Annotated in this window: 201 protein-coding genes (2 of these 201 only partly in view); 89 read left to right on the top strand and 112 right to left on the bottom strand. The window is 69.6% G+C overall.

The window, feature by feature from the left end:
* Window positions 1–730, bottom strand: partial view of a non-homologous end joining protein Ku gene (ku, locus tag BLW00_RS07640; RefSeq protein WP_092551353.1) — the 5' portion only. Its footprint begins 158 nt before the window's first position; 730 of the gene's 888 nt are visible here — the first part of the coding sequence; the start codon lies at window positions 728–730; its stop codon lies off the left edge, out of view.
* A gap of 46 nt (window positions 731–776) precedes the next feature.
* Between ku and BLW00_RS07635 the strand changes: the two genes are divergently transcribed.
* The 5 genes from BLW00_RS07635 (at window position 777) to BLW00_RS07620 (ending at window position 8,144) form a co-directional block, all read left to right on the top strand.
* On the top strand, window positions 777–3,371 hold the full coding sequence (locus BLW00_RS07635; RefSeq protein ID WP_092551350.1) for an ATP-dependent DNA ligase: 2,595 nt from the start codon (window positions 777–779) through the stop codon (window positions 3,369–3,371).
* Window positions 3,372–3,473: 102 nt separating this feature from the next.
* Entirely contained in the window at window positions 3,474–3,602 is a 129-nt protein-coding gene (locus BLW00_RS24235) for a hypothetical protein (protein ID WP_281242388.1), read from the top strand.
* Between the two features lie 126 nt (window positions 3,603–3,728).
* Window positions 3,729–5,723 (top strand): cell wall-binding repeat-containing protein, encoded by a 1,995-nt coding sequence (locus tag BLW00_RS07630; RefSeq protein WP_092551347.1) that lies wholly within the window; start codon window positions 3,729–3,731, stop codon window positions 5,721–5,723.
* Window positions 5,724–5,810: 87 nt separating this feature from the next.
* Entirely contained in the window at window positions 5,811–7,844 is a 2,034-nt protein-coding gene (locus BLW00_RS07625; protein WP_245741367.1) for an APC family permease, read from the top strand.
* 102 nt (window positions 7,845–7,946) lie between these two features.
* The gene (locus BLW00_RS07620; protein ID WP_092551341.1) at window positions 7,947–8,144 is read left to right on the top strand and encodes a DUF3073 domain-containing protein; all 198 of its coding nucleotides are present in this window, start codon (window positions 7,947–7,949) and stop codon (window positions 8,142–8,144) included.
* 74 nt (window positions 8,145–8,218) lie between these two features.
* On the opposite strand, the gene BLW00_RS07615 is transcribed toward BLW00_RS07620, so the two are convergent.
* Both BLW00_RS07615 and BLW00_RS23395 read right to left on the bottom strand, forming a co-directional pair.
* A complete protein-coding gene (locus tag BLW00_RS07615) occupies window positions 8,219–8,785 on the bottom strand; it encodes an RNA 2'-phosphotransferase (protein ID WP_092551338.1) in 567 nt (188 codons plus the stop codon).
* A gap of 17 nt (window positions 8,786–8,802) precedes the next feature.
* Complete coding sequence (locus tag BLW00_RS23395; RefSeq protein WP_175494180.1) at window positions 8,803–9,270, bottom strand: hypothetical protein; 468 nt, start codon at window positions 9,268–9,270, stop codon at window positions 8,803–8,805.
* A 79-nt stretch (window positions 9,271–9,349) separates the two neighbouring features.
* On the opposite strand from BLW00_RS23395, the gene BLW00_RS07605 reads away from it, so the two are divergent.
* The gene (locus BLW00_RS07605; RefSeq protein ID WP_092551335.1) at window positions 9,350–9,628 is read left to right on the top strand and encodes a type II toxin-antitoxin system Phd/YefM family antitoxin; all 279 of its coding nucleotides are present in this window, start codon (window positions 9,350–9,352) and stop codon (window positions 9,626–9,628) included.
* Complete coding sequence (locus tag BLW00_RS07600) at window positions 9,625–9,888, top strand: type II toxin-antitoxin system RelE family toxin (RefSeq protein WP_092551332.1); 264 nt, start codon at window positions 9,625–9,627, stop codon at window positions 9,886–9,888. Before BLW00_RS07605 ends, BLW00_RS07600 begins: the two co-directional genes overlap by 4 nt.
* An 8-nt stretch (window positions 9,889–9,896) precedes the next feature.
* On the opposite strand, the gene BLW00_RS07595 is transcribed toward BLW00_RS07600, so the two are convergent.
* Both BLW00_RS07595 and BLW00_RS07590 read right to left on the bottom strand, forming a co-directional pair.
* The gene (locus BLW00_RS07595; RefSeq protein ID WP_092551329.1) at window positions 9,897–10,271 is read right to left on the bottom strand and encodes a sterol carrier family protein; all 375 of its coding nucleotides are present in this window, start codon (window positions 10,269–10,271) and stop codon (window positions 9,897–9,899) included.
* Between the two features lie 36 nt (window positions 10,272–10,307).
* Entirely contained in the window at window positions 10,308–10,736 is a 429-nt protein-coding gene (locus tag BLW00_RS07590) for a GNAT family N-acetyltransferase (RefSeq protein ID WP_092551326.1), read from the bottom strand.
* 41 nt (window positions 10,737–10,777) lie between these two features.
* Here BLW00_RS07590 and purD point away from each other — a divergent pair, with 41 nt between their 5' ends.
* Genes purD through BLW00_RS07575 form a run of 3 tightly spaced genes read left to right on the top strand, consistent with a single transcriptional unit; the run spans window position 10,778 to window position 13,762 of the window.
* Entirely contained in the window at window positions 10,778–12,103 is a 1,326-nt protein-coding gene (purD, locus tag BLW00_RS07585; protein ID WP_092551323.1) for a phosphoribosylamine--glycine ligase, read from the top strand.
* Window positions 12,100–13,002 (top strand): phosphoribosylaminoimidazolesuccinocarboxamide synthase, encoded by a 903-nt coding sequence (locus BLW00_RS07580; protein ID WP_092551320.1) that lies wholly within the window; start codon window positions 12,100–12,102, stop codon window positions 13,000–13,002. The genes purD and BLW00_RS07580 overlap by 4 nt, the downstream gene beginning before the upstream one ends.
* A gap of 55 nt (window positions 13,003–13,057) precedes the next feature.
* Window positions 13,058–13,762: an alpha/beta fold hydrolase gene (locus BLW00_RS07575; RefSeq protein WP_092552173.1), complete on the top strand. Its 705-nt coding sequence runs from the start codon at window positions 13,058–13,060 to the stop codon at window positions 13,760–13,762.
* Between the two features lie 24 nt (window positions 13,763–13,786).
* Here the strand turns inward: BLW00_RS07575 and BLW00_RS07570 are convergent, their stop codons facing one another.
* Both BLW00_RS07570 and BLW00_RS07565 read right to left on the bottom strand, forming a co-directional pair.
* Window positions 13,787–14,599, bottom strand: coding sequence for an alpha/beta fold hydrolase (locus BLW00_RS07570; RefSeq protein ID WP_092551317.1), 813 nt, complete (start codon window positions 14,597–14,599; stop codon window positions 13,787–13,789).
* A gap of 48 nt (window positions 14,600–14,647) precedes the next feature.
* Entirely contained in the window at window positions 14,648–14,872 is a 225-nt protein-coding gene (locus tag BLW00_RS07565) for a hypothetical protein (RefSeq protein WP_092551314.1), read from the bottom strand.
* A 98-nt stretch (window positions 14,873–14,970) separates the two neighbouring features.
* Here BLW00_RS07565 and BLW00_RS07560 point away from each other — a divergent pair, with 98 nt between their 5' ends.
* Complete coding sequence (locus BLW00_RS07560) at window positions 14,971–15,909, top strand: DNA-3-methyladenine glycosylase family protein (RefSeq protein WP_092551311.1); 939 nt, start codon at window positions 14,971–14,973, stop codon at window positions 15,907–15,909.
* A 13-nt stretch (window positions 15,910–15,922) separates the two neighbouring features.
* Here the strand turns inward: BLW00_RS07560 and BLW00_RS07555 are convergent, their stop codons facing one another.
* Complete coding sequence (locus tag BLW00_RS07555; RefSeq protein ID WP_092551308.1) at window positions 15,923–16,948, bottom strand: aldo/keto reductase; 1,026 nt, start codon at window positions 16,946–16,948, stop codon at window positions 15,923–15,925.
* Window positions 16,949–17,087: 139 nt separating this feature from the next.
* Here BLW00_RS07555 and BLW00_RS07550 point away from each other — a divergent pair, with 139 nt between their 5' ends.
* Entirely contained in the window at window positions 17,088–17,669 is a 582-nt protein-coding gene (locus BLW00_RS07550) for a TetR/AcrR family transcriptional regulator (RefSeq protein ID WP_245741365.1), read from the top strand.
* Between the two features lie 2 nt (window positions 17,670–17,671).
* Here the strand turns inward: BLW00_RS07550 and BLW00_RS07545 are convergent, their stop codons facing one another.
* The 9 genes from BLW00_RS07545 to BLW00_RS07505 all read right to left on the bottom strand — a co-directional run bounded on the left by BLW00_RS07545 (window position 17,672) and on the right by BLW00_RS07505 (window position 29,051).
* The gene (locus BLW00_RS07545; protein ID WP_175494179.1) at window positions 17,672–18,058 is read right to left on the bottom strand and encodes a hypothetical protein; all 387 of its coding nucleotides are present in this window, start codon (window positions 18,056–18,058) and stop codon (window positions 17,672–17,674) included.
* A 30-nt stretch (window positions 18,059–18,088) separates the two neighbouring features.
* A complete protein-coding gene (gene purM / locus BLW00_RS07540; RefSeq protein ID WP_092551302.1) occupies window positions 18,089–19,192 on the bottom strand; it encodes a phosphoribosylformylglycinamidine cyclo-ligase in 1,104 nt (367 codons plus the stop codon).
* Between the two features lie 79 nt (window positions 19,193–19,271).
* Complete coding sequence (locus tag BLW00_RS07535) at window positions 19,272–21,662, bottom strand: cell wall-binding repeat-containing protein (RefSeq protein WP_092551299.1); 2,391 nt, start codon at window positions 21,660–21,662, stop codon at window positions 19,272–19,274.
* Window positions 21,663–21,827: 165 nt separating this feature from the next.
* Window positions 21,828–22,622 (bottom strand): SDR family NAD(P)-dependent oxidoreductase, encoded by a 795-nt coding sequence (locus BLW00_RS07530; protein WP_092551296.1) that lies wholly within the window; start codon window positions 22,620–22,622, stop codon window positions 21,828–21,830.
* Window positions 22,623–22,725: 103 nt separating this feature from the next.
* The gene (locus BLW00_RS07525; protein WP_175494178.1) at window positions 22,726–24,831 is read right to left on the bottom strand and encodes an efflux RND transporter periplasmic adaptor subunit; all 2,106 of its coding nucleotides are present in this window, start codon (window positions 24,829–24,831) and stop codon (window positions 22,726–22,728) included.
* Entirely contained in the window at window positions 24,831–25,778 is a 948-nt protein-coding gene (locus tag BLW00_RS07520; protein ID WP_092551290.1) for a DUF5666 domain-containing protein, read from the bottom strand. Before BLW00_RS07520 ends, BLW00_RS07525 begins: the two co-directional genes overlap by 1 nt.
* Window positions 25,779–25,814: 36 nt before the next feature.
* Complete coding sequence (locus tag BLW00_RS07515) at window positions 25,815–27,047, bottom strand: ABC transporter permease (protein ID WP_092551287.1); 1,233 nt, start codon at window positions 27,045–27,047, stop codon at window positions 25,815–25,817.
* Window positions 27,044–27,802 (bottom strand): ABC transporter ATP-binding protein, encoded by a 759-nt coding sequence (locus tag BLW00_RS07510; protein WP_092551284.1) that lies wholly within the window; start codon window positions 27,800–27,802, stop codon window positions 27,044–27,046. Before BLW00_RS07510 ends, BLW00_RS07515 begins: the two co-directional genes overlap by 4 nt.
* Window positions 27,795–29,051, bottom strand: coding sequence for an efflux RND transporter periplasmic adaptor subunit (locus BLW00_RS07505; protein ID WP_092551281.1), 1,257 nt, complete (start codon window positions 29,049–29,051; stop codon window positions 27,795–27,797). The genes BLW00_RS07510 and BLW00_RS07505 overlap by 8 nt, the downstream gene beginning before the upstream one ends.
* A gap of 178 nt (window positions 29,052–29,229) precedes the next feature.
* Here BLW00_RS07505 and purF point away from each other — a divergent pair, with 178 nt between their 5' ends.
* Entirely contained in the window at window positions 29,230–30,687 is a 1,458-nt protein-coding gene (purF, locus tag BLW00_RS07500; RefSeq protein ID WP_092551277.1) for an amidophosphoribosyltransferase, read from the top strand.
* A 69-nt stretch (window positions 30,688–30,756) separates the two neighbouring features.
* Here purF and BLW00_RS07495 read toward each other — a convergent pair whose 3' ends face one another.
* Window positions 30,757–31,713, bottom strand: a complete 957-nt coding sequence (locus tag BLW00_RS07495; RefSeq protein ID WP_175494177.1) for a cell wall-binding repeat-containing protein — start codon at window positions 31,711–31,713, stop codon at window positions 30,757–30,759.
* Window positions 31,714–31,951: 238 nt separating this feature from the next.
* Here BLW00_RS07495 and BLW00_RS07490 point away from each other — a divergent pair, with 238 nt between their 5' ends.
* From BLW00_RS07490 to BLW00_RS07470, 5 genes are all read left to right on the top strand, one after another.
* Window positions 31,952–32,341, top strand: coding sequence for a hypothetical protein (locus BLW00_RS07490; protein ID WP_092551271.1), 390 nt, complete (start codon window positions 31,952–31,954; stop codon window positions 32,339–32,341).
* Between the two features lie 34 nt (window positions 32,342–32,375).
* Entirely contained in the window at window positions 32,376–32,843 is a 468-nt protein-coding gene (locus BLW00_RS07485; protein WP_092551268.1) for an NUDIX hydrolase, read from the top strand.
* Between the two features lie 105 nt (window positions 32,844–32,948).
* Window positions 32,949–33,371: a YciI family protein gene (locus BLW00_RS07480; RefSeq protein ID WP_092551265.1), complete on the top strand. Its 423-nt coding sequence runs from the start codon at window positions 32,949–32,951 to the stop codon at window positions 33,369–33,371.
* Between the two features lie 5 nt (window positions 33,372–33,376).
* The gene (locus BLW00_RS07475; protein WP_092551262.1) at window positions 33,377–34,645 is read left to right on the top strand and encodes an RNA polymerase sigma factor; all 1,269 of its coding nucleotides are present in this window, start codon (window positions 33,377–33,379) and stop codon (window positions 34,643–34,645) included.
* Window positions 34,646–34,751: 106 nt separating this feature from the next.
* A complete protein-coding gene (locus tag BLW00_RS07470) occupies window positions 34,752–36,992 on the top strand; it encodes an RICIN domain-containing protein (RefSeq protein ID WP_092551259.1) in 2,241 nt (746 codons plus the stop codon).
* 81 nt (window positions 36,993–37,073) lie between these two features.
* Here the strand turns inward: BLW00_RS07470 and arfA are convergent, their stop codons facing one another.
* From arfA to BLW00_RS07455, 3 genes are read right to left on the bottom strand one after another with little or no spacing between them, the layout of a single operon-like run.
* Window positions 37,074–38,594, bottom strand: coding sequence for an arabinosylfuranosidase ArfA (gene arfA / locus BLW00_RS07465; protein ID WP_092551256.1), 1,521 nt, complete (start codon window positions 38,592–38,594; stop codon window positions 37,074–37,076).
* 32 nt (window positions 38,595–38,626) lie between these two features.
* Entirely contained in the window at window positions 38,627–39,493 is an 867-nt protein-coding gene (locus BLW00_RS07460; protein ID WP_092551253.1) for a carbohydrate ABC transporter permease, read from the bottom strand.
* The gene (locus BLW00_RS07455; RefSeq protein ID WP_092551249.1) at window positions 39,493–40,443 is read right to left on the bottom strand and encodes a carbohydrate ABC transporter permease; all 951 of its coding nucleotides are present in this window, start codon (window positions 40,441–40,443) and stop codon (window positions 39,493–39,495) included. Before BLW00_RS07455 ends, BLW00_RS07460 begins: the two co-directional genes overlap by 1 nt.
* A 224-nt stretch (window positions 40,444–40,667) precedes the next feature.
* On the opposite strand from BLW00_RS07455, the gene BLW00_RS07450 reads away from it, so the two are divergent.
* Both BLW00_RS07450 and BLW00_RS07445 read left to right on the top strand, forming a co-directional pair.
* The gene (locus BLW00_RS07450) at window positions 40,668–41,930 is read left to right on the top strand and encodes an ABC transporter substrate-binding protein (protein WP_092551246.1); all 1,263 of its coding nucleotides are present in this window, start codon (window positions 40,668–40,670) and stop codon (window positions 41,928–41,930) included.
* Between the two features lie 104 nt (window positions 41,931–42,034).
* On the top strand, window positions 42,035–43,276 hold the full coding sequence (locus BLW00_RS07445) for a family 1 glycosylhydrolase (RefSeq protein ID WP_245741363.1): 1,242 nt from the start codon (window positions 42,035–42,037) through the stop codon (window positions 43,274–43,276).
* On the opposite strand, the gene BLW00_RS07440 is transcribed toward BLW00_RS07445, so the two are convergent.
* Complete coding sequence (locus tag BLW00_RS07440) at window positions 43,273–44,334, bottom strand: LacI family DNA-binding transcriptional regulator (RefSeq protein WP_092551243.1); 1,062 nt, start codon at window positions 44,332–44,334, stop codon at window positions 43,273–43,275. The two genes, BLW00_RS07445 and BLW00_RS07440, sit on opposite strands and share 4 nt — an antisense overlap.
* A 120-nt stretch (window positions 44,335–44,454) precedes the next feature.
* Entirely contained in the window at window positions 44,455–44,970 is a 516-nt protein-coding gene (locus BLW00_RS07435; protein ID WP_092551241.1) for a mycothiol transferase, read from the bottom strand.
* Between the two features lie 149 nt (window positions 44,971–45,119).
* Here BLW00_RS07435 and BLW00_RS07430 point away from each other — a divergent pair, with 149 nt between their 5' ends.
* Entirely contained in the window at window positions 45,120–47,429 is a 2,310-nt protein-coding gene (locus tag BLW00_RS07430) for a transglycosylase domain-containing protein (RefSeq protein ID WP_092551238.1), read from the top strand.
* A gap of 102 nt (window positions 47,430–47,531) precedes the next feature.
* Here the strand turns inward: BLW00_RS07430 and BLW00_RS07425 are convergent, their stop codons facing one another.
* From BLW00_RS07425 to BLW00_RS07405, 5 genes are all read right to left on the bottom strand, one after another.
* Window positions 47,532–48,881, bottom strand: a complete 1,350-nt coding sequence (locus tag BLW00_RS07425) for an aminotransferase class III-fold pyridoxal phosphate-dependent enzyme (protein ID WP_092551235.1) — start codon at window positions 48,879–48,881, stop codon at window positions 47,532–47,534.
* A 47-nt stretch (window positions 48,882–48,928) separates the two neighbouring features.
* Window positions 48,929–49,519: a DNA-3-methyladenine glycosylase I gene (locus tag BLW00_RS07420; RefSeq protein ID WP_092551232.1), complete on the bottom strand. Its 591-nt coding sequence runs from the start codon at window positions 49,517–49,519 to the stop codon at window positions 48,929–48,931.
* A gap of 88 nt (window positions 49,520–49,607) precedes the next feature.
* Window positions 49,608–50,198: a hypothetical protein gene (locus BLW00_RS07415; RefSeq protein ID WP_092551229.1), complete on the bottom strand. Its 591-nt coding sequence runs from the start codon at window positions 50,196–50,198 to the stop codon at window positions 49,608–49,610.
* Complete coding sequence (locus BLW00_RS07410; protein ID WP_092551226.1) at window positions 50,195–51,421, bottom strand: glutathionylspermidine synthase family protein; 1,227 nt, start codon at window positions 51,419–51,421, stop codon at window positions 50,195–50,197. The genes BLW00_RS07415 and BLW00_RS07410 overlap by 4 nt, the downstream gene beginning before the upstream one ends.
* 48 nt (window positions 51,422–51,469) lie before the next feature.
* Entirely contained in the window at window positions 51,470–52,342 is an 873-nt protein-coding gene (locus BLW00_RS07405; protein ID WP_092551223.1) for an aldo/keto reductase, read from the bottom strand.
* Between the two features lie 261 nt (window positions 52,343–52,603).
* Here BLW00_RS07405 and BLW00_RS07400 point away from each other — a divergent pair, with 261 nt between their 5' ends.
* Window positions 52,604–52,996 (top strand): DUF1622 domain-containing protein, encoded by a 393-nt coding sequence (locus BLW00_RS07400; RefSeq protein ID WP_092551220.1) that lies wholly within the window; start codon window positions 52,604–52,606, stop codon window positions 52,994–52,996.
* Window positions 52,997–53,058: 62 nt separating this feature from the next.
* Window positions 53,059–53,325 (top strand): hypothetical protein, encoded by a 267-nt coding sequence (locus BLW00_RS07395; RefSeq protein ID WP_092551217.1) that lies wholly within the window; start codon window positions 53,059–53,061, stop codon window positions 53,323–53,325.
* Between the two features lie 194 nt (window positions 53,326–53,519).
* Here the strand turns inward: BLW00_RS07395 and lipA are convergent, their stop codons facing one another.
* Window positions 53,520–54,518, bottom strand: a complete 999-nt coding sequence (lipA, locus tag BLW00_RS07390) for a lipoyl synthase (RefSeq protein ID WP_092551214.1) — start codon at window positions 54,516–54,518, stop codon at window positions 53,520–53,522.
* Window positions 54,515–55,195, bottom strand: a complete 681-nt coding sequence (lipB, locus tag BLW00_RS07385; protein ID WP_092551211.1) for a lipoyl(octanoyl) transferase LipB — start codon at window positions 55,193–55,195, stop codon at window positions 54,515–54,517. The genes lipA and lipB overlap by 4 nt, the downstream gene beginning before the upstream one ends.
* Window positions 55,196–55,315: 120 nt before the next feature.
* Here lipB and BLW00_RS07380 point away from each other — a divergent pair, with 120 nt between their 5' ends.
* The 4 genes from BLW00_RS07380 to BLW00_RS07365 all read left to right on the top strand — a co-directional run bounded on the left by BLW00_RS07380 (window position 55,316) and on the right by BLW00_RS07365 (window position 57,898).
* Entirely contained in the window at window positions 55,316–55,573 is a 258-nt protein-coding gene (locus BLW00_RS07380; protein WP_092551208.1) for a type II toxin-antitoxin system Phd/YefM family antitoxin, read from the top strand.
* Window positions 55,570–55,980, top strand: coding sequence for a type II toxin-antitoxin system VapC family toxin (locus BLW00_RS07375; RefSeq protein WP_175494176.1), 411 nt, complete (start codon window positions 55,570–55,572; stop codon window positions 55,978–55,980). The genes BLW00_RS07380 and BLW00_RS07375 overlap by 4 nt, the downstream gene beginning before the upstream one ends.
* Before the next feature lie 57 nt (window positions 55,981–56,037).
* Window positions 56,038–56,826, top strand: coding sequence for a class I SAM-dependent methyltransferase (locus tag BLW00_RS07370; protein ID WP_092551205.1), 789 nt, complete (start codon window positions 56,038–56,040; stop codon window positions 56,824–56,826).
* Between the two features lie 109 nt (window positions 56,827–56,935).
* Window positions 56,936–57,898, top strand: a complete 963-nt coding sequence (locus BLW00_RS07365) for an acyl-CoA thioesterase (protein ID WP_092551202.1) — start codon at window positions 56,936–56,938, stop codon at window positions 57,896–57,898.
* 222 nt (window positions 57,899–58,120) lie between these two features.
* Here BLW00_RS07365 and BLW00_RS07360 read toward each other — a convergent pair whose 3' ends face one another.
* Both BLW00_RS07360 and BLW00_RS23390 read right to left on the bottom strand, forming a co-directional pair.
* Window positions 58,121–58,585 (bottom strand): NUDIX domain-containing protein, encoded by a 465-nt coding sequence (locus BLW00_RS07360; RefSeq protein ID WP_092551199.1) that lies wholly within the window; start codon window positions 58,583–58,585, stop codon window positions 58,121–58,123.
* A 3-nt stretch (window positions 58,586–58,588) separates the two neighbouring features.
* Window positions 58,589–59,881: a hypothetical protein gene (locus tag BLW00_RS23390; RefSeq protein ID WP_175494175.1), complete on the bottom strand. Its 1,293-nt coding sequence runs from the start codon at window positions 59,879–59,881 to the stop codon at window positions 58,589–58,591.
* A gap of 117 nt (window positions 59,882–59,998) precedes the next feature.
* On the opposite strand from BLW00_RS23390, the gene BLW00_RS07350 reads away from it, so the two are divergent.
* Window positions 59,999–61,027, top strand: coding sequence for a DsbA family protein (locus BLW00_RS07350; RefSeq protein ID WP_092551196.1), 1,029 nt, complete (start codon window positions 59,999–60,001; stop codon window positions 61,025–61,027).
* Between the two features lie 162 nt (window positions 61,028–61,189).
* Here BLW00_RS07350 and BLW00_RS07345 read toward each other — a convergent pair whose 3' ends face one another.
* Window positions 61,190–62,779: a helix-turn-helix domain-containing protein gene (locus tag BLW00_RS07345; protein ID WP_092551193.1), complete on the bottom strand. Its 1,590-nt coding sequence runs from the start codon at window positions 62,777–62,779 to the stop codon at window positions 61,190–61,192.
* 260 nt (window positions 62,780–63,039) lie between these two features.
* Here BLW00_RS07345 and BLW00_RS07340 point away from each other — a divergent pair, with 260 nt between their 5' ends.
* The 9 genes from BLW00_RS07340 (at window position 63,040) to BLW00_RS07295 (ending at window position 78,970) form a co-directional block, all read left to right on the top strand.
* Window positions 63,040–64,173, top strand: a complete 1,134-nt coding sequence (locus BLW00_RS07340; protein WP_092551190.1) for a heme/hemin ABC transporter substrate-binding protein — start codon at window positions 63,040–63,042, stop codon at window positions 64,171–64,173.
* Window positions 64,170–65,294, top strand: a complete 1,125-nt coding sequence (locus BLW00_RS07335) for a FecCD family ABC transporter permease (protein ID WP_092551187.1) — start codon at window positions 64,170–64,172, stop codon at window positions 65,292–65,294. Before BLW00_RS07340 ends, BLW00_RS07335 begins: the two co-directional genes overlap by 4 nt.
* Window positions 65,291–66,295, top strand: coding sequence for a heme ABC transporter ATP-binding protein (locus tag BLW00_RS07330; RefSeq protein ID WP_245741361.1), 1,005 nt, complete (start codon window positions 65,291–65,293; stop codon window positions 66,293–66,295). Before BLW00_RS07335 ends, BLW00_RS07330 begins: the two co-directional genes overlap by 4 nt.
* Window positions 66,292–67,347 (top strand): hypothetical protein, encoded by a 1,056-nt coding sequence (locus BLW00_RS07325; RefSeq protein ID WP_092551184.1) that lies wholly within the window; start codon window positions 66,292–66,294, stop codon window positions 67,345–67,347. The genes BLW00_RS07330 and BLW00_RS07325 overlap by 4 nt, the downstream gene beginning before the upstream one ends.
* Before the next feature lies 1 nt (window position 67,348).
* Entirely contained in the window at window positions 67,349–70,558 is a 3,210-nt protein-coding gene (locus BLW00_RS07315) for a fibronectin type III domain-containing protein (RefSeq protein WP_139256653.1), read from the top strand.
* Window positions 70,559–70,644: 86 nt separating this feature from the next.
* Entirely contained in the window at window positions 70,645–72,870 is a 2,226-nt protein-coding gene (locus BLW00_RS07310; protein WP_092551175.1) for a cell wall-binding repeat-containing protein, read from the top strand.
* Window positions 72,871–73,002: 132 nt separating this feature from the next.
* Window positions 73,003–77,166: an immunoglobulin domain-containing family protein gene (locus tag BLW00_RS24230; protein WP_139256652.1), complete on the top strand. Its 4,164-nt coding sequence runs from the start codon at window positions 73,003–73,005 to the stop codon at window positions 77,164–77,166.
* Window positions 77,167–77,309: 143 nt separating this feature from the next.
* Entirely contained in the window at window positions 77,310–78,092 is a 783-nt protein-coding gene (locus BLW00_RS07300; RefSeq protein ID WP_092552161.1) for an enoyl-CoA hydratase/isomerase family protein, read from the top strand.
* Window positions 78,089–78,970, top strand: coding sequence for a 3-hydroxyacyl-CoA dehydrogenase family protein (locus tag BLW00_RS07295; protein WP_092551169.1), 882 nt, complete (start codon window positions 78,089–78,091; stop codon window positions 78,968–78,970). Before BLW00_RS07300 ends, BLW00_RS07295 begins: the two co-directional genes overlap by 4 nt.
* Window positions 78,971–79,020: 50 nt before the next feature.
* Here BLW00_RS07295 and BLW00_RS07290 read toward each other — a convergent pair whose 3' ends face one another.
* On the bottom strand, window positions 79,021–79,431 hold the full coding sequence (locus tag BLW00_RS07290) for a hotdog fold thioesterase (RefSeq protein ID WP_092551166.1): 411 nt from the start codon (window positions 79,429–79,431) through the stop codon (window positions 79,021–79,023).
* 71 nt (window positions 79,432–79,502) lie between these two features.
* Between BLW00_RS07290 and paaZ the strand changes: the two genes are divergently transcribed.
* A complete protein-coding gene (paaZ, locus tag BLW00_RS07285; protein ID WP_092551163.1) occupies window positions 79,503–81,701 on the top strand; it encodes a phenylacetic acid degradation bifunctional protein PaaZ in 2,199 nt (732 codons plus the stop codon).
* A 31-nt stretch (window positions 81,702–81,732) separates the two neighbouring features.
* On the opposite strand, the gene BLW00_RS07280 is transcribed toward paaZ, so the two are convergent.
* A complete protein-coding gene (locus tag BLW00_RS07280; RefSeq protein WP_092551161.1) occupies window positions 81,733–82,371 on the bottom strand; it encodes a TetR/AcrR family transcriptional regulator in 639 nt (212 codons plus the stop codon).
* 111 nt (window positions 82,372–82,482) lie between these two features.
* Between BLW00_RS07280 and paaA the strand changes: the two genes are divergently transcribed.
* From paaA to BLW00_RS07250, 6 genes are all read left to right on the top strand, one after another.
* Window positions 82,483–83,520: a 1,2-phenylacetyl-CoA epoxidase subunit PaaA gene (gene paaA / locus BLW00_RS07275; RefSeq protein WP_092551158.1), complete on the top strand. Its 1,038-nt coding sequence runs from the start codon at window positions 82,483–82,485 to the stop codon at window positions 83,518–83,520.
* Entirely contained in the window at window positions 83,517–83,825 is a 309-nt protein-coding gene (gene paaB / locus BLW00_RS07270; protein WP_092551155.1) for a 1,2-phenylacetyl-CoA epoxidase subunit PaaB, read from the top strand. Before paaA ends, paaB begins: the two co-directional genes overlap by 4 nt.
* Window positions 83,822–84,691 (top strand): 1,2-phenylacetyl-CoA epoxidase subunit PaaC, encoded by an 870-nt coding sequence (gene paaC, locus BLW00_RS07265; protein ID WP_407650955.1) that lies wholly within the window; start codon window positions 83,822–83,824, stop codon window positions 84,689–84,691. Before paaB ends, paaC begins: the two co-directional genes overlap by 4 nt.
* Window positions 84,692–84,795: 104 nt before the next feature.
* Window positions 84,796–85,284, top strand: coding sequence for a 1,2-phenylacetyl-CoA epoxidase subunit PaaD (gene paaD / locus BLW00_RS07260; protein ID WP_139256662.1), 489 nt, complete (start codon window positions 84,796–84,798; stop codon window positions 85,282–85,284).
* Complete coding sequence (paaE, locus tag BLW00_RS07255; RefSeq protein WP_175494174.1) at window positions 85,284–86,414, top strand: 1,2-phenylacetyl-CoA epoxidase subunit PaaE; 1,131 nt, start codon at window positions 85,284–85,286, stop codon at window positions 86,412–86,414. The genes paaD and paaE overlap by 1 nt, the downstream gene beginning before the upstream one ends.
* A gap of 81 nt (window positions 86,415–86,495) precedes the next feature.
* Window positions 86,496–87,275: an enoyl-CoA hydratase/isomerase family protein gene (locus tag BLW00_RS07250; RefSeq protein ID WP_092551152.1), complete on the top strand. Its 780-nt coding sequence runs from the start codon at window positions 86,496–86,498 to the stop codon at window positions 87,273–87,275.
* A 90-nt stretch (window positions 87,276–87,365) separates the two neighbouring features.
* Here the strand turns inward: BLW00_RS07250 and BLW00_RS07245 are convergent, their stop codons facing one another.
* From BLW00_RS07245 to BLW00_RS07230, 4 genes are all read right to left on the bottom strand, one after another.
* Window positions 87,366–88,910 (bottom strand): dihydrolipoamide acetyltransferase family protein, encoded by a 1,545-nt coding sequence (locus BLW00_RS07245; RefSeq protein WP_092551149.1) that lies wholly within the window; start codon window positions 88,908–88,910, stop codon window positions 87,366–87,368.
* A gap of 4 nt (window positions 88,911–88,914) precedes the next feature.
* Window positions 88,915–90,021: an alpha-ketoacid dehydrogenase subunit beta gene (locus BLW00_RS07240; protein WP_092551146.1), complete on the bottom strand. Its 1,107-nt coding sequence runs from the start codon at window positions 90,019–90,021 to the stop codon at window positions 88,915–88,917.
* Entirely contained in the window at window positions 90,018–91,184 is a 1,167-nt protein-coding gene (gene pdhA, locus BLW00_RS07235) for a pyruvate dehydrogenase (acetyl-transferring) E1 component subunit alpha (protein ID WP_092551143.1), read from the bottom strand. Before pdhA ends, BLW00_RS07240 begins: the two co-directional genes overlap by 4 nt.
* A 99-nt stretch (window positions 91,185–91,283) precedes the next feature.
* A complete protein-coding gene (locus BLW00_RS07230; protein ID WP_092551140.1) occupies window positions 91,284–91,760 on the bottom strand; it encodes an Lrp/AsnC family transcriptional regulator in 477 nt (158 codons plus the stop codon).
* A gap of 71 nt (window positions 91,761–91,831) precedes the next feature.
* On the opposite strand from BLW00_RS07230, the gene paaI reads away from it, so the two are divergent.
* On the top strand, window positions 91,832–92,242 hold the full coding sequence (gene paaI, locus BLW00_RS07225) for a hydroxyphenylacetyl-CoA thioesterase PaaI (protein WP_092551137.1): 411 nt from the start codon (window positions 91,832–91,834) through the stop codon (window positions 92,240–92,242).
* Window positions 92,243–92,455: 213 nt separating this feature from the next.
* Here paaI and BLW00_RS07220 read toward each other — a convergent pair whose 3' ends face one another.
* A complete protein-coding gene (locus BLW00_RS07220) occupies window positions 92,456–93,397 on the bottom strand; it encodes a LysR family transcriptional regulator (RefSeq protein ID WP_175494173.1) in 942 nt (313 codons plus the stop codon).
* A gap of 77 nt (window positions 93,398–93,474) precedes the next feature.
* Here BLW00_RS07220 and BLW00_RS07215 point away from each other — a divergent pair, with 77 nt between their 5' ends.
* Together BLW00_RS07215 and BLW00_RS07210 are read left to right on the top strand one after the other, a co-directional pair.
* Window positions 93,475–95,208 carry an FAD-binding protein gene (locus BLW00_RS07215; RefSeq protein WP_092552149.1) on the top strand — a complete coding sequence of 578 codons (1,734 nt, stop codon included), beginning with the start codon at window positions 93,475–93,477 and terminating at the stop codon, window positions 95,206–95,208.
* A gap of 201 nt (window positions 95,209–95,409) precedes the next feature.
* Window positions 95,410–96,753 carry an NAD(P)/FAD-dependent oxidoreductase gene (locus BLW00_RS07210; protein WP_092551130.1) on the top strand — a complete coding sequence of 448 codons (1,344 nt, stop codon included), beginning with the start codon at window positions 95,410–95,412 and terminating at the stop codon, window positions 96,751–96,753.
* Window positions 96,754–96,790: 37 nt separating this feature from the next.
* Here BLW00_RS07210 and BLW00_RS07205 read toward each other — a convergent pair whose 3' ends face one another.
* The 3 genes from BLW00_RS07205 to BLW00_RS07195 all read right to left on the bottom strand — a co-directional run bounded on the left by BLW00_RS07205 (window position 96,791) and on the right by BLW00_RS07195 (window position 99,345).
* The gene (locus BLW00_RS07205) at window positions 96,791–97,360 is read right to left on the bottom strand and encodes a TetR/AcrR family transcriptional regulator (RefSeq protein ID WP_092551128.1); all 570 of its coding nucleotides are present in this window, start codon (window positions 97,358–97,360) and stop codon (window positions 96,791–96,793) included.
* Window positions 97,353–98,219 (bottom strand): alpha/beta fold hydrolase, encoded by an 867-nt coding sequence (locus BLW00_RS07200; protein WP_092551125.1) that lies wholly within the window; start codon window positions 98,217–98,219, stop codon window positions 97,353–97,355. The genes BLW00_RS07205 and BLW00_RS07200 overlap by 8 nt, the downstream gene beginning before the upstream one ends.
* A gap of 70 nt (window positions 98,220–98,289) precedes the next feature.
* The gene (locus BLW00_RS07195) at window positions 98,290–99,345 is read right to left on the bottom strand and encodes an AI-2E family transporter (RefSeq protein WP_092552146.1); all 1,056 of its coding nucleotides are present in this window, start codon (window positions 99,343–99,345) and stop codon (window positions 98,290–98,292) included.
* Window positions 99,346–99,424: 79 nt separating this feature from the next.
* On the opposite strand from BLW00_RS07195, the gene BLW00_RS07190 reads away from it, so the two are divergent.
* Window positions 99,425–100,297, top strand: a complete 873-nt coding sequence (locus BLW00_RS07190) for a VOC family protein (RefSeq protein ID WP_245741359.1) — start codon at window positions 99,425–99,427, stop codon at window positions 100,295–100,297.
* 73 nt (window positions 100,298–100,370) lie between these two features.
* Here BLW00_RS07190 and BLW00_RS07185 read toward each other — a convergent pair whose 3' ends face one another.
* The gene (locus tag BLW00_RS07185) at window positions 100,371–105,758 is read right to left on the bottom strand and encodes an ExeM/NucH family extracellular endonuclease (protein WP_092551123.1); all 5,388 of its coding nucleotides are present in this window, start codon (window positions 105,756–105,758) and stop codon (window positions 100,371–100,373) included.
* Between the two features lie 307 nt (window positions 105,759–106,065).
* Here BLW00_RS07185 and purS point away from each other — a divergent pair, with 307 nt between their 5' ends.
* Genes purS through BLW00_RS07170 form a run of 3 tightly spaced genes read left to right on the top strand, consistent with a single transcriptional unit; the run spans window position 106,066 to window position 107,619 of the window.
* On the top strand, window positions 106,066–106,356 hold the full coding sequence (purS, locus tag BLW00_RS07180; RefSeq protein ID WP_092552140.1) for a phosphoribosylformylglycinamidine synthase subunit PurS: 291 nt from the start codon (window positions 106,066–106,068) through the stop codon (window positions 106,354–106,356).
* Complete coding sequence (purQ, locus tag BLW00_RS07175) at window positions 106,353–107,051, top strand: phosphoribosylformylglycinamidine synthase subunit PurQ (protein ID WP_092551120.1); 699 nt, start codon at window positions 106,353–106,355, stop codon at window positions 107,049–107,051. The genes purS and purQ overlap by 4 nt, the downstream gene beginning before the upstream one ends.
* Before the next feature lie 22 nt (window positions 107,052–107,073).
* Complete coding sequence (locus tag BLW00_RS07170; RefSeq protein ID WP_092551117.1) at window positions 107,074–107,619, top strand: O-acetyl-ADP-ribose deacetylase; 546 nt, start codon at window positions 107,074–107,076, stop codon at window positions 107,617–107,619.
* Between the two features lie 35 nt (window positions 107,620–107,654).
* Here the strand turns inward: BLW00_RS07170 and BLW00_RS07165 are convergent, their stop codons facing one another.
* From BLW00_RS07165 to BLW00_RS07135, 7 genes are all read right to left on the bottom strand, one after another.
* The gene (locus tag BLW00_RS07165; RefSeq protein WP_245741358.1) at window positions 107,655–109,112 is read right to left on the bottom strand and encodes an APC family permease; all 1,458 of its coding nucleotides are present in this window, start codon (window positions 109,110–109,112) and stop codon (window positions 107,655–107,657) included.
* Window positions 109,113–109,218: 106 nt separating this feature from the next.
* On the bottom strand, window positions 109,219–109,968 hold the full coding sequence (locus BLW00_RS07160; RefSeq protein WP_092551114.1) for a 3-hydroxybutyrate dehydrogenase: 750 nt from the start codon (window positions 109,966–109,968) through the stop codon (window positions 109,219–109,221).
* Window positions 109,969–109,988: 20 nt separating this feature from the next.
* Window positions 109,989–111,482, bottom strand: coding sequence for a hypothetical protein (locus tag BLW00_RS07155; RefSeq protein WP_092551111.1), 1,494 nt, complete (start codon window positions 111,480–111,482; stop codon window positions 109,989–109,991).
* Between the two features lie 69 nt (window positions 111,483–111,551).
* Entirely contained in the window at window positions 111,552–112,349 is a 798-nt protein-coding gene (locus BLW00_RS07150; RefSeq protein WP_092551108.1) for an ATP-binding cassette domain-containing protein, read from the bottom strand.
* Window positions 112,349–113,425, bottom strand: coding sequence for an ABC transporter permease (locus tag BLW00_RS07145; RefSeq protein ID WP_092551105.1), 1,077 nt, complete (start codon window positions 113,423–113,425; stop codon window positions 112,349–112,351). The genes BLW00_RS07150 and BLW00_RS07145 overlap by 1 nt, the downstream gene beginning before the upstream one ends.
* A 28-nt stretch (window positions 113,426–113,453) precedes the next feature.
* A complete protein-coding gene (locus BLW00_RS07140) occupies window positions 113,454–114,461 on the bottom strand; it encodes a substrate-binding domain-containing protein (RefSeq protein ID WP_092551102.1) in 1,008 nt (335 codons plus the stop codon).
* Between the two features lie 57 nt (window positions 114,462–114,518).
* Window positions 114,519–115,697 (bottom strand): serine hydrolase domain-containing protein, encoded by a 1,179-nt coding sequence (locus tag BLW00_RS07135; RefSeq protein WP_175494172.1) that lies wholly within the window; start codon window positions 115,695–115,697, stop codon window positions 114,519–114,521.
* Between the two features lie 89 nt (window positions 115,698–115,786).
* Between BLW00_RS07135 and BLW00_RS07130 the strand changes: the two genes are divergently transcribed.
* Complete coding sequence (locus BLW00_RS07130) at window positions 115,787–116,962, top strand: ROK family transcriptional regulator (protein WP_175494171.1); 1,176 nt, start codon at window positions 115,787–115,789, stop codon at window positions 116,960–116,962.
* Between the two features lie 38 nt (window positions 116,963–117,000).
* Here BLW00_RS07130 and BLW00_RS07125 read toward each other — a convergent pair whose 3' ends face one another.
* The 4 genes from BLW00_RS07125 to BLW00_RS07110 form a co-directional block, all read right to left on the bottom strand.
* Window positions 117,001–117,456, bottom strand: a complete 456-nt coding sequence (locus tag BLW00_RS07125; protein ID WP_092551093.1) for a DUF2269 family protein — start codon at window positions 117,454–117,456, stop codon at window positions 117,001–117,003.
* 55 nt (window positions 117,457–117,511) lie between these two features.
* Entirely contained in the window at window positions 117,512–117,925 is a 414-nt protein-coding gene (locus BLW00_RS07120) for a VOC family protein (RefSeq protein WP_092551090.1), read from the bottom strand.
* 115 nt (window positions 117,926–118,040) lie between these two features.
* Window positions 118,041–119,234 carry a MarP family serine protease gene (locus tag BLW00_RS07115; protein WP_092551087.1) on the bottom strand — a complete coding sequence of 398 codons (1,194 nt, stop codon included), beginning with the start codon at window positions 119,232–119,234 and terminating at the stop codon, window positions 118,041–118,043.
* 303 nt (window positions 119,235–119,537) lie between these two features.
* Window positions 119,538–120,221 carry a DUF4232 domain-containing protein gene (locus BLW00_RS07110; protein WP_092551084.1) on the bottom strand — a complete coding sequence of 228 codons (684 nt, stop codon included), beginning with the start codon at window positions 120,219–120,221 and terminating at the stop codon, window positions 119,538–119,540.
* A gap of 133 nt (window positions 120,222–120,354) precedes the next feature.
* Here BLW00_RS07110 and BLW00_RS07105 point away from each other — a divergent pair, with 133 nt between their 5' ends.
* On the top strand, window positions 120,355–120,753 hold the full coding sequence (locus tag BLW00_RS07105) for a hypothetical protein (protein WP_092551081.1): 399 nt from the start codon (window positions 120,355–120,357) through the stop codon (window positions 120,751–120,753).
* 23 nt (window positions 120,754–120,776) lie between these two features.
* Here the strand turns inward: BLW00_RS07105 and BLW00_RS07100 are convergent, their stop codons facing one another.
* Window positions 120,777–121,337, bottom strand: a complete 561-nt coding sequence (locus BLW00_RS07100; RefSeq protein WP_092551078.1) for a TetR/AcrR family transcriptional regulator — start codon at window positions 121,335–121,337, stop codon at window positions 120,777–120,779.
* Between the two features lie 86 nt (window positions 121,338–121,423).
* On the opposite strand from BLW00_RS07100, the gene BLW00_RS07095 reads away from it, so the two are divergent.
* The 3 genes from BLW00_RS07095 (at window position 121,424) to BLW00_RS07085 (ending at window position 125,911) form a co-directional block, all read left to right on the top strand.
* The gene (locus BLW00_RS07095; RefSeq protein WP_092551075.1) at window positions 121,424–121,915 is read left to right on the top strand and encodes a glutathione peroxidase; all 492 of its coding nucleotides are present in this window, start codon (window positions 121,424–121,426) and stop codon (window positions 121,913–121,915) included.
* Window positions 121,916–122,048: 133 nt separating this feature from the next.
* Window positions 122,049–122,888, top strand: coding sequence for a HemK family protein methyltransferase (locus BLW00_RS07090; RefSeq protein WP_092551072.1), 840 nt, complete (start codon window positions 122,049–122,051; stop codon window positions 122,886–122,888).
* 131 nt (window positions 122,889–123,019) lie between these two features.
* Window positions 123,020–125,911: an FAD-binding and (Fe-S)-binding domain-containing protein gene (locus tag BLW00_RS07085; protein ID WP_092551069.1), complete on the top strand. Its 2,892-nt coding sequence runs from the start codon at window positions 123,020–123,022 to the stop codon at window positions 125,909–125,911.
* A 220-nt stretch (window positions 125,912–126,131) separates the two neighbouring features.
* Here the strand turns inward: BLW00_RS07085 and argG are convergent, their stop codons facing one another.
* From argG to BLW00_RS07060, 5 genes are all read right to left on the bottom strand, one after another.
* The gene (gene argG / locus BLW00_RS07080; protein WP_092551066.1) at window positions 126,132–127,559 is read right to left on the bottom strand and encodes an argininosuccinate synthase; all 1,428 of its coding nucleotides are present in this window, start codon (window positions 127,557–127,559) and stop codon (window positions 126,132–126,134) included.
* Window positions 127,560–127,642: 83 nt separating this feature from the next.
* Window positions 127,643–128,689: an ABC transporter substrate-binding protein gene (locus tag BLW00_RS07075; protein ID WP_092551063.1), complete on the bottom strand. Its 1,047-nt coding sequence runs from the start codon at window positions 128,687–128,689 to the stop codon at window positions 127,643–127,645.
* Between the two features lie 50 nt (window positions 128,690–128,739).
* The gene (locus BLW00_RS07070) at window positions 128,740–129,570 is read right to left on the bottom strand and encodes an ABC transporter permease (RefSeq protein ID WP_092551060.1); all 831 of its coding nucleotides are present in this window, start codon (window positions 129,568–129,570) and stop codon (window positions 128,740–128,742) included.
* Window positions 129,571–129,572: 2 nt separating this feature from the next.
* Window positions 129,573–130,340 carry an ABC transporter ATP-binding protein gene (locus BLW00_RS07065; protein WP_217634306.1) on the bottom strand — a complete coding sequence of 256 codons (768 nt, stop codon included), beginning with the start codon at window positions 130,338–130,340 and terminating at the stop codon, window positions 129,573–129,575.
* A gap of 216 nt (window positions 130,341–130,556) precedes the next feature.
* Complete coding sequence (locus BLW00_RS07060) at window positions 130,557–131,210, bottom strand: GntR family transcriptional regulator (RefSeq protein WP_092551055.1); 654 nt, start codon at window positions 131,208–131,210, stop codon at window positions 130,557–130,559.
* Window positions 131,211–131,373: 163 nt separating this feature from the next.
* Here BLW00_RS07060 and BLW00_RS07055 point away from each other — a divergent pair, with 163 nt between their 5' ends.
* Window positions 131,374–131,892, top strand: a complete 519-nt coding sequence (locus tag BLW00_RS07055) for a hypothetical protein (protein ID WP_092551052.1) — start codon at window positions 131,374–131,376, stop codon at window positions 131,890–131,892.
* Between the two features lie 101 nt (window positions 131,893–131,993).
* The gene (locus BLW00_RS07050; protein ID WP_092551049.1) at window positions 131,994–134,873 is read left to right on the top strand and encodes an FAD-binding and (Fe-S)-binding domain-containing protein; all 2,880 of its coding nucleotides are present in this window, start codon (window positions 131,994–131,996) and stop codon (window positions 134,871–134,873) included.
* Window positions 134,874–134,929: 56 nt separating this feature from the next.
* On the opposite strand, the gene BLW00_RS07045 is transcribed toward BLW00_RS07050, so the two are convergent.
* Entirely contained in the window at window positions 134,930–135,541 is a 612-nt protein-coding gene (locus tag BLW00_RS07045; RefSeq protein ID WP_092551046.1) for a GIY-YIG nuclease family protein, read from the bottom strand.
* Between the two features lie 137 nt (window positions 135,542–135,678).
* Between BLW00_RS07045 and BLW00_RS07040 the strand changes: the two genes are divergently transcribed.
* A complete protein-coding gene (locus BLW00_RS07040) occupies window positions 135,679–136,731 on the top strand; it encodes a zinc-ribbon domain-containing protein (protein WP_092551043.1) in 1,053 nt (350 codons plus the stop codon).
* A 96-nt stretch (window positions 136,732–136,827) separates the two neighbouring features.
* On the opposite strand, the gene BLW00_RS07035 is transcribed toward BLW00_RS07040, so the two are convergent.
* Entirely contained in the window at window positions 136,828–138,372 is a 1,545-nt protein-coding gene (locus BLW00_RS07035; RefSeq protein ID WP_175494170.1) for a PucR family transcriptional regulator, read from the bottom strand.
* Window positions 138,373–138,512: 140 nt separating this feature from the next.
* Here BLW00_RS07035 and gabT point away from each other — a divergent pair, with 140 nt between their 5' ends.
* The 4 genes from gabT (at window position 138,513) to BLW00_RS07015 (ending at window position 144,906) form a co-directional block, all read left to right on the top strand.
* Window positions 138,513–139,892 (top strand): 4-aminobutyrate--2-oxoglutarate transaminase, encoded by a 1,380-nt coding sequence (gabT, locus tag BLW00_RS07030; protein ID WP_092551037.1) that lies wholly within the window; start codon window positions 138,513–138,515, stop codon window positions 139,890–139,892.
* A complete protein-coding gene (locus tag BLW00_RS07025) occupies window positions 139,889–141,214 on the top strand; it encodes a Glu/Leu/Phe/Val family dehydrogenase (protein WP_092551033.1) in 1,326 nt (441 codons plus the stop codon). Before gabT ends, BLW00_RS07025 begins: the two co-directional genes overlap by 4 nt.
* 141 nt (window positions 141,215–141,355) lie before the next feature.
* Window positions 141,356–142,066, top strand: a complete 711-nt coding sequence (locus tag BLW00_RS07020) for an alpha/beta fold hydrolase (protein ID WP_092551030.1) — start codon at window positions 141,356–141,358, stop codon at window positions 142,064–142,066.
* Window positions 142,067–142,302: 236 nt separating this feature from the next.
* Window positions 142,303–144,906, top strand: a complete 2,604-nt coding sequence (locus BLW00_RS07015; RefSeq protein WP_092551027.1) for a carboxylate--amine ligase/circularly permuted type 2 ATP-grasp protein — start codon at window positions 142,303–142,305, stop codon at window positions 144,904–144,906.
* A 32-nt stretch (window positions 144,907–144,938) separates the two neighbouring features.
* On the opposite strand, the gene BLW00_RS23385 is transcribed toward BLW00_RS07015, so the two are convergent.
* The 3 genes from BLW00_RS23385 to BLW00_RS07005 all read right to left on the bottom strand — a co-directional run bounded on the left by BLW00_RS23385 (window position 144,939) and on the right by BLW00_RS07005 (window position 147,206).
* Window positions 144,939–145,115: a hypothetical protein gene (locus BLW00_RS23385; protein WP_175494169.1), complete on the bottom strand. Its 177-nt coding sequence runs from the start codon at window positions 145,113–145,115 to the stop codon at window positions 144,939–144,941.
* 162 nt (window positions 145,116–145,277) lie between these two features.
* Window positions 145,278–146,489: an MFS transporter gene (locus BLW00_RS07010; protein WP_245741349.1), complete on the bottom strand. Its 1,212-nt coding sequence runs from the start codon at window positions 146,487–146,489 to the stop codon at window positions 145,278–145,280.
* Window positions 146,490–146,576: 87 nt separating this feature from the next.
* Window positions 146,577–147,206: a TetR family transcriptional regulator gene (locus BLW00_RS07005; RefSeq protein WP_245741347.1), complete on the bottom strand. Its 630-nt coding sequence runs from the start codon at window positions 147,204–147,206 to the stop codon at window positions 146,577–146,579.
* Window positions 147,207–147,269: 63 nt separating this feature from the next.
* Here BLW00_RS07005 and BLW00_RS07000 point away from each other — a divergent pair, with 63 nt between their 5' ends.
* The 5 genes from BLW00_RS07000 to BLW00_RS06980 all read left to right on the top strand — a co-directional run bounded on the left by BLW00_RS07000 (window position 147,270) and on the right by BLW00_RS06980 (window position 150,333).
* Window positions 147,270–147,866, top strand: coding sequence for a biotin transporter BioY (locus BLW00_RS07000; RefSeq protein WP_092551021.1), 597 nt, complete (start codon window positions 147,270–147,272; stop codon window positions 147,864–147,866).
* Window positions 147,863–148,597 (top strand): energy-coupling factor ABC transporter ATP-binding protein, encoded by a 735-nt coding sequence (locus BLW00_RS06995; protein WP_092551018.1) that lies wholly within the window; start codon window positions 147,863–147,865, stop codon window positions 148,595–148,597. The genes BLW00_RS07000 and BLW00_RS06995 overlap by 4 nt, the downstream gene beginning before the upstream one ends.
* Complete coding sequence (locus tag BLW00_RS06990; protein ID WP_092551015.1) at window positions 148,594–149,190, top strand: energy-coupling factor transporter transmembrane component T family protein; 597 nt, start codon at window positions 148,594–148,596, stop codon at window positions 149,188–149,190. The genes BLW00_RS06995 and BLW00_RS06990 overlap by 4 nt, the downstream gene beginning before the upstream one ends.
* Complete coding sequence (locus BLW00_RS06985) at window positions 149,187–149,555, top strand: CHY zinc finger protein (RefSeq protein WP_092551012.1); 369 nt, start codon at window positions 149,187–149,189, stop codon at window positions 149,553–149,555. Before BLW00_RS06990 ends, BLW00_RS06985 begins: the two co-directional genes overlap by 4 nt.
* Before the next feature lie 79 nt (window positions 149,556–149,634).
* Window positions 149,635–150,333, top strand: coding sequence for an RraA family protein (locus BLW00_RS06980; protein ID WP_092551009.1), 699 nt, complete (start codon window positions 149,635–149,637; stop codon window positions 150,331–150,333).
* A gap of 4 nt (window positions 150,334–150,337) precedes the next feature.
* Here the strand turns inward: BLW00_RS06980 and BLW00_RS06975 are convergent, their stop codons facing one another.
* Together BLW00_RS06975 and BLW00_RS06970 are read right to left on the bottom strand one after the other, a co-directional pair.
* Window positions 150,338–151,930: a chitinase gene (locus tag BLW00_RS06975; protein ID WP_092551006.1), complete on the bottom strand. Its 1,593-nt coding sequence runs from the start codon at window positions 151,928–151,930 to the stop codon at window positions 150,338–150,340.
* Complete coding sequence (locus BLW00_RS06970) at window positions 151,927–154,335, bottom strand: glycosyltransferase family 2 protein (RefSeq protein ID WP_092551003.1); 2,409 nt, start codon at window positions 154,333–154,335, stop codon at window positions 151,927–151,929. Before BLW00_RS06970 ends, BLW00_RS06975 begins: the two co-directional genes overlap by 4 nt.
* A 517-nt stretch (window positions 154,336–154,852) precedes the next feature.
* Here BLW00_RS06970 and BLW00_RS06965 point away from each other — a divergent pair.
* Window positions 154,853–155,065 carry a dodecin gene (locus BLW00_RS06965; RefSeq protein ID WP_092551000.1) on the top strand — a complete coding sequence of 71 codons (213 nt, stop codon included), beginning with the start codon at window positions 154,853–154,855 and terminating at the stop codon, window positions 155,063–155,065.
* Between the two features lie 39 nt (window positions 155,066–155,104).
* Here the strand turns inward: BLW00_RS06965 and BLW00_RS06960 are convergent, their stop codons facing one another.
* The 3 genes from BLW00_RS06960 to BLW00_RS06950 all read right to left on the bottom strand — a co-directional run bounded on the left by BLW00_RS06960 (window position 155,105) and on the right by BLW00_RS06950 (window position 158,379).
* Window positions 155,105–155,941, bottom strand: coding sequence for an ABC transporter permease (locus BLW00_RS06960; protein ID WP_281242394.1), 837 nt, complete (start codon window positions 155,939–155,941; stop codon window positions 155,105–155,107).
* Between the two features lie 79 nt (window positions 155,942–156,020).
* Window positions 156,021–157,106 carry an ABC transporter ATP-binding protein gene (locus tag BLW00_RS06955; protein ID WP_092550994.1) on the bottom strand — a complete coding sequence of 362 codons (1,086 nt, stop codon included), beginning with the start codon at window positions 157,104–157,106 and terminating at the stop codon, window positions 156,021–156,023.
* Window positions 157,107–157,185: 79 nt separating this feature from the next.
* Window positions 157,186–158,379 carry a LolA family protein gene (locus BLW00_RS06950; protein ID WP_092550991.1) on the bottom strand — a complete coding sequence of 398 codons (1,194 nt, stop codon included), beginning with the start codon at window positions 158,377–158,379 and terminating at the stop codon, window positions 157,186–157,188.
* A 181-nt stretch (window positions 158,380–158,560) separates the two neighbouring features.
* Between BLW00_RS06950 and BLW00_RS06945 the strand changes: the two genes are divergently transcribed.
* Window positions 158,561–159,580: an LLM class flavin-dependent oxidoreductase gene (locus BLW00_RS06945; RefSeq protein ID WP_092550988.1), complete on the top strand. Its 1,020-nt coding sequence runs from the start codon at window positions 158,561–158,563 to the stop codon at window positions 159,578–159,580.
* 55 nt (window positions 159,581–159,635) lie between these two features.
* The gene (gene purL / locus BLW00_RS06940; RefSeq protein WP_092550985.1) at window positions 159,636–161,930 is read left to right on the top strand and encodes a phosphoribosylformylglycinamidine synthase subunit PurL; all 2,295 of its coding nucleotides are present in this window, start codon (window positions 159,636–159,638) and stop codon (window positions 161,928–161,930) included.
* A 95-nt stretch (window positions 161,931–162,025) separates the two neighbouring features.
* Here the strand turns inward: purL and BLW00_RS06935 are convergent, their stop codons facing one another.
* The 4 genes from BLW00_RS06935 to BLW00_RS06920 all read right to left on the bottom strand — a co-directional run bounded on the left by BLW00_RS06935 (window position 162,026) and on the right by BLW00_RS06920 (window position 164,626).
* Window positions 162,026–162,364 carry a chorismate mutase gene (locus BLW00_RS06935; RefSeq protein WP_092550982.1) on the bottom strand — a complete coding sequence of 113 codons (339 nt, stop codon included), beginning with the start codon at window positions 162,362–162,364 and terminating at the stop codon, window positions 162,026–162,028.
* Between the two features lie 9 nt (window positions 162,365–162,373).
* Window positions 162,374–163,357: a DMT family transporter gene (locus BLW00_RS06930; RefSeq protein WP_245741339.1), complete on the bottom strand. Its 984-nt coding sequence runs from the start codon at window positions 163,355–163,357 to the stop codon at window positions 162,374–162,376.
* Between the two features lie 132 nt (window positions 163,358–163,489).
* Window positions 163,490–163,909, bottom strand: coding sequence for an organic hydroperoxide resistance protein (locus tag BLW00_RS06925; protein WP_092550979.1), 420 nt, complete (start codon window positions 163,907–163,909; stop codon window positions 163,490–163,492).
* 75 nt (window positions 163,910–163,984) lie between these two features.
* A complete protein-coding gene (locus tag BLW00_RS06920) occupies window positions 163,985–164,626 on the bottom strand; it encodes a GNAT family N-acetyltransferase (protein ID WP_092550976.1) in 642 nt (213 codons plus the stop codon).
* A 114-nt stretch (window positions 164,627–164,740) separates the two neighbouring features.
* Between BLW00_RS06920 and BLW00_RS06915 the strand changes: the two genes are divergently transcribed.
* Entirely contained in the window at window positions 164,741–165,349 is a 609-nt protein-coding gene (locus tag BLW00_RS06915; RefSeq protein WP_175494167.1) for a maleylpyruvate isomerase family mycothiol-dependent enzyme, read from the top strand.
* Between the two features lie 14 nt (window positions 165,350–165,363).
* On the opposite strand, the gene BLW00_RS06910 is transcribed toward BLW00_RS06915, so the two are convergent.
* From BLW00_RS06910 to BLW00_RS06855, 12 genes are all read right to left on the bottom strand, one after another.
* Window positions 165,364–165,510 carry a hypothetical protein gene (locus BLW00_RS06910; protein ID WP_217634305.1) on the bottom strand — a complete coding sequence of 49 codons (147 nt, stop codon included), beginning with the start codon at window positions 165,508–165,510 and terminating at the stop codon, window positions 165,364–165,366.
* Complete coding sequence (locus BLW00_RS06905; protein WP_217634304.1) at window positions 165,507–165,896, bottom strand: hypothetical protein; 390 nt, start codon at window positions 165,894–165,896, stop codon at window positions 165,507–165,509. The genes BLW00_RS06910 and BLW00_RS06905 overlap by 4 nt, the downstream gene beginning before the upstream one ends.
* Window positions 165,897–166,069: 173 nt before the next feature.
* Window positions 166,070–167,275: an ROK family transcriptional regulator gene (locus BLW00_RS06900; protein WP_092550971.1), complete on the bottom strand. Its 1,206-nt coding sequence runs from the start codon at window positions 167,273–167,275 to the stop codon at window positions 166,070–166,072.
* A 42-nt stretch (window positions 167,276–167,317) separates the two neighbouring features.
* Window positions 167,318–168,511 carry a xylose isomerase gene (xylA, locus tag BLW00_RS06895; protein WP_092550968.1) on the bottom strand — a complete coding sequence of 398 codons (1,194 nt, stop codon included), beginning with the start codon at window positions 168,509–168,511 and terminating at the stop codon, window positions 167,318–167,320.
* A 151-nt stretch (window positions 168,512–168,662) separates the two neighbouring features.
* Window positions 168,663–170,213 carry an alpha-N-arabinofuranosidase gene (locus tag BLW00_RS06890; protein ID WP_245741338.1) on the bottom strand — a complete coding sequence of 517 codons (1,551 nt, stop codon included), beginning with the start codon at window positions 170,211–170,213 and terminating at the stop codon, window positions 168,663–168,665.
* Window positions 170,210–171,304, bottom strand: a complete 1,095-nt coding sequence (locus BLW00_RS06885) for a Gfo/Idh/MocA family protein (RefSeq protein ID WP_092550963.1) — start codon at window positions 171,302–171,304, stop codon at window positions 170,210–170,212. Before BLW00_RS06885 ends, BLW00_RS06890 begins: the two co-directional genes overlap by 4 nt.
* Window positions 171,283–171,984, bottom strand: a complete 702-nt coding sequence (locus tag BLW00_RS06880; protein WP_092550961.1) for a ThuA domain-containing protein — start codon at window positions 171,982–171,984, stop codon at window positions 171,283–171,285. The genes BLW00_RS06885 and BLW00_RS06880 overlap by 22 nt, the downstream gene beginning before the upstream one ends.
* Complete coding sequence (locus tag BLW00_RS06875) at window positions 171,981–173,171, bottom strand: Gfo/Idh/MocA family protein (RefSeq protein ID WP_092550958.1); 1,191 nt, start codon at window positions 173,169–173,171, stop codon at window positions 171,981–171,983. The genes BLW00_RS06880 and BLW00_RS06875 overlap by 4 nt, the downstream gene beginning before the upstream one ends.
* A 25-nt stretch (window positions 173,172–173,196) precedes the next feature.
* On the bottom strand, window positions 173,197–175,563 hold the full coding sequence (locus BLW00_RS06870; protein ID WP_092550955.1) for a beta-xylosidase/alpha-l-arabinosidase: 2,367 nt from the start codon (window positions 175,561–175,563) through the stop codon (window positions 173,197–173,199).
* 5 nt (window positions 175,564–175,568) lie between these two features.
* The gene (locus tag BLW00_RS06865) at window positions 175,569–176,477 is read right to left on the bottom strand and encodes a carbohydrate ABC transporter permease (RefSeq protein ID WP_092550952.1); all 909 of its coding nucleotides are present in this window, start codon (window positions 176,475–176,477) and stop codon (window positions 175,569–175,571) included.
* The gene (locus BLW00_RS06860) at window positions 176,474–177,505 is read right to left on the bottom strand and encodes a carbohydrate ABC transporter permease (RefSeq protein WP_092550949.1); all 1,032 of its coding nucleotides are present in this window, start codon (window positions 177,503–177,505) and stop codon (window positions 176,474–176,476) included. Before BLW00_RS06860 ends, BLW00_RS06865 begins: the two co-directional genes overlap by 4 nt.
* A 10-nt stretch (window positions 177,506–177,515) precedes the next feature.
* Window positions 177,516–178,805 carry an extracellular solute-binding protein gene (locus BLW00_RS06855; protein ID WP_092550946.1) on the bottom strand — a complete coding sequence of 430 codons (1,290 nt, stop codon included), beginning with the start codon at window positions 178,803–178,805 and terminating at the stop codon, window positions 177,516–177,518.
* Between the two features lie 179 nt (window positions 178,806–178,984).
* Here BLW00_RS06855 and BLW00_RS06850 point away from each other — a divergent pair, with 179 nt between their 5' ends.
* Window positions 178,985–179,998, top strand: coding sequence for a LacI family DNA-binding transcriptional regulator (locus BLW00_RS06850; RefSeq protein ID WP_092550943.1), 1,014 nt, complete (start codon window positions 178,985–178,987; stop codon window positions 179,996–179,998).
* Between the two features lie 66 nt (window positions 179,999–180,064).
* Here the strand turns inward: BLW00_RS06850 and BLW00_RS06845 are convergent, their stop codons facing one another.
* The gene (locus BLW00_RS06845; protein WP_092550939.1) at window positions 180,065–181,147 is read right to left on the bottom strand and encodes a LacI family DNA-binding transcriptional regulator; all 1,083 of its coding nucleotides are present in this window, start codon (window positions 181,145–181,147) and stop codon (window positions 180,065–180,067) included.
* Between the two features lie 153 nt (window positions 181,148–181,300).
* Between BLW00_RS06845 and BLW00_RS06840 the strand changes: the two genes are divergently transcribed.
* Genes BLW00_RS06840 through BLW00_RS06820 form a run of 5 tightly spaced genes read left to right on the top strand, consistent with a single transcriptional unit; the run spans window position 181,301 to window position 186,617 of the window.
* Window positions 181,301–182,650: an ABC transporter substrate-binding protein gene (locus tag BLW00_RS06840; protein WP_092550936.1), complete on the top strand. Its 1,350-nt coding sequence runs from the start codon at window positions 181,301–181,303 to the stop codon at window positions 182,648–182,650.
* Complete coding sequence (locus BLW00_RS06835; protein WP_245741439.1) at window positions 182,650–183,606, top strand: carbohydrate ABC transporter permease; 957 nt, start codon at window positions 182,650–182,652, stop codon at window positions 183,604–183,606. Before BLW00_RS06840 ends, BLW00_RS06835 begins: the two co-directional genes overlap by 1 nt.
* On the top strand, window positions 183,603–184,427 hold the full coding sequence (locus tag BLW00_RS06830; RefSeq protein WP_092550933.1) for a carbohydrate ABC transporter permease: 825 nt from the start codon (window positions 183,603–183,605) through the stop codon (window positions 184,425–184,427). Before BLW00_RS06835 ends, BLW00_RS06830 begins: the two co-directional genes overlap by 4 nt.
* A gap of 7 nt (window positions 184,428–184,434) precedes the next feature.
* A complete protein-coding gene (locus BLW00_RS06825) occupies window positions 184,435–185,424 on the top strand; it encodes a glycoside hydrolase family protein (RefSeq protein ID WP_092550930.1) in 990 nt (329 codons plus the stop codon).
* Window positions 185,421–186,617, top strand: a complete 1,197-nt coding sequence (locus BLW00_RS06820) for a serine hydrolase domain-containing protein (RefSeq protein ID WP_092550928.1) — start codon at window positions 185,421–185,423, stop codon at window positions 186,615–186,617. The genes BLW00_RS06825 and BLW00_RS06820 overlap by 4 nt, the downstream gene beginning before the upstream one ends.
* Window positions 186,618–186,624: 7 nt before the next feature.
* On the opposite strand, the gene BLW00_RS06815 is transcribed toward BLW00_RS06820, so the two are convergent.
* Complete coding sequence (locus BLW00_RS06815) at window positions 186,625–187,911, bottom strand: adenylosuccinate synthase (protein WP_092550925.1); 1,287 nt, start codon at window positions 187,909–187,911, stop codon at window positions 186,625–186,627.
* A 141-nt stretch (window positions 187,912–188,052) separates the two neighbouring features.
* Between BLW00_RS06815 and BLW00_RS06810 the strand changes: the two genes are divergently transcribed.
* Window positions 188,053–188,328 (top strand): glutaredoxin family protein, encoded by a 276-nt coding sequence (locus BLW00_RS06810; protein ID WP_245741336.1) that lies wholly within the window; start codon window positions 188,053–188,055, stop codon window positions 188,326–188,328.
* Between the two features lie 93 nt (window positions 188,329–188,421).
* On the opposite strand, the gene BLW00_RS06805 is transcribed toward BLW00_RS06810, so the two are convergent.
* The 22 genes from BLW00_RS06805 to BLW00_RS06700 all read right to left on the bottom strand — a co-directional run bounded on the left by BLW00_RS06805 (window position 188,422) and on the right by BLW00_RS06700 (window position 217,238).
* The gene (locus BLW00_RS06805) at window positions 188,422–189,351 is read right to left on the bottom strand and encodes a Vgb family protein (RefSeq protein WP_092550922.1); all 930 of its coding nucleotides are present in this window, start codon (window positions 189,349–189,351) and stop codon (window positions 188,422–188,424) included.
* 43 nt (window positions 189,352–189,394) lie between these two features.
* Window positions 189,395–190,144 (bottom strand): IclR family transcriptional regulator, encoded by a 750-nt coding sequence (locus tag BLW00_RS06800; RefSeq protein ID WP_092550919.1) that lies wholly within the window; start codon window positions 190,142–190,144, stop codon window positions 189,395–189,397.
* Between the two features lie 41 nt (window positions 190,145–190,185).
* The gene (gene dmpG, locus BLW00_RS06795) at window positions 190,186–191,208 is read right to left on the bottom strand and encodes a 4-hydroxy-2-oxovalerate aldolase (protein WP_217634303.1); all 1,023 of its coding nucleotides are present in this window, start codon (window positions 191,206–191,208) and stop codon (window positions 190,186–190,188) included.
* Window positions 191,205–192,131, bottom strand: a complete 927-nt coding sequence (locus BLW00_RS06790) for an acetaldehyde dehydrogenase (acetylating) (protein ID WP_092550916.1) — start codon at window positions 192,129–192,131, stop codon at window positions 191,205–191,207. The genes dmpG and BLW00_RS06790 overlap by 4 nt, the downstream gene beginning before the upstream one ends.
* A gap of 9 nt (window positions 192,132–192,140) precedes the next feature.
* Complete coding sequence (locus tag BLW00_RS06785) at window positions 192,141–192,923, bottom strand: 2-keto-4-pentenoate hydratase (RefSeq protein WP_092550913.1); 783 nt, start codon at window positions 192,921–192,923, stop codon at window positions 192,141–192,143.
* On the bottom strand, window positions 192,920–193,645 hold the full coding sequence (locus BLW00_RS06780; RefSeq protein WP_092550910.1) for a class II aldolase/adducin family protein: 726 nt from the start codon (window positions 193,643–193,645) through the stop codon (window positions 192,920–192,922). Before BLW00_RS06780 ends, BLW00_RS06785 begins: the two co-directional genes overlap by 4 nt.
* The gene (locus BLW00_RS06775) at window positions 193,642–194,514 is read right to left on the bottom strand and encodes an alpha/beta fold hydrolase (RefSeq protein ID WP_092550907.1); all 873 of its coding nucleotides are present in this window, start codon (window positions 194,512–194,514) and stop codon (window positions 193,642–193,644) included. The genes BLW00_RS06780 and BLW00_RS06775 overlap by 4 nt, the downstream gene beginning before the upstream one ends.
* A complete protein-coding gene (locus BLW00_RS06770; protein ID WP_175494166.1) occupies window positions 194,511–195,356 on the bottom strand; it encodes an alpha/beta fold hydrolase in 846 nt (281 codons plus the stop codon). Before BLW00_RS06770 ends, BLW00_RS06775 begins: the two co-directional genes overlap by 4 nt.
* Entirely contained in the window at window positions 195,353–196,120 is a 768-nt protein-coding gene (locus BLW00_RS06765) for a dienelactone hydrolase family protein (RefSeq protein ID WP_092550901.1), read from the bottom strand. Before BLW00_RS06765 ends, BLW00_RS06770 begins: the two co-directional genes overlap by 4 nt.
* Complete coding sequence (locus tag BLW00_RS06760) at window positions 196,117–196,884, bottom strand: IclR family transcriptional regulator (protein ID WP_217634302.1); 768 nt, start codon at window positions 196,882–196,884, stop codon at window positions 196,117–196,119. The genes BLW00_RS06765 and BLW00_RS06760 overlap by 4 nt, the downstream gene beginning before the upstream one ends.
* A gap of 27 nt (window positions 196,885–196,911) precedes the next feature.
* Window positions 196,912–197,871, bottom strand: coding sequence for a sugar ABC transporter substrate-binding protein (locus BLW00_RS06755; RefSeq protein WP_092550895.1), 960 nt, complete (start codon window positions 197,869–197,871; stop codon window positions 196,912–196,914).
* Window positions 197,872–197,928: 57 nt separating this feature from the next.
* A complete protein-coding gene (locus tag BLW00_RS06750) occupies window positions 197,929–198,906 on the bottom strand; it encodes an ABC transporter permease (RefSeq protein ID WP_092550893.1) in 978 nt (325 codons plus the stop codon).
* On the bottom strand, window positions 198,903–200,438 hold the full coding sequence (locus BLW00_RS06745) for a sugar ABC transporter ATP-binding protein (RefSeq protein ID WP_092550890.1): 1,536 nt from the start codon (window positions 200,436–200,438) through the stop codon (window positions 198,903–198,905). Before BLW00_RS06745 ends, BLW00_RS06750 begins: the two co-directional genes overlap by 4 nt.
* 28 nt (window positions 200,439–200,466) lie before the next feature.
* Window positions 200,467–200,715, bottom strand: a complete 249-nt coding sequence (locus BLW00_RS06740) for a hypothetical protein (RefSeq protein ID WP_092550887.1) — start codon at window positions 200,713–200,715, stop codon at window positions 200,467–200,469.
* Window positions 200,712–201,530 carry a DODA-type extradiol aromatic ring-opening family dioxygenase gene (locus tag BLW00_RS06735; protein ID WP_092550884.1) on the bottom strand — a complete coding sequence of 273 codons (819 nt, stop codon included), beginning with the start codon at window positions 201,528–201,530 and terminating at the stop codon, window positions 200,712–200,714. The genes BLW00_RS06740 and BLW00_RS06735 overlap by 4 nt, the downstream gene beginning before the upstream one ends.
* 2 nt (window positions 201,531–201,532) lie before the next feature.
* Window positions 201,533–203,746: a hydantoinase B/oxoprolinase family protein gene (locus tag BLW00_RS06730; protein WP_092550881.1), complete on the bottom strand. Its 2,214-nt coding sequence runs from the start codon at window positions 203,744–203,746 to the stop codon at window positions 201,533–201,535.
* Window positions 203,743–205,875, bottom strand: coding sequence for a hydantoinase/oxoprolinase family protein (locus BLW00_RS06725; protein WP_092550878.1), 2,133 nt, complete (start codon window positions 205,873–205,875; stop codon window positions 203,743–203,745). The genes BLW00_RS06730 and BLW00_RS06725 overlap by 4 nt, the downstream gene beginning before the upstream one ends.
* A gap of 981 nt (window positions 205,876–206,856) precedes the next feature.
* Window positions 206,857–208,344: an HNH endonuclease signature motif containing protein gene (locus BLW00_RS06720; protein WP_175494165.1), complete on the bottom strand. Its 1,488-nt coding sequence runs from the start codon at window positions 208,342–208,344 to the stop codon at window positions 206,857–206,859.
* Window positions 208,345–208,569: 225 nt separating this feature from the next.
* Window positions 208,570–209,568 (bottom strand): serine hydrolase domain-containing protein, encoded by a 999-nt coding sequence (locus BLW00_RS06715; RefSeq protein WP_092550872.1) that lies wholly within the window; start codon window positions 209,566–209,568, stop codon window positions 208,570–208,572.
* Between the two features lie 141 nt (window positions 209,569–209,709).
* Window positions 209,710–214,233, bottom strand: coding sequence for a S8 family serine peptidase (locus BLW00_RS24225; protein WP_281242385.1), 4,524 nt, complete (start codon window positions 214,231–214,233; stop codon window positions 209,710–209,712).
* A 174-nt stretch (window positions 214,234–214,407) separates the two neighbouring features.
* Complete coding sequence (locus BLW00_RS06705; protein ID WP_092550869.1) at window positions 214,408–215,427, bottom strand: helix-turn-helix domain-containing protein; 1,020 nt, start codon at window positions 215,425–215,427, stop codon at window positions 214,408–214,410.
* An 83-nt stretch (window positions 215,428–215,510) separates the two neighbouring features.
* Complete coding sequence (locus BLW00_RS06700; RefSeq protein WP_175494164.1) at window positions 215,511–217,238, bottom strand: RNA polymerase sigma factor; 1,728 nt, start codon at window positions 217,236–217,238, stop codon at window positions 215,511–215,513.
* Between the two features lie 245 nt (window positions 217,239–217,483).
* On the opposite strand from BLW00_RS06700, the gene BLW00_RS06695 reads away from it, so the two are divergent.
* From BLW00_RS06695 to mnhG, 7 genes are all read left to right on the top strand, one after another.
* On the top strand, window positions 217,484–219,139 hold the full coding sequence (locus BLW00_RS06695) for a helix-turn-helix transcriptional regulator (RefSeq protein WP_092550863.1): 1,656 nt from the start codon (window positions 217,484–217,486) through the stop codon (window positions 219,137–219,139).
* Window positions 219,140–219,214: 75 nt separating this feature from the next.
* On the top strand, window positions 219,215–222,307 hold the full coding sequence (locus tag BLW00_RS06690) for a Na+/H+ antiporter subunit A (RefSeq protein WP_092550860.1): 3,093 nt from the start codon (window positions 219,215–219,217) through the stop codon (window positions 222,305–222,307).
* Window positions 222,304–222,798 (top strand): sodium:proton antiporter, encoded by a 495-nt coding sequence (locus BLW00_RS06685; RefSeq protein ID WP_092550857.1) that lies wholly within the window; start codon window positions 222,304–222,306, stop codon window positions 222,796–222,798. The genes BLW00_RS06690 and BLW00_RS06685 overlap by 4 nt, the downstream gene beginning before the upstream one ends.
* On the top strand, window positions 222,795–224,399 hold the full coding sequence (locus BLW00_RS06680) for a Na+/H+ antiporter subunit D (protein WP_092550854.1): 1,605 nt from the start codon (window positions 222,795–222,797) through the stop codon (window positions 224,397–224,399). The genes BLW00_RS06685 and BLW00_RS06680 overlap by 4 nt, the downstream gene beginning before the upstream one ends.
* On the top strand, window positions 224,396–224,980 hold the full coding sequence (locus tag BLW00_RS06675; protein ID WP_092550851.1) for a Na+/H+ antiporter subunit E: 585 nt from the start codon (window positions 224,396–224,398) through the stop codon (window positions 224,978–224,980). The genes BLW00_RS06680 and BLW00_RS06675 overlap by 4 nt, the downstream gene beginning before the upstream one ends.
* Window positions 224,977–225,240 carry a monovalent cation/H+ antiporter complex subunit F gene (locus BLW00_RS06670; protein WP_092550848.1) on the top strand — a complete coding sequence of 88 codons (264 nt, stop codon included), beginning with the start codon at window positions 224,977–224,979 and terminating at the stop codon, window positions 225,238–225,240. The genes BLW00_RS06675 and BLW00_RS06670 overlap by 4 nt, the downstream gene beginning before the upstream one ends.
* Entirely contained in the window at window positions 225,237–225,641 is a 405-nt protein-coding gene (mnhG, locus tag BLW00_RS06665; protein WP_092550845.1) for a monovalent cation/H(+) antiporter subunit G, read from the top strand. The genes BLW00_RS06670 and mnhG overlap by 4 nt, the downstream gene beginning before the upstream one ends.
* On the opposite strand, the gene BLW00_RS06660 is transcribed toward mnhG, so the two are convergent.
* On the bottom strand, window positions 225,638–226,981 hold the full coding sequence (locus BLW00_RS06660) for a hypothetical protein (RefSeq protein WP_092550842.1): 1,344 nt from the start codon (window positions 226,979–226,981) through the stop codon (window positions 225,638–225,640). The two genes, mnhG and BLW00_RS06660, sit on opposite strands and share 4 nt — an antisense overlap.
* Before the next feature lie 139 nt (window positions 226,982–227,120).
* Between BLW00_RS06660 and BLW00_RS06655 the strand changes: the two genes are divergently transcribed.
* From BLW00_RS06655 to BLW00_RS06645, 3 genes are all read left to right on the top strand, one after another.
* Window positions 227,121–227,714, top strand: a complete 594-nt coding sequence (locus BLW00_RS06655; protein WP_139256651.1) for a hypothetical protein — start codon at window positions 227,121–227,123, stop codon at window positions 227,712–227,714.
* A gap of 78 nt (window positions 227,715–227,792) precedes the next feature.
* Complete coding sequence (locus BLW00_RS24220) at window positions 227,793–230,372, top strand: LuxR C-terminal-related transcriptional regulator (protein ID WP_281242393.1); 2,580 nt, start codon at window positions 227,793–227,795, stop codon at window positions 230,370–230,372.
* A 74-nt stretch (window positions 230,373–230,446) separates the two neighbouring features.
* Window positions 230,447–230,686: the 5' end (the start) of a hypothetical protein gene (locus BLW00_RS06645; protein WP_092550833.1), read on the top strand. The gene runs 732 nt beyond the window's last position; only the first 240 of its 972 coding nucleotides appear in the window; it begins with the start codon at window positions 230,447–230,449; its stop codon lies beyond the right edge, outside the window.

Below are 230,686 nucleotides of genomic sequence, written 5' to 3'. Positions count from 1 at the left end.
CCTCGTCGCCCGAGCCGGGCTCGCGCCCGAAGGTCTCATCCGTGTCGACCGAGTCGCCCTTGGCGAGCTTCGCGTCGATCAGGGTGCGCAGCTGCTCCTGGTAATCGTCGGTGAACTTCTCGGGTGCGAAGTCGGTGGCGAACTGGTCGACCAGCGACATCGCCATGTCGAGCTCCTGCGAGGAGACCCGGGTGGGTTCGTCGAGAGCGGGGAACGCGGCCTCGCGCACCTCGTCATCCCAGAGCAGCGACTGCAGCACGAGCACGTCACCGCGCACCCGCAGGGCACCGAGCCGCGTCTTCTGTCGCAGGGCGAAGTGCACGATCGCCGTGCGATCCGTGGTCTCGAGCGTCTTGCGCAGCAGCGCGTAGGCTTTCGGCGACTTCGAGTCGGGTTCGAGGTAGTAGCTCTTGTCGAGCATGATCGGATCGATCTGGTCGCTCGGCACGAACTCCACCACCTCGATCTCGCGGCTGCGTTCCTCGGGCAGGGAGGCGAGGTCGTCTTTGGTGAGGATGACGGTGCGCTCGCCGTCGTCATAGGCGCGCGCGATGTCCTGGTAGTCGATGATCTTGCCGTCGATCTCGCAACGACGCTGGTAGCGGATGCGGCCGCCGTCCTTCTCGTGCACCTGGTGCAGCGAGATGTCGTGGTCTTCGGTCGCGCTGTACACCTTCACCGGCACGTTGACGAGGCCGAAGGTGATGGCGCCTTTCCAGATCGATCGCATACCCAATTAGACCCCGCACCGGCCCTTCTTGGGTAGAGGATGGAGCATGGCCGCCTCCCGGACCTCCGCAGCGAGTGAGCAGACCGTGACCGTCGGCGGGCACCGCCTGCGCATCACGAACCTCGAGAAGGTGCTCTACCCCGAGACCGGAACGACGAAGGCGGATGTCTTCCGCTACTACGCCGAGATCGCTCCATTCCTCATTCCGCATGCGCGCAACCGGCCGGCCACGCGCAAACGCTGGGTGCATGGCGTGGGCACGGCGGAGCATCCGGGTCAGGTCTTCTTCCAGAAGAACCTCGACGAGGGCACGCCCGACTGGGTGCGCCGTGTCACCATCCAGCACTCCGACCACACGAACGACTACCCGCTCGTCAACAACGCCGCCACGCTGGCCTGGCTCGCCCAGATCGCCGCGCTCGAGATCCACGTGCCGCAGTGGCGGGTGGATGCGCACGGCCGGCGGAAGAACCCCGACCGCTTCGTCATCGACCTCGACCCTGGTGAGGGCACGGGTCTGCCCGAATGCGTCGAGGTCGCGAAGCTCGCGCGGGTCATCCTGCGCGGCATGGGGCTGGAACCGGTTCCGGTCACGAGCGGGAGCAAGGGCATCCACCTCTATGCCGCGCTCGACGGCAAGCAGACCTCCGACCAGGTCTCCGCCGTGGCGCACGAGCTGGCCCGAGCGCTCGAGGCCGATCATCCGGATCTCGTGGTCAGCGACATGAAGAAGACCTTGCGCGTAGGCAAGGTGCTCGTCGACTGGAGCCAGAACAACGCCAACAAGACCACGGTGTGCCCGTATTCACTGCGCGGGCGATTCCGGCCGACCGTGGCCGTGCCGCGCACCTGGCGGGAACTCGCGAGTCGCGACCTGCGGCAGCTGGAGCTCGACGAGGTGCTCGAGCGGATGAAGCGGCGGGAGGATCCTCTCACCGAGAGCGCCGAGGCTCCCGGCGCCCTCGATGCGCCCGGCGGAGTGTGGCATTCGAATCGCGCACCCGACGATCAGGCGGAAGCGCATCCAGAACCTCCTGCACGCGCCGCAGCCACGGGCGGTTCTGACCGCCTCTCCACCTACCGCTCCAAGCGCGACCAGGCCAAGACGCCAGAGCCGGTGCCGCAGGCGGCGCCGGCGCCCTCCGACGGACGGTCGTTCGTCATCCAGGAGCACCATGCCCGCGCGCTGCACTGGGATTTCCGGCTCGAGCACGACGGCGTGCTCGTCTCCTGGGCGCTGCCGAAGGGCGTACCCGACGATCCGAAGGTCAACCACCTCGCCGTGCAGACCGAGGACCACCCGATGGAGTACGGCACCTTCGAAGGGTCTATACCCGCTGGGGAATATGGTGCGGGCACCGTGTTGATCTGGGACTTCGGTGAATACGAGCTCGAGAAGTGGCGCGACGGCGAGGAGATCATCGTCACTCTGCACGGCCAGCCCTCGGGTGGTCTCGGCGACCCGCGCAAGGTCGTGCTGATCCACACCGGATCGGGTGGGAACGGTAAGAACTGGCTGATCCACAAGATGATGGAGAAGGAGGCGGGCGGGCCGGATGCGCCGAAGGCCAAGCGCGCGGCAAAGGCGGCACCGACGAAATCAACCGCGAAATCCGCGAAGCCGGCCGAGGCGGGGCACGGCTTGTCGCTCGCGGCCCGATCCGGCAAGCTCTCCCCGATGCTCGCCACTCTCGGCACGGAGGCCGACATCGACGACGAGGCGGAGTGGGCGTTCGAGATGAAATGGGACGGCATCCGCGCCCTCGTCATCATCGACGACGGCGCGGTCACCCTCCGCACCCGCAACGGCAACGACGTCACGGCCGGCTATCCCGAATTGACGGATGCCCTCTCCCGTATCTTCGCGGGCCGTTCACTCGTGCTCGACGGCGAGATCGTGGCGCTCGATCATCGAGGCCGCCCCAGCTTCGGCCGCCTGCAGCAGCGCATGGGCCTCAGCAAGCCGCGCGACGTGGAAGCCGCGGCGGCGAAGGTCAAGGTCGACCTGATGCTCTTCGACATCCTCGAACTCGACGGGGCATCACTGGTGAAGAAGGAGTACACCGAACGCCGGGCCATCCTCGCCGACACCGCTCCGGAGAGCGACGGTCCGGTCCACCTGCCGCCCGCCTTCGAAGGCGACCTCGCCCACGCCATGGACTCCAGCCGCCAGCTCGGCCTCGAGGGTGTCATGGCCAAACGCCGCGACGGCGCCTACGCCGTGGGACGGCGATCCCGCACCTGGATCAAGCTGAAACACCACCTGGCGCAGGAGGTCGTGATCGGCGGCTGGCGCCCGGGCAAGGGTCGCCGTGCCGCCCAGGTCGGGTCGTTGCTGATGGGCGTTCCGGATGATTCGGGGGTGCTCCACTACGTCGGTCGCGTCGGCACGGGTTTCAGCGACAGCGACCTGGATGCCGTGACGGCCAAGCTCGCGAAGCTCGCCCGCAAGACCTCACCTTTCGACGACGTGCCCTCCCTCGACGCGCGCGACGCCCACTGGGTGACGCCGAAACTGGTGGGCGAGGTCGAGTTCGCGGAGTGGACGGGCAGCGGCCAGCCCGGCGCCGAGCGCCTCCGCCAGCCCTCCTGGCGCGGCTGGCGCCCCGACAAGTCCCCGGCCGACGTCCGCCGGGAGTAGCTGCAGGCCAGGCTGCACGAATGTGCGGGCCCCTAGCCCACCGCGCACCCGAGTGGTACCGTCACGAACACGAGCCACGGCGACGAAATCGAGGAGGATCTCATGACCGAGAAGAACGAACGACGCGGCGAACGCGACGGCGAATACACCGACACGGAGGCTGAGGACGTCAACGTTCCCGAGCCCGAATCCGGCGAATACACCGACAGCGAGATCCCAGGAGACGAGTGACCGTCGAGCGGGTTCGCAGCAGCTGACGCGACAAGGAGAAGGGACGAGAGATCGTCCCTTCTCCGTTTCTCAGCGTCGATCTGCGACCAGGATGAGAACGGCCGTTCATCCTGATACGTTAGTGAGATGTTGTCATCTTCCTGGAACCGCCCGGTGCTGAGTCTTACGGCAGTGATCGCCGCAGCCGCACTGGTCGCAATCGCTGCCCCCGACGCGGCGTCGGCGTCGACATTTGTCACGGGGTCTATTCCGATCCTTTCCTCCGGAGGCTTCAATCCTCGCCTGGCCGGTATGGCCGTCGACCCCAATGCCGATCAGGCCTATGTCGCGGACTCGTTCGATGGCTCAGTCGTCGTGATCGACACCGGTTCGAATCGAGTGGTCGGCACGATCATGAACGGGCCGACGAGTATCGGCAACGACCCTCGGGCAATCGCGTTCGATGCGCCGAGGCACCAGGCGTACGTGACGAACAACCAGTCCGACTCCGTGTCGGTGATCGATACGACGACCAACACCGTGAAGAAGGTCATCAAGAGCGGAATCGGAATCGGCCCGAACTCGGTGGACACGGACCCGGGGCTGGCTCGTGCCTATGTCGGGAATCTCGCTGACGGAACGGTCTCCGTCATCGACATGACGACGAACGTCGTGGCGAAAATCATCCCGCACGATTCTGCGCACGGGATCGGCAGCTGGGTCAGCGATGTCGCGGTGGATGCCACCCTGCATCGGGCCTATGCCGTCAACCAGAACGACGGCTCGGTGTCCGTCATCGACACCACCAGCGATTCCGTCATCGCCGTCATTCCGCACGGCCCGATGAACGGAATCGGCAACAAGCCGAGCCAGGTCGCCGTTGACCAGTTCGCCCACAGGGCATTCATCACGAACTACGGCGACGGCACGGTGTCAGTCATCGACACCAACGACAATTCTGTGATCAAGGTCATACCGAAGGGACCTATGGACGGAATCGGAGACAAGCCGATCGCAGCCGTGGTCGATCCTGCCGGTCAACAGGTCTACGTCGCGACGGACGCCCAGATCACCGTGATCGACAGCCGGACGCTGACCGTCACTCGCGTCGTCCCGAACTCGGGCGCATCCTCCTATGGCTCGAGCATCTTCTCCATGGCGATCGACCAAAGCCACCGCCAAGCTTTCATCCCCGCCTTCGACTCGAGCAAGGTGACCATCGTCGACCTGGACAGCACGGCTTCCCTCTCGCGGCGCGGCGGCACCGACCGGTTCGACGTGTCGGCCGGCATCTCGGCAGTCGAGTTCGATCCGGGAGTCGACGTGGCCTATGTCGCGTCCGGCGGGGCTTTCGCGGACGCCCTGTCCGGATCCGCCGCAGCTGGATTCCACGGTGGGCCTGTCCTGCTCACCGCGACCGACAGCATTCCCACGGCCATCGGCGCGGAGCTCGCCCGTCTGAGACCCAAGAGGATCGCGGTGCTCGGCGGAACGGCGTCGATCAGCGACGCGGTTCTGCGAGCGCTCTCCCGATATGCGCCCATCGTCGATCGACTCGCGGGCGCCGACCGATACGCGGTCTCCGCCAACATCTCCCGCGATACCTTCAGTCCCGGCGTTCCCGTCGCCTACCTCGCCTCTGGCGCCGTGTTCCCCGATGCCCTCTCCGCATCTGCGATCGCGGCTCGAAGTGGTGGCCCCGTGCTGCTCACCACCAAAGACGACCTGCCACATGTGATCGTCGACGAGTTGGCACGTCTGAAACCTGTCAAGGTCGTCATTCTCGGAGGAACGAATACTGTGAGCGCCGGAGTGGAGGCGAAGCTGAAGGCGATCGCCCCAACGACTCGAATCGCGGGACGCGACCGGTTCGAGGTCTCCGCGAACGCCTCCGCCGATAACTTCGCTCCGAGCAGTCGCGTCGCGTACGTAGCCTCCGGCGTGGTGTTCCCCGACGCCCTCTCCGGTTCGCCGGCCGCTGCCGCAAACGGCGCTCCCGTCCTTCTTGTGACGAACGACGCGATTCCCGATGCAGTGGCTCGCGAACTCCAGCGCCTGAACCCTCTGCAGATCGTCGTCCTGGGCGGACCCGACACCGTGAGCGACACGGTCTATGAACTGTTGCGGTCCTCTCTTCGATGACTCCCCCGAACGCCCGGAAGGGGGGTGGGAATAAACCGCCCCTCTTTCAACTTGACAGTGCCCCCCGCGGGAGTAGTGTCATCACTCGTGGTTAATGAAACCCGCTCAGCGAAACGCTGGTTGATCGGCGATCCGCTCCCCAGCGACAAGCTCGAAGGCCAGCTCCTCCCGAAGCGCCTCGCCCTCCCCATTTTCGCGAGCGACCCGCTCTCCTCCGTGGCGTACGCGCCACAGGAACTGCTCATGATCCTCCTCATCGGAGGACTTTCCTTCTTGACCTTCGCGCCCTGGGTGGCGGCGGCGGTCGTGCTCCTGCTCGTCGTGGTCGTGGCCTCCTACCGCCAGCTCGTGAAGGCCTATCCATCAGGTGGCGGCGACTACGAGGTCGCCCACAAGAACTTGGGCGAGAAGGCCGGCCTCGTCGTGGCATCCGCCCTCCTCGTCGACTACGTGCTCACGGTCGCCGTGTCGGTCGCCTCCGGGGTCGACAACATCATCTCGGCGATCCCGCAGCTGAACCCCTATCGGGTCGAGATCGCGGTCGGGTTCGTGATCCTCCTGATGGCCGTGAACCTCCGCGGCGTGCGCGAGTCGAGCAAGGCCTTCGCCATCCCCACCTATGTCTTCGTCGGCAGCGTCGCCGTGATGATCGTGATCGGTCTCGCCCGCACCGCGTTCGGCGACGCCCCCATCGCCGAGTCGGCCGATTTCGGTGTGAAGGCCGAGCAACTCACGCAAGCCGCGATGATCCTGCTGCTGCTGCGCGCCTTCTCGAGCGGATGTTCCGCCCTCACCGGCGTCGAGGCCATCTCGAACGGCGTACCCGCCTTCCGCACCCCCAAGATCAAGAACGCGCAGCGCACCCTGGTGCTCATGGGCAGCATCGCCATCTGCCTCTTCGCCGGCCTCACCGCGCTGGCCCTCATCTCGAACGTGCACTACGCCGAGGACGCCTGTCACCTGATCGGGTTCACGGATTGCGCCACCACACCGCAACGCAGCCTCATGGCGCAGGTGGCGGCATCCGTCTTCGGCAACAACAGCATCATGTTCTTCGTGATCCAGGCGGCCACCGCGGCCGTGCTGCTGCTCGCGGCGAACACGGCCTTCAACGGGTTCCCGCTGCTCGGCTCGGTGCTCGCGAAAGACTCCTACGCCCCCAAGGCCATGCTCACCCGCGGCGACCGCCTGGTGTTCTCGAACGGGATGATCGTGCTGGCCCTCGCGGCCACGGCCATCCTCATCGTCTACCAGGCCAACCTGACCCAGCTCATCCAGCTCTACATCATCGGCGTGTTCGTCTCGTTCACCCTCGGGCAGACAGGCATGGTGAAGCACTGGATCGGCGTGCTGCGCGGAGGTACGCCCGATCGCGGCGCCGTCATCCGCTCGCTCGCCATCAACGCGGTGGGTGCGGTGTTCACGGCGATCGTGCTGATCGTGGTCACCATCACCAAGTTCACCCACGGCGCGTGGCTCGTTTTCGCCATCATGCCGGTGCTCTTCCTGCTCATGATGGGCGTCAACCGCTACTACCGCGACGTCAACAAAGAGGTCGAAGTCGACCCGACCACCACCTTCGGGGCCACCGGCGACCACGCGATCGTGCTGGTGGGGCGGATGCAGAAACCCGTGCTGAAAGCGCTCGACTACGCCATCGCCGCGCGGCACGACTCGATCGAGGCCGTGCATCTCTCGATCGACGACGAGCAGACCGAACAACTCGAAGCGGACTGGCAGGCGATGAACATCGAGGTGCCGCTCAACATCATCGAGTCGCCGTATCGCGACGTGGCCGAGCCGCTCTGCCAATACATCCTGAAGCACCGGGCCGAGCACGGCTCGGAGGTCGTGACCGTCTACACGCCCATCTACATCGTGGGGCACTGGTGGGAGACGATCCTGCACAACCACAAGGCGCGGCGCATCCGCAAGAAGCTGATGCTCGTGCACGGCGTGACGCTGGCACTCGTGCCGTGGTTGCTCGATTCCTCCGAATTGCTCTACGGAAAACGCTCACGACCGCTGCCCGGTCAGGAGCGGCGCGGCGAACCGATGCGCCCCGTGGTTCGCAAGCCGCACTCGGCAGCCGCTGCGGCACGTAAACGCGCTCGGGGCTGAAAGCCGAGTGACCCCTGCATGCTAAACTGACCCAAGTTTTCGTAGTTATTCGTCTCATCCGGGTGACGTATGTCCCCGGCCCGATTCGTGAGGGGGTCTCGCATGGGGCGTGGCCGTCAAAAGGCAAAGCACACGAAGGTCGCGCGCGAGCTGAAGTACTTCAGCCCTGACACGAACTATTCGGCGCTGGAGCGCGAACTCACGGCGAAGGCCGATGAGCCCGACTATTCGAAGTGGATCGATGACGACGACGACTCCGACGACAGTTTCGAGCCGAAAGACGAGCAGAAGCGCGCCTGATCTCGGCGTTTCCTGACGTTTTCGCGCATCGGCATCCGGGGGTAGCGCCGCGTCCGGCGGCAGCATGGAGGATGTCAGCGCGCTGAGCGATGCGGTGCGGTGTGGATCACGATGAACTGCGCCGCGATGAAATCGCTCAGCCAGATGGAATCGTTGCCCAGCCAGAACTGGCTGCCCGAATCGAGCGCACGCACGGTGTCGACCTCGAGAACGATCGGCTCCGGAGCCTTCCGGCGCCCCACGAGTATCGCCGTGTCCAGATCGGCCGCGAGGTGCACGTTCTGGCGCGCCATCGGCCGGAGACCGTCGAGGCGGATGGCGGCCCAGGCATCCGGAGACGTGCCATGGAAGAGCACGGCGGGCGGACGGGCTTCGGTGTGCTGGATCGCGGTCGCCACCGAGTGCCCGTAGAACGCCCGGATGCGTCCGTCACGCAACTCGTGGCGCCGCTTGGCTGACGTCTCGATCATCAGCTGCACGTCGGCCGCGTCGATGTCCGACCACTCCACACCCTGCCGTCGAAGGGCGTCGACCAGGTCGGACACCGGCACCCAGCCCTCGGCGTCCAGCTCGAGACCATACTGCTCCGGGGCGTGCCGTAGGGCATGCGAGACGGCTCGACTGATGGTCTCGGACTTCACGGCGACCTCCGGGAGGCTCAGGACTTCGGGTCGTCGTTCGACTGCTGGGGCGACTCCGCCGGCGCTTCATCCGATTCCGGGGCAGCTGCCGCGGCGGGTGGCGGCGCATCCGTGATCTGCACGAATTCGGCCACCTCGATCGGCCCAGGCTCGTCGTGCTCTTCGACGCGCTCAGCCACGACGGTGCGGGCACGCTTGCGGCTCGCGCGGTCTAGCGCGATGGCGACGAGGGCGCCGATCGCCACGAAGAGCGCCACCACGAACAGGCCGACGAAGCCGAACACCTGCAGACGATTGAAATCCTCGCGCTCGGGGAACGCGAAGGTCAGCACGATGGTGACGAGCAGCCCGATGGCGAAACCGACAGCCATGAACCGGTAGTAGCGCGGAGCGCGACGCACCGACACCGAATCGATCGACTCGGTCGAGCGCACGGATTCGCTGCGCTGCGGCTCGGCGGGGGGCAGGTCGGTATGATCACTCACCCCTCCATTGTCCCGCATCCACCTGACCCTGTGCTGCGACGGCCATCGAATTCGTACAAGAATGGCCTATTATTTGTACATGTCCGTTCCACCCATCACCCTGAGCGTCAGCGAGGCCCGAAAGAACCTCTCGGCCATGGTCGACCACGCTCATTCGCAGCACGCACCCGTCTACCTCGAACGTCACGGGCGCCGGGTGGCGGCCATCGTCGACGCCGACGACCTGGATGCCCTGCTCGCCCTGGCTGAGGACATGGAAGACATCAGAGCGGCCGAGGCGGCGCGCGCGGAGCTTCGGCGGTCACCGGACGGCGCCATTCCGTGGGACGAGGTCAAACGCGATCTCGGCCTCGGATGAGCTACCGCGTCATCCTGGCTCCTTCCGTCGTCAAAGAACTCCGCAAGCTCGACCCGCCGGCACGCCGACGGCTTCAGGCCGCCATCGAATTGCTCGCCGAGGAGCCTCGACCACCGGCCTCCACGCAGTTGGTGGGCGGCAGCGGCGAGTGGCGCGTGCGGACCGGCGATTACCGCATCATCTACGAGATCGACGACGGGGAACTGCGGGTGCTGGTGCTGCGCGCCGGGCATCGGAGGGAGGTCTACCGGGGGCGGTGACCGGGGCGTCAGCGGCGGAAGCCGGCGAGGGGGACGTAGCCGGTGAGGTCGGCCCGCTGACCCGACGCGTGGATGCGCGCGGCCGCTATGCCGTCGGGCCACGTCAGCACGCCGGTGGCGAGTTCGAGCCAGGTGCGGGCATCCATCTCCACCACGTTCGGCGGCGTTCCGCGGGTGTGACCCGGGCCCTCGATGCATTGCACGGCGCCGAACGGCGGCACGCGCACCTCCACCGAGTTGCCGGATGCGCGCTCGGCGAGCACCTGGAGCAGGTAGCGCACCGCGGTCGCCCGCATCTCGCGCGAGGCGGTGTCGAAGCCCGTCGCGGCGATGGCGTCCACGGCAGCGGAACCGTCGGAGTCGCTGATCTTCGCCTTGCCCATGCCTCCACGCTACCGCCGGCCGAGGCGCCGTCGGGGTCAGAACTCCCAGGTGAACGCCACGAACGGCTCGCTCGAATCCGACCCGGTCGACCGGTAGGTCGCCTGCGCCGCGACATTGTCGGGCTCGGTGCCCACCCACATCCCACTGCACCCCTGCTCGCGAGCCAGGTCGACGAGCGCCCGCACCAGGGCGGCCCCGATGCCCCGCCGCTGCGCGAGCTCGTCGACACCGAGCTCGTTGAGGAACATCTCCGTGCCCTTGTCGGGATGCGTGAGCTCGGCCGCCGAGATCATGCCCACCGGATACATCGGGTCGGCCACCTCGTCGTCGTAGGCGAAGAGCAGATGGTGGGTGGGGCTCGCCAGGAAGCGCTCGGTCGCGGCCGGATCGATCGCCTCGTCGAAGAGGTGCGCCCCGCGCAGCACGGTCGCGGCATCCGTCACCCGCTCGATCCGGAGGGTCATGGCCCCACGGTACTGCCGGGTGCACGCCCTAGGCTAGGAGGGTGAAAATCCTGGTCCTCGGCTCGGGCGCGCGCGAGCACGCCATCATCACCGCACTGCTCCGCGAAGACGCGGGTCACGAGATCGTCGCCGCCCCGGGCAACGCCGGCATCGCGGCCGACGTGCCGACCGCGCAGCTCGATGCGAACGATCCGCAGGCGGTCGCGAACTACGCGATCTCCGAAGACGTGCAGTTCGTGGTGATCGGCCCCGAGGCGCCGCTCGTGGCGGGCGTCGCCGACGCCCTGCGCACCCGCGGCATCCCGGTGTTCGGCCCGGGCAAGGAGGCCGCAGCACTCGAGGGCAGCAAGACCTTCGCGAAGCGGATCATGGATGCCGCGGGCGTGCCCACCGGGCGCGCCCTGAACGCCTCCACCCTCGCCGAGGCCGAAGCGGCCCTGGTGGAGTACGGCACCCCCTACGTGGTGAAGGCCGACGGCCTGGCTGCCGGCAAGGGGGTGCTCGTCACCTCGGACCTCGCCGAGGCCACCGCCCACGCGGCGCACTGGCTGGAGCACGGCGAGGTGCTGATCGAGGAGTTCCTCGACGGCGAGGAGGTCTCGCTCTTCCTGCTCAGCGACGGTCACTCCGTCGCCCCGCTCTCCCCCGCCCAGGACTACAAGCGCCTGCTCGACGGCGATCAGGGCCCGAACACCGGCGGCATGGGCGCTTACTCGCCGTTGCCGTGGCTCGCCGACCGCTTCGGCAGTGAGAAGGTCTTCGTCGACGAGGTGATCGACACCATCGCCCTCCCCACCGTGCGCCGTCTCGCCGCCGAGGGCACACCGTTCATCGGACTCCTCTACTGCGGGCTCATCCTCACCTCCAAGGGCATCCGCGTCATCGAGTTCAACGCCCGTTTCGGCGACCCGGAGACGCAGGTCGTGCTGCCTCGGCTCGTGACACCGCTGAGCGGCCTGCTGTTCGCCGCCGCCACCGGCACCCTCGGCGACCACGAGCGCCCCCGGTTCAGCGACGAGGTCGCGGTCACCGTGGTGCTCGCGAGCGAGAACTACCCCGGATCGCCCGTCACCGGCCGCATCATCACGGGCCTCGACGCCTTCGGCCCGAACGGTGGCGGCACCGGCGTCGACGGTGTCAGCGTGATGCACGCGGCCACCGATCGCGACGGCGACGTGCTCCGCGCTACCGGCGGTCGCGTGCTCAGCGTCGTGGCCACGGGTCCCGACTTCGGAGTCGCGCGCGACCGTGCCTACGGAGTGCTCGAGGGCATCCATCTCGAGGGGTCACAGCACCGCAGCGACATCGCGGCCAAGGTGACCCCCGGCGTCTCCGACGCCTCGACCGGAGCGGAGGTCGGCGCATGAGCGCGCCCACCGCATCCGTCGCCGTGCCGGGCTGGCACCACGTCTACAGCGGCAAGGTGCGCGATCTCTACGTTCCGGATGACACGGCTCCGGATGCCCGCCCCGCCGCCCTGCTCGTCGTCGCCAGCGACCGCGTGAGCGCCTTCGACCATGTGCTCGAGCCGGGCATCCACGGCAAGGGCGAACTGCTCACGACGCTCAGCCGCTGGTGGTTCCACCAGCTGTCCGGAGTGCCGAACCACCTGATCACCGACACGGATGCGCTCCCTCCCGTTCCCGAGGAGCTCGCCGGCCGGTCGATGGTGGTGCGCTCGCTCGACATGTTCCCGATCGAGTGCGTCGTGCGCGGCTACCTCTCGGGCAGCGGGTGGAAGGAGTACCAGGCCACGCAGAGCGTGTGCGGCATCGCGCTGCCGGCGGGGCTGCGCGACGGCGACCGCCTGCCCAAGCCGATCTACACCCCGGCCTACAAGGCGCCCCTCGGCGAGCACGACGAGAACATCAGCTTCGAACGCACCGTCGAGCTCGTGGGCCTCGAGGATGCGACGGCACTGCGCGACCTGTCGCTCGCCGTCTACGGGCGTGCGGCCACCATCGCCGAGGCGCGGGGAGTCATCCTGGCCGACACGAAGTTCGAGTTCGGTCGCGACCCGTCGACGGGCGAGATCACGCTGGCCGACGAGGTGCTGACGAGCGATTCGAGCCGCTACTGGGATGCCTCGGCCTATGATTCGGGAGAGCGCACCGCGAGCTTCGACAAGCAGATCGTGCGCAACTGGCTCGCAGCGAACTGGGATCAGACGGGCACACCGCCGACGCTGCCGCACGAGATCGTGGAGCAGACCGTGCTGCGCTACCGCGAATTGCTCGAACGGCTCACGGGCACGCATCCGCTCTGACCCGCGGTAGCGCGGACCCGGCCCGATGTCGGTGGCCCGGCGTATCGTCGCCCGCATGAACGTCATACTCATCGCAGGTTTCTGGCTCCGGGGCGACTCGTGGAGCGAGGTGGTGCCCGTTCTCGAGCAGGCCGGCCTCACCGCGCACACGCCCACGCTCGCCGGTCTGGAGTCGGTCGACGACGACCGGTCGCAGGTCACGCTCGCCTCGCAGATCGCCGAGGTCGTGGCCCTGGTCGACTCACTGGAGGGCGACGGCAAGGTCGTGCTCGTGGGGCACTCGGGCGGCGGCGCGATCATCCACGGCGTGGTCGATGCGCGTCCCGACCGCATCGAACGGGCCGTCTACGTCGACAGCGGCCCCACCCCCGAAGGCGTCGCCATCAACGAGGGCCTGGAGGCGACCGGGGCGGATGCACCATTGCCCCCGTGGGAAGACTTCGACGAGACCGACCTCCGCGACCTCACCGACGAGCAGCTCGCCTGGTTCCGCGAGATCGCGGTGCCCGAGCCCGCTCGTGTGGCACACGATCCGCAGCACCTCGCGAACCCCGCGCGCAACGAGGTGCCGATCACGCTGATCAGCTCGACCTTCAGCCGTGCTGAGATCGAGGAGGCGATCGCCGCCGGCGTGCCCTACTTCACCGAGGTGCCGTTGATGGCGCGAGCCACCATCGTCGAGCTGCCGACGGGCCACTGGCCCCAGTTCACGAAGCCGCGCGAGCTCGGCCGGCTGATCGTGCAGGCAGTGGGCACCTAGAGTTCCCTACCGTCCGTTCCGCGCTCAACCGATCGCCGTGGCGACCACCCGCGCCATCGGCTTCCGGATCATGTGATCGCTCACGTTCACGACGTGGCTGGTGACGTTGCGCATCTTCTCGATGATGGCGAGGTTCTCCGGCACGAGGAATTCGTCGAGCCGCCCGTAGACCACCTCGACCGGCACATCCACGCGGGCCAGGTCGCTGATCACCGTCTGAGACTCGATGCAGTGCTCGAGCGACTTCACGAAGGGATCCCAGTTCTGCTCGGTGATCTCCATCACGTGCTCCACGGGCAGCAGCTTCGACACGATCGCGGCGTGCGCGATGGTGAAGTCCTTGTTCTCGCGGAAGTACTGATACGCCTGCAGATAGCCCCGCATCCGCAGTCGCACGCGCGGATCGCCGATCTCCGAGGGCGAGAGGTACACCGGTGGGCTCACGAGCACGAGCTTGTCGACGTGCGATTCGTGGGTGGCGGCGTAGCGGCTGGCGATCAGGCACCCGAGCGAGTGGCCCACCAGCGTGAAGGGCGCCTCCAGATGCAGCGAGCGGATGGTGTGCGCGATCGCGGCGACGTGCTCCTCGAGGGTGTACTCGGCGTGCTCGGGCTGAGGAGAGCCGCCGAAGCCGAGGAGATCGATCGCGACGACCCGGTACTCCTCCTCGATCAGCGGCGTCACGAAGAAGAACGTGGCCGACGACGAGGCGATGCCGTGGATCATCACCACCACGGGTCGAGGATCGTGCCCCTCGCGCCGGTTGTCGGATGCGATGTGCAGCAGCGGCGCCCGGGGGTCGCGCAGACCCTCCACCAGGTCATGAATCCTCGACATCACCCCACTCTGCCGGGTGGCGGCCATGAAGGCGAGGGGGCGCGCTACCTAATGCTCGTTGTAGGTGCCCTCGACCAGGATCTCGGAGACCTCGTTGAAGCGATACTTCGCCGTGGCGGGGCCGTCGGTGCCGTCGGACTGCGAGACCAGCAGGTAGACCAACTGGCCCTCGCTGTAGGGCAGCACGAGTTCTTCGGGGGCGCCGTCTTCGAGCGGGATGGTCTGGTCGTCGAGCGGACCTCCGGAGAGGTGCGCGAGTGCTGGTGTGGTCATCCCCCCAGGCTACCCGGTGGGCGGCGACACGGCGATGTCGTCGACGGCTGCGCCACGATGTCGGAGGTATCGGGCAGGATGGCGGCAGGAGGCAGTCGATGACGGAAGCACGAGGATCGTTCGCGATCGAACCGCGAGGAGCGTTCTCGCTCGAGTCGTGCATCCGCTTTCTCGAAGGGTTCACGCCCGCGGGCTACGCGGCGGATTCGCCCGGCACGCTCGACTTCGCGTTCGCCGTCGAAGGGTCCTGGCGGGTGGTCGGCCTGCGCGTCGAACAGGTGGGCACGGAGGTGCGGGGCCGCGTCTTCGCCGAGCATCCGGTGCGGCGCGCAGAGCTGTCGGCCGTGCGGGCGCAGGTCGAACGCATCCTCTCGCTCGACGTCGACGGGCGCGGGTTCGACGAGGTCGGCGCGCGCGACCCGGTGATCGGCGCCGCCCAGGCGCGTTACCCGGGCCTCCGGCCGGTGTGCTTCTGGTCGTGGTACGAGGCGGCGGCCTGGGCCATCATCGGTCAGCGGATGCGCATGACCCAGGCCGCAGCGGTGAAACAGCGGCTCGCGGCCGAGCTCGGCGAGACCGTAGTGATCGACGGGGTCGCGCACCAAGCCTTCCCCGCACCGGCCGCCCTGGCCGAGTTGAGCGGCGGCCCGGGCCTCACCGCGGCGAAGGTCGAACGCCTGCGCGCCCTGGCCGAAGCGGCCCGGCGCAACGTCTTCGACAGCGCGAGCCTGCGCGCCCTGCCCCGCGAGGAGGCGCTCGAGCTGCTGCAGACCCTGCCGGGCGTGGGCCCGTTCTCGGCCGAGCTCATCCTGTTGCGCGGGGCCGGCGATCCCGATCACGCACCGGTGCACGAGGCCCGCCTCGCGAAGGCGGTCGCCCACGCCTACCGCCTCGACGCCGCTCCGGATGCGATCACCCTGGCCGAGATCACGGCCGGCTGGGCGCCCTACCGCACCTGGGCCACGTTGCTGCTACGCGTGCAGCTCGAAGACGACACGCACGAGATCGCGAACGCCGGCCGGACGACGACGGGATGACCGACCCGAGCCCTCAGGCTGCCGACCGCTGCGCACTCGGGCGTCGACGCAAGGTCGCGTCGCCGACCTCCGGCCCCCGGTAGACCATGTCCATGGCGCCCACGCTCTCGCCCGGAGGCACGATGGCGTCGATGCGGTCGAGGATGTCGTCGGACAGCGAGACATCCACGCCCGCCAGAGTGTCGTCGAGCTGCTCCATCGTGCGCGGACCCGCGATCGCCGAGGTCACCCCGGGATGCGCGATGGCGAACGCCATGGCGAGGTGCGTGAGGCTCACACCGGCCTCGGCCGACAGAGCGATGAGCTGCTCGACCACCGCAAGCCGTCGCTCGTCGCGGAAGTGCGCCATGCCGGTGCGCGTGGAACGGAAGACGTCGTTCTCCTGACCGGCACGATACCGACCGGTGAGCATCCCGCCCGCGAGGGGACTGTAGACGAGTGTGCCCATGCCGTAGCGCTGCGTGACTGGCAGGATCTCCCGCTCGATCTCCCGGTCGAGGATCGAGTAGTTGGGCTGCTCGGTGCGGAACCTCTCGAAACCGCGGCGCTCCGACATCCACTGCGCTTCGACGATCTCCGAGCCCCGCATCGACGACGAGCCGATCGCCCGCACCTTGCCCTGGCGCACCAGGTCGGTCAGGGCCGAGAGCGTCTCGTCGATGTCGGTCTCGGCGTCGGGCCGGTGCAGCTGGTAGAGGTCGATGTAGTCGGTCTGCAGGTTGCGGAGCGATCGCTCAACGGCCTGCACGATCCACCGGCGCGAGGCGCCGCGGTGGTTGATGTCGTCGTCGACCGGGCCCCAGAACTTGGTGGCCAGCACGACGTCGTCGCGGCGACCCGTGAGGGCCTCGCCGACGACCACCTCCGAGTCTCCGTAGCGGTCGGCCGTGTCGACGAAATTGATGCCACCGTCGAGAGCGCGGTGGACGATGCGGATGGCTTCTTGGCGGTCGGGATTGCCGAGCTGCCCCAGCATCATCGCGCCGAGCGCGTAAGGCGTGACCTTGATGCCGGTGCGGCCGAGGGTGCGGTACTGCATGTTGTCTCCTTCGGGAGATCGTCTTATGATCGAGAGCATTCGGAACATCATTCCGGATACCGTACGGGCTAAGCGGAACAATGTTCCGCTACTGCTCCACCATACCTGGAACAGTGTTCCGCTACAAGAGGATCGTCGAATGCCGCCTGTCGAGACCGCCGGACCCCGACGGATGCGCGCCGACGCCCGCCAGAACGTCGACGCCTTGCTCGATGCCGCCAAGGACGTGTTCGCCGAGTCAGGGGTCGACGCGCCCGTTCGAGCCATCGCCGAACGCGCCGGGGTGGGGGTGGGCACCCTCTACCGCCACTTCCCTCAGCGATCCGACCTCATCTCCGCGGTGTTCCGCCGCGAGATGGATGCCTGCGTCGACGCGGCCCTGGAGATCGAGGCCGCCTATCCGCCCGGCGAGGCCCTCGACCGCTGGATCATGAGGTACACCCAGTTCGTCGCGGCGAAGCGCGGTCTCGCGGCGGCCTTGCACTCGGGCGACGCCGCCTACGAGCCACTCGCCGTGTCCTTCTCCACCCGCCTCGTGCCGACGCTCAACCGCCTGCTGGAGTCGGCACGGGCAGCCGGGGAGCGGATCGCCCCCGTCGCGCCCGGAGAATTCCTGGGAGCCGTGGCCGACCTCTGCCACAGCGGACCGCGCTCGAGCGCCGAGGCGTCGGCCCGTGCCGAACGCATGGTCGGCCTGCTGCTGGCCGGACTCCGCGCCTAGCCTCAGGCGCCGCGAGCCGAGCCGGACTCGGCTTCCGACTCCGAGCCGGCTTCCGACCCGGCGACATGCATCACCGCGCACTGCGCGAACGGGAGCCACTGCTCAGCCTCGGCGAGCGGGATGCTCACCCAGTCTTTGAAGGGGCGGCCCTTGCCCGAGGGGTCGAAGAGCTCCGCCCCGGGAACGTCGAGCGCCCCGTCGTGCTCCGGAGTGCCGGCACCGAGCTTGAAGCCCACGCTGTCGCCGTTGAGGCAGGCGAACATCGTGCCCTCGCGGGTGAGGATGGGGCGGCCCATCATGCGAGAGCGGCTGATGGCCGGGTCGCCGAGTTCGGCAGCGAGCAGATCCCAGCGTTCGAGCGCGTCCTCCGAACTGATCGGTGCGGCCATCCGCTCGTCCTCCCCCGCGGCCCGGCCCGATCAGCCGGCCGCGTACTCCCCGACGAGGCGCACGGCCCCGCCGTCGACGCCCTTGGCGCCCTGCTCGAAGCCGTCGAACGATCGCGGAGCGGTCGAGACCGTGCCCACCTGCCAGGTGGGGATGCCTTCCGCCTCGATCGCCGCGGTCACGGCCGCCGCCTGGGCGGCCGAGACGACGGCGAAGAAGCCGATGCCGAGATTCCAGGTGGCCTCGCTGCTCTCGAGTGAGGCGCCCGCGATCGACGACAGCACGCGGAACACGGGCGAGGGCGACCAGGTGGAGCGGTCGACCTCCACCCACGAGCCCCGGGGCAGCACGCGCGCGAGGTTCGCGGCGATGCCGCCACCGGTGACGTGCGAGAGGGAATGGATGGCGCCGGAGAGCGCCGGTGTCGCGAGCACCCGCACGAGCGGCCCGGTGTAGAGCCGGGTGGGTTCGAGCAGCACCTCACCGACCACGCCGCCGAACTCGTCGGAGTGGTCGGCGTAACCCAGCCCCGCATCCGCCAGGATCTTGCGCACCAGCGAGTACCCGTTGGAGTGCAGCCCCGACGAGGCCAAAGCGAGCACCACGTCGCCGTCGCGCACCCGCTCGGCGCCGAGCACGGCATCCGCTTCCACCGCACCGACGGCGGCTCCGGCCACGTCGTAGTCGTCGACGCCCATGAGCCCCGGATGCTCGGCCGTCTCGCCGCCGACCAGCGCCGTGCCGGTCGCGGAGCAGGCCCGCGCGATGCCGGCGACGATGGTCGCGATGCGCTCGGGAACGACACGACCGCAGGCGATGTAGTCGGTCATGAACAGCGGCTTGGCACCCACCACGACGATGTCGTCGACCACCATGCCCACCAGGTCTTGCCCGATGGTGTCGTGCTTGTCGAGCGCCTGGGCGATGGCCACCTTGGTGCCGACGCCGTCGGTCGAGGTGGCGAGCAGCGGATGCTTGTAGGCCGCGAGCGCCGACGCGTCGAAAAGACCGGCGAAGCCGCCCACCCCGCCCAGCACCTCGGGTCCGTGGGTGCGCTGCACCGCCGCTTTCATCAACTCGACCGCGCGGTCGCCCGCCTCGGTGTCGACTCCGGCGGCGGCGTAACTGTTGCTCATGCGTCCATTCTCGCGGACGCGGGCCGGATGCGCCGACTCGGCCCGCGCATCCGGCACCGCACCCGGGTCGACTCCTGACTCACCAGGCGCAGGCGACGAGGTTCTGCACGGCCGGGCTGAGCGAGTTCGGTCCGCCGAGCAGGGTCACCTTCGTGGCACCGAGGGTGGCGACATCCGCCAGCACACCGCGTGGCACGCAGTCGCCGGGAACCACGTAGAGCGGGCCGTCGGTCTTGCCGGCCAGCACGCCACCGGCGAGAGCGTCGGGGAAGTTGAGGCCCGTGGCGAGGTAGACGGTGGTGGCCGAGGTGAAGGCCGAGCGGTTGAGGTTGATCGAGGCCTGGAAGCGGTCGGCTCCGGCCACCCGGTTCACGGTGGCCGGGATGCCGGTGCGCAGCGAGTTCTCGAGGCCGGTCGACACCGAGTTGGTGCCGCCGACGACGGTCAGCGAGTTCGTGCCGAGCGTCGTGAACATCGAGATGGTGGCGCTGTCGGCTGCGGGCGCCGGGCCGTAGACCAACGTCACGGGCTCGCCCTTCGATCCGGCGGCACCCCCTGCGGAGAGGGCGTCGGGGAAGTTGGCACCGGTCGCGGTGTAGGCGTGCGCAGAGCCGGTGGCGAACGCCGATTCGACGACGTTGCGGCTAGCCTCGTAGCGGTCGGCGCCGGAGATCCGCTCGACCGACGCCTCGGGCACCAGGTTCTTCAGGGTCTTCTCCACCGAGGAGTTGACCGACACCGGTCCGCCCACGATCACGACCCGGTCGGGGTCGAGCGAGGCGATCTTGTCGGCGACGTTCTGCGGCACGCTGTCCGGCAACACCAGCAGCAGCGGGCCGCCCTGCTTCACGGCGGCGGGGCCGGCGCTCAGCGCATCCGGGTAGTTGAGGCCGGTGGCCACGTAGACGACGGGTGCCGTGGTGGGATAGGCCTGGTTCGCGATGTTGACGGCCACATCGAAGCGGTTCGCGCCCTGGATGCGGTCGACCGCGGGCTTGGTGGCCACCTGGAAGGTGCCCGTCGTGGTGCCCGACTTGTCGACACCGGTGCCGTAGCTGGCATACATGCTGAAGCTGTGCGATCCGTTGGACAGGTCGGGAGCGATGTTCGCCGACCAGGTGGCGTTGGCCGCCACCGGGATCGTGTACTCGTGGCTGCCGTCGACGGTGAGGTGCACGGTGAAGCGGGTGCCGCCGTTGGGCAGGTAGCCGGTGGCCTGGTTACCGCGGTAGAGCGGCACCCCGCCGCCGATCGTGGTGCTGGTGGGCTTGGAGACCTCCACCGCGAACTCGAAGTTCGGCTCGACGTCGAGCACGGATTCGTGGACCGAGTCGATCGGAACGCTGGCCGACACGGCGCCGGATTCGTTGCAGCTCTCCTGGTAGTTGCCGGCCGACAGGAGGCCGACGGCGTAGTTGCCCGAGAGCACCGATCCGCCACTGTCTCCGTGCAGCGCGCACATGTTCGAGACGTAGGCGTTGATCCAGTTCCCGTCGACGCCGACCTGCTGGTCGACGGCCTGCACCGTGCCGCAGGTCCAGCCGGTGGTGCGGCCCGACTTGCAGATGACCTGGCCGACCGTGGTCTTGGTGTAGTCGCGCACGGTGACCGGGGTTCCCGACGTCACGGTGCCCTGGTTGTTGTTCCAGGTGCCGACCGCGGGGCGCGGGGTCCAGCCCCCGGCGGTGGCGAAGAGACTGGCGTCGTAACCGTTGCCGAGGTAGGCGGAGCCGCTCACGGGCGAGGCGAGGAAGGCGCCGCCGCTGGGCTGTGAGCCGGGGCTCGACTGCACGAGTTCGTAGACGTTGCCGCCCGAACCGGTGTTCGGTTCGTAGCAGTGCCCGGCGGTCAGGAACTGGGCGGTCGAGTTCGTCGTGCTGCGGCCACTGAAGCCGACGGAACACAGATAACCGCCGTCGCCGACCGGCGTGTAGTAGCCCTGGCCACCGACGAGGTCTTTGAGGAACGCGAGGTCGGTGGGCCCGGCGGTGCGCTCGGCAGCCGCGCCGACCTCGGCGGTGGCGCCGACGGCCTCGACGGCCGGAACCTCATCCTCGGAGCCGACGGTCACCACGAGCTGTGCGCCCTCCATGCGCGAGGCCAGCACCGGCGTTCCGGATGCGTTCAGTTCGTCGACCACGTCGGCGGCGGTCGCGGCGGCCTCGGCCTGAGCGAGGTACTGCTCAGGCGTCAGGCCGAGGTCGGACTCGATCGCCTCGGTGAGCTCGACGGGCAGCACCGCGGCGTCGGCGGCGTAGGCCTCGAGCGGGTAGTCGCCCATCACGACGGGCGAGTCGGGCGTGGGCTCGGGCTGCGGGTCGGTCGGCGCGTCCGTCGACACCAGCACCGCGGCATCCGCGTCACTGAGCTGTGCGGCCTGCGCACCGAGCGGAACGGAGACGGATGCGCCGAGCACGACGGCGACGGTGAGAGCGCCCAGCAGGCTGGCGCGGCGGGTTCTGCGGGACACAGGAGCCTCTCGGTCGTGAGGACCGAGAGCGGGAGTCGCCTTCCGGGGTCGACGTCGGCGATGACGCGCGAGTCCCCCGGCTCGGATCGGCTACATCCTATCCACACCGCGTGTCGAGGAGACACCCCGCCGGCAGCGGGTCGGCAAGCGTCCGGGGCGACGGGGTCAGGGGAGGATGGCGTCGACGTAACCGCCATCGACACGGAGCGCGCCACCGGTCGTCGCCGAGGCGAACGGGGATGCCAGGTAGGTGACCATGTTCGCGATCTCCTCCGGTTCGATCAGGCGCTGGATCAGCGACTGCGGGCGGTGCAGGCGCATGAACTCGCGCTGCGCCTGCTCCCACGGCAGGTCACGGGAGACCAGCTGGTAGACGAAGTCCTCCACCCCCTCGGTGTGCGTCGGGCCGGCGATGACGGAGTTGACGGTGACGCCCGATCCGGCCGCCGTCTTGGCGAAGCCGCGGGAGACGCCGAGCAGGGCGGTCTTCGAGACGCCGTAATGGATCATCTCCACCGGCGTCACGACGGCCGAGTCGCTCGCGATGTATTGGATGCGCCCCCAGCCGCGCTCCGTCATGCCCGGCAGGTAGGCGCGGGTGAGGCGCACGGCCGAGAGCACGTTGACCTCGAAGTAGCGGCGCCACTCGTCGTCGCTGATCTCGAGCGCCGGCTGGGCGCCGAAGATGCCGAGGTTGTTGACGAGGATGTCGACCACGGGCAGGGCCGCCACGAGGTGCGCCACCTCGGTCTCGTCGGAGACGTCGCCCACCGCACGCGTGATGCGGGAGGCCGGGTGCGCCTCGAGGATCGCGATGCGGGCGCGCTCGACGCTCTCGGCCGTGCGCCCGTTGACCGCCACCTCGGCTCCGGAGGCGGCGAGCTGTTTCGCGATGGCGAGCCCGATGCCCTGGGTGGAGCCTGTGACGAGGGCCACCTTGCCGGTGAGGTCGATCTGCATGGGCGTCATCCTTCGGTGGAATGAGAGGGGCGGAGGGATACCCCCAGGCTAGTTCGGGCGCGCGACGGCGGCCATGCCCCTGCGCCCCGTCGAGCTCGACCGGTCAGTTGGAGGGCGGGCCCTCTTGCGGGAACGACGGAAACGTGCCCGAGCCCGGCACGGTGACCGTGGTGCTGCTGCCGCCGAGACCGGAGAGACCGCTGCCGCTCGACTCGGAGTCGCTGCCGGGCACGGCTGCTCCGACATCCGCCAGCACCACCGTGTCGCCGGCGGACAGGCCGGAGGTGATCTCGGTGCGCTCCGCTCCCATCGCGCCGATCTCCACCGGCGTGGACTGTGGCGCCCCGTCGACGAGCAGGTCGACGGAGTAGGCGGCGCCGTCGCGGTGCACGGCCGAGGTCGGCACCGTGAGCACGTCGCCCTGCGAGGCCACGGCGACGGTGACCTGGGCCGATGCGCCGTTCAGGAGCTGCGCATCCGTGGGGTCGAGGTCGATGGTGACCTGGTAGCTCGGGGTCGACGAGTCCTCGGAGACGTTGAGCACACCGATGGCGCCGACGGTGCCCGTGACGGAGGTGCCGGTGCTCGGCAGCTCGATCGAAGCCGTCTGGCCCGGTGCCAGGGCGCCCACCTTCGCGAGGGTCACGGTGGACTCCACCACGAATCCGTCGTCGCCGATGATCGACACGACGGCGGTCGTGGAACCCGCGGTGACGGTGTCGCCCGCGGACAGGCCGACCGCCGCGACCGTGCCGGCGATCGGGCTGGTGAGCGTCGCCATCGCCAGCTGCTGCTGGGCGAGGGCGAGCTTCGACGTGGCGAGATCGATCTGCGCCTGGTCGGCGACGATGGTCTCGGCGGTGATGGTGGTGGACGCTCCGACTCCCGCGCCGCCTGAGCCCGCGTCGGGCGTCGTGGCGGTGGGTGCGCTGGCGAGGGAGGTCACCGACGAGGCCAGAACGATCGTCGCGCCCCCGGTGCCGCGACCGGAGACGGAGGCTGCCGCGTCGGCCGTGGGGGCGGGCGTGGCGGTGGGAGCCGGGGTATCGGTGCCGGAGGTCGATGTGCCGGCCACCGCCGCTTGGAGAGCGGTGACGGCGGCATCGAGCTGATCCATGAGGGGCGTCAGGGCCGACTGCGCGTCGTTCACCTGGGACTGCTCGGTCTGGACCTCGGTGATCGCCGACTGGCAGGCGGCCAGATCGGCTTTGATGGCGTCGAGGGCGGCCTGGCCGGCTCCGGATGCGGGGTCTCCGCCGGCCGTGTCGGTGCCGTCGGTGCTGCCGTCGGTTCCGTCCGTGCCGCCGGTGCCCTGATCGGTGCCGTCGCCGCCACCGGCCGTCACCTCGTCGATCGTCGCCTCGAGGAAGGGCCGGCAGGTCTCGTCCGAAGCGGCGATCGTCTCCTGCGTGGTGGCCAGGGCCGCCGACGCCGTCGCGTACTGGGCGAGCAGAGCCTGTTGCGCCGCGGTGACCGCGTCGACCGCCGCCTGGATGGCTGCCTGGTCGGGGCCGCCGGTTCCCGGGTTTCCGGTGCCGGGATCTCCGGTGCCGGGATCGCTTCCCCCGGGTGCCGTGCCGCCGGGCGCCGTGCCCGTTCCGCCCGCATCCGGCGCCGTCATGCCATCGGGCACGCTCCCGGTGGCGCCGGTGTCGGGCAGGGCGCTCGCCGAACTCGACGATCCGCCCGAGGCCTGGGTCTCGAGGTCGTCGGCGAGCCGCTCCTCGGCGCTCGTCACGTCGTCTTGAGCGGAATCGACCGCGTCCTGCAGGTCGCCGGTGTCGAGCGTCGCGAGCTGTTGCCCCGCCGTGACCGTGTCACCGACCTTCACCGACACGCCGTTCACGGTTCCGCCGACCTGGAACGCCTGGTCGCGTCGCGTGACCGACGCGACCGTGCCGCTCAGCGAGAGCTCCTGGTCGACCGTGCCGTTCTCGGCCGTTGCGGTGCGGTAGTCGGCGCCCGCGCCGCGGGTGAGAGCGAAGACCGCTCCCCCACCGAACGCGCAGAGCACGACGGTGGTGATGGTGACGGCGAGGATGCGCTTGGTGCGCCGTCGTCGCGCGGCGAGTCGCTTGGGCGAGAGCGGGCGGGCAGCGCCGGATCCGGCCGACGACGTCACGTCGGACCCGGCTGTGCTACCGGTCGAGGAGAGCGTGGTGGCCTCCGGCTCGGCGTCGGGTGCGGGGCGGGGTGTGCGGCGGACCATCAGCTGCCGCTTCCGGTGGTGGCCGAACCGGCGGGCCCGCGGCCACCGCCGGCGCCGGGCCGACCGAATCCGGTCGAGCATCCGTCGTCACCCGCGGCGGAGACCGCGAGCGTGGTCGCGGTGACCGTGCCCTTGTCGTCGGCCTCCCCCATCGCTGTGACGCAGGCGCCCACGACGAGCGATGACGCGTCGGTCGTCTCGGTGCGGGTGAAGGTGGTGGAATCGTCGACGGTCACGTCCTCGGTCGAGGCCGTGCCCTCCGCGTCGGTGGCCTGCACCGTGAATCCGGTGCCCGAGACCGCCGTGACGAGTCCGGTCGTCAGGCCGCCGAAGCCGCCGGCGCCCGGCGCGCCGGTCGGCATCGCCCCGTCGGGAATGTCGGTCGGCGGGGTCATTCCCTCGGGCATGTCGGTGGGCGGTGTCATTCCCTCCGGCAGATCGGTGGGCGGGGCGCCTCCCCCGAACCCGCTGCCACCGCCCGGGAAGGCGCCGGCCGCACAGTCACCGTCGACGGCCGCGCTGATGATGACGGATGTCGCGGCGCCGCTGTCATCGGCACTGTCATCGGTGGCGCCGTCACTCGCCGGCATTCCCCCGGTGAACGCCGTGACACACACCCCCGAGGTCACGTCGGCGAGCGCGGCCTCGACGGTGCGGGTGATCGCCGTGTCGGCGGTGTAGGTGACCGCGGTCTGCGAGTCGGTGTCCTGCACCTGCAGCGTGCTGCCGGAGATGGCGGCGATCTCGCCCGAGACGCCGCCGCCCCCAGGAGCGCCCGCCACCGGTGCGCCCGCTGCAGCGGTCGACGGTGCGCCGGTCGCGGATGTCGCCGCGTCGCCCGACGACGAGCACGCCGAGAGGGCGAGCACGCCGGCCAATCCGGCGACGCCGAGTGCGACTCCCAGACGCGCGGAACGAGGACGGGTGGAGGTGGAGAGACGTTTCATGATGGTTGCTTCCTTACTGGGAGAGGACAAGGGGGTTCACTCGCTGCGAAGTGCGTCGATGGGCGCCAACCGCGCGGCCCGGGTGGCCGGGTAGACGCCGAACACCAGCCCGATGCCGATGGCCACGGCGATCGACAGGCCGACCGCCGCCGGCGAGACGACGATCGACGAACCGATCACGCCGGGCAGGGCGAAGGCTGCGCCGATGCCGAGCACGGCGCCGAGCAGCCCGCCCGAGAGTCCGAGGATCGCGGCTTCGACGAGGAACTGCCGCCGAATGGCCCACGGGGGCGCGCCGAGCGCTTTGCGCAGGCCGATCTCACGGGTGCGCTCGGTGACCGACACCAGCATGATGTTCATCACGCCGATCCCTCCCACGAGGAGCGAGAGGGCCGCGATGCCGGTGAGGAGCACGGTGAGCGTGCGGTAGATGGAGGTCGCGGTGTCGACGAGCGCATCCTGGCTGCTGATGGTGAAGTCGGCCGAGTCGCTGTTCGAGATGCCGTGCAGGTTGAGCAGCACCGATTGCGCCTCCTGGTAGGCCGCCGACAGCTGATCGTCGGACGCCGCCTTGAGGTAGATGGTCGACACCGTGTCACCGCCCGCGCCGCCGACCAATTGGCTGGCCGCCGTGGAGAGCGGCACGATCGCGACGTCGTCGAGGTTCGACGAGGAGTCAGAACCGGCCGAGGCGAGCACGCCGATCACCTCGAAGCTGCGCCCGTCGACGGTCACCGACCGTCCCACCACGTTGGTGGTTCCGAACAGCTCGGTGGCCGTCTCCGAACCGAGCACGACGACGGATGCCGCAGACACCTGGTCGTCGTCGTCGATGAACTCTCCGGCCAGCAGCTCTCGCGACCGCACGTCGAGCCAGGACGGTGTGGTTCCGGTGACCGTCGTGGTCCAGTTCGCATCACCCGCCTCCAACGAGAGCGAGGTCGACTTCTCGGCGGCGACGCCCGCGATGTCGGGCGCGTTGACCGAGGAGCCGAGCGCCTCGGCATCGGCGGTCGTGAGGGTCGCGCCGGTTCCGAAGCCGCCCCGAAGGCCCGAGCTGTCGGTGCTCGATCCGGGCGAGACGATGAGCAGATTGCTGCCGAGCGAGCTGATCTGCGAACTCACGTCCTTCTGCGTGCCGAGGCCGAGCCCGACGGTGAGGATCACCGCCGCGATCCCGATCAGGATGCCGAGCACGGTCAGGAGCGACCGCAGCGAGTGCGAGCGCACGGCGGCCCAGCTGGTGTGGAGCGTCTCGGTCCAGTTCATGCGCGCACCTCCTCGGCCATCTCGGCGTGACCGGGCAGCAGCAGTCCGTCACGCACCCGCACGACGCGCCGGGCGCGCTCGGCGACCTCGCTCTCGTGCGTGATCAGCACGATCGTGCGACCCAGCTCGTGGAGTTCGTCGAAGAGACCGAGCACGTCCTCGGTCGAGACCGAGTCGAGGTTGCCGGTGGGTTCGTCGGCGAGGATGAGGGTCGGTTCGCCGACCAGCGCCCGCGCGACCGCCACGCGCTGCTGCTGCCCGCCCGACAGCTCGCCCGGCCTGTTGTCGTAACGATCGGCCAGCCCCACCCGGTCCAGCGCCCGCTGGGCCCGCTCCCGCCGCTCGGCGGCGGGCACCCGGCCGTAGATCAACGGCAGCTCGACGTTGCGCCAGGCCGGAAGCGAGGGCAGCAGGTTGAACTGCTGGAACACGAAGCCGATCCGCTCGTTGCGGATGGCGGCGAGCTCCGCTTCGTCGAGATCGTCGACGTCGTCGCCGGCCAGTCGGTAGCTGCCGGAGGTGAGGGTGTCGAGACAGCCCAGCACGTTCATCAGGGTCGACTTGCCCGAACCCGACGGCCCCATGATGGCGACGTACTCGCCCTCCGTGATGGCGAGGTCGACCCCCCGCAGGGCTTCGAACTCGATCGTTCCGGAACGATAGAGCTTGCGCGCCGCGCTGAGCTGGATGACCGGCCCGGATGCGTGCTCCGGCGCCGTGGACGAGACGACGAGATCCGATGCGCGCTCAGCCACGGGTCGCCGCCCCGCCGAACTGGCTCGGATCGAAACCGTCCGGCAGCTGGACGCCGCTCGGGAGCTGACTCGGATCGAAACCGTCCGGCAGCTGCCCGCCGCCGGGGAACTGGCCCGTTCCGCCGCCCGAACCGCCGTTGCCGCTCGGGGTGAACACCGTCACCTTCACGAGGTCGCCCTCCGCGAGCCCCTCCGTGATCTCGGTCAAGGTGCCGACCGTCTCGCCCACGGTCACCGACTTCGTGGTCTCGTTTCCGTCGGCGTCGACCACGGTGACGCTCGTCGTGCCGTCGTCTGCCGTGGTCACGGCCGCGCTCGGCACGGTGAGCACATCCGTGCGGCGCTCGTAGACGATCTTCGCGGTGACCGAGATCCCGTCGTGCAGGCCTTCGGGCGACCCCGTCACAGCCACGGTGACGGGATAGGCGGCCGCCCCCGAGGTGGTCGAGGGCAGCAGCCCCACCGAACTCACGGTGCCGAAGAAGGACGCTCCGTCGTCGGTCGAGAACTCCACCTGGTCTCCGGATGCGACGTTCGGCACATCCGTCTCCCCCACCGAGAGCGAGACCTGCCAGGAGTCGGTGCCCACGATGGTGAACTGGGCGGTCGAGGTGCCGGTGTCGGCACCGGATCCGGCGCCCGCTCCCGCGCCGCTCGAGCCACTCGAACTGCCGGTGACGGTGTCACCGACCTCGAGGTTCACCGCCGTGACGAGTCCCGAGACGGGCGCGGTGAGCGTGGCTCCGCTCACCGCCGCGGCGGCCTTGTCGGCAGCGGCCTGCGCCACTGCGACGGCCGCCTCGTCGGAGGCGATCTGCGCCGCCGAGGCGTCGGAGCCGTCGTCGTCGGCCTGCGCCGACGAGAGGGTGGCCTGTGCCGTGGCGAGCGTCGCCTGCGCCGACAGCTGCTCGGACTGCACGGTGAGCGTGTCGACGGTGGCGAGTACGTCACCGGCCGTCACTGTCGACCCGGCCGTGACGTTCACCGCGGTGACCGTGCCGGCGACCGCGAAATCCACGTCTTCGTCGACGGCGGGGGCGAGAGTGCCCGACGCGTCGACCGTCTTCTCGAGGGTCTCGAGCGACGCGGCGACACTGGTCGACGCCGGTTCGGTCTGCGCTTGAGCCGACGAGGCCGAGAGCGACAGGGCCGCCCAGGTGGCGCCGCCGCCGATCACGACGACCCCGATGGCGCCACCGATGATCCAGGTGCGTAGACGTATGCGTTTGACGAATGCGGTGATCTTCATGTTCTCCCTCGACGGCTGTGGGTGGCCCAGGCCGGGTACCGGACGCGTCGAGCGTAGGAAGCGGGCTTATCAGCGGTCTTGCGTGAACCTTGGGCGTTCCTATGAAGATGGCCGGCTCCCATTGGTCGGCGGGTTCTTGGCGGCCCTGGGGTGCGCTCGGCACGGTAGAATCGATGCAATGTGCGGCATCGTGGGCATCGTCTCGTCAGACCCGGTCAACCAACTCGTCTACGACTCGCTCCTGCTGCTCCAGCACCGCGGTCAGGATTCGACGGGCATCGCCACCGCCGAGGGCAGCACCTTCCACATCGTGAAGGCGAAGGGCCAGGTGCGGGAGGGCTTCCGCACCCGTGACATGCGGTCGCTGCTCGGCACCATGGGCCTCGGGCACGTTCGCTATGCCACGCGCGGCTCGGCCTCGCAGGAGCAGGAGGCGCAGCCGTTCTACGTGAACGCGCCCTACGGCATCATCCTCGTGCACAACGGCAATCTCACGAACACGCGTGAGCTCACCAGCGAGCTCTACAACATCGACCGCCGGCACCTCAACACCGACTCCGACACCGAGTTGCTGCTCAACATCTTCGCCAACGAGCTGCAGTCGCAGGTCTCGGGCCTGTCACTCGATCCCGACCAGATCTTCACCGCCGTCTCCCGCGTGCACGAGCGGGTCGAGGGCTCCTACGCGGCGATCGCGATGATCGCGGGGCACGGGTTGCTGGCCTTCCGCGATCCGTTCGGCATCCGGCCGCTCACCATCGGCAGCCGTCTGCTCGAGAACGGCCAGATGGAGTACGTGGTGGCATCCGAGTCGCTCGTGATGGAGAGCCTCGGCTACACGGTGCTGCGGGATGTCGCGCCCGGGGAGGCCGTGTTCATCACGCTCGACGGCGAGCTGATCACGAAGCAGTGCGCGCCGAACCCGGTGCTGGTGCCGTGCTCGTTCGAATACGTCTACCTGGCCCGCCCGGACTCGGTGATGTCGGGCATCTCGGTGTACGAAGCGCGGCTGCGGCTCGGCAACTACCTCGCCGACACCGTGGCGCGCTACACGCCGATGGGCGACATCGATGTGGTGATGCCGATTCCGGATTCGTCGCGGCCGGCCGCCATGCAGGTGGCCCAGAAGCTCGGTGTCGAGTACCGCGAGGGGTTCTACAAGAACCGCTATGTGGGGCGCACGTTCATCATGCCCGGGCAGGCGGCACGCAAGAAGTCCGTGCGGCAGAAGCTGAACGCGATGTCGAGCGAGTTCAAGGGCAAGAACATCCTCATCGTCGACGACTCGATCGTGCGGGGCACCACGTCGAAGGAGATCGTGGACATGGCGCGGGCCGCCGGGGCGAACAAGGTGACGTTCGCGTCGGCCGCTCCCCCGGTGCGGTATCCGCACGTGTACGGCATCAACATGCCGTCGCGGCACGAGCTCGTGGCGCACGACCGCAAGATCCCCGAGATCGCGCAGGCCATCGGCGCCGACCACCTGATCTACCAGGAGGTCGAGGACATGCGTCGTGCCATCACGCTCGGGTCTGACATCACCGACCTGGAGATGAGCTGCTTCACGGGCGAGTACGTGACCGGGACGGTGACGCCGGAGTATCTGGCGTGGGTGGAGCGCAATCAGCTGAGCTGACGGTGCTGCCGCGCGCTGCGGCCCGTCAGCTTCCCGGGACCCACCACACCATCGCCACCACAGACCACATCAGTGGGCGAGGTATCCCTCGAGTTCGGTTACCACTGCCTCGGATATCGTCGCCGTTCCCCCGAGAACGACGATGTGCGCGGGCCCGATTCGCCGCAACTCGGCGGCAATCGGCGCCGGGATGCCGTCACGGGTCACGAGGAGCATCGGTCCGCCATTCTTGATGGCGGCCGCCGAACCGGACAGTGCATCAGGGAAGGTCGTTCCCGAAGCGATATAGACGGTATGGGTCTCGGCACAGAACAGGTCGGAGCTCACCTTCGCGGCGACTTCGAAACGGTCCGCCCCAGCGAGCCGATTGGTTCGGGCCGTCTCACCCAATTCCAGGGCGACCGAATTCGACACCGAATCCGTTCCACCGAGGAGGGCGATCCTTCTCGGTGTCCGCAGAAGGAAGAAGTAGTCGACTCCCGCTGGTACATCGTCCTTCGTGACGAGAGCAACGGGTCCACCAACCGCTCCCGCGGCCGCGGCCCCCGCGAGCGCGTCGGCAAATCCTGCCCCGGAAGCGACATAGAGCTTGTCGGAACCGATGTTGAAGATGCCTTTGAGGACGTTCGCCGAGACCTCATATCGGTCAGCACCCCCGAAACGTTGGACTGCGGATGCAAAACCCTTGAGGCTACTTTCAACTGCCGGACTGACTGATGCCGGCCCACCCACGATGATGATGTCGCTCGGTTTGAGTCGCTTCAACTCATCGGCGACCTCCTTCGGGATCGAATCCGGCGCCACGAGCAATACCGGGCTGCCGACGACTCCAGCGGCTGCGGAAGCCGAGAGCGCATCAGGGAAGGTCGCGCCACTGACGATGTAGGCGACTCGCACTCCCGGTGCGAACGTGCGGGCTGAAATCGCCGCCGACACGGCGTACCGATCGGCGCCGGCAATCCTTTCAACGCCCGTGTCGTTGTCATGAATCTGTCCCGGGCACGTTTCAGGGACGTTCTTCGTCACCCCGCCCAGAGGAAAGGCGGCCGCGGTCGGCCCCGACACGGTGCCGATGAAAGCCGCAACCAGCAGCGCCGATGCGAGACCTAGTGATGTAGTTCTCCGAAATCTCATAGTTGAGTTTACATCATTTAATTAAGCAAGCGCGGGGAGACGTCACATTCGCGTCACTGATCCGGTCTTTATGGGCATGAGAGCATCCGACCGAGGCGGGAACAGGAATTACTTCAGCAGCGGGGAAAGGGTGGCAGGCAGCCCATCGCTGTGGCAGACCGTGTGGGAATGGGTCGCCCGACCGAACCACGTCAAAGCCGTGCACAGCTTCAGCGCCGCCGCCCAGAGCGGCGACGAAGTAAGGCTCGGGGCGCTGCTCGACCCCGACGTCGCCGTGGTGGTGGAGGCCGGCGAGCCAGCGCATCCGACGATCAAGGTCGTGAAGGGCGTCTACGAAGCGGGGGCGTTGTTGCGGCACGGGATGGCGCCGCGCGCCGGCGTCGTGGTGGCCGAGCGCCCTGTCGGCAGTCAGGCCGGTCTCGTGCTCAGCCGCGACGGCCAGCCCACCGCCTCGGTGACCGTCGACTTCACCGGGCGGCTCGTCAGCGTGGTGTGGATCAAGCTGCACGCTGCCGCCTAGCCGCAGCGTCGGGGCGGCTCGATAGGCTCGGATCATGCCGACCCCCGACTTCGTTCTGGCCCTCCGCGAGAAGATCGGGCACGCTCCGCTATGGCTCACCGGCATCACCGCCGTCGTGACCCGCGGCGACGACCTCCTGCTGGTGCGGCGCAGCGACACCGGGGCGTGGACCCCCGTGACCGGCATCGTCGACCCGGGCGAAGAACCCGCCGTGGCGGCCGCACGCGAAGTGCTGGAGGAGGCAGACGTCGTGGCGCATCCGGTGCACCTGGCCTGGGTGCACACGATCCCGATGGTCACTTACCCCAACGGCGACCAGTCGCAGTACCTCGACCTCACCTTCCGCATGCGCTACGAGTCGGGCGACCCCTTCCCCGCCGACGGCGAGAACACGGAGGCACGCTGGTTCGCCCCCGCCGACCTTCCGGAGATGTCACCCGACATGCGGGCGCGCATCCGCTACGCCCTCGACGAGGAGAGGGCCACGCGCTTCGAGTCCTGAAAGACTGGAAAGAATTCTGGGGAGCGATGTCGATCCCGGTCGCTCCCGTTCGACGCCTGAGCAGAAGGGGTCGAAAAGAGCCCCGCCGACACGAGGAGAGACACCATGAAGTACATGCTGATCATGCGCAGCACCGCGGAGGCCATCGAGGCGTCGAAGACGACGGACTTCGAGGAGATCATCAACGCGATGGGCGCCTACAACGAGTCGATGATCAAGGCCGGCGTGCTGATCGGCGGCGACGGACTGACGGATGCCGCCGAGGGGTTCGTTGTCGACTTCAGCTCCGAGACCCCCGTCATCACCGACGGCCCCTACGGCGAGGTGCACGAACTGTTCAACGGGTTCTGGATCGTCGACGTGTCCTCGCGCGAGGAAGCCGCCCAGTGGGCGAGCCGGGCTCCGCTCGGACCGGGCTCGAAGCTCGAGGTGCGCCGCATCACCGACGAGAGCGACTTCGCCGACTTCGCCGACAACGAGTACATCCAGAAGGAGAAGGAGTGGCGCGGCGAGGGCGCGCTGGGCTGAGCGCCATGAACGCCGACGCGGCGACGCCAGGCGTCGACGGGGCAGGCATCCGCCGCACCGTCGACGCCGTCTGGCGCATCGAGAGCGCCCGCATCGTCGCCACACTCGCGAAGGTGACCGGCGACTTCGCCTGGGCCGAAGACCTGGCACAGGAGGCTGTGGTCGACGCTCTCGCGCAGTGGCCGTCGACGGGCGTTCCGCAGAACCCCGGCGCGTGGCTCACCGCCGTCGCAAAGCGCAAGGCCATCGACGGCTGGCGACGACGCGAGCGCCTCGACGACCGGTACCGCGCCCTGGCTCACGGGCTCGACGAACACGGCGGCGCGGCCGACAGCGGCGAGGCGATCGACGACGACGTGCTGCGCCTGGTGTTCACCGCCTGCCACCCCGTGCTCGGCCGCGAGGCGCAGGTCGCGCTCACGCTACGCGTGGTCGGCGGACTCAGCACCGAAGAGATCGCGCGCCTCTTCCTCGTTCCGGTGGCGACCGTGCAGCAGCGGATCGTGCGCGCCAAAAAGACCCTCGCCGCCGCGAAGACCCCGTTCGAGACGCCCGGTCCGAGCGAGTGGTCGGCCCGGCTGGGGTCGGTGTTGGGGGTGGTGTACCTGATCTTCACCGAGGGGTACTCCGCGACATCCGGAGACCGCTGGATGCGCGCCGAGCTCGCCCTCGAGGCCCTCCGGCTCGGCCGCGTGGTGGCGGGGCTGGTGCCGCGTGAGGCGGAGGCGCACGCGCTGGTGGCGCTGATGGAGTTCCAGGCGTCGCGTTTCGGTGCACGGACGCGATCCGACGGCAGTCCGGTGCTGCTGGCGGATCAGGACCGCTCGCGCTGGGATCGCGCCCAGATCGGCCGAGGCGTCGCGGCGCTGGCACGGGCCGATGAGCTCGGACGGGGGCGCGGGCCGTACGCGCTGCAGGCGGCGATCGCCGAGTGCCATGCGGTGGCACCCTCGGTCGACGAGACCGACTGGGAACGGATCGTGCTTCTCTACGAGGCCCTCGGCCGTCTGGCGCCGAACCCGGTGGTGGACCTGAATCGGGCCGTTGCGGTGTCGATGGCCGTCGGGCCGGCATCCGGTCTGCGCATCGTGGACGAGATCGCGGCCTCCGGCGCTCTGCGCGGTTCGCACCTGCTGCCGAGCGTGCGGGGCGAGCTCCTCGCCCGCCTCGGCCGCCTCGCGGAGGCGCGCTCGGAGCTGACGACCGCGGCCGGCCTCGCCGCGAACGCCCGTGAACGCCAGGTGCTGCGGGACAAGGCGGCGGCACTGGGCTGAACATCCCCTCTTGACCTCTTTACAACGTTGTGCAAACCTCCTTTTACAACGATGTACAACGGTGGGTGACCGCCTGCCTTCGTGCGTCGACCGACGGGAGGATGCAATGAAGCACACACGCGAACGGGCAGTGCGAAAGCGGTCGAGAGGCCTCGTCGCACTGGTCGCGACGACGGCGTTGATCGGTTCCGCTCTGGCCGTGGGAGCGGCCACGGGGCCGGCTTTCGCCGTCACCACCGGCAACGGCGCTCTGGTCTACGCGCCGCCGAACGGTTCGTCGTTCAACGACGAAGGAGGCGACGCGACGGGCACCGCCTACGCCAAGATCGTGGCGCTGAAGTACAGCGGCGCCTCGAACGGCACACTGATCTCGACCTTCGACGACGCCCGGCTCATCAAAGACGTGAGTCCGAGCACCAACCCCACCACCGACACCCAGGCCTGCCTCGCGAACCCGGCACTGGCCTGCCATCAGGAATGGCCGTTCTTCCGCAGCACCGACAACGGCGCGACCTGGCAGAAGATCTCCTCGATCAACCCCGGCCTGCAGTTCCCCGGAACCCCAGGACAGGAGGACAGCACCCAGCTCGACCGCACCGCGCAGCCGTTCCTCTACGAGCTCCCGCAGGCGGTGGGCACCCTCGCGGCGGGCACCCTCCTCTTCACCGGGCAGGTGCGGCCGGCCGATCGCGACAACCCGGCATCCGTCACCAAGCTCGTGGTCTACAAGAGCACGAACCAGGGAACGAGCTGGTCGTACCTCAGCACCGTCGACACCGGCGGCCCAGCCATCTACGACCCGTCGCCGACGTCGACCACGACCACCGTCTGGGAGCCGACGCTGGCCGTCGACGCGAACGGCGGACTGGTGACGTACTTCTCCGACGAGCGGCAGAAGGCCAACGGGGTGCTGCAGGCGGTGTCGTATCGGCGGTCGACCGATGGGGGCCTCACCTGGGGCACGCTGGCCAACGTGTCGGCCCCCACCGACTCCACGCACCGACCCGGCATGATCACGGTCGACAAGCTGCCCGACGGCACCTACATCGCCACCTACGAGGTGGTGAATGCCACGGGCTACGCCTTCTCGAACGCCTCACCGGTGTTCTTCAAGAAGTCGGTCGACGGCCTGAACTGGGGCACCACCAGTAGCCTCGGCACGCCCGTGGAGCTGGCCGACGGTCGCGGCATCGGATCGTCGCCCACCGTGAAATGGGTGCCGGCCGGTGGCCCGAAGGGCATGGTCGTCGTGGCCTCGAAGTGGGGGCTGGATGCCGCGGGCAATCTCGATGGAGGCCAGAACTTCTTCGTCAACTACAACCTCGGAGCCGGACCCTGGGAGCGCCTGCCGTTCGCGGTGACATTCAACGGGCCGAGCTCCATCACCGGGTTCGCGCAGGGGATCGACTACAGCCCCGACGGCCGAACACTCTACCAGGCCACCAACGTGGAGAACTACCGCCCGAATCCGAGCAACCCCAGCGAGACCTACCTGTACAACGACATCCGGGTCGGCACGGTTCCGCTGAACGCGACGACGTACGAGGCGGAGAAGGCGGCGCTGGTCAACACCACGCTGGTGACGCACGGTGATGCCTCGAACGGTTCGAAGGTGGGCAACATCAACTTCTCGAACAGCACCGTCACGTTCACGGTCAAGGCGCCCACGGCCGGGAGCTACACGGTGAACGTGCGTTACGCCAACGGCACCGGTGCCACGAGCAGCCACGCGGTGTCGGTGAACGGTGGTACGGCGACCTCGCTGAGCTACCCGCCGACGGCTGACTGGGGTCGCTACCTCTGGGCGCAGCTCACCACCACCCTGAACGCCGGGAACAACACCATCCGTTTCGGCTATTCGGGAACCTATGCCGAGCTCGACCAGATCCAGGTCTACCAGTCGAGCACGACGCCGGCGCCGGAGTTCCAGATCAAGAACCGCAACAGCGGCAAGCTGCTCGAGATCGCCTCGGCCGCCGTCACCGACGGTGCGCCGGCCGGCCAGTGGGGCCCGACGGCGAACCCGACCCAGATCTGGCAGGTGCTGCCCGCCGCATCGGGAACGCATCAACTGGTCAACAAGAACAGCCTCAAGCTGCTCGAGATCCCGGGTGCCGCGACGGCGGACGGGATCGACGCGGCCCAGTGGGGCCCGACCGGCAACGCGACCCAGCGCTGGACGCTCACCCCGGACAGCAGCGGCTTCTGGACGATCAAGAATGCCAACAGCGACAAGCTGCTCGAGATCGACTCCTGCCTGACGACGGATGGCGCGGTCGCTCAGCAGTGGGGCCCGACGGGGGCCGCCTGCCAGCAGTGGCAACTGGTGAAGGAGGGCATCCAGTAACACCCGCACACACGAGGGCCGGCGCGCGTTCCCGCGCCGGCCCTCGCTCGTTGGTGCTCTGTCGTCCACCCCTGGGGGAGATCAGGGTGCCGTCTGCAAGGTGATGACCGTCCACGACACCGGGGGCAGGTCGATGCTGCCGGCCGCGTCGGCGAGCACCAGGGTGTCGTTGGGGCACATCGCCACCCGCTCCGGATCGGCGAGGGTGTTCGCCGCGTACGCGTCGTCGTCGGTGAGGGTCTGAGCCCTCGCATCCGTCACCGCACCGAGACCGGTCAGGTCGAATGCCAGGGAGACCGTCTCGCTCTGCGAACGGTTCACCACGAAGACGCTCGTGCGCCCGGTCGCCTCGTCGAAGGTGGTTGCTGCATCGACCACGGGCACCCGACCATAGGTCTCCGTGTCATACGAATCGCTCTCCACCCGGGTGGCCAGCGCCGATCCCGCCGCGAGCGCGGACGTGAGTGCGAACGGGAAGAAGGTGGTCTGCCGCCAGGCGATGCCACCCGGCTCAGTCATGATGGGCGCGATCACGTTCACCAGCTGGGCGAGGGATGCGCTGGTCACCCGATCGGCGCGCTTCAGCAACGAGATGAGTAGGTTGCCGACCACGACCGCATCCGCCACGGAGTAGGAGTCTTCGAGCAGACGCGGCGCGACCGGCCAGTTCTGCGCCCCCGTGATCTTGTCGACGTTCTCGAAACGGTCGTTATACCAGACGTTCCACTCGTCGAAGGAGATGTTGACGACGTGATCGCTGCCCTTCACGGCCTTGACGTGATCGATGGTCGCCACCACCGACTCGATGAACGCATCCATGTCGACGGCCGATGCCAAGAAGCTGCCGAGGTCGCCGTTCTTCTCCTCGTAGTACGCGTGGCAGGAGATGTAGTCGACGTCGTCGTAGCTGTGCGACAGCACCACCCGCTCCCACTCGCCGAAAGTCGGCATGTGCCGGCTCGACGAGCCGCACACCACCACCTCGAGGGCCGGGTCGAACATCCGCATCGCACGGGCGGTCTGCGCGGCGAGCTTGCCGTAGTCGTCGGCGGAGCGGTGGCCGAGCTGCCAGGGGCCGTCCATCTCGTTGCCGAGGCACCACATCCGCACGTCGAAGGCCTCGGTGCGGCCGTTCGCGATGCGTCGATCGGCGAGCGCGGAACCGGATTCCCGGTTGGAGTACTCGAGCAGATCGAGCGCCTCGAGCGTGCCCCGGGTGCCCAGGTTCACGGCGAGCATCAGTTCGCTGCCCACCGATTCCAACCACGACGCGAACTCGTGCAACCCGATCTCGTTGCTCTCGGTGGAGTGCCAGGCGAGGTCGAGCCGGGTGGGGCGCTCGTCACGCGGACCCACACTGTCCTCCCAGCGGAAGCCCGACACGAAGTTGCCACCCGGATAGCGCACCGCGCTCACCCCGAGTTCGGTCACCAACTCCATGACGTCGGTGCGGAATCCGCGCTCGTCGGCGCTCGGATGCCCGGGCTCGTAGATGCCGTCGTAGACGGCGCGGCCGAGGTGCTCGACGAAGGAGCCGAACACCCGCCGGTTCACCGGGCCGATCGCGAGTCGCGGGTCGAAGAACAGTCGTGCAGTGGACATCGGATTCCTTGAGGGTGGTGTGCGGTCGTTTGTCATTTGAGTCCGGTGCTGGCGACGCTCTCGATGAAGCGGCGTTGCACGAAGAGGAACATGATGGCCAGCGGGACGACGGCGATCAGCGAACCCGCCATCATCACGCCGTAGGGGATGATGCCGCTCGGCCCGGTGAGGAGCGTGAGGCCGGAGGTGATGGTTCCCATCTCCTGCTCGGTGGTGAACACGAGCGGCCAGAGCAGGTCGTTCCAGTTGTTCACGAAGGTGTAGATGCCGAGGGTGAGCAGCGCGGGCACCGCGTTCGGCAGCACGATGCTGCGGAAGATGCGGAACTCGGATGCGCCGTCGATGCGGGCCGCATTGTCGAGATCGCGCGGGAGAGAGAGGAAGAACTGACGCAGGAAGAAGATGCCGAACGCATCTGCCGCTCGCGGGATGATGAGTCCCCAGAAGGTGTTCACCCAGCCGAAGTCGGCCACGAGCTGATAGATCGGGATGAGGGTGGCCTGGAACGGGATCATCAGGCTCGCCACGATGACGAGCAGCAGGATGCGACTGCCGCGGAAGTCGACACGCGCCAGCACGTACGCGGCCAGCGAGTCGAACACGAGAGCGCACAGGGTCACACCGCCGGCGAACACGAAGCTGTTCAGGATGAGCCGGCCGAACGGCAGCTCGTTGAAGATGCGGGTGAAGTTGTCGAGAGTCCAATCGGTGGGCAGGAGCGACGGCGGGAACGCGTTCACCTCCGCCACCGGCTTGAACGCCGTGAACACGATGATGATGATCGGCAGCAGCACGAGCAGCGCCACCGCGAGCATCGCCACGAAGAAGAGCCAGGGGCCCACGCGTCGCAGCGGTGAGCGGCGGGGGCGGGAACGGGGAGCGAGCGCGACGGCGGCCATCAGCCGGCATCCTTCTCGCCGCGGCTCGTGACCACGAATTGCACGAGGCTGAGGATGAGGGTCGCGATCAGGAGCACGTACGACAGCGCTGAGGCGAAGCCGAGCTCGAGATCCTTGAAGCCCGACTGGTAGATCTGCATGACGACGGTCTGCGTGCTCTGGTACGGCCCGCCGCCCGTGAGCACGTAGATCTGGTCGAAGGCCTGCAGCGCCGCGATGGTGGCGATGATGAGCACGAAGCCGGTGGTGTTGCCGAGCAGCGGGATGGTGACGTTGCGAAAGCGCGACCACGGACCGGCGCCGTCCATCCGCGCCGCCTCGTAGAGACTCGTGGGAATCTCCTGCAATCCGGCCAGGAAGACGATCATGTAGAAGGCGAAGTTCTTCCACACGGCCACGAGCACGACGGTCGGCATCGCGAGCACCGGATCTTGCAGCACGTTGCCGATGCTCACGCCGAAGCCCTGCAGCCAGTAGTTCAGCAGGCCCACCTGCGGATCGAGCAGGTACTGCCAGGCGAAGGCGGCGACGGCCAACGACACGATGAAGGGCAGGAAGAGCCAGGTGCGGAAGACGCCGCGGAACGGCAGTCTCGGGCTGTTCAGAGCGAGCGCCAACACGAGCGCGAGGATGACGGCGGTGGGCGTGAACAGCACCGTGTAGAGCACCGTGTTGCCCATGGCTCGGAGGATGCCCGGGTCGGTGAAGATCTCGACGTAGTTGTCGAGGCCGATGAACTCCTCCCGCCCGAATCCGCTCGCGTCGGTGAACGAGAGCCGAAGGGCGGAGATCATGGGCCAGAAGACGAAGAGCACCAGGATGGTCATGGTCGGCACGAGGAAGCCGATGATGGTCAATCGGCGTTTGGCCTTGCCACGGATCGGGCCTCGGCCGCCGAGTTGCGCGGGAGGGCGATAGCGGCGTGGTGCCTCGGTGGCGCTGGCGCTCATTGCTGAATTCCTTCGAAACGGTCGATGTTTCTACAACGTTGTAGTGAACGATAAGGAGATGTTCTCTGCCGCGTCAAATCGTCGTGTCGAGCAATTGACATCTGAGCGCGCATGGATGACCATAAAAATCTACAACGTTTACTTACAACGTTGTAGAGTGCGATTGCGAGGACTCGATTGTCCTCCGCACCGACAATGCAGTCGCAAAGTGGAGGGAAAGACGAATGAAGAAAGCAATCGCCGGTACAGCGATCGTGGGCGCCCTGATGCTCGCGATCACCGGCTGCTCAACCGCCGACTCGGGCAGTGATTCCGGAGGCAAGGTCGAACTGTCGTTCTGGCACGGCTACACCGAGGCTGACGGAGACGTGCTGAACGATCTGGTCACCCAGTTCAACAAGTCGCAGGACACGATCGAGATCACCCCGTCGGTGAAGCCGTGGGCCACCCTGCTCGACACGGCCCTGCCGGCACTGAGCTCGGGCAACGGGCCGCAGATCATGGCGATGCCGCCCGAGAACATCCCGGTCTTCGCCTCGAAGGGCGCTCTCGACTCGCTCGACAGCTGGTACGACGACCCCGACAGCGGCGCAGCGGCCCTGAACCCCGAGGCCGTGGCCACGGGAACGGTCGACGGCACGAAGTACGGCGTGCCGCTCAGCTTCACCCCGCTCACCATGTTCTACAACAAGGCGATGTTCGACGCCGCCGGAGTCGCCGTTCCGACGACGTGGGATGAATGGGTCACCGCCGCCAAGGCGCTCACCGTCGACTCGAACTCCGACGGCACGCCCGAACAGTACGGGCTCGCCTTGCAAGACAACGTGACCGTGGGCAACGGTGTCTGGCCATCGCTGTTCAAGAGCGGAGGCGGCGACGTCGTGACCGCCGACGGCGAGGTCGTCATCGACTCCCCCGAGAACGCGAAGACCCTGGCTTTCTGGGCCGATGCCGTGCAGAACGACAAGATCTCGCCCACGGGCCTCACCGGCGCCGACGCCGACGGCCTGTTCAGCGCCGGCAAGGTCGCGATGACCCTGGGCGGACCGTGGCTCGCAACCGTGTCGAAGGAGGCCGGGATCGACTACGGCATCGCCGCGCTGCCCGCCGGGCCCGAGGGCATCTCGGCCTCGGCTCTCGCGGTCGACATGAGCGTGACCTCGGATTCGACGGATGAGGAGAAGGCCGCCGCCGAGACCTTCTTCACCTGGTTCTTCCAGCACGACAACATGATCACCTGGTCGCTCGGTTCGGGCTGGCCACCGCTCACCACCGACGTGACCTCCGACGAGGTGGCCGAGAACCCGGTGGTCGCCGCGCTGACCGACCAGTCGCAGTACGGTGTGGCGTTGCTCCCCGGCGTCATCCCCTCCACCGACGTGCTGACCTCGCTCGACACGGCGACCCAGAAGGCGATGTCGGGCGGCGACCCGTCCGCGCTCCTGGCCACCGCGCAGGACGAGATGACGGCGACCCTCGCCAAGTAACCGCAGCACACCGCGATCCGCATCCGGCCACCGGCGGGATGCGGATCGCGGTGCGTCTGCCCGATGATGAACGGGACGATCGATCGATGAAAGAAGGACAGGGCATGAAGTGGTTCGACGACGGCGTGCTCCGATTCGCGGTCGGGGTGGAGGACACCTTCATCCCGCAGACGAGGCCCGGCGAGCGGGCCCTCGACGAATACGACCTCATGCAGCACTACCGCTTCTGGAAAGACGATCTCGACTACTGTGCCGAGGCCGGGGCGGAGCAGGTGCGCTGGGGCATCCCCTGGTATCGCGTGAACCCGGAGCCTGGCACCTGGGACTGGAGCTGGCTCGATCGGGTGATCGACCACTTCGACGAGACCGGCCTCGATCTCGTGGCCGACCTGGTGCACTACGGCACTCCCCTGTGGCTCGAGCGGGAGTTCGTGAACCCCGACTACCCGAAGCGTGTCGCCGACTACGCGGCCGCCGTCGCGGAGCGGTACCGGGGCCGCATCAAGCACTACACACCGCTCAACGAACCCCTGCTGAACATCATGTACTGCGGTGAGTTCGGCCAGTGGCCGCCCTATCGCACCGGCGACACCGGCTTCGTGGAGGTGCTCCGCGGGGTGTCGCGCGGCCTTGTCACCACCCAGAGCGCCATCGCCTCGGTCGATCCCGCGGCCGATTTCGTGCACGTGGAGGCGTCGTTCCGGTTCTCCGGAGACCTCGACGCACACCAGGAGACGCACGAGCACCTCAAACACCGGGCCTATCTCGTGCAAGACCTGGTGATGGGGCGCGTCGACCCCGCGCATCCGCTCGTTCCCTACCTCGAACGCAACGGCTTCAGCGACGACGACCTGAACTGGGCTCGCGAGAACACCGCGCAGCCCGACGTGATCGGGGTCAACTACTACCCGCAGCACTCCACCGAGGTGTTCGAGGCCGGGGCCGAGCTCGGCGGCGGCCCCAACGATCTGCGCCCCCGCGAAGACGCCGGCACCGACGGGTTGAAAGATGTTCTGACCTCGTTCGCGGCGCGCTACGGAAAGCCGGTCTACCTCACCGAGACGAGCTACACCGGCACGGTGGAGCAGCGGATCTCCTGGATGGAGGCCTCCGTCGCCGCCGTGCACGACCTCCGCGCGGCCGGCGTCGACGTCATCGGCTACACCTGGTGGTGCATCACCGACATGGTGGAGTGGTCGTATCGACCAGGCGCCGGTGACGCGATGGACTACCGGCTCCGGATGGGGCTGTGGTCGTTGGAGGAGGACGCCGACGGAGTGCTGCACCGGGTGAAGACGCCGGTGGCCGACAGCTTCCGGCGTCTCGCCGGTTCGGAGGCGTCCTAGCGGGCCGCCGGTGTGGCGGCGGACGACGACGCGACGGCGAGCGAGCCGGTCCCTGTCGACTCCCGGGGAACGATCTCGAAGTCGACGAGCACCTCCTGAGGGTCGGCGGGTCGCCCGCCCTGCTCGCCGATCCGGCGCACGAGGAGTTGGACCGCGGTGCGCGCGATCGAGGCGCGACCGGGGTCGACGCTGGTGAGGCTCGGCACGGCGTAGCGCGACTCCTCGATGTCGTCGAAACCGATGACGGCGACGTCATCCGGCACACGGAAGCCCGCCTCCTGCAGCACCCTCATGGCACCCAGTGTGAGTGCGTCGTTGAGCCCGAACACCGCATCGAAGTGCACGCCGCTGTCGATGAGCTCGCGCATCGAGGCGGCGCCGTTGGCCCGGTGCCAGAGGGTGGTATAGGCGACCAGGGCGGGGTCGAAAGGGATGCCGGCGGCGGCCAGCGCGTCCTGATAGCCCTGCACACGCAGCGCGGCCGATCCGACACCCTCGTCCACGTGCGCGCCGACGACGGCGATCCGCCGCCGCCCCAGCCCGATGAGCATCTCGGTCGCGGCCCTCGCCGCCTCGACGTTGCGCATGGTGACGTGATCGACGGGGCTGCCGAAGATCCGCTCGCCGAGCAGAACCAGCGGATAGTCGACGGCGAGCAGCTCTGCGTCGTCCTGCCCCATGCCCAGAGGGCTGAAGATCAGACCGTCGGTCAACCGCATCCGGGGGCTGGAGAGCACGGCGATCTCCCGCTCGCGACTGGCGCCCGTCTTCTCGATCAGCACCACCAGACCGTGTTTCTCGGCTTCGGCGATCACCTCGTCGGCCAGCTCGGCGAAGTAGCTCAGGCTGAGTTCGGGAAGAACGAGGCCGATGGCTCCGCTTCGGCCGGAGCGAAGACTCCGGGCCGTGGCGTTGGGCTGGTAGCCCAGCTCGTCGATCGCCCGCTGCACCTTGTGGCGGGTCTCCGGTCGCACGTGCGGGTAGTCGTTGACCACGTTCGAGACCGTCTTGATCGACACGCCGGCGAGGTGGGCGACGTCGTGCAGTGTTGCGGCCATGCGTATCCTCTCGGCCTGGCAGTACTCGATACTACAACGTTGTACTCCGGTCGTGCGGGCATGACACCGAGAAGCCGGCCCGACCCGGCCGGCATGGCCGGGCCGATCGGGAACGACGGCTCAGGCGCGTCGGCCCAGCATGCCCCGCACGAAGGAGGCCTGGCCGGCGTGCTGGAGGTCGTCGGCGATGACGCTCACGAGACGCACCGCAAGGGTCACGGGCGGGTTCCAGTTCGTGTCGACCACGCGCTCGAGGTCTCCTTCGCCGAGCGCGCGCAGGTACGCGACCGTGGCCGCGTAGACCGCTTCGTGGTAGCCGACCAGCAGCTCGGCCGAGACGCCGGCCACCTGCCCCACCTCGGCCGCCGACTGCGCGTACCCGGTGGCATCCGGGTCGAACGGCAGGGCGAAGCGCTCGAACCAGCCCTCCCCCGTCCACACCTGCTCGGTGCCCGCGACGTCGGCGACGTGGTCGTCCTGCACCCGCGTGAGGTGCCAGACCAGCCAGGCGATCGAGTTCGCCTCCGGATCGACGCGGGCGGCCAGCTCCTCCTCGCTCAGGCCGCCGACGGCCCGGCGGACGGTGTCACGGATGCGCGTGAACGCATCCTCCAGCAGGTCGATGCTCGTGGTCATGCGCTTCCTCTCGTCACGGCGTTCTCGGCGGCTCGACGCTCGTCGCGCGCATCTCTCGTCACCCCTTCGGGCTTACTCTTCACCGCCCGTACACGCAACACCCAGGTTGATTCAGGGTCTTCAAATCGCGACGCCGTACCCTGGCCCATATGCCCGCACGTCTCAACCGCTTCACGGACCGCTTCCAGCGCGTCGTCGACGGCACAAAACGCCCGGTCGGAATGATCGCCCTGCTCAGCGTGGTGGCGGCCCTCCTCGTCACCGTGCTGGCCGTGCCCGCGATGGCCGTCACCGGCGTGTACGCGTCCCGCTCCGTGGACGTGCTCGACAGCCTGCCCGACTACATCCGCCCGTCGACGCTCGCCCAGAAGTCGGAGATCTACGCCACCAACAGCGACGGGTCGAACACCCTGCTGGCCACCGTCTTCGACCAGAACCGGCAGGAAGTGGGCTGGGACGACGTCTCGCAGTATGTGAAGGATGCGGTGGTCTCCACCGAAGACCCGCGCTTCTACGACCACCACGGCGTCGACATCGCCTCCACCCTCCGCGCGGCCGTCGGCAACGTCACCTCGGGCGGCGTCGAGAGCGGCGCCTCCACCATCACCATGCAGTACGTGCGCAACATCCTGGTGCAGCAAGCTGAGATGATCGACGACCCCGCCCAGCGCGAAGCCGCCTACGAGTCGGCCACGACCGAGTCGCTCGACCGCAAGCTGCAGGAGATGCGGCTCGCGATCGCGCTCGAGAAGCAGTACTCGAAAGACGACATCCTGCTCGGCTACCTCAACATCGCGAACTTCGGCGGCTCGGTCTACGGGATCGAAGCGGCCGCCGAGTACTACTTCGGCGTGAGCGCGAAAGACCTCACGCTCCCCCAGGCAGCGACCCTGGCCGCCACCGTGAACGAGCCGAACGGCCTCCGGATCGACGAGCCCGAGAACATCCCCGATAACCAGGCCCGCCGCAACGAAGACGTGCTGGCCTCGATGCTGAAGCAGAAGTCCATCACCCAGCAGCAGCACGACGAGGCCGTGGCGACACCGGTCACTCCGAACATCACCCAGCCCACCACCGGATGCCAGGCCGCAGCCAACGGGGCGGCCTATTTCTGCGACTACGTGACCTGGATCGTGAAGAACGACCCCAGCTTCGGCGACACCGCCGACCAGCGCTGGTCGAACTTCAAGCAGGGCGGTTACAAGATCTACACCACCCTCAACACCGATCTGCAGGCCAACGCCGACGAGACGATGAAGGAGTACATCCCGGCCGCCTACGACGGCGCCGACCTCGGCTCGACGATCGTGACCGTGGAGCCCGGCACCGGACGCATCCTCGCGATGGCGCAGAACACCACCTTCGACGACGACCCCGACACCGTGGCGCCGGGTGCCACCGCGGTCAACTACAACACCGACATCGACTACGGCGGATCGTCGGGGTTCCAGGTGGGCTCGACCTACAAGGTGTTCGCCCTCGCGCAGTGGCTGAAAGACGGCCACACCCTCTCCGACCGCGTGAGCGGCAACGAGAAGGAGTGGGACATGTCGACCTTCCCGAACTCCTGCCAGACGCTCGGCGGACCTTGGGAGCCGGCGAACGACGGCAGCGCCCGCCCCGGAACGATGTCGGTGCAGAGCGCCCTGACGAACTCGGTGAACAACGCCTTCGTGGCCATGGCCCAGCAGATGGACCTCTGCCAGATCAAGGACACCGCAGCCTCCCTGGGCGTGCACCGCGCCGACGGCGGCGAGCTCGACACCCAGCCCTCCTCGGTGCTCGGCACCAACGAGATCGCGCCGCTGACGATGGCGGCCTCCTACGCGGCCATCGCCGCGAACGGCCTGTTCTGTGCTCCGGTGGCGATCGACAAGATCGAGGGACCCGACGGCACCGAACTCACGCCGCCGCAGGCGAACTGCACCCAGGCCCTCGACCCGAACATCGCGTCGACCCTCGCCTACGCCATGCTGGGGCCGATCGAGAGCGGCACTGCCACCGCCTCCGATCCGGATGACGGCATCACCCACATCGGCAAGACCGGCACCACCGACAACGAGAAGGACACCTGGATGGTGGGCGCCTCCACCACCGCCGCCACCGCGGTGTGGGTGGGCAACGTCAACGGCAACGTGTCGATGACCGAGGTGGAACCCAACGGCTACGCCGGAAGCACGGTGCGGCACCGCATCTGGCGCTCCGTGATGACGGCCAATGACGACGTCCTCAGCGGCGGCGATTTCCCCGACCCCGACCGGGCGCTGGTGAACGGCTCGTCGTCGCGCTTCGATGACTCCGGCTCGGATTCGGAGTCCGGCTCCTCGCCGAGCCCCACCGCCACACCGACGCCGACACCCACGCAGGAGGCCCCGGCCCCGCCCGCGCCGGTCGACCCGGTGCCGCCGGTCACCCCGGTCCCGACCCCCACGTCGACACCGGCGGCCGAGTCCCCGTAGCGGTCGGTTCGAAATCGCAAACGTCGCGCCAACCTCGCCGCTATTCGCGGAGGTCGGCGCGACGTTTGCGGTTTCGAACCTAATCGGCGCGCGGCTCGCCGGTCAGGCGGAGAGTTCGGCCAGCTTCTGCTCGATGACCGTGGCGGCGTCGTCGATCAGCTCCTCGCTGATGACGACGCTGGGGAGGAAGCGGAGCACGCTGTCCCAGCTGCCGGCATCCAGCACGATCACGCCGTTCGAGGTGGCGTGTTTGATGACGGCGGTGAGAGCCTCGGGGTTGGGCTTCTTGGTGCCCGGATGCACGAGCTCGACACCGAACATCGCGCCCTTTCCGCGCACCTCGCCCACGACGGAGTACTTCGACGCCCAGTCGCCGATGCGCGCGAAGAAGGCGTGCTCGACGCGCTGCGCCTCGGCGATCAGGCCGTCGCGCTCGATCAGGTCGAACACCGCGAGTGCCGCCGCGGTGGAGACCGGGTTGCCGCCGAAGGTGCCGCCGATGCCACCGGGCTGCACGGAATCCATGATCTCGGCGCGGCCCGTGACGGCCGCGAGCGGGAAGCCGCCGGCGATGCCCTTCGCGCTGGTGACGAGGTCGGGCACCACACCGTGGTGCTCGATGGAGTACCAGGCGCCGGAGCGGGCGATGCCGGCCTGGATCTCATCCGCCACGAACACGATCCCGTTCTCGGTGCAGAACTCGCTGAGGCGCTTGAAGAAGCCGGGGGCGGGGATGACGATGCCGCCGTCGCCCTGGATCGGCTCGACGAACAGAGCCGCCAATTCGGTCGCCCCGATGTGGGTGGTGATGTAGTCGATGGTGCGCTCGGCGGCTTCTTCGCCGGTCATGCCGTCGGGGTCGCGGAAGGGGTAGCTGATCGGCACGCTGTAGATGTCGCCCGGCATCGGGCCCATCCCGGCGCGCTCGGGCCAGGGGCGGTAGGTCATGGCCATGGTGAGGTTGGTGCGGCCGTGGAAGGCGTGGTCGAGCGTGGCGATGACGCGGCGGCCGGTGTACTTGCGGGCGATCTTCACGGCGTTCTCCACGGCCTCGGCACCGGAGTTGACGAGGATCGAGCGCTTCTCGAAGTCACCGGGGGTGATCTCGGCGAGCTTCTCGGCCACCTTCAGGTAGTTCTCATAGGGGGTGACCGTGAAGAGCGTGTGGGTGAGCTTGCCGGCCTGCTCGGCGGCGGCTGCGGCGATCGCCGGATGCGCGTGGCCGATGGTGGTGACGCCGATACCGCAGCCCAGGTCGATGATCTGGTTGCCGTCGACGTCGACGAGGATGGCGCCTGATCCGTGGTCCATGTAGATGTCGGCGAGGGTGCCGGCGCCGCGAGAGACGGTCTTGCGGCGACGTTCGTGCAGCTCGCGCGACTTCGGCCCGGGCAGTTCGGTGACGAGCTTGCGGGCTTGCGGAACGGAGAAGGTGTCGACAGAAGTGGGCATACTCCGAGCCTAACCGCTCGGGTGTTTCACTCCTGTTTCGGTCGTGTTCACCGCCGCCTCGCGGGACAGGTGGCGACGTGGTCGTCGACGACGCCGACGGCCTGGAGGTAGGCGTAGATGATGGTGGAGCCGACGAAGGTGAAGCCGCGCTTCTTCAGGTCTTTGCTGAGGCGGTCGGAGAGCTCGGTGGTGGCGGTGAAGCCGGTGGCATCAGCAGGTCGCACCACCGGTTCGCCGTCGACCCAGCTCCAGAGGTAGTCGGCGAAGCTGCCGAATTCCTCTTGCACACCGATGAATGCGAGCGCGTTCTTGCGCGTGCCGAAGATCTTCAGGCGGTTGCGGATGATGCCCTCGTCACCCATGAGCGCCTCGAGCTCGTCGTCGCCCATCGCCGCGACCGCTTCCACGTCGAAATCGTGGAACGCCCGCGCATACCCTGCGCGCCGGTTCAGGATCGTCGACCACGAGAGCCCCGCCTGCGCCCCCTCGAGCACGAGGAACTCGAACAGGTAATGGTCGTCGCGGCTCGGCACGCCCCACTCGGCATCGTGATAGGCGCGCATCGCGGGCGATCCCGTGGCCCAGGGGCAGGTGCCGTCGTGCGGGTCGGGGGTGCCGGGGCCGGGGAGTTCGCTCATGCGTCGATCCTCTCAGGCGCCGGCGACATCCGCGTGGCCGCACTACACCCCGGGTGCGCGCACCACCGCACTGGCCGGGTGCAGACGATCAGCCGCCGGCGGAGGAACCGAAGCCCGATTTGCCCGAACCGCCGAAGCCGCCCTTCAGGGGCGCACGATCGCCCGCCTTCGCGCCGGCCGGTGCGGGCGAGACCACGTCGGACTGCAGCTTCGAGCCCGGCGCCGCGAAGCCGCCGCTCGGCACCGGCGCCCATCCGGAGACCCGCGGCGAAGCCCAGCGCGAACCCGCGAACAGCAGTGGGCCGAGCCACAAGCCCGAATAGTGGGCCGACGGATACCGTGACGACGGCTCGCAGAGATCCTCCGGGGTGTCGACGATGTCTTCGCCCTGGCGCTCCAGCACGGCGATCTGCTCCGTCACATCCGCGATGCAGTCCTCTTTCGAGTCGTACATGGGCCGCTCGGCGTTCTGAGGCACCACGTATTTCTCGCCGTCGGCGCCCTCGAGCACGATGCCCTCTTCGGTCGGCGCACACCCCGAGAGCGCCAGCACGGCGCCCGCGATCGACGCGACGGCGACCCCGCGCTGCACGGCGGCGCGCGAGGGCCGGGCGAGACCGGCGCGCTGACCGGCGGCGATGCCCGAGAGGGTCAGCCGGGCGGATCGGGCGGATTTCACGAGGCCTCCTGGGTGTGGTCCGGCTCGATGTAGTGCGGCACGAACTCGGCGAGGTCGCCCGTGATCGGGCCGCTGGTCTCGCGAAGGTCGATGCCGGCCGGGGTCTCCCCCACGATCCAGCTGCCGATCACCGCTGTCTTACCGGGGATCGGCGCGAACCGCGCCCGCTCCTGGTAGACGAAGCCCTCGTCGCCGTACGCCCCCTCCGCTGAGGCGATGACGACACCCGACGCGTCCATGAGGCGCACATTCGCCCCCTCGCGGCCGAGCCGCGGCTTCGCGACGTGCGCGCAACCGGCCAGTGCATCCGCCGAGGCGAACGCGGGCAGGAGGTTCGGATGCCCGGGGAACAGCTCCCAGAGCACCACCAGCAACTGCTTGTTGCTGAGCAGCAGCTTCCAGGCCGGCTCGACCCACTGCGTCGCCCCGCGACTGGCCGGCAGGAACCCGCCGAACTGCTCGGCGAGCATCCACTCCCACGGATACAGCTTGAAGATGCGACGGATCGGCTCGTCGTCGGCATCGAGGAACGTCGCGTCGTCGACGCTCCAGCGCACGTCTTCCATGAAGATCAGCTTCGGGTCGAAACCCGCTGCCGAGGCCGTCTCGGCCATGTAGGCCACGGTGTCGAAGTCCTCGACGATGAGCTCGCCGTCACCCGTGTCGTGCAGCGAGGCGAGGTGCAGCCGCGCGCCGGGTGCGAGGCCCCAGCGGGCGGTGCGGACGTGCTCCCACTGCTCGATCAGGAGCTCGTGCAGGCCGTTGAACTGATCGGCCTCGGCCGGCAGGACGCCCCGCGCGGTCTGCTCCTCGAGCCACTGCCACTGCGCCGCCGCGGTCTCAACGAGCGAGGTGGGAGTGTCGGCGTTGAACTCGAGCAGCTTCACGGTGCCGTCGCCGTCGTAGGCCAGGTCGAAGCGCCCGTAGACGGTCGGATCGTCGTCGTCCCACGACGCGCGCACCAGCTCGTGGAAGCGTTCCGGGATGCCGAACTCGTCGAAGCGCCCCTGTCGCACCACGAACTCGACAGCGTCCATGCAGCGCGCGAAGAGCTCGGCCGTCGCCTGTTCGAGCAGCTCGATCTCCGGCATCCGGAAGACATATGCGGCCGACTCGCTCCAGTACGGCCGGCCGCCCTCCGACTCGAGGTCGTAGAAGCTGAACCCCACTTCGTCCAAGCGCTCCCGCCAGTTCGGGCGCGGGGTGATCTCGACACGACGCATGATCCCCGAGCCTAGCCCGCACTCTCGCCGAGCGAGCCCCCGATGCGCTCAGCTCAGGGAGTCGAGCGCCTCGAACTCCTCGGGCGAGAGGTGGATGAGCGCGGCATCCACGTTCTCCTCGAGGTGCACCACCGAGGAGGTGCCCGGGATCGGCAACATCACCGGCGAGCGGTGCAGCAGCCAGGCGAGGGCGAGCTGGGCGGGCGTCGAGCCGTGCGCGGCCGCCAGCTTCGCCAGCGGCGACCCCTCGCCCGAGAGCGCTCCGGTGGCCAGGGGGAACCACGGGATGAAGGCGATCCCCTCGGCCGCTGAGTAGTCGAGCAACTCCGATGCACTGCGGCTCGTGAGGTTGAAGAGGTTCTGCACCGAGACGATCGGAGCGATGGCGCGCGCCGCCACCACCTCGTCGACCGTCACCTCCGAGAGTCCGATGTGGCGCACCTTGCCCTCGCTCTGCAGCGCTGCGAGCTCGCCGATCTGATCTTCGAGCGGCACCTTGGGGTCGATGCGGTGCAGCTGCAGCAGGTCGATGCGGTCGACACCCAGGTGCCGCAGGTTGAGCTCGGTCTGCTGCCGGAGGTATTCGGGTCGGCCGACCGGGGTCCACCGGTGGGGGCCCTGGCGGGTGAAGCCGACCTTCGTGGCGATCGCCACCCCGTCGGCGTACGGATGCAGGGCCTCGCGGATGAGCGCATCCGTCACGAACGGGCCGTAGGCATCCGCGGTGTCGATGAGGTTCACGCCGAGTTCGACCGCGCGGCGCAGCACGGCGATGGCGGCGGATCGGTCGGCGGGGTCGCCCCAGACGCCCGGACCGGTGAGCTGCATGGTGCCGAAGCCCAGTCGGTTGACGGTGAGATCGCCGCCGATCGTGAAGGTTCCGGATGCGGCAGCGGGCGGTGCGGTGTCGTTCGACGTCATGCAGAGGTGAACCGGGCATCCGCTCTGTGCATTCCGCTCGGTCGTGCCCACGCTGAGAGCATGAAAGTCACCGAAACGAGCGATCTCTGGTGGAGGAGCACGGTCATCCACTGCCTCGACGTCGAGACCTCCACTGGGTGCGAACCGAGCGAGCGGCTCCAGTACTGAGGCCGCCGAACTCTTCGTCCTTGCCTTCGGCGGGCGCGCGCTGCCACGCTTCTGACACGACAGGACGCGCGACGGCGCAGCGGCGAGGTGGGCATGGACTTCTACGGGATCATCGAGATCGTCGGCAAGGTGATCGACGCCGCGGGGGTGGCGGCGATCGTGGTGGGAGCGTTGTACGCCTCGCTCAACGCGCTGACGCGCGGGCTGCGGCGTCAGCGGCCCGTGTACACGCAGTTCCGGCGGCTGCTCGGGCGCGCCATCCTGCTCGGGCTGGAGTTGCTGGTGGCGGCCGACATCATCCGCACGGTGGCGGTGACGCCCACGCTCGAGAGCGTCGCGGTGCTGGGGGCGATCGTGCTCATCCGCACCTTCCTCAGTTTCTCGCTCGAGCTCGAGATCACGGGGCGGTGGCCCTGGCAGAAGCCTTCGGCGGTGCCGGCGGGCGGGGACCCGGCGGGCGGCGCGGCGCAGGGGCAGGACGGGTGAATGTGCGGGTGAATCGGGCCCGCTCCGCACCGAGGCTCACGCGGGCGGCTTAGCGTTGCCGGATGTCCGCTCTGCCCGCCTCTGCGTCCGACCCGGCGCTCGGCGACTACCGGCTGCTCGCACTGGGCGATGAGGCGGAGTTCTTGGTGGAGCGGCTGACCGAGCGGGGCTGGCAGCCGCAGGCCGAGATCTGGGCCGATGGCGACGGGTTCGTCGTGGCCCACTCGGTGATGCCGCCGGATGCGCGTTCGATGGAGCGGTTCGGACGGTTCCCGACGCCCGAACTGGCCATGCAGCGCTTCGCGCACTGGGCGCGCACGGGCGAATAGTGCAGCGGCGCTGGTCGGGCTGATCCAGCGCGGGCTACTCGGGCTGGTCGACCGCGTCCTGCTCGGGCTGATCCACCGCGTCGAGGCGCACGGTGCCGCCGGCGTCGACGCTCCAGCCGGAGTTGTGCGCCATCTCCCGCTGATCCATGCCCGCCATGCTGACCCCACCGCCCGACATCGGCATCCCGCCCGCGTCAGACCGCCTGGGCGAAGCCCGCGGGGGCGGCGGCGTCGGCGAGCGGGGCGAGCGGGGCCGGGATCTCCCAGCCCTTGCGCCGCATCGACTGTGCCCAGAGGCGTCCCGCGCGGTACGACGACCGCACGAGGGGGCCGGCCAGCACGCCGAGGAAGCCGATCTCCTCCGCCTCCTCCTTGATCTCCACGAACTCCTCCGGCCGCACCCACGACGCCACGGGCAGGTGCCGCGGCGACGGCCGCAGATACTGCGTGACGGTGATGATGTCGGTGCCGGCGTCGTGCAGATCCTGCAGCGCCTGCGAGATCTCCGCGCGGGTCTCCCCCATGCCGAGGATGAGGTTCGACTTCGTGATGAGCCGCGCATCCCGCGCCTGCGTCAGCACGTCGAGCGAGCGCTCGTAGCGGAAGGCAGGGCGGATGCGCTTGAAGATGCGCGGCACCGTCTCCACATTGTGGGCGAAGACCTCGGGGCGCGAGTCGAACACGACCTGCAGCAGCGACGGGTTGCCCGAGAAGTCGGTGGCGAGGATCTCGACGCCCGTGCCCGGGTTGAGTTCGTGGATCTTCCGCACGGTCTCGGCGTGCAACCACGCCCCCTCGTCGGGCAGGTCGTCGCGCGCCACCCCGGTGACCGTCGCGTAGCGCAGGTTCATCGACACCACGGATTCCGCCACCCGGCGCGGCTCGTCGGTGTCGTAGTCGGCGGGCTTGCCGGTGTCGATCTGGCAGAAGTCGCAACGCCGGGTGCACTGCGATCCGCCGATCAGGAACGTCGCCTCGCGGTCCTCCCAGCACTCGAAGATGTTGGGGCAGCCGGCCTCCTGGCACACCGTGTGGAGTTCCTTCTCCTTCACGAGGCCCTGCAGTTCGCGGTATTCGGGGCCGAACTTGGCCTTCGTCTTGATCCACGACGGCTTCCGCTCGATCGGCGTCTCGGCGTTGCGCACCTCGAGGCGCAGCAGCTTGCGGCCCTCGGGGATGTGGGGCGCGCTCATCGGGCGCCCGCCGCGACGACCTCGTGGCCCACGCGCACCAGGTCGCGCATCCGGTCGCCCGGCGATTCGAATTTCGCCATCACCGAGTCGACCACGTCGACCGGATCGACCCGGCGCCCCAGGATCTCGCTGATCGTGGTGACACCGGCGTCGCGGATGCCGCACGCCACGATCCGCTCGTAGGGCTCGAGGCTGTTGCTGCAGTTGAGCGCAAAACCGTGCGTGGTGACCCCGGAGGCGACGCGGATGCCGATGGCACCGAGTTTCGAGGTGGTGCCGTCGACGGTGGTCCAGATGCCGGAGCGCCCTTCGACCCGATGCGCCACGACGCCCAGCTCGATCACCACGTCGAGCAGCAGGCTCTCGAGCGAGCGCACATAGGCGACCACGTCGATCGGATCGGGCAGCCGCAGGATCGGGTAGCCCACGAGCTGCCCCGGCCCGTGCCAGGTGATCTTGCCGCCGCGATCCACCTCGACCACGGGCGTGCCGTCGACGGGCCGCTCGGAGTCCTCGGTGCGCTTGCCCGCGGTGTACACGGCCTCGTGCTCCAGCAGGATCACGGTGTCGGGGGCCTGCCCCGCCACCACCTGGTCGTGCAGGCGCGCCTGCAGCTCGAGACCCTCGGCGTAGGGGACGAGCCGCCGCCCCACGCCTTCCACGACGAAGTCTGTCATGGGGCAAGCATAGGTTAATTGGACTGAGTCCAACAATCCTCTTTCCGGGGGAGCATCCGGCGCGTCCGCCGATCGATGACATTCTTGCTACGGAGTGCTACAGACGGCTACACTGAGCTCATGACCGCCGTCCCGGTGCGCGAGTTGCGCAACAACACTGCCGACGTCGTGCGCCGCGTGCAGGGCGGCGAAGACATCACGATCACCGCCAACGGGGTGGCGGTGGCATCACTCGTGCCGGTGCGGGCCGGCAGACGGGAGTGGATCGGGCCGGTCGACCTGATCACACTGCTCGGCACCCCGGCCGACGCCGGGCTCCGCGACGAGCTCGCCGATCTCGCGGGAGACACCACCGACGATCTCGGCCCGATCGCGTGAGCGGCGACCGCCCCGAGCGCGGGCTGCTCGACACCAGCGTCTTCATCGCCACCGAATCAGGTCGAGCGCTCGACCACGCGAGACTGCCCCAGCGGTCCTCCGTCTCGGTCGTCACTCTGGCCGAATTGCGCGCCGGGGTTCTCGCGGCCCGCGACACCGACACCCGGGCACGACGGCTCGCCACCCTCGAAGGCATCGCCGACGTCGAGGCTCTGGTGGTCGACGATCGTGCCGCAGCCCACTGGGCGCGACTGCGCTTCCGACTCGTCGAGGCAGGGCGGAAGGCGAACGTGAACGACCTGTGGATCGCATCCGTCGCCCTCGCCCACGATCTTCCGGTCGTGACGCAGGATGGCGATTTCGAGGCGCTGCTCGACCTCGGCGGCCCGGCGGTCGTGCGCGTCTGAGCCCTGGGGTGCGAGACGCCGAGGGTGCTCGAGCCGCCGGCGGGGCAGGATGGAGGGATGGGAGCCGATGCGGAGTTCGAGGAGTTGCTCGCCGAGGGCGAAGCCGTGCCGACCGCGGGCTGGGACTTCTCGTGGTTCGAGGGGCGCGCCACCGAGGAGCGTCCGTCGTGGGGTTACGCGGGCATCGCCGCCGAGCGGATCGCCGACGCCGACTCGGTGCTCGACATCCAGACCGGTGGCGGGGAGGTGTTCGCCGGCGCGCTCGCGGAAGCCGGCGCCCGCACCGGCCGCATGCCGTCGACCGTCTGGGCCACCGAGGGTCACACGCCGAACCTCGCGCTGGCCCGGGAGCGGCTCGAGCTCTTCCGCGGCGAGGTCGTGCAGGTGGCCGAGGACGCAGCGCTGCCGTTCGCCGCGGAGCGCTTCGATCTGGCGCTGAGCCGGCATCCGCAGTCCACGGACTGGGCCGAGGTCGCGCGTGTGCTGCACCCCGGCGGCACCTTCCTCACCCAGCAGGTCGCGGCCGGCTCGAACCGCGAGCTCTACGAGTTCTTCCTCGGGCCGCAACCCGCCGCCGAGAACACCTCGCGCAGCCTCGAGAACCTCGTGGCCGGGGCTCGGGCGGCCGGATTGCGGGTGGTGGATGCGCTGCACGAGTCGACGAAGGTCGAGTTCTTCGACGTGGCAGCGGTGGTGTACTTCCTGCGCAAAGTGCTCTGGACCGTGCCCGGCTTCACCGTGGAGCGCTACCGCGACCGGCTCGCGGCCGTGCACGCGCGCATCCAGGCCACCGGCTCGTTCGTGTCGCACAGCGAGCGTGCGCTGATCGAGGCACGCAAGCCCTGAGCGGCCGGCTGGGCGCGCGCCGCCCAGCTCTTGCCCCAAACGAAAGATCGGCGATTCTTCGCGCTACGAATCCCGGAAAGGTGCTCTCGCAGCCTGTCATCCTGACAACATGGACGACAGAATCACGCTCCGCTTCATGGCCGCCCCGCAGGATGCGGCGGCCGGCGGCGTCACAGTCGCGGCCGGCCGGGTGCTGGAGTGGATCGACAAGGCGGGCTACGCCTGCGCCGTCGGCTGGAGCTCCTCCTACTGCGTCACCGCCTACGTGGGCAACGTGCACTTCACCCGGCCCATCGCATCCGGTGAGATCATCGAGGCGCACGCGCGCATCATCCATACCGGACGCACCAGCATGCAGGTTCTCGTCACCGTGGAGTCGGCGGATGTGCGCAGCCGCGACTTCGCACCGGCCACGCACTGCATCCTCGTGTTCGTCGCGGTCGACGACGCCGGGCGGCCGCAAGCCGTGCCGCCGTGGTCGCCGACGTCGTCGAGCGATCGGATGCTGAACGCCCGCGCCGAGGAGCGGCTCGCCCCGCGCCGTGCCATCCGGGATGCGATGCAGCAGCAGACCTACTCGGAGTCGGGAACGACCCCGCAGACCGTGTTCCGCTTCCTGGCGGCGCCCGGCGACGCGAACTGGGGCGGCAACGCGCACGGGGGAACGGTGATGCGGTGGATCGACGAGGCGGCGTTCGCGTGCGCCGCCGGATGGACGTCGGCCTCGGCCGTCGCGGTGTATTCGGGTGGCATCCACTTCTACCGCCCGATCCGGATCGGGCACATCGTGGAGGTGGCCGCTCGCCTCATCCACACCGGGCCGCAGAGCATGCACATCGCGATCCACGTGCGGTCGGGATCGCCGGAGACGCCGCAGGCGCTGGAGCTCACGACCCAGTGCATGAGCGTGTTCGTCGATCTGGATGCCGCATCCGGGCGTTCCCGGCCGGTGCCCGCCCTGCCCCTCGTCTCCGACGAGGACCGACGGCTCGACGCGCACGCGCTCGACCTCATCCGCTTGCGCGCGGGCCTCGAGGCCCTCCCGCTCGCGTCGGCGCCCGTCCCGGCGTAGCGGGGCCGTGCGGCCCAGCGCAGCGCGCTGACCCGCACGTTCTGGCGCTTCCCTCGCCGCCCATTCCGCAAATCCGTGCGGATGAGCGCTCGCGCCGGGCGGCGTGGCGGCGCGGGCCCCCGGCATAGCGGTGAGGAGGAGGCGCGGCGCCTCGGTGGGGGGATGCGGGGCGGGAACGCGTGGCACCAGCGAGGGCGCGGGGCTGTCGGAGGCGCGAGGGTGTCAGCCGGCGGCGAGGCGCTCGAGGGCGTCGAGGGCGGGGCGTTGGCCCGCCAGGATCTTGACGCGTGCCTCCGCGAGCGGGAACCAGCGGGCGTCGTCGATCTCGGGGAACTGCTGCCGGCGGCCCGACCGCGGTGGCCACTCCAGCTCGAAGGTGTTGCTCACGACCGCGTCGGGCACCGCCGACGTCTCCGCCGCGAACACGGCGATCACCTTGCGCGACGGCTGCCGGAACTCCCCCAGCAGCACGTAGTCGACCTCCGGCGCCGGCGCACCCGTCTCCTCGGCGAACTCGCGCCGGGCGGCGGCGAGCGCCTCCTCCTCGGTGTCGTACTCGCCCTTCACCACCGACCACGAGCCCTCGTCTTTACGCGCCCAGAACGGCCCGCCCATGTGCGCGATCCACACCTCGACGCCGCCATCGCGACGCCGCCAGGGCAGGATGCCCGCGCTCAGCACCGGCATCCGTCACCCCGCCGTCGGCGCAAGCGTCGCCCCGGGCGACGTGGTGGGGGCGAGGGTCGCCGTCGTGCACATCCGGAGTTCGAGGGCGCCGGGCTGCTCGACCAGGTCGAATGCGACCCGGATCGACGCGAACTCGGCCAGCGACGACACGTGCGTCCCGCCGCATGGGATGCTCACGGCGCCGTCGGGAAGGTGGCACGTCCAGGTGCGGCGCCCGCTCAGGCCGCGTGCGTCGCCATCCTGCCGCACCTCGACCAGGGCTCCGGATGCGCACCACTCCGCGAGTCGGGCGTCGACCTCGGCGGCCAGCGCGGCGAGCGGGCCGGACGCACCCGACTCTCGCGACGTGCCCGACGCACCCGACTCTCCCGACGCACCCGACGCATCCGACCCACCCGACGTGCCCGACGCACCCGACGTGCCCGACGTGCCCGACCCACCCGACGTGCCCGACGCACCCGACCCACCCGACGTGCCCGACCCACCCGACGTGCCCGACGCACCCCACTCCCCCGACGTGCCCGACGTGCCCGACGCACCCGACGCCACTCCTGGGTCGGACGCGGAGGCGGGCCCGGCAACCACCACACCCTCCATGAGCACCGCCGGTGCGAAGCCCTTCTTGCGGAGCGACTTGCCGACGCGGTACACGTCGAGCGATCCGTTCTCCTCGATCGTCGACGACTCGATCGCGAGCTGGTCGAAGTTCGGATTGCCGCGGCCGTCGCGCGCGACATCCTTGGTCCAGGCACCGGCGAGCGCCTCGTTGAGCGCGAGTGACGCCAGATGGCAGGCGGTGTGCCCCGCCGACAGCCCACGCCGATACGCGGCGTCGACCTCGACGCGCGCCGTCGCGCCCTCCGCGAGCGGCCCACCCGAATCGTCGCCGCCTGGCGCCGTCGAGTCGCCAGAATCCGCCGCATTCGACGGCGTGATTCCGTCACTTCTTGGCGACTGGGTGGAAGGAGCGGACGAGGCGTCGAGCACGTGCGCCACCACGAATGCCCAGCCCTCGGCGCCGGGGCGCACCGGAACAGCGGAGCCGAGGAACAGCTGCGCTCCATCCGTCGCCCCCACCACGCAGTTGACGACGGGGAAGACCCGATCGCCCACCGTGAGCGTCGCCCGATCCGCCCCCTGGTCGGGCCAGGCCGCATCGACCGGATGGCACGCCGTCTCGTCGAGCAGCACCGCCGTGCGCCCGGCGTCGAGAGCCGAGACGTGAACCACGACCCCCGAGGAGGCCACAGCACCGGAGGGATAGGTGACGACGGTGTCGACGCGCGGAAGAACCATGTGCGCCATTTTCCCACTCAATCCATAGCGGGCTCATAGACTGCCTCCCTAGCGTCTATCCGTCGCATCCGGCACGACACCGGCCGTCGATCCCAGCGAGCAAGGAGCACCCGCGGCATGAGCCCAGCGAAGTCCGACAAGAGCATGTACGAGGGGCTCTCGAAGAAGGACCGCCAGGCGCTCTCCCGCGAGATCGCACGCATCCGTCGCGAGGAGGAGCAGCGGCGCAAGAAGCGCAACCGCGTCGTGCTCATCACGAGCCTCATCACGGTCGGCGTGCTCGCACTCGCCGGCACCGGCTGGGCGGTCTACAGCGGCATCCGTGCCACCTTCGTCGGACCGCTCAACATGCTGAGCGACGGCATCCTCTTCACCGGCGATCCGTCGGCCGCCTCGACGGCCGAAGGGGCGACGCCACCGCCGGCCACCGCCACCCGAACCGCTGCCATCCAGCCGGATGCGCAGCCCGTCGCCTCCGACCTCGACACCTCGACCGTGCTGCGGGTCACCGAATACGTCGACTACTCGAGCCCCGACGTCGCGAAGTTCGAGACCGCGAACGGATCGGCCCTGCAGTCGTACGTCTCTGCCGGCTACGCGAGCCTCGAGCTGCACCCTGTCGCCCTCGAGGGCGCCGGCAGCTCCGACAGCTACGCCACCCGCGCCGCGAACACCATCGCCTGCGTGGCGAACACGACTCCGGATGCGACGCTCGTCGTGCACAACGCACTGGTCGCCGCGCAATCCACATTGCCCGACGGCGGCCTGAGCAACGACGACCTCGTCGCGCTCGTGCAGAAGGCGGGGGTCACCGATCCCGCCGTCGCGAGCTGCATCACGGGAAACGAGTTCGACGACTGGGTGGCGAACTCCACCGCGCGGGCGCAGAAGACCATCCCGAACTCCGACGTCACGTCTCTCACCACGGTTCCGCTCGTGGTCATCGACGGCACCGCCTACACCGGAGCCCTCGACGACACCGAGGCGCTGAACACCTTCATCACCGACGTCTTCACGAAGGCGTCGGCGGCGGCCGGTGAGGATGCGACGGGGACTGACGGATCGGGGACCGGCGGGTCTGACGGATCGGGCACCGGCTCGACCCCCGCGCCCACTCCGGCCCCCACCGACGGCCCCGCCGAGTAGCCTCGGTCGCCGGGAGGCACCTCGACCCGGCCTCCGTTCGGGAGGAGATCACGGCCATCCGCACGTTCGGGAGGACGGAGCATCCTCCCGAAGCGCGATCTGCCTCCGGGGCGGCGGGCGGCCCACCGCGCGACGGGGCGCCGGCGCGGCGCGGCGGGGCGATCAGTCGAGCAGGCCGAGGCGGCCGACCGCCTGCTCGGCCTCGGCGCGGTTCGCCACACCGAGCTTGCGGTAGACGCTCCGCAGCTGCGACTTCACGGTGTTCTGACTCACGAACAGCCGGTTCGCGATCTCGGCGACGGATGCGCCGGAGACCAGTTCGGCGAGCACCGATCGTTCGCGCGGCGAGAGCGGAACCGTCGAGTCCATCTCGGGCAGGAAGCTCCCCCGTTCCCGCACCCGGTCGAGCGCCGGCCCGGCCGCCCCGGCGAGTGCCCCGGCCGGAACCAGCGCCACGAGCGCGTCGAAGTCGCCCCTGCGGATGACGGTCAGCGCCGAATACAACCGCGCCGACTCGATCAGCGCCAGGGCCTGCTGGAAGGCTTCGCCCGCCTCCCGTTCCCATCCGCCCCGCAGCTGCGTCACGGAATGCAGCACGAGGGCTTCGGCGATCACCCGCTGCGCCGACGTCGCCACGGTGAGCAACGGCTCGACGATGCGCGTCACCGCTTGGAGGTCGCCCGTGAGCATGTCGATCTTCGCCTGCTCGAGCTGCAGGTAGTAGGTCGACGGGGGCGTCGACCGCTGCCCGCCGAGTGCTTGCCGCGCTCGCGCCGGCTGCTCCAGCTCGATGTACAGCTCGGCGCGCGCCACGGCGACGAAGTGCGCGCTGATGCCGTTCGCGGTGAGCTCGGGCGGGCGGCTCTGCACCGCCGAGTCGATCTGCGTGAGCACCCGCCAGGCGTCGCCCGTGTGCCGGGCGAGGCGGGCCCGCAGATACAGGATGATGGCCCAGTAGTCGGGCGCCTTCGCCACGTCGGCGTAGACGTCGAGAACCTCGCGGGCCTCGTCGTATTCGAGCCGGTCGATGTGTCCGAGGGCGCGGCTGAGGTGAGCGGTGATGCCGTAGCGCTTCGAGGTCCAATCGGGCGCCTCCGCGGGCGGATCGCCGCGCGGAACCCGGTCGAGCCACGCCTCCGCCTCGGCGGTCTGGCCGGCGATGGTGTGCAGCCAGGCGAGACTGCCCGCCGAGCTCTGGTAGATCAGCTCGTTGCCGGTCACGGCGGCGAGGTCGTGGGCATCCTGGTATTCGCGGAACGCCTCGGTGCTCTGGCCGGCCGCCTCGCGCACCTTGCCCCATTGGCTGTGCAGGTCGGGCAGGGAGTACTGCATCTCCACGACCGCCTCGTCGGTGGCGTCGCCGAGGGCGTCACGCGCTTCGTCGACCCACCGCACGGCCCGGTCCAGACGCCCCGCGACACGCGCAGCGGCGGCTCGGCTGGTGAGCTCCACGAGCACGTCGATGAGCGCCGAGGAGAGTCCGGGTGGCGCGGTGTCGCGAAAGCGCAGGGGCCGCGGGGCGTCGCCGACAGGAAGATAGCTGAGGTAGTTCTGCGCCGAGATCCAGCGCGGGTTGGCGGCCACGACGGCGTCGGGCAGGGCGGCGACGGCGTCGCGGATGACGGCGGGATCGGCGATGATGAGTGCCGACCAGTTGCGCTCCACGATCGTCTGCACGGCATCCCAATCGGCGCGGGAGACGGCATCCTGCAGTTCCTGGGAGATCGCGGATCGCTCAGAGGGGTCGCTCACGACAGTCTCTTTCCGTCCGAGCAGAGCCCCACCAAGCCTGCTCGTGGGCAGAGCTTCGTCATCCCCTACGAATTCCGGATCCGCCCGGATGCGCCCACGTGACGAGTGTAACCCGCCGGAGGGTGCACGAGGACCCTCCACGCGGTGCACGAGAGGCGGCCGGATGCGAGGCCCCCGGCCAATTGACTAGGTTAGCCTAACCTAACTAGGATCGTGACGATCGCCCGACGGCGCCCCGCCCCTCCCACGAGTTCGGACTGATGACCTCTCTCACCCCCCTCCGCCGACGCGTCCGCTCCGGCGTCGCGTTCGCCCTCGCTCTCGCCACCGCCGTCACCCTCGGCGCCTGTTCGAGCAACGCGAGCGGCGCTTCCGCCGGAGCGCAGTGCGTCTCGAGCGACGTCGCTCTGGCCGACCTGCCGCTCACGCCCGATCCGAAGTCCCACCAGGGCGAATCGACCGCCTGTCTCGAAGACGTGGGCGTCACTCCGGTGACGACGGATGCCGCACCCGCCCTCCCCGCGACCGTCACCGACAACCAGGGCACCGAGGTCACCGTGACCGACACCAGCCGCATCCTCGCACTCGACATCTACGGCTCCCTCGCCGCCACGGTCTTCGGCCTGGGACTCGGCGACAGCGTGGTGGGGCGCGACACCTCGACGAGCTTCGCCGGCGCATCCGAGCTGCCACTGGTCACGCAGAACGGTCACGAGTTGAACGGCGAGGCGATCCTCGGGCTGAACCCGAGCGTCATCATCACCGACTCCTCGATCGGGCCGTGGGACGTCGTGCTGCAGATGCGCGAAGCCGGCATCCCGGTGGTGGTCACGACCCCCGAGCGCAACCTCGACAACGTGGGCGAGATCGTGGGTCTGGTGGCGGCGGCGCTCGGGGTTCCTGCGGCCGGCGCGGAGTTGACGTCGCGGGTGACCGGGGAGATCGAGGCCGAGATCGCGGAGATCGCGGCGGTGACGCCGGCCGACCCGGCCGACCGGCCGCGCATCCTGTTCCTCTACGTGCGCGGCAACGCCGGCGTCTACTACATCTTCGGCGAGGAGTCGGGGGCGGATGCGCTGATCCGCGCGCTCGGCGGAATCGACGTCGCAGACGAGATCGGCTGGCAGGGCATGCGGCCGATGACGGCCGAAGCGCTCGTGAAGGCGCAGCCCGACATCCTGCTGATGATGACGAAAGGCCTCGAGTCGGTGGGCGGCGTCGACGGACTGCTCGAGCGCATCCCGGCGGTCGCCGAGACGCCGGCCGGGGCGAACCGGCGCATCGTCGACATGAGCGACTACGAGATCCTCAGCTTCGGCCCGCGTTCGGCCTCCGTGCTCGACGCCCTCGCCCGTGCGATCTACGCCCCGGACGCGTCGGGTGCGGCCCGATGACGCGCGTCACTCCCACGGTGGGCGGCGACGGGGTCGGCGCGGGCGGGAGCCTCGAGGCGCGCGTCGACCCCTTGCCGCGGCGCGCGGGCGTGGGGCGGCGGGCGGTGCTGTTCGTGGTGCTGGGCGTCGCCCTCGTGGTCGTCTCGCTCGTGGCAGCCGGAACCGGGCAGCTCGCCATCGCTCCCGACGAGGTGCTCGGCTCGATCCTGCACCGCATCGGCGTGACGATCTGGCCGCTGCCGTCGCATCCGAACGGCGACAGCGCGCTCTGGACCATCCGCTTCCCCCGCGTGGCCATGGCCGTGCTGGTGGGCGCCGCGCTCGCGGCCAGCGGCATGATCATGCAAGCCATCTTCGGCAATCCGCTCGCCGAGCCCGGCGTCGTGGGCGTGAGCTCGGGCGCGGCGCTCGGGGCGGCCGCCACGATCGTGCTGGGCCTGAACTTCCTCGGCGACTGGACCATCGCGTTCGCCGCCTTCGTGACTGGCCTCCTCGCCACCCTGCTCGTCTACGCCGTCTCGCGCGCGAACGGCAAGACCGAGGTGGTGACCCTCGTGCTCACGGGCATCGCCGTCAACGCCTTCGCGGGGGCGGGGCTGGCGCTGTTCATGTTCCTGGCCGACACGCAGTCGCGCGAGGCGATCGTGTTCTGGCAGCTCGGCAGCCTCAACGGGTCGCGCTGGCAAGACGTTCTCGTGGTGCTCCCGGTCGTGGTGGTCGGCATCGCGGTCGCCCTCGTGCTCTCGCGCCGCTTCGACCTGCTCTCGCTCGGCGAGAAGGCGGCGCGGCACCTCGGCGTGAACGTGGAGGCGCTGCGGATCGTGTCGATCGTACTCGTCGCCCTGCTCGTGGGCGGGGCGGTGGCCTTCGTGGGCATCATCGCGTTCGTGGGTCTCGTCATCCCGCACCTCATGCGCATGATCATCGGCCCGGCGCATCTCCCGCTGCTCATCGCCTCGACGCTCGGCGGCGCGGTGCTGCTCGTGGCCGCCGACCTGGTGGCGCGCACGGCCATCCCGATGGCCGACCTGCCGATCGGCCTGCTCACCTCACTCATCGGCGGACCCTTCTTCTTCTGGCTGCTCCGCCGCACCCGCAAGAAGGCAGGGGGCTGGGGATGAGCGTGTTCTCGCGTCGCGCAGCGACCGCATCCGTCGAGTCGCCAGAATTCGTCGGAATGGCGGGCCGTGAAAGCGCGATCATCGGCGATTCGATGGCAGGTGCGACGGATGCGCCGCTCGGCTCCGGCGAACCGGCCCTGCGGGTGCAGCGGGCGAGCGTCGAGATCGGCGGCACCCGCATCCTCGACGACGTGTCGTTCGACGCCGCGCCGGGCGAGGTCGTGGCGCTGATCGGGCCGAACGGCGCCGGCAAGTCGACGCTGCTCTCGGTGGTGACCGGCGATCAGGCCGTGACGACCGGAGCGGTGGAGATCGCCGGGCGCCCGCTCGCCGACTGGAGCCTGCGCGAACTCGGGCGGCGGCGCGCGGTGCTGCAGCAGCAGAACGGCGTGTTCTTCCCCTTCACCGTGCGCGAGGTCGTGGCGATGGGGCGGGCGCCCTGGCAGGGCACGCCCCGCGACGCCGACGACGACCGCGTGGTGGAGGAGTCGATCGCGCTCACCGAGACCACCCGGTTCCGCGATCGGCCGCTGCCGTCGCTCTCGGGCGGCGAGCGGGCGCGGGCGTCGCTGGCGCGCATCCTGGCGCAGGAGACGGGCATCCTGCTGCTCGACGAACCCACCGCCGCGCTCGACCTGCGGCACCAGGAAGACGTGCTCCGCATCGCGCGGGATCGTGCCCGCGCGGGCGACTGCGTGGTGGTGGTGCTGCACGACCTCAGCCTCGCCGCCGCCTACGCCGACCGCATCGTGCTGATCTCGGCGGGTCGCGTGGTCGCCGACGGGGCGCCGGATGCGGTGCTCACGCCGGCCCTGCTGGGTTCCGTCTACGAGGTGGAGGTCGAGGTCATCCGCCATCCCGTCACGGGCACCGCGATCGTGCTGCCCCGTCGCGCCACCGAGCCCGCAATCGAATCGCCAAAACACGCCGCTACGACCGCCGCCATTCCGTCAGAATCTGGCGAGTCGATGTGCGTGTCCACTCTCGAGGAGACCCCATGAACCGACCGACGAAGATGCTCGCCGCACTGGGAGTCGCGGTGGCGGCCGTGCTCGGGACGGCCGTGGCCGGGCCCGCGGCGCCGGCGCAGGCGGCCGGGTCGGTGCGCGTCTCCGTGACCGGACAGCCCGAGCTCGTGGGCGTCGCCGATCCGGACTACCTCACCGACGTGACGGTGACGGGCAGCGGATTCCAGTCGATCCCGAGCGGCTTCGGCGGCATCTACGTGTTCTTCGGCTGGGTCGACGGCGGCGCGTGGGCGCCCAGCCAGGGCGGCGCGACCGGATCGACCTACCGCTACGTCTACGACGACGAGGCGAACCCGGTGGGGTACCAGGTGTTCGTCAGCTTCCCGGGCTCCTCGACCGAGTACGCCGCGAACGGCGGCGAGGTGTCGGCCGATGGCAGCTGGTCGGCCTCCATGAAGATCCCGGGCGCCTCCTTCGAATCCTACGACCGCAACGGCGACGTCACCACGGTCGACTGTCTCGCCGTGCAGTGCGGCATCATCACCATCGGGGCGCACGGCGTGGTGAATCCGAGCAACGAGAGCTTCACGCCGATCTCGTTCCAGCATCTCTACTCCGGCGACGCGGATGCCGCGGCAGCCGCCGAGGCGGAGAAGGCGGCCGCGGATGCCGCAGCTGCCGCCGCGGCCGCCGCCGGAAGCGCGAACACCTCGCTCGAGACGGATGCCCCCGCACCGGTCTCCACCACGATCATCGCGGCGCCCACGGCTGCCTCCGACGACGGCAACCTCGTGCCGATCCTGCTCGGCGCGGTCGGCGGCGTGGGCGTTCTGGCGCTCGCGGCGATCGGCTTCCTGGTGTGGGCGGTGCTCAGCTCGCGCAGGCGCGCGGTGCTCCCCGCGCCCGCCCCGGCGGCGGCGATGGCGGCGACGGATGCCGGTGCCGGAGCCGGAGCCGGATCGCCGCCCGCGAGTGGCATCGGTGGCGGGGTGAACGCGCGGACCGCCGGCGGGAGCGGCTCCAGCACTGGTTCTGGCTCCGGCCCCGGTAACGGCGCCGGTGCGGACTCCGGGCGGGGAGCCTGACGTGAGACGCGGATCAGCATCCGGGATGCGGGCGGCGGTCGTGGCGGCCGCCCTCACCGCCGCGTGCCTCACGACGGCGCTCGTCCCGACGGCGGCCTTCGCCGCCGCCCCCTCGCCCTACGCGCCCCCCGCCGCCACCAGCACCGCCGCTACCGCGAACTCCACCAGCGCCGACGGGGCCACTTCCACGAACTCCACCAGCGCCGACGGGGCCACTTCCACGAACTCCACGAGCGCCGGCAGCGCCACTGTCACAACTCGCGCGATCTCCGCCAGCGCCCCCGCAGCCACCACCAGCGCTGCCACCCCCGCGATCTCCGCCAGCGCCGCGGCCGCGACCGTCACGACTCGCGCGGTCTCCGGCGCCCACACCGACACTCCCGCGCCCACCCCCGGGGCCGCACCGGATGAAGCCACCACCCCGTTCGCAGGCGAGCCCGTGCCTCCCGTCGACTCGCCGCCCACGCCGGAGGCCGACCCCGCGGCGGGCACGCCGGCCGCACCCCCGACCCCGCCCACACAGGGACCCGCCGCCGACTCCACCGACTCCGCCGAGGGCACCACCGAGGGCACCGCCGCCCCGCCGGCCCCGCTCGATCCGGCGGCGTCCGACCATGCCCCGCCCACCGCCACCCCCGAGCCCGCGCCACCCACGACCGCCGCCGAGGTCGCGGCGACCATCCCACCACCCTCTCCGACCCCCCTGCCCGCCTCGACCTGGGCGGCCACCACCGCCCCCGCACCCGGCCAGGTGCTCGTGCAGACCGATCCCGCCGCCGTCGACTACGCCGTCGACATCGCGTGGGCTCCGCCCGCATCCGTGACTCCGCTGGGCTACCGGGTCGAGCTCTTCTCGGGCCGCTCCGTGTCCAACACCGCCACGCTCATCGCGCGGGCCGAGGTCGATGCGACCGCGACGCGCTACCGCATCGAAGGCGTCGGCTTCGGCGCCACCACCGTCACGGCCCGGGTCACGCTGATCGACGGGGCATCCGCCCTTCCGGATGCCCTCGTCAGCGAATCCGTCACGCTGCCCGCCGCCAGTGCCGGGGCACTCTCGCTGAGCCGCGCAGGCACGCCGACGCTGAGCGCTCCCACCGCCGACGGCTTCACCGTGACCTGGGATGCCGCATCCGGCGACCCCGCCCCGGCCGGCTACGCCGTGCGCATCCTGGAACGGCGCCACGACCAGGCGGCCACGAGCGCCAACTCCTTCGTCACCACCACCCTCGACGTCGGCGCCACGACCTCGGCCGTCGTCACCGGGCTCGAGGGATCGAGCCGCTACCTCGCCGGCGTCGTCGCCTACGACCTCGTCGACGGCGTGAAGCGGTTCCGCCCGTCGTCGGCCACGAGCACCGTGCCGGCCTGGTCGGCCGACTACGTCGCCCAAACCCTCGGCGAGCGCGCCCCCACCACCGAGTGGTCGAACCCTCCGGCCGCTCCCACCGCCGACTCGGCTCGGTCGCTCACCTGGCAGGGCGCACCCACCACCGGTCGCTACACCGGCGGCTCCGCCGTGACGGGCTACCGGATCGACCTCTTCACCCCGGGCGCGGGCCTCGTCGCAACCTCGGAGATCAGTGTCGACGACCGCGACTCCGCACCCGCGACCCGGTTCGGCGGCCTCACCCCGGGCACCGCATACTCTGTGCGCGTCGCCGCGATCAACGCCACCGGCGTGGGCGAGCGCTCCGACTTCAGCCCACTGGTCACGACCCCGACGGGCTCCTCTCCCGGCAGCCGGCCGCCGGCCTACGCCGACCGCGCCGCACTCCAGACGGCGATCTCGGCCGGCATCGTCGCCGACGCCACCGCGACCGTCGGCGGCCCCGTGACCGTCGACCAGGGTCAGGACGCCACGGTCACGGTCCCGTGGACGGGCATCCAGAGCGGCGAGGCCTGGTGGTACGGCGACGCCACGTTCGCGACGACCGTCTCGACGGGCGGCGCGAGCGAAAGCGCATCCGCCCGTCCCAGCCTCACGGTCTCCACGAAAGGCCTCGGCCCCGGCACCCACTACCTGCTCTTCGTCAGCGACAGCGAGCTCGACGGAGGAGCCGCCCCGGCCGGCGCCGAGGCCACCGTGGTCACGGTCGACGTCGTCGGAGGAGGAGCCGGCGGCGGCATCCTCACCCTCGACGACGCCGTGCTGCGCTGGGGACTCAACGACGAGACCAACAACGGTGCCTACTTCGGCGGTTGCAACTACCTCTCCGCCGGGCGCACCCCCGATCCGGGAGGTTCGGCCGTGTTCGGCCCGGCGCAGTACGCCGAGTCCGCCGGAAACGTCACCATCGAGAAACCGGATGCCTCGGGCCGCTACGTGCGCGCATCCTGGACCACGAAATGCCTCGACCGCACCGGCGCCACCCTCAGCTCGGGAACCGCGACGCCCTACGGCGGCAACCAGTTCGTGATGACCGGTGGCGCCGGCCGGGTCGACCCGGCCACCGGCACGGCGACCATCCGCTGGACGGGCGATGTCACCGTCGTCTACTACGGCGGCCTCTCGTTCTGGTATCTCAGCGATCCCGTCCTCACGGTCGAGAACGGCACCGGCACCCTGACCGCGACCGTCGGGGGCTTCGGCACCGACATGGACGACCTCGCCACCTGGGTGCCGCTCGCCGACCGCACGGTCACGCTCGCGGTGTTCAGCGGCGCGCAGGTGGGAGCCGACGGGTTCACCGTGACGCCCGACTACCGCGGCGTCACCGTCGCGCTGCCGCCGGGCCAGACCGCGCAGGCACGGTCGGGCCCCGATTGGGGTTCCTTCCCGCAGAGCTTCGTCGACTTCCATCTCGAGTCGGGGCAGGCCGCCTACTGGTATTCGAGCGGCGGACAGGCGGATGCCGCGAAGGCCGCCCAACCGTTCACGGTGGGCTACGACGCGGCCACGTTCGCCGCACCGACCGCCCCGCCGGAGACGGCGGTGAAGGCGAGCGCGCGGGTTCCGGCGGGCAAGCTCCCGCCGCCGCGATTGCCGGCCGCCGCGGTGCTGAGCGCACTCCCGGTGGCGACCGAGGCGGTGACGACGGATGCCCGGAGCTCCTCTGTGGTGATCGTGGAGTCCGCGACATCCGCGGCTCTCGGAGACGACGTGATCCTGCTGCTCGCCGCACTGATCGCGTTGCTCGGACTCGTGGTCGTGATCGCCGGAGCCGGCGGCGGACTCGTCCTGCTGGGGGCGACCTCGCGACGTCTCTGACCGGATGAGCAGGCTTGTTTAATTAGGTATGCCTAACCTCATTAAGGATAGGCTACCCATATCTCATCCCTCGACTCGGAGTCACTGTGAAAACACACCACCCCATCCGGTCGCGCACGGGCGCAGCCCTGGCGACCGGCGTCACCGCAGCCCTGGCGCTCTCCGCCGTGTCCGCCACCCCGGCTCTCGCCGCAGACCCGACGCCGGCCGCCGTCTCCGGCGCCGTCTTCACCTGGGGCCTCAGCGATGAGGCCGGCAGCAAGGCGTTCGGCCCCGGCTACAACTTCTTGAGCGCCGGCACGATCGCGAAGACCAGCGCGGGCGACGTGATCTCACAGGCGGAGTGGCTCGCCCAGGCCGGCAACACCACCATCCAGAAGAAGCAGGCCGACGGCGGCTACGCGACGTCGACCTGGGCCGGTCTCTCGACCGACTCCACCGGAGCGGCGCTCACCACGGGCGGAAAGCCCAGCGACAACCGGGTCTCCATCGCCTCCGGAACCGGCACCGCCGACGCCGCCGCGGATGACGCCGACATCAGCTGGACGGGCGATTTCACCGTCGCGTTCTACAGCGGCCTCACGCAGTACTCCGTGAGCAACCCCCACCTCGTGCTCGACAACGGGAGCGGCACCATCACGGCCACGTTGAGCGGCTACGGCACGAGCATGGAGAACCCCGACGAGTTCACCTCCCTCCCCGCCACCGAGGTGACCCTCGCCGACCTGACCGGCGTCGACGTCACCCAGACCGGCTTCTCCGTCGACCCCGAGTATCTCGGCGTGAGCATCACGACTCCGGAGGGTGCCGCCCCGCAGGTCACCACCGGAGACAGCTGGGGTGCGTTCCCGCAGAGCTTCGTCGACTTCCAGGGCCTCACCGGCCAGTCCTCCTACTGGTACTCCAGCGGAGGGTCGTCGGATGCCGGCAAGGTCGCCCTGCCGATCAGCGTCACGCTCTCCGGCGCGCCGACGATCACCGTGTCGAAGACCACGGGGCTCGACCCGGCCACCGATGTCGTGACCGTCACCGGCAGCGGCTTCGTGCCGAACGCACCGGCGACCAGTGGCTCCCGACCACCGCTCGCCGGCAAGTTCGGCGGGGTCTACGTGGCGTTCGGCACCTTCCTCGACGCCTGGAAGCCGTCCGAGGGTGTCCCCTCCTCGGCCCGCAAGACGTTCTCCACCAAGTGGGCGATCGACGCGGCCGACGTACAGTCGGTGGGCGGCGCCGCCGCGGGAGCCGTCCCGATCAACCCCGACGGCTCGTTCAGCGTGCAGCTCACCGTGCAGAAGGACTTCACCGGCGCCCTCGCCGCCGGCAACTACGGCATCTACACCTATCCGGGCAGCGGCGCGGTCTACGCGCCCTTCGAGACGTACACCCCGCTGAGCTTCGAGCTGCCGGATGCCGCGCGCATCGAAGGCGCCGACCGCTACGACGTGGCCGTGAAGATCTCGCAGACCTCGCATCCGGCGAACTCCGACACGGTCTACATCGCCAACGGCGCGGGATTCCCCGACGCCCTGAGCGCCGCGCCCGCCGCCGCGAGCGACGACGCCCCACTGCTGCTCACCCCTCCCGATCAGCTCCTGCCCGTCGTCTCCGAGGAGATCAAACGCCTGGCGCCGAAGACGATCGTGGTGGTCGGCGGCCCGAATTCCGTGTCGCCCGCCGTGTTCTCCACCCTTCAGTCGCTCGCCGGAGAGTCGGCGATCCGCATCGGCGGCGCCGACCGCTACGAAGCCTCCCGCAATGTGGTCGACTACGCCTTCGGCGAGACGGGTGCGACGAGCGCCTACCTCGCCACCGGCACGAACTTCCCCGACGCGCTCTCGGCGAGCGCCGCGGGCGGATCGTCCGGAGCCCCGGTGCTCCTCGTCTACGGCGCCGCCGCAGCTGCGGATGTCGCCACGAAGGCGACCCTCGACGACCTCGGCGTCACCACGCTGAAGATCGCGGGCGGCCCGAACTCCGTCTCTCCCGGCATCGAGTCGTCACTCGCCGCGGTCGCTCCGGTGACGCGTCTCTCCGGCGCCGACCGGTTCGAGGCCTCGATCGCCATCAACCGCGACGCGTTCACGCGCGCCGACGACGTGTTCATCGCGACAGGGCTGAACTTCCCCGACGCGCTGGCCGGCGCGGCGCTCGCCGCCTCGTCGACGGCCCCGCTCTACGTGGTGCCGAGCACCTGCGTGCCGCAAGCCGCGCTCGACGACATCGCGGCCCTCAACCCCGACCGCGTCACGCTCCTCGGTGGCCCGGCATCACTGTCGCCGGCGGTGCAGTCGCTCACGGCCTGCGCCCCCTGACGCTCGCCTGAAACCGCCCAGAGGGGCCTTCCGGATTCCGGAGGGCCCCTCTTGCTTTTTAGGTTAGCCTTACCTAAGTTAACGCTGGGGGGATTCGCCGCATCCGGCTGCGCCCTCACCAGAGGAGACAACGTGAAGTCACATCGAAGTCGGACGCGTCTGGGCGCGTCCGTCGCGGCAGGGCTGTCAGCAGCCCTCGCCTTCGGCAGCCTGGTGGCGACACCGGCGTTCGCAGCGCCGGCAGAGCCGGCACCCGCTTCCACCGAGATCAGCGTCGACGACGCCGTCTTCGCGTGGTCGCTCAACCAGGAGACCGGCAACCGCTCCTACTCGGGCGCCTACAACGTGCTGAGCGCCGGCGCGATCGCCAAGTCGGATGCCTCGGACACCATCGCCGAGAGCGAATGGCGCGCGACCGACGGCAACGTCACCATTCAGAAGCCCGATGCCGAGGGAAACTACTCCACGGCCACCTGGGCCGGCACGAAGACCGATCCCACCGGCGCCACCATCACGAGCCCCACCGCCGGCAGGTACACCGGCAACCGCGTGAGCATCTCGGGCGGCACCGGCTCCTACGACCCCGCCACCGACTCGGCCGACATCCAGTGGCACGGCGACTTCACCGTGGCCTACTACGGCGGTCTGACGCAGTTCACGGTCAGCGATCCCTCCCTCACCGTCACGAGCGGCCAGGGCGCGGTGGTCGGCACGCTCAGCGGCTACGGCACGAGCATGGAGGACTCGAGCGCGTTCACCGAGTTGCCGGCCGAGGAGGCGCAGATCGCCGTGTTCACCGTGCCCGTCGACGTGACCGCCGACGGCATCGTGATCGCCCCCGACTACGCCGGCGTTCAGCTGACGCTCCCCGAGGGCGCCACCGCGCAGAGCACCACCGGAGCGAACTGGGGCGCCTTCCCGCAGGAGTTCGTCGACTACCAGCTCGGCACCGGCCAGGCCTCCTACTGGTATTCCAGCGGAGGAGCGGCGGATGCGGCCAAGGTCGCGCAGCCGATCACCATCGCGTTCCCCGAGTCCGACCCCGACCCGGGCACCAGCGGGCCGGGCACCAGCGAGCCGGGTGCGACGCCCATCACCAGCGCGACCGTCGAGTTCGGGTTCAACGACGTGCACCAGGGCGCGTCGCCCGCGGGCGGCTGCAACTACTTCGTGGCCGGCAAGGTGCAGGGACTCGGCAGCGACTACCGCTCGATCGACGGCGACGTCTTCGTGGTGAAGAAGCACGCCGACGGGAGTTCGGAGGTGGTGAGCGTGGGAACGCGCTGCACCCCCGCCGAGGGCTCCGACCTGATCGACCAGCGGTTCCTCTTCACCGAGGGCACGGGTTCGACCTCGACCGACGGCAGCACCGACATCCGGTGGTCCGGCGCCGGCACCGTGAACGCGTACGGCGGACTCGTCAGCTGGTACTTCGAGAACCCGCGCCTGGTGCTGGATGCCGAGGGCGACGGCTCGATCACGGCCCGCGTCGGCGGCTTCGGCAGTTCGATGGACGACCCGACCGTGAAGGTGCCGCTCGACCCGCGGGAGAACGTGGAGATCGCCACCGTTCGCGGCGCCACGATCGTCGACGGCCGGCTGACCATCGACCCGGTCTGGAAGAACGTCGACTACTTCCCGCTCACCGACGCGCAGGATCCGACTTCGGCCCGCTCCACCACCTCGGCCATCCCGCAGGCGGCGAAGGATGCGAACCCGAACTGGGGTTCCTGGCCGGAGTCGTTCGTCGACTTCCAGTACGCCACCGGCCTCTCGAGCTACTGGCACACCAGCGGCCTGACCGCCGACCCGTTGAAGCCGCCGATGCCCATCGACGTCGCATTCGAGGGTTCCGCCCCCGACTACGGCGTGCTGTTCACGAAGGAACCGGTCTCGGCCACCCTCTCCGAGGGCGACGACGTGACCTTCGAGGCCGAGGCGATCGGGCAGAGCGGCACGCCGACCCTGCAGTGGCAGGCGAAGAAGGCCGACGGCGACTGGGCCGACCTCGACGGCGAGACGGATGACGAGCTCGCGCTCACCGGCGTCACCGTCGCCGACTGGAACGGCGCATTCGTTCGCGCTGTCGCCACTCTCGGCGACCGCACGGCCACCTCGGTCGCCGCGACCCTGTCGGTCACCGCCTCCGCCGCGCCCGTCTTCACGACGCAGCCGACGGATGTCTCGGCGCTAGTCGATCAGAGCGCGTACTTCCAGGTCGAGGTCACCGGATATCCGGCGCCCACCTACCAATGGCAGCGCCAGCTGCCCGGCGGGGAGTGGGAGAACGTGGCCTCCGACGGCACCTACTCCTGGTACAACCTCTACCCGATCACGCTGGCCGACGACGGAACGGGCATCCGGGTGATCGCCACCAATGCCACCGGCTCCGTCACCTCCGACGAGGTGCACCTGAGCGTCTCGACCCTGCCCGCCACGATCACCGCGCAGCCGAAGAGCCTCACGGTCTTCGAGGGCGGCAGCGGCTGGCTCGCGGCCTGGATCGACGGCGCTCCCTACCCCCGCTTCCAGTGGGAGCGGAGCACCGACGGCACCACCTGGGAGCAGGTTCCGGGCGCCATCGACAACGTGCTCGACTTCGGCCTCATCACGCCGGAGATCGCGTCGTACAGCTACCGCCTCACGGCGACGAACGGGCTCGCCTCGGTCGTCACCGACGCGGCGACGGTGACCATCCTGCCCACGTCCGACACGCCGATCTTCGTGACGCCCGGCGAGAACCTCGACCCGGCGGTCGACAACACGCTGCGCTTCGCGCTCGGCAAGCTGCCGGCCCTGCCGCAGGGCGCCTCCGGGTTGTTCCATATCGGTGTGGTCGAGAAGTCGGTCTGGCAGCCGGGTGACGACCCGATCGACTACTCGAGCTTCGTGCCGCTCGCGGTGGGCAACTACTCGGCCGGCGACCTGTCGTTCGCCACCGGCGAGATCGTGGTGCCGGCCGGGTCGCTCGACCCGGCGAAGGAGTATGGCGTGGCGATGATGTTCGAGCCGCGCCGTGGGTCGGATGCCCTCCCCCAGTTCGACCTGTACGTGCCGATCACGGTGGCTCAGCCCGCCGTGCCGACGGTGACGGTGTCGAAGACCTCGGGGTTAGATCCGAACGGTGAGACCATCACCGTCACGGGCTCCGGCTTCCTGCCCCACGCCCCGGACACCGATGGGGCGGGCCAGCCGCTCAGCGGTTTCGGCGGCGCCTACGTCGTGTTCGGCAAGTTCGCCGACGCCTGGCAGCCGAGCGCGGGGGCGCCCTCGTCGGCGCGCCCCGGGATCGACATCCGCTGGGGCGTGCACGCGGCCGACCTGGAGACGATCGGCGGTGCGAGCCGAGGTGCGATCGAGATCACGGCCGACGGTACCTTCGAGACGACGCTGACGGTGAAGAGCGGCGCGTTCGACAAGGAGGGCAGCTACGGCGTCTACACCTACGCGGGTGGCGGAGCGATCTACGCACCGTTCGAGACCGCGAACCCGGTCACGCTGAACGAGGCGGCTCCGGCCGTCACGGCTCAGCCGAGCGGTCTCGCCGTTCCGGCCACCCCGGCCGCGGGCGATCCGGTGGCGCTGTTCACCGTGGGCGTCACCGGTGCCCCCGCACCCACCGTGCAGTGGCAGAGCAAAGCCGTCGACGGCGACTGGGCGGATGTCGCGGGTGCGACCTCGACCACGCTCGCGCTGCCCTACGCGGCGGGTGACGACGGGGTGAGTGTTCGCGCGGTCGTCGCCAACGGCCTCGGCTCGGTCACCTCAGACGCCGCCGTGCTGACGGTCACGCCCGACCCGGTCGATCCCGTCGACCCGGTCGAGCCGAGCGCCCCGCTGATTCCGCTGACCGACGAGGAGCTGGCCGCAGCCCCTCAGGGAACGGTGTCGATCCTCGGAATCGACGGTGACGTCGTCACGATCTCGGTGGGCACCGAGCACGCCGGCTCGTTCGTGGGTACCGAGGTGCACTCGGCCCCCGCGTTCCTCGGCTGGTCGGCGGTCTCATCGGCCGGCACCACCACGGCGACCCTGCCGGCCGATCTGCCGGCGGGTGAGCACCACCTGGTGGTGCGCGCCGCCGACGGCAGCGTCATCGGCTGGGCGGTGTTCACCGCGGCCGACGAGACCGTGGTGACGCCGATCGATCCGGGCGAGACACGTCCGGCCGGCGGGTCGGGCGCCGTCGCACTCTCGGACACCGGGTTCGAGGCGGCGGGCTGGCTCGCCGGAGCGCTGTTCCTGCTGGTCGCGGGAGCGGGCGCGGTGGCGATCCGCCGGGTGCGGCGCAGCTAGAAGCGCTCCTCCACGGAACGGCCCCTTCCCTCGCCGGGGAGGGGCCGTTCTCCGTCTCGGGGCCGCCGGTCTTGACCGTCTCAGTACTCCATGACATCCTTACTGAACGAATGGTCGGTAAGTACGAATCACACGAGGATCCCATGCCAGACGGTCTCGCGGGCAGAGTCACCCCCTCCGCCCTGCCGACCACGGCCCTCCGGCGGGTCGACGACCGAGCCGACCGGCTGCACGTGCGGATCGACCGGCCTGCCGTGCGCAACGCGATCGACCGCGGGCTGGTCGACGAGCTGCACGCCGTGTGCGCCGAGCTCGAGGCGGCCCCGCGCATCCTCATCATCAGCGGCGCCGGAGGCGTGTTCGCGTCGGGGGCCGACATCGCCGAGTTGCGCGAGCGGCGGCGGGCGGATGCGCTGGCCGGCATCAATTCGCGCCTGTTCACGCGCATCGCCGCGCTGCCGATGCCCGTGATCGCGGCGATCGACGGCTGGGCTCTCGGTGGTGGCGCCGAACTCGCCTACGCCGCCGACTTCCGCATCGCCGGCACCACCGCCCGCATCGGCAACCCCGAGACCTCGCTCGGCATCATCGCAGCCGCGGGGGCGAGCTGGCGGCTGGCCGAACTGGTCGGCGAACCGGTGGCGAAAGAGATCCTGCTGGCCGGCCGCGTGCTGAATGCCGAGGAGGCGCTCGCACTGCACCTGGTCACCGAGGTGCACGACTCCGCCGACCTCGATGCGGCGGCCGACGCCCTGGCCGACCGCATCGCCATGCAGGATGCCCAAGCCGTCCGCCTCACGAAGGCGGTGTTCCGCGCGCCGCGCTCGGCGCATCCGGAGGTCGACGAGATCGCGCAGTCGGTGCTCTTCGAGTCGCCGGCGAAGTTCGAGCGGATGACCGCGTTCCTGGAGAAGAGGAAGAGATGACCGGTTCGGCCGACGGCACCGACGATCCCGCGATTCCCGACGTCGTCGGCGTGGCCGGGGGCGGCCGGATGGGAGTGGGCATCGCGCACGCGTTCCTGCTGGCCGGGGCGTCGGTCATCGTGCTCGAGCGCGACGACGAGGCGGCCTCTCAAGCGCGAGTCGGCCTGCTGCGCGCCGCCCGGGCGAGCATCGACCGGGGCGCCACGCCGGAGACGTTCGACGCCCTCGAGGCACGGATGTCGTTCACCGCCTCGGCCGACCCGCTCGCCGGCACCGGGCTCGTGATCGAGGCCGTGCCCGAAGACCTGGTGCTGAAGCTCGAAGTGCTCGCCCGCGTCGAAGCGGTACTGCCGGGCGACGCCTGGCTCGCCTCGAACACCTCTTCGCTCTCGATCGACGACATCGCCGCCACCCTCGACCGCCCCGACCGCTTCTGCGGCCTGCACTTCTTCAACCCCGTGCCCGCCTCGAGCCTGGTGGAGATCGTGCGCGGCGCCCGCAGCGCACCCTCCCTCATCGAGGCGGCGCGCGGCTGGGTCGCGGCCATCGGCAAGACTCCGATCGTGGTGAAGGACTCGCCCGGCTTCGCGAGTTCGCGGCTCGGCGTCGTGCTCGCGCTGGAGGCGATCCGGATGCTCGAAGAGGGTGTCGCGAGCGCCGACGACATCGACACCGCGATGGTGCTCGGCTACAAGTTCCCGGTGGGCCCGTTGCACCTGACCGATCTGGTGGGGTTGGATGTGCGGCTCGGCATCGCCGACTACCTCGAGTCGACGCTCGGCGAGCGCTTCGCGGCGCCCGCTCTACTGCGCGAGAAGGTGGCCGAGGGCAAGCTCGGGCGCAAGAGCGGCGAGGGGTTCTTCACGTGGCCGGAGTGAACACCGCGACCAGGCTCGGCGTCGCGCTCGTTGCGCCGGCCGAGCGCCGCTCAGCGCCTGTCGACGATCAGATTCGTGATGCGGATCGTGCAGATCCGGTCGCCCTCCTCGTCGGCCAGCACCACCTCGTGCGAGGTCGTGGTGCGGCCGAGGTGGAGGGCCGTCGCCGTTCCGGTCACCAGGCCCGTGCGCACGCCGCGGTGATGGGTGCCGCTGATGTCGAGGCCCACCGCCGTCTTGCCGAGAGTGGAGGCGTGGATGACGGCGGCCCACGAGCCGAGCGCCTCGCCGAACGCCATCGACGCCCCGCCGTGCAGCAGCCCGAACGACTGCGTGTTCCCCGCGACCGGCATCGTCGCCACCACGCGCTCGGCCGACTGCTCGAGCACCACCACACCCATCGTGCGGTCGAGTTCGCCGAGCTCGATCGTCCATGGCTGAAGGCTGTCGCTGCCGGTCATCCCGCGTCCTCGTCTCTGGGGGGTCACTCCATGCTACTGACCGTTCGGCAAGCTCTGAGAAAGGCCCTCTGATGTCCACGATCTCCCCGGCCTCCCCAACCGCCTCCGCGACATCCTCGTCGCCCCGCACGCTGCCGAGCTATCTGCAGGGGGAATGGCGGCAGCCGACGGAGGGCTCGGCGACGGGGATCGCGGCCCTCGACGCCTCGACGGGCGAACCGGTGGCCCTCGTCAGCAGCGACGGGCTCGACCTCGCCGCAGCGGTCGACCACGCCCGCACGGTCGGGCAGGGTGCGCTCGGGCGTCTCACCTTCCATCAGCGCGCGCTGATCCTGAAGGCCCTCGCGCAGCACCTGAATTCCGACGAGGTGAAGGCAGACCTCTACGAGGTCAGCGCGCGCACCGGAGCGACACGGCGCGACAGCCTGGTCGACGTCGACGGCGGCATCGGCGTGCTCTTCAGCTATGCCTCGAAAGGGCGGCGCGAGCTGCCGAACGCCTTCGCTCTCGTCGACGGAGCGCCCGAGAACCTGGCCCGCGACGGATCGTTCGGCGGTCAGCACCTCTACGTGCGCATCCCGGGCGTCTCCTTCCAGGTGAACGCCTTCAACTTCCCGGTCTGGGGCATGCTCGAGAAGTTCGCGCCGGCCTTCCTGGCGGGCGTGCCGAGCATCGTCAAGCCCGCCACCCCCACGGCCTTCCTCACCGAGGCCGCCGTGCGCGCCATCGTCGACTCCGGCCTCCTGCCCGAGGGTTCGCTGCAGCTAGTGTGCGGATCGGTGCACGGTTTCCTCGACCTGCTCGACGTGCGCGACGTGGTCGGGTTCACCGGCTCGGCCTCGACCGCTTCGGCCTTCTCCGGGCACGCGAACGTGCTCAGCGGCGGGGTCGGGCTCACCTGCGAGACGGATTCGCTGAACGCCGCGATCCTGGGCCCGGATGCCGTCGCCGGCACGCCCGAGTTCGACGCCTTCATCGCCTCGGTCGTCACCGAGATGACCGCCAAGGCCGGGCAGAAGTGCACGAGCATCCGTCGCGTCATCGTGCCGGCCGATGCCCTGGATGCGGTGGTCGCGGCGATCGGCACCCGTCTCGATGCGCGGGTGACGTCGGGCGACCCGCGCGCCGACGGGGTCACGATGGGTCCCTTGGCGAGCAGAGAGCAGAAAGCCGAGGTGCGCCGCAGCGTCGAGGCGCTGCTGGCCGGCGGCGGGCGGATCGCCTACGGCTCACTCGAGGAGCCCCGAGTCACCCGAGCCGACGGCACCGTGGGCCCGGCGCCGTCGGGTGCGTTCTTCTCCCCGGTGCTGCTGCGCTTCGACGACGCTGATGCGGATGCCGTGCACGAGGTGGAGGCGTTCGGGCCGGTCGCCTCGGTGCTCGGCTACCGCGATCTGGCTGACGCCGTGCGGCTGGCCAACCGCGGTGGCGGCTCGCTCGTCGCCACCGTGGCGAGCGCCGATCCGTCGGTCGTCGCGACGCTCGTCTCGGGCATCGCACCGTTCCACGGGCGGGTGCTCGTGCTCGACCGCGACGACGCCCGATCGAGCACGGGCCACGGCTCCCCGGTGCCCCACCTCGTGCACGGCGGGCCCGGCCGCGCGGGCGGCGGGGAGGAACTCGGCGGCATCCGCGCCGTGAAGCACTACATGCGCCGCACCGCCCTCCAGGGTTCGCCCGCGGTGCTGACCGCGCTGACCGGCCAATGGCGCGCGGGGGCGGGAGTCCAGGCCGCTCCGTCGAGCGCTGCCGCGTACCCGTCCACCGCGCCAACCGCACCCAGCGCGTCCGTCGGCGAGGTCGACCCCGCCGACCCGGTCGGCGAGCACCCGTTCCGCAAGCCGCTCTCGCGCCTGCGGCTCGGCGACGCCATCGCATCGGAGGCCCGCGAGATCACCCTCGACGACATCGGTCACTTCGCCGAGTTCACAGGCGACACCTTCTACGCGCACACCGATGAGGAGGCCGCAGCGGCGAATCCCTTCTTCCCCGGCCGGGTCGCCCATGGCTACCTGCTCATCTCCTGGGCCGCGGGCCTGTTCGTCGACCCGGCGCCGGGGCCGGTGCTCGCCAACTACGGACTCGAGAACCTGCGTTTTCTCACACCCGTCTCCCCCGGCGACTCGATCCGCGTCACCCTCACGGCGAAGGAGATCACCCCGCGGGAGAACGAGGACTACGGCGAGGTGCGCTGGGATGCGGTGCTGCACAACCAGCGCGACGACGTCGTGGCCACCTACGACGTGCTCACCCTCGTGGCCAAGGAGTAGCAGGCCCACCGCCGCGGCACGCGGCGACGGTTCAGGCCGAGGGGCGCGGATGCAGGCCCTCGAACGCGACGGTGATGACGTCGTCGGCCAGCTGCTCCGGCGTGAGCGGCCCACCGGGCTTGTACCACTCGACGATCGAGTTGATCATGCCGAAGATGAGCCTCGTGGTGGTGCGGGCATCGACGTCGGCGCGCAAGGTGCCGTCGGCACGCGACTCGTCGACCAGCGCCGCCACGGCATGATCGAACTCGCGGCGCCGGGCGAGGGCCTCCCGCTCGAGATCGGTGTTGCCGCGCAGGCGCAGCAGCAACGTCACCGAGGGCAGCTCTTCGCAGAGCACACGAACTGCGCCGCGCAGCACGAACTCGAGTCGCGCATCCGCCGGTCCCTCTTGCGCGCCGGGCAACGAGAGCACCCCTTCCAGCTCGCCGAGTCCGCGTTCGAGCGCGAGCCGCAGCAGGTCTGCCTTGCCGCTGACGTGGTAGTAGATGGCCGACTTGCTGGTGCCGAGCCGTTCCGCGAGCGTGCCCATCGAGGTGGCGTCGTAGCCGAACTCGTTGAACGCCGCCACCGCGATGTCGAGCACCGTCGCGAGGTCGTAGGGAGCCCGGCCCGAACGCCCGTTGCCGCCGCGCGGTGCGGGCTGATCGGCGGGAAGTGGCTGGCTCATGGCTCCCGACTTTAGCCGACGACGACGCTTGTCCCGCGCATCCGACGGTGTTATCGTTTACTGAACGATCGGTAAGTACGGTGATGAGTTCGTCGCCGACGAGGAGGCTCCATGGTCACCCCCACCGCGCGGGCGGCCGCGACCGAGACCGGCGGCGTGCGAGACGCCGACGACGACCCCCAGGGAGACGGTCGGCGTCGTTTCGAAGAGCTGCTCGCAAGTGAGAGCCGGGTGGAGCCGACCGACTGGATGCCGGCGGCCTATCGCAAGACGCTGATCCGCCAGATCTCCCAGCACGCCCATTCGGAGATCATCGGCATGCAGCCCGAGGGCAACTGGATCACCCGCGCCCCGAGCCTCAAGCGCAAGGCGATCCTGATGGCCAAGGTGCAAGACGAGGCCGGCCACGGCCTGTATCTCTACTCCGCCGCGCAGACGCTCGGCATCGACCGCGAGGAGATGTTCGACCAGCTCATCACGGGCCGCGCGAAGTACTCGTCCATCTTCAACTACACCACCCCCACCTGGGCCGACATGGGGTCGATCGGCTGGCTCGTCGACGGCGCGGCGATCTGCAACCAGGTGCCCCTGTGCCGCGCCTCCTACGGGCCCTACGGCCGGGCGATGGTGCGCATCTGCAAAGAGGAGTCGTTCCACCAGCGACAGGGCTTCGAGATCCTGCTCGCCCTGATGAACGGCACCGAGGAGCAGCGGGCGATGGCCCAGGAGTCGGTGAACCGGTGGTACGCCCCGGCGTTGATGATGTTCGGGCCGCCGGATGCCGACTCGCCCAACTCGCAGCAGTCGATGGCCTGGAACATCAAGCGCTTCTCGAACGACGAGCTGCGGCAGCGCTTCGTCGACATGCTCGTGCCGCAGGCCGAGATCCTCGGCGTCACCCTGCCCGATCCGGCCATCCGGTGGAACGAGGAGCGCGGCCATTACGACTTCGGCGATCTCGACTGGACCGAGTTCTCCGAGGTGCTTGCGGGTCGCGGCCCGGCGAACGCCGTTCGCGTGTCGCGCCGCCGCACCGCTCACGAGAACGGGGCCTGGGTGCGCGAAGCGGCCCGCGCCTACGCCGACAAGCAGGCGACGGCATCCGCGGCCTCGCGTGCGTCCGCGGCACCGGAGAAGATCGCGTCATGACCAGCCCTGGCGACTCCGGCACCCGCGAGATCTGGCCGCTCTGGGAGGTCTTCCTCCGCCCCTCGCGCGGCCTTTCCCATGTGCACGCCGGTTCGCTGCACGCGCCCGACTCCACCATGGCCGTGCGCAATGCCCGCGACCTCTACACCCGCCGCGGCGAGGGGGTCTCCATCTGGGTCGTGCCCGCCTCCGCCATCACGGCGTCGGATCCGGATGCGAAGGGCGAGTTCTTCGAGTCGCCCGAGGGCAAGGAATACCGGCACGCCGTCTACTACACCGCGTCCGAGGCGGTGCCGCACCTGTGATCCCCACGACCAATCGGTCTGCCTCCACGGCACTCACCCCCGAAGCCATCGCCGAGTCGATCGCGGCCGACGAGACGGTCGCGTCCGAACCGGTCGCTCTCTATGCACTGGGTCTCGGCGACGACGCGCTCGTGCTGGCGCACCGCCTCGGGGAGTGGATCACCCACGCTCCCGAGCTCGAAGAAGACGTCGCGCTCGGCAACATCGGGCTCGACCTGCTCGGCCACGCCCGCAGTCTCCTGACCTACGCCGGCTCGGCGTGGGGCACGAGCGAAGACGACCTCGCCTACTTCCGCGGCGAATCCGAATTCCGTAACCGGCAGCTGTTCGAGCAGCCCAACGGCGACTTCGCGCACACGATCGCGCGGCAGCTCTTCGCTTCGGTCTACTTCGACGGGCTCTACCGAGCACTACGGCGCTCGACCGACCCGACGCTCGCGGCCATCGCCGCGAAGGCCACCAAGGAGGTCGACTACCACCTCGACCACAGCGTGCAGTGGCTGTTGCGCCTCGGTCTCGGCACCGAGGAGTCGCACCGGCGGATGCAGCGGGGGCTGGACGCGATGTGGCCGTTCGTGGGCGAGCTCTTCCGGGCGGAGACCGGCTTGCCGGAGGGCGGCGTGGCTCACGTGCCGCTCGACGTCACCGACGGCGGCACTCTCGGCGGTGTCGTCGTCGATCTCGAACCGTTGCGCTCCGCCTTCGACGAGATCGTTCCCCGCCTCATCACCGACGCCGGCCTGACCGTGCCCACCGTCCCGTTCGCGCGCGGCGGCGGCCGCGAGGGCCGGCACACCGAGGCGCTCGGCCCGATGCTGGCCGAGATGCAGGTGCTGGCCCGCGCACATCCGGGGGTGACCTGGTGACTTCCGCGTCGACCCTGGGCGAGACACGCGGGCACGGAGGGGTGGAGCGCGGGCACATCGTGCACGCCGACGCCGTCCTCGAGCGTCAGGCCCGGCCCCGCCCGTTGAACGAGGCCGAGCGCGCCATCTGGGATCTGGCGGCCACGGTCGTCGACCCCGAGGTGCCCGTGCTCACCATCGAAGACCTCGGCGTGCTGCGCGGGGTCACCTTCGCCACCGCCTCCGGTTCGGTCACGGTCGAGATCACACCCACCTACTCGGGCTGCCCCGCCGTCGACGCCATGCGCGACGACATCGTGGGTGTGCTGCACGGCAACGGCTACGACGACGTCTCGGTGAAGGTGGTGCTCGCCCCGGCGTGGACCACGGACTGGCTGAGCGACGAGGGCCGCACCAAGCTCGAGGAGTACGGCATCGCGGCCCCGGGCCCTCGCCGGGGCGGCGGCACCGTGAGTCTCGGGCTCGGCATCCGCTGCCCCCGCTGCGGGTCGATGCACACCCGCCAGCTCTCCCGTTTCGGCTCCACTTCGTGCAAGGCGCTCTACGTCTGCCAGCGCTGCCAGGAGCCGTTCGACCACTTCAAGGAACACTGATGTCGCTCACCGAGACCCCGGCCGAGGCCCCTCCGACCGGGCGCCGCCGTGCCGACTTCCACACCCTCACCGTTTCGGAGGTGCGCCCGCTCACCGACGACGCGATCGAGGTGTCGTTCGAGGTGCCCGCCGATCTCGCCGACGCCTACGACTACGCGCCCGGGCAGTACATCGCCATCCGCACCAGCCTCGAGGGTGAAGACGTGCGCCGAAGCTACTCGATCTGCCAGGCGCCCGGCCGCGGATCGTTGAAGGTGGGCATCAAGCGCGACCTCGGTGGGGTGTTCTCCACCTGGGCCGTCGACAACCTCGCCGCGGGGATGCAGCTCGAGGTGATGAGCCCGGAGGGGCGCTTCACCGCGCACGCCCCGCTCGACTCCCCGGGGCACTTCGTCGGCGTGGCGGCGGGGTCGGGCATCACGCCGATGATGTCGTTGATCGAGCACACGTTGCAGGAGAACCCGGCCTCCGTGTTCGAGCTCGTCTACACGAACCGCACGACGATGGACACGATGTTCGTCGACGAACTCGCCGACCTCAAAGACCGCTACACCGCCCGGCTCGCCCTGCATCACGTGCTGACGCGGGAGAAGCGCAGTTCCGAGCTGCTCTCCGGGCGCCTCGACGCCGCGCGGGTGCGGGCCGTCTTCACGTCGCTGCTGCAGCCGGCCACGGTCGACGAGTGGTTCCTCTGCGGGCCGTTCGATCTGGTGCAGCTGTGTCGCGACGAGCTCGCGGCCCTCGGTGTGCCGCCCGACGCCGTGCGCTACGAGCTGTTCACCACGGGGCGGCCGGAGCGCCCCACCGGTCAAGCGGGCCGGCCGGTGACGACGGATGCGGGCGACGCCGTGCACACCATCCGGTTCCGTCTCGACGGCACCACCGCCACCGTCACGAGTCCGGAGCACTCGCGGGAGAGCATCCTCAACGCGGCCCTGCGGGTGCGCCGCGACGTGCCCTTCGCCTGCGCGGGCGGGGTGTGCGGCACGTGCCGCGCCAAGCTCGTCGAGGGTGAGGTCGACATGGTCGAGAACTACGCGCTGGAACCCGACGAGCTCGCGCGCGGCTACGTACTCACCTGCCAGTCGATCCCCGTCTCGGCCGCGGTGAGCGTCGACTACGACACCTAGCGAGGCGCCCGATCGCATCGCACCGCACCGTCGCCATCCCGCACCACCACCACGCGCACCACCGCCACACCGAGGAGCGTCATGACAGTCGAACTCACCATCGCCGACGACATCGCCGAGGTCGTGCTGAACGCGCCGGCGAAGCTCAACGCCGTCGACGAGACCGCCCTGGCCGAACTGGCGGCGGCCTACGCCGAGGCCGAGGCGGCCGGCGTGCGCGCCCTTCTCCTCCGCGGCGAGGGCCGGGCGTTCTCCGCCGGCCGCGACATCTCGCAGGTCGACCCGGCGACCGATGACGCCCGCGGCTACCTCGCCGACGTCGTCACTCCCGTGCTGCGCCGGATGGCAGGCTTCCCTGCCCCGACCTTCGCGATGGCCACCGGCGCCTGTCTCGGCGTGGGCCTCGGCCTCCTCATCGCGACCGACGTCGTCTACGTGGCCGACACGGCGAAGATCGGCTCGCCCTTCGCGAACCTCGGCGCCACGCTCGACTCTGGTGGCCACGCCCTCTTCTTCGAGCGGCTCGGCGCCCACCGCACGCTCGACCTCGTCTACACGGGCGAGCTGATGTCGGGGGCGGAGGCCGTCGCATCCGGCTTGTTCAGCCGCGTCGTGCCCGCCGGCGAGCTCGATACCTTCACCCGCGAGCGCGTGGCCCGGGTGGCGCAGGGCCCGACGGGCGCGTTCCTGGCGAGCAAGGAACTCGTGCAGAGCCTCCGCGACGAGCGGATCGGCCTCTGGGCGTCGCTCGACGACGAGAACGAGGCGCAGGGCGCCCTCTGCCTCAGCGACGACTACCGCGAGGGTTTCGCCGCCTTCCAGCAGAAGCGCCGCCCCGTCTTCGGCGCCGCTCGCGCTTGACGCCGCCACCCTCACCGATTCGCCACAACACGCCGCTACCCGCGAGCTCGTTGCGGCGTGTCTTGGCGACTCGACGAGAGCGCCAGCGCGTCAGAGGTTGCCGAGCAGCAGCAGCGGCTCCTCGACGCAGCGCGCCACGTAGGTCAGGAACCCGGATGCCACGTCGCCGTCGCACACGCGGTGATCGAACACGAGCGTGAGCTCCACCACTTTGCGCACCACGATCTCGCCGTCCACCACCCAGGGCCGGTCGATCACCCGGCCCACGCCGAGCATCGCGACCTCGGGGTGGTTGATGATGGCGGCCGATCCGTCGACGCCGAAGCCACCGTAGTTGTTGAGCGTGAAGGTGCCGCCCGAGAGCGCACTCGGCGGGAAGTCGCCCTTCTCGGCCCGGGTGACCACCGCGGCGATCTCGTCGCGCAGGGTGCGCGTGGTGAGGTCGTGCGCGCCGTGCACCACGGGCACCATCAGGCCGCGCGGGGTCTGAGCGGCGAGACCGAGGTTGATCGAGCCGTGCTGCACGATCTCGTTCGTCTCGTCGTCGACCGAGGAGTTGAGGATCGGGTACTGCTTCAGCCCCGCCACCACGAAGCGCGCGAGGAGCGCCGTCAGACTGAACCGCTCACCCGTCGACTTCTGCAGTCGCTCCTTCGCGGCGAACAGCTCGGTGGCGTCGACGTCGAGCCAGATCGTGGCCTCGGGGATGAGACGGCGCGATTGCGCGAGGCGCGCCGCCACCACCTTCCGGAGCCCCGTGATCGGGATGCGCAGGTCAGCCGCCCCGATGCTCGTGTGCGGCGCTGCCCCCTCCTCCACTCGTCCTGTATCGGGGTACGAGGCGGAGCTTTGCCCGATGTGGGACGAGTCGGTAGGTGCCACGGCGGGGAGCACGACGCCCGCGGCGATGGCGGCCTCGACATCCTGGCGGAGCACGAGGTTGCCCACGCCGCTTCCGAGCAGCTGGCTCGCGTCGAAGCCGTGGTCGCGAGCGCGCTTGCGCACGATCGGTGAGACCACCGGCGAGCGCCGCGCGGGGTCGAGCAGGGCCCCGGCCGCCGTGGCCGGCGTCGATTGCGGGGCGGCCCGGCGCCCGAAGCGCCCACCGTCGGGGCGGCGCAGGCGCACCGTCGACTCCTTCGTGCCGTAGCCGACGAGAACGGCGCCCGACCCGGGGGCGGCGGGCCGCGCATCCGGAGCACGCACGGCGGTGCCGGGCACCAGCTCGACGCTGTCGGCTCGCGCGCCGGCATCCGCGGAGTCGACCCCGCCCGGCGCGGAATCGGTTAGGGATGCACCGACCGCCACGGGCACGTCGGCACGCACCGCGTCGCTCGGCCGCACGGGCGCGGGCGCGGGCACGGGCACGGGCACGGCATCCGCCGCCACCTCCGCATCCACCGGCACCACCGTGATGAGCGGCGACCCCTTCTGCACCACGTCACCGGGCGCTCCGTGCAGTTCGGCGACCCGGCCCGCATAGGGCGACGGCAGCTCCACGACCGACTTGGCCGACTCCACCTCCACCACGAGCTGATCGATGGCGATCACGTCTCCGGGGGCGACGAGCCAGGAGACGATCTCCGCCTCGGTCAGGCCCTCACCGAGATCCGGCAGCAGGAATTCGCCGGGCATCCGGTCACCACTCCCAGGTGTCGAGAGCGGCGAGAACGCGCTCGGCGGTGGGCAGGTAGTGCTCCTCCTGCTTGGGCGAGGGGAACGGCACGTCGAATCCCGCGATGCGGAGGATCGGCGCCTGAAGGTGGAAGAACTGCCGCTCGGTCACTCGTGCCGCCACCTCGGCGCCGTAGCCGCCGAACTGCGCGGCCTCGTGGATGACGGCGGCCCGGCCGGTCTTCTGCACCGACGCGCCGACCGTCTCGTCGTCGAAGGGCGAGAGGCTGCGCAGATCGACGACCTCGACCGAGAGGCCCTCCAGTTCGGCGAGCGCCGCCGCCTCGAGGGCCGTCTTCACGGTCGGGCCGTAAGCGATGAGGGTCACGTCGGCGCCCTCGCGGAGCACCTGGGCCCGCGCCATCGGGGCGGTGCGCACCGGGAGAACCAGCGTGTCCTTCGCCCAGTAGCGGCTCTTCGGCTCGAGGAAGATCACCGGGTCGTCGCTCGCGATCGCCTCGCGGAGCATCGAGTAGGCATCCGCCGGGTTCGACGGGGTCACCACGGTGAGGCCGGGGGTGTGGGTCCAGTACGCCTCCGAGGAGTCGGAGTGGTGCTCGACACCGCCGATGCCGCCGGCGTAGGGGATGCGGATGACCACGGGCAGCGAGACCCGGCCTTTGGTCCGGTTGCGCATCTTCGCCAGGTGCGAGGTGATCTGCTCGAACGCCGGATAGCTGAAGGCGTCGAACTGCATCTCGATCACCGGGCGCAGGCCGTACATCGCCATGCCGATCGCGGTGCCCACGATGCCCGATTCGGCCAGCGGGGAGTCCCAGACGCGGGACTCGCCGAAGGTCGCGTGCAGCGCATCCGTCACGCGGAAGACCCCGCCGAGCGGGCCGACGTCTTCGCCGAACACCACGACGGACGGGTCGTCGGCGAGCGCGTCGCGGAGGGCCGCGTTGAGCGCGCCGGCGATGCTGAGCGAGATGAGGGCGGGCGCCGGAGCGGCTGGGTGCGGCGCGCCGGAGGCGTCTGCGGACCCGGAGTCGGCGGACCCGGAGTCGGCGGACCCGGCCGGTGTCGGCCCCGCAGGCGAACCGAGTGCGGTGCGGTCGACGATCGTCATGCGATGCTCCCCGATGCGGTCGAGATGGATTCGGTGGAGGAGACGTCGGCGGGGGCGGGCTCGGCCGCTGCCAGCTCACGGGCGAGGTACTCCCGCTGTTCCCGCAACGCGGGCCGCTCGGTGGCGTACACGTGGTCGAAGAGCTCGAGCGGATCGAGCACCGGCTCCGTGTTCATCGCATCGCGGGTGGCGGCCGCGAGCTGCTCTGCGGCAGCCGCGATCTCGTCGAACAGCGCGTCGGAGAGCGCGCCGGATGCGCGCAGGTACGTCTCCAGCCGCGCGATCGGGTCGCGCTGTCGCCACTGCGCGACCTCGTGCGGCGAGCGGTAGCGCGTCGGGTCGTCGGAGTTGGTGTGCGACTCGATGCGGTAGGTGAGGCCCTCGATGAGCGTGGGCCCGCCCCCGGCGCGCGCGTTCTGCACGGCCGCCGAGGTCACCGCGTACATCGCCGCCACGTCGTTGCCGTCGACGAAGTAGCCCGGCATGCCGTAGCCGATGGCGTGATCGGCCAGGGTGCGCGCGTGCGACTGCTTCGAGAACGGCACGCTGATGGCGTAGCCGTTGTTCTGCACCACGAACACCACCGGCGCCTGCCAGACCGAGGCGAAGTTGAAAGCCTCGTGCGCGTCGCCCTCGCTGGTGGCTCCGTCGCCGAGCAGGGTGAGCGCCACCACTTCGTCGCCCTTGAGCTTTGCGCCGGTGGCCAAGCCGACCGCGTGCAGAGCCTGGGTCGCCAGCGGGGTGGCCTGGGGTGAGATCCGGTGCTCGTAGGGGTCGAACCCCATGTGCCATTCACCGCGGAACGACGAGAGGATCTGCACCGGCGGAACGCCGCGGGTGAGGAGGGCCACGCTGTCGCGGTAGGTGGGGAACAGCCAGTCGTTCTCGCCGAGCGAACTCACCGCGCCGATCTCGCAGCCCTCCTGGCCGAGCGCGGAGGGGTAGGTCGCCAGTCGTCCCTGCCGGGTGAGGGCGGTGACCTGCACGTCGAAGCGACGCGCCATCACCATGCGGCGGTAGAGCCCGAGCAGCACCTCGGGCGAGGGCAGCGTGAAGCCGGCGCGCTCGGCGCCCTTCACCGGCGCGCCCTTCTCGTCGATCAGGCGGATCGGCTTCAGGGTGGGGCGCACGGGCTCGGCGCGAGCGGCGACAACGTCGTTCATGGTGTCATCGTGCAGCAGCGCGGCGGGCGACGCGAGAGCCGCGGAGAAGGTCGGTACAGACGGTCGGAACGGCTCGAAATCCGTGCCATTCGTCCTGTTTCAGGGGGCCTGGATGGGCCAGACGTCCATCATCACGCCGGGCGCGGTTCCCGGATGCTCGTCGAGCACGACATACGAACGCGTCGAGGCGACGCCCGGCATAGCGTGGATCTGGCGCATGATGACCTCGCTCAACCGCTCGTGATCGGGGGCGCTGACGGTGAGCACGAAGTCGATGTCACCGCTCACGGCCTGCACGTTCTCGACATAGGGCAGTTCGGCGAGCGCCTCGGCGAGCTCCGACCACACCACGTCGCCCACCTTGACGATCACGATGGCCGTGACGTGCAGACCCAGCGCCTTGCGGTCGACGGTGGCGACGAAGCCCGAGACCACCCCGTCGGCGATCAGCCGCTGCACGCGGTTGTGCGCGGCCGTGCGTGAGATGTGCACCCGCCCGGCGAGCTCGCGGATCGACAGGCGCGAGTCCTGACTCAACTCCGAGATGATGGCGCGATCGACGCGGTCGACGTTCATCGCATCAGGCTACCGTCGGCGCATCCGAAAGGCGGCTTGCCGTGCCGGATTACTTACCGTACGTTCAGTTCATGGACACGACGGATGCGCCCAACCCCGCCGCCGAGGCGATGATCGAGCGCGACCGGGCCTCCGCCGCGCTCGGGATGACCGTGCACGAGTCCCGGCCGGGCCACGGCGTGGTGAGCATGCGCATCCGCGAAGACATGCTGAACGGCTTCGATGTGGTGCACGGAGGCATCATCTTCTGCGTGGCCGACACGGCCTTCGCCGTGGCCTGCAACGAAGGGGCGGAGACCACGCTGGCCTCCGGCGCCGAGATCAGCTTCCTGCGGCCGGTGCGACTGGGGCAGACGCTGACCGCGACGGCCGAGCGGCGCATCCGGAGCGGGCGCACGGGCCTCTACGACGTGCGGGTCACAGATGAGGCGGGCGAGGTCGTGGCCGAGTTCCGCGGCCGCAGCCACACCCTCCGCGCCTGAGGCGGGCACGCCGCACGGGCCGCGCCTCTCGCGCGCCGAGCCCCGCCCGCGCGCCGGGCCCCGCTCCACCCCTCTTGTTCCACCCCCAGACCGCACAGCCCGGACGCCATCCGCGCACCCTCCACTCCCTCCAACCCGTGCGGGTGCACGCCAGGTAGCACGAAGTGCCCTCTCGCGGAGCCGCAAGCAACACTTTGCGCGACCTCGCGCGAGTCAGGAGGGAGGCCGCGCGGCGGCGAGGCGCATCGTAGCGCCGGCGCGGGCCGCGAATGCGGTGGCGGTGGTGGCGATGGTGCGCTGCATGACCTGCACCGCCGCGGTGGGCGCCACGTCAGAGGGGCGCGCCAGGCTGATCGTGCGGGTGAGGGTGGGACTGTCCAGGCGCACCGAGCGGAGGCCGGGGCGGTCGATGAGCACCATGGCGGGCACGATCGCGACGCCGAGCCCGCGTTCCACGAAGCGCAGCACGGCATCCATCTCCGCGCCCTCGAGGATCACCTCGGGCGTGAGACCGGCCGCCTGGAACGCGGCATCCGTGGTGCTGCGGAGGTCGTAGGTCGAACTGAAGACGATCTGCGGCAGGGTCGCGACATCCGCGAGACCGATGGCCGCCCGGCTCGTGACGGGCTGCGCGCCGGCCGATGAGATCACGACGAGTTCCTCGACGAGGAGCGGCGTCACGGTGAACCGCTCGGCCGACGAGGAGTCCGACGTCGTGATGAGGGCGAGGTCGAGTTCTCCGGCGGCCAGTTCATCGAGCAGCCGCCGCGATCCCTGCTCCGAGAGGTGCAGCTCGATGGCCGGATGCGCGGCGCGGAACGTGCTCAGCACCTCGGCCACCAGGCTGATGCAGAGCGTAGGGGTGGCGCCCAGGCGCACACGCCCGCGCTGAAGGCCGGCCAGTTCGTTCAACTCGCGGCGCACCGAGTCGGCGTCGGCGAGCATCCGTCGCGCCAGGGGCAGCAGCGACTCGCCCGCCGTGGTGAGCGTGCTCCCGGCGCGGGCGCGGTGGAAGAGTTCGGCCCCGAGATCCTGTTCGAGCGACGAGATCTGGCGGCTCAGCGACGGTTGGGCGAGATGCAGCTGTTCGGCGGCCTGGGTGAAGTTGCCCACGCGGGCCACCTCGACGAAACTCCGCAGCTGTTCCAGGTTCACATCGATAGCTTATCTGCATCGATATGAGCAGATATATGCATTGGAGTAATTCCAGGTGGCTGCCTACCGTGGAACGCATGAGTCATTCAGAACGACAGCTCTCCACCACCGTGCTCGTGATCGGCACCGGTGGCTCGGGCCTCCGCGCCTCGATCGAACTCGCCGAGCAGGGCGTCGACGTGCTCGCCGTCGGCAAGCGCCCGAAGTCGGATGCGCACACCTCGCTCGCGGCCGGCGGCATCAACGCGGCCCTCGGCACGATGGACGTCGAGGACAGCTGGCAGCAGCACGCCGCCGACACGCTCAAGGAGTCGTATCTGCTCGCCAACCCGCACACCGTCGAAATCGTCACGGAAGGTGCCGCGCGCGGCATCGAGGATCTCGAGCGCTACGGGATGCCCTTCGCCCGCGAAGACGACGGGCGCATCTCGCAGCGCTTCTTCGGAGCCCACACCTTCCGCCGCACCGCGTTCGCGGGCGACTACACGGGCCTCGAGATCCAGCGCACGCTGATCAACCGGGCTGCCCAGCTCGACGTCCCGATCCTCGACACCGTGTACATCACCCGCATCCTGGTGAACGACGACGGGGCGGTCTTCGGCGCCTACGGCTTCGACCTCGATGACGGCACCCGCTACCTCATCCACGCCGACGCCGTGATCCTCGCCGCCGGCGGTCACAACCGCATCTGGCGCCGCACGTCGTCGCGCCGCGACGAGAACACCGGCGACTCGTTCCGTCTGGCCGTCGAAGCCGGGGGCCGGCTGCGCGACCCGGAGCTCGTGCAGTTCCACCCCTCGGGCATCATCGAGCCCGAGAACGCGGCCGGCACCCTCATCTCCGAGGCCGCGCGCGGCGAGGGCGGCATCCTCACCAACGCCCTCGGCGAGCGCTTCATGGCCCGCTACGATCCCGAGCGGATGGAGCTCTCCACGCGCGACCGCGTGGCGCTCGCCTGCTACACCGAGATCAAGGAGGGTCGCGGCACCCCCAACGGCGGCGTCTGGCTGGATGTCTCGCACCTGCCCCGCGAGACGATCATGACCAGGCTCCCGCGCGTCTACCAGACGATGCTCGAGCTGCAGATGCTCGACATCACGAAGGAGCCGATCGAGATCGCGCCCACCGCGCACTACTCGATGGGCGGAGTGTGGGTGCGGCCGGAGGATCACGGCACCGACGTTCCGGGGCTCTATGCCATCGGCGAGGCCTCGAGCGGCCTGCACGGCGCGAACCGGCTGGGCGGCAACTCGCTGATCGAGCTGCTCGTGTTCGGGCGCATCGTGGGCCAGGCCGCCGCCGCCTACTCCGCGGCACTGCCGGCACAGAAGCGGTCGGCCGCCGCGCTGCAGGTGGCGCGCGACGAGATCGCCGCACTGCTCGCCTCCGACGGACCGGAGAACGTGCGGGCCCTCCAGCGCGCCATCCGCAACACGATGACCGAGCACGCCGGCGTGGTGCGCGACGAGCACGGCCTCAAGGCGGGCCTCGCCGAGCTCGACGAGATCGAGGCGCGCATCGCCGCCGTGGGCATCCACCCCGACATCGCGGGCTATCAGGATCTCGCCCACGCCTTCGACCTCAAGTCGGCGGCGCTCGCAGCCCGGGCGACATTGCTCGCCGCCCTCGAGCGCCGCGAGACGCGCGGCTGCCACAACCGCAGCGACTACCCCGAGATCGATCCCGAGCTGCAGGTCAACTTGGTCTGGAGCCCCGCGACCGGTGTGGTGCGCGAGTCGATCCCGCCCGTCCCCGACGAGATCGCCGCCCTCATGCGCGAGGTCTCCACGACAGGCAAGCTCGTCGAATAGGCACCCCCTCCCCCTCCCCCTCCCCTCCCTCCCCCTCCTCGCGACCCGCCAATATCCGCCCTCCCCAGCCTCGGGACAGGGCGGATATTGGCGGGTCGCGAGGAGGAGGTGTTCGGCGAGGCCAACCTGATGGGTCGCCGAAAAGGTCACAAAAACACGCCCTGATCGGTCTTAATAGGTGACACGAAGACGGAGGTCATCATGCGCAGGATCCTCATCGTCGGCGGCGGCTACGCCGGCTTCTACACCGCTTGGCGGCTGGAGAAGACGCTGAGACGAGGCGAAGCGGAGGTGACGCTGGTCGATCCGCGGTCGTACATGACCTATCAGCCGTTCCTGCCCGAGGTGACGGCGGGATCGGTGGAGGCCCGCCACGTAGCGGTGTCGTTGCGGCGGCACCTGAAGCGCACGACCGTGGTGGCGGGGAGCGTCGTCGAGATCCGGCACGCCGACAAGACGGCGATCGTGCGGCCCCTCGAGGGGCCCGATCACCCGGTCGAGTACGACATCGTGGTGGTCACGGCCGGCGCGGTCACGCGCACCTTCCCTATCCCGGGCATCGCGGAGGAAGCGATCGGCATGAAGCAGGTCGAGGAGGCGGTCGCCGTGCGCGACCAGCTGCTCACCGCCTTCGAACGCGCCTCCACCCTCCCGCCCGGGGCGGAGCGGCGGCGGCTGCTCACCACAACCGTCGTGGGCGGCGGCTTCACCGGTGTCGAGGTCTTCGGCGAGCTGCTCGCCCTCGCCACGGCGCTCCTGAAGCGCTATCCCCAGCTCGGTTTCGACGAGCTCGACTTCCATCTGGTGGAGGCGATGGGGCGCATCCTGCCCGAGGTCACCGACGAACCGGGCCGCTGGGTGGTGCGCCACCTCGAACAGCGCGGCGCACACGTGCACCTGAACACCCAGCTCACCTCGGCTTCCGGCGGGCACATCGTGCTCTCCACCGGAGAGGAGTACGACACGGAGCTGCTGGTGTGGACGGCCGGCAACGCCGCCAATCCGATCGTGGCCAAGCACACCGACCTGCCGGTCGACCAGCGCGGCCTGCTGCAGGTGCACGCCGATCTGCGGGTGGGCGTCGAGGGCGAGCCGGCGATCGCGGATGCCTGGGGCGCGGGAGACAACGCTTCCGTTCCCGACCTCGCCTCGCCCCGGGCGGGCGCGCGCACGGTGCCGAACGCCCAGCATGCCGTGCGGCAGGGCAAGCGGCTGGCCAAGAACCTGGCGGCCAGCCTGCGCGGCGAGGAGCCGAAGCCCTACGTGCACCACAGCCTCGGGGTGGTGGCGACGCTCGGACTCGGGCGCGGCATCTTCCAGTACAAGTCGCTCGTGATCACCGGATTCCTCGGCTGGGTGATGCACCGCGGCTACCACATGCTCGCCGTGCCCACATGGGAGCGCAAGGTGCGGGTGGCGTTGGTGTGGCTGAGCGCGGTGTTCTTCGGTCGCGACATCGTGAGCCTCGCCACGACGCAGACCCCGCGGCAGGCGTTCACCTCGGGCGGCGTGCCTCCCGAGGTCACGCCCCTCGGCCGCCGCTGACGCCCACCCACCTCGTTGAGTCGAGCACCTCGACAGCTCAGTAGGCGGGGAGGGAGCGGATGTACGAGGCGACCAGCCGGTCGAAGCTGCGGTCGACGTCGGCCGGCATCCCGAATCCTCCCGCCGCTTCGAGGGCGACGAAGCCGTGGAGCACGGCGCGGAGCCCTCGGGTGGCATCGACTGCGTCGTCGCCGCCCAGGCCGAATCCCGCGAGCACGTCGAAGATGAGCCCGACGGCGTCTTCGGCGGCCTGCACCTGGCCGGGTTCGGCTCCTGCGCTCACGCGCGGTGCGGCGATGGTGGCGGCGTAGCGCCCCGGATGCGCGCGGGCCCAGTCGCGCAGCGCGTGAGCCAGCGCCGACACGGCGTCGGGCCCGGCCTTGCCGGCTGTCGCGCGCACCATCACCTCGGTGAGTTCGCGCGTGGCGCGCTCCCCCACCGTGGCTCGGAGCCCGCCGAGCGAGTCGATGTGCTTGTAGAGGCTCGGCAGCTTGATGCCGAGCCGTCCCGCGACGGCCGCGAGGGTGACGGACTCGAGGCCCACCTCGTCGGCGAGCTGCTCGGCCTCCTCGGCGACGCGGTCTTTCGTGACGCCCGCCCTAGCCACGCTCGAACCCGCCGTCAGCCGCGAGCGGGAGACCCGAGACGAAGGCGAGCACGGCGGGAGTGACGATCTCCGGGTGCTGCGCGTGGGGGTAGTGGCCGGCATCCGGAACCATCACGATCTCGGCACCGCCGCGTCCGGCTCCCGCGAGCTGCTCTTCGATCCAGCGCGCCTCGCCCGCCGGGTCGCGGAAGTCGGGGTCACCATCGCCCATCACCACGAGCGCGGGCGCCACGACCGAGCCCACGCGCTGCTCGGACTCGGCGTGACTCGTGTGTGTGGTGCGCGAGAAGGCGGCGGCGTGGCCCGGGCGGCGCATCGCGTCGCGAACGGATGCGCGGTACTCGGCGAAGTCGGCCGGCTTCCGCCCGGCGTAGAGGCTCGGCAGGTAGGCGTTCCACATCGCAGCCGCCCAGGGCCGTGTCATCATGACCCGGAACAGGCCCGCCAGGAGCGGGTTCATCGGCGGGTTGCGCACGAACGGGCCCACGAGCACGAGGCCCGCCACGAGCTCGGGCCGGCGTGCGGCCACGAGCACCGCGGAGCCTGCGCTCATCGAGTTGCCGACGATGACGGCGGGGCCGCCCAGTTCGTCGATCAGCGCGATCAGGTCGTCGGCGGTCTCGGAGTCGCCATAGGAGGAGAAGCCGGCGTCGCTGTCGCCGTGCCCACGGAGTTCGGCGTCGGCGACGCGGTAGCCGGCAGCCACGAGCTGCGGCGAGAGCGCACGCCAGGTGGAGCGGAGGTCGCCCATGCCGGGCGAGGTGACGACGAGCGGTCCGGAACCGGCGAGCCCGTAGGCCAGCCGCCCTTCCCCGCGATCGAGGTGACGGAGGATGCTGGTGCGATCGGTTGCGTTCATAGAAGCTACTGTAGCTAGCTTTAAAGCTATTGGCAATAGCTTTTGGAGGAATTCGGTTGGATCACCCGGCTCACACCAGGTTCTGCCGTGGCACCACGACCTTCTTGATGATGAGCAGGATCGACGCCGTCACCGGACAGGCGATCAACGCCCCGAGCAGCCCGAGCAAGGTGCCGCCCACCATCGCACCGATGAGCACGAGAGAGCCCGGGATGCTGATCGCCTTGCCCACGATCCGCGGCGTCAGCACGTAGGCCTCGACCTGCACGTAGACGAGCATCACGATGCCGACGATGAGCGCCGTGCCCGGCGAGGTGAACAGCGACACGAAGGTCACCAGCACGAGGTTGATGACGCTGCCGACCAGCGGGATGAGCGTGATCGGAAAGGCGAGGGCCGCCATGATCCCGGCGTAGCGGACACCGCAGATGCTCAGCAGGATGAAGGTGAAGGCCGCGTTCATCGCCGCGAGGATGACCATGCCACCGAGGTAGGAGCCGACCGATTTCGTGATCTCCTCGGAGAGGCTGATGAAGCCCTCCCGCTTCGACGCCGGCACGAGCGAGTAGACGCTCGCCTTGATCGACTCGAGACCCGCCACGAAATACAGGGTCAGCACGGCGACGAAGATGACGTTGAACGTGCCGTTCAGGATGTTCACGCCCACCCGGAAGGCTCCGCCGCCGATCGCGAGCCAGGTGTTCGGATCGCTCGCGGTCTTCTGCAGCCACTCCACCGCGGGGGTGAGCGCCCCGCCGAACGACTCGTTGACGGTGATGAACCAGTCCTGCGTCTCGATCTGGTCGAAGCCCTTGGGCAGGTAGGTGAAGAGCTCGGTGAGCTGCTCCACGACGACCGGGATGATGAGCCACAGGAGCAGAGCCATCAGCAGCACGAAGCCGGCCATCACGGTGAGCACCGCGAGCGTGCGCGAGAACTTGCGCGCCTCGAGCCACTGCACCACGGGATAGAGCCCGAGGCACACGAACAGCGCCACGAAGATCAGGGTGAGCGCCGTCGCGAGCGACGAGATCGCGAGGCCGAGCAGCAGTGCGAGCAGCACGCCGAGGGTTGCCACGAACCCGAATCGGAAGGGGCCGCCGGTGAGGAGCTTCGGGATCGCCATGCGCTCAGGATAGGGGTTGCGGACGGCCGGGCGGCGCATCCGGAATTTAGTTGTGGCTACAAGTGTTTTACTGATCACTATGACGAACGCATCCGAACTGCTCGCAGCCGACACCACCATGGGCGCCGTGACGCTGCGCGTCGGCGACCTCGACGCGATGATCGCCTACTACCGCGACGCCGTCACCCTCGACGTGATCGCCCAGGAGGGCGACAGTGCAGTGCTCGGCCGGGGCGGCGTGCCGGCGGTCGTGCTGCAGCACGCGCCCGAGCTGAAGAACCCCGAGCCGCGCTCGGCCGGACTCTTCCACACCGCCATCCTCTTCGACTCGGAGCAGGCGCTCGCCGCCGCCGTCTATTCGGTGGCGACCCGCTTTCCGAACTCCTTCACCGGATCGAGCGACCATCTCGTCTCGAAGGCGTTCTACTTCGACGACCCCGAGGGCAACGGCGTGGAGCTCTACTGGGACCGCGACCGCACGCAGTGGAGCTGGACGCACGGCCAGATCGAGATGTCGACCCTCTTCCTCGATCCGAACGCGTTCCTGCAGCAGAACCTGACGCCCGAGCTCGTCGCCGACCCGCGCATCGGAGCGGCCGGCGTGGGGCACGTGCACCTCTCGGTGGGCGACGTGCCGCAGGCGCGCGACTTCTACGTCGACTCCCTCGGCTTCGAGGTGACCACGGCGTTCGGTCCGCAGGCCTTGTTCGTGTCGGCCGGCGGCTACCACCACCACATGGCCATGAACGTCTGGAACTCGCGCGGCGCCGGGCGCCGGCAGCAGACGCTCGGGCTCGGTCAGGTGGAGATCGTGCTGCCGGATGCCGAGGATGTCGCCGCCACCGACGAGCGGTTGCGGCATCGCGGCCTCCAGACCGCGAACGACGGCCGCTCGGTGACGGTGAGCGACCCCTGGAACAACACGATCCTGCTGCGCCCAGCCGGCGAGTGATGAGTTATTGACGGAATCCGGGGCACCGGTGCCGTATACGGCCTCGGTGCCCCGGATTCTGTGCGTTACGGCGTTACGAGCAGACCGTGAGGTCGGCCACCGCTTCGGTGAGCGAGTTCGGGCCGCCGAGCAGAGTCGCGCGCTCGGCACCCAGGTCGCGGATCTGCGCCAGCGTGTCGGCCGGGATGCAGGTGCCGGGCACCGTGAACAGCGGCGCGTCGATCTTCGGTCCGAAGGCCGAGCCGGCGAGCGCATCCGGGAAGGTGACACCGGTCGCGATGAGCACCCGGTCGGCCTGCTCGAAGAAGTGCGCGTTCACCGTGCGCGACACCGCGTAGCGATCGGCTCCGCCCAGTCGCACCGTGTGGGTGATCGACCACGAGTCCTCGTAGATGCCCGAGGAGACCGACGCCGGGCCGCCCGCGATCACGATGTCGGCGACATCGAGGTCGGCCAGCAGAGCCGAGGTGGCGGAATCGAGCGATTGCTTCGAGCCGTCGACCAGGATGACCGGGCCGGCGCCGTCGACGGCGGCTCCCGCCGACAGGGCGTCGGCGAAGGTCGCGCCCGTGGCGAGCACCGCGAACGGGGCGCCGTCGGGGAACGCCGCCTCGGCGACGTTGCGCGACACCTCGAAGCGGTCGGCACCGGCGATGCGGGTCACGTCGTCGGCGATCGCCTTGAGCGTCGTCTCGACGGCCGCACTCACCGAGTTCGGGCCACCGACGACCACGATCTTCGACGGGTCGAGCCGCTGGAGCTCCGCCTTCACGCCGTCGGGCAGACCTTTCGCCATCGTGAGCAGCACCGGGGCCCCCGCCTCGGCCGCGGCCGGAGCCGCGGACAGCGCATCCGGGAACACCTCGCCCGACACCACGTAGACCGTGTCGGATCCCGTCGGCCAGCCCTCCTTCGAGGTATTGACGGCGACCTCATAGCGGTCGGCTCCCGTGATCCGGTCGGTGTCGATGGTGGGCAGCGCGACCACCGTGATCGGCACCCGAACCTCCGTGCCGCTCGGCTGCGCGGTGAGCAGGAGCTCGCCGGCGCCGACCGGCGCGTCGGCCGGAACGGTCAGCGACACGGTCGCCGCCCCGTTCGTGACCGCGATCGGGTCGAACGTCGCCGCCGAACCGGTCCAGGATGCCGTCAGCTGCGTGTTCTGCGGGCTGCCGAGCGACGTGAGGTCGAGGTTCGCCACGTCGAACGACACCGTCGAGCCGGGCTCCACCGGATCGGCCGGAGCGTTCGTGACCTTGGCCGCGTTGCGCTCGAAGCTCGGCGTGAGACCCTGGTGCGCGCCGAGGTACGCGATCCAGGCGTCGCGGTCGACCAGACCCGAGTCGCGCGTGTCGGTGCCGTTCTTGAACTCCCGGAAGTTGTCGCCTCCGGTGAGCAGGAAGTTGAACGAACCGATGCGGTAGGCAGCTGCCGGATCGATCGGCTGGCCGCTGATCCAGATGCCCGTGACGCGATCGCCCGCGGCGCGGGTGTCGTCGTAGGTGTAGCGCACGTTGTCGCTCAGCCCCAGCTTCAGGAAGGCCCGCGACGGAATACTGCCGTCGGGGTTCGTCTGCCACTGCTGCTCGAGAACGGTCTTGAACTGCGCTCCGGTGAGGCTCGTGGTCCAGAGGTTGTTGACGAACGGCAGCACGGCGTTCGCCTCGGAGTAGGTGATCACCCCGTCGGTGTTCGCCGGGTTCGCCACCGTGTCGCCCGCCGCGAACCGCAGCTCGGCTCGCAGGCCGCCGGGGTTCACCACGCCGATCGTCGCACCGCCGCGGTCGGCGGGCGAGAGCGAGTCGACGAGCGAGTTGGCCACCAGGTTGCCCAGAGCCGACTCGGACGCCCGGTCGTCGCGGGTTCCGCCGGTGTACTTTCCGTCGACGTAGGAGCCGCCGGTGAACGCCGTGGTGATGTCGGCCGTGACCGAGCCGACCGGCTGGTTGCCCACCTCGGCCGCCTTGGCGAGGGCCGCGTCGACGATCGTCTTGACCTCGGCCACCCGCGGGTAGGTCGAGACCAGGGTGGCGTCGTCGACCGTGGTGCGCGCCACGTTCTCGGCGGTGTACGACTCGAGGTCGCCGTTCTCGGCATCCAGCGTCAGCACCACGTGACCGATGTTCGCGCCGTAGCTGCCGGTCTGCAGCACGGGGCGGGTCTTACCGGTCTCACCGGGGATCGCGCCGTCCCAGACGTAGCTCTGGTGGGTGTGCCCGGTGAAGATCGCGTCGACGGATGCCGCGGTGTCGTTCACGATCTTCGCGAACACCGTGCTCTTGGCGAGCTCGGTCTCGAGGTCGACGGTGGCGGACTCGCTGTCCGGCGCGCCCTCGTGGTAGTTCGCCACGATGACGTCGGCCTCGCCGTTCGACTCGTCGCCGTCGGTGAGCTCCGCCGCCACCCGGTTGACCGCCTCGACCGGGTCGCCGAAGTCGAGGTCGGCCACGCCGGTCGGCGTGACGAGCGTCGGCGTCTCCTGGGTGACCGCACCGATCACCGCGACGGTGAGGCCTGCCTTGTCGTAGAGGGCGTACTCCGGCAGGGCCGGGGTCGTGGTGCCCTTGTCGTAGACGTTGGCACCCAGGTAGTCCCAGAGTGCGTTCGGGTCGTCGTCCGGACCCACGATGCGGTCGGTCAGGTCGGCGAAGCCCTGGTCGAACTCGTGGTTGCCCACGGCGCTCGCGTCGAGCTCGAGCGCGTTGAGCACGTCGATGGTCGGCTGGTCCTGCTGCACGGCCGACTCGAACAGCGATGCGCCCACGTTGTCGCCCGAGGAGACGAACAGCGTGTGGTCGTCGCCACCGGCCGCCCGCAACTGCTCCACCGTTCCGGCGAACTTCACCGTGTTGGCGTCGATGCGTCCGTGGAAGTCGTTGATGTCGAGCAGGTTGAGATCGACGGTCGACGGTGCCGCTTCTCCGAACGAATACCCCACCACGACCGGGTCGTGATCGCTCGAGCGGTAGACGCTCTCCTCGTAGAAGTTCGTCGCGTTGTAGTTGTAGCGGCTGTACTCCAGTGCGATCGACTCACCCGAGTTGATGTTCCAGATGTCGACGCCCGACACCTTCGCGTCGGCCGAGGCCGAGGCGAACACGTGGTCGAGCGATCCCGATGCGCCGTCGAACGAGTAGCTGTACTTGCCCGTCTTCGTACCCTGGTCGACGTAGCCCGCGTCGGTGATGGCGACGGCCGGGTCTTCCCTCGAGTAGGCGTTGAAGTCGCCGATCAAGAACACGTCGCTCGTGCCGAGGTCGGTCTGCAGCTGGTTCGAGAAGGCGAGCAGCGCGTTGGCCTGAGCGACCCGGGAGGCGTTGGAGGCGCCCTGACCGTCGCCCTGGTCGGCGTCGGCGCCCGATCCGGAGCCCTTCGACTTGAAGTGGTTGACGATGGCTATGAACGCGTCGCCGGCATCCCCGTCGACGGGCTCGAACTCCTGCGCCAGCGGCTGGCGGGCGTTCGCGAACGCCGGGTCGACCAGCACGTGCGAGTCGCCGACGGGCTCCACCGCATCCGCCTTGTAGATGAAGGCGGTGCGGATGACGTCCTGCTGAGCGACGGGCGGCAGCGCGGAGGCGGCGGGCGAGGGCACGAAGCTCCACTCGCTCTCGCCGTCGGGCAGGGCGGCGTTCAGTGCATCCGTCAGCGTGCTGAGCGCGTCGTCGCGGTCGAGGCCGAACTTCACCGAGTTCTCGATCTCCTCGAGCGACACCACTTCAGCGCCGAGGCCGTTGATGGCGGCGACGATCTTGGCCTGCTGGCGGGCGAGATCCTCGTCCTCCGCAGCGCCGCGGGCGTCGCAGCCCGTGTTGACCGTCACGGGATCGCCGTCGCGGTCGGTGTAGTAGGTGCATCCGGAGAGCTCGTCACCGGTGGTGGTGAAGTAGTTGAGCACGTTGAAGCCGGCGATCTGGATGTCGCCACCCACCTCGCCCGGGGCTGCGGCCCGCACGTTCGAGAACGTGGCGGGAGCCGTGCCCTCGGCCATGAGCGGTGTCGTGGGCTGGAACTTCCAGATGCTGTTGCGGAAGTCGAGCACGACCGGTGCGGTGAAGGTCACCGCGGAGCCGACCGTGATCGCGGGGTTCGCGGTGAGGTACGGCAGCGGGATGTCCTTGTTCGCGTCGGCGCCGAGGAAGTTGATGCTGGCACCGTCGTCGAGCGTCACGGCGCGGGCGGCGTTGTCGGCCACGGCTGCGGCGTACTCGGCACTGCCCGGACGAGCGATCTCGGTGGGGGTCAGCAGCGGGGACGTGCCCGAGGCGAGACCGATCTCGGCGTACTGGTTCGTGGAGTAGGTGTTGCTCACCGTGAACGCGCCCTGCGGGGCGAGCAGCATGCCTTCGAGCGATTCGCGCTGGGCGGTGTCGCCGGGAAGGGAGACCGTGGCCGGCGCCGGTGCGGTCACCGTGGAGGCGTCGAGCTTCACCAGGCCGTCGGCCGAGGCGACGGTGAGCTCGGTGAGGCCCTGGAACTCCGAGACCGTTCCGGTGAGCTGCACGTAGTCGCCCACGGCGACGGAACCGGCGGTGCTGGCCGAGTAGACGAAGATCGCGTCGGAGGCGGTGTGCGTGCCGAGGTCGACGGCTCCGCCGGTGCCCGGGGTCTGCACGTAGTAGCCGTTGAAGCCGCCCGTGGCGTAGGCCGCCGTGACGACACCGGTGGTGGTGACCGTGGGCGCCGGAGTGGTGGCGAACGGCGAGGTGTCGGTGGTGCCCTGGAGCTCCGCGATGGTGTGGGTCGCCGGGTCGGTGGGGTCTGTCGGATCGGTCGGGTCGGTCGGATCCGTCGGATCGGTGCCCGCCGAGTTCTGTGGTGTCACATCGGTGGCCGAGGCGAAGTCGGCCGCGTTGTCGTCGGAATCGGCGAAGCCGGTGCGGGCGAGCGAGTTCGGCGTGCCGTTCGGGCCGTCGACGGGCACGACCGCGCCCTCGAAGGTGTTCGAAGCGCCGTAGCCGAGCAGATCGACGATGTCGTCGTCGCCCGCGGTGACCGATCCGGTCGGCGGCGTGAGCGCCTCCGCGGTGTCGGCGAGGAAGAGGGTTCCGGTCGTGCCGGAGGGGTTGATCGCGCCCGCCAGGTCGAGATCGGGCGTGGGCAGTGCGGCACCGGTGGCGCCGTTGCCGTTCACCTGCACCAGGAAGTAGCCGTCGGCGGCGATGCTTCCCGACAGCGGTGCGACGTTGGCGGCGTCGGACTTGGTGGCCGACCGGTACTGCAGCGACCACCCGTCGAGGGAGACGGCGGTGTCTCCGGGGTTGTAGAGCTCGATGAACTTCTTGTTGAAGGGGGCGCCTGCGCTGCCGCCCTTGAGGTAGGCCTCGTTGATCACGACACCGGTTCCGTCGACGCTGGCGGATGCGGATGACGCGACCCCGATGAGGGGTGCGGCGAAGAGCGCGCCCCCGAGGATCGTCGCGAGGGCCGCTTTGACGGACCTCGACGCTGACTTTGACATGGATCTCCTAGAGCTCGCGGATCACAGGGATTCCGTCATGCTAAGAGCCCGACCGTAATGAAAGAAAGAGTAAACATTTCGCGGAGGTTAATTCAGAAGAACTGACGTTTTGTCACCCCCTCGGGGGGCAAAAGGTTATTGGCCGACGCCGTGGATGACAAGTCGTCGACACCCTGATCCGGTGGATTTCACCCTCGAGCTGGGGTCGAATCCCGAAATTTCACCCTCATGGCCGATCGAGGCCGGGGCGCGATCGCCACCGGTAGACTGGGAGCACTTCTTCCCGCCCGATCCGCAGGAGCACCCCGTGCCGAAAATCGTCGTCGACGTCATGCCGAAGGCCGAACTTCTCGACCCCCAGGGCAAGGCCGTGGCCGGCGCCCTCGCCCGCCTGGGCAACGACACCTTCTCCGGCGTGCGCGTCGGCAAGCGCTTCGAACTCACCGTCGACGGCCCGGTCGACGAGGCGGTGCTCGCCTCCGTACGCGAGATCGCCGACGAACTGCTGTCGAACTCGGTGATCGAAGACGTGGTGGGCATCACCGTCGTCGACGGCAACGGAGCACACAGCGCGGCGGCATCCGGAGCCCTGGCGTGACCCGCGTCGGCGTCATCACCTTCCCCGGCTCGCTCGACGACCGCGACGCCCAGCGCGCCGTGCGCTTCGCCGGCGCGGAGGCCGTCGCCCTCTGGCACGGCGACCACGATCTGCAGGGCGTCGACGCCGTGGTGCTGCCCGGCGGCTTCAGCTACGGCGACTACCTGCGCTGCGGCGCCATCGCATCCCACTCGCCGATCATGCGCGAGGTCGTCTCCGCCGCCGAACGCGGCGTGCCGGTGCTCGGCATCTGCAACGGCTTCCAGATGCTCACCGAGGCGCACCTGCTGCCCGGTGGACTCATCCGCAACGACCACGGGTCGTTCATCTGCCGCGACCAGGTGCTCCGTGTCGAGAACACCTCGACGGCATGGACCAACGGATACACGGCCGGCCAGGAGATCACCGTTCCGCTGAAGAACGGCGAGGGCGGCTACATCGCCTCGGCGTCGACCCTCGAGCGGCTCGAGGGCGAGGGCCTCGTGGCGTTCCGCTACGTGGGCGTGAACCCCAACGGCTCACTCAACGACATCGCCGGCGTCACCAACGAGCGCGGCAACGTGGTGGGTCTGATGCCGCACCCCGAGCACGCCATCGAGCCCGGTTTCGGGCCGGACACCCCGGTCGCGATGCGCTCGGGTGTCGACGGTCTGGCCATGTTCACCTCGGCGCTCCGCAGCCTGCTCGCCGCCTGAAATCGGGCGTAGGGTCGGCCGCATGATCGCCGACATCACCCTGCTCCGGGCCGACATCACGAAGGTGGCCGCCGACGCCATCGTCAACGCCGCCAACAGTTCGCTGCTGGGCGGAGGCGGCGTGGACGGGGCGATCCACCGCGCGGGCGGACCGAGCCTCCTCGAGGAGTGCCGGGAGATCCGCCGCACGCGCTTCCCCGACGGGATGCCGGCGGGGGATGCCGTGGCCACCACCGCCGGTCTGCTGCCGGCGCAGTGGGTCATCCACACCGTCGGACCGGTATGGAGCACGCGCGACGACCGGTCGGCGGTGCTCGAGTCGGCGTACCGCCGTTCACTCGAGGTGGCGGGGGAGCTCGGCGCGGCATCCGTCGTCTTCCCGGCGGTCAGCGCCGGCGTCTACGGCTGGCCGGCCGACGACGCGGCCCGCATCGCCGTGGAGACCGTGCTCGGCTCAGGATTCGACGGCGCCGTGAGCTTCGCGCTCTTCAGCGACGCCATGCTCGGCTCGTTCCGCAGCGCGCTCGCCGTTCAGAACCGCAAACCTGAGGGATTCCGAGCCGAATAGGCGGCCGGAGGGCCGGAGGTTTGCCGTTTTGAACGTCAGGCGTCGCGTTCGGCCTCGCTCGGGTCCTTCTCGACCGCGGCGAGTGCCTTCGTGTCGAGTTCGGCGGCTCCGTAGCCGCTCGCGCGGCGGTGCAGATAGGTGATGAGCCAGAGCACGATGCCGAGCACCAGCAGGATGCCCGCGATGACGTACTGCTCCAGCGGCCGGCCGGATGTCCACGGCAGCACCAGCGCGATGCAGACGACCGATCCGATCACCGGCAGCACCGTCGGGGTGCGGAAGTGCTTGTGCTCGACGCGGTTGCGACGCAGCACCAGCACGCACACGTTCACCACCGAGAACACGGCGAGCAACAGCAGCGAGGTGGTGCCTCCGAGCAGCACGGCGATCGGATTCGCGGGGTCGATCGACACATAGGAGGTGAGTCCCAGCGCGATCACCGTGGTGAAGAGGATGGCGGCCCACGGGGTGCGCCGGCCCGGCAGCACCTTCGACAGGAACGGTGGGAGCACGCCCTGCTTGCTCATACCGTAGAGCAGGCGGCTCGCCATCATCATGTTGATGAGCGCCGAGTTGGCCACCGCGAACAGCGAGATGAACGGGATGAGCGCGGAGATCGGGAAGTCGGGCGCCGCCGTCTGCACGACGGTCACGAGCGGGGTGTCGTTGCCCGCCAGCTCCCCCACCGGTACGATCGCGACGGCGACGATCGACACCAGCACGTAGACCACCGCCGTGATGCCGAGACCGGTGAGCATCACCTTCGGGAAGATCTTGGAGGGGTTCTTCGTCTCCTCGGCCATGTTGACGGAGTCCTCGAACCCGACCATCGCGAAGAAGGCCAGCGAGGTCGCCGTCGAGATGGCCAGGAACACGCTCTTGTCCTCGGGCGAGGCGAAGGCGACGACCCGCGAGAAGTCGGCCTGTCCTCCGAAGATCGCGAAGAAGCTGATGAAGATCACCAGCAGCAGCCCCGACAGTTCCACCAGCGTCAGCACGACGTTGAGCCCGACGCTCTCGGCCACTCCTCGCAGGTTGACCGCGGCGATGAGGATCATGAACGCCAGCGCGACGACGAGCCCCAGCCCGGGTCCGTCGCCGAGCCCGAACCCGATCGCGAAGTTGCTCGCGAACGCCCCGGCCGCAGCCGACGCCGAGGTGATGCCCGAGGACATCACCGTGAAGCAGATCAGGAAGGTCACGAAGTGGATGCCGAAGGCCTTGTGCGCGTACAGCGCGGCGCCCGCCGCCTGCGGATACTTCGTGACGAGCTCGAGATAGGAGCAGGCCGTGATGGTCGCCACCGCGAAGGCGATCAGGAACGGCACCCAGGCCGCGCCGCCCACTTCCGCAGCCACCTGCCCGGTGAGGGCGTAGATCCCGGTGCCGAGGATGTCGCCGATGATGAACAGCAACAGGAGCTTCGGCCCCATCACCTTCTTGAGTTCTGGCTGCGTCTCCGGCCGACCGGTCGACTGCGCTGTCGTCGTCATGCCCCCAGCATGCCCCCGAATCGGGTCTACGGCTCTTTCCGCACAGCCCCCGCCTGACCCGGGCGGCCGAGACGGATCAGGGGGTGGCCGTCCGTCTCGACCGTGGTCAGCGTGACGTCCAGCCGCCATCCATCGTGTACGACGCTCCGGTGACCATGGAGGCGTGCGAGCCTGCGAGCCAGGCCGCGAGGCTCGCCACGTCTTCGGGGTCCACCATCCGTTTGATCGGATTGTGGGCGAGCAACACCCGCTCGACGACCTCGGCTTCCGGAATCGAGTGCACGGCCGCCTGATCGGCGATCTGTTTCTGCACGAGTGGCGTCAGGACGTACCCGGGATTGAGACAGTTGCTCGTGACATTGCGTGCTGCACCCTCGAGTGCCGTGACTTTGGACAGGCCCTCGAGGCCATGCTTGGCCGCGACGTACGCCGACTTGTAGGGGGAGGCGCGCAGCCCGTGCACCGAGGACACGTTGATGATCCTGCCGAACCCTCGCTCGTACATTCCGGGCAGTGCCGCTCGGATGAGCAGGAACGGTGCGTCGAGCATGAGGGTCATGATCAGACGCCAGCGAGCGACATCGAAGTCCTCGATCGCGCTCACGTGCTGGATGCCGGCATTGTTCACGAGAATGTCCGTGGACAGGGTCAGGCCGGCCAGAGCCGCGGTGTCGGAGAGATCCACCTGCCACGTCTCGGCGTCGATGGATGCCGCGACGCGTGTCGCCGCTTCACCGTCCCTGTCTGCGATCGTGACGTGCGCGCCCCGTGCAGCGAGCTCGCGCGCGATCGCCTCGCCGATTCCGCTCGCCCCTCCGGTGACGATCGCCCGCCGTCCGGTCAGTTCACCGGTCATGTGTTCGGTTCCTTTCGGCGTCAGTATCCGGCGTTCGTGACAGAGAATCGCGAGTTGGCGTTGAGTAGCCGCGCGAGGTAGGTGTACGCGGCGATCTGTCCCACCATCTCTTCCCGCCCGAGGTAGCTGTTCTCCCCCGCGGCGTAGGTGTGGCCGTCCGCGAAACGTGCCTGTTGGTTGAGGATCTTCTGGGCGTGTACGGAAGCCCAGTACGCGCCGCCCTGCGGGAGGCCCGCGTCGAGTGCCCCGTAGAGCGACGGGATCGATGCCGCGAAGACATCCATCTGCAAGAAGTTGACGCGGTTCCCGTTGCCCCAGTCATTGCCCATCGGGTAGTAGATGTCGGTGATGTCGGTTGCACCCGTCGCCGTGCCCGCGTAGACCTTGCCACCCGGCGCGTTGATCCCGTGCGTGACGCTCGAATCCACGTTGTACTGCGCGGGCTTCGGCCCCGCCGTCCAGGTCTGGCTCACGATCGAGTTGTAGAACGCCGGGAAGCCTCGCAGGTCGGCGTAGGGGACAGGGCGTCCAGCCAAAGCCTGATCAACCGCGCCGTACAGGATGATCGCCGGGAAGGTCTGATACTCCGGATGGACGATTCCGTGGTTGACCACGGTTCCGTCGTCGAACGCGTTGGAGCCGGTGAGCCAGACGTCGAGCCGCTTGCCGTTGATGACCTTCGGACCGTTGGTCGCGTCGACATCCGCGGGGCGCGAGACCGCCGCCAGAGACATCTGGAGTCTCTTGTTCATCCATGCCGAATAGTTCGCATGGTTGGGCATCATGGCTGTGGCCAGTTGCAGGATGTTCCCGTCCCACGCCATCTCCTCGGCCTTGGTGTCGCCGGGGATGAGCACCGTGCCCGCGAGGTTGCGGTAGTAGTACGGGGTGAAGGTGAGATAGCGGTTGGCCTCTGCCTCGATCATGGTGCGCACGTACGTGCGATCCGTGGTCGACAGGGAGTCCCACATCAGCCACGCGGCGGTTCCTGCGGCGTTCGCCCACAGGGAGGACTGCCACCCGTTCCCGCCCCAGCTGGTCGGCGCAGAACTCGTCCCCCAGCCACCGGAGGTGTTCGAGAAGTGGCTCTTGGCCACCGAGGTTGCCAGCTTCACCGTGATCGCCGTCGCGTCTGCGGTCGTCACCCCGGTGGCCACGGGGTCGTAGGCGCCGAACCGCAATGCGGTGGCGAGTGCCATCGCCTCAGCAGCAGGACCGCGGATGCTCAGCTCATCCGTCCCACCGAAGCTCAAGTACGGGTTCGCGGCCTGGCTGTCGAAGTCTTTCGTCGTGTTCCACCAGGTCGTCACGGCGAACCTGGTGGAGTTGGCCAGGATCTGCTTGACCTGCAGCGTGAGGGCATCGGTCGGATTGGTCGTGATCAGATTCGATGCGATGGGGACGACCTGGTTGTCGACGGCGAATGCCGGCGAGGCCACCCCGAGCCCCATGGCCAGACTGGCGCTGAGGACGACGGCGATGGAAGAAGCCCGGCGCCTGATGGTGAGTTTCATCGGTCTTTCCTTTCTCACGGATCACATCGTCGAGATCCGTCGGTCGGTCGGTCGGACGGCTCGGCTGATTCAGGAGGCCGCTTCCCCGGTGACTTTCTCGAAGAGGTCATCGACCACTTCGCCGCCCGCCATCAAGTCGAGGACGTCGTTTCGGGATCGCTCGCCTCGTGTCCAGGCGGCGGCGACGCGGCCCTGGATGAGCACGGTGAACCGATCCCCGATCGCCAGGGCGTGACTGGCGTTGTGAGTGATGAAGACGACGCCGAGACCGCGGGATCGGGCCACCTCGATCTGTTTGAGCACGATGCTCGCCTCCTTGACACCGAGAGCGGAGGTGGGCTCGTCGAGGATGAGCACCTTGGCGCCGAAGTACATGGCGCGCGCGATGGCCAAGGCCTGTCGCTCGCCACCGGAGAGGGTTCCCACCATCTGGTCGGCGTCGTGCACCCGCCGGATGCCCATCGAACGCACGTGCTCCAACGAGATCTCGCGCGCGCGCTTCATGTCGATGCGACGAAACGGTCCGCGTCCGCGGGTCAGTTCGCGACCGAGGAAGAAGTTGCGGGCGACGCTCATGAGCGGGATCATCCCCACGTCTTGATGCACGGTCGCGATGCCCCGGTCCTGGGCGAATCGCGCGGAGACGAGCGGTGTCTCGACACCGTCGATGAGCACGCGGCCCGACGTCGGCTGATGGATGCCCGACATGACTTTGATGAGGGTGGACTTTCCGGCGCCGTTGTCGCCGAGGAGGCAGTGCACTTCGCCGGCGAAGACGCCGATGGTGGCATCGGTGAGGGCGTGCGTGCCGCCGAAGCTCTTGCCGACGTGCTCGAGTTCGAGGACCGGGATCGGAGCGGTGGACATCAGAGCCCTTCTTTCGTGCGTGCGCGAGGTGCTCGAGTGCGTCCCCCGGATTTGAGTGCGGACTTGCGGATCGCGTCATTGGCGAGCACGGCGATGATCAGGAGGCCCCCGATGAAGGCCGAGAGCCAGTCGGACGTCCAGCCGGTGTAGAACAAGCCGATGCTCACCACGCCGTAGGTGATCGCGCCGAGGACGATCCCTTGAACGGATCCGTACCCTCCGACGAGCAGCACGCCGCCGATGACGGCGACGATCGGCGCCTGGAAGACGAATCCCTGGCCCTGAACGGCGTTGCCCGAATGGTAGAGGCCCGCTTGGAGCACCCCGACGAGCGCCGCGCCCAGCCCCGACGCGATGAACAGAGTGAGTCTGACGCGGTTGGTCGGAACGCCCGCTTTGATCGCGCCGTCGAGATTGCCACCCGTGGCGTAGATCCAGCTGCCCATGCGGGTGTGGGCGAGCACCCAGTAGGCGACGAGTCCCACCACCAGGCACCACACGACGGTGACGTTCAGGTCGAAGAAGGTCGAGGCGAAGAGCGTCGACCACGGTTCGTCGAACGTGACGGACACCGTGCTGACACCGGCGAGAACGCGGGAGAGCCCGAGGGCGAGACCGAGCAGGATGAAGTTCGATGCCAGGGTCACGATGAAGGAGGGCAGACGGGTGGCATTCACGATCAGACCGTTGACCAGACCGGTGAGGGCGCCGACGCCGAGGGCGGCGATGATCACCAGCGGAAGCGGCAAGCCGAGCACGGTGGATCCGAGTGCGACGGTGATGCTCGAGGCGCCCACGACGGATCCGACGGAGAGGTCGAATTCCCCGGAGATCATGAGCACGCCGACGGGAATCGCGATCAGGGCCAGCTCTGCTGTCGCATTGACCCAGCCCGCCGTGGCGGCGGGAGTCAGGAAGCCGTTCGGCCCGGCGACGACGGCGAAGAAGACGTACACCCCGACCGCGGCGATGAGTGCCCCGAACTGTGGGGAGCGATAGATCTTGGTCGGCACGAATGCGCCGGCGAGAGAACTCCGTCGGGCGGTGTTCACGTGAGCGATCGGGGTGTCAGTCATGAGTGATTCCTTAGAAGTCGGGCGCGGCTCAGGATGCGCCGCGAATGCCCGGGTAGGTGGTGTTGACCTCGAGAACGCCGTCGACGTTGTCCTTCGTGATCAGGAACGGCCCCGAGTCGATCTCGTTGGCGGGAAGCACGCCGTACTTCAGGTACTGGTAGGCCATGAGCATCCCGTAGTAGCCCTGGAGGTAGGGCTGCTGATCGAGGGAGAAGAGCAGGTCGCCCGACTGGATCGACTTCAGCACGTTCGTCGACACATCGGTCGTGCCGATCATGGCGTCCGATCCTGCCTGCGCCTTCGCCTGGATCGCGTCGGTGGCGATCGAGGAACCCAAGGTGAAGATCATGTCGATGCCGGGGTCGGCGTTGAGCGCACCCGCGATGGCTTGCTGCACCTTCTGGTCGTTGCTCGCGTCTTCGGAAGGGATCACGAGATCCTGGACTTTCCCGCCACCGGCGACGATCTCGTCGGAGAATCCCTTGCATCGCTGCTCGGCCACCGGGTTGCCGGCGATCTGATTCACGCAGACCGCGTTGGTCGCACCCGCCTCGACGGCCGCTTTGCCAGCCGCGGCACCCATCGCATCCGGATTCTCGCCCACGAAGCCGAGAGCTCCGATGTCGCGCCAGGAGGCGCGGCCGGAGTTGGTGACGAAGACCGGGATGCCGGCCGCGATCGCCTTCTCGATCAGGGGCTCCAGAGCGTCGGGGAAGTAGTCTCCGATCACGATCGCATCGGGGTTCTTCGCGATCGCCGCTTCCGTGAGCTTGGCGTAGGTCGAGACGAGGTCGGTGTTGTCCTTCGATGCGCTGTATTCGTAGTCGACGCCGAGGTCCTCGGCAGCCGCGTCGCTGCCCTGTTTGAACGATCCGAAGAACGGATCGGACACGGGTCCCGAGATGTTGATGATGTCGAACTTCTCCGCGTTCGACGCGGAGGTCTCGCTGGTGCTTCCGGCTGCGCAGCCGCTCAGCACCAGCGCGGATGCGCTGAGTAGTGCTGCGGCGACAGCGGTCTTCCTGGTGATGTTCATAGCTCTCCTTTGAGGTGCTGCGGGGAATCGGTGGTGCTCGTGGAATCGGTGGTGCTTTCAGACACACTCCCGCAGCGCGGCCATGAGCCTGGACACTCGGGAATGAGGCGTGGAGGCCGGCTCGGCGCGGTTGCCGAGGTAGGCGAACGAGATCCCCGAGTCACGGTCGGCGAAGACCAGTGAGCCCGAGAGTCCGTTGTGACCGAAGCTCGATGGGCTGAGCATCGGCTCACGCGGCGAACTCAGCATGAACAGGGATGCGTAGCGCGAAGGCTGCTCGATCAGAACGAGATCCGCCCCCTGGGCGCTTTGCGTGGTGAGCGCTGCGAGGGTCGATCCCGAGATGAGCTGAGTCGGCCCGGGCAGGGCGACCGACATGCACAGCGCCAGCGCACGCGCGTTCGCGACCAGGGATACGGCCGGGATCTCCGCCTGCCACACCGCGGGAACATCCATCGTCGCCACACTCACCGGAGGGTTCGAGAAGGCCTGGGTGACGAAGCCCGGTGCGGCATCGAGCCGTTCCTGCTGCCATCGAGCGATGTCCCCTGCCCCACTGCCGGCAACGTGCGGGAGTACATCCGTCAGACGTCCATCGGGAACGCCGAACCACGCATCGGCGCTCAACGGGCCTGCAATCTCGCGCGCAAAGAACTCCCGTGGGCGGAGACCACTCACGCGGTTCACGAGCTCGCCCACCAGATACCCGATGGTCACGGCGTGATATCCCTGGGCCCGCCCCGCCGCCCACGTCGGCGGCTGGGCCGCGAGCGCGTCTACGCACAGCTGCCAGTTCGCCAGGTCGGCCACGGACATCTGGTGCTGGAAAGCCGGGATGCCGGCCTGATGGTTGAGCAGTTGCCGCACCGTGATCTCGCTCTTCCCGGCTTGGGCGAACTCGGGCCAGTACGTCGCAACCGGCGCGTCGAGCACGAGTCTTCGATCATCCACGAGAAGAGCAGCACACAGCGCGAGCATCGCTTTCGACGCCGAGAAGGTGAGGTGGAGCGCCCCACTCGGATAGACGCGGCTGCGGGCGGCGTCGGCATACCCGCCATGCAGGTCGAAGAGGAGATCGCCATCGCGGAATGCGGCGATCTGCAACCCGATGTCTTCGCCGGTCGTGAGATTGGCGAGCGCCGCACCGACCATGGACTCGAAGCCGGGGCCGACCTGCCCGAAGACGTCGACACCATCCTGGGATGCGAGCGCGTTCACATTCATCGTCGTTGACACAAATGTCACCCTAGGATCGCTTTTTATGCGCATCAATGAGCAGAATTAATCGAAACAGGCCGAACCGTAGGCCGAGAAGGCGGCAATATATGTACACCAATGCACAAAAAGGGATACCCGCTCTCGCGGCCCTCCCCGAAAACGCACGTCATCAGGCCACGACGCTCGTCAACCACATCGCCGTGAACGGCGCTCAGACCCGTGCCGATCTGATGAGCTCACTGGGGTGGTCGAGGACCACCATCTCCCGCGCGGTCACCGCCCTGATCGACCGCGGGATCCTCGTCGAGGCCATCGATGCGACCGGTGCGCGGGGCCGGCCGACCGCAGCGCTCCATCTGGATGCTTCCGCGGGGATCGTCATCGGAGTCGACTTCGGATATCGCTCGATCCGGGTGATCCTGGCGACCGTCGACCATGCGGTCCTGGCCGCGGATGAGCGTGTCCTCGATCCGGAATACGGATCGGATGCCGGTTTCGACTCCGCACGCCAGATGGCCGATCTGCTTCTGAGTCAGCGCTCTCTCGGATGGGAGCAGATCGTCGGCGTGGGCGTCGCCCTCGGTGGGCCCGTGAACGAGACATCCAATTCCGTGGCCCACGAGAGCTTACGACGGCGCTGGTCCGGCGATCTGCTCGACGTCGCGGCCTCCTACTTTCCCTGCGCCGTCTATCTCGGCAACGATTCTCGCCTGGCGTGCTACTCGGAGATGATGTGGGGAGCAGGCCGCGGGTACGCGAGCTTCATCTACATGAAACTCCACTCGGGCACGGGAGGCTGCCTCGTGCTCAATCGCAAGATCGTGACAGGGGCCATCGGTGCAGCCGGTGAACTCGGTCACATGGTGGTCGAGTCACCCGGCAACATCTGTCGTTGCGGAAGCCGGGGCTGCCTCGAGACGGTGGTGGGCGTTCCGGCCATTCTCGCCACGCTGGCACCGCCGTTTCCGGGAGGTCTCACCTGGAGCGATGTGGTGGCTCGACTCGGCAGGGGTGAATCCGCTGTGGTCCGCGCGTTCGACGACGCCTACCGAACCGTGGGGCGAGCGGCCGGCTCCCTCGCGAACATCTTCAACCCGGAAGCGATCATCCTCGGTGGAGCGTTGAGCAGGGCGCGCGAGGGAGTCGAGCTCTCGGTCGAAGAGAGCTTCAAGCGGCACACCCTCGCCGCCAACGCGGGGGTCGTCATCGAGGTCGGCTCACTCGGACGCGACGCTGCCGCACTGGGTGCCGTCGGGCTGGTGCTCACCCACGGAATCGCCTGATCGGATCCGTGCGTCAGGAGCGAGCACACGGCGATCGGTCACGGCTTCCAGACCATCAGCACCACGACGAGCACGAGGAGCAGGCTCACGATGCCGGAACCCGCGCTGATCACGGGGTACCCGGCACGGGTCGCGCCCTCACCAGTCGGCGTCGCCGCAGCGGGCTGCACCTCCGCTCCGGCGCGCCGCATCGCGGGCACCACCACCACCAGGTTCAGCACGATCGCCACCACGTAGGCGATGATCGACCACAGCACCCAGGGCGTGGTGACCGACAGTGCGTACTTCGGGTCGGCCATTCCGACCAGCCCGAAGCCCAGCACGAAGACGATCAGCGAGAGGTAGCTGAAGATCATGGTCGACTTCGCCAGCGTGCGCACCTGGGCGGCGTTGCCCGAGCGGATGGCGCGGAGTGCGGTCATCGGCAGGATGGCCATGGGCCCGACGATGAAGACGGCGCCGACGACGTGCAAGACGGAGAAGAGAGTTTCCATAGCCCCAGATTAGCGAGCGGCGCCTCGCCTTCCCCCGCCCCGCGCGGACGTCGCGCTACTTCGCGCCGGCGATGTTCACCAGCCAGCCGATGCCGAACTTGTCGACGAGCTGGCCGAAGCTGTCTCCCCACGGCGCCTTCTCGAGAGGCACCCCGAGGGTTCCGCCCTCGGCGAGCTTGTCGAAGTAGCCACGCAGCTCCTCTTCGTCTTCACCGCTCAACGAGACGCTGATGTTGTTGCCGGGGTTGTACTCCATGTTGCTCGGCACATCCGAGATCATCAGCACCAGGCCGCCGGCGGTGGTGAGCTGGGAGTGCATGATCAGCCCGCCCTCGCTCGGGTCGTGTGCCATCTGGAAGTCGTCGAAGGTGCTCTGCGTGAGCTCGCCGCCGAAGACCGACTGGTAGAACTCGCCCGCCTCCTTCGCCTGGCCTCGGAAGTTGATGTACGGGTTCAGAACAGTGCTCATGGCGTCTCCTCCAGGGTGTCGCGGGCACCCGATCAGGCGCCGACGAGAGCACGATAACAGAGAATGTGTACGCCGTACACATGTTTTCGTGAACCGTGGATGAAGGTCGCACCGCTCAGGCCGCGCAGGCTCCCGACGCCACCGGATCGGATGCCCCCGCCGCCGCCACGACGGGAGCGATCTCGTCGAGCGTCATGGCGTAGCCGGTGTCCGCATCGATGGTCGACCGCGCGAACACCACGCCCACCACGTTGCCGGCCTCGTCGAAGAGCGGCCCGCCGGAATTGCCCGGCCGCACGGTGCCGCGCAGCGAGTAGATCTCCCGCGTCACCTCGCCCTGTTCGTAGATGTCGCGGCCCACCGCATCCACCACCTCGCGCACCCGGGCGGGCACCACGGAGTAGCCGCCGTTCTCGGGGTAGCCGGCGACGACAGCGGAATCGGATGCGCCGAGCTCGGTTCCGAGCGGCAGCGGCGCGACGGGCAGACCCGGCACCTCGAGCACCGCGAGGTCACGCACCGGGTCGAACACGACCAGTTCGGCGGGCAGCAGTTCGCCGACTCCGCCGACCTGCACGAACAGGTCCTGCGACCCCGCCACGACGTGCGCGTTCGTGACGATGCGGTCGGCGGCCACCGCCCATCCGCTGCCCTCGGCGTCGGAACCGCAGCCCGGGGCGGAGGAGAGCACCCGCACCACGCTTCCGGCCGCGGCGTTCACCGCATCCGAGACGCCGGGGTCGGGCGGTTGCGCGGCCTGGATGGTCTCGCCGCCGAAGGCGAACACCTGCGGGAAGCCGGAGTCGCTGAGCGCGGCGTTCAGTGTGCCGAGCGCCGTCGACGAGGGCACCGGTGAGAGCGTGTTGAGGGTCGAGACCACACGCGAGGAGGCCACGACCTGGGTCACGGGCAGGATGCCGGTGGTCTGCAGGAAGCCCGCGAGCAGCCAGACCACCACGCCCCAGGTGAGGAGTCCGAGCGCGGCGCCGCCGATCGCGTCCAGTCCCCGGCCGACCTTCACCGAGCCGATCACGCGTCGGAGGAGGCCTGCCACGAGGGTGAGCACGCCGACCGCCGCGGCCATGCACAGGAGCAGCAGCACGCCGGCGGCGACCGTGCGCTGCAGGGCGGTGCTCCAGCCGAGCCCGGCCAGCCACTCGACCGCCGGAGGGGCGACCACGGTGGCCAGGAGCGCACCTCCGATGATGCCCGCGAGCGATGCGGCGGTCACTAGCGCGCCGCGCCGCCACCCGCCCAGCACGGCCAGCAGGGCGATCACGATCAGCACGATGTCGACGATGATGTCCATTGCCGCACATGCTATTCAGCGCACCTGGGAGACACGCGTCGACAGGCCCGTCGCCGTCGCCTCCGCGGGTGAACCCTTCGATCAGACGAACGGACTGGTCGAAGGCCTGCACGGAGACGACGCGGAACGGTCGACCCCGACGAGCCCAGCGAACCCGGCAGCCTCATCGGCGGCGCCGTGCGCGATCTCGGCGATGCGATCGGGGCGACCGATCCCGACGACGGGGCCACGCCCGAAGGCGCTGATCCGGCCCGCGGCCCGTACAGCGAAGACAGGGCGCGGTAGCGGGCCCGCGGTGGGCGCTCAGTCGGGAGCGCCCACCGCGCCGACACGGAGCAGTGCGACATCCGTGTTCGAGCAGGCCTGATAGGCCGTGGTGGGCACGAAGACGGCACCGGAGTCGTTCGGGGGGAAGACCCGGAACCCGTTCGCCGGCTGCACCGTGCAGTTCGGGAAGTTCGACGCCGTGGCGATGAGCAGCATCGACTGAGCGGAGTCGCCGGGCGCGAGTTCGAGGGTGGCGACGGTGGTCGATCCGTCGGGTTCGGCGGCCGCGCCGAGCTGGGTGCCGTTGTCGTCGCCCACGAACGCCACCTGGGGGAACCCCTGGATGGTGCAGGTTTCCGCACCGGTGTTCGTGAAGATCAGCGGTTGCCCCGTCGTTCCGGCAGCGCCTTGTGCCTCACCGAGCGTGACGCTCAGACCGTCGGCCGTGCAGGCCGGGGCGGCCACCGGCGGAGGTGTGGGCGTCGGGGTCGGAGTGGGTGTGGGCGTCGGGGTCGGCGAGGCCGTGGGAGTCGGCGCCGAGGTGGTGGGGGTCGGTGCGGGTGAGCTGGTCGCGGCGATCACGCCCCAGACGATCGCGCCCACGACGGCCAGGCCGAGCACGATGGCGAGCACGATGAACCCGGTGCGCCACCCTTTGCCGACGCTTCCGCCGTTTCCGCCGCGATCGGCGCCATCTTCCTGCACCGGTGGCTGCGTCATCGTGCACCTTCCCCTCGACACGGATGCGTCGGCGCATCCCCTCGCCTCAGTCAATCAGGAGACGCGACGTCGGCGCCATCCATCGGCGCCATTCGCCTGCGGAGGATTCGTCACCCGTCGATAGGCTGACGCCATGTCCGGATACGTCACGCCGAAGAGCACCTCATACCCCGCCCCTCGACGCACACCGGCGAGCAAGGCCGCGGCGGGATCGCTCTGGTTCGCGCTGTCCATCCTCTTCGCCAACCTGCTGATGACGATGGTCGCCGCGTACACCCTGGGCCCGGGCACCACACCCTCAGCGGGCTGGGTCGTCGCGGGCGTCCACCTGGCGATCGCGTTGGCGCTGTTCTCCTTCGCACTCGTCTTCGGCGTGAAGGGGTTGCGCGAAACGGCCACCGGAGCGATTCGCGGCCGCGGACTCGCGATCGCCGGAATCGTGGTGGCCGGGGTGCTCCTGTTCTTCGCGTTCGGCGGAATGGTGACCGAGATCGAGTTCGCCTACCTCGGCGGCGTCGCCGGCCTCGGCTGAGCGCGGATCAGGGAGCGCCGAGCTCAGGCGAAGGCGGCCGAGCGCGCCCGCACGATCGCCAGGCCGGCCGTCGCGAGCGCGCGACCCACCGCATCCGGCTCGTCGAGGTAGCCGCCCACGGCCGCACCGTCGCGCAGCAGCATCAGCTCACCCGCAGCGGCGGCGGGGTCGTCGACCCCGATCGACCGGAGGAGCTGCTCGAAGGCGTGCAGCTGCCAGCGCCGGTGCGCGGCCACGACGAGCCGCACCGGATGCTCCGGATCGGCGTATTCGGCTGCGGCATTGATAAAGGGACACCCACGGTATCCCGGCCGGCAGGCCGCGGCCATCAGGGTGTCGATGGCGCGGGCGAGCGCCTTCTGCGCATCTCCCCCGGCGGCGGCGAGCACCTGCTCGATCGCCGCACGCTCCTCGGCGGCGCGGCGCTCGAGGTAGGCCACCATCAGGTCGTCTTTCGAGCGGAAGTGCCGGTAGAAGGTGACCTTGGTGGTGCCCACCCGGGCGATGATCTTCTCGGCGCTGACCGCCCGGAACCCCTCGGCGTAGAAAAGCTCCGAGGCTGCTTCGAGTATTCGTTCGCGCATCGGAACCCCCTTTCTCGAGCCGGTTCGACAGCAGTAGAGTTACTGGTAAGTCTACCGGACGAACCACCCGATCGAAAGAAGAGCTCGTGACCGAGAACCTCAACCAGATCCCCCTCACCACCATCGACGGAGCCACCACCACCCTGGCCGACTACGCCCCGGTGAAACTCATCGTCAACGTGGCCTCGCGCTGCGGCCTGGCGCCGCAGTACGAGAAGCTCGAGCAGCTGCAGAAGACCTACGGCGACCGCGGGTTCACGGTGCTCGGCTTCCCGAGCAACCAGTTCCTGCAGGAGCTCTCCGACACGGACAAGATCAAGGAGTACTGCTCCACCACTTGGGGCGTGACCTTCCCGATGTTCGACAAGGTGAAGGTGAACGGCAAGTCGGCGCATCCGCTCTACGGCGAGCTGACGAAGACGCCGGATGCCGCGGGCAAGGCCGGGCGGGTGAAGTGGAACTTCGAGAAGTTCGTGATCACGCCCGACGGCCAGGTGCACCGCTTCCGCCCGACGGTCGAGCCGGATGCGCCGGAGATCGTGGCGCTGATCGAGTCGTCGCTCCCAGCCCAGGCGTAGTCGGGTCGCCTTCCGTTCGTTTCGGGAGGAGGAGAAGCGAAGCTGGCCCGTATTCGGCCTCGGTTCGCTTCTCCTCCTCCCGAAATGACGTCACCGGCCGGGCGCCCCCGCACGGGCGTAGAGTGGCGCTCGCATGAGTGATTCGAACGAGGTCGGCGGGGTGGTCGTGCGGCTGCGGACCGCCGGATGCGTCTTCGCGGAAGACGAAGCGGCGCTGCTGATCGAGGCGGCGGCGGACGGCGACGATCTCGAGCGGATGGTTGCGCGCCGGGTGGAGGGGCTGCCGCTCGAGCACATCCTCGGCTGGGCCGAGTTCGCGGGGCTCCGGATCACGGTCGATCCCGGCGTCTTCGTTCCCCGCCGCCGCACGGAGCTGCTCGTCACCGAGGCGCTGGCGCTGCTGCAGCCCGGCGCCGTGGTGCTCGATCTCTGCTGCGGCTCCGCCGCGGTGGGCGCTGCGATCGCTGCTGCCGCTGCCCCTGCCGCCGGCGCTGCATCCGGCACCGGTGCCGGCGCCGCTGTCGCTGACGCCGAGCGAGCGCCGGACGTCGCGGTGTACGCCGCCGACATCGACCCCGCCGCCGTGCGCAGCGCCCGGCGCAACCTCCCCGGTGCGGACCGCGTGTTCGAGGGCGACCTCTACGCAGCCCTGCCCGGGGAGCTCCGCGGACGCATCGACCTCCTCGTCGTCAACGCCCCCTACGTTCCCACCGACGCCATCGCCACCATGCCGCCCGAGGCCCGCTTGCACGAAGCGCGCGTCGCCCTCGACGGCGGTGACGACGGGCTCGACGTGCAGCGCCGGGTGACGACGGATGCGCCGCGCTGGCTCTCGCCCACCGGGCACCTCCTCATCGAGACGAGCGAGCGCCAGGCGCCCGCGACGGCGGCGCTCTTCGCAGCCGCGGGCCTGCACCCGCGGATCGTGCACGACGACGAGCTCGACGCCACGGTCGTCATCGGCTCCCGCTGACCGGCGCTGCCCCGCCCGCGGCACCCGGCACCCCGCACCCCGCACCCCACACCCGGCACCCGGCACCCGGCACCCGGCACCCGGCACCCGGCACCCGGCACCCGGCACCCGGCACGGCGTAGCATGCTCTCATGACGACGGCGATCGCCCGCGACCTCGCCGCCCGACTCCGCGAGAGCGGATTCACCGAGGTCGACGACAGCCGCCGCCGTCGCGCCGAGTACTCCAGCGACGCGTCGAACTACCGCGTCGTGCCCGAGGTCGTCGTGTTCCCGCGCGCCGTCGACGAGGTGGCCGGGCTGGTGGAGTTCGCCCGCACGAACAGGGTGCCTCTCACCGCGCGGGGCGGTGGCACCTCGGTGGCGGGCAACGCGATCGGTCCGGGCATCGTGATGGATCTCTCGCGCCACCTTGACCGAGTGACGGGCATCGACCCGGATGCCCGCACCGCCGTGGTCGAACCGGGCGCGACCCTGGGCAGCCTGCAACGCGCCGCGGCACCGTTCGGGCTGCGCTTCGGGCCCGACCCCTCCACCTGGGCGCGGGCGACGCTCGGCGGCATGATCGGCAACAACGCCTGCGGTCCACGGGCGCTCGCCTTCGGGCGCACCGCCGACAACGTGGTCGCGCTCGACGTGGCCGACGGGCGCGGGCGGCGCTTCACCGCGGGGCGCGGCGGCGCGGGCGGCGGAAGCGGCACCGGCACCGGCACATCCGGAATCGACCGGATCGACGGCCTCGACGCCCTCGTCTCCGCGAACCTCGACGTCATCCGCACCGAGCTCGGCTCGTTCGGCCGCCAGATCTCCGGCTACTCGCTCGAGCACCTGCTTCCCGAGAATGGCCGTGACCTCGCGAAGGCGCTCGTCGGCACCGAGGGCACCCTCGTGGCGGTGCTCGGCGCCACCGTGCGGCTGGTCGACCTCCCCCGCGATCCCGTGCTCGTGGTGCTCGGCTACCCCGACATGCCCTCGGCGGCGGATGCGGTTCCCGCCCTGCTGGCGCACCACCCGATGGCGATCGAGGGAATGGATTCGCGGCTGATCGACGCGGTCGTGCGGCACAGCGGACCCGCGGCCGCGCCTGACCTGCCTGCAGGCCGAGGCTGGCTGCTCGTCGAGGTCGCCGACCGCGAACCCGGCGACGCCTGGTCGCGGGCCGAGCGTCTCGCCCGCGACGCCGGAACGAGCGCCGTGCGCATCCTTCCCGCCGGGCCCGAGGCCCGCGCACTCTGGCGCATCCGCGAAGACGGCGCGGGCCTCGCGGGCCGCACCGCGGCGAACCGGCAGGCCTGGCCCGGGGTGGAAGACGCCGCGGTGCCGCCCGAGCATCTCGGTGCCTACCTCCGCGACTTCGATGACCTGCTCCGCCGCTACGAGCTGCACGGCATGCCCTACGGCCACTTCGGCGACGGATGCGTGCACGTGCGTCTCGACATCCCGCTCGACACCGACGGCGACGTGCTGCGCTCGTTCCTGGAGGATGCCGCGATCCTGATCGCCTCGCACGGCGGCTCGCTCTCGGGCGAGCACGGCGACGGCCGCGCCCGCAGCGACCTGCTGCGCCACATGTACTCACCCCGAATGCTCGATCTCTTCGCCGGGTTCAAGAACCTGTTCGACCCGGAAGACGTGCTGAATCCGGGGGTGATCGTGCGACCGGCATCCGTCAACACCGATCTGCGCCGCCCGCACGCTCTGCCGATCGCCGCGAGCAATGGTCTGGCCTTCGTGCACGACGACGGCGACGTCACGAAGGCCGTGCACCGCTGCGTCGGGGTCGGCAAGTGCCGCGCAGACAATTCGGCGTCGGGCGGGTTCATGTGCCCGAGCTACCTCGCCACGAAAGACGAGAAGGACTCCACGCGCGGCCGGGCCCGCGTGCTGCAGGAGATGATCAACGGCTCCCTCGTCGAGGGCGGCTGGGCGGCCCCCGAAGTGCACGAGTCGCTCGACCTCTGCCTCTCCTGCAAGGCCTGCTCGAGCGACTGCCCCGCCGGCGTCGACATGGCCGCTTACAAGTCGGAGGTGCTGCATCGCACCTATCGCGGACGCCTTCGCCCGGTCACGCACTACACGCTCGGCTGGCTACCGCGCTGGGCTCGACTCGCGACCCGCGTGTCGGGCCTGGCGAACGCGGTGCTCTCGGTGCGGGCGCTCGAGAAGCTCGTGCTGCGCGCGGGCGGGATGGATGCGCGGCGCTCGATCCCGCGGTTCGCGCGGCGGTCGTTCCGGGCCTGGTGGCGGCGCCGGGGCGGGGCGGCGCCGGGGCGGGCCCCCGTGCAGGCCACGACTCGCAAGCGGGTGCTGCTCTGGGTCGACACGTTCTCCGACACCTTCTCCCCCACCGTCGGCCGCGCCGCCGTCGCCGTGCTCGAGTCGGCCGGTTACGAGGTCGTGGTGCCGAACCAGGCCGTGTGCTGCGGGCTCACCTGGATCACCACCGGTCAGCTCACCGCCGCACGCGCGAAGCTGGCGCAGCTGGTCGAGGTGTTCCATCCGTATGTCGCCGCGGGCATCCCGATTCTCGGGCTCGAGCCCTCGTGCACCGCCGTGCTGCGTTCCGACCTGCTCGAACTGCTGCCCGGAGATGCACGTGCGCAGGATGTCGCCGCCGCGGCCTACACGCTCGCCGAGCTGCTCGCAGCGCCCGAGCCGGTGGGGCCGGGCCCGGACTGGGTGGCGCCCGACCTCAGCGGCCGCACGGTCGTCGTGCAACCGCACTGCCACCATCACTCGGTGATGGGATTCGGGCCCGACGAGAAGCTGCTGACGACCCTCGGCGCCGAGACGACGGTGCTGAGCGGATGCTGCGGCCTGGCCGGCAACTTCGGGATGGAGCGGGGCCACTACGACGTCTCGGTCGCGGTGGCCGAGAACTCGCTGCTGCCGGGCTTGCGCGCGGCGCCCGAGGGCAGCATCCTGCTCGCCGACGGGCTCTCCTGCCGAACCCAGGCCGATCAGCTCGCGGGAGCCAAGGGCATCCACCTGGCCGAGCTGCTGGCGGGGGCGCGGCGCGACTGACGCGCATCCGGCCCGCACCGGTCAGCAGTCGCAGGGGCGCGTCGGCCGCTGCAGCCGCCGATCAGCTCTTGTAGGGCGAACGCACCATCTCGACGATCGCCATGACGCCGAGCACGCCGCCGACGAGGGTGAGCAGTCCGACGACGCCGAGCAGTATTTCGGCCATGTGCCTCTCCAGTTCTGTGGGTGATGCAAGCGTAGCAAGCAGAGCCGGGCGACCTCAGTCGGTGCCGAGGTCGAACGCTGCGGCCTCGTTCGCCGCATCCGTCGCCGCTTCGAGCGAGGTCTCGGAGGGTCCGGCGCTGATCGAAGCGGCCTCGCCCTCTTCGAGTTCGCCGAGCAGCTGGGCGGTGGCGCCGCCCACGATGCCCTGACGGGCGTACTGCTCGAGCCGGGCACGACTGTCGGCGATGTCGAGGTTGCGCATGGTGAGCTGACCGATGCGGTCCAGCGGGCCGAAGGCGGCGTCACCGACGCGCTCCATCGAGAGCTTGTCGGGCTGGTAGCTGAACGCCGGACCCTCGGTGTTGAGCAGCGAGTAGTCGTCACCGCGGCGGAGCTTCAGTGTGACAGTTCCGGTGATGGCCGACCCGACCCAGCGCTGGATGGATTCGCGCAGCATGAGCGACTGCGGATCGAGCCAGCGGCCCTCGTACATCAGCCGGCCCAAGCGCCGCCCCTCGACGTGGTAGTTGGCCACGGTGTCTTCGTTGTGGATCGCGTTCAGCAGGCGTTCGTAGGCGATGTGCAGCAGGGCCATGCCCGGCGCCTCGTAGATACCGCGCGACTTGGCCTCGATGATGCGGTTCTCGATCTGGTCGCTCATACCCAGGCCGTGGCGTCCGCCGATCGCGTTGGCCTCGAGGACGAGAGCGACGGCATCCGTGTATTCCACGCCGTTCAGGGCGACGGGGCGGCCGGCCTCGAAGGTGACCGTGACGATTTCGCTCGCGATCTCGATGTCGTCGCGCCAGAACGGCACGCCCATGATGGGTTCGACGATCTCGACACCGGTGTCGAGCTGCTCGAGCGTCTTGGCCTCGTGGGTCGCGCCCCAGATGTTGGCGTCGGTGGAGTAGGCCTTCTCGGCCGAGGCGCGGTAGGGGAAGCCGCGGGCGACGAGCCATTCGCTCATCTCGGTGCGGCCGCCGAGCTCGGTCACGAAGGCCTCGTCGAGCCAGGGCTTGTAGATGCGCAGGCGCGGGTTCGCGAGCAGGCCGTAGCGGTAGAACCGCTCGATGTCGTTGCCCTTGTAGGTCGATCCGTCGCCCCAGATCTCGACGTCGTCTTCTTTCATGGCGCGCACGAGCAGGGTGCCCGTGACGGCGCGGCCGAGCGGGGTGGTGTTGAAGTAGGTCTTGCCGCCTGAGCGGATGTGGAACGCGCCGCAGGCGAGCGCCACGAGACCTTCTTCCACGAGAGGGGCACGGCAGTCGACCAGGCGCGCGATCTCCGCGCCGTACTCGCCCGCGCGGCCGGGCACCGCCTCGACGTCGGGCTCGTCGGGCTGCCCGAGGTCGGCCGTGTAGGTGCACGGCACGGCGCCCTTCTCGCGCATCCAGGCGACGGCGACAGAGGTGTCGAGACCCCCGGAGAACGCGATGCCGACGCGCTCGCCGACGGGAAGACTGGTGAGGACCTTGGACATGGGTTCCAGCGTATCGAACGCGGAGGGCGCAGACGGACGGGGGCGCCGTTCGGCGGCACCCCCGTCGCCTGCTCCCGCCGGGTTCAGTCGGTGGTGTCCGCCGCCACGAACTGCGGGTCCTGAACGTCGGTGACCGTCGGCTCGCTCTCGATGACCTTCTGCTCGAACAGCAGGTCGATCGTCTTCTGCCAGGTCTCATCGTTCATGGTGCCGAGGCCGTCGGCCTCCGTGTCGGCGCTGGTGAAGGTGTTGTCGATGTCGGCCTGGATCTGCTCGGTGTAGAGCTCCTCGTTGCCCGCGAGCTGCGGGTCGGAGGCGGCGAGGATGCCCGCGGCCTCCTCGGGGTTGTCGATCGTGTACTGCAGGCCCTTGAGGTAGGCGTCGATGAAGCGCTGCACCAGGTCGGGGTTCTTCTCGATCATCTCGTCGCTCGTGAAGATGCCCGTGCCGTAGGTGTCGTAGCCCCAGTCCGAGCCCAGCAGGATGCTGAGGTCGCCCGCGGCCTCCTGGAGGATGGGCACCTCGGCGTCGGTGTAGCAGGGCACGGTGTCGACCTGGTCGGTCACCAGGTAGCTCTCGTACGGCGGGCTCACCGAGAGCTCGGTGAGGGCGCTCGCGTCGATGCCGTTGGCCGCGAGCAGCGCCTTGTAGAAGACGTAGGTGGAGCCGGATGCCTGCACGCCGACGGAGAGGCCCTTCAGGTCGTCGGGGGTGTCGAGCGTGAACTTGTCGGCCTTGGCGCACATGGCGAGGGGCGAGGTCTGGTTGGTGGCGGCGAGGGCCTTCACCGGGACGCCCTGCGACCGTGCCACCACGAGGGTGGGCAGGTCGGCCACGCCGAAGTCGCCCTGGCCCTGACCGACGAGACGGAGGGTGTCGCCCGATCCGGCGCCGGTGAGGATGTCGTCGACCACGATGCCCTCGTCGGCGAAGAAGCCCTTCTCGTCGGCCACGAACAGCGGCGCGTGCAGTCCTCGCGGCTGGTAGTCGAGCTGGATGGTGATGTGGTCGGCGTCGGCCGGAGCCGCCGACGAGGCTTCCGATCCGCTGCTCCCGGAGGAACAGGCGGCGAGGCCGGCGAGCAGGCCCACCGAGGCGGTGAGGGCGAGTGCTTTCGTGGTTCGTGACATGGTTCTCCTTCGGAAGGGTGGATGGGGTGTGACGAGTGGGCTCGCCGACGTCAGACGTCGGCGAGGGCGAGGTGCGGGAACCGCCGCTTGAAGAGGTACTCGACGAAGCCGACCAGGTAGTAGAGGACGAGTCCGAGCACGGAGACGAAGATGAGGGCCGCGAACATCTGGGCCGTGTCGAGCTGGGTCGAGGCGAACTGGATCTGGTGCCCGAGCCCGTTCTGCGACCCGGCGAACTCGGCCACCACCGCGCCGATGACGGCGAGCGTGATGGCGATCCGGAGGCCCGCGAAGAGATAGGGCAGCGAGGTCGGCACCTGGATACGGGCCAGGATCTCGTTCTTGCTCGAGCCCACGGAGTTCATCAGCAGCAGCAGGTCTTCATCCGTACGCCGAAGCCCGAGCACCATGTTGAGGGTGATCGGGAAGAAGGCGATCACGACGATGAGCACGAGCTTCGGCGTCATCGAGTAGCCGAACCAGAGGATGAAGATCGGCGCGAGGGCGACTTTCGGCACCACTTGGAAGAGCACGATGAGCGGATAGATCGCCCGATCGAGGAAGCGGAAGCGCACCACCGCGAGCGCGAGCGCGACGCCCACCACGATGCTGATGAGGAACCCGTACACCACCTCTTGAGTGGTGACCCAGGTGTTCGTGAGCAGGAGCTGCCAGTTGGCGACGATCTCGGCAGCGATCTCGCTGGGCGTCGCGATGATGTAGCTCGAGACGTCGAAGACGTCGACCGCGAGCTCCCAGGCCACCACCACGATGACGGCTACGAGGAGCGGTGGCCAGAGCTTCGACCAGCGGAGGCGCCACGATGATGTCGGCGCACTGGAGGTGAGGGGAGCCGGGCGGGCCGGAGCGGTTGCCGTCATCGTCACACCCCTGCCTGCTGGGGAACGACCAGCTGTTCGCGGAGCCGGGTCGAGTACCCGGTGAACTCCGCGCTGTCGAGCAGGTCGGCGCGCCGCGGCCGGTCGATGTCGATGGTCATCCGGTCGATGATGCGGCCGGGATTCACGCCCATGACGTTCACCGTGTCGGAGAGGAACACCGCCTCACCGATGGAGTGCGTGACGAACACGATGGTCTTGCCGGTGGCAGCCCAGATCGACGCCAGCGTCTCGTTCATGGAATCGCGGGTGATCGCATCCAGGGCGCCGAAGGGCTCGTCCATCAGGAGGATGGCGGGGTCCATCGCGAGGGCCCGGGCGATCGAGACGCGCTGCGCCATGCCGCCCGAGAGCTGGTGCGGATAGCGGTCTGCGGCGTGGGCCAGACCGACGAGGTCCAGGGCGTCGTCGACGGCCTGATCGCGCGCTTTGCCCTTGCCGGCGATCGAGCGGAGCATGGCCACGTTCTCGCGCGCCGTCTTCCAGGGCACGAGCGCCGGCCGTTGCAGCACGAGGCCGATCTGCTTGGCCGCCACCGCCTGCCGGGCCGGGGCGTCGCCGATCATCACCTCACCGACGGTGGGGGTCAGGATGCCGCCCAGGATCTTCAAGAGCGTGCTCTTGCCGCAGCCCGACGGGCCCAGCAGGGTCACGAAACTCCCGGCCGGAACGTCGATGTCGAGCTGGTCGAGCACCACCGTCGACCCGAAGGCCATCCCGATTCCCCGCGCGGATATGCCTGAGACCGTCATTCGCCACCCCTGTCGAATTTATTACATGTTGAGGACGTTTTATCGCCTAAAGATAGGATGTCGACTGAGACGGATGCCCACAACCCTTTCGGGGAGATTTAGCACGGTTGAAACACGGCCGTAATATCGGGCGCGCACGGGGCGCGGCCTCGTACGTGCCCCGTGACGGGCATCCCACGCCTGGCGCAACGGCTCAGCCGGCCGCCACGAAAGGGATCAGCGCTCGAGCGCGCCGATCGCCTCGGCGAGGCGGTCGCTGGCGCGGCCCAGGTGACCACGCAGATGGGTGACGGCCTGCTCGGCGTCGCCTGCCGCGATGCTCTCGAGGATCTCCTGGTGCTCGGCGGCGATCTGATCGACGGAGAGCAGGCTGCGGCCCTGCACCTGCGCCATGCACAGGCGCACCTCGTCGACGAGCGAGCGATACATCCGCTCGAGCCGCGGACTGCCGACGGCCTGCACGAGCGCCGCGTGGAAACGCATGTCCGGCTCGACCGAGTCGAGTGCCGCACCGCTTCCGGATGCGCGCACGCGGCTGTTCGCCTCGACCGCCGCCTCGGGCACCCGCTTCTCCGCCGCGAGTTCGCGCAGCGCCTCGCCCTCGAGCCGGAGCCGGGTGCCGTAGATGTCGCGCACGTCGTCGGGGCCGAGTTCGGGCACGCGCGGCGTCTTGTGGGTGCCCCGCTCCAGGAGGCCCTCGGTGACGAGCTTCTCCACGGCCGCCTTGCCCGTCGATCGCGAGATGCCGTACTCGGTGGCGATGGCCACCTCGGTGAGGGTGGCGCCGGAGAGCTCGCCGGCGAACAGCCGACGCCGGAGGTCGTCGGCTGCAGCGTCGACGACCGAGACCGCGGTGATCGTGCGGGGCATGCGGCTCCTCTCGGCGTGGGCGTCCAGTGTATCGACGCCTGACTCGCTGGCGCCGTCGACAGGTCGAACCGCGCCTGCCCGAGCCGATCTGATGGCGGTGAACGGCCGCTGCCAAGATGATCTGAGCGACATTCGACGATCAAAAAACGACATTGGGGGAAGCATGACCACGACCGAGCAGACGACGACCAACCGATCCAGCCGTAGCCTGGATCGTCGAACCCTGCTGCGAGGTGCCGCCTGGTCGGTGCCCGTCGTCGCGCTCGCGGTCGCCACGCCTGCGGCGGCGGCGTCCGACATCGAGGTGGGGGCCTATCAGGTCGTCGGAACCTGCGGCATCCAGGGCGTGCAAGGCCCCGGCTTCCTCCTCACCGCCAGCTCGTCAGCCGCGCTCCCGGTCGGCACGACCGTCATGATCGTCGCCTCCGGCGTCGCGAACGCCGGGGTGTTCTCCGTGACCGGCGGCACGGCCAGCCAGCAGATCCTCTCCGGAACGGCGCGCCTGTTCACTCTCACGGCGGCTCTTCCCGCCGGCGCGACGATGGCGTTCCGCACGACCCTGTCCACCTCGGTCTCGTTCACTCTGAATGCCTCCACCCAGGTTCCGACGGGCTACACGGCCCAGGGAGCGAAGACCACCGGCTCGGTGAACTCGACGCTGGTGCTCTGCAGCGGCAGCTGATCGCAGCCTTTGCGGCAGGGCGGCCCGACCGGGCAGCCGATCTGCGAGCGGGCGCCGGAGTGTGACTTGTTCAAACAGTCGACTTGTTGAACAATGTACGGATGAGCGCCCGCCCGCTGTCGCCGACGACATCCGCCACCGCCGCCCGCTTCGGAGCCGAGGTGGCCGCATCCGGCGCCACCGCCGACATCTCCACGCGCGCCATCGACCTGCACGCCAACGCGCATGACGCCTCGCACTTCCTGCTCGTGCCCGAGGCCCTGGTGATCGCGAGAGACGCCGCCGACGTCGGGCGTCTGCTCCGCGCCGGCGCCCGCTCCGGCACCCCGGTCACCCTGCGCTCCGGCGGCACGAGCCTCAGCGGCCAGGGCGTCACCGACGGCGTGCTCGTCGACGTGCGGCGCAACTTCCGCCGCATCGAGATCGAAGACGACGGCCGGCGCGTGCGCGTTCAACCCGGCGCAACCGTGCGCCAGGTCAACGCCCGCCTGGCCCGGCACGGCCGCAAACTCGGACCCGATCCGGCGAGCGAGTCGGCGTGCACCATCGGCGGCGTCGTCGCCAACAACTCCAGCGGCATGGCCTGCGGCATCACGGGCAACACCTACCGCACGCTCGAGTCGATGACCGTCGTTCTCCCGAGCGGCACCGTGGTCGACACCGGGGCACCGGATGCCGACTCCCGCCTCGCCCACGACGAACCGACCCTCACCGCGGGCCTCCTACGCCTCCGCGACCGCATCCGCGGCAACCCCGAGTCGGTGCGCATCTTGCAGCACCAGTTCTCGATGAAGAACACCATGGGCTACGGCCTCAACGCCTTCCTCGACCACGACACCCCGGCCGAGCTGCTCGCCCATCTCGTGATCGGCAGCGAAGGCACCCTCGGTTTCGTGGCCGAAGCGGTGTTCCGCACCCTCCCCCTGCTGTCCCAGGCCGCGACCGGCCTGCTCATCTTCGACGACCTGCTGGCGGCCAACGAGGCTCTGCCCGGCATCGTCGCGAGCGGCGCCGCCGCCGTCGAACTGATGGATGCGCAATCGCTGCGCGTGGGCAAGGCCGAAGCGGATGCGCATCCCCTGATCCGCGATCTCGCCGTCGACAAGCAGGCCGCCCTGCTGGTGGAGTACCAGGCATCCACCGCCGACGAGCTGCTCGACGCCCAGGCCGTGGGCCAGCGCACCCTCGACGGCCTGCGCACGAGCACCCCCACCGTGCTCTCGACCGACGCCACCACCCGCGCCTCGCTCTGGCACCTGCGCAAGGGCCTCTACGCCACCGTCGCCGGTGCCCGCCCCTCCGGAACCACGGCGCTGCTCGAAGACGTCGTGGTTCCGGTCGAATCGCTCGCCCGCACCTGCGAGCGCCTGATCGACCTCTTCGGCCGCTACGAGTATGAGAACAACGTCATCTTCGGCCACGCCAAAGACGGCAACATCCACTTCATGCTCACCGACCTCTTCGAAGGCGCCGGGCTCGACCGCTACGCCGCCTTCACCGACGACATGGTCGACCTCATCCTGGGCGAGGGCGGCTCGCTCAAGGCCGAGCACGGCACAGGTCGCGTCATGGCCCCGTACGTGCGGCGCCAGTACGGCGACGAGCTCTACGCCGTGATGCGCGAACTCAAGTCGCTCTGCGACCCGAGCGGGATGCTCAACCCGGGAGTCATCATCACCGACGACCCAACGGTGCACCTCAAGGACATCAAGCGCACCCCCACGATCGAGGTCGAAGCCGATCGCTGTGTCGAGTGCGGCTACTGCGAACCGGTGTGCCCGAGCCGCGACCTCACCCTCACGCCCCGCCAGCGGATCGTGGTGAAGCGCGCCATCGCGAGCGCGACCGCCGACGGCGACACCGCCCTCGCCGCGTCGCTGGAGCAGGACTACGAGTACCAGGGCGTGCAGACCTGCGCGGTCGACGGCATGTGCCAGACCGCGTGTCCCGTGCTCATCAACACGGGCGACCTGGTGCGGCGCCTCCGCAAGACCGAGCACGGCGGCGTGGAGAAGGCGGTGTGGAAGACGGCCGCGCAGCACTGGGGCGCGACCACCCGGATCGCGAGCACGGCGCTCACCGTGGCCGAGAAGGTGCCATCGCCCGTCATCACGATCCCGAACCGTCTCGGCCGCGCCGTCGTGGGTGACGACGTGCTGCCGATGTGGTCGGGTGAGTTGCCGGCGGGTGGAGCGCGCCGGTCCCGCCCGGCACCGCCGCCGAATGCCGTGCCCGAGGCCGTCTACGTTCCGGCCTGCGTCAACGCGATGTTCGGTCCGGCGGATGCCGCGGACGGCGCCACCGGCTCGGGCGTGCAGCGCAGCTTCGAGCAGCTCTGCGAGCAGGCCGGCGTCGCCGTATTCGTGCCGAGCGACATCGACTCGCTCTGCTGCGGCACCCCGTGGTCGTCGAAGGGCCTGCCCGACGGCGCGGCGATCATGCGTGACCGCGTGCTGGCGAGCCTCCGGGAGGCCACGCGCGACGGCGAGCTGCCGATCGTCTGCGACGCCTCTTCGTGCACCGAGGGCCTGCTCCACACGATCGAGGCCGATCCGGCACCTGACGCGACGGGCGCCCGACGGATGCGCGTGATCGACGTGGTCGACTTCGTCGCCACGCGCATCCTGCCGGCCCTGCCCGAACACGACCGCATCGAGAGGCTCGCGTTGCACCCCACGTGCTCGTCGACCCGGCTCGGCATCAACCCTCAGCTCACCGCCGTGGCGAACGCCGTGGCCGAGACGGTCGTGGTGCCCGACGACTGGGGCTGCTGCGCCTTCGCCGGAGACCGAGGGATGCTGCATCCCGAGCTCACCGCGTCGGCGACCCGCTCCCAGGCGGCCGAGGTGCGCGCATCCGGGGCCACCGCCCACGCCAGCTGCAACCGCACCTGCGAACTCGGCATGACCCGAGCCACCGGCGCCGAGTACCAGCACGTGCTCGAACTGCTGGCGGAGGCGACCCGCGCTCCCTCGCGCTGACAGGGACGGACCGCATCGAATCACCAAGACACGCCGCTACGGCGCGCGCCATTCCGTCAGATTTTGACGACTCGACGGGGGAGGTCAGGGCGGCGGGCGCCGGCGAGCGCGAGGGCCTCGCTGCGCCAGCGGTCGTAGAGGGCCCAGGGGTCGTCGACGCCCGCCGCGAGGGCGGCGATGTGCGCGTCGAGGGCGGCGTGCGGCGCGAACCACTCGCCGCCGAGGCGGTGCGCCGCGAACTGCGCGTGCCGGCGCTGCTCGAGCAGGCGAGTGCCGCGTTCGAGGGCGAGCAGTTCCTCGACGTGCAGTTGCGCGAACCGGCCACGCGGGTTCGCCGAGGTGCCGATCTTGATGCGGTCGCCGAAACGCACGTAGTAGACCACGTCGACGCGCACCGGCTCGGCCTCGTCGTCGGGCCGTTCGCCCAGGCGCCACTCGCACACGGCGCAGAGCCAGCCCGAGGGATACCGCACCCCGAGTCGCGACCCGCACGCCAGGCACGGCGACGGCAGCGCATCCGTCACGCCCACCTCGCCGGCCACCCATTCGTAGGCCGCAAGCAGGTGCCGGGTGCAGATCTCGAGCGGAGCGGATGCGTCGGCCGGCGCCCTGCACGCCGCACCGGCGTCAGGGTCGCGGATGCCGCACGTGCGTTCTCGTTCCGCCATGCGGCGACCCTAGCCGCCACCGCCGACATCGCCGCGAACCGGATGTCGGGGGTGCGGGATAGCGTCTCGCCCAACGACACGAGCGCCACGAGCGGCCGCTGCCGAAACACGGTCGAACCACGGAGGGAGGATGCGCGGTGCCCGAGAACATCGAGGCGTGGTGGGAGCGCCGGCAGTGGTCGAAGGGGGCCGCGGTGCCGTATGCGGTCGGCACCTATCGCACCGAGTGGGCGAAATATCCGATGCTGGTGCGGCAGTACCATCCCGACCTCAATCGCGAGATCACGCTCACCCAGATCCCACCCGCCGCCGACGTGTACCTCACCTGGCAGTGCGACAGCGGGCACCTGTTCGTCGCCACTCCCGAGGAGCAGCGGTCCCGCCCCGGGCGGGTTCGGCGCCGCTCGGCCTGGTGCCCCGTGTGCGCCGATCTGGCCGCGCCCCGCCGCATCCGTCCTGCCGCGCTCTGGCCCGCGGAGGCCGGGCCCACCTCTGCCCCGGATGCCGCGCACACCCAGCACCGCCGGGCAGCGCCCGCTCCTGTTTCGGACGCGGCGCCCACCTCGCACCGCCGGGCCACGCCCGCCCCTCCCCCGGACGCCACGCCCACCTCGCACCGCCGGGCCACGCCCGCCCCTCCCCCGGACGCCACGCCCACCCCGCACCGCCGGGCAGCGCCCGCTCCTCCTCCCCGCGGCGAGGGTGGGCGCCGACGCCCGCCGTCCGCGCGCGCCCTGCCGACCCGGCCGGCCGGCGAGGCGTTCCGCAGCGCGCACGCCCCACCCACCGCGTCGGCCGCCGAGGCGCTGCTGCAGCAGAAGCTCGCGGCGCGCCTCGAGTTCGATCCCGCGCCCAACGCCGTCGCCGTGGCCCGCCCGTTCCACGGCCGACTCGAAGTGTGGCCCGACATCGTGATCGCGGAGTTGCGCGTGGCGCTCGAATACGACACGGTCGGCCGCTTCGGCCTCGAACACGTGGGCCCGCGCGAGGACTCCGACCGCAGCAAAGACCGCCTGCTGCGCGCCGCCGGTTGGGAGGTGGTGCGCATCCGCTGCGCCCCACTCCCCTTGCTCGGCCCGCACGACGTGCCCGCGCCGGCGAAGGTCACCGACCGCCTGATCGCGCGCCTCCTCGACACCCTCCGCACCCTCCGCGGCGACCTCATCGTGAACGCCTACCTCCGCCCCTGACCGACGCGCGCTCAGCCGCACGTCTTGGCGGAATGACGCCCCCCGCCAGCGCGAATACGTGCGGATGAGGGGCCGGGACGGGTGGGGGGCGCGCAGCTAAGGCGATCCCGGCGCCGGTGCGGGCACGTCGCCCGAGGCCATGTCGATCGCGGCGAGCAGGGCCCAGAGCTCGGCGCGGTCTTGGAACCGGTCGAGCGAGAGGCCGAGCGCCCGCTCGACCCCCTCCAGCCGAGACCTCAGGCTGTGGCGATGGATGCCGAGCTCCCGCGCCGCCGGCTCCCACTGCCCGTTGTGCCGCAGCCAGACGGTGGCCTCGAACAGGCGCTGCCGCCCCTCCGCAGTCGACAGCAGGGAATGCAGACGCGAGCGCGCGACATCCGCCACCGCCGTCGCGGAGAGCAGGCCGAAGAAGCTCGACGACACGAGCGTGGCGAAGTCGACGATCTCGTGCTCGCCGGCCCGGTCGAGCGAGCGGGCGGCCTGCACGAGTCCGGCATCCAGGCTGTCCCAGTCCACCACCCCCGAGACCCCCGCCCGCACCTGCCGCGCGGTGAGCAGCCGGCGCAACTCGGGCCAACGGCGCTCGTCGGCGAGCAGCACGAAGGCGTCGCCGTGCTCCACCACGAACAGGCGGTTGCGACGATCGGAGGCGCGTCGCTCGAGCGTGTCGCGAAGTGCCGGGTCGGTCTCCTCCGCGCGCAGCGACACCACCACGAAACGCTTCTCCGGCAGGCCGGTCGGGATGTCGCCGAGCGCCTTGCGCACGGCGGCCACCCGCCCGTCGCGCAACAGCTCGAACAGCTGCACCATCAGGGCTCGCAGGCTCATCCGCTGATCCTGGCTGCGTTCGAGCGAGACCTCGGCCAGCGCGATCAAGGTGGTCACCACCGAGAGCTCGGCCGCATCGAACGGGCCCGCCTTCGCCAAGGCCAACACCCCGCGCAGGCGCCGGCTCCCGCCCAGCGTCTGCAACGAGACGTGCATGCCGCCGATCTCCATGTCGACGCGGGCCCGCCGTTGATTCTGCAGCAGACTCTGCACATCGGGCCGGATGCTCGCGAAGGCCCGGCGCGACGCCGCCGACAGCGCCGAGTCGGCCGTCGACACCTCGGCATCGGGATCGAAGACCGCGATGTCGCAGCCCAGCCCGCTCGCGGTGGTGCGCACCGCAGCCGCCAGGCCGCCGCCGGCCAGTGCCGCCAGCGAGACCGAGCGCTGCGTGGTGAGCGCCCAGTCGACGCGGGAGCGCGCCTCCGTCGACTGCACCTCGGCCACCCAGCGGGCGATCGCGATGAAGGGGGTCTGGTAGGGCACTTCGACCAAGGGCATCCCGAGCCGGGTGCAGGCCTCGACGAGTTCGCCCGGCGTGCCCTCCCGCACCACCTCGGTGCCGAAACCGAGGGCCACCACGCCGGCCGCCTGCAGTCGCGCGACGTACTGCGAGGCGAAGGCGGCCGATCCGTCGGCGGAGAACTGTCCCCCGGTGGTGAGCAGCATCTGCCCCTCCACCAGGAAAGGCGACGGATCGGCGAGATCGGAGCTGTGCGCCCACGCGATCACCACGGGATTCTCGGGCGCGGCCGTGAGCCGCCGGAGCAGGAACGGCCGATGGGCGAGGAGCGCCGAGAGGGTGGCGGGCATGCACCCAGCGTACGCCGCGTACATCCTGCCACTTCGGCAGTTCACGGCACAGATCAGGACGGAGTGTCTCTGACGGCAGCCCCACGTCGTGCCTACCGTCGGGGTACTTCCCTCGCCTCGATCTCTGAGAACGGACACCCATGACACTCACCGAACCCTCCACGTCCGCGACCTCGACACCCCCGCCGCAGCTCGGCGGTCCGACCCTGCCGCAGCGTCGCGAGCTGGTCACCGCGATCCCCGGCCCGCGCTCGATCGCCCTGCAGCAGCGCAAGTCCGCGGCCGTGGCGAACGGCGTCGGCGTCGCGCTGCCGGTGTTCGTTCAGGCGGCCGGCGGCGGCATCGTGCTCGACGTCGACGGCAACTCGCTGATCGACTTCGGCTCCGGCATCGCCGTCACCGGCGTCGGCAACTCCGCACCGGCGGTGGTCGATGCCGTGACGCGCCAGGTGGCGCAGTTCACCCACACCTGCTTCTCGATCACCGGCTACGAGGGCTACGTCGAGGTGGCCGAGTCCCTCAACCGCCTCACCCCCGGCGACCACGAGAAGCGCACCGCCCTGTTCAACTCCGGCGCCGAAGCGGTGGAGAACGCGATCAAGATCGCCCGGCACTTCACCCGCAGGCAGGCCGTCGTGGCGTTCGACCACGCCTACCACGGCCGCACGAACCTCACCATGGGCCTCACGGCGAAGTCGATGCCCTACAAGAGCGGATTCGGGCCGTTCGCCCCGGAGATCTACCGAGCCCCGCTGTCGTATCCGTTCCGCGACGGCGGCCTCTCCGGCGCCGAGGCGGCCGCCCGTGCGATCACGCAGATCGAGAAGCAGATCGGGGCCGCCAACCTCGCCGCGCTCATCATCGAGCCGATCCAGGGCGAGGGCGGGTTCATCGTGCCCGCCGACGGGTTCTTGCCGGCCCTCGCCGACTGGGCCCGCGCGAACGACGTCGTGTTCATCGCCGACGAGGTGCAGACCGGATTCGCGCGCACGGGAGCGATGTTCGCCTCCGAGCACGAGGGCATCGTGCCCGATCTCGTCGTCACCGCGAAAGGCATCGCGGGCGGCCTGCCCCTCTCGGCGGTCACCGGGCGCGCCGACATCATGGACTCCTCGCACGTCGGCGGCCTCGGCGGCACCTACGGCGGCAATCCGCTCGCCTGTGCGGCCGCGCTCGCCACGATCCAGAGCTACCTCGACGACGACCTGGCCGGCCGCGCCCGGGAGATCGAGACGGTGCTGCGGGGCGGGCTGAACGCCATCCGCGCCGCCGACGACCGGGTCGGAGACGTGCGGGGCCGGGGCGCGATGATCGCGATCGAACTCGTCGACCCGTCGACGGGCGAACCGGATGCCGCGCTCACCGCCGCTGTGGCCCACGCCGCCCACGCCGAGGGCGTGATCCTCCTCACCTGCGGAACCTACGGCAACGTGATCCGCTTCCTCCCGCCGCTCACCATCTCCGACGACCTGCTCCGCGACGGCCTCGCCGTGGTGCGGAAGGCTCTGGCCGCATCATGACACTCGCCTCTCCCCTGCCCGTGATCCACGCCGAGACCGGCACGGCCGCGGCATCCCCCGCCCCCGCCTCCACCCGCGACAACACGCTGGCGGATGCGCAGGCCCAGCTCGCCGACGCCATCGCACTCCTCGGCTACGACGCGGGCATCCACGCGATGCTCGCCGCCGCCCGCCGAGAGCTCACCGTGAGCGTTCCGCTCCGGCGCGACGACGGCTCCACCCAGGTGCTCACCGGTTACCGGGTGCAGCACAACATCTCCCGGGGCCCGGCGAAGGGCGGCCTGCGCTACAGCCCGTCGGTCACCCTCGACGAGGTGCGTGCCCTGGCGATGTGGATGACCTGGAAGTGCGCCCTCCTCGACGTTCCCTACGGCGGGGCCAAGGGCGGGATCGCGATCGACCCTCGGCAGTACAGCCTGGCCGAGCTCGAGCGCGTGACCCGGCGCTACACCAGCGAGATCCTGCCCATCATCGGACCGCAGCAAGACATCCCGGCCCCCGACATCGGCACCGACGAGCAGACGATGGCGTGGATCATGGACACCTACTCGGTGACGCAGGGCCATACCGTCCCCGGCGTCGTCACGGGCAAGCCGCTCAGTCTGGGCGGATCGCTCGGGCGGCCGAGCGCCACCTCGCGCGGAGTCGTTCACATCGCCGGCGCCGCCCTCGAGCGAGCCGGCATCTCGGCGCACGGCGCGACGGCGGCGGTGCAGGGCTTCGGCAAGGTGGGACGGGATGCGGCGCGGTTCCTGGCCGAGCGCGGGGTGCGGGTGGTCGCGATCGCCGATCAGTACGGTGCGGTGCACTCCTCCGCACCCGCGGGGATCGACGTCGAGGCGCTCGCCCGCCACGTCGACGAGGAAGGGACCGTCGTCGGCTTCGCCGGCGCCGATCCGCTCGACCCTGCAGAGGTGCTCGAACTCGAGGTCGACCTCCTGGTGCCCGCGGCGGTCGAGGGCGTGCTGCACGAGGGCAACGCCGCCCGGGTGCGGGCACGCATCGTGGTGGAGGGCGCCAACGGCCCCACCACGCGCGAGGCCGACCGCATCCTGCAGCAGAACGACGTGCTCGTGGTGCCCGACATCCTCGCCAACGCCGGCGGCGTCATCGTGTCGTACTTCGAATGGGTGCAGGCCAACCAGTCCTACCGCTGGGAGGCCCGCGACGTCGAAGCGCGCCTGGGCGAACGGATGCTCGCCGCCTGGGCCGGGGTCACCACGCACGCCGCGGAGCTCGACATCACGCTCCGCGCGGCGGCCACGAGCCTGGCGGTGGCGCGGGTGACCGAGGCGCATCGCCTTCGGGGCCTCTACCCCTGAGCCTCCGTTCCGGGGGCTCTCGGGTCGGAGCGTCCCCGGAACCGGAACAGGAACAGAACCGGAACCGGCTGGCGCTCCGGTGGGATGTGTGGCACACTCAAGACAAGAACGAACGTTCTGTCTTCTGGAAAGGATCTGCTCATGTCCACTCCCACCGTCCTCCTCGTCCACGGTGCCTTCGCCGACGGCTCCAGCTGGTCGAAGGTCGCCGCCCACCTCCGCGAGGCCGGCATCGACTCGCGCACCGTCGCGAACCCCCTGCGCGGCCTGAGCTTCGACGGCGAATACGTCGCGAGCGTCGTGGCGCAGACTCCGGGCGACGTGGTGCTCGTCGGCCACAGCTACGGCGGACCCGTCATCACCTATGCCGGCAGCAGCGCCGAGAACGTGAAGGGCCTCGTCTACGTGGCGTCGTTCGGTCTCGACACGGGCATGAGCGTGCAGGATTCGACGGCGGGCTTCCCCGACTCCGAGCTGGCGAGCTCGCTGCAGCCGTGGACCTTCCCCGGCAGCGAGCTGCCCGAGTTCACGATCCAGCAGGACAAGTACCGCTCGGCCTTCGCCGCCGACGTGACCGACGAGGAGGCCGTCTTCGGCGCGGCCAACCAGCGCCCGGCCGCGACGGTCGCCCTCGGCGAGCCGCTCGCGGTGGAGCCCGCGTGGAAGCGTCTGCCCAGCTGGTGGGTGCTCTCCGGTGCCGACAACGCGATCAACCCGGATTCGCAGCGGGCGGCGGCGGCGCGCGTGGGCGCATCCGTCACCGAGCTCGACGGCGGGTCGCACTCGATCGCCGTCTCCCGCTCGCGCGAGGTGGCCGACGTGATCATCGCGGCGGTGCGCGCGGTCTCCTGACCCCGACCCGCACGGGCGGCTCCCGGGCAGCTCCCGAGCGGCTCTCTCCAGCCGCCCGGGAGGCCGATGACCGTTCGGGAGGCCACACCGGCCTCCCGAACGTCGATCCCGACCTCCTGGCCTCCCGAACGACCGACCACCCGCCGAGGTTTCTGGGCGCCGGCCCGGCCGTGTCGCCGGCCGGGGATCCGCCGGGAGTCGAGACGCGCGGAGGGCCGTGGCCGTAGGGTGTGCACATGGCCGCGGAGCTGACGCTGGGCGCCGAGGAGGAGTTGCACCTCATTGACCTCCGGAGCGGAAAGCTGTCGGCGCGCGCGCCGCAGATCCTGTCCCGGCTGCCCGGCGAGAGCTACTCCGCCGAATTGCAGCGCACCACCATCGAGACGAACACCGCGGTGCAGACGACGCTCGGCGGATTCCGCGCCGACATCCTGAAGCTGCGGGCGGGCCTCGTCGAGGCCGCCGCTCCGGAGGGCGTGGGCATCGCCTGCGTCGGAACGGCGCCGCGCTCGGAGTTCGCCGACTTCGAGCTCACCTCCTCGGGCCGCTTCGCCCGGATGCAGGAGCAGTACCGGCTGCTGGTCGACGAACAGCTCATCTGCGGAACCCAGGTGCACGTCGGCGTCTCCGATCGCGACCTCGCCGTCGAGATCGCCCAGCGCGTCGCGCGCGACCTCCCGGTGCTGCTCGCCCTCTCGGCCAGCTCGCCCTACTGGAACGGGCACGACACCGGGTATTCGAGCATCCGCTCGATCATCTGGCAGCGCTGGCCGAGCGCCGGAGCCACCGGCGAGCTGGGCTCGGCCGCCGAATACGACCAGCTGCTCGGCGACCTGATCGCCACCGGGGTGATCGCCGATTCGAAGATGGCCTACTTCGAGGTGCGGCCCTCGGCGCACGCCCCCACGCTGGAGCTGCGGGTGTGCGACGCGTGCCCGATCGTCGACGACGCGGTGCTCATCGCCGGACTCTTCCGTGCGGCGGTGCGCGCCGCCGAGCTCGACATCGAGGCCGGGCGCCCCGCCGTCGTGGCCGCACCACCCGTCCACCGGGCCGCGATGTGGCAGGCGGCCCGCGCCGGACTCACGGGCGACCTGCTCGACGACACCGCGCATCCGCGGCCCCTGCCCGCCGCCCAGGTGGTGCGGCGGCTGGTCGCGCGCTTGCGCCCGCAACTCGAGGAGCTGGGCGACCACGAGGAAGTGGCCGACCTCGCCGAGACCCTGCTCGCCCGCGGCAACTCCGCCGACCGGCAGCGCGCGGCGTTCGCCGAGTCCGGATCGCTCGACGCCGTGGTGCGGCTCGTGGTGGAGGAGACGCACGGGCCGGCCGGCGGACCACCGCCCGCGGTCGCGGCGCTGCGCAGCTACCGCACCCGCGCGGGCGACGAGGCCGTCGGCCCGGGAGCGCGGCCCCGGCCCGCCTACGAACGGATCGCGCGCCACTACGAGGAGCTGACCCCCGAGCAGCTGACCGCCCGGATGCGCGCGGGGCGCGAGTGGGTGGCCACGCACGGGATGACGGTCGGCAGCGCATCCGGCGGGCAACGCGACTTCGAGGTCGACCTCGTGCCGCGCGTCATCACCGCTCACGAGTGGGTGCGGATCGTCGACGGCGTCACGCAACGCGCCCGCGCGCTCGAGGCCTTCTTGAACGACGTGTACGGCGAGCAGCGCATCGTCTACGACGGAGCCGTGCCCCGTGCGGCGCTCGAGCAGTCACCCGGCTGGGTCGAGGCGGCACGCCTGCTGCCCCGCGGCGGCGTGCGCGCCCCGATCATGGCCTTCGACCTCGTGCGCAACGAGTTCGGCGACTGGCGCGTGCTCGAAGACAACCTGCGCAACCCGGTCGGTGCCGGATACGCCATCGCGATCCGCGAGCTGATGGACGAGGTGGCACCCGACGTTCCGCGGCCCGAGGGACTGTTCTCACCGTCGGACGGGTTCGCGCTCCTGCGGCGGGCCGTGCTCGGCGCCGGCGGAGTCGCAGCAGCGGGCGCGGAGGTGACGCGCGGCGACAACGTGGGCCTGCTCTCGAGCGGACCGGCCAGCGCGGAGTGGTTCGAGCACCGCGCGATCGCGGAGGGCGCCGGGCTCGTGCTGCTCGGTCTCGACGACGTGACGGTGGACAACGGACGGGTGTTCGCGCGAAGCGCCGCCGGCGCGGAGACGTCGGCAGCGCCGCTCGATGCGCTCTACCTGCGGCTCGACGTCGAGCTCCCGGAGGCGGTCGACAGCGCCGGGCGCGCGATCGGCCGCGAGATCATGGAGGTCGCGGCATCCGGCGGCGTCGTGCTCGCGAACGCCCCGGGCAATGGGGTGGGCGACGACAAGGCGATGTACTGCGACGTGCCCGCCTTGATCGCCTACTACCTCGGCGAGCGCCCCCTGCTCGAACAGGTGCCGACCTATCGCACGGGCGACGACGCCGAACTGCTCACCGTGCTCGAGCGCGTGGGCGAGCTGGTGACCAAGCCGGTGGGCGGCGACGGCGGAGCCGGTGTGCTGGTGGGTCCATCGGTGCCGGCCGCAGCCGTGGCCGAGCGACGATCGGCCATCGCGGCCGCGCCCGCCGAGTGGGTGGCGCAGGAGGTGGTGCCGTTGTCGTCGCATCCGACCCTCGTCGAGGTGGATGCGCGGATCGGCGACCTCGGAGCCGTGCTGGAACCGCGCCGCGTCGACCTGCGCGTCTTCGTGTTCGCCACCGGGGCGGCGACAGGCGCGGAGGCGGACTTCGAGGTCGCGCGCTTCGCCCTCACGCGGGTGGCGCCGGCGGGCAGCATGGTGGTGAGCGCGTCGCAGGGCGGGGGCGCCAAAGACACCTGGATCCTCCACGGCTGACGGCGGCTCGCCGTGGAGGTTGGCGCGTCGCCTCAGACGCGGGTGAAGAAGCCGTGGGCGGTGGGGCGCGTTTGCTCGTCGCGTCCGCGACCGGGGCTGGTGGCCGCGAGGGCGACGAGAACCGCGATCCAGAGGGCGAGGGCCGCGAGCAGGAGGAGGAAGAACATGGTGGTCTCCAAGGGGTGGGGATGCGCTCGGTCGATGCGCATGAACCACGGTGCTCGCTGAGGTGGGGGCGCTTCATCGGGCGATCGCCGTATTCTCGGGCCACTGAGCATCCGCCTCCTAAGGCGTGGCGTCAGTTCGGGCGAACCTGAGCGCACGCGACCCCGAATACGGCCTCGGTGAGCTTCTCGTTCGCCCGAAACAGATCAGGCGAGCGCGGGGACGCCGCGGCGCGGCATCCGGAGCGCGAAGAGGGATGCCGCACCCATCAGCACCACGGCCGACCCGAAGGCCGCGGGGAACGAGAAGGCGTCGACGAGCAGGCCTGCGACGAGGGGGCCGGCGATCGCGCCCACGTCGGAGAACGCTTGGAAGACCGCGACCGGCTGCCCGCCGCGCGCGCCCGCTGCGTCGCCGACCGCGGCCGCCGGGGCGGTGCCCATGAACGCGGCCGCGACACCGTAGACGCAGAGCAGAACCACGAGCATCCAGAGTTCGGCGACGAACGGGATGGCCAGCATGATCGCGGCGCCCACCGCGAACGAGCCGATGATGGCCGGCCGACGCCCCACCGTGTCGACGAAACGGCCTGCCGGCAGCAGCGTCAGAGTCTGGGCGACGGCCGCGATCGCGAAGGCGATGCCCGTCCAGGCCGGTTGGCCGTGCAGCACCTCGACCACGAGCACGGGGATGAGCGCGCTCCGCACCCCCATCGCCGACCAGCCCTGCGCGAGATTCGCGAGCAGGGCCGTCTGATAGCCCTTGTCGCGCAGCACCTCGCGGAACGGCCGCACCGGCTCGGCTGCAGCCGTGGGGTCGCGGTGGTGACGGCCGAGCAGGGCGAGCCCCACGCCACCGGCGATCACGAGGGTGCCGGCGTAGAAGAAGAACGGGGCGTGCAGGGAGATGCCGGCGAGCAGGCCGCCGACCGCGGGGCCGGCCATCCCGCCGATCAAGAAGCCGCCCTGGTAGAAGCCGACCGCGCGGCCGCGCAGCGTCGGATCGACGGAGGCGAGCAGCAGGGTCATCGCCGAGACGGAGAACATGGCCGATCCGATGCCGCCCGCGCCGCGCAGCAGCAGTACCTGCCAGTAGGTGTCGGCCAGGCCGACGAGGGCGCTCGAGAGGGCGACGATGCCGATGCCCGTGGCGAGAATGATCCGTTCGCCGCCGACGTCGATGAGCTTGCCCACGAAGGGATTGGCCACCAGCCGCATCACCGCGAATGCCGACACCACGGCGCCGACCTCGAAGTACCCGACGCCGAAACTGCGCACGTAGACCGGAAGCACCGGCACCACCACGCCGAAGCCGAGCATCACGAAGAACGCGACCACCCCGAGCACCACGACGTCGCGTGGCAACCCGGCCCCGCGACCCCAGGCCACGCGGCGGAGAACATCGGATGCGCGGCCCACCCCTCCACAGTAGTTCGGCCGAAGGCCTCCCCCGGCGCGTGCGCGTCGCCGAGCTCCGGCGCGCGATTCATCGAGGCGGGCGCGGCCTCAACGCTCGGCGGGCTCGCGGGCCTCGAGGCCGGACAGGAAGAGCGCGACACCGAGCTCGAACACGGCGGGGCCCTCCTGGGTTGCGTCGACGGCGGCGGGATCGGTGGCGAAGGGCTCCACCACAACGCCGAGGCTGTCGGCCTGCAGCCGCTGCTGCTCGTGCCAGGTCTGGCCGATCACGAAGTGCAGCAGGGCTTCGGCGGCACGCTCGGCGATCATCCGGTCGAATCCTCCGCGCTCGATCCCGGCCGCGAGCCGTCGGCCGGCCTCGGCGGCTCCGAGCCCGAGGGCGAGGGCGCTGGAGACCACCTCGGCGCCGTCTTTGAACGCCAGCAGCGCATCGTGCAGGGCGAGCGCGTCGAAGAGCACCGCATCCTGCCAGTCGTCGGCAGGCGCCGGGCGAGTGCGTGTGCGCGACACGATCTCGTCGGCCACCGCCGCGAGCAGGGTCTGCTTGTTCGGGAAGTGCCAGTAGAGGGCGCTCGCCTGCACGCCGAGGCTCTCGGCGAGGTTGCGCATGGTGAGCTCGGGCAGGCCCTGCCGGTCGAGGATGGCCAGGGCCGCCGCCACGACATCGCGGCTGGAGCGGCGGGGGGTGCGAGGCTCAGGCCTTTCCGATTTCACCATCACCGTGCCATCCTATAACCTGAACGCCGTTCAGGTGAACAGTGTTCAGGATGGAGCAACCCCATGAAATTCGACGTCCGCGATCTGGCGAGGATCGCCGTCTTCGCCGCGATCATCGCGGTGCTCGGCATCCCCGGCGCCATCCCCATCTTCGGCAACGCCGTTCCCATCACGGCGCAGACCCTCGGCATCATGCTGGCCGGCGCCGTGCTCGGCGCCTGGCGCGGTGCAGCCGCCGTCGTCGTGTTCCTGCTGCTCGTGCTCGTGGGCCTGCCGCTGCTCTCCGGCGGCCACGGCGGTGCCGGAGTGTTCGTGGGCCCGAGCGCGGGCTACCTGTTCGGCTGGATCCTCGGTGCCTTCGTCACCGGTGCGATCGTGCACGCCGGGCATCGCCGGCCCACCTGGTGGCGCACGGCGCTCGGCTGCGTGGTGGGCGGCATCCTCGTGATCTACGCTGTCGGAGTGCCCGTTCAGGCCTTCGTCACCCACCTGCCGCTGGGCGCGACCGCGCTCTCCAGCACGGTCTTCCTGCCGGGTGACCTGATCAAGGCGGTCGTGGCGACACTCATCACGATGGGGCTGTGGCGGGCCTACCCGCGGGCTTTCGGCGACCAGGTGCGTGTGACGCCCGCGGCGAAGGTCGACGCGACCGTTCGATGACCACCCCGCTCCCCTCGATCCCGGCCTCCCCCGACGGCACTCCACCGTCGCGGGAGCTCGCGTTCGAGGGCGTGGGCGTCGACCTCGCGGGAGTGACCGTGCTGCGCGACGTCACGGTCACGCTGCCGCAGCGTCGCATCGCCGTGATCGGATCGAACGGCTCCGGCAAGTCGACCTTCGCGCGCCTCCTCGGCGGCCTGGTCGCGCCGAGTCGTGGCCGGGTGGCCGTGCACGGCCACGATCTCGTGGCCGAACGCAAGCAGGTGCTGCGGATGGTCGGTTCGGTGTTCAGCAATCCCGATGCGCAGATCATCATGCCCACCGTGGCCGAAGACGTGGCGTTCTCGCTGCGCCGGCGCGGGCTCACCCGCGAGGAGGTCGCCCGGCGCGTGACCGCCACACTCGAGCGCTACGGATTGGCCGAGCGCGCGGATGCCCCCGCCCACAGCCTCTCGGGAGGCCAGAAGCAGCTGCTCGCCCTGAGCGCCGTGCTCATCACCGAGCCGGCCCTGATCGTGGCCGACGAGCCGACCGCCCTGCTCGATGGCCGCAACAGCCGGCTGATCAGTGCGCTGCTGCTCGACGAGATCCCGCAGCAGCTCGTGCTGGTGACCCACGACCTCGAGCTCGCGGCGCGCTGCGACGTGGCCGTGCGCTTCGAAGACGGTCGGCTGTTCGAGGTCGACGATCCGGCCCCCGTCATCGCGCGCTATCGACGGGACCTCGGATGATCGCCCTCTACCGCCCGGGCACGAGCCCCCTCCACCGGCTGCCGGCCGGGCCGAAGCTGATCGCGCTGATGCTGCTGGCCATCGCGATCACCGTCTTCGCGAGCAACGCCTGGTACATCGCCGGCGCCTCGGCACTCGTCGTCGCAGGCTACTTCGCCGCCGGATTCGGTCCGCTCGAGATCCTGCGCCAGCTCTGGACGCTGCGCTGGATCGTGGCCGTCACCCTGATCACCCAGGTCATCTTCCTCCCCCTGCCGGTCGCGGCCACCAACACCGGCCGCGTGGTGACCGTGGTGATGCTCGCGACCCTCGTGACGCTGACCACCCGCACCAGCGCGCTCCTCGACGCGGTGGAACGTGGGCTGGGACCCCTGCGGCGGATCGGCGTCGACCCCGCCCGGGTGGGGCTGGTGATGGCGATGACGATCACCGTCGTTCCCGTGATCGCCGGCTACGCCGCAAGCATCCGCGACGCCCAGCGCGCCCGCGGAGCCAAGCCGCGGTTGCGCATCCTGGTCATGCCGCTGCTCGTGATGTCGCTGAAGCACGCCGACGAACTCGGCGACGCCCTGGTCGCGCGGGGCGCGGAATGACGGGCCCCGTGGCACCGGCCGGCCCTCCTGTCTACGGGCCGACGATCGACGACCACACCCGCTGCATCCACTACGGCACCGAGCTCGACATCGTGGCCATCAAGTTCTTCTGCTGCGACCGCTACTACCCGTGCCACCTCTGCCACGCCGAGACGGCCGGGCATGCCACCGCGCAATGGCCGCGTGCGCAGTGGCACGAGCGCGCCATCCTCTGCGGCGACTGCAAGGCCGAGATCCGGATCGCCGACTACCTCGAGATCACCGCCTGTCCTTCCTGCGGATCGGCCTTCAACGAGGGCTGCCGCCTGCACAGCCACCTGTATTTCGAAACGGGACCGGGCTTCGAGGGCGAGCCGCGCGCCTAGGCGTGACGCCGCCCGACCAGTCCGCCGGCCCGGTGGCGGCATCTTGCCGCATCGCACCGACGGACGCTTGGATGGCCGCATGCCCCACGCCGATCCCGCCCACCGCACCCTGTCCACCGCCGCGATCGCCGACGCGTCGCTGCGCATCGGCGTGCTCGCCCGCCCAGCGCCGCCGACCCTTGTGCCCCTGCTCCCCGGCGCATCCTTCTCCGGCCCGGCGGCGCCGATCACGCACCTCGGCAGCGTCGACGTCATTCTGCAGACCATCGACGACGCTCCCACCGGTGCGGTCGTCGTGGTCGACAACGCCGGTCGCGACGACGAAGCCTGCGTCGGCGACCTCATGGTGCTCGAGGCACTGACCGCGGGCATGTCGGGCATGGTGGTGTGGGGCCGCCACCGCGACACCGCGCAGCTGCGGCAGATCGGTCTCCCACTGCACAGTCTCGGCGCTTTCCCCTTCGGCCCGCGCCGGGTGCCGCCGGCGGGCGCACCCATGGCGGTCGCCGTGCTCGGCGGCGTCGCGGTCGCGCCGGGCGACTACCTGTTCGGCGACGACGACGGCATCCTCGTGCTCACGCCCGACCGGCTCGACGAGGTGGTGGAGGCCGCGCTCGCCATCCAGGCCACCGAGTCGGCCCAGGCCGAGCGGATGCACGCCGGCACGTCGCTGCGCACCCAGCTCGACTTCGCCGCCTACCGCGCCGGCCAGGCGGCCGACCCGACGCTCACGCTCCGCCGCCACCTCGCCGAGCGCGGTGGCGCCATCGAGGTCTGACGGGTCAGGAAGCAGCCGGGGTGGCCAGAGCGGCGGAGATCTCGTCTTCGGTGAGCGGCACCCAGGGCGAGCTGTCGGGGTCGGCGCTGGAGGCCTCGGGGCTCGCACCCTGGTTCCACCACTTCGACTCATAAGGCACGCCGTCGAACAGCACCCGAGCGCCCTTCTCGTAGGCTGCGGCACCGGCCCAGTCGGGATAGGTGCCCTCGGGCAGGGTGAGCGCCTTGTAAGGCGTCTCGCCCGGCAGCACGGGCCCCACGAGGGTCCACGGCGTCTCCCAGTCGTTGAGCACCGGGTCGTCGGGGATGTCGCCGCGGGTCCACCACTTGGCCTGGTAGACGTTGCCGTGCCAGACGATCTTCGTGCCCTTGAGGTACGACGACTCCTCCGCCCAGATCGGGTACGGGCTGGTGGCCGGGTTGTCGACCACCGGCTGGTCGGCATCGGGCGTCGTCACCGACGAGGCCGAGAGATCCGGATGCCCGGGCAAGCCCGCCGAGAGCAGTCCGGCGAAGGTCTGGTCGCCCTGGGCGATGCCGCTGCAGGCATCCGAGACCCGCTTGAGGTCGACGTAGTTCGGCCCGCAGGTGGTGTCGCGGTTCAGTGACCAGAGCGACATGCGGCCGAGGCCCTGCTTCTGCGCGAAGGCGTTCAGCGCCTGCGCGTCGGCGAGGCCGAACACGTCGCCCTTCACGTCGTTCTGCCCGGCCATCGGGGTGGCCCCGATCTTCGACCAGAGCGTCGCATCGGAGAGCTGGATGTCGGCCTTCGAGTACAGCGCGTCGAGTTGGCGGTGTGTGGCTTCCAGGGCGTCGATCGAGGCATCGGCCATCGAATCCGTGCCGCGGCTGGTGCCGTAGTTCATGGTCATCACGTTGACGCCGGCGAGATCGACCCCCGCCTTGAGCATCTGCGCCACGGTGTCGGTGGCGTCTTCGGTCAGTCCCGAAGGGGCGACCGGCAGAGTGAGCCAGACGGCGAGTTCCTCACCGGCGTCGCGCTTGGCCTGTTGCAGCGCCGCGATCGCGGTGGCCCGGCGCTCCCCGGCCGCCGAGTCGGCGAGCGCAGAGCCCTCGATGTCGAGGTCGATGGTGGAGAGCTGGTAGCGGTCGACGACGGAGGCGTAGGCGGCTTGGAGCGCAGCGGGGTCGGAGCATCCGGTGGCCAGCTCGTCGTTCAACTGCCCGCCGAACGAGACCACCGCGTCGCCGCCGGCCTGGCGGAGTCGGGCGAGACGACGGTCGAGGTCGAGGTCTTTCGACGCTCCGTCGAGCGTGTAGGCGGTGCCCCAGGTTGGAACGCAGGGGTCGTCGGTGGAGGCCACGACGAACGAGAGCACCACGTCCGCGTCCTCGGGCGAGGCCGGTGTCTCGAACGCGTAGGTGGGCGTGGCGGTGACGTCGACGTAGCCGGCGAACCAGGGGCTCACGCCGTCGGCCTGGGCCGAGTCGAAGCTCTGCACGGCCACGAAGGCGCCGAGCGAGAGGGCCGCGATGGCGCCGGCGGCGATGATGACGCGCAGCGGCGAGAGGCGCTTGCCGTCGTGCGGGCCGGATGCCGCGGCGGCCTTCGGAGTGGCCGGGGCGATGCCGCTCATGCTGCACTCCGCTCGGCGCCGACGCTCTCGCGACGACGGGTGCTGCGCGCGCTGCGGCGCACCCTGCCGCGGGTTCCGGAGGCGCGACGCCGGGTGGCGCTCGCATCCGTGGTCTCCGGATCGGCCGGGTTGCCGTGGTAGAGCACCGAGCGCCAGTCGACGGACTCGTCCTCGACGGCGAGCTCCGCCGGGTCGGCGGTCTGCGTGGCGACGAGTCCCGCGGCGACGGGCGCGACCGAGGTGGCTGCCACCGCCGGCTTGCGCTCGACGTAGAGCCACTTGGTGAGGCCGAGCCAGACATCCACCAGCGACGGCCCGATGCCGATGTTGGCGAGGATGGCCCAGCTGGCGAGTGAGGCGTTGAGCGCCGCGAAGGCCGCGTTGCCCCAGTTCTGGGCGCCGAAGTCGCGCCAGAAGGTGAAGGCCGAGAACACGACGATGGCGTAGGGCGCCACCACGTAGAGCAGCGGTGCCGCGGTGCGGTTGCGCACCTTCGGGGTGCGGGCGAACGGGATCTTCTTGCTGGACACGGCCTGCTCGAGCGACTTGAACACGCCCGCCAGGTTCACCGGAAGAAGGATGAGGTTGAACCCGTAGATCCGGAAGATGTCGGTGAACTTGTAGCCGCTGTAGCGCAGGTCGCTGCCCATCGCGATGAAGTACGGCAGCGCCGCGATCAGCACGACCGGGCTGAGCAGCCGGCTGTCGTAGGGGTAGGCGAGCAGGAACACCAGGCCGAAGCTGGCCCAGGTGATCGAGGCCATGTAGTTCACGCGCAGCAGGATCTCGCCGATGCCCACCGGATGCCCCGCGCGCTTGCGGGCGCGGATCTGCCGCCAGAACTTCGGCAGGATGAGCAGGCCGCCGTTGGCCCAGCGCCGGCGCTGCACGATCAGCGAGCCGAAGTCGGGCGGGGTGGCGCTGTAGCTGAGGCGCTCGGGGTAGTTGACGAGGGTCCAGCCGTGCAGGCCCAGGTCGACGCTCGACTCGGTGTCTTCGATGACCGTGCGGTCTTGCACGTAGCGCCGCACCTCGAATCCGCCCACCATCTCGGTCTCGACGATGTCTTCGAGCGCAGGCTTGCGGATGACCGCGTTCGCGCCCACCCAGAACGTCGCCCCGTAGTGCGTCATGCCCTGGTGCTGGATGTGCTGCAGGTCGGTGGTGGCGCCGGCCAGGCGCTCGATGCGGGTCGGGGCGCCGCGGAACGAGGAGTACGGGGTCTGCGTCACGGCGACCCGCTCGTTGTTCGGCTGCTCGAGGAAGTAGACGAGCCGCAGGCAGTACTCGCGCAGCAGCAAGGAGTCGGCGTCGAGGGTGAGGAGGTAGCCGGCATCCGGCACTTCGTAGTCGGCTGCCTCGTAAGCCTCGACGGGGCGCAGGATGATGCCGTCGGGGCTCTGCTCGCGACGGAAGCGTCCGCCCATCAAGCCGATGTAGGAGTTGAGGTTCATGGCCTTGTTGGCCTCGTGCGACAGCGACGCGAACTTCTTGCGCTCGAAGGTCTCGAGTTCGGCGGAGAAGATCCAGATCAGCCGGCGGTGCAGTTCGAGCATCCGCTCGGCCGTCGGCGACTCGCCGGCCAGCAGCGCCACGTCGAGGGCATCGGCCGTGACGCTGAGGTCGTAGGCGAGGGCGCCGAGCACCTGCTCCACGAAGAAGGTGTCGACGTGGTCGGTGCGCTCCTCGTCGTCGGCGAAGGCCAGCAGCCAGCTCGCCGCCTCGGTGTAGGCGTGGGCGAGACGGCGGACGTCGGATGCCTGCACCCCACCGTGCAGCAACCACTCGCCTTCGAAGCTGAGCAGGGCGTCGACGGCGCGATCGCGGGGTGCTCGCAGGGCGGCGGCGATGTCGTCGGCGATGTGCCGCGAGATCTCGAGCCGGGCCGCGACGGCGGGGTCGGAGGGGAAGGGCGGGTCGTCGAGCAGCAGCACGACCCGGAGCGAGGGGTACTCCTGCAGCGCGGCCGACCAGAGGGTCTTGCGCACGACGGAGGGCTCTTCGCTGTAGGAGGGCACGAGCACCGTCATGTCCTGGTGCGCCGCGGAGAAGTGCTTGTCGAGCTCGGCCCGCGGCACCCGAACGTGGTCGCGAAAGCGCTGCAGCGCGCCTTGGCGAGCCACGAGGTACATGAGGGCCGAGAAGGTGAGGAACGTGACGACCACGAGGTAGGAGATGGCCTCGGTGGTGAAGCGGAAGCTCTCGGTTCCGTTGTTCAGGAACTGCCGGACGACGGTGTAGACGACGTAGGTGACCCAGGCGGCCACCGTGATCACGATGGCCAGCCGGCCCCAGGTGATCTTCGCATCGCTCGGAATCGCGTGGACGGTGGACAGTGGCTCGGTGTTGCGCTCGGCGCCCAGTTGTCGTTTTCGGGCAGGCGAAGCCAGGGACTTCGTAGACATGTGTTCCTCGGGTCGAAGACGATGTTCGGGTGAGAAAAGGGGTGGTGTGCGCAGCCGAGCGTTGGGGACGCTGGGGGTGAGCTGCACACACCACCGCGGCATCGAGCGTTGGGGACGCTGTGGTGATGCCGCGGACGGCGGGTGGGGGGTGACCACTGCCGTCCGGGTTCTTGGGACCGGTGGCGGGTGACCACCGATCCGAGAGCGACACTACTCTCGAATCCCGCTCTGTTTCAGGGGTGTTTCCGTCGCTCCCAGCTTCGGATCGGCCCCTCCCCCGGGCGGGGGTCACCGACCTCGAATCACTACAACTGATCAGGCCTTTTGTCGCACAGGATGCGTCGGATCGAGCCTTTCGCTCAGCAGAATCACCACGGATGTTGAGGTGGCCTTGGCATGATCTTGATCCGAAGCTGCGCAAATCTTTGGCTTTCATGGAGCCGCACGGCCCCTGTTCGTGGGGAGTGCATCCGCATAGGCTCGGAATCTCAGCCCATCGCACCACTGGAGGTCGACCATGAGCAGCCACACCTACCGCGTCACCGAGATCGTCGGCACCTCGCCCGAGGGCACGGATGCCGCGATCCGCAACGGACTCGCCCGCGCCACGAAGACCCTGCGCAACGTCGACTGGTTCGAGGTCGTGTCGACGCGGGGAGAGCTGGAGAACGGCGAGATCGCGCATTTCCAGGTGACCCTCAAGGTCGGTTTCCGGCTCGACGACGCGTAAGGAGCGCCCGGCCGGGCCAGGCTGTCGACGTGCGTCTTCTTAGGAGAGCACGTCTTTCGACGCGAAGCGCCCGTAGGCGAGCGCGCCGAACACCGCCACGTAGCCCAGCTGCAGCAGGGCGTTGCCGCCGAACGACGACCATTCGATCGGCTGCCGCAGCAGGTCGGCGAAGTCGAGCCAGTAGTAGCTGAAGAGCCACGGATGCAGCCACTCGGTCTGCGAGAGCTGGCCGAGAACCTGCGACACGATCGAGATGACCACCGTGGCCGCCATCGCGCCCACCGGCGCATCGGTGAGGGTGGAGATGAACAGGCCGATGGCGCTGAGGCCGACGAGCCCCAGCGTGACGTAGACGGCGATCAGCAGCGAGCGCAGCAGCGACTCGCCGACGCTCACGCTGTCGCCCGAGAGCAGGGTGACCGGACCGACCGGAAACAGGGCGATGCCGATGAGGATGCCGGCGAGCGACACGGTCACGGTGGCCGTGAGGCAGAACACCGCGGCCGCGGCGTATTTCACGACGAGCAGACGGATGCGCCCCACCGGCGACACCAGTAAGTAGCGCAGGGTGCCGGTGTTCGCCTCGCCCGCGATCGAGTCGCCGGCCACCACTCCCACGGTGAGTGGCAGGAACAGCGGGATCGAGACGACGAGAGCCGTCATGCCCACGAACAGGCCGTTCTGGGTGATCCGGTCGAGAAAGGCCGGTCCGCGCCCGTCGCCGCCGTCGGTGACGCGGATGGCCACGGCGATGAGGATGGGGATGGCCGCGAGCGCCGCGAGCATCGCCCAGGTGCGGCGTCGGCGGAAGAGCACGGAGAGTTCGGAGGCGAAGAACCCCCACCCGAGAGCGCGCCGGGATCGGCGACCGAGCAGGTCGGGCGCGCCGCCGTGGGTGTCGGGCGCCGCGGCCTCCACGCCGGCGGCCGCGGGCGCGATCCGGGCGGGCGGGGTGTCACTGGACAACGTCGAACCCCTCCCCGGTGAGCGCCACGAAGAGGTCTTCGAGCGAGGCCTGCTGCACGGCGAACCCGCGCACGCGCACCCCGCCCGCCACGAGCGCGGCGACCACGTCTTCACGCGCCACGCTCTCGGGCAGCACCGCACTCAGCACGCTCTCCCCCACACCCGCGCCGCCCGCGCCCTCGCCGGGTAGCGCAAAGTGTCCTTCCGGCGTCGGAAGAGGACCGTTTGCGCTACCTCGCGTGCCGGATGTAGCGCCAAGCCCGGCGCCCCCGGGTTGGGTGCCGGGGGTCGCGGGAGCGGGCTCGGGCTCGGGCGGGAGGCCGAGGTCGGTGAGGATGCGCGTCGCGCGCGACGCATCGGCGGCCGGCACGAGCACGCGGGCGCGGGTCTGGCCGGCGAGGCGGAGCTCGTCGAGCGTGCCCTGGGCCACGAGCCGGCCGCCGCTCATCACGGCGGCGTGCGTGCACATCTGCTCGATCTCGGCCAGCAGGTGGCTGGAGACGAACACCGTGGTGCCCTCCGAGGCGAGCGAGCGGATGAGGTGGCGCACCTCGCGCGTGCCCTGCGGGTCGAGCCCGTTGGTCGGCTCGTCGAGCACGATCAGCTCGCGGGGCGCGAGGAGCGCGTTGGCGATGCCGAGCCGCTGTTTCATGCCGAGCGAGTAGGCGCGCACCTTCTTTCCCGCGGCGTGGGTGAGCCCGACTCGCTCGAGGGCGTGATCGACCCGGGCCGCACGACTCGCGGCGGGTGCGAATCCGTCGGCGGCATCCAGTCGGCGCAGGTTCGCCGCACCGGAGAGGAACGGGTAGAAGCCGGGCCCTTCGATGAGGGCGCCGACGCCGGGCAGCACGTTCGCGAGACGGCGCGGCATCGCCTGCCCCAGCACCCGGATGTCGCCCGCCGTCGCCGAGGCGAGGCCGAGCAGCATGCGGATGGTGGTGGTCTTGCCCGACCCGTTCGGCCCGAGAAACCCGAACACCGACCCCTCGGGCACGGCGAGGTCGACTCCGTCGACCGCGAGCTGCTTGCCGAAGCGCTTGGTGAGCCCAGCCGTCTCGATGGCGAAGTCGCTCACCGGGCCGGCCCCGCGGCCTCGAACGCCGACTCGATCACGACGTGGGCACCCACCCTCGCGAACCGTCGTCCGGCGGCGATCACTCGGCCGGAGCGGGAGCAGCCGTGGCCGGTGGAGCGGGTACGGCCGGAGCAGCCGCGGCGGCCGCCTCCAGCGCGTCCACCGGCACAGCACCCACGAGCACCCGCCCGTCGTCGGTGAGCAGCACCGACAGGAGCGCGGTCTGCAACGCCTGGCCGCCGTCGACCGGCGTCAGCAGCTGGGCCATCACCGGCGAGGAGGTGAGTTCGGAGGCATCCGCGCCCACGGCGAGCGAGACGATCGAACCCCAGCCCTCCCCGGTGACGACGGGCTCCGGATGCGTGCCGCCGGCATCCGTCGATCCGTCGCCCTGCAGCTCGTCGCGCGTCGGGAACGGCTTCTCGGTGACGGTGGTGCCCTCGGGAGCGGTGAAGTCGAACAGATCGCCCGAGGGGGCGTCGAGCGACAGGTCGGTGAAACCGATGCTGAAGGCCGGCGAGGAGGCGCCGCGGGCGAGCACCTCGACCTGGAGCGGCAGCCCGGTCTCGGCGTCGACCGCGATCGACACCGAACCCACCAGGGTCTCGGAGCCGCGCGGGGTGAGCACGAGGTCGTAGGCCGAACGGCCGGCGACCGACGTGTCGGCGCCCAAGGTCACCTCGGTGCTGGGGTCGACCGCGTCGAGGAACTTCTGGGCCAGCTGGCCCGGCGTCGCGATGTCGGTGGGCACCGGTGCGGGAGCCTCGCCCTCACCGAGTGTCGACGGGTCGGGCAGCGTGGTGTGCACGGCCGTGTCGTCGCTCGAGTCGTAGAGCCAGACGTCGTCTCCGTGACGGATGGCATCCCGCTCGGCCAGCTGGTCGAGGATCTGCACCCGGAGCTTGTCGGAACCATCGGCGTAGACACGTGCCGAGTGGTCGGTGGTGAGCAGTTCGAGCGCCGAAGCCAGCGACGCATCGTTCTCGGCCGCCGACGAAGAATCACCCGAGCCGCCGCCGGCTCCTCCCGATGAGCCCGTCGACACCCCACCGGGCACGCTCGACAGGTCGGGCAGCCCGAGGTCGGAGCTCTGCTCGACCGTGCCGGAGAACGACTGCACGTCGGACTGAGCGGCGAGTTCGAGCACGTCGTGCGGCGATTTCTCGGGGAGATCGGCCGACGCGCTGGCGGCGAACACGCCACCTGCCACGACGACCGCGACGACGGCGGGGGCCGCGATCGCGGGAACCCAGCGCTGCCACTTTCGGGCCATGCTGATCAACTTCTTCCGGAACTGAACGGGATGTGCCAGCGACGTTACGCCGGACACCCGGGAGTTTGCTTCGATTCGTCACAACTGTGGACAACATCGCGGCATCCCGCATCTGTGGAGGAGCATGACCCCGGATGACGCCCGGGCGCCGCAGTGAACACGCCCCTGCTAGCGTCGAATCGTGCCGCACCCCGGAGAACCCCTGCAACGACTCGGCTTCCTCACCATCGGCCTGTTCGATCCCGCCGATCCGGCGACCGGCCACGAGACCACGCTCCGCATCATCGAGCTCGGCGAGCAGCTCGGCTTCGACAGCGCGTGGCTGCGGCACCGCCACCTGCAATACGGCATCTCCTCCCCCGTCGCCGTGCTCGCGGCCGCCACCCAGCGCACCAGCCGCATCGAGCTCGGCACCGCGGTCACCCCGATCGGCGCCGAGAATCCGTTCCGTCTCGCCGAAGACCTCGCCACGGTCGATCTGCTCTCGCACGGCCGCATCACACCGGGGTTCTCGGCCGGCCTGCCGATGAACATCGACCACTACAAGGACGCCATCTACCCGAACACCTTCGAGCAGGAGGACTTCGACTACGGCCGGCTCCTGCGCTTCCGCGACTTCGTGCGCGGCGACGTCGCGAGCAGCTTCGCCGGCACACAGGGCATCGAGGTCTTCGCCGACACGGTCCAGCCGCACGCGGCGGGTTTGTCGAAGCGACTCTGGTACGGCGGCGGCAGCACCCGGTCGGCCGAGTGGGCGGGCGAGAACGGCTTCCACTTCCTCACCTCGAGCGTGGTGCAGGGCGAGAACGGCGACGACTTCGCCACGAACCAGCTGCACCAGGTACGGGCTTACCGCGCGGCGCATCCCGACGGCGCGAAGGCCCGCGTCTCGCAGGGGCTCGTCGTCATCCCGACCGACTCCGCGACGGCGGAGCAGAAGGCGAAGTACGCCGCCTACGCGGCCGGCCGATCCGCTCGTGTCGGCGTGCCCCACGGCCCACGGCGGATGCTCTTCGCCGCCGACATCGTCGGCACCTCCGCCGAGATCGCCGAGGCCCTCTACGCCGATCCGGCCTTCCGCGAGATCCGCGAGGTCGCGTTCGCGCTCCCCTTCTCCTTCGAGCACGACGACTACGTGCAGATCCTGCACGACCTGGCCGAGCGACTCGGCCCGGCCCTGGGGTGGCATCCGGGCCGGTAGAATCGTGGGGCATCCCACCCCCGCATCACCCCGCAACTCAAGGAGTCCTGGCCGCGTGAGCAATGCCGATACCGTCGAGAACGCCATCGCGACCCCCGATCGGGAGCAGCCCTACGAGGCACTCGGCCTGAAGGCCGACGAGTACGCGAAGATCCGCGAGATCCTGGGGCGCCGCCCCACGAGCGGCGAGCTGGCGATGTACTCGGTGATGTGGAGCGAGCACTGCTCCTACAAGTCGTCGAAGATCTACCTCCGCCAGTTCGGCCAGAAGGTCAGCCCGGCCATGAAGAAGAACCTCATGGTGGGCATGGGCGAGAACGCGGGCGTGGTGGATGTCGGCGAGGGCTGGGCGGTGACCTTCAAGGTCGAGTCGCACAACCACCCCTCCTACATCGAACCGTTCCAGGGCGCCGCGACCGGCGTCGGCGGCATCGTGCGCGACATCATCTCGATGGGCGCCCGCCCCGTGGCCGTGATGGACCAGCTCCGCTTCGGCGACATCGCCGAGGCCGACACCGCCCGCGTGGTGCACGGAGTCACGAGCGGCATCTCGTTCTACGGCAACTGCCTGGGCCTGCCGAACATCGGCGGCGAGACCTACTTCGACAAGGTCTACCAGGGCAACCCGCTGGTGAACGCGCTCAGCGTCGGCGTGCTGCGGCACGAAGACCTGCACCTCGCCAACGCGCGCGGCGTGGGCAACAAGGTCGTGCTCTTCGGGGCCCGCACCGGCGGCGACGGCATCGGCGGAGCATCCATCCTCGCCTCCGACACCTTCTCGGCCGGCGGCCCCACCAAGCGCCCCGCGGTGCAGGTCGGAGACCCCTTCGCCGAGAAGGTGCTCATCGAGTGCTGCCTCGAGCTCTTCGCGGGCGATCTCGTCGAGGGCATCCAAGACCTGGGCGCGGCCGGCATCTCGTGCGCCACCTCCGAGCTCGCCTCCAACGGCGACGGCGGCATGTTCATCGAGCTCGAGAAGGTGCTGCTGCGCGACCCCACCCTCACGGCCGAGGAGATCCTCATGTCGGAGAGCCAGGAGCGCATGATGGCGATCGTGACGCCCGAGAAGCTCGAGGGCTTCCTCGCCGTCACCGCCAAATGGGATGTCGAGACCAGCGTGCTCGGCGAGGTCACCGACACCGGCCGCCTCGTCATCAACTGGCACGGGGAGGAGATCGTGAACGTCGAGCCACGCACGGTCGCGGTCGACGGCCCGGTCTACGAGCGGCCCGTTGCCTACCCCACCTGGATCGACGCCCTGCAGGCCGACTCGGCCGTGCGACTGCCCCGCGCCACCTCCGGTTCCGATCTCCGCGACGAGTTCCTGCGTGTGGTCGGCTCGCCCAACATGGCCTCGAAGGACTGGATCACCAACCAGTACGACCGCTACGTCATGGGCAACACCGCCCTCTCGTTCCCCGACGACGGCGGAATGGTGCGGGTCGACGAGGTCTCCGGCCTCGGCTTCGCCCTCGCCTCCGACGCGAACGGGCGCTACTGCCAGCTCGACCCCTACCGCGGCGCCCAGCTCGCGCTGGCGGAGGCCTACCGCAATGTGTCGGTCACCGGCGCCACCCCGGTGGCGGTCTCCGACTGCCTCAACTTCGGTTCACCCGAGAACCCCGAGGTCATGTGGCAGTTCTCGCAGGCCGTCGAGGGGCTGGCCGACGGATGCCTGGAACTCGAGATCCCGGTCACCGGCGGCAACGTCTCCTTCTACAACCAGACGGGCTCGCAGCCCATCCACCCCACCCCCGTGGTGGCGGTGCTCGGCGTGATCGACGACGTCGCACGGCGCATCCCGTCGGGCTGGCAAGACGAGGGGTCGAACCTCTACCTGCTCGGCGTCACCCGCCCCGAGCTCGACGGTTCGGCCTGGGCCGGCGTCGTGCACGACCACCTGGGCGGCCGCCCGCCGATCGTGTCGCTCGCCGCCGAGGAGACGCTGTCGGGCCTGCTCCGCGCCGGCGCCCTCGAGGGCCTGATCGACTCGGCACACGACCTCTCCGACGGCGGCCTCGCCCAGACCCTCGCCGAGTCGGTGCTGCGGTTCGGCATCGGGGCCCGGGTGTGGCTCGACGAGATCATCGAGCGCGACGGGGTGTCGGCATCCGACGCCCTGTTCAGCGAGTCGACGGCCCGCGTGCTGGTTGCCGTGCCGCGCGAAGACGACGTGAAGTTCAAGGGCCTGTGCGAGGGCCGCGGTGTTCCCGTGCTGCGCATCGGCGTGACGGATGCGCAGTCGGCGTCGCTCGAGGTGCAGGGCCTGTTCGAGGTGGGCATCGAGGAGCTCGGCGGCGTGCACCGCGCGGCGCTGCCGGGGGCCTTCGGCCCCGTCGTCGGCGGCTGACCCGTTCGAAACCGCAAACGTCGCGGCCTCCGCGCGCCATATCGGGTCGGTCGCCTCGACGTTTGCGGTTTCCGACCGCGCTCGGCTGACGCGGATCAGTCGGAGTCGGCGGCGATGCGCTCGTGGTGGTGGATGACCTCCGCCACGATGAAGTTGAGGAACTTCTCCGCGAACGCGGGGTCGAGGTGCGACTCCTCCGCGAGCGCGCGCAGCCGCTTGATCTGACGGGCCTCGCGGTCGAGGTCGGCCGGTGGCAGACCGTGCTCGGCCTTCAGCCGGCCCACGGTCTGCGTGAATTTGAAGCGCTCGGCCAACATGTGGATGAGAGCAGCGTCGATGTTGTCGATCGACTGACGGATGCTCGTCAATCGGGCGTAGACATCCGCCGAGCTGTCGAAGCCACCCGTGGGCACCGTGGAATCCGCGTTCACCATGCCTCAACCCTAGCCAGCCTCGCTGACTCCGTTCTGCGCGTGACGTCGCCGCGGCAGCCGCAGCCGGCCCTGGGCGAGCAGGATGCCGAGGAAGACGAGCAAGGCGCCCACCGGCGCGTTCCAGCTCAAGGTCTCGCCGAGCAGCACGATGCCGAGCGCGACGCCCACCACCGGAGTGAGATAGGTGACCGTAGACGTCGCCGTGGGCCCCCAGGCGTTCAGCACGTTCATGTACCAGTAGTAGGCCACGCCGGTGCCGGCGATGCCGAGCGCCAGCAGGCTGAGCACGATGGGCAGGTCGAGCCCGATGGGGCCGATCGCCACGAACGGCGTGAGCACGAGCAGGATGACCGCACCCATGCCGACCTGCAGGAACGCGGCGGTGAGCCCCGTCACCGGATAGTGGCCGGTGACGAACCGACGGATGTACCCGAAGGTGAAGCCGTAGCAGACCGCCGAGCCGAGGCAGGCCAGCTGGCCGGCGAGCTCGAGCGCCAGGTCGCCCTGCGCCGCTTCGTTCGCCACGAACGACCAGGGGCCGATGATGACGACGACTCCGATGATGCCGGCCGTCACGCCGAGGATGCGGGAGCGGTCGAGCTTCTCGACCCGGAAGGCGAGCGTCACCATCAGCGCCGTGGCGATGGGCGTCACCGCGTTGTAGATGCTCGCGAGCCCCGAGGTGACGTACTGCTCGGCCCAGGCGAAGAGCAGGTAGGGCACGGCGCAGCCGAAGGCGCCGATGACGACGAAGTGCAGGTAGACCCTGGGGTTGCGAGGCATCCGCGTGCGCACCACGAGCAGCAGGATGCCGAGTGTCAGGGCGCCGAGCATCAATCGCGTCCACGCCACCTGGCCGAAGGAGACGCCGCCGAGGGCGACCTTCATGAACAGGAAGCTCGACCCCCAGACGAGGCCCAGTGCCGTGAACTGCAGCGCGACGAGGAGTCGGCTGCGACGGGCACGGGCGGATTCGGGGCGGAGCTGGGTCACCCCGCGACCCTATCGTGCGGGTGCGACATCGCCGACCGGCACGAGACGCCCGACCAGCCGGTTGGCAGTCGGGCGTCTCGAATTGGCAGGATCGACCGGGTCGGATCCTCCCGTCGATCCCGTCGTCGGCCGCTATTCGACCACGGTCAGCGTGACCTCGATGTTGCCGCGGGTCGCGTTGGAATAGGGGCAGATCGTGTGGGCCTTCTCGGCGATCTCCCGCGACTGTTCCGGGGTCACGTTCGGCACGTAGACGTCGAGTTCGACGGCGAGGCCGAAACCGGCGGAGTCGTTCTTGCCGATCGAGACACTCGCTGACACCGCGGCATCCGCGGTGTCGAGCTTCAACTCACGACCGGCCGCGTGCACCGCGCCGAGGAAGCAGGCGGAGTAGCCGGCGGCGAAGAGCTGCTCGGGGTTGGTTCCCTCTCCTGAGCCTCCCATCTCCTTCGGCGGGCGGGTGTCGAAGTCGAGCCGGTCGTCTTCGCTCCGGACGTGTCCGTCGCGGCCGCCACCGGATGCATGGGCGATTGCAGTGTAGAGAGGTTCCATGGAACTAGTTCATCATCAATCGAACGGTGCGCCTGCACCCGGATGCGCGTTCTCGGCCTACGCCCAGAAGGTTCGTCAGGCGTTCGCGAATTCCACAGGAACGCCTCCACCTTGGTTCTCCACACGTTCACGCAATCCGGCCCGGACGGCGGGCCACTCGTCGATGATGATCGAGAACACGGCGGAGTCCCTCCAGGTGCCGTCGGCGCGCGGCAGATCGCGCCGCACGATGCCTTCGAAGGTCGCGCCGAGTTTCGCGATCGCGGCGCGCGAACGCGTGTTGAGAACATCCGCCTGGATCTTGACGCGGCCGAAGCCGTTGTCGAAGGCTAGACCGAGAAGGAGGAGTTTTGCTTCAGGGTTCACGACCGTGCCCCAGACCCGGGGGTCGTAGGCGGTCCACCCGATGTGGGCGGATTCGAGGGCCGGATTGATGTCGCCGAGCGTCGTCGTGCCCACCAGGGTGCCGTCGTTCCGGCCACCGACCAGGCGGATGACGTAAGCGTTGCCGCCCTCCCACTGGTAGTAGCCCTTGGCCCATTCCACGAATTCCTGCGCGGTCGCGCGGTAGCCCGCTGGGCCGCCACCGTAGCCGCCGGCGAAGACCTCGGGGTGACCGATGGCTCGGTGCAGCTCCGGGAGGAGTTCGGGCGTGAGCGGTTCGAGACGGATGTAGCGACCCTGCAGGATGCCGGATGCGGGGCGTGTTGCTGGCATGCCTCCAGTCTGGCATCGGTTGCCCGCCGCCTCGGGCCGCGGATGACGGTGGATCGGACGGCGGGCCGCGGGCGCGGGCATCCGGTCGGCCCGGAGCTGTGCCACGATGGTGCCATGGGCAGTGCCGCCATGTTCTTCCACTCCGCCACCGCATTCCACGACCTCGTCACCCGCATCGACGACCGTCAGTGGGAGTCCGTCGCGCTCGGGGAGTGGACCGTACGGTCGCTCGTCGGCCACACCACGCGGGCCATCCTGACCGTCGAGAGCTACCTGCTTCTCGACGACCCGGGGTATCCGAACGTGCAGAACGCCGAGTCGTACTACGCGCGGGTCTACCGCGAGCTGACCGACCCGGAGGCTGTCGCGGCGCGGGGCGTGGAGGCGGGTATCTGGCTCGGAGACGACCCGGCCCACGCGATCTCGGATGCCCTCGGTCGCGCGATGGCCCTGGTCGACTCCGCCCCACCGGAGCGGATCGTGTCCATCGGCGGACTCGGCATCGCTCTGCCGGAGTATCTGCGCACACGCGTGTTCGAACTCGTGGTGCACTCGATCGACATCGCGCGCGCGACCGGGTTGGCGCACGGGCAGTCGCCCGAGGCGGTCTCCGCGACGCTGGAGCTCGCGGCCGGAATCGCGGCCGCTCGCGGCGACGGCGAGACGCTCCTGCTCAGTCTCACCGGCCGCGGCACACTGCCCGACGGTTACTCGGTCGTCTGACTCCCCCGCTCAGATCAACGAGAGAAGTGCACGCCGACCGCGATGCCGTCGGCGGCCGGACGCTCGGCGACCGCGCGGCCGATGCCGCCCGATCCGCCGGTGACGAGGGCGACGCGGGCGACGCGGGCCGCTGGTGCGGAGAGTGTCTCGGTGTCGGTCATGAGGGGTCCTTTCGGGGAGGTCGGTTCGGGGAGGAGTGGGTGCCGGCGGCCGGCACGCGCGCCAGCCAGTCGCCGAGCAGCCCCGCCTCCGCAGGGCTGAAGGTTTCGGGCACGAGGGCGCCGAGACCGGAGGCGAGCGTGTTCGCGGCCGCGCTGCGGGCATCCGCTTCCTGGTCGACGGCGTCGACGGCGCGCAGGATGGCGCGAAGGATCGCGTCACGCACCAGCGCGGAGCGTCCGGCATCCGGATAGAGCGAGGGCCGCACCACCAAGGCCAGCGCGACGCCCGTGTTCGCGGCCATCACCATCCGCGCCGCCGTCTCGGGCACGACCAGCAGCCGGCCGTCAACGGCGAGCCGGTCGAGCACCTCGCGGAGCAGTTGCATGGCCTCGCCGACCGATTCGGGCCGGGTCGTGAGGGTCGTGGCGAAGAGCCGAACAGCCGGTCGAGGGCCGGCTGCTGCGCGCCGGCCGCCTCGCAGACCGCACGAGTCGCCACGTCGCCCGTCGGCGACCGGGCGAGCACTCCTGCCGTGGGAGGAGTACCGCCGATACTCCGCTACATCGCGGGTCGGGTCCGCGTCGCCAGACCGGCCGGATCGCGGAGAACCCGCGTCAGGGCCAGCTGGGCGGCGCCGACCATGAGGAGGTCGTCGCCGAGTCCGGCCTGGGCGATCCGCACGCCCGACCCCGGGGCCCGCATCGCCGAGCGGGCGAGCGCGGCCGGGAGCCGTTCGGGGGCGAAGGCGTGCAGCCCACCGAGGTAGCCACCGAGCACGAGCAGCTCCGGGTCGAAGAGGTTGACGGCAGTACGCACCGCCACGGCCAGATGGTCGAGCTGTCGGTGCACCACGGCGATCAGGTCGGGGTCGTCGCGCCGGGCATGCATCGCCGCATCGAGGTCGAAGCCGGCGCCGACGCCGGCGCCGACGCCAGCGCCAGGGGCGGCGAGCGTGGCGAGCAGCGCATCCGGGCCCACCTCGGTGTCCAGGCACCCTCGAGCGCCGCAGCGGCAGAGCGCCCCGTCGCTGTTCACCAGGGTGTGGCCGAGTGCGCCCGCGTAGCCGTCGGTGCCGGTGAGCAGTGCGCCGTCACCGATCACCGCCGCACTGACGCCGCCCGCACCCCCGGTGAGGAAGACCAGGTTGCGCACCTGGCGTGCCACACCGAACGCACTCTCGGCGAGAGCACCCGCGGCGGCCTCGCCGCCGGCGAAGACCGGCAGCCCGAGCGTCTGCTCGAGCCGCTCGGCGAGGGGTTCGGCGTGCCAGCCGAGTTGCAGGGCGGCATCCACCAGTCCGTCACGGGAGCGCACGAGGCCGGGAACCGCGAGACCCACCCCGACCGTCCGGTACGACGCGTCGAGCTCGGACCGCATGCCGGCCACGACCGCGGAGACGATGTTCACCACCTCATCCGGCCGCGGCACCTGCACCGTGCCGTAGCGGATGCGCTTGATGACGTGGCCACCGAGCCCAACCAGACCGATGGTCACGGCATCGGGCGTGGGATGCACCGAGAGCGCCACCGTGCGCCGCTCCGGCTCGATCATCAGGCTCGGCCGGCCGACGTGCCGCGCTGCGGCCTCCGATTCGCGCACCAGCCGCAGGTCGACCAGTTCGCCCACGAGAGCGCCCACCGTCGAGCGGTTCAGGCCGGTCTCGCGCGTCAGCTCGGCGCGGGTCACGGCTCCTCGGCTGTGCACCAGGGTGAGCACGGCGGAGAGGTTCGTGCGCCTGAGCTCACTCCCCGTCGACTCCGCCATGCCCCGCTCCCGAATCCGTGCGACCCGCGCCGACCGGAACGGCTAGCCCCGGGCCCCGGTGAGGTGCTCGAGCGCCAGCTGCTGCAGACGCACGAAGCCGAAGCCCTTGCCGTTGAAGTAGGCGGCGGCGTCGAAGTCCTCGAATGCGGAGCGATCGGCGAGCAGGTCGTCGTAGCTTTCGCCCGAGCCGAGCGTGGGCACCGAGAGCTCGGGCACGCGCGAGGCGGCGAGCGCCTCCTGCACCTCGGGGTCGGCGCGGAACGCGGCGGCCCGCTCCTTGAGCAGCAGGTAGGTGCGCATGTTCGCGGCGGCGGATGTCCACACGCCCGTCTCGTCTTCGGTGCGCGAGGGCTTGTAGTCGAAGTGCCGCGGACCGTCGTAGGAGGGCCCACCGTTCGGTCCGCCGTTCTCCAGCAGGTCGACCAGCGAGAAGGCGTTCTGCAGGTCGCCGTGGCCGAACACGAGGTCCTGGTCGTACTTGATGCCGCGCTGACCGTTGAGGTCGATGTGGAAGAGCTTGCCCTGGTAGAGCGCCTGAGCGATGCCGGCGGTGAAGTTGAGGCCCGCCATCTGCTCGTGCCCGACCTCGGGGTTCACACCCACCAGCTCGGGGCGTTCGAGGGTCTCGATGAAGGCGAGCGCGTGGCCCACGGTCGGGAGCAGGATGTCGCCACGCGGCTCGTTCGGCTTCGGCTCGATGGCGAAGCGGATGTCGTAGCCCTTGTCGGTGACGTACTGACCGAGCAGGTTCACGGCTTCGCGGTAGCGCTCGAGCGCGGCCCGGATGTCTTTGGCCGCGTCGTACTCGGCGCCCTCGCGGCCGCCCCACATCACGAAGGTGGTGGCGCCGAGCTCGGCGGCGAGGTCGATGTTGCGGAGCACCTTCCGCAGCGCGAACCGGCGCACGGCGCGATCGTTGGAGGTGAAGCCGCCGTCTTTGAAGACGGGAGCCGAGAAGAGGTTGGTGGTGACCATCGGCACGATGACGCCCGTGTCGGCGAGCACCTGCTTCAGGCGGTCGATCTGGGTCTGGCGCTCCGCATCCGTCGAGCCGAAGGCGAACAGGTCGTCGTCGTGGAAGGTGAGACCGTAGGCGCCGAGCTCGGCCAGCTTCTCCACGCCGTGCACCACGTCGAGCGGGGCGCGGGTGGGGCCGCCGAAGGGGTCGGCGCCGTTGTACCCGATGGTCCACAGACCGAACGAGAACTTGTCTTCACGAGTGGGGGTCAACGACATGAGAATGCTCCAGTGCAGATTCAGTACTAAAAGTGGTTGCCAACAACATATTCGGAAGATTCGGGCGATGTCAACAATGCCGGGCAGCTTGCGGCCCTATCCCATCCAATTCCTGGGAGGCTTCCGCGATAAACCGCATACGGCAACAAACTCACGGCGCGCTCCCAGCCAGCGTCACGGATACGGTCACGTAGGAATGCGGGGGCAGCTCGACCCGGATGCCGGCTCCGTACGGCTGGTCGACCACCTCGACGTCGTGGTCGCGCACCGTGACGGCATCCGGATCGGCCGCCGTGTTGTGCGCCTGCAGGGAGTCGGCGTTCAGGATGCGGGCGCTCTGCCCGACCACGGTGCGCCCCCGCAGATCCAGGACCACCGGGACGGATCGGTCGGCGTCGAGGTTCGTCAGCGAGAACAGTGCCGAGTCGCCCCTCGTCGAGGCCGAGACCGAGAGCAGCTCCAGGCGCCGGCCGTCGACCTCGCGATGCAGCTCCGGCGCGTCCACGTGCACCCGCAGGGCGGTCGCGTCGTGGTGACCGACGTTCATCCGGAAGACGTGGTAACTCGGCGTGAGCACGAGAGCCCCGCTCTCCGGATCGGTGAGGATCATCGCCTGCAGCACATTGACCGTCTGGGCGATGTTCGCCATCACCAGCCGGTCGGCGTGGGCGTGGAAGGCGTCGAAGTGCACGCTCGCCACGAGGGCGTCCCGCAGGGTGTTCTGCTGGTAGAGGAAGCCGGGGTTCGTGCCGGCCTCCACGTTCCACCAGGTGCCCCACTCGTCGAGCACCAGGCCGATCTTCTTCGCGGGGTCGTAGACGTCCATCACGGCGGCATGGCCGCGGATGAGCTCCTCGACCCGACGCGCCTTCACCATCGTGGCGTAGTAGTCGTCGGTGCTGAACCGCGTCGCGTCGCCCTTGTCCTCCCAGGGCCCGGGGATCGTGTAGTAGTGGAACGAGATCGCCTGGTAGATGTCCTTCGGCCCGTCGCCGCAGCCGATGCAGCTGATCGACTTCATCAGCGTCTCGGTCCAGCGGTAGTCGTCGTCGGCGGCCCCGGCCGCGATCCGGTAGAGCGTGTTGTCGCCGTGGTCACGCAGATAGGTCGCGTACTGCCGGGCGAGATCGGCATATGCCTCGGCGCGCATGTTTCCGCCGCATCCCCAGGCCTCGTTGCCGATGCCCCAGAACGGCACCCGCCAGGGCTCGTCCCGGCCGTTCGCGCGGCGGAGCGCGGCCATCGGCGATTCGCCTCCGCGGGTGAGGTATTCGACCCACTCGCTCATCTCGCGCACGGTGCCCGACCCCACGTTGCCGTTCACGTACGGATCGGCGCCGAGCAGCTCGCACAGCGCCAGGAACTCGTGCGTGCCGAAGCTGTTGTCCTCCACCACGTCGCCCCAGTTGGTGTTGACCATCCGGGGTCGCTCCTCCCGCGGCCCGATCCCGTCGCGCCAGTGGTACTCGTCGGCGAAGCATCCGCCCGGCCAGCGCAGGTTCGGGATCGCGATGTCGCGGAGGGCCTCCACCACGTCGAGACGGATGCCGCCCTGGTTCGGCACCGGGGAGTCCTCGCCCACCCAGAACCCGCCGTAGATGCACCGGCCGAGGTGCTCGGCGAAGTGCCCGTACAGGTGCCGGCTGATGGTGGGGCCGGGGATGTCGAGGTCGATCACGACCCGGGCCGCGGCGGCGCTCACGACAACCACCGCGACGACGGGGTGAGCGGAACGAGCGGCGGCAGTTCGGGCGCCGACTCCACGACGACTCGGCGTCCGGATCGCGCCGACTCGAGGATGGCGGTCATCACGTCGAGGGCATGCAGCCCGATGGCGCCGGACGCACGCGGCAGGTCGCGATCGCCGAACACGAAGTCGATGAGGCCCGCGCCCCGGCTGCCGTCCTCGAACCCCGCCGAAGGGGCCACCGGCTGCCACTCCTCCCCGCTGAGGGCGAAGGAACGCACCTCGCCGCCGAAGTAGTTCGGATCGGGCACCGAGAGCGAGCCACGCTCGCCGTGGATCTCGATCGGGTTCGCATCGGTCCGCACGCCGTCGAAGCTCGTGATGATCGTGGAGAGCGCGCCGTTCGCGTGCTCCAGGATGCCGGTGACGTGCGTGTCGACCGACACCGGGATCTCCTCACCGGCGCGCGGACCGGTCTGGATGACGCGGCTCGAGCGCAGCCGGCTCGCGGCGCCGATGGCCGCGACCACCGGACCGAGCGTCTGGACTAGCGACGAGATGTAGTACGGCCCCATGTCCAGCAGGGGTCCACCGCCCGGCGCGTAGTAGAAGTCGGGGTTCGGATGCCAGGCCTCGTGCCCTGCAGCCACCCAGGTCGCGGTCGCCGAGACCGGCCGGCCGATCAGCCCGGACTCCACGGCCGACCGCGCCGTCTGCGTTCCCGTGCCGAGCACCGTGTCGGGCGCGCTGCCGACACGCACCCCGGCTGCGGCCGCCGCGGCCATGACCTCGCGGGCGTCGGCGAGCGTCGCCGCGAGCGGCTTCTCGCCGTAGACGTCCTTGCCCGCCGCGATGGCGGCCAGGGCCACCTCGGCATGCGCGGCCGGAATGGTGAGGTTCAGCACCGTCTCCACATCGGGGTGCCGGAGCGCCGCGTCGACCGTGAGCGCCTCGGCTCCCGTCGTCGCCGCCGTCGCCCGCGCGCGCTCCGCGTCGAGATCGGCCACCGCCACGATCCGCAACCGCGGATGCCGGGTCAGTGTCTCCAGATAGGCGCGGGAGATGACCCCGAGCCCGACGATCGCTATGCCGTGCGACTGGCCCACAGCATCCCCCTCTCGATGATGGTGCGGACGTTCTCGTCGTGCAGCACGTCCACGCTGTGACCGGGCGTCGCGACGACGATCCGGCCCTCGCCCCACTGCCTCGTCCAGACGGCCGGCGACGTGATCGTGCGGTGCCACGGATGCCACGGCGGAGCCGGATGCGTCGTGGTGGCGAGCACGTCGATGAGGTCGTCGTGCAGCACCCAGTACTGCTCGGTCACGAGGTCGAACCGGTCGACGCCGGCCGTGATCGGATGACTCCGCCCGAGCTCGGTGATCTCGATCGTGTGGGCGAGGAAGTTGTCGCTCTCGTCGCCGGCCCGCTCGTCCGGAGCCTTCGCGGGGTGCGTGGCGAACTGGCCGCCGATCAACTGGAGGTAGTCGGACTCGTTGCGGAACGAGTCGGCGATCCCACCGTGCCAGCCCACGAGGCCCATCCCGCCTTCGACGGCGGCGCGCAACCCCGCGACCGCCTCGGGCGAGATCTGCGACATGGTGACGCTCTGCACCACGAGATCCTGCTCCCCCATCCGGGTCGCGTCGGCGTACACCTCGGGGGAATCGTGCACCTCGACCGCGAAGCCCTGGGCCTCGAGGAAGGGGATGAAGAGCTCCGTGGCCTCGACCGGATGGTGCCCCTCCCAGCCTCCCCGCACCACGAGCGCTGATCTGGCGGTCATCTGTTCTCCTTGTCGACGTGCGTGAATCGTGAGTCGTCGGCGGCACTGCGCTCGACTGCGGCCAGCACCCGTTGCACCTGCAGGGCTTCGCCGAACGACGGCGACGGGGCCGTTCCGGCACCGATCGCCCGCACGAAGTCCACCACCTCGTGGGTGAACGTGTGCTCGTAGCCGAGGCCGTGTCCCACCGGCCACCAGCCTTCCAGATACGGATGCCCGGCCTCCGTGGCCTGGACGCGGCGGAATCCTTCGCTCAGCGAGTCGCTCTCCGACTCGAAGAACTCCAGCTCGTTCATCCGCTCGAAGTCGAAGGCCACCGAGCCGCGCGTGCCGTTGATCTCGATGCGGTTCGCGTTCTTGCGGCCGAGCGCCATCCGGGTGGCTTCGAACACCCCCACCGCGCCGTCGTCGAACCGCGCCGTGAAGGCGGCCGCGTCGTCGACCGTCACGGCTGCACGCGCGCCCGACGTGTCGCCGGTTCCGCCGAGGCCCACCTGCTCGCCGGACGCCGGACGCTCCGACACGAAGGTGTGCAGCAGCGCCGACACGCCGGAGATGCGCGAGCCGGTCAGCCATTGGGCGAGGTCGACGCTGTGGGCGCCGATGTCGCCGAGGGTGCCGCTGCCGGCCTGCTCCTTGTCGAGCCGCCAGGTCATCGGCGCGGTGGCATCGCTCAGCCAGTCCTGGAGGTATTGGGCGCGCACGTGCCGCACCCTGCCGATCCGGCCGTCGTCGATCAACCGCTTGGCCAGCGCGAGCGCCGGGGTGCGGCGGTAGCTGAAGCCGCACATCGAGAGCACGCCGAGGGATTCGGCGGCCTGGGCGGCATCGGTCATGATCTCGGCCTCGCCCACCGAGTTCGCCAAGGGCTTCTCGCAGAGCACGTGCTTTCCGGCGGCCAGCGCGGCAAGGGTCATCTCGGCGTGCAGGTTGCCCGGCACGCAGATGTCGACCGCGTCGATGTCGTCACGCTGCACGGCCTCGCGCCAATCGGTGCTCCACGACTCCCAGCCGAACGACTCGGCCGCCGCCCGCGTGCGCGCGGGGTCGCGACCCACCACGAGAGCGGGCCGCACCGCGCGCGGCAACGCGAAGAAGCGCGGCGCCGTGAGCCAGGCGTTCGCGTGGGCACGCCCCATGAACCCCGTGCCGATCAAGGCGACCCGGAGGCCGTCGCTCTGAGACATCGTCGTCGTTCCCTTCCGCCGCGGGTCAGCCGGCGTCGGCCAGGACGCCGACGGCGACGGCCGGCTCGCTGCGCTCCACGCTCACGCCGACGTAGCGCTCATCGGCCAGCGTGACGGTGTGCACGGGGCCGATCACCTGGATGCTCGTGGCGGTGTCGCGCTCGGCCGCCGACGGGCCGACCCAGAGCTCCACCTCGCCGGGCTCGACGATCCGATCGTAGGCGAGACCGGTGAACGCGAGACGCGTGGTGGGCACCTCGAAGCGGATGACCGCTTCCGCGCCGGCCGGGAGGAGCACGCGCTGATAGGCGAGCAACTGCGCCACCGGTCGGGTGACGCTGCCCTGCAGGTCGCGAGCGTAGAGCTGCACGAGGTCGGCGGCATCCCGCTCGCCGGTGTTGCGCACGCGCACGGAGGCACCGAAGGAGCCCCCAGCGGCCACCGACGCGTCGGCCACCAGCCCGGTGCGCTCGAAGGTGGTGTAGCTCAGGCCGTGACCGAAGGGCAGCACCGGCGTGCTGTCGGCGCTCGTCACCTCGGAGGGCCCACCGAGGATCGGGTGCAGGTAGGAATAGGGCTGGGCGCCGGCCGAGCGCGGCAGCGACACCGGAAGGTGGCCGGAGGGCACCACGCTGCCGGTCAGCACGCCGGCGATGGCCGCGCCGCCCTCTTCGCCCGGGAAGAAGACCTGCAGCACGGCGGCGGGAGCATCCGGTCCACTCACCGCCCAGTCGATCGCATAAGGGCGGCCGGAGCAGATCACCAGCACCACGCGGGTTCCGGTGGCGATCACGGCTTCGACGAGTTCGCGCTGCACGCCGGGCAGCTCGAGGCTCTCGACGTCGTTGCCCTCGCCGACCGTGCCGCGGCCGAACAGTCCGGCCCGGTCGCCGACGACCACCACGGCCACCTCGGCCGCCTGCGCCGCTGCGACGGCGGCGGCGATGCCCGAGCGATCGTCGCCCTCGACGTCGACTCCGTGAGCGCTCACGATCTCGGTTGCGGACAGTTCGGCCCGCAGGGCCTCGAGCACGGTGGGGATCTCGAATCCGATCGGCATGCCCGGGTGATGGGCGAGCACGTGGTTCACGAAGGAGTAGCAGCCCATCAGCGCCTCGGCCGAGTCGGCGTTCGGCCCGATCAGGGCGACGGATGCGGGTGCACGGCCATCGAGCGACACCAGCGGCAGCGATCCGTCGTTGGTGAGCAGCACGATCGACTCCTCGGCGAGCCGGCGGGCGACGGCGCGGTGCTCGGGCGAGTCGAGGTCGATCTCCGTGGGTGCGGCGTCGAAGGTCTCGTCGAGGAGTCCGAGGTCCTCCTTCTGGGCGAGCACCCGCAGCACGGCACGATCGACGAGAGCTTCGTCGGCGTCACCGGCCCGGATGCGGTCGGCCAACGGCTGCAGGTAGGCGTCGCCGGTCGGCAACTCGACGTCGATGCCGGCGGCGAGAGCGATCTCGGCCGCCTCGCCGCCGTCGGCGGCCACGGCGTGCATCAGCTGCAGGAACGCCACCGAGAAGTAGTCCGACACCACGACGCCGTCGAAGCCCCAGAGCTCGCGCAGGATGTCGGTGAGGTACTCGGTGGTGGCGGCCACCGGGGTGCCGTCGATCTCGGCGTAGGAGTTCATCACCGAGCGCACCCCGCCGTCGAGCACCGCCATCTCGAACGGCGGCAGGAGCACGTCGTTCAGCTCGCGGCGGCCGAGGTGGGCGGGGGCGTGGTTGCGCCCCGCCTGCGAAGCGGAGTAGCCCACGAAGTGCTTGAGGGTGGCGTGCACTCCGGCGCTCTGCAGCCCCCGCACATACGCGGTTCCGATCGTTCCCACCACGTAGGGGTCTTCGGAGATGCACTCGTCGACCCGGCCCCAGCGCGGATCGCGGATGACGTCGAGCACGGGCGCCAGGCCCTGATGGATGCCGAGCTGTCGCATCGACTCGCCGATCAGCCGGCCCATCTCGGCCACGAGCTCGGGATCGAAGGCGGCACCCCACGCCAGCGGGGTGGGGAAAGTGGCCGCTTTCCACGCGGCCAGGCCGGTGAGGCACTCCTCATGCACGAGCGCCGGGATGCCGAGCCGCGTCTTCTCCTTCAGCCGCCGCTGCTCCTCCCAGAGCCAGCCCGCCCGCTCGACCGGATCGACCGGCCGCGTGCCGTAGACGCGGGTGAGGTGCCCGATGCCGTGCACGGTCGCATCCGCGTAGCCGGTCGACGTCGCCATCTCGTCGGCCATCGGCGCCACCACTTCGCCCCCTTGGTCGACCCAGTACCCCACGATCTGCGCCAGCTTCTCCTCGAGGGTCATGCCGGCGTGCAGCCGGCGAACCCGCTCGGAGACGGCGGGGAGGTGCGGAAGGCTCACGGGGAGCTCACTTTCTTCGGAAGTCATGCGGGTCAGCCCTTGACGGCGCCGGTCAAGCCGCCGACGATGCGGCGCTCGAACAGGCTGAAGAACACCAGGGCGGGGATCATCGACAGCGAGGTGAAGGCGAGCACCTTCGCGGTGTCGACGGAGTACTGCGACGAGAAGGCCTGCACGCCGAGCGGCAGGGTGAACGTCGCCTCGTTGTTGAGGATGAACAGGGGCAGCAGGTAGCTGTTCCAGCTCGCGATGAACGCGAGGATGCCCACGGTGATGACCCCGGGCATCGCGAGCCGCACCACCATGCGCCAGAAGAAGCCGAGCCGGCTGCATCCGTCGATGAACGCCGCCTCTTCGATCTCGCGCGGGATGGCTCGCAGGAAAGGCACCAGGATGATGATGGTCGTCGGCAGCGCGAAGGCGATCTGCGGCAGGATGACGCCGCCGAGCGAGTTCATGAGGCCGATGTTCTTCACCACGATGTAGAGCGGCGTGATGGCGACCGTCATGGGGAACATCAGGCCGGCGGCGAACACCGAGTACATCACCCCGCGACCACGGAACTCGTAGCGGGCGATCACGTAGCTGGCCATGAGCCCCAGCGCGACGACCCCGAGCGTGGTGACGACGGCGGCGATGGTGGAGTTGAGCACCTGGTTCCAGAACACGCCGCCCGTGAGCACGTCGAGGTAGTTCTGCACGTTCCAGGGGCTCGGCAGGCCGGCCGGATCGACCGTGATCTGCGAGTTCGTGCGGAAGCCGCCGAAGATGATGTAGGCGACGGGCGCCAGCATCAGCGCGATGACCACGAGGGCCACGAAGTAGACCAGGACGTTGCCGCCCTGCAGGGGCGCCTTGCCCTTCGAACGGCGGCGGCGGGCCGGGCCGGGGGCCGCGACGGTCGTGCGGCTGGCGGGGTTCGAGGCGATGGTGGCGGTCATCCGCGCTTGCCTCCTTTTCCGGTGAGGGCGCCTTCGGTGTCGCGACGGAGCACGAACCGCTGGTAGACCAGGGCGACGACGAGTGAGATGACGAAGAGCACGACGGCGACGGCGCTGCCGTAGCCGTAGCTGCCGGCGTTGCGGCCGTTGGTCACCATGTAGGTGACCATGGTGGAGGTGCCGGCGGTCGACGAGACGTATTGACCCCAGATGATGTAGACGAGGTCGAACAGCTGCAGCGATCCGATGATCGACAGGAACGCCCAGATGCGCAGCGTCGGGCCGAGCAGCGGCAGCGTGATGCTGCGCTGGATCTGCCAGAACGAGGCGCCGTCGATCGAGGCGGCCTCGGTGAGCTCTTCGGGGATGCCCTGCAGGCCCGCGAGGAAGAGGATGACCGCGAAGCCCACGTACTTCCAGGTGATGATGACCATCAGGGTCCAGATCGCGAGATCCGGATTGGCCAGCCAGTCCTGCGCGAGACCGCCGAGGCCGATGTTCTCGAGCAGGCCGTTCAGCGCTCCGTTGGTCTGGAGCATGAGGCTCCAGCCGGTGCCCACGACGACCTCGGAGATCACGTAGGGCACGAAGATGAGCACCCGGATGATCGACTGGCCCCGGATGCGCCGGTTCAGCAGCAGGGCCAGCAGGATGGCCACCGGCCCCTGGAACACGAGCGAGAGCACGGCGATCATGCCGTTGTGCAGCAGGGCGTCGTGGAAGGCCGGGTCTTGCAGGATGGTGATGTAGTTGCGCAGCCCGACGAAGTCGACCGCGGGGCCGTAACCCTGCCAGCTGAAGAAGCCGTAGTAGCCGGCCACCGCGACCGGGAAGATCACGAAGGCGACGAAGATCACCAGCGCCGGCCCCGCCAGCAGGATGATCTCGAGCCGCGTCGTCCAGCTGATCCGCTTGCGCGGCTGCTTGCGGACAGGCGCCGGGGGCGGCGGCGTGGTGCCACCGCCCCCGGTCGTCTCGAGATCGGCCGTCGCGTCGAGCTCGGGCGCGGTCGTCTCGCGAACCTGCATGTCGGGTCTCCTACGCCTTCTTGGCGGCGTCGTTGACCGTCTGCACGAGTTGCTCGGGTGAGCTCTTGCCGGCCAGCAGGTCGACCACGCCGACGTTCAGCGCGTTGCCCACGTTCAGTCCGTAGACCGTGTCGAGCCACTGCGAGACGTAGGGGGCCGCGTTGTAGGCCTTGAGGATCTCCTGCAGGTAGGGCTCGGTGACCGCCTTCTGCGCTTCGGTGTTCACCGGCGGGGCGTTGAAGGCCACGTAGTAGGCCTCCTGCACCTCGGGGGTGGCGATGTAGTTGAGGAAGTCGACGCACTGCGGCGGGGCATCCGCTGCGCAGGAGTATCCGTCGACGCCGCCGAGGATCGAGCCGGGCTCGCCCTCGCCGCCCTGCACCTCGGGGAAGGGGAACCAGGAGAGGTCGGGCAGCGGCTTGGTGTCGGGGGTGAGCGACGCGATCACTCCCGGATCCCAGGCTCCCATCAGCTCCATGCCGGCCTGGTGGTTGGCGAGGAGGCCGGCCGAGCTGCCCGCGCCCTGCTGGGCCGACGTGGTGAGGAAGCCCTCGTTGAACGGATCGGTCGCGGCGAACGACTCGAGGTCTTCTCCGGCCTTGACCCAGCACTCGTCGTCGAAGCTCTTCTCGTCGGCCGCCTTGGCCAGCGTGTCGGGGCTGCACTCGCGCAGGGCGAAGAAGTAGTACCAGTGCGCAGCGGGCCACGCGTCCTTGGCGCCGAGCGCGATGCCCTGGTTGCCTGCGGCCTTCAGCTTCTGCGCCGCCGACTCGAGGTCGTCGATCGTGGCCGGCGTCTCGGTGATGCCGGCGGCCTCGAACAGGTCCTTGCTGTAGAAGATGCCGCCCGGGAGCACGGCGACCGGCATGGCGTAGGTCTTGCCGTCGAGCTGCTCGGCCTTGAACGAGCCCTCGGGGATCTGGCTCGTGGCGTCGTCGGAGATCTTGTCGGTGATGTCCATCACCTGGCCGGCGGCCACCATCGCCGCCATCTTGCCGCCACCGCGCTGGAGGAAGATCTCCGGGCCGTCACCGGAGTTCATGGCGGTCTGGAGTTTGCCGTCGAGGTCTTCGTTCTGCACGGTCTGGACATCGATGGTGACCCCCGGGTTGGCCGCCTCGAAATCGGCTGCCGTCTTGTCCCAGAATGCCTTGCCGGGACCGGTGGTGGAGTTCTGCCAGAGACTCATGGTCACGGCTCCGTCGGTGCTGCCGGAGCCCGATCCCGAGCTGCACGCGCTGAGACCGAGAGCCCCCAATGCGAGGATCGCAGATCCGGCGAGGATCTTTCGTGCCTTCATGTGATTCAACCTGTTCTCTTCGTTGAGCGGCACCATCGTCGTCGAGGCGCCAGGGATGTGAAGTGCAGGAGGTCGTCGATTCGTCGTCGCGCTCCCTCAGGACACGAGTTTCTCCAGACCGAGAACGAGTGTCAAACGTTTTCGAAAACATTTTCCATCTCTGTGACTATGCTGTGTCCATGTCTCGCCGAGCCACCATCCACGACGTCGCCGCCGCCGCCGGCGTCTCCGTTTCGACGGTGTCGAAAGCCGTGAACGGGCGCTACGGCATCTCGAGCGAGACCACGCGCCGCGTTCTGGATGCGGTGGAGGAGCTCGGCTACGAGTCGAGCCTCATCGCCAGCAGCATGCGTTCCCGGCGCACCGGTGTGATCGGGGTGCTGGTGGCCGATTTCGAACCGTTCAGCGCCGAGATCCTGAAGGGCGTCGCGTCGGCGCTGCACGAATCCCGCCTCGATCTGCTCGCCTACAGCGCCTCGCGCCAGCACGAGGGGGCCGGATGGGAGCAGCGATCGCTCAGCCGGCTGAGCGGAACGCTGATCGACGGCGCGATCATCGTCACCCCCACCGTCGTGGGGGTGAACGCCGAGGTGCCGATCGTCGCGGTCGACCCGCACACCGGCCGGGCCGACCTGCCCACGGTCGAGTCGGACAGCTTCGGCGGCGCCTTGCAGGCCACCCAGTACCTCATCGAGCTCGGGCACACCCGCATCGCCTTCGTCGCCGGCCGCCCCGATCTGCGGTCGTCGGTGCTGCGGGATGCCGGTTACCGGCGCGCCCTCGAGATGGCGCGCATCCCGTTCGATCCCACGTTGGTGCGGGTGGGTCTCTACGAGACGGAGACGGCGCGCACGACGGCCGCGTCGTTGCTGTCGTCGCCGAACCGGCCCACCGCGATCTTCGCCGCCAACGACCTCTCGGCCATCGCCATCATCCAGACCGCCGCCGAACTCGGCCTCGAGGTTCCCGGCGACCTCTCCGTGATCGGCTTCGACGACGTGCCGGAGGCCTCCCGGCTCACCCCGCCGCTCACCACCATCCGGCAGCCGATGCAGAGCATGGGCGCCAATGCCGCCGAGCTGCTGGTGGCGCTGATGAACGGCGAGACCCCCGAGTCGACGCACATCCGGTTGCCCACCCGGCTCATCCGCCGGGCGACGACGGCCCCGCCGCGCTCCTCTCTTCCGCGGTGACCTGGCCGCCGCGAACCACCTCGCCACCGCGAGCGGAAACCGAGTGCCCGTCGAAACCGCCGCGTCTCAGCCGGCGATTCGGCCGGCGGCCAGTCGCGCCTGCGCCCGGCGCGCGCTCTCGCTCGTCGTGTCGACCGTGGCGATGGAGTGCCGCTCCACGATCGGCATCGGCACCAGGCGCTGACCGGGCGCGGCATCCGACAGCAGGAGTTTCACGGCCTCGCGCCCCATCTCCACGTGCGGGAGCCCGATCGTCGTCAATCCCGGGCGGAGATAGGAGGCCAGCTCATCGTTGTCGAACGAGACGACCGAGATGTCCCGGCCCACGGCGAGACCGCGTTCGCTGCAGGCCTGATAGGCGCCGAATGCGAGGCGGTCGTTCATGCACAGCAGTGCCCGGATGTCATCTCGGCGGTCGAGCAGCTCGGCCGTGAGCTCGTAGCCGTTGTGCGGCTCCCACTCCCAGCACGACTCCTCGGCCACCAGGGTCAGCCCGAGCTCCGTCAGCTCCGACCGCAGGCCGTTCACCCTGCGCGCGACCGTGGCGGAGCGGAACAGATCGCGCTCGGCCTCGTCGTTCTGGCCGATGAGGGCGATGCCCTCCGCGTGCCCGGCGGCCGCGAGGAGATCGACGGCCGCCCGGCCGCCGGCCTCTTCGTCGGGCAGCACCGAGACGCCATACCGCGGGTTCGTGGCATTGAGCATCACCACTCGCGTCGAGTCGGGGAAATCGGGCACGAAGAGCTCCCTCGCGCGCATGGTGCCGAAGATGATGCCGTCGACCTGGCGGTCGAGCACCGCTTCGATCGCCTCGGCCTCGCGGGCGGGCTCTCCTCGCGTCTCCATCACCAGAACCACGTGCCCCGCCCGCTCGGCCTCCTCGAGGGCGCCCTGGATCAGGCCGCTCGCGAAACGCGTCGTCGCGACGACGTCGGAGATGAACGCGATCGAGAGCGTGCGATCGGTGCGCAAGGCACGGGCTCCGATGTTCGGCCGGTAGCCGAGCCGGGCCGCAGCGGCGTGCACCCGTTCGTGCGCTTCGGCCGAGAAGCGGGTGTCGGGCTTGCCGTTGAGGATGAGCGACGCCGCCGTGGGCGAGAGACCGGCCAGGCGCGCGACATCCGCCAACGTGCTCCGCTTCGCGGACATACTCCCCCGTTCCGGCTGTTCAGACGCTTCGGCAGGCCGCGACTTGACATGCCCTCCTGAGCGAGTAAGTATATGCGCAGTCGGTGGTAAATGCATTTAGCACCGCCTCCTAGCACCGAACGTCATCACTTCCACCCTGACGAAGGAGTCACCATGGCACCCAGAAACACCCGACGGCGTGCCGTCGCCCTCACGGCGACGGCGGCCGCTCTGCTGCTCGGCTTGGCCGCCTGCGCGCCGGGCACATCCGCACCCGCCACCCAGGCGTCCGGAGCGGTGAGCACCGACGCTCCGACCGAAGACATCACCATCACGATCCAGGACGAGACGGGGTTCCCGGTCACCTCCGATCTCGCCGACGAGTTCACGAAGCAGTACCCGAACGTGAAGTTCGACATCAAGCGCGACAGCTTCCAGAACCTCCTGGCGAACTCGCCGCGCCTGCTCGCCAGTGACGACGCGCCCGACCTCATCCGGCTCTCCACCCTCGGCACCACGGTGAAGGACGGCCTGCTGACGAACCTCGACCCGTACTTCGACGCCTACGGCTGGGACACGTTCCCCGCGGGCCAGCTGGCGGGCGCGCGGATGGATGACAACGGCGTGCGCGGCGACGGATCGCTGTGGCAGTTCGGCATCGGCTACAGCGTCACCGGCATCTACATGAACCAGAAGATCGCCGACCAGGTGGGTATCACGGAGGTCCCGGCCACCATCGACGAGCTCGAGGCCGACCTCCAGAAGGCGAAGGATGCGGGCGTGCTGCCGATCCAGACCGGTATGCAGGACGGCGTGGGCACGTTCGTGCTGCAGGCCCTGATCAACCAGTACGGCGACAAGCAGCCGCTGGTCGACTGGATGTTCAACAAGCCCGGTGCCACCATCCAGACGGATGCGGCGCTGCAGGGCGCGACGACCTTCCAGGAATGGGCCGAGAAGGGCTACCTTCCCCCCGACGTCAACGCCATCAACTACACCACGATGGTGTCGAACTTCACCGCCGGCCAGGGCCTGTTCATGTGGGACGGCAACTGGGACGCGGCGAACGTCGACAAGGGCCTCGGCACCGGCAACGCCCAGTTCTTCCTGATGCCGCCCGTCGCCGCCGGCGACCCCTACGTCGCGATGGGCACCGGCAACACCTTCGCCATCCCGGCGAAGGCGAAGAACGCCGACGCCACCGCCTTCTTCCTCAACTGGATCGCCACCAATGACAAGGCTCGCCAGATCGTGGTCGACGTCACCGGCGCCTCCCCCGGAGGCGACCCGGCACAGGCGCTGCCGACCGTGGAGGAGGGCAGCCTGATCGCGAAGGCGCTCGAGCTCTCGGCCGAGGTCGGCGCCGACGACGGGTTCACCGACTTCATGGCGAACTCGACGGCCGGCATCTACCAGGGCTCGCTCCAGCCGAACGAGCAGCTGCTGCTCACCAGCAAGATCACGCCCGAGGACTTCCTGAAGGCCACGCAGGAGTTCTACGAGAAGGACCTCGCATCCCAGTGATCGCCACCGACGACGGCACGGCCGGGGCGGCGACATCCGCCCCGGCCGTGCCGGCCCCCTCACCCCGCCGGCGCCGCGGGCGCAGTGCACGTCGTCTGATCGCCGTGGGCTGGCTGATGGTGCTGCCGGCCCTGCTCTCCTACCTCGGCTTCGTCGTGTACCCGCTGATCACCGCGGTGCAGTACTCGTTCTACAAATGGAACGGAATCGGCGCCTCCACCTGGGTGGGCATCGGCAACTACGTCGAGATCTTCACGAACCCGCAACTGCTGGCGCCGATCTTCAACGCGCTGATCCTGATCCTGTTCTTCTCGGGCATCCCGATCGTCGCGGGCCTCGCGCTCGCGAGCCTGCTCCGCACCATGCGGCCCGGTCCGTTCGCCACCGCCTCGCGCACGATCCTGTTCCTCCCCCAGATCGTGCCCCTGGTCGCCGCCGGCATCGCCTGGTCGTGGATGTACGCCCAGAGCGGCACGATCAACTCGATCCTGAACGGCGTGGGACTCGGTTTCCTCTCCCGGTCGTGGCTCGCCGAGTTCGACACCGCACTCCCCGCGGTCGGCCTGATCGGCTCCTGGGTTCTCACCGGCCTCTGCACGGTGCTGCTGCTGACCGGCATGGGAAAGATCGACGGCTCCCTCTACGAAGCGGTGCGGCTGGACGGTGCGGGCTGGTTCCGCGAGTTCGTCACCGTCACCCTGCCGGGCCTCCGCCAGGAGATCGCCGTGCTCGTGACGATCACCGTGATCGCCGCCCTCAGCACCTTCGACATCATCTACACGACCACCAAGGGCGGTCCGGGCACCACGACCCTGGTGCCGGGCATCTCGATCTTCCGGCTCGCGTTCGCGCAGAGCCAGGTGGGCCTCGCCTCGGCATTCGGCATCGTGCTGCTCGTGTTCGTGCTGATCATCGTCATCCCCATCCAGAGACTGTCCCGGGAGCGCGACCAATGATCGTCAACCGCACCGAGCTGATCGTCGGGCGCATCCTGCTCGTCGTGATCCTGCTCCTGACCCTGCTGCCGTTCGCGAGCATGCTGACCGCGGCACTGCAGTCGCCGGACCGGATTCCCAACGGCTTCGCCTGGCCCACCGATCCGCACTGGGAGAACTTCGTCACGGCGTTCCTGGTGGGCAAGATCGGCACCCTGATGCTCTCCAGCCTGTTCATCGTGGCGATCGTGGTTCCGGTGAGCCTCGTCTTCGCCACGCTGGCCGGCTACGCCCTCGGCAACCTCCGGATTCCCGGCGGACGGGCCGTGCTGATCGGGATGATCGTCGGGCTCACCATCCCCTTCGAAGCCATCGTCATCCCGCTCTACTACCAGCTCACCTCCTTCGGCGTCATCAACACCCAGTGGGCGGTCATCCTGCCCCTCATCGGCTTGTACATGCCGTTCAGCGTGTTCTGGATGCGCGCCCACTTCATCGGGGTGCCCCGCGAGCTCTCCGAAGCGGCCCGGGTCGACGGAGCGAGTGTCTGGCAGGAGCTGCGGCGCATCCAGCTGCCGCTCGCCCGGCCGGCGCTCTCCGCCCTCGGCATCCTGTTGTTCCTGTGGACCTGGAACCAGTTCCTGCTGCCACTGGTGATGATCGACGACCCCGACAAGCGCACCATGGCGGGAGCGCTCGGCGCGTTCCAGGGCCAGTACATCGACACCCTGCCGCTGTTGTTCGCCGCCTCGCTCCTCGTGATGCTGCCGACCGTGGCCATCTACATCATCTTCCAACGACAGTTCATCGGCGCCCTGCTCCAGGGCGCCGTGAAAGGCTAGAGCCCCCGTGACTTTCTCCCTTCCGCACGCCTGGGTGTGGGACTTCTGGACCGCGCGCGACGGCGACACGTTCCACCTCTACTACCTGCACGCGCCCAAGTCGCTCGGCGACCCGGAGCTGCGGCACCGCAACGCGGCCATCGGCCACGCCACGTCGGTGGATCTGGTGAACTGGGCCGACCACGGGGTGGTGCTCGAGCACGGGGCCGCGGGCGATCCCGATGCCACCGCGACGTGGACGGGCAGCGTGCTGCGCGATCCGTCGGGGCTCTGGCGCATGTACTACACCGGATCGAGATTCCTCCGCGACGACGCGCACACGAATGTCGAGACCGTCTTGATGGCCACATCGACCGACTTGCGCGACTGGACCAAGGAGGGCGGCACGTCACTCTCCGCCGACTCGGACTGGTATGAGACGCTCCCCGCCGGCACCTGGCACGAGGAGGCCTGGCGCGATCCCTGGATCGCTCAGGATGCGCGGGGCGGGTGGCACATGCTCGTCACCGCCCGTTCCCGTGACGTCGCCCCGGCCGTCGACCCGCGCGACCGTGGGGTCATCGGACACGTCGTCTCCGCCGACCTCGTGACGTGGCGCACCGTCGAGCCGCTCAGTGCACCCGGCGAGGGCTTCGCCCACCTGGAGGTGCTGCAGCTGGTGGAGATCGACGGGCGCCAGGTTCTGCTGTTCTCCTGCGACACGGCCCACCTGGCCGGGGCGCGCGCCGGCGAGCGCGGCGGTGTCTGGGCCGTGCCCGTGCCCGAGGACGGGCTCTTCTCCGGGCCGCTCCTCTCGTTGCGCGACGCCCACCGGGTGACGGGCGACGACCTGTACGCGGGCCGCGCCGTGCTCCGGCCGAACGGCGAGTGGGCCCTTCTGGGGTTCGAGAACATCGGCGTGAACGGCGTCTTCGTCGGCCGGCTGTCCGATCCGGTGCCCCTTCGTTGGGACGACGCCGGCCGGCTGGTGGCGCAGCGAAACGAGTTCGTGCTGTGAGCGCGCGAGGAGCATCCGTCTCCGGCACCGTCGCGCCCGGATACGAACCCGTGCTCGAGGCGTTCGGAGCGGCTGTCGAGAACGATGTCGACACGGGGGCCGCGCTGTGCGTCCTGCAGCACGGCGAGGTCGTGGTCGATCTGTGGGCGGGCGTCGCCGACGGCCGCACCGGCCGCGAATGGGAGGCCGACACCCCGAGCGTCGTCTTCTCCTGCACCAAGGGGCTGATGTCGATCCTCCTGGCCCGGCTCGTGCAGGAGGGCCGGCTCGACTACGAGGCGCTCGTGACCGACTACTGGCCCGAGTACGCCGCGGCCGGCAAGGCCTCGACGGCGGTGAAGGACGCGATCTCGCATCGAGCCGGACTCTCGGCGCCCCGCGTGGACTGGTCGCGTGCCGACATCCTGGACTGGGACCGCGCCACCACCCTGCTCGCCGAACAGGAGCCGCTGTGGCGACCCGGCGCAGCGTGGAACTACCACGCGATCACCCACGGCTGGCTGACCGGCGAGTTGGTGCGGCGCGTCACGGGCAGGATGCCGGGCGACTACCTCTCGCAGCTCGTGGCGGAGCCCCTCGGCGTCGATGCGTGGGTCGGCCTCCCCGACGAGGTGCAGGATTCGGTGGCCCACATGGTGGTGGGGCCGACGCTCGAGGCCTTGCACTTGCGGCAGGTCGAGCAGGCGCGCCTCGTGGCCGTGGACTGGCCCTTCCGTGCGATGACGCTGGGCGGAGCCCTGCCCGATCGACTCGTCGGCGACGACGACGGGTTCAACCGCGCCGATGTGCGACGGGCGCAGATCCCGGGAGCCGGGGGCATCGGCTCGGCCCGGGCGCTCGCGACCATCTGGTCGGCCACCGTCACGGAGACGAACGGCGTTCGCCTGCTCGACGACGCCACGATCGAACGGGCCACCCGGGTGCAGTCATCCGGCGCACCGTTCTTCGCGGTTCCCGGACCCTGGCCGCGCTGGGCGATGGGCTTCCAGCTCGACTCGGAAGCGCGTCGCTACCTCGGCCCCGAGAGCTTCGGCCACGACGGCGCGGGTGGACAGGTCGCCTTCGCCGATCGGCGCCACGAGATCGGATTCGCGTTCCTCACCAACCGGATGGAGGCCGACGATCCGCGGGGCACCGCGATCGTCGCGGCCCTGGATCGGGTCGTCGGGTCGTCGGCAGCGGTGCGGCCCTGACCGAGCGCTACTCGAGCAGGTCGTGCCGCACGACGATGGCGTCGCGCGAAGGGCCGACGCCGATGGCCGAGATGCGCGATCCGCTCATCTCCTCGAGGGCCAGCACGTAGCGCTGGGCCGCCGGGGGCAGGTCGTCGAAGGTGCGGGCGCCGGTGATGTCCTCGGTCCAGCCCTCGAACTCTTCGTAGATCGGCACGGCGTGGTGGAAGTCGGTCTGCGACACCGGCACCTCGTCGACCCGCACGCCGTCGACGTCGTAGGCGACGCACACCGGGATGGTGGGGAGGCCGGTCAGAACGTCGAGCTTCGTGAGCACGAAGTCAGTGACGCCGTTGATGCGCGTGGTGTAACGGGCGATCGGCGCGTCGTACCAGCCGGTACGGCGCGGGCGGCCGGTGGTGGTGCCGAACTCGAAGCCCTGCGAACGCAGGAATTCGCCCGACTCGTCGAAGAGCTCGGTGGGGAACGGGCCCGCGCCGACACGCGTGGTGTAGGCCTTCACGACGCCGATCACGCGGTCGATGCGGTTCGGGGCGACACCCGACCCGGTGGCTGCACCGCCCGAGGTGGCGTTCGAGGAGGTGACGAAGGGGTAGGTGCCGTGGTCGACATCCAGCATCGTCGCCTGGCCGCCTTCGAAGAGCACGGTCTTGCCGTCTTTCAGCGCTCGATCGAGCACGAGCGAGGTGTCGGCCACCATGGGCCGCAGGCGCTCGGTGTAGGAGAGCAGGTCGTCGACCACCTCGTCGGCGGCGACGGCACGGCGGTTGTAGACCTTCACCAGGATGTGGTTCTTGAGATCGAGTGCGCCCTCGACCTTCTGCCGCAGGATGCCCTCGTCGAAGAGGTCTTGGATGCGGATGCCCACTCGGTTGATCTTGTCGGCGTAGGCGGGGCCGATGCCACGGCCGGTGGTGCCGATCTGGCGCTTGCCGAGGAAGCGTTCGGTCACCTTGTCCATGGTGCGGTGGTAGGCCGTGATGACGTGGGCGTTGGCGCTCACGAGCAGACGCGAGACGTCGACGCCGCGCGAGCCCAGGGCCTCGAGCTCGTTGAAGAGCACCTCCACGTCGACCACGACGCCGTTGGAGATGACGGGCGTGACACCCGGTGTCAGGATGCCCGACGGCAGCAGGTGCAGGGCGTACTTCTTGTCGCCCACCACCACGGTGTGGCCGGCGTTGTTGCCGCCGTTGAACTTCACGACGTAGTCGACACGGCTGCCGAGCAGGTCGGTGGCCTTGCCCTTGCCCTCGTCGCCCCACTGGGCGCCGATCAAGACGATCGCTGGCATGTGGATTCCCTCCGGCGCTGTTCAGAGACAGGGTCGATGTCAGAGCCCGACGGACTGTGCCGGTTGACAGTCGATTCTATCGTGGGGCGCTCCAGGGAATCCCCGAGGCCTCGCGGCGGTTGGCTTTCGCGGAGGTCTTCCATGGCAGAACTGAGTGTCACGCTCTACTCGTCGAGCTTCTGCGGCGCCTGCACGAGCACGCGGCAGACCCTCGACCAGATCGCACCGTTGCTCGGCTCGCGGGTGGAGTGGCGCGAGGTGAACGTGGCCGACGCGCCCGACGAGAGCGAGGCGCGCGGCATCGTCGCCACGCCGACCATCGTCATCACGACGCCCGACGGCACGGAGCGGATGCGCGCATCCGGAGTCCCCTCGCCCGACCAGGTGCTCACGGCCCTGGCCGCCGCCCTCCCCTGACCCCCTTCCCCACCCCACGCCTCCTCGCGACCCGCCAAAATCCGCCCTCATTCCGGGGTGAGAGGGGCGGATTTTGGCGGGTCGCGAAGAGGGTTACGGGGTGATCGCCAGGAGGGCGCCGGACTCCATGGCGACCCAGACCGTGCCGTCGGCGGCCACTGCGAGGCCGTGCGGTTCGGAGTGGGAGCCGGGGAGATCGACGATCTCGATCGTGCCGTCGAGCGCGATGTGGGCGAGTTGGTTCGAGCCCCAGAGGGTGGCCCAGAATCCGCCGGCGGGATCGACCGCGATGGCGTGCGGCTTCGATTCCGGCCACGGCAGCGCGAACTCGGTGAAGCGGCCAGTGCGGTCGACGCGGCCGATGGTGCCGGCGAGGATCTCGCAGAACCAGGCGGCCCCGTCGTCGCCCACCGTGATGCCCACGGGCCCGGAGTGCGGCGTGGGGACCTCGAACAGCTGCACCGCCGAGTCGCCGCCGCGGATGTAGCCGATCGCGTTGGCCTGATTCGCCGTGAACCAGAGGCTCTCGCCCGAGGAGGCGATCATGGACACGAATCCCTCGTCGATGCCGGCGGGGAACTCGGTCACGCGGCCGAGGAGGTCGATGTGGCCCAGGGCATCGCGGCCCAGTTCGGTGAACCAGGTGGTTCCGTCGGCCTGGGTGGCGATGCCGAACGGCTGGGCGCCGGGCGTCGGAACGTCGATGCGGCGCAGGATGCCGGTCGGCCCGACCAGCAGCACCGCGTCACCCGCGGTGTCGGTGACCCACACGGTGTCCTCGCCCGCGGCGGCGACCTGTGCGGTCTGCGGCTTGCCCGCGCCCGGTCTTGCAGACACGCTCGGGATGCCCGGCCCCAGCAGATCGATACGCGTCACCGCGACGCCGCCGCCGACATCCCGGACCACCCGGAGCACGGCCCCCGCGTGCACGAGTGTGCACCACACGGCGCCGTCGTCGGTGACGGCCACTCCGTACGGTCCCTCGTCGGCGGATGCGACCTCGTGCACGGTGATGGAGCTCATCTCCTGAGACTACCGAGCGGCTTCCCGACGTCTCCACGAGTCATCACGTCACACCCCGCCCCAGGGAGGCGCTCATGAGAGCCCCCCAGGTCTCGAGCGACGAACGGGGAGCGCGGGAAGACGGCGCGATGACCGCCACCGCGCCGATCGGTCGCTCGTTCTCGACGACGGCGACGGCCACCCCCGACACGCCGTCGATGAACTCCCCTTCCTCACTCGCCCAACCCTGCGCGCGGATGACCTCGAGCTGGCCGAGGAGCTCACTCGCGCTGGCGACGGATCGAGGCGTCTTGCGGGCGAACGCCATGTGCGCCACCACGCGCTCGGCCTCTGCGGCGGGGAGTGCAGCGAGGGCGGCTTTCGTGATGCATCCGGTCCCGAGCGCCGTTCGCTTGCCGACGGGCGACGAGATCGAGAGCAGGTGGACGGCGTCGCGCTTGTGCGTGATGAGGATCGAACGGTCGATCCAGTTCACATCGGCCACCAGCACCGACTCACCCGACGCCTCGTGGATCTCTCGCATCGTGCGGGCGGTCAGTTCACTGAGCGCGCCGGCATTCGCGACCACGCCGCCCAGTTCGAGCAGCCGCCCGCCCAGGCAATACGTGCCGTCGGCACTCTGTTCGAGGAACCCCGCCGAGATCAACGTCAGCGCCAGTCGCCGGGCGCTGGACTTCGGGATGCCCGCCGACTCCGCCAACTCCTGCAGCTGGAGCCGCGGATTGCGGGCGTTGAAGGCCATCAGGATGTCGAGTGCGCGCTCCACCGACTTCACGTGACGGGCATCGTCCATTCCCGAATGCTATCCGAGCCCCACAGCCCTGGTCACCGGGGTCACGACGCAGCGGCGAGCCGCACGGCGACCTCCACCAGCATGTCTTCCTGCCCTCCCACGTAACCGGCCCGTCCGGCCTCTTCCAGGATGCGCCAGGCCGGGACGCCGTAACGCTCCGATGCCCGCTCGGCGTGGATGAGGAATGACGAGTAGACGCCGGCGTAGCCCTGCATGATCGAGGGCCGGTCCATCACGGGCATCCGGGTGATCAGGGGCCGGGCAGCCTCGTCGGCGGCGGCCATGATCTTCTGGGCGTCGACGCCCGTGCGGATGCCGAGGCGCTCGAACGCGACCGCCAGCACTTCGGTCGGCGAATTGCCTGCACCGGCACCGAGGCCCATCAGCGTGCCGTCGATCTGCGTCGCGCCGGCGCGGGCCGCGAAGACCGAGTTCGCCACACCGAAGCTGATGTTCTGGTGACCGTGGAAGCCCACTTCGGCGTCGCCGTGCAACTCGTCGACGAGCGCGGCGACCCGGTCGCTCACCTGCTCGAGGATGAGCGCGCCGGCCGAGTCGACCACGTAGACGCATTGGCAGCCCGCGTCGGCCATGATCCTGGCCTGCTTCGCCAGCGCCTGCGGCTCCACCCGGTGCGAGAGCATCAGGAATCCCACCGTCTCCATGCCGAGCTCGCGAGCGTGGCCGAAATGCTCGATCGAGATGTCGGCCTCGGTCGAGTGGGTGGCGATCCGCGCAATGGAGGCGCCCGCATCGAACGCCCGGTCGAGATCCTGGATGGTGCCGAGGCCGGGCAGCAGCAGCACGGCGATCCGCGCGCGCCGCGCCTCGTCGACGGCGGCGGCCACCAGCTCGAGTTCGGGCGTCGCGGAGAATCCGTAGTTGAAACTCGAGCCGCCCAGGCCGTCGCCGTGCGTCACTTCGATCACCTGCACACCGGCGTCGTCGAGCGCACGCACCACCGTACGCACCTGCGGAACAGTGAATCGATGGCTGACGGCGTGCGAGCCGTCGCGCAGCGTGGTGTCGGTCAGGCGGACGGCGAGATCGTGCTGCATGGTCATGCTGTGGCCTCCGAGGCGGTCGTGCGGCGGGATGCGAGCAGATCAGCCGTGCGCACAGCCGCCGCCGTGATGATGTCGAGATTGCCGGCGTAATCGGGCAGGTAGTCGCCCGCACCGCGCACCTCCAGCCAGACCCCCACACGACCGTGGCCGTTCCAGTCGGATCGGGGCGGATCGAATTGCGGGTCGACCCTCAGCGAGTAACCGGGCACGTAGTCCTGGACCGACTCGACCATCCGTGCGATCGATTCGCGGACGGCGTCCTGTGCAGGCCCCGCCTCCGCGACCTCGGCCGGGATGGTGCAGTACACCGTGTTGCGCATGATCATCGGCGGATCGACCGGGTTGATGATGATGATCGCCTTTCCGCGCTCCGCTCCTCCCACGGCGGAGAGCGCCGCGGCGGTGGTCTCCGTGAACTCGTCCACGTTCGCTCGAGTGCCCGGCCCGGCCGACCGTGAGGCGATCGAGGAGACGATCTCGGCGTACTCCACCGGCACGATCCGGCTCACGGCCGCGACGATCGGCGTGGTCGCCTGCCCGCCGCAGGTGATCATGTTGACGTTGCCGACCTCCCCGAGTGCGTCGAGGTTCACCGCCGGGCACAGGTATGGACCCACCGCCGCGGGGGTGAGGTCGATGGCGGTGATGCCGGCCTCCCGATAGCGCGGAGCATTGGCCAGGTGCGCCTTGGCCGAGGTCGCCTCGAAGACGAAGTCGGGCCGCTCGTCGTGCTGGAGCAGCCAGTCGACGCCAGCGGCGGAGGTGGCGAGACCGAGTCGGCCGGCTCGGGCCAGCCCGTCGGACTCGGGGTCGATGCCGATCATGATCGTAGGGGTGATCTCGGTCGATCGGCGCAGCAGCTTGAACATCAGGTCGGTGCCGATGTTCCCGGAGCCGACGATCGCGGCGGTCTTGGTCATGGTGATTCCTCAGGTGAAGTCGATGGTCAGGGAGCCGTGATCGCGGAAATCCGCCGTCACGCGATCGCCGCGCACGACGGGTGCCGCTCGGCAGAACGAACCGGTGAGCACGATCTCGCCGGCCTGGATGGTGGCGCCGTGCTCGCCGAGCACGTTGGCGAGCCACACCAGGGGCTGCAACGGGTCGCCGAGCACGGCGTCACCGCGACCGCTGTCGACGATCTCGCCGTTTCGATGGAGGTCGACCTCGACCGACCGGGTGTGGCCGACGTCGATGTCCATCGGCTCGCGGGCGACCACGATCGCCCCGCACGAGGCGTTGTCGGCCACGGTGTCGAGCAGTCCGATGTCCCAGTCGGCGATGCGCGAGTCGATGATCTCGATCGCGGCGAACACGTACTCCACCGCGGCGAGCGCCTCCTCCCGGTCGACGCCGGGGCCGGAGAGCGAATGCCGCAGCACGAACGCCAGCTCGGGCTCCACGCGCGGCGCCACGAAGCGGTCCAGTGGGATCGAGTCGCCGTCGGAGTACACCATGTCGTCGAGAACGAACCCGAAATCCGGGGAGTCGATGCCGAGTTGTCGCTGCATCGCGGTGGAAGTGAGCCCGATCTTGCGGCCCACGAGAGTCGATCCGCTACGCCGGCGAGCGTCGAGCTGGTGAACCTGGATCGCGTAGGCGTCGTCGAGGGTGAGCGCCGGGAAGCGCTTGCGCAGGGGCTGCACCACGGTTCGCCCGCGGGTCGCCGCGATCAACTCCTCGGCGATCCCGGTGTGCGACAGGGTTGTCATGACGATGTTCCTTTCCGTTCCGTATCCGTGCGGAGCCGCCGTACGAGATAGTCCCAGCCGTGCCCCACCTGGCGATCGGAGTAGCACCGGTCGCGCTTGGCCAGGGCTTCCGCCTGGGAGGAGTGAGCCACATTCCCCACGCCTCCGGCGGCTGAGACGGCGGCCAGCGTCATCCGGGCCGCCCGCTCCAGGAGCACGGCGCCGAAAACGGCCCTCGGCAGCGAGGATTCCGCCACCACGATCCCGTGGTCGACAAGCAACGCGGCATTGCGTTCACCGAGGGTCGCGGCCACAGACCGGCCGAGTGCCGGGTCGCGGATGAGGTCACCCGTCTCGGTGAACCGCGGCAGGTCGCCGGGCGCGAAGAAGCACGCCTCATGCCCCACGGCGAGAAGCGGGATCCCCGTGCCCGCGAGGGTCACCGCAGCTTCGGGATGACTGTGCACCACGGAGCTCACGTCCGCCCGTGCCCGCATCACCTCGAGGTGGATGTGGCATTCGAGGTGGACGTCACCGCCACCCTCGACCCGCTCGCCGTCCCATCCGACGAGGTGGATGTCGTCGCTCGTCAGCTCCTCGAAGCCGAGGCCCGCTCGTTTGATCCAGATCCCCCGCCCCGCCGGGTCGCGCAGCGAGAGATGCCCCCAGACCATGTCGGAGTGGCCGTTCTCGGCGAGCACGCGGCTGCCGAGAACGACGGAGGAGCGGAGGTCGTCGGTCATGACGCGGCGAGGAATTCGCCGACCAGGCGGTTGAACTCAGCGGGCTGCTCGAACATCGGCCAGTGCCCGGCGTTCTCGATCACCTCGAATCGAGCGTTCGGGATGAGTTCGCTCGCCCGCCGGCCGACCTCGAGAGGGGTCGTCGGGTTCTTGTCGGTCCAGATGACCAGGGTCTCCTGGGGCAGAGCGGCGAGGTCGTCCTCGCCGAGGAGGTATCGGCGGTTGCCCTCGCCTGCCTGCTCCTCGACCAGCTTCGCCATCGCCAGGCGACTGTCGGCGAGCTGGTAGATGGCCAGGCGCGTTCGGATGAGCTCGTCGGTCACGGTGGCAGGGTCGGCCATCAGCCATTCCAGGCGGGCCTTGACGCTCTCGTAACTCGGCGAGTCGACGGCCTTCTTGGTGACGCTCTGCACGGCGGCGTGCACCTTCTCGCTCTCCTCCTTGCGCCCCTCGTCGCTCAGCAACACCCCGGCCCCGGTGGCGAACACGATCTTGTCCACCCGCTCGGGGTGGGTGCGGGCGGTGTGCAAAGCGATCCACCCACCGAGGCTCTGGCCCACGATGTGAGCCTTCGCGATCCCTCGCGCGTCCATGAATCGCAGCAGGTGATCGGTGAACGCAGGTGCGTGGTAGGTGACGTCGAGGGGCTTGTCGGTGTAGCCGTGTCCGAGCACGTCGATCGCGTGCACGCGCAATCCGCGCTGGGAGAGCGGCACGACGTTCCGGATGAAGCCCTCGACGTGCCCGGAGAGCCCGCCCATCATGATGACGTCGGCTCCCTCGTCGCCGGCCTCGAGGGCGCGGGTGCGCCAGCCGCCGGCGTCGTAGTACTCGATCCGGGCGCCGAGGGCGTCGGTCCAGAAACTCATGCTGTCTTCTCCTTCAGGTAATCGATCACCGCGGGATTCACGGCGTCGGGGTTCTCGTAGTGCGGCCACTGCTTGGCATCGGCGATGGTGAGGAGTGCACCTCCGGGTGCCTCGGCGAGCTGCCGCAAGGTCTCCGCGGGGATGTGACCACGAGCTCCGCGCACGATCAGGGGCGCCACCGGCAGAGCTGCGAATCGTTCCTTGTCGATGAGCCAGCGGGCGTTGTCGCCCGAGCGCACCGCCCGGTGCACGGCGCCCGCACCCGGCACCGCGTACAGCTCGGTGCGGAGGTCGACCATCTCCGGATCGAGCCGGTGTGGATCGTTCAGGAGCTGGGCGAACCGAGCCTCCACGTTCTCCCGGGTCGCGGCGTCGAAGGCCAGCCCGCCGGCAGCGGAGGCGGCACGAACCCGGGGGTCGGCCATCCGCTCGCCTTCCGATTGGAAGCCGGCGGGTTCGATCAGGACGAGCCGTCGCGGCGGGCGGCTTTCGGCGAGCAGCACGGCGAGCCACCCGCCGAGCGACTGGCCCACGAGGTCGTGGTCGCCGGGCGCGACGAGGTCACGCACCGCCCGGGCGTGCTCGTGCAATTCTCCGATGTCGTAGCGGGTTCCGGCCTGGGCGGTCAAGCCGTGGCCGAGCAGGTCGAACGCGATCACCGGCCGGGCGTCGCCGGCCCAGGCGCGGATGTTGCGCACGAAGGTCTCGAGATGACCGCCCCGCCCGTGCAGCAGCAGGATCGGCCGCCCGGCGTCGGGTCCGAAGCGCAGGATGCGGGTTCTCACACCGGCTATCTCCTCGAAGGCGACCGTGCCTCCGAGCAGTTCGGTCCAGATGCTCACGAGAGGTACCGACGCAGGAACTCGAGCGTCTCGTTCCAGGTCTCGGCGGCGGCCTGCGGGTTGTAGTTCTTGTGCGTGTCGTCGTGATAGGCGTGCCGAGCGCCCTCGTGCCGGTAGAACTCGGCCGTCGTGGCGCTGGTCGGCAGTGCCGCTTCGAGCGCGTCGATCTGGTCGTGCGGGATCGCCTCGTCGTCGGCGCCGAAGTGGAACTGGATCGGCGCACGAAGCGACCCGAGGGTCGGGATGCGGGATTGCTCCTCGCCCGTGGGCGAATACTCCGGCGGCAACACGGGGATGCCGTAGAGCGACACGATCGCCTTCAGGTCGTCGGTCTGCGTTCCCCAGACCATCACCGTTCCGCCGCCGAGGCAGAAACCGAGGGCGCCGATGCGGTCGGGATCGACGTGGGGCAGCGACTTCAGGAATTCGACGCCCGCCTGCAGGTCAGGCACGGCCTGGTCGTCCCGAGCGGCGAGGAACGCGAGCGACCGGCGCTCGTCGTTGTCGCGGTAGTTGCGCGGTGAGACTCCGCCGAGCCGCGAGAACAGGTCGACCGTGAGGCTCACGAATCCCTCGCGCGCGAGGTCCCGGGTGACTCCCTGCCGATGCTCGGTCACACCGAGGTTCTCATGCGCGGTGATGACCGCGGGGAAGGGGCCGTCGCCCTTGGGTACGGCGAGATAGCCCCGGATCAGCTGGTCACCTCGCGGGAAGTGCACCCAGCCGGCGTCGACGTCGTCGATCGTCTCGAGATTGATGGTCATGCTCGTTTCTCTCTCTTCTCATCGTTGGCCAGGGACAGCAGCATCCGTCCCCAGGAATCCAGTTGCCGCACACCGGCTCGCGAGCTCGGGGCCACGATCCCGATGGCGCCGACCGGGCGTCCGCCCGTGAGGATGGGCACGGCCACGCCCGAGCAGCCTTCGAGGAACTCCCCGGTCTCGATCGCGTAGCCCTTCGCCCGGGCCCGTGCCACATGAGTGGCGAGCACCTGCGGGTCGGTGATGCTCTGGGAGGTGCGCGGCACCAGCGAGGTGCGCGCCAGCACCTGATCGGCTTCGTCCTCGGGGAGGGCGGACAGCGCTGCTTTGCCGATGCAGCCGTTGCCGAGGGTGGTGCGTTTGCCCACCGGTGACGTCACCGAGAGCGCATGCAACCCCTCGATCTTGTGCGTGATGAGCGTGGACTGGTCGATCCAGCTCACCTCGGCCACCAGGATGGTCTCGCCCGTGATCTCGTGGGCCTTGCGCATCGATCGGGCCGTCAGGGCAGCGAGAGTGCTCGAGTTCGACACGAGACCGCCCAGTTCGAGCAGGCGACCACCGAGGGAGTAGAACCCACCGGCGTCCTGCCGGAGGAACCCGCCCTCGATCAAGGTCAACGCGAGGCGACGGGTGGAGGAGCGGGGCAGCCCCACGGCGTCGGCGAGTTCGCTCAGCTGCAGTCGCGGGTGGATGCGGCTGAACGACGACATGATGTCCATCGCTCGCACCACCGACTGCACCTGGTGCCGGTCCGCGTTGCCCATGCGGGGCTGCCCCTGTTTCATCGCCGGCTATCCACAGAACGCCGGAGCGTCGGCGATGTTGTCCTTCTGCACGAGGACGGGCGCGAGCGAGGAGATCTTCTCGACGGAGGTGTCGCCCTCCTTCAATTTCACGGCGTTCTCCAGCGCCAGGTGCCCGAGCTCGTAGGCCGAATCAGCCGTCATGGCGGTGAAATCGCCGCTCGCGACAGCGTCCAGACCCGCCTCGGTGCCTCCGTTGGCCAGGATCTTGATGTCGTCGCGACCGGCGGCCTGCACGGCCGCGAGCGCCCCGAATGCCATCTCCTCGTTGGGAACGTAGATGTACTGCACGCCCGGGTTCGACTGCAGCAGATTCTCTGCCACTTCCTGGGCCTTGGCCCGGTTGAAGAACCCGGGCTGGTTGAACACGACGTTCACGTTGTCGTCGAGTTTGTCGCTGTAGCCGCTCACGAAGAGGTCGCTCGCCGCACCGGGCGCACCGGCGATGATGGCGACGTCGACGGGAGCCCCGGCCGAGTCGGTGTTCGTGAACTCCGCGAGAAGGCCCGCACTCGTGGTGATCTGCGCCACCGTGGCGCCGAGGATGTCGTCGTCCTGATTGCCGAGCACGGAGGTCAGGTAGATCGGCACCCCCGCGGCGTTGGCTTTCGCGACGGCCTGTTCGAGTGAGTCCACGTTCACGGTCTGGAGGATCAGGATGTCCGGCTGCTGCGCCAGGATGTCCTCGACGTTGGTCTGCTCCTTGGTGGGATCGCCGGCCGAGTTGACGACGTCGAGCTTCACTCCGAGTTCGTCGGCGGCGGCAACCACGCCCTTCTCGAGGCAGGTGTGGTACTCGAGGTTGTTGGCGTTGACGAATCCGACGGCCAGCGAGCTCTGCGGCTCTCCGCTCGCGCTGGGAGCGGCACTGCCCCCGGAGGAACAGCCGGCGAGGCCGAGCGCGGCGATGCCGGCGACGAGGAGTGCTGTGCGTTTCTTATTCTTCATTGAACAATGCGCTTTCTGTGTGGGAATGGATCGTCAGGGTCCGGCGGGTGTCCGGACTCATCTCTTGCGTCGGTACCGCAGTTCGTTGATGACTGCGGCCACCAGGAGCACCAGCCCCACCGAGACGGGCTGGTAGAACGAGTCGATCTGGAGCAGATTCAGGCCGTTGGCCACGATGCCGAGCAGCAGTACGCCGAGAACGGTGCCGAAGACGGTCGCGCTCCCGCCGTGCAGCGCGGTGCCACCGATCACGACGGCCGCGACCACCGACAACTCGAGCGGGAGGCCCGCGGTGCCGGGGCTCGACGCGCCCAGGCGGGAGAGCAGCATGATGCCGGCTATGCCGGCGAACAATCCGTTCAGGGCGTAGAGCGTGACGGTTCGGCTGCGCACCGGGATGCCGGTGAGGCGGGCGGCCGCCTTGTTGCCGCCGATGGCCAGGATGTCGCGGCCGAACCTGGTCCAGCGCAGCACGATCGCGGCGATCGCACAGATGGCCGCCGCGATCAGCACGAGGTACGGGATGCCGAACGCGGTGCCGAGACCGAGCGCCGTGAGATCGCCCCCGATCGAGACGCTCTGCCCGTTCTGGATGATCAGTGCAACACCGTCGAGCAACGTCGCGCTGGCGAGCGTCACGACGAACGGTGCCACACCGAACACCGTGATGATCACGCCGTTCAGCAGCCCCATCACCACACCGAGAGCCAATACGGCCGCCAGGGCGATCGGGAGCGGTACTCCGGCGGAGAGCAGCTGGGCCAGGGTGGCGACCACCACCGCCACCTGACTGCCGAGCGAGAAATCCAAGCCTCCGGCGCCCAGCAACAGCGTCAGTCCGGCCGCGAGCACCGCCATCACCGAGATCTGCCGCAGCACGTTCACCAGGTTCGGGCCGGTCGCGAAGGCATCGGTGGCGACGGTGAGGAACACGCCGATCACGACGATCACGCCGATGAGGCCGATGTGCTGGGTGAGTGCGTCGGGCAGCCGCAGTCGTCGGGCTTCGGCAGCGGATGGCGTCGTGGGGGTCATGCGTGTCCTCCGAGAACGATCGAGACCAGCTCTTCATGGGTTGTGACGGCCGCTTCGCATTCGGCCACCACGGATTCGCCGCGCACGACGACGATGCGATCGGCCAGTCGCACGACTTCGTCGACGTCGCTGCTCGCCAGGAGCACAGCGGTTCCCTGTGCCGCGAGTTCTTCGATGTAGCGGTGGATCTCGGCCTTGGCGCTGATGTCCACCCCGCCGGTCGGCTCCTCGAGCAGGCATGCCTTGACGGATTCGTTACCCAGCCATTTCGCCAGCAGCACCTTCTGCTGGTTTCCGCCCGAGAGCCGGTCGACGGGTGGATCGTCGGCGAGCGTGACCACGTCGAACCTGCGACGCAGTTCGTCGGCTCGCGAGGTGAGGCGACGCCAGCGCACGAGCATCCGCCGCGCGACGACCTGCTCGAACGCGGTGATGTTCTCCGACACGGACAGGCCGGGAACGAGACCGAGGCCCAGTCGGTCGACACTCACGCAGCGCAGACCCGATTCCAGCGAATTGCGGACGCCGGGACGCAATGCCGCTCCGGCGACGTGGATGCGACCCGCGTCGGCGGGCCGGAGGCCGGCCAGGAGGGGGAAGAGCGCCTCCTGCGCGGCGCCGGCCGGGCCGAGCACCGCCACGATCTCCCCGGCCCGCACCGTGAGGTCGAGCCGGTCGATCCGGCGTTCGACCGAGACGTCCTGCAGCTCGAGCACGACCGGGCCGTACTCCGTCGAGCGCGGAGCACGATCCGAGATCACGTCGTCTCCCACCATGGCGCGTACCAGTGTCGGCAGATCGATGCTGCGCACGGGAGCGTCGAGCACGACGCATCCGTCGCGCAGCACGGTCACGTCGTCGGCGAGGTGCATCACCTCCTCGAGGTGGTGCGAGATGTAGATCACAGCCACGCCATCGGCGGCAAGGCCCCGCACGACCTCGTGCACGGTCGCCGAGTCGGCTGCCCCCAGGGCGGCCGTCGGCTCGTCGAGCAGCAGCAGCCGCGCACCCTTCCGGATCTCGCGGGCGATCTCCACCAGGGTCTGCTGAGCGGCGCCGAGCTGATCGACGCTCGCCTTCGGGTCGATGCGCGCGCCGATCACCCCGAGCGCCTCCTCAGCAGCCCGGCGGGCGGCGGACCAGTCGACGATGCCGGCCCGCGTCGGCAGCTCGCCGAGCAGGATGTTCTCGGCCACGGTCAGCGACGGCACCAGCGTGCGGCGCTGGAACACGGTGGCGACGCCGGCGGCACGGGCCCGCCGCGGGCTGATCAGCCGGTAGCGGGTGTCGCCGACGGTGATCTCGCCCGCCGTCGCGGCAAGCGAGCCGCTGATGATCTGTACCAGCGTGGATTTGCCGGCGCCGTTCATCCCGAGCAGGGCGTGGATGCGGCCGGTGCGTACGTCGAGGTCGATCGACCGGATCGCCGGGGGGCCGCCGAACGACTTCGTGACACCGCGCAGGCTCAGCACGACGTCGTCGTGGTGCTGGGCGGTCGGCGACGGCGTGGCCGTCGCGGGGGTGGGAACCACTCTGTTCTCCGATTCGACGCGCGGGGCGTCAGCTCTGGTCGTGGGTGTACATCTGGTTATGCGGGATGCCGAGGATGACCAGCAGGTTGCGGATCACGATCGGGTTCACACCGGCGGTGAGGAACCAGTCGGCGTCCAGCCGCGCGATGGCGTCGCGCTCGGCGTCGGAAAGCCGGTAGCCGTCGAGTACCGCCGCCGGATCGGCCCGGTAGGCCTCCAGCACGCCGGGCTTGTGTTCGAGGTCGAGCGTGAATTTGTTCACCGCGATGACGCTCATGTCGCGTCCGCCATCCGCATGATCCCGATCCCGATCCCCCAGGGCTCCATGGGCTGGTACTCCAGCAACTGGCTGTGCGGATTGCCCGCCGCCGCCTGCGCCAGAATCCAGGTGCGCACCTCGAGAGCGCCGTTGCCGGCGTCGGCGAGGATCTCCTCGTCGCTGAACCCCACGAGCGCGTCCAGATCCGCCGCTTGGAACAGCTCCAGGAAGTCGCGATCCCACTCGGGGTTGATCTGCCCGAACTGCGGCAGACCCACCCAGTGCGAGACGCCGCCGGTGGCGACCAGTCCGATCCGGAGATCGCCCGGCAGCGCTTCGACGGTGGCACGGATCGCCTCGCCGAGGTCGCGGCACCGCTGCAGGGTGGGCAGCGGCGGAGTGTTGCAGTTGATGTAGAGCGGGATGATCGGCAACTCCGCGAGTTCGAGACGCAGGATCGGCACCATGTAGGCGTGATCCAGGGGCATCTCGTGGCTGCGCGAGACGTCGAAGCCACGCGCGATCAGGCCCTCCAGCAGATGCGCGCTCACCTCGGGCGCGCCCTTCAGCGAGCCCGAAGGGTTGCCGAACTCGCCCCAGGCCTCGTAGTCGTCGGCGACGCCGAGGCAGAAGGTGGGATGGTTCTCGAGGTTGAAGGTCTCGAAATGATCGGTTCCGACCACGATCACCGCGTCGAGATCCGCCGCTGCGATCTCGACGGTGAGTCTTTCCCAGGCCGACTTCAGGAGCGAGGACCGCTCGGGCACGGCGTCGGGATTCTTGATGATGGCGCCGACGTGCGATGTCGCGGCGACCAGGGCCATTCGGCTCATGCTCAGCTCTCCATTTCGATGTCGTGCAGGATGGCGGATCCGACTCCGGCGACGTCGGTCGCCAGGAGCACGGCGCAGGAAGGGCAGGCATACTCGCGGATCTCGAGCACCTCGTTGAGTCGACGCGAACGGCTGAACTCGTGCACGTCGTGGCTGCGGCGCTCCAAGGCGCTCGCCCGCCAGGGCTCGCGGACAGAACCGAAGACGTGTCCGCAGTTGCACGCGACGAATGCCGACCCGTCGGGCGCCTCGACGATGCTCAGCTGGGTGCCGAGAGGACCGCGACGCAGAGCGTCACCCGTGACGGCGACCTCCGGCGCATCCGTCGCTCGCGGCCAGGTCAGCCGCTCGCCCCGGATCGCCTCCCGGCGCTCGCGGGTGGCGACATCGTCGATGGTTCCGTTCACCACCACGGCCCCGTAGAGCCGTTCGGCCGCATCGACGCTGATCGCGCGGTCGCGGAGGTCGGCAGCGAGATCGTCGGCGGAGCGGTTCAGCGGGTCGCCCCAGCCACCCCCGGACTGGTGCACCGAGGCGATGACGTCGCCGTCGGCGAGTCGCACGAGACCCTGGCGGCCGTGCATCGTGGGGCGTTCGCCCGCGATGTCGGCGACGTCGTTGAGGATCTCGCCCTGGCGCATCCGTTCGAGCACGTCACTGCCGGAGACGACCTCGCGGTCGTTCTGCGTGCCCGGGTATCCGCCGAAGATCCCGGTGGAGTTCGGCGCCTCCCAGCCGTGGCCGTTGCAGACGGCCCGCAGATCGGAGCCGCCGTGGGCGAGGAACACCGAGCCCATGCTCTGGCCGCCACGGCGTTCGCCCGCGCCGCCGGAATCGACGATCAGGCTGCGCGAGAGGTAGAGCAGCGGGGTCTCCAGTTCCATGTCCTCGGCGTTCGAGATGCGCTGACGCTCGATGTTGTGCTGCCCCTGCGTCCAGACGCCGTCGCGGTGGGCGTACGCGCCGCCGCCGGTGGCGAGGCAGTCGAGGATGACGTGGGTGAAGGGGTCGCCGTGCGCGTTCGTTCCGCTCAGCACGAACTGGTCGGGTCCCCCGGCCGGCGCGGCCTGGCTCTCCCGGATCAGCTCGTCGGAGCAGGCGGCGAGCTTGGAGAGCGCCTCGACGGCGGTCATCTCCACCAGCCAGCCCGCCTCGAGCGCGCCACCGGAGACCGCTGCAGGACGTTTGGCGTTCACGATCAGGCCTTCGGGGGCGTTCACCTCGATCGCCCGGAACAGCCCCTGGTTCCACGGGGCGTCGTAGGCGAGGATCGGCAGCAGGGCTGCGTTGATCCCCGCCATCAGACCCGAGGAGGTGCAATTGATGTAGCCAGGCGCCTGCGGCGACGACCCCGAGTAGTCGAAGGTGAGGGTGTCGCCCTTCTTGGTGAGCACGAGGTCGATCTCGTACACCCGGTCGAGCCCGCCGTCGTTGTCGAGGAAAGCGTGCGAGCGCACGGTGGCGTCCGGGAGGCTCGACAACCGCTGCCGCAGCCGACGATCGGACAGGTTGATGAGGCCGGCCATCACTTGGCGCACCGTGTCCGCGCCGTAGCGGTCGGCCAACTGAGTCATGGCGCGCACCGCCGTGTTGTTGGCGCCGACGAGTCCGCGCATGTCGAGATTCACGGCCGACGCGGCGCGGGTGTGGCTGAGGATGAGGTTCCACACGTCGTCGCGGATCTCGCCGTTCTCCACGATCTTCGTGGGCGTGAGCTGGAGGCCCTCCTGGTAGCACTCGGTGGCGTCGTTGCAGAAGCTGCCCGGCTTCGAGCCGCCGACATCCGGGAGGTGGCACATCGCACCGGCCCAGGCCAGCAGTTCACCCTCGTAGAAGATCGGCACGACGATGCCCATGTCCTGAGCGTGGATGGCACCCTTCCAGGGGTTGTTGACCACGAACATGTCGCCCGGTTTGATGCCGGGGTTCTCCGCGCAGTCGGCGATGACGTGCCGGGTGATGAGAGCCATCGACGCGGAGTGCAGAACGATGGTGCGGCCCATCGCCGCCACCGAGCCGTCGGGCAGGTAGAGGCCCACGTTGAAGTCGTTGGCGTTCACGACGTGGGGCGATCCGGAGATCGCGGCGAGGGTTGCGCCCTGCTCGTCGGTGATGGCGAGCAGCCGGTGACGGATGACCTCGAAGGTCACCGGGTCGACCGCGGTCTCAGCGGTCGGCGCGTCGGCCACGGTGCTCACGTCGGTGGGTACGGTCATTTCTTCCCCTCGCAGTTCACGATCACGTTGCTGTACTGGTCGACGATCAGGTCCTGATCGGGTTCGATGACGACGGTCGTGCCGGCGAACTCGAGAATCGCCGGACCCGCGATCTCACTGCCCGGCCCCACCTCTTCGCCCCGGTAGACCGGCACCTCGAGCGACCCGCGCCCGGCGAAGGTCACCGTGCGGGAGCCGATCGGCGAGGCCGCGACGGAGGGCGCCGGTGTCTCTCCTCCGGTGGCCACTCCGACCGCCACCCGGCCTTCCACCCGGAGGGTGTTGATCTCCACGCCGGCGGCGCGAATCGCCGTCCCCTTGCCGTAGAGACGCTCGTAGGTGGCGAGGAACGCGTCGACGACGTCACGCATCACGTCGAGGGTGACCGGCCCGGCCGGGAGGGCCACCGGGAGTTCGTGGGTCTGGCGGCGGAACTTCAGGTGCACGGATCGGGCGAACACGGCCTCGACGTTCTCGTCGAGGTCGGCGTGCACCTTCGCCTGCAGCTCGTCGAGACTGCCGTTCAGGCGCTCGAGGTCGATGAACGCGGCCGGGTCGCTCTCCCCGGGGGGCGTGCGCTGCAGGTCGGTGGCCTGGAGCGCACGGAAGCGGTCTGCCGTCACGGCACCGAATGCCGAGTGCACCGTGGACGTGGGCGGGATGACGAGCGTCGAGATCCCGGCCGCCGAGGTGTACGAGCTGGCATGGGTCGGCCCGGCGCCACCGTAGGCGAAGACCACGAAGTCGCGGGGGTCGCGGCCCTGTTCGACCGTCACCCGGCGAAGCAGATCCGCCATCTGGTTGTCGGCCACCGTGCGAATGCCCAGGGCAGCCTCTTCGACGGTCATGCCCAGCGGGTCGGCGATGTGCGCCCGGATGGCTTCACGGGCGAGATCGACGTCCAGTGGCATCCGGCCGCCCAGGAAATAGGCGGGGTCGATGATGCCGAGCACGACGTCGGCATCGGTGACCGTGGGCCTTGTGCCGCCTCGGGCGTAACAGGCGGGACCGGGCATGGAGCCGGCGCTCTCCGGTCCGACCACGAGTGCGCCCACCTCGTCGACACCGGCGATCGATCCGCCTCCGGCGCCGATGGCCGTCACCTTGATCCGCGGGATGGAGAGGTGATAGTTGCCGATCTCGCTCTTACGCTCGACGAGTGGCTCGCCGTCGATGATCAGGCCGACGTCGAAGCTCGTTCCGCCCATGTCGCTGGTGATCACGTTCGCGTAGCCGAGCCGGGACGCGGCGGACGTGGTGGCCAGCACGCCCCCGGCGGGTCCGGAGGTGAGCAGCGAGACCGACCGCCCGGCGGCATCCGTCGCCCGCATCACACCGCCGCCCGAGTCCATGACCGAGAAGTCGCCCACGAAACCTTCGGCGCGCAGACGACCCTCGAGGTTGCTCATGTAGTCGCGGATGACCGGGCCCAGATAGGAGTTGATGACCGCGGTGGCGGTGCGCTCGTACTCTCCGATCACCGGCGCGACCTCGTGCGAGACCGTGAGGTAGACCTCCGGCCATTCCTCCGCCACGATGCGCTGCACGTCGAGTTCGTGATCGGGATTGAGGAACGACCAGAGGAAGCTGACCGCGAGCGCGGTGACCCCCTCGGCTCTGAGCGCGCGGAGGGCCGATCGCACCTCCTGCTCGTTCAGCGCCACGAGGGCGGTGCCGGCCGAGTCGACCCGTTCGGTGATCTCGCGGGTGTCGGCCCGCGACACCAGCGGTACGGGGTTCTCGCGGATGCTGTAGTGCCCGGTCGCCGCTCCCACGCCGACCCACGAAGTCATGCTGCGTTGGATCAGCATGGTGTCGCCGAAACCGCTGGTGGTCAGCAGACCGGTCTTCGCGCCCTTGCGCTCGATCAGGGCGTTGGTGGCCGCAGTGGTGCCGTGGGCGAAGTACACGACGTCTTCGATGAACTCCGCCACGGGCCGGCCCACGGCATCGGCGGCGAGTCCCAGCGCGTTGAGGACGCCCTCGGAACGGTCGTGCGGCGTGGTGGGTGACTTGAAGAGTCGCGGTTGTCGCCCTGCCTCGAGGAGAACGAGGTCGGTGAACGTACCGCCGATGTCGGTACCGATCATGTATCGGGTGGGGGTGCTCGACTTCGTCGACGAGTGCACGGAGAGTCCTTCGCTTCGTTGCGGGGTGTTGTGGACTCACTATGTCGAGACGGTGTCGGGCCCGCCAAGGAGCGTTCCGCATTGTGGAAAGCATGCTCCACGGCGAGAACGGGGGAGACGGTTTCCCCGGGCCAAATGGCGCAAGTGTCCGCCGGTGGTGCGGAAGCCGCATGACTGGCGCTCCGCCTGGCGAAATGCGTTCGTTCTGCTGGGTGGAACGGGTACGCGAGCGGACGACGGCTCAGTACCCGGTGACTACCCCGTTGTCCCGCTCGTCGCGGTCGAGGCCGTGGAGGAGAGCATCGAGCACGTTCGTCATGAGCGCGAAGCCACACGGTGCGCTCCCCTGTGGCGGTGACCCGTGCGGGTCTGGGTTGCTGGGGGCCTCGCCCGCACGCCCGCGAACGCGACTCCCGGACTACCGAGGCTCGGCCGGCGTCATGGCTGTATGGCGAAGGCGATGACGCTGAGCGACAGGGCCGCGGCGGCCGATAGTCCGATCACAAGAGTCCGCCCCACGATGCGAAGGTGGTCGGAGGGAGTCTTGATCCGATTCGGTCGCGATGACGACGGTGACGCGCTCATGAATTGCTCTTCCGGTGCGGATTGGGGCAGATCTGTCGATCGGAGACACGTGTCGACAAGAGAACTCTCCCCGAGTGGCCCCCCGTCGCGCCAGACCCCCGCTCTGGGGTCATCGATGTCCAGGGGCGAATCCTGCCTCAGGCGCCGTTGACGGCCGAGAGGCCGTGCGCGCCGGTCTGACGATTCGCCCCCTCAGCACCGCTGTTCGCGACGCGAGAACGGCACTCACCGTCCTTGTCGCCGTGCTGAGCGCAACCTGCGCCTGATTCACTCATCTACCAACCGACTGATCGCCTCGGGTGCGCTCGAGTTCAGGCTCGTTCGAGTGCAGGCGCGTTCGAGCAGGACTGCAACTCGGAGGGGCAGCTCATTTGGCACCTCCTGGTGCGCGTGGCTTCAGGTGTCGTTGGGTGGGGGTGGTGGTGCGGTGGTGTGTTGGCGTCCGTGGGGGCTGCGCCAGTTGAGGTGGCGGGGCCGGTGGGGGTCGGATTCGACGGTCCAGCGGGTGTTGTGTTTGAGGTGGTGGTGGCGGGGGCAGAGGTAGGTGAGGTTGTCGGGGGTGGTGGTGCCGCCGTGGGCCCAGTCTTTTGTGTGGTCGAGTTCGCATCGGTTGGCGCGTCGGTTGCAGCCGGGGAATCGGCAGGTCTGGTCGATGGCGGCGAGCACGAGTCGGAGTTCGGGTGCGGCGCTGTACCGGTCCCGGCCGGTGGTCTCGCGGTCGTCGGTGCGGTCGGTGGGGTCGGTGCCGCTGGTGGAGTGGGTGTCGCCGGTCGGGAGGGCGCCGTTGGTGGGGTGGGTGTCGCTCGTGGGGATGGTGTCGGTGGTGGGGTGGGTGTCGGTGGTGGGGTGGGTGTCGATGGTGGGGTGGGTGTCGATGGTGGGGTGGGTGTCGATGGTGGGGTGGGTGTCGATGGTGGGGTGGTGGGCGCCCGCGTCGGGGCAGGCGGCGACGGCGCGGCCGCGGTGTCGGGTGACCATGGTGGGTTCCCGGGTGACGGGGTGGGTGAGGATCCGGAGGAAGGTGGGCGCGGTCGCCGCGATGGCCCGGGCGGTATCGGGGTCGATGGGCCCATACCCGTGCAGGTCACCCGGCTGGTCGGAGACACCGGCGATGGTGGTGGCGGGGATGGTGACGAGCACGTTCGCGGTGATCGACGCGGGCCGGGCGGGGTTGCCGGGGGTGAGGATCAGGCGGGTGAGAGCGTCCGCGCGGCGCTGCAGATGGGTGCGGGGATCCGTATCGGAGCGTTCACTCCTCGCGATTTTGTCGAGGAGGTCATCGACAGCGACCGCGTCGACCGCGGGCAGGTGATGGGTGAGGGTCGCCATCCCGTCACACTCGGGTGAGAGCCACACGCTGCGTTCCTCGCGGGCCTGCCGGTGACGGACCGTGATCGAGTCGGGGTGGGCGGTCTCCCGCAGACGACGCGCCCGCTCCGCGAACCGGTGCGCCGGCAGGACGGCCGCGAGGTCAAGAAGTTTCGTTTCAAACGCGGGTCGCGCCTGGGCGGGGAGGGTGCAGGCGTGAGCGATCAGGTGCCGGGTGTGCAACCCGGACACCCTGCCCTCGGACAGCGCAGCCAGGGTGGCGGGGTAGTCGTGGACGAGTTGTTCGGCGTCGTTGATCATCCGCGCCACGGTCCGCTCGGATCGCCGGGTGGCGGTCGCGATCTCCACCGCGACCAGCCGCCGTTCGCCCTCCCGCGCCTCCGACAACCCGCGCCCGGTCGGGGAGGCCAGGGCGGCCCGCTCGTCCGCGATCCGCCCCACCGCGGCCAGACACCGGGCCCGGCGCGCATCCAACCCGGCGGTGGCGAGGTCGATGTCGTGGAGTTCATCGATCTCCGCATCCAGGCGCGCGTCGAGTTCCTCGATGCGAACCACGAACAAACCCTTCATGAGGTTTATTCAAACACCAGCCACCGACATTGACCCCCGGGAACCTGCCGCGCGCTCCGCGCTTGCCGAAAAGGAACCAGGGCTGAGTCGAACAGACGGTCACCGGAATCCAGACCAACCGCATCCGTCACGATCTCAGAAAACCCGGGCAGGACCCATCGTCGGCAAGCGCGCAGCGCGCGGCAGCCGCTCAGGCTCACACGCGAGAGATCAGGATCCGGCGACCACCGCATTGTTCAACTCGTCGGGGTCGACACCGTAGAGACGCACGTCGAGCAGGTTCGTCATGAGGGCGAAGCACAGGTCGAGCTCGGGGTAGATCCACCACTGGGTGCCCGACCAGCCCTCGTGCCCGAAAGCGTTACGGTGCAGGAGCGCAGTGGAGGTCTGCCGGATGTTCCAGGCCAACCCGAAGTCGCGCTTCGGGTCGCCGGGGATGGGCTCGGGCACCCCGATGGTGCGGGGCACGAGCATCCCGCGGAGCGTCTCGGGGTGCAACACCTGGCCGCGAACGCCGCCGTTCGCCCGCAGCAGGGAGCTGCCGAGTTCGAGCAGGCCCGCCGCGGTCGCGTTCACCCCGGCGGCAGGATGACGGTGCCGCACCATCGCGGCGTGGTCGAGTCCGACCCCCTTCTGCCCGAAGACCTCGTGCGGGTCGCTCCCGGCGTCGAAGGTGAGCGCCGAGCCGCCGGCGAACGCGCCGAGCACCTCGATCTCGTCGTGCAGGTCACGACCGGTGACGGCGGTGAGGATGCGCGCCGCACCGTGGAAGGCGATGTTGGAATACCGCACCATCGATCCGGGCAGGAAGTCGGGGCGGGCGAGGCCGAGTTGCTCGTCGAGATCGAGCGGCGAGTCGAGGGGCGGCTCGCTCAGCCCCGCGGTGTGCGAGATCAGGTGCTCGAGGCGCACGCCGGCGCGCCAGGGCTGGGCCTCGTCCGACGGGAACGCCGACGCGAGCGACGCCCGCAGCGACAGTTCGCCGCGCTCGACCGACCGCGCGATCGCGATGCCCGACAGCGGCTTGGTCACCGAGAACAGCGCGTAGTAGTCATCGATCTCGGCGGTGCGCGCATCCCGGCCAGTGAACGCTTCCATGTGCTGCACACCCGCGGATGTCGCCACCCCGAACACCGCCGACGGCAGCGGCCCCTCCTCCACCTGTCGCTTCACCCAGCGAACGGCGTCGTCCAGCACCAGTGTTCCCACGCATCCTCCTCGGTCGAGAGTCCCCGTCGATTACACCGCACCCCGAACCTGTCATGCGAATCGCCGGCGCGACGCACGCAGAAGCGGGGCGCCCCACTCGAAAGGGCGCCCCGCTCCGGGCCGAGAGGCCGACGGGGCCGGCTAGGCCCGGCTCCGCCGCCGCTTGGCCGTCGCGACCGCCGCCGCCGCTCCCGCGAGGAGCAGCACCAGAGCCGCGATCACGGTCGACAGGGCCCCTGAACCCGTCGCCGCGAGGTCACCGGATGCCTGGCCCGCCCCGGCCGGCACGCTCCCCTGGCCGCCACCCGAGCCAGCCCCGGGGTCACCGGCGCCCGGGCCACCCGGCTCGCCCTCGCCCGGCTCGCCCTCATCCGCCACCGGCTGGAGCATCGACAGGTCGACCGGCAGCGCGTAGATCACTCGGTGCGCCGTGACGTGCTTGTCGGGCGAGAGGGTCTCGTAGAACGCCCGCACCCAGTAGTCGTCGTTCTCCGGCACCTGAAGGGGCACGGTCACGATCGGACCGGGCTCGGTCACCAGCTCGTGCGGGGTCTGCTGGTAGTAGAACTGACCCGCGCGGATGCTGTTGCCGACGCCCGCAGTGAAGTCGAAGCCGTGGCTCCAGGCCGGGATGCGGTTGCTGAATACCATCGACATCGGCTTGCCCTCCTCCGCCGTCGACGGGTCGTCGCTGAAGGTCAGCCAGTAGTCCTGCGTGATGTGCGGTTCGGGCGCGCACCGGGCGGAACCGGTGTTCTGGTAGCTCGCGAGCACCACGTCGTCGTCACGGATGAGCTCGACGTACGCCGCGCCCGTCATGTCGAAGGTCTGCGTGATGACCTCCTTGTTGATGTCGACCGTCGAGAACACCACCGGACCCGAGCAGAGCTTGTAGCGCAGCCGCACCAGGAAGAAATTGCCCGAGCGGTTGGTGAACGACAGGTCGGCGAGGTTCTCGTCGTTCGGGTTCTGCGTGATCGTGACATCGCTCGGCTGCGACGCGGCCACCGTGAAGACGTAGTCGAAGTGCTGCGTGAGCGACCCGTCCTCGGCCACCGCCCAGACGTCGGCGGTATAGATACCGGCCGGCGTGGCAGCGGGTGACGACCGCACGCTGTCCGACCAGAAGATCGGGTCGGAGGAGACCGCGATCCGCTCGTCGAGCACCGTTCCGGTGGCGCCGGTGAGCTTCACTCGCATCTCGCCGGTTCCGACGTAACTCGTCTCGAGCGTCGTGCTCGCGGCGCCGTCGGAGTCGTACTGCGTCCACTCCAGGGTGCTGAACACCAGCAGTTTCGCCACGTTCACCGTGGCCGACACGGTGCCGGCCGATGACTCGATCGTGACGGGGTAGGCGCCGTCGGCGAGCCCGGCGGGCAGCGAGACGGCCCGGTCGGCTCGTCCGCCCGCACTGCCGAGGCCGGTCACCACGACATCCGCACCACCACCGACCGTGATCGTGTACGGCTCAGCGGGGGTGAGGCCGGATGCGTGCACCGCGACATCCGTTCCCGCTCGGGCCCACGCGGGGTCGACCGTCATCGCGAGGTCACCGGTCGGCGGCACGGGGTCGCCCGGGGTGGTGACGGTCACGATCGTGCTGTGCCCGGTGTCGCCGAAGCCGACGCGACCGAGGTAGCTCGCACCCGGCTCGAGGCCCGACCACGACGCCGTCACCGCCGCCGGCTCACCGAGGGTCATGTGGAGCTTCTCCGGCGTCGCCGTGAACGCACCGGCCGTCGACGACGACCCGAGGAAGTAGTTCGTGAGGGTGTAGTCCAGGTCTCCCTGCCCGGCGAAGAAGTCGACCTCCACGATGTAGCGTCCGGGCGAGAGGCCGGGCACGTCGAGCGTCTCGTCGGGATTCGGCGTGGCCGCCTGGTTGATGGGCGTGACCTGCTCGTTCTCGTCGTAGAGCGAGAGATAGAGGTCGAGGTCGGCCGTGCCGTCGAGCGAGTCGAGGGCGAACCGCGCGAAGGTGGTGCCTTCGGGCACGTCGACCACGAACCGGTCGCGCACCGACGGGCTGCCGTCGGCCGACGCCGTTCCGGTGCCGTGCAGCACGTCGCCCTTCGCGAGGCCGGTCTTCGTGATGTCGAGGTCACCGGTCGTTCCCACGGCGACGGGGATGTCGACGGAGGCGTCTGCACCCTCGGCCGCGACCTCACGAGGCACACCGAGCGTCACGGGCCGCACCGCGAGCGGGGTGGTGACGGTCTCGTCGCCGTCGGTCCAGATCAGCTGGCCGGTGGCGAACTCGTCGAGCGGGGCATCCGTTCGCGTGAAGGTGACGGTGTAGCTCTGCTCTTCACCGGCCGCCCCGAAGGTCAGCACGCTCGGCGAGACCACGACATCGATGCCCGGGATGCTGACCGGCGCCGCCGTGAAGGTGCCGGCGCGGGTCGCCGTGACCGTGCGGGTGATCGTCTCGGTTCCGGCGAGCGAACCGATGCTGATCGACGGGAGGTTGAGCTGCGAGGGGCTCACCGTGTCGACGCCCAGGTCGAGCCCGGTGAGCGCCTCGGCGTAGCCGTACCAGTCGTCGACGTCGTTGAGGAAGAGCATTCCCGGATCGAAGTAGCGCGTGGGGTCGACCTGCCCGGCGCCCTGGGCGAACGGGTCGGTGACCGGAGCGCCCGATCCGTCGACCGTGTCGTAGGCGGTGGTCATCATCGCCGACTTGATCTCGGCCGGTGTGGCGTCAGGATGTTCGCCCAGGTAGAGCGCGGCCAGCCCGGCGATGTGCGGCGAGGCCATCGAGGTGCCGGAGAGCAGGGCGTACTGCCCGTCCTGGCTCTCGGAGTTCGCGTAGGCGGCGAGGATGCCGACACCCGGAGCCGCGATGTCGGGCTTCAGGATGTCGCCGCCGTCGGCGAGGATCGGCCCGCGCGACGAGAATCCGGCGACCTGAGGTGTCGGCGGCGAGGGGAGGGCGTCGGGGTTGCCGTCTTCGAGCGTGACGGTGGCGCCCGCGGTCGCCGCGTAGGCGTGCAGGGCGTCGGCCGACGCGGAGTCGACGTGCACGGTGGGCACCGTGTGGGTGTCGAGATCGAGGGAGTCCGGATGCGTGTTCACGAGCACCAGGCCGATGCCGCCGGCGCGTGCCACCTCGGCCGACTTCGCCACGCGGTCGACCACGCCGCGGTCGCAGAGCACGATGGCCCCGGCGACCTTCGCGGCGTCGAGGGTGTCGGGGCCGCAGAGCTGCGGGTCGGCGGCGCCCGGAGCGGCAGCCGCTGTCGCGTCGACGAACGGGCCGGTCACGGGCGCATCCGTCGGCACGGTGATCGAGCCGCCGAGCACGACCTGGCCGTCGCCGAGGCGAACGGTCGCTTCGTAGGAGGGGATGGTGGAGGCGGCGACCGTGGTGATCCAGGGGGCCGCGTTGTCGGCGGTGGAGGCATCCGGGCCGTCGTTGCCCGCCGAGGCGGCCACGAAGACGCCGACCGCGGCGGCGTTCAGGAAGGCCTCGTCGGTGAGCGAGATGGTGGTCTGCGCGGCTCCGCCGCCGATGGAGTAGTTGATCACGTCGACACCGTCGGCGACCGCCGCGTCGATCGCGGCGAGCAGGTCGCCGGTCTGGCAGCCGTCGTCGAAGGGGGTCGGGCCGGTCCAGCAGGCCTTGTACATGGCGATCTTGGCGCCGGGCACGACACCGGAGATGAGACCGAGGTCACGGCCCGCGACGGAGGCCGCGACATCCGCGTCGCCCGCCGCCGTGCTGGAGGTGTGCGAGCCGTGGCCGCTGCCGTCGCGGGGCGAGAGGTATTCGCCGCGGTCGCGGCCGAGCACGTCGGAGCCTCCGTAGGCGTCGACGAAGTAGCGCGCGGTGATGAGTTTGGTCGAGCAGTCGTCGGCCGTGAACTGCTCGCCGGTCTCGCAGGCGCCGTGGAAAGTGCTGCCGTCGGCCTTGTCGAACACGACGGTGTCGCCGTCGAGGTACGGCTGACCGGTGCCGGGGTCGGTCGCGAGCGGAGCGCCCGCGAACGAGGCGTTCTCGGGCGCGATGCCGCTGTCGATGATGCCGACCACGATGCCGTCGCCCGCCGACTCGACGCCGCCGGTCTGCGCCCACACGCCGTCGGCTCCCGAGAGGCCGAGATAGTCGGTCGACGGCGTGGCCGTCAGGTGCAGCAGTTCGTCGGGCACCACGCGGGCGACTCGCGGGTCGGCGGCGAGCGCCGTGGCCTGCGCGGCGGTGAGGGTGCTCGCGAAGCCGTTCGTGGTGAGGGTGTAGGAGGTCGTGATCTCGGCGTCGACCGAGTCGGCCACCTGCTCCTGCACCCCGGCGAGGTAGCTCGAGTAGTCGGCCACCTTGCGCGAACCGGCGTCGAGGTCGTCGCCCGGGGCCGACTGCGTGCCGGGGAACTTCGCGAGTCCGCCGCGGTAGGCGGCGACCGCGTCGCTCTTCAGGGTGACGATGTAGCGGCCGTCGGCGAAGGCGGGGTCGGCCGGGCCGGCCGCTGACGGCGTCGCCGCGGAGGGAGCGGATGCCGGTGCCGGAACCGATCGGGGCGCCGCTGCCGCCGGCCCCACCCCCAGCGCACCGGCGCCGAGGCCGGTGGCCAGCAGCACGGCGGTCGTGGCCGCCCACCAGCGCGTGCTCGCGCGGTGGGTCGGGCGTGCAGGACGGGGAGCGCGGTTCGGTGCAGAAGACGTGTTCACGAAGGCCCTTGATCGAAGGAAGCGGATGGCGCACAGCACCCCCGCTCGGGGGTCGGCGTCGCCGGTTCGTCCCATTCTGGGGAACCCGGAGTGATGCGTGGTGGCCTAACCCGGCCATCTGCCGCAACCGGCCAGGCGCGGAAACGCGATCGTTACACGGCGGAAACTCCGGCCTTACAACCAGCCTCGACGCGCGGCTTCCAGCCCCGCCTGGAACCGGGTGCTCGCCTCGAGCTCGTTCATCAGCTCCTGGCTGCGGCGGCGCAACGTGCGGGGCGAGATCTGCAGCTGGCGGGCGACGGCGTCGTCTTTCATACCGACGGCCATCAGCGACAGCAGGGTGCGCTCTTCCGGCGTGGCCGAACGGATGCGCCCCGCGCCGCGCACCGCGCCTTCCGGGGGCGCCGACCCGTTCTCCAGCTGCGCTCGCGCATCCCCGAGCGGCAGCGATCGGGCCCAGTGGAACTCGAACAGCTGGCGCAGGGCATCCACGAGCGGCTGCGAGGAGGTGACGAGCGCAGAGATGCGGCCCGGATCGAGCGTCAGCGACACCAGTGCCGTGCGGCGATCCACGATGGCGAGCTTGGTGGGCAGATCGGGGGCGATGCGCGCCTGTTCCCCCTGGGCGGCCAGGTCGGCCACCTCCTCCCAGGTGGTGCCGTCGTCGAAGCTCTCGATCGTGTAGATGGCGCGCCATTCGACACCGCGGCCGAGGGCGGTGGCCTCGACCGGGTCGAGCGAGGCCGACACGTAGGGCGGACGATCGAAGGCGAGGAACTCGGTGCGCGCCTGATGCTGCAGGCGGGTGTACCAGGCGGCCACCGCATCCGCGTCGGCGAGCACGGTGGTCTGGGTCTGGTCGATCCCGGTCGGCGGCACGCGCTCGAAGAGCTCCACGAGCTTCGGCAGCGACTCCCGGATGCGCAGCACCTGGTCGCCCATCCGGTCGGCGATGGCGCGCAGGGAGTAGCCCGGGTCGACCGGCGTGTAATCGCGCTCGGCGCCTTCGAGGCGCGAGGCCAGCCCCAGATCGCGCAGGTCTTCGAGCATCGCGGAGGCGGCGGGCAGTCCGAGGTCGAACTTCTCCGAGACGTGCGCCGCGTTCGAGCGGCCCTGGGTGAGCAGGTCGAGGTACACGCGTTCGCTCAGCGGGTCGAGCCCGGCCACATCGAGGAAGGGGATGTCGTCAGCCACCCCTCCACCCTACGGTCGCCCTGGGCTCCACAGATGGGATCACCTGTCGCGCACGTCACCCCGGACCCTCCGGACAGGCCCTTCTACGGATCGACGAGATCGAACGTCATCTCCTCGGGGTCGGGCCCCCACGGGTCGAAGATGACCTCCGGGTCGAACACGTCGACGGCTGATTCGACCACCGGACCCCAGAATCCGTCGCTGTCGAGGGCGCGGAAGCTGAAGTAGTACCATCCGCGTGCGTTCAACAGAAGTCGTTTGCGTGTGTACCCGTTCTCGTCCAGCGTGATCGTCGCAGAGACTCCTTGCATCGTGGTGACGGATACTCTGCCATCGGGCGGGCCCGTGATCGCTATGACGACGCCCGTGGTCTGCGCTTCCTCGACGGTCATGTCTTCGAACCCGGTGAGTTGCTCGAATCCCCTCAGCTGGAGTGGCAGCACCGTGAACGTTCCTGCGACGGCGACGGATTGCGATGTCGCGTTGTAGGCCCAGACCTGGTAATCGTAGGTGCCTGCGTCGAGTTGAAGCGCGCGCGGGTCGAAGCTCCAGGTGCCGTCGTCGGCGACCACAGGAGCGTAGCGCCGTGCGTCGAGTGCGACAGCGACGTCGTCTCCGGGAGATGTTCTCCCGGTGATGACTGGTGCCGAGTATCCGGTGTACGTCACGGGGCTGGTGACTCCCGGGGAGAGCTGGGTCGATGGCTCCGTGCCTGGTTCAGGGGTGTCAGGCGGGGCGGGCGTCGGCCGGGGCGGCGCACTGGGCATTTCTTGGTCAGGGTCGTCGATGAGGGTGACCGACGGGACCGTCGGATCCGTCACCAGCCGCCCGGTGGGCTCCTCGTCTGACACGGGCGATGCCGGCGTGGGAGGCGCCGCAGGGATGGGGGGCGCCACGGGGATGATGGCGGACGGAGCCGGGCCGGATTCCGGCACAGGAGCAGGTGGCGACACGCTCACCGGAGCCGCGGCGTCGGCCGGTGCGGATGACGGCGGCGCTGTGATGACGACCGAGGTCACGATGAGTCCGCCGACGGCGGCCACCGTCGCACCGCCGATGAGAAACCAACCCGAGACTCCGGCGATGGCTGCAGCAGCGGCGGTTCCCGACGACAGGGTGACCGTCGTCGTCGCTCCCACACCCGCAGATGCCAGCACAATCGCGAGAGCGCCACCGCGGAGCCCGGCGGCACGGGCACGGGTGCTTCGCAGGAGGTCCTCGCAGACCGAGCAGGTGCGAACATGGGTCGTGACGGCGACGGCGACGGCGCCGTTGTTCGGCTCGGTCAGGTACTGCGGAATCAGACGGGCCACGTGGTCTGTGTCGTCGCGAAGCGCGGCGGGAATCTGTTGGGTGAGCCACTGGAACCTCAGACCGGTGCGCGCCCGCCGTTGCAGTGCGGACACCGCGTTCGGCTTGATTCCCAGTTCCTTCGCGATCTCGGCTCTGCCCGCTTCCGTGACCTCGGCGAGCCACAACACGCGCTGCCACCGGTCGGGCAAGGAGCGGAATGCGGTGATCACGTCCTCGGAGTCCGATTTCTGCTCGAGCAGGCTGAGGCCGTCGCGGAGGTCCGCCTGGTCGAGGTCGTCCGAGTTGAGATACCGCCCCGCCTGCCGTTCCCACTCGGCAGCCGTGTTGCGTATCACTGCCTTGAGATAGGACCGGAACGCGAATTGGGGCCCTTTGTCGGTTGTCGTGACTTGGTGGAGGATCGCGACGAACGCCTCGGACACGAGGTCGTCGGCTTGAGCCGGAATCAGTCGACTGGCGTATCGGTAGGCGGCATCCGAATGGCGTCGCCACAGCATGTCATAGCTGTCGCGATCCCCTTCCCGAACTGCCTTCAAGAGCTCCGTATCGCTGGCACCCCGCATGTCCGCCCCTCCCCCAAGGCTCCGTTCGGGGCAAGAGCAGAGCGCTTGCCACCATGCGTGACGTCACTTTTCTCGCGTTCGTCACTCCTTAATCTTCGGACACTCCATTGGGGATACGAAATCGACGGGGGCGCAATGTGAAAGCAGTCGAACCAGAAACACCACGTGGCGGATCGAGAATGGCGAACAAACTCGGTCCGGCATGGTCCCTCCCCGTCATCGCAGCGGCGCTCGCGCCTCCGCGCTCGAGCACGGAGAGCAGATGGGCGGCGGCGGGGCCGACCGGGGCGACGCTCGAGGAGCACCTGCGCGATCACGTCGCGAACCGTGATTGGGGGGCCGTCCTCGCCGTGCTGCAAACGGAGTGGGTGACCCAACTCCTGGCGGATCCGCAAGGCCTTCGTACTGCCATCGAATCCCTTCCCGTCGACATCCTCCAGCAGGCTCCGGGGTGGGTCATCGCGCGAAGCTACCTCGATCGACTCGTCGGCCCCGCCGAGAAGCTGACCACCAGCTATCGGCATCCCCCGATCACGGGCACTCCACGCACCCTGATGGACGTGCTCGTCGTGTTGACCAGCAAGATCGCCGATCGCCGCGCAACAGGGCGGATGGCGGCCGCCGCCGCGGGGGCCGCCGAAGCACGCGCACTCCTGGCCGAGAGCGACGACGAGGCGATCGACGGGCTCCATCCGCTTCTTCCGGATCTTCACTATCAGTGGGGCATGGCGTGGGAGTACGCCGAAGACCTCGATCGAGCGGCTCTCGAATACACCGACAGTTTCAATGCCGCCGTCTTGGCCGGGCATCGCTTCATCCAGGCAGCGGCTGCCGGGTCGGTGGCGTGGGTGCACGCGCTCGCGGGCCGGAACATCCAAGCCCGCCACTGGCTTCGACGCGTGCCCGATCCCACGGGGGAATGGTGGGAAGATCGCGCTTCGATCACGGCCCGCTTCGCCCGCACCCACCTGCTCCTCGACGAGCTCCGCGAACAGGAAGCCGGCGTCGAACTGGCGAAGGTCGACTTGGCCGCGTCGCCGGAGCGGTGGCCGGCACAGAAGTACCTCGCAGCGATCACCGAGAAGGATCCGTCGCGCTCCTTCGACGTCGTGACCCAGATCGATTCGAACCGCCCCGCCACCGACAGCAGACCTGAGAACGAAGGCCAAGCCCCGATCGTCGCCGTTGCACGCTCGATCCTGCTCACACGCGTGGGAGACTTCACGGGCTCCAGGAACGCCATCCGGCAGCTGACCGACGCCGCGGATACGGGCGGCTTCGGTTCTCAACTCGGCCTGCTCTGGGACGTCGGAGCGGCACTGCTCACCGAGGATCACTCCCGGGTCGCACGCGAAGCGGCGATGCTGATTCAGAGCTCGTTCGGCACGCCCCGCATCCTCATCGGCGCACTCGCCCTCCGCGCCGCCGCAGCACGCCGCACGGGCGACACGGAGACGGCGTCGAACGCCTTCGAGCTCGCCTCGCAACATGCTCGCCGACACCGACTCTATTTGTCTCTGACGCTCATCCCGCGAACCGATCTGGCCGAACTCCTCGCCCTCCACCCCGGCTCGATCCCCGACCACCTCCACGAGGATCTTCTGTCGAACGCGGTCTCCGATGGAGCCCATGATCCATTCCGCCGGCTCAGCGCCCGCGAACGCGAGGTCGCCACCACCGCCGTCCGCTACCAGAGCATCGCCGAGATCGCGGCTGCACTCTTCGTGTCGACGAACACGATCAAGACGCAGCTCCGCAGCATCTACCGAAAGGTCGGCATCAACTCTCTCGAGGAACTCCGTACGGTCACCGTCTCGGGGCGCGCTACGGCATGATCGGCGCCACAGCCCCGCTGAGCGGCCCCGGGTAGACTGGACACCTGCCCCTCTCCCCGACACGAGGAGATCCGCGTGATCCTGGTCCTGCTGCTGTTCGCAGGGCTTGCAGCGCTCACTCCGTTGTTGACGAGGATGCTCTCGACCCGGGTGTTCTACGTCATCGCAGCCCTCCCGGCGGCCGCGTTCGTGTTCACGCTCACGCAGACCGACACGGTGCTGCACGGCGGGGCGGCGACCGAGACGGTGGAGTGGATTCCGCAACTCGGCATCGCCCTGTCGTTCCGGGTCGACACGCTCGCCTGGCTGCTCGCGCTCGTGGTGACCGGCGTCGGCGCCCTCGTGCTCATCTACTGCGCGCGGTACTTCTCGCCCCGGGAACCGGCGCTCGGCCGCTTCGCCGCCCTGCTGCTCGCGTTCGCCGGCACGATGTACGGGCTCGTCACCGCCGACGACATCTACATCATGTTCATGTTCTGGGAGATCACGAGCGTGCTCTCCTATCTGCTCATCGGCCACTACACGGAGCGCAAGGAGAGCCGTGGCGCCGCCCTGCAGGCGCTGCTCGTGACCACCTTCGGCGGCCTTGCGATGCTCGTCGGCGTGGTGCTGCTGACCGTGGATGCGGGCACCAGCTCGATCGCACGGCTGGTCAGCGACCCTCCGCCCGGCGGCCCGCTCGTCACGACCGCGATCGTGCTCATCCTGGTGGGCGCGCTCTCGAAGTCGGCTCTCGTGCCGTTCCACTTCTGGCTACCCGCCGCCATGGCCGCGCCCACGCCGGTGAGCGCCTACCTGCACGCCGCCGCGATGGTGAAGGCCGGCATCTACCTCATCGCCCGCCTCGCACCGGGCTTCGCCGACACCCCGGGCTGGACTCCGCTGCTCGTGAGCCTCGGCGTCTGGACCATGCTGCTCGGAGCTTGGCGCTCCCTGCGCCAGAACGACCTGAAACTGCTGCTCGCCTACGGCACGGTGAGCCAACTCGGCTTTCTGACGGTCGTCGTCGGCTTCGGCACCCGAGACGCCGCCCTCGCGGGGGCCGCCCTCCTCCTGGCCCACGCCCTCTTCAAGGCCACCCTCTTCTTAGTGGTCGGCATAGTCGACCACGACGAGGGCACCCGTGACCTCCGTGAGATCTCCGGCCTCGGCCGCAGAAGACCGTTGCTGCCAGCACTAGCCCTCATCGCCGTAGCCAGCATGGCCGGCATCCCCCCTCTCCTCGGCTTCGTGGCCAAGGAGGCCGTCCTCACCGCCTTCCTCGACGCCGACACCCCGTGGGGCTGGGTGGCCCTCATCGGCGTCACTCTCGGTTCGATCCTCACAGTCGCCTACTCCGCCCGCTTCTTCTGGGGCGCCTTCGCCACCAAGCCGGCTCCGGCGTCAGGTTCTGGGGGCTCCGGTGTGGCGGGCGTTCACGGGCAGAGCCCCCAGAACCTGACGCCGGAGCCCCCCGCGACGCACAGCGAGCCCACGCACAAGCCCGACAAAGCGATCCTCACCGCCCCGATCATCCTCACCATCGCCACGATCGCCGGCGGCCTGGCAGCCACCCCCATCGGCCACGCCCTCGAGACCTACGCCGACACCGTCCCCGGCGGCGGCGACTACCACCTCGCCCTCTGGCACGGCTTCGAACCCGCGCTGGGCATCTCGGCCCTCATCGTCGCGGCCGGTCTCGGCCTCTTCGCCGTGCGCAAGCGGTTCGCGCGTCTGCAGAAGAAGGTGCCGCCCCTCATCGACGCCTCCCGCACCTACTGGTCGATGGTGCGCGGCGTCGACCAGCTCGCAGCCCGGGTGACGCTGACGGCCCAGAAGGGGGGTCTGCCGCAGTACATCGGCACGATCCTGCTCGTCTTCGTGCTCTGTCTGGGCGCGGCGACGGCCCTGAACCGCACCTGGCCCACCGAGTTCGTGGCCTGGGACTATCCGGCACAGGTGTTCGTGGCCGCCGCGATGGCGGTCGCGGCGGTGATGGCGGCGCGCGCGACGCACCGGCTCGCCGCCGTGCTGCTGGTGGGCGCGACCGGCTTCGGCCTCGTCGTGCTCTTCGCCTTCCACGGGGCTCCGGATCTCGCCCTCACGCAGGCCCTCGTCGAGAGCGTCACCATCGTCGTCTTCGTGCTGGTGCTGCGCCGTCTGCCGGTGAAGATCGCGCAGCACAACACCCCGGTGCGCAAAGGCTGGCGCATCCTCATCGGCACACTCGTGGGTGTGACGATGGGGCTCGTGGGCCTGATCGCTCTCGGCGCCCGCCAGGCGCCCGGGCTCGGCGAGGAGCTCGCGCGGCTCGCGGTCGAGGTGGGGCACGGCAAGAACGTGGTGAACGTGATGCTCGTCGACATCCGCGCCTGGGACACGATGAACGAACTCTCGGTGCTCGTCGTGGTGGCCACCGGCGTCGCGAGCCTCATCTTCGTGACCGGCCGCAACTTCACGGTGCCGCGCCTGCGTGAGTCGCGGAAGCGCCGCAGCGGCGGGGAGCGCACCCGCTTGGTCGACGATCCGCACACCGCCGCCTCGGCCGACGACCCGGATTCGCGCCAGCACTCGTGGCTGCTCGGCGGCAAGACGCTCTCGCCCGAGAACCGCTCCCTCATCCTCGAGGTGCTGGTGCGGCTCATCTTCCACCCCGCGATCGTGGTGTCGGTCTTCCTGCTCTTCGCAGGACACAACGCTCCCGGCGGCGGCTTCGCGGCGGGCATCCTGGCCGGGCTCGCGCTGATCGCCCGCTACCTCGCGGGCGGGCGCTACGAGATCGGCGAGACCCTGCCGATCGGGCCCGGCGTCATCCTCGGCGCCGGCATGCTGCTCGCCACGGGCACCGCGGTGGGGTCGCTCTTCTTCGGCGGCGAGATCCTGCAGTCGGCGTATTTCGAGGCCGACGTGCCGATCCTCGGCCACCTCTCCTTCGGCACCTCCACCATCTTCGACATCGGCGTCTACCTCGTGGTGATCGGTGTGGTGCTCGACATCCTGCGCGCCCTGGGCGGCGAGGTCGACCGGCAGCAGGCCGAGGACGACGTGGATGCCGCGCCCGACGACCACTCGGTGGTGGCCGACGAGGCCGAGACCCGCGGCCGGGTGGCCGGGCGCGACACGAGCGGTCCCGCCGACCGCCGCGCGGCCGGAGCCTCGACCGGCACGAGCGGGGGCGGTGCCGCATGAGCGCCTCATTGACCCTCGTGGTGTTGATGGCCGTGCTGTACGGCGCCGGCGTCTACGTGATGCTCGAACGCAGTCTCACGCGCATCCTCATCGGCTTCCTGCTCGTCGGCAACGCCACGAACCTCCTGATCTTCCTGATGTCGGGCCGATCCGGCGAAGCGCCCATCATCGACGGCACCACGCAGCCCGCCGACATCGTCGACCCGGTGCCGCAGGTGCTGATGCTCACGGCGATCGTCATCAACTTCGGCGTCACCGCGTTCATCCTGGCGCTCATCTACCGCTCCTGGTGGCTCTCGAACCTCGGCGACGAGGGTGACGACGTCACGAGCGACGAAGAGGAGATGGATGCCGCCGAGGCCGATGAGGCCCTCGTGTTCCACACCAACCTCGAGGGCGACGACGACGCGGTGCGCGCCGTGCTCGGCGAGGGCGCCGACGACGACCCCGACCCGGAGCCCAGCGAGCAGGATCGGGACGTGATGCGATGAACGCTCTCGTTCCGCTGCTCGTCATCATCCCGCTCGTCGGAGCGGCGATCACGCTGATCCTCGGCCGCTACCGGCGCGTGCAGATCGCGATCAGCGTCACGGCGCTGGTGGCCGTGACGGCGACCGCCGCCGTCCTGCTCGCCGACGTCGACCGCACCGGGGTGCCCGCCGTGGTGGAGGTCGGCGCCTGGCCGCCGCCCTTCGGCATCGTGCTCGTGGTCGACCGGCTGGCGGCCATCATGGTGGTGGTGTCAGCGCTGATGCTGCTCGGCGTGCTCGTGTTCGCGGTGGGTCAGGGCATCGCCGACCGGGATCGCGACACCCCGGTCTCGATCTTCCACCCCACCTACCTGATCCTGGCCGGCGGGCTGTTCGACGCCTTCATCGCGGGCGACCTGTTCAACATGTACGTCGGATTCGAGATGCTGCTCGCGGCCAGCTACGTGCTGCTGACGCTCGGCGGAACCGGGTCGCGCATCCGGGCCGGCGTCACCTACGTCGTCGTCAGTCTCGTGTCGTCACTGCTGTTCCTCGGCGCCATCGCGCTCATCTACGGCGCCACCGGAACGGTGACGATGGCGCTGCTGTCCGACCGCATCCGGGAACTGCCGCTCGACGTGCAGGTGATCCTGTGCGCGGCCCTGCTGATCGGATTCGCGGTGAAGGCGGCCGTGTTCCCGCTGTCGTTCTGGTTGCCGGATTCGTATCCGACGGCGCCCGCACCCGTCACCGCCGTGTTCGCCGGGTTGCTGACGAAAGTGGGTGTGTACGCCATCATCCGCACCGACAAGCTGCTGTTCTTCGACGTGCCCCTGACGGTGCCGCTGCTCATCATCGGCGGGCTGACGATGCTCGTCGGCATCCTCGGTGCGCTCGCGCAGGCCGACGTGAAGCGGCTGCTCTCGTTCACGCTGGTGAGCCACATCGGCTACATGATCTTCGGCGTCGCGATCGGCACCGAGCTCGCCACCGGGGCCACGATCTACTACATCGTGCATCACATCACGGTGCAGACGGCCTTGTTCCTCGTGGTGGGGTTGATCGAGCGGGTGGGGCGGTCGACATCGATCACGCGGCTCGGCGGGTTGCTGAAGAAGGCGCCGTATGTCGCGATCCTCTTCTTCATCGGGGCGCTGAACCTCGGCGGCATCCCACCGTTCTCGGGGTTCCTCGGCAAGATCGGACTGTTCGAGGCGGGTGCGGCCTCACCCTCGCCGCTCGTGTACGTGCTGATCGGTGCCGGCGTCATCACGTCGTTGCTCACGCTCTACGCGCTGATGCGGGTGTGGAACATGGCGTTCTGGCGGCCGAAGGAAGACGTGGAGGGCTACGAGTCGCCGCTCATCGAATCGCTGCAGGAGAGCCCCGAGTCGACCGACGGCACGGCGATCGGCGTCGCGACCGCGGTGGGCACCTCGAAGCTCATGGTGGGGGCGACCACGGGTCTCATCGCGTTGACCCTCTGCCTCACGGTGTTCGCGGGGCCGCTGTTCGACCTGGCGCAGCGGGCAGCGGGCAACGTCGCGACGCCCGAGACCTACGTCGACTCCGTGTTCCCCGGCGGCGTGCCGGACAGCCTGTCGGGAGGTGATGCGCGATGAAGGCTCGGATCGCAAGCGGGCTGGTGCCCTTCCTCGGCCTCGTGCTGCTCTGGATGCTGATCTGGGGAGAATTCACCTGGCTGTCGCTGCTCACCGGTGTCGTGCTGAGCCTGCTCGTCTCGGTCGCGTTCTACCTGCCGGCCGTGGCGCTGAGCGGGCGGCTGAACATCCTGCGCGCCCTCGCGTTCGCCGGGCGACTGCTCGTCGACATCGTGCTGGCGTCGTTGCAGATCGCCTGGACGGCGGTGAACCCGAGGTACCGCCCGAGCAACGCCATCATCGCCGTGCCGTTGCGCACGCGCTCGGATCTGGTGATGACGTTCACGGCCGAGGCCGTGTCGCTGGTGCCCGGATCGATCGTGCTCGACGTCGACCGCGAGACCGCCACGCTCTACCTGCACGCGCTCAACGTGCGATCGGTCGACGACGTTCCGGCCCTGAAGCGCTCGGTGCTGGCGACGGAGCGTCGGCTGATCCTGGCCGCGGGCTCGGCCGACGACCTCGCGCGGTTGCGGGAGGCGGAGGCGGCGGGCGGTTCGGATGCGCCGGGCTCCGTGCGCCGGGAAGGGGGCGCCGCATGATCGTCGTCATCATCATCGCCGGGCTGCTGTTCGCGGCCGGCGCCGTCGGGGCGCTGTGGCGAATCATCCGCGGCCCCTCGGCGCTCGACCGCATCATCGCCTCGGATGTCCTGGTCGCCACCGCGATGTGTGCGATCGGCGCCGAGATGGCGATCAACCGCCACACCGACACCCTGCCCGTGCTGCTCGGACTCGCCCTGTTCGGCATCGTCGGCTCAGTGAGCGTCGCCCGCTTCCTGGCCTCGAGGGACGACACATGAACCCCATCGACCTCGGCTTCGACCTGCGCGACGTCATCACGGCGGTGCTCGTACTGCTCGCCGCCCTCATGTGCTTCGCGGCGGGAGTGGGCCTCATCCGCTTCCCCGACGTGCTGTCGCGGCTGCACGCGGCCACGAAGCCGCAGATCCTCGGCATCATGGCGATCGTGGCGGATGTCGCGGTCACGAACCCCTCGGTCGGCACGATCACCCTGGCGGTCGCGATCATCGTCTTCCAGAGCCTCACCGCGCCCGTCTCGGCCCACATGGTGGGCCGAGCGGCCTACCGCACGAATCACTTCCGCCGCGACATCCTCGTGCTCGACGAGCTCACCGCGCAGTCCTTCGAGCAGGCCCACGCGCCGCGTGAGATTCCACCGATCGATCAGGTGAAGGGCTAGAAGCACTTCGGCCGGGTGATGAAACTCACGTGCGGAATGCCCTGCACTTCGTCGAATTCGGAGATCGCGCCGGTCACGCCCGATGCGATGACGCCGCTGCCGTACCAGAGGTCACCGTTGGGACGAAGCCACACGTTGTAACCCACCGGGATGGAATCCGCGAGAACCGGGCTGAGCGCCCCGTATCCGCCGATCAGGTCCCAGTTCTGAGCCGCGCCGTTCTGCGTGAAGCTGACCCGCGGAACGCCGATCGACGGATCGAATTCGGCGGCCGCGTGGGTCACGCCCGACGCGATGACGCTGTTGCCGTACCAGAGGTCACCGTTGGGACGAAGCCACATGTTGTAGCCCACGAGGGTCGCGTCGGCGAGAACGGGGTTCACCGTTCCGTATCCGGCCACCGGGTCCCAGTTCTGAGCCACGCCGTTCTGCGTGAAGCTGACTCGCGGGATGCCGAGCGCTTGGTCGAATTCGGAGATCGCGCCGGTCACGCCCGATGCGATGACGCCGTTGCCGTACCAGAGGTCACCGTTGGGACGAAGCCACACGTTGTAACCCACCGGGATGGAATCCGCGAGAACCGGGCTGAGCGCCCCGTATCCGCCGATCAGGTCCCAGTTCTGAGCCGCGCCGTTCTGCGTGAAGCTGACCCGCGGAACGCCGATCGACGGATCGAATTCGGCGGCCGCGTGGGTCACGCCCGACGCGATGACGCTGTTGCCGTACCAGAGGTCACCGTTGGGACGAAGCCACATGTTGTAGCCCACGAGGGTCGCGTCGAGCAAGGCGGTGGTGAGACTGCCATACCCGATGACCGGATCCCAGTTGGTGACCTCTCCGGTCATCGTCACGACCACCGGGGCAGTCGCTGAAGCGCCGTTGCTCGCAGTCGCAATCAGGGTGAGGTCTCCACCGCCCGTTCCGACGGTGGTGATGGTCCCGGCAGGAATCGTGACGCGCCCGGATGCGTCAGTCGGCCCGAACGCGCGAGTGGCTTCCGTGCCTCCGTCGGCCCACGCCAGGCCCGCCGGAAGCGTCACGTTCACCGACTGTCCAGCCGGCGAGGCCGTGGGATCGCCGGTTGCCACCTCGACGGTGACGGGGCCGAGGTCATCGCAGCTGTCGACGGCATAAGGTCCGTTGATGAAGGTCAGTGTGGGGTTCGTCGCGGATGCCGCGGCGAGGGGGGTGGCGACGGCGAGCGCGATGACCGGGAGAGTCCAGGCGGCGCCGGAGAGCACCGTGCGCCGGTCTAAGCCGGGATTGGCGGGATGGACCGGTATTGCCCGGTCTTCGCCCAGGATCACGGGGCGGTCGTCTTTGTTGCGGTCGTCCGTCATTGCCAAGTACCGGCCTTCTGTGAGAGGAGTGGTCAGTGCGATGCTGGCGACAAGAGACGTGTCAGTGCCAGAGAACGGATGCAGTCTGGCCGAAATACGTCTCGAGGATGGCCGAAACCTGTTCGAAGGCGGAGTGATGATGAGCAGTGCGCGTTCAGGCCGCCCGTGGTTCTCGACGCCGGTGTTGATGACGTGTGCGGCGTTCGCTGCAGCGGGGGTGGTGGCGTATGTCCCGCTGTCAGCACCGGGCGGTGCGATCGCAGCTCTTGCGCCGCCGCTCTACGCGATCGTCGCCGGGGTGCAGAGCGTGATGGTCTTCACGGCGCGCCGGTTCACGGGGATCACCGGTACTGCCACGATCACGGGCCTGATCGGTGCCCTGATCGCCGCCGTATTCAGCCCGGTGGGGCCGATCTTGGTGCTTCTCTGGACACTCACGGGTGCGATCTTCGATCTGACGCTTCTGCTGTGGGAGAGGCGCTCGCCTGAACCCGCTCGCCCCCTGGGCCTGCACGACGAAGCACGCTTTCTCGTCGCGGCGGCCGCGGCGGCCGCCGCGCTGTTCGCCGTGTCGTTGCCGGTGTTCTCGCCACACCACCTCTCACCCGCGTGGCTCGGACTGACACTCGCCGGACGACTGATCGGAGAGCTCGGCGCTGTCGTCGTGGCCGGGCTCGTCGTGCGCGCCCTGGTTCGCGTCGGCATCCGACGGCCGGTCCACACGCGGCGCTGACGGCGAGGCGATCGCGCCCCGTACGTCTCGATTACGCTGGAGAGCGGGTGAACTAGTGGGGGGTTCTCGTTGTCGTTCGTGCCGGGGGCCGAGTTCGCCTTCTTGCCTCGCCTTCCCGCGTCGATCGTCTCCCGCCCTCGTCTGCTGCAGCGGTTGGCCGAGTACGACGGGCATCCACTTCTCATCGTGCGCGGGCCAGGCGGGAGTGGGAAGACGACACTTCTTGCGAGCTGGGCGCTGCAGCAACCGGGCCCCGGCGTGTGGGTGACGGTGGATGCGTCGAGCCGGAGTCGTGTGGCGTTCTGGCAGAGAGTGGTCGCCGCCATCGTCACGGCCGGGCTCCCACCCGACGGCGCACCGTTGCGCGAGACGGTGGTGACGTTCGAATCCACTCCGTCCCTTCGCACCATGCTGCTGCGAGGTTTCACCGCATTACCGGAGACGATCACGGTGGTGCTCGATGACTACGACGAGGTCACGGACACGGAGGTCCACGACGACATCCATTGGTTGTTGAGGTCGGGTGCGAAACTGCGGATCGCCATCGGGACCCGGGTCGCGGGTGCGCTCGAGGACCTCGAGCACGTGGCCCGGGTCGACACGGGGATCGTGCTCGCGCCCGAGCTTCCCCTCAGCCAGGAGGAGGTCGCGCAAGCCGCCGATGCCTTGGGGGTGGCGGATACAGCGGCCGTTCCCGAGATCCTCGCGGCGTTCGGCGGATGGGCGCTGCCCACGCGAGCCGCACTCCTGGAATTGGCGCTCGGCCGGGCTACGAGCGTGAACGACGCCGTTGCGCGCGTGGAGCGCTCGGGAGGGTTCGTGCTCGATCCCAGCGATGCGGACTACGAGGCGTTCCTCCTGCGGTGTTCGGTGGCACGGCGCCTGACCCAGGCGCTTGCGGTCGAACTCGGAGGAAGCGATGCCGAACGTCTTCTCGCGCGAGCGGAGCGCGACGGGCTGGGAACCTGGTCGACCCAGACGGAGCCGGAGTTCGTGCTGAACCCCTTCTTCCGGCAGCAACTGGAGGCTACCCTTGTCACCCGATTGCCTGACGAGGTGCCGGTTCTGCGCGCCACCTACGCACGCGATCGAGCCGACCACGGCGATCCGCTCGAAGCGACCCGGCAGTATGCGGCCATCGGAGATCTCGGGCAGATCGTGGTGCTGGTGCGCCGCTTCTTCAATGATCTCCTCCTCACCCATGTCGAGGAGTTCGTGAAGATCCTCCGCGCTGTCGATCAGGCCGAGTTGAGCCGGCATCCGGAACTCCTCGTCATGATCATGCTGCGAACGTATGCCAAGCCTGGTGAGCCCCGCTTGAGCCTGCTGCACATGGCTTCGCTCGCGATCTCGGCGGCACGCGCACGTCTGGGCCGTGGCAAACCCGTCGACAGGATTTCGATCCTGCTCGCCATCCTCGGCGCTCAGCGGGCCGCCGGCCACTACGATCCGGCGCTCAAGACCGCGGCACAACTCGCCTCCACCCTTGCGGTGCTCGATCGCCCGAGTCAGGAGGCGCTGGCCGGGATGCTCCCCAGTGCGTGGGTGCAGCTAGCGACGACCTTCTTCTATGCCGGCGATCTCACACGGGCAGCTGAGCTGTTGCACGTCGCCGCGAGGGTCGCCGAAGAGCGCGACCGAGCCTGGAACACCGTGCACGCCGCGAGCATGCAGACTCTGGTGCTCGCTGTCGGTGGCGACATGACAGCGACCCGATCGGCGCTCGAGAAGGCGGAAGCGGTCCGGCGTCCGCAAGGTTGGCGAGGCACCTACAGCTCCGCTGGACACCATCTCGGCGCGTCGTATCTGGCGCTCGAACGGTTCGACACCGCGGCGGCTCGCCGGGAACTCGCCGAGCTCGCGCGCCACGAGCTCACCATCGAGCACTGGGCGCTGATCGCCAACCTCCGCGCCATCGCCGCCCTCGTCGCCGGCACCCCGAACCTCGGCCTGACCACCTTGGACCGCGACCTTGCTGCTCATGCGGGCCGCCCGCCGACCAGTCGCGCCGTGTCGGCCATGCTCGCCGCCACGCGCACGGATCTCCTGATCGCCGACCATCAACTCCGCCGCGCTGCCGGTGCAGCGAGCCGGGAACGGCCCTACCCAAGTACCCACCTTGCCCGCGCCAGGCTGGAACTGTTCACCGGTGGGTTTCATCGTGCGGCCGGAACGGCCGCACGTGTCGCCTGGTCGGAGAATCCGCACCCGCGGGCAAAGGCCGAAGCGATGCTCATCGTCGCCTCGGCCTCACATCGCTTGGGGAACACTGCAGATGCTGTGGAGGCGCTCGAGCGCGCCCTCGAACTCCTCGACGCATTCGAGCTCCGCCGCCCCCTCATCGGCATACCGCGATCCGACCTCGAGGCGTTGCTGGAACGGCTCGGCATCAACAGGAGCGGATTCCTCTCCGGAGTGCCAGACGTGTTCCCCGAACCGACCGATGATTGGACACTGACCCGCGCACAGATCCGGGTGCTGAAGGCCCTCGAACACACGGGACGCATCGATGAACTCGCGGCGACCCTGCACGTCTCCACCAACACGGTGAAATCGCACCTGACGAACATCTACCGCAAACTCGGCGTGCGCTCCCGACCCGAAGCGCTCGCAACAGCACGCATCCACGGTATTCTGCGCGACGATTCCGAACGGTGACAGAGGGTGATTTCCGGTGCGATAAAACGAGGGTCGTGAATCGATTCAGGCGCTCCCGAGGACACGCTTCCCTCGTGCCTTCCTTCGTTCAGCCGCATCGCGACGGCAGCCCGCTTCCCTCACGCCGGTCGACGACGCCGGACGGCGTCGTCGGCGCCCGCACCGCGGTCCGAGGTGTGGCGCGCCGGAACGCCGACGCGGTCGCTTGGTTCGCGGAGCGCGGCTACCAGGCGACTGCGCGCGACCTCCAGCTGTTCGCCGACGAGATCACCGCTCCGGAGTTCCGCATAGCCCGCACGTGGCGCACTTCGGGT

Origin of the sequence: Herbiconiux ginsengi, assembly GCF_900107435.1 — a bacterium.
GTDB classification, from domain to species: domain Bacteria; phylum Actinomycetota; class Actinomycetes; order Actinomycetales; family Microbacteriaceae; genus Herbiconiux; species Herbiconiux ginsengi.
Note: the sequence above shows the minus strand (reverse complement) of the source record. Positions and strands in the feature narration are given on the sequence as shown.

Coding starts and splice junctions, on each gene's coding strand:
- BLW00_RS06915 (WP_175494167.1), top strand. CDS start 164,741: ATGGGCAGTGCCGCCATGTTCTTCCACTCCGCCACCGCATTCCACGAC.
- BLW00_RS07580 (WP_092551320.1), top strand. CDS start 12,100: ATGAGCGCGCCCACCGCATCCGTCGCCGTGCCGGGCTGGCACCACGTC.
- BLW00_RS07005 (WP_245741347.1), bottom strand. CDS start 147,206: ATGGTGAAATCGGAAAGGCCTGAGCCTCGCACCCCCCGCCGCTCCAGC.
- BLW00_RS07565 (WP_092551314.1), bottom strand. CDS start 14,872: ATGACCACACCAGCACTCGCGCACCTCTCCGGAGGTCCGCTCGACGAC.
- BLW00_RS07360 (WP_092551199.1), bottom strand. CDS start 58,585: ATGCCGGTGCTGAGCGCGGGCATCCTGCCCTGGCGGCGTCGCGATGGC.
- BLW00_RS07405 (WP_092551223.1), bottom strand. CDS start 52,342: ATGACGTCGAACGACACCGCACCGCCCGCTGCCGCATCCGGAACCTTC.
- BLW00_RS23390 (WP_175494175.1), bottom strand. CDS start 59,881: ATGGTTCTTCCGCGCGTCGACACCGTCGTCACCTATCCCTCCGGTGCT.
- paaI (WP_092551137.1), top strand. CDS start 91,832: ATGGACACGACGGATGCGCCCAACCCCGCCGCCGAGGCGATGATCGAG.
- BLW00_RS07120 (WP_092551090.1), bottom strand. CDS start 117,925: ATGAGCACTGTTCTGAACCCGTACATCAACTTCCGAGGCCAGGCGAAG.
- gabT (WP_092551037.1), top strand. CDS start 138,513: ATGACACTCACCGAACCCTCCACGTCCGCGACCTCGACACCCCCGCCG.
- BLW00_RS07280 (WP_092551161.1), bottom strand. CDS start 82,371: ATGAGCCAGCCACTTCCCGCCGATCAGCCCGCACCGCGCGGCGGCAAC.
- BLW00_RS06880 (WP_092550961.1), bottom strand. CDS start 171,984: ATGACCGCCAGATCAGCGCTCGTGGTGCGGGGAGGCTGGGAGGGGCAC.
- BLW00_RS07570 (WP_092551317.1), bottom strand. CDS start 14,599: ATGTCGAGGATTCATGACCTGGTGGAGGGTCTGCGCGACCCCCGGGCG.
- BLW00_RS07085 (WP_092551069.1), top strand. CDS start 123,020: ATGACGACGGCGATCGCCCGCGACCTCGCCGCCCGACTCCGCGAGAGC.
- lipA (WP_092551214.1), bottom strand. CDS start 54,518: ATGAGCGCGCCCCACATCCCCGAGGGCCGCAAGCTGCTGCGCCTCGAG.
- BLW00_RS07350 (WP_092551196.1), top strand. CDS start 59,999: ATGAGCCCAGCGAAGTCCGACAAGAGCATGTACGAGGGGCTCTCGAAG.
- paaA (WP_092551158.1), top strand. CDS start 82,483: ATGGTCACCCCCACCGCGCGGGCGGCCGCGACCGAGACCGGCGGCGTG.
- BLW00_RS07425 (WP_092551235.1), bottom strand. CDS start 48,881: ATGCCCACTTCTGTCGACACCTTCTCCGTTCCGCAAGCCCGCAAGCTC.
- BLW00_RS06765 (WP_092550901.1), bottom strand. CDS start 196,120: ATGACCATCAATCTCGAGACGATCGACGACGTCGACGCCGGCTGGGTG.
- BLW00_RS07295 (WP_092551169.1), top strand. CDS start 78,089: ATGACCGGTTCGGCCGACGGCACCGACGATCCCGCGATTCCCGACGTC.
- purM (WP_092551302.1), bottom strand. CDS start 19,192: ATGAGCAACAGTTACGCCGCCGCCGGAGTCGACACCGAGGCGGGCGAC.
- BLW00_RS06805 (WP_092550922.1), bottom strand. CDS start 189,351: ATGAGCTCCATCACCGTGCACGAGGTCGCATCCGCCGACGAGGGACCG.
- BLW00_RS06920 (WP_092550976.1), bottom strand. CDS start 164,626: ATGCCAGCAACACGCCCCGCATCCGGCATCCTGCAGGGTCGCTACATC.
- BLW00_RS06970 (WP_092551003.1), bottom strand. CDS start 154,335: ATGTCTACGAAGTCCCTGGCTTCGCCTGCCCGAAAACGACAACTGGGC.
- pdhA (WP_092551143.1), bottom strand. CDS start 91,184: ATGAACGACGTTGTCGCCGCTCGCGCCGAGCCCGTGCGCCCCACCCTG.
- BLW00_RS07330 (WP_245741361.1), top strand. CDS start 65,291: ATGAGCGTGTTCTCGCGTCGCGCAGCGACCGCATCCGTCGAGTCGCCA.
- BLW00_RS06865 (WP_092550952.1), bottom strand. CDS start 176,477: ATGACCGCCACCATCGCCTCGAACCCCGCCAGCCGCACGACCGTCGCG.
- BLW00_RS07050 (WP_092551049.1), top strand. CDS start 131,994: ATGAGCGCCCGCCCGCTGTCGCCGACGACATCCGCCACCGCCGCCCGC.
- BLW00_RS07100 (WP_092551078.1), bottom strand. CDS start 121,337: ATGCGCGAACGAATACTCGAAGCAGCCTCGGAGCTTTTCTACGCCGAG.
- BLW00_RS07395 (WP_092551217.1), top strand. CDS start 53,059: ATGTCCGCTCTGCCCGCCTCTGCGTCCGACCCGGCGCTCGGCGACTAC.
- BLW00_RS07370 (WP_092551205.1), top strand. CDS start 56,038: ATGGGAGCCGATGCGGAGTTCGAGGAGTTGCTCGCCGAGGGCGAAGCC.
- BLW00_RS06870 (WP_092550955.1), bottom strand. CDS start 175,563: ATGACTTCCGAAGAAAGTGAGCTCCCCGTGAGCCTTCCGCACCTCCCC.
- BLW00_RS07140 (WP_092551102.1), bottom strand. CDS start 114,461: ATGAACATCACCAGGAAGACCGCTGTCGCCGCAGCACTACTCAGCGCA.
- BLW00_RS07155 (WP_092551111.1), bottom strand. CDS start 111,482: ATGAAACTCACCATCAGGCGCCGGGCTTCTTCCATCGCCGTCGTCCTC.
- BLW00_RS06730 (WP_092550881.1), bottom strand. CDS start 203,746: ATGACCGTACCCACCGACGTGAGCACCGTGGCCGACGCGCCGACCGCT.
- BLW00_RS07105 (WP_092551081.1), top strand. CDS start 120,355: ATGTCCGGATACGTCACGCCGAAGAGCACCTCATACCCCGCCCCTCGA.
- paaE (WP_175494174.1), top strand. CDS start 85,284: ATGTCGCTCACCGAGACCCCGGCCGAGGCCCCTCCGACCGGGCGCCGC.
- BLW00_RS07560 (WP_092551311.1), top strand. CDS start 14,971: ATGACGGAAGCACGAGGATCGTTCGCGATCGAACCGCGAGGAGCGTTC.
- dmpG (WP_217634303.1), bottom strand. CDS start 191,208: ATGACCATGCAGCACGATCTCGCCGTCCGCCTGACCGACACCACGCTG.
- BLW00_RS07195 (WP_092552146.1), bottom strand. CDS start 99,345: ATGGCGATCCCGAAGCTCCTCACCGGCGGCCCCTTCCGATTCGGGTTC.
- BLW00_RS06985 (WP_092551012.1), top strand. CDS start 149,187: ATGACGGGCCCCGTGGCACCGGCCGGCCCTCCTGTCTACGGGCCGACG.
- BLW00_RS07455 (WP_092551249.1), bottom strand. CDS start 40,443: ATGAGCGCCAGCGCCACCGAGGCACCACGCCGCTATCGCCCTCCCGCG.
- BLW00_RS07440 (WP_092551243.1), bottom strand. CDS start 44,334: ATGGCCGCAACACTGCACGACGTCGCCCACCTCGCCGGCGTGTCGATC.
- BLW00_RS07025 (WP_092551033.1), top strand. CDS start 139,889: ATGACACTCGCCTCTCCCCTGCCCGTGATCCACGCCGAGACCGGCACG.
- BLW00_RS06660 (WP_092550842.1), bottom strand. CDS start 226,981: ATGACGGACGACCGCAACAAAGACGACCGCCCCGTGATCCTGGGCGAA.
- BLW00_RS07090 (WP_092551072.1), top strand. CDS start 122,049: ATGAGTGATTCGAACGAGGTCGGCGGGGTGGTCGTGCGGCTGCGGACC.
- BLW00_RS06975 (WP_092551006.1), bottom strand. CDS start 151,930: ATGAGCGGCATCGCCCCGGCCACTCCGAAGGCCGCCGCGGCATCCGGC.
- BLW00_RS07020 (WP_092551030.1), top strand. CDS start 141,356: ATGTCCACTCCCACCGTCCTCCTCGTCCACGGTGCCTTCGCCGACGGC.
- BLW00_RS07325 (WP_092551184.1), top strand. CDS start 66,292: ATGAACCGACCGACGAAGATGCTCGCCGCACTGGGAGTCGCGGTGGCG.
- BLW00_RS06810 (WP_245741336.1), top strand. CDS start 188,053: ATGGCAGAACTGAGTGTCACGCTCTACTCGTCGAGCTTCTGCGGCGCC.
- BLW00_RS06815 (WP_092550925.1), bottom strand. CDS start 187,911: ATGCCAGCGATCGTCTTGATCGGCGCCCAGTGGGGCGACGAGGGCAAG.
- BLW00_RS07575 (WP_092552173.1), top strand. CDS start 13,058: ATGAACGTCATACTCATCGCAGGTTTCTGGCTCCGGGGCGACTCGTGG.
- BLW00_RS07430 (WP_092551238.1), top strand. CDS start 45,120: ATGCCCGCACGTCTCAACCGCTTCACGGACCGCTTCCAGCGCGTCGTC.
- BLW00_RS07410 (WP_092551226.1), bottom strand. CDS start 51,421: ATGCGTCGTGTCGAGATCACCCCGCGCCCGAACTGGCGGGAGCGCTTG.
- BLW00_RS07055 (WP_092551052.1), top strand. CDS start 131,374: ATGACCACGACCGAGCAGACGACGACCAACCGATCCAGCCGTAGCCTG.
- BLW00_RS07250 (WP_092551152.1), top strand. CDS start 86,496: ATGACAGTCGAACTCACCATCGCCGACGACATCGCCGAGGTCGTGCTG.
- BLW00_RS06670 (WP_092550848.1), top strand. CDS start 224,977: ATGATCGTCGTCATCATCATCGCCGGGCTGCTGTTCGCGGCCGGCGCC.
- BLW00_RS06840 (WP_092550936.1), top strand. CDS start 181,301: ATGGCACCCAGAAACACCCGACGGCGTGCCGTCGCCCTCACGGCGACG.
- BLW00_RS07215 (WP_092552149.1), top strand. CDS start 93,475: ATGAGTCATTCAGAACGACAGCTCTCCACCACCGTGCTCGTGATCGGC.
- BLW00_RS07605 (WP_092551335.1), top strand. CDS start 9,350: ATGTCCGTTCCACCCATCACCCTGAGCGTCAGCGAGGCCCGAAAGAAC.
- BLW00_RS07420 (WP_092551232.1), bottom strand. CDS start 49,519: ATGAGCGAACTCCCCGGCCCCGGCACCCCCGACCCGCACGACGGCACC.
- lipB (WP_092551211.1), bottom strand. CDS start 55,195: ATGACAGACTTCGTCGTGGAAGGCGTGGGGCGGCGGCTCGTCCCCTAC.
- BLW00_RS06990 (WP_092551015.1), top strand. CDS start 148,594: ATGATCGCCCTCTACCGCCCGGGCACGAGCCCCCTCCACCGGCTGCCG.
- BLW00_RS06980 (WP_092551009.1), top strand. CDS start 149,635: ATGCCCCACGCCGATCCCGCCCACCGCACCCTGTCCACCGCCGCGATC.
- BLW00_RS07115 (WP_092551087.1), bottom strand. CDS start 119,234: ATGGACATCATCGTCGACATCGTGCTGATCGTGATCGCCCTGCTGGCC.
- BLW00_RS07210 (WP_092551130.1), top strand. CDS start 95,410: ATGCGCAGGATCCTCATCGTCGGCGGCGGCTACGCCGGCTTCTACACC.
- BLW00_RS06780 (WP_092550910.1), bottom strand. CDS start 193,645: ATGACCGACGACCTCCGCTCCTCCGTCGTTCTCGGCAGCCGCGTGCTC.
- BLW00_RS07075 (WP_092551063.1), bottom strand. CDS start 128,689: ATGTCACGAACCACGAAAGCACTCGCCCTCACCGCCTCGGTGGGCCTG.
- BLW00_RS07130 (WP_175494171.1), top strand. CDS start 115,787: ATGTACACCAATGCACAAAAAGGGATACCCGCTCTCGCGGCCCTCCCC.
- xylA (WP_092550968.1), bottom strand. CDS start 168,511: ATGTCGTTGACCCCCACTCGTGAAGACAAGTTCTCGTTCGGTCTGTGG.
- argG (WP_092551066.1), bottom strand. CDS start 127,559: ATGTCCAAGGTCCTCACCAGTCTTCCCGTCGGCGAGCGCGTCGGCATC.
- BLW00_RS07340 (WP_092551190.1), top strand. CDS start 63,040: ATGACCTCTCTCACCCCCCTCCGCCGACGCGTCCGCTCCGGCGTCGCG.
- BLW00_RS06685 (WP_092550857.1), top strand. CDS start 222,304: ATGAGCGCCTCATTGACCCTCGTGGTGTTGATGGCCGTGCTGTACGGC.
- paaZ (WP_092551163.1), top strand. CDS start 79,503: ATGTCCACGATCTCCCCGGCCTCCCCAACCGCCTCCGCGACATCCTCG.
- BLW00_RS07520 (WP_092551290.1), bottom strand. CDS start 25,778: ATGAAACGTCTCTCCACCTCCACCCGTCCTCGTTCCGCGCGTCTGGGA.
- BLW00_RS07475 (WP_092551262.1), top strand. CDS start 33,377: ATGAACGCCGACGCGGCGACGCCAGGCGTCGACGGGGCAGGCATCCGC.
- BLW00_RS07515 (WP_092551287.1), bottom strand. CDS start 27,047: ATGAACTGGACCGAGACGCTCCACACCAGCTGGGCCGCCGTGCGCTCG.
- BLW00_RS06845 (WP_092550939.1), bottom strand. CDS start 181,147: ATGTCCGCGAAGCGGAGCACGTTGGCGGATGTCGCGCGCCTGGCCGGT.
- BLW00_RS06925 (WP_092550979.1), bottom strand. CDS start 163,909: ATGGAACCTCTCTACACTGCAATCGCCCATGCATCCGGTGGCGGCCGC.
- BLW00_RS07445 (WP_245741363.1), top strand. CDS start 42,035: ATGAAGTGGTTCGACGACGGCGTGCTCCGATTCGCGGTCGGGGTGGAG.
- paaB (WP_092551155.1), top strand. CDS start 83,517: ATGACCAGCCCTGGCGACTCCGGCACCCGCGAGATCTGGCCGCTCTGG.
- BLW00_RS06790 (WP_092550916.1), bottom strand. CDS start 192,131: ATGACCAAGACCGCCGCGATCGTCGGCTCCGGGAACATCGGCACCGAC.
- BLW00_RS06755 (WP_092550895.1), bottom strand. CDS start 197,871: ATGAAGAATAAGAAACGCACAGCACTCCTCGTCGCCGGCATCGCCGCG.
- BLW00_RS07505 (WP_092551281.1), bottom strand. CDS start 29,051: ATGAAGATCACCGCATTCGTCAAACGCATACGTCTACGCACCTGGATC.
- BLW00_RS07125 (WP_092551093.1), bottom strand. CDS start 117,456: ATGGAAACTCTCTTCTCCGTCTTGCACGTCGTCGGCGCCGTCTTCATC.
- BLW00_RS07160 (WP_092551114.1), bottom strand. CDS start 109,968: ATGACCGGTGAACTGACCGGACGGCGGGCGATCGTCACCGGAGGGGCG.
- BLW00_RS07170 (WP_092551117.1), top strand. CDS start 107,074: ATGATCGCCGACATCACCCTGCTCCGGGCCGACATCACGAAGGTGGCC.
- BLW00_RS07480 (WP_092551265.1), top strand. CDS start 32,949: ATGAAGTACATGCTGATCATGCGCAGCACCGCGGAGGCCATCGAGGCG.
- arfA (WP_092551256.1), bottom strand. CDS start 38,594: ATGTCCACTGCACGACTGTTCTTCGACCCGCGACTCGCGATCGGCCCG.
- BLW00_RS07290 (WP_092551166.1), bottom strand. CDS start 79,431: ATGACCGGCAGCGACAGCCTTCAGCCATGGACGATCGAGCTCGGCGAA.
- BLW00_RS07245 (WP_092551149.1), bottom strand. CDS start 88,910: ATGCCCGGCGAATTCCTGCTGCCGGATCTCGGTGAGGGCCTGACCGAG.
- BLW00_RS07550 (WP_245741365.1), top strand. CDS start 17,088: ATGCCGCCTGTCGAGACCGCCGGACCCCGACGGATGCGCGCCGACGCC.
- BLW00_RS07595 (WP_092551329.1), bottom strand. CDS start 10,271: ATGGGCAAGGCGAAGATCAGCGACTCCGACGGTTCCGCTGCCGTGGAC.
- BLW00_RS06680 (WP_092550854.1), top strand. CDS start 222,795: ATGAACGCTCTCGTTCCGCTGCTCGTCATCATCCCGCTCGTCGGAGCG.
- BLW00_RS07035 (WP_175494170.1), bottom strand. CDS start 138,372: ATGCCCGCCACCCTCTCGGCGCTCCTCGCCCATCGGCCGTTCCTGCTC.
- BLW00_RS07545 (WP_175494179.1), bottom strand. CDS start 18,058: ATGGCCGCACCGATCAGTTCGGAGGACGCGCTCGAACGCTGGGATCTG.
- BLW00_RS07590 (WP_092551326.1), bottom strand. CDS start 10,736: ATGACCCTCCGGATCGAGCGGGTGACGGATGCCGCGACCGTGCTGCGC.
- BLW00_RS07190 (WP_245741359.1), top strand. CDS start 99,425: ATGACGAACGCATCCGAACTGCTCGCAGCCGACACCACCATGGGCGCC.
- BLW00_RS06750 (WP_092550893.1), bottom strand. CDS start 198,906: ATGACCCCCACGACGCCATCCGCTGCCGAAGCCCGACGACTGCGGCTG.
- BLW00_RS07485 (WP_092551268.1), top strand. CDS start 32,376: ATGCCGACCCCCGACTTCGTTCTGGCCCTCCGCGAGAAGATCGGGCAC.
- BLW00_RS06950 (WP_092550991.1), bottom strand. CDS start 158,379: ATGGCCCGAAAGTGGCAGCGCTGGGTTCCCGCGATCGCGGCCCCCGCC.
- BLW00_RS06995 (WP_092551018.1), top strand. CDS start 147,863: ATGACCACCCCGCTCCCCTCGATCCCGGCCTCCCCCGACGGCACTCCA.
- BLW00_RS06700 (WP_175494164.1), bottom strand. CDS start 217,238: ATGCTGTGGCGACGCCATTCGGATGCCGCCTACCGATACGCCAGTCGA.
- BLW00_RS07630 (WP_092551347.1), top strand. CDS start 3,729: ATGTTGTCATCTTCCTGGAACCGCCCGGTGCTGAGTCTTACGGCAGTG.
- BLW00_RS07070 (WP_092551060.1), bottom strand. CDS start 129,570: ATGACGGCAACCGCTCCGGCCCGCCCGGCTCCCCTCACCTCCAGTGCG.
- BLW00_RS07460 (WP_092551253.1), bottom strand. CDS start 39,493: ATGGCCGCCGTCGCGCTCGCTCCCCGTTCCCGCCCCCGCCGCTCACCG.
- BLW00_RS06875 (WP_092550958.1), bottom strand. CDS start 173,171: ATGTCTCAGAGCGACGGCCTCCGGGTCGCCTTGATCGGCACGGGGTTC.
- BLW00_RS06760 (WP_217634302.1), bottom strand. CDS start 196,884: ATGGGCAACGCGGACCGGCACCAGGTGCAGTCGGTGGTGCGAGCGATG.
- BLW00_RS07145 (WP_092551105.1), bottom strand. CDS start 113,425: ATGACTGACACCCCGATCGCTCACGTGAACACCGCCCGACGGAGTTCT.
- BLW00_RS06910 (WP_217634305.1), bottom strand. CDS start 165,510: ATGACCGACACCGAGACACTCTCCGCACCAGCGGCCCGCGTCGCCCGC.
- BLW00_RS06740 (WP_092550887.1), bottom strand. CDS start 200,715: ATGAGCGTCATCGCGGTGAACAAATTCACGCTCGACCTCGAACACAAG.
- BLW00_RS07150 (WP_092551108.1), bottom strand. CDS start 112,349: ATGTCCACCGCTCCGATCCCGGTCCTCGAACTCGAGCACGTCGGCAAG.
- BLW00_RS07065 (WP_217634306.1), bottom strand. CDS start 130,340: ATGACGGTCTCAGGCATATCCGCGCGGGGAATCGGGATGGCCTTCGGG.
- BLW00_RS07555 (WP_092551308.1), bottom strand. CDS start 16,948: ATGCAGTACCGCACCCTCGGCCGCACCGGCATCAAGGTCACGCCTTAC.
- BLW00_RS06860 (WP_092550949.1), bottom strand. CDS start 177,505: ATGCAGGTTCGCGAGACGACCGCGCCCGAGCTCGACGCGACGGCCGAT.
- mnhG (WP_092550845.1), top strand. CDS start 225,237: ATGAACCCCATCGACCTCGGCTTCGACCTGCGCGACGTCATCACGGCG.
- BLW00_RS07200 (WP_092551125.1), bottom strand. CDS start 98,219: ATGAACGCAACCGATCGCACCAGCATCCTCCGTCACCTCGATCGCGGG.
- BLW00_RS07000 (WP_092551021.1), top strand. CDS start 147,270: ATGAAATTCGACGTCCGCGATCTGGCGAGGATCGCCGTCTTCGCCGCG.
- BLW00_RS06735 (WP_092550884.1), bottom strand. CDS start 201,530: ATGAGCCGAATGGCCCTGGTCGCCGCGACATCGCACGTCGGCGCCATC.
- BLW00_RS07015 (WP_092551027.1), top strand. CDS start 142,303: ATGGCCGCGGAGCTGACGCTGGGCGCCGAGGAGGAGTTGCACCTCATT.
- BLW00_RS06855 (WP_092550946.1), bottom strand. CDS start 178,805: ATGAAGGCACGAAAGATCCTCGCCGGATCTGCGATCCTCGCATTGGGG.
- BLW00_RS07525 (WP_175494178.1), bottom strand. CDS start 24,831: ATGGTCCGCCGCACACCCCGCCCCGCACCCGACGCCGAGCCGGAGGCC.
- BLW00_RS06900 (WP_092550971.1), bottom strand. CDS start 167,275: ATGGCGGAGTCGACGGGGAGTGAGCTCAGGCGCACGAACCTCTCCGCC.
- BLW00_RS23385 (WP_175494169.1), bottom strand. CDS start 145,115: ATGCGCATCGACCGAGCGCATCCCCACCCCTTGGAGACCACCATGTTC.
- BLW00_RS06785 (WP_092550913.1), bottom strand. CDS start 192,923: ATGACAACCCTGTCGCACACCGGGATCGCCGAGGAGTTGATCGCGGCG.
- BLW00_RS07045 (WP_092551046.1), bottom strand. CDS start 135,541: ATGGCGGAACGAGAACGCACGTGCGGCATCCGCGACCCTGACGCCGGT.
- BLW00_RS06775 (WP_092550907.1), bottom strand. CDS start 194,514: ATGAGTTTCTGGACCGACGCCCTCGGCGCCCGGATCGAGTACTACGAC.
- BLW00_RS07300 (WP_092552161.1), top strand. CDS start 77,310: ATGCCAGACGGTCTCGCGGGCAGAGTCACCCCCTCCGCCCTGCCGACC.
- BLW00_RS07435 (WP_092551241.1), bottom strand. CDS start 44,970: ATGACCACGAGCATCGACCTGCTGGAGGATGCGTTCACGCGCATCCGT.
- BLW00_RS06800 (WP_092550919.1), bottom strand. CDS start 190,144: ATGGACGATGCCCGTCACGTGAAGTCGGTGGAGCGCGCACTCGACATC.
- BLW00_RS07400 (WP_092551220.1), top strand. CDS start 52,604: ATGGACTTCTACGGGATCATCGAGATCGTCGGCAAGGTGATCGACGCC.
- BLW00_RS06965 (WP_092551000.1), top strand. CDS start 154,853: ATGAGCAGCCACACCTACCGCGTCACCGAGATCGTCGGCACCTCGCCC.
- BLW00_RS07380 (WP_092551208.1), top strand. CDS start 55,316: ATGACCGCCGTCCCGGTGCGCGAGTTGCGCAACAACACTGCCGACGTC.
- BLW00_RS07060 (WP_092551055.1), bottom strand. CDS start 131,210: ATGCCCCGCACGATCACCGCGGTCTCGGTCGTCGACGCTGCAGCCGAC.
- BLW00_RS06830 (WP_092550933.1), top strand. CDS start 183,603: ATGATCGTCAACCGCACCGAGCTGATCGTCGGGCGCATCCTGCTCGTC.
- BLW00_RS07600 (WP_092551332.1), top strand. CDS start 9,625: ATGAGCTACCGCGTCATCCTGGCTCCTTCCGTCGTCAAAGAACTCCGC.
- BLW00_RS06675 (WP_092550851.1), top strand. CDS start 224,396: ATGAAGGCTCGGATCGCAAGCGGGCTGGTGCCCTTCCTCGGCCTCGTG.
- BLW00_RS07365 (WP_092551202.1), top strand. CDS start 56,936: ATGGACGACAGAATCACGCTCCGCTTCATGGCCGCCCCGCAGGATGCG.
- BLW00_RS07185 (WP_092551123.1), bottom strand. CDS start 105,758: ATGTCAAAGTCAGCGTCGAGGTCCGTCAAAGCGGCCCTCGCGACGATC.
- BLW00_RS07230 (WP_092551140.1), bottom strand. CDS start 91,760: ATGAACGTCGACCGCGTCGATCGCGCCATCATCTCGGAGTTGAGTCAG.
- BLW00_RS07470 (WP_092551259.1), top strand. CDS start 34,752: ATGAAGCACACACGCGAACGGGCAGTGCGAAAGCGGTCGAGAGGCCTC.
- BLW00_RS24235 (WP_281242388.1), top strand. CDS start 3,474: ATGACCGAGAAGAACGAACGACGCGGCGAACGCGACGGCGAATACACC.
- BLW00_RS06695 (WP_092550863.1), top strand. CDS start 217,484: ATGGCGAACAAACTCGGTCCGGCATGGTCCCTCCCCGTCATCGCAGCG.
- BLW00_RS07110 (WP_092551084.1), bottom strand. CDS start 120,221: ATGACGCAGCCACCGGTGCAGGAAGATGGCGCCGATCGCGGCGGAAAC.
- BLW00_RS06850 (WP_092550943.1), top strand. CDS start 178,985: ATGTCTCGCCGAGCCACCATCCACGACGTCGCCGCCGCCGCCGGCGTC.
- BLW00_RS07165 (WP_245741358.1), bottom strand. CDS start 109,112: ATGACGACGACAGCGCAGTCGACCGGTCGGCCGGAGACGCAGCCAGAA.
- BLW00_RS06905 (WP_217634304.1), bottom strand. CDS start 165,896: ATGCAACTGCTCCGCGAGGTGCTCGACCGGCTCGCCGTTGACGGCCGG.
- BLW00_RS07335 (WP_092551187.1), top strand. CDS start 64,170: ATGACGCGCGTCACTCCCACGGTGGGCGGCGACGGGGTCGGCGCGGGC.
- BLW00_RS07635 (WP_092551350.1), top strand. CDS start 777: ATGGCCGCCTCCCGGACCTCCGCAGCGAGTGAGCAGACCGTGACCGTC.
- BLW00_RS07530 (WP_092551296.1), bottom strand. CDS start 22,622: ATGCAGATCGACCTCACCGGCAAGGTGGCCCTCGTCACAGGCTCCACC.
- purF (WP_092551277.1), top strand. CDS start 29,230: ATGTGCGGCATCGTGGGCATCGTCTCGTCAGACCCGGTCAACCAACTC.
- BLW00_RS06935 (WP_092550982.1), bottom strand. CDS start 162,364: ATGGTGAACGCGGATTCCACGGTGCCCACGGGTGGCTTCGACAGCTCG.
- BLW00_RS07450 (WP_092551246.1), top strand. CDS start 40,668: ATGAAGAAAGCAATCGCCGGTACAGCGATCGTGGGCGCCCTGATGCTC.
- BLW00_RS06655 (WP_139256651.1), top strand. CDS start 227,121: ATGAGCAGTGCGCGTTCAGGCCGCCCGTGGTTCTCGACGCCGGTGTTG.
- BLW00_RS07240 (WP_092551146.1), bottom strand. CDS start 90,021: ATGACGATCGTCGACCGCACCGCACTCGGTTCGCCTGCGGGGCCGACA.
- BLW00_RS07620 (WP_092551341.1), top strand. CDS start 7,947: ATGGGGCGTGGCCGTCAAAAGGCAAAGCACACGAAGGTCGCGCGCGAG.